Annotated in this window: 232 protein-coding genes, 2 tRNA genes and 1 pseudogene (2 of these 235 cut by a window edge); 114 read left to right on the forward strand and 121 right to left on the reverse strand. The window is 70.6% G+C overall.

Going from position 1 to position 223,661, the window contains the following annotated elements; translation table 11 throughout:
• From NH2_RS12055 to NH2_RS12095, 9 genes and pseudogenes are all read left to right on the forward strand, one after another.
• Positions 1 to 840 carry the 3' portion of a magnesium transporter MgtE N-terminal domain-containing protein gene (locus tag NH2_RS12055; protein ID WP_067652767.1) on the forward strand. It extends 450 nt beyond the left edge of the window, so the window shows 840 of its 1,290 coding nt (coding positions 451-1,290); the start codon falls outside the window, past its left edge; its stop codon occupies positions 838 to 840.
• Positions 841 to 904: 64 nt separating this feature from the next.
• The gene (locus NH2_RS12060) at positions 905 to 1,519 is read left to right on the forward strand and encodes a DUF1003 domain-containing protein (protein ID WP_157103773.1); all 615 of its coding nucleotides are present in this window, start codon (positions 905 to 907) and stop codon (positions 1,517 to 1,519) included.
• An 84-nt stretch (positions 1,520 to 1,603) separates the two neighbouring features.
• Positions 1,604 to 2,965: a lytic transglycosylase domain-containing protein gene (locus tag NH2_RS12065; RefSeq protein ID WP_245650536.1), complete on the forward strand. Its 1,362-nt coding sequence runs from the start codon at positions 1,604 to 1,606 to the stop codon at positions 2,963 to 2,965.
• A 151-nt stretch (positions 2,966 to 3,116) separates the two neighbouring features.
• Positions 3,117 to 4,010, forward strand: a complete 894-nt coding sequence (locus NH2_RS12070) for a lytic transglycosylase domain-containing protein (RefSeq protein WP_067653513.1) — start codon at positions 3,117 to 3,119, stop codon at positions 4,008 to 4,010.
• 20 nt (positions 4,011 to 4,030) lie between these two features.
• Positions 4,031 to 5,167 carry an Mrp/NBP35 family ATP-binding protein gene (locus NH2_RS12075; protein ID WP_067652773.1) on the forward strand — a complete coding sequence of 379 codons (1,137 nt, stop codon included), beginning with the start codon at positions 4,031 to 4,033 and terminating at the stop codon, positions 5,165 to 5,167.
• 26 nt (positions 5,168 to 5,193) lie between these two features.
• A pseudogene (locus tag NH2_RS28710) lies at positions 5,194 to 5,472 on the forward strand (DivIVA domain-containing protein); the annotation flags it as partial.
• A 266-nt stretch (positions 5,473 to 5,738) separates the two neighbouring features.
• Entirely contained in the window at positions 5,739 to 6,341 is a 603-nt protein-coding gene (locus NH2_RS12085; protein WP_067652775.1) for a DNA-3-methyladenine glycosylase I, read from the forward strand.
• Positions 6,342 to 6,454: 113 nt separating this feature from the next.
• Positions 6,455 to 6,622 (forward strand): DUF3117 domain-containing protein, encoded by a 168-nt coding sequence (locus NH2_RS12090; protein ID WP_011211259.1) that lies wholly within the window; start codon positions 6,455 to 6,457, stop codon positions 6,620 to 6,622.
• Entirely contained in the window at positions 6,609 to 7,469 is an 861-nt protein-coding gene (locus NH2_RS12095) for a putative RNA methyltransferase (protein WP_245650537.1), read from the forward strand. The genes NH2_RS12090 and NH2_RS12095 overlap by 14 nt, the downstream gene beginning before the upstream one ends.
• 29 nt (positions 7,470 to 7,498) lie before the next feature.
• On the opposite strand, the gene glgA is transcribed toward NH2_RS12095, so the two are convergent.
• A complete protein-coding gene (glgA, locus tag NH2_RS12100; RefSeq protein WP_067653518.1) occupies positions 7,499 to 8,662 on the reverse strand; it encodes a glycogen synthase in 1,164 nt (387 codons plus the stop codon).
• A 137-nt stretch (positions 8,663 to 8,799) separates the two neighbouring features.
• Between glgA and glgC the strand changes: the two genes are divergently transcribed.
• Entirely contained in the window at positions 8,800 to 10,014 is a 1,215-nt protein-coding gene (glgC, locus tag NH2_RS12105) for a glucose-1-phosphate adenylyltransferase (RefSeq protein WP_067652779.1), read from the forward strand.
• 3 nt (positions 10,015 to 10,017) lie between these two features.
• Here the strand turns inward: glgC and NH2_RS12110 are convergent, their stop codons facing one another.
• Positions 10,018 to 10,263 (reverse strand): hypothetical protein, encoded by a 246-nt coding sequence (locus NH2_RS12110; RefSeq protein ID WP_157103731.1) that lies wholly within the window; start codon positions 10,261 to 10,263, stop codon positions 10,018 to 10,020.
• Between the two features lie 82 nt (positions 10,264 to 10,345).
• Positions 10,346 to 10,978, reverse strand: a complete 633-nt coding sequence (locus NH2_RS12115; RefSeq protein ID WP_067652783.1) for an O-methyltransferase — start codon at positions 10,976 to 10,978, stop codon at positions 10,346 to 10,348.
• A gap of 239 nt (positions 10,979 to 11,217) precedes the next feature.
• On the opposite strand from NH2_RS12115, the gene sigE reads away from it, so the two are divergent.
• The 7 genes from sigE to NH2_RS12150 all read left to right on the forward strand — a co-directional run bounded on the left by sigE (position 11,218) and on the right by NH2_RS12150 (position 16,080).
• Positions 11,218 to 11,892: an RNA polymerase sigma factor SigE gene (gene sigE, locus NH2_RS12120; protein ID WP_084505479.1), complete on the forward strand. Its 675-nt coding sequence runs from the start codon at positions 11,218 to 11,220 to the stop codon at positions 11,890 to 11,892.
• A gap of 65 nt (positions 11,893 to 11,957) precedes the next feature.
• On the forward strand, positions 11,958 to 12,329 hold the full coding sequence (locus NH2_RS12125) for a zf-HC2 domain-containing protein (protein ID WP_067652785.1): 372 nt from the start codon (positions 11,958 to 11,960) through the stop codon (positions 12,327 to 12,329).
• Positions 12,330 to 12,339: 10 nt separating this feature from the next.
• Complete coding sequence (locus tag NH2_RS12130) at positions 12,340 to 13,866, forward strand: S1C family serine protease (protein WP_067652787.1); 1,527 nt, start codon at positions 12,340 to 12,342, stop codon at positions 13,864 to 13,866.
• A 34-nt stretch (positions 13,867 to 13,900) separates the two neighbouring features.
• Positions 13,901 to 14,335, forward strand: a complete 435-nt coding sequence (gene tatB / locus NH2_RS12135) for a Sec-independent protein translocase protein TatB (protein ID WP_067652789.1) — start codon at positions 13,901 to 13,903, stop codon at positions 14,333 to 14,335.
• A 74-nt stretch (positions 14,336 to 14,409) separates the two neighbouring features.
• On the forward strand, positions 14,410 to 15,261 hold the full coding sequence (locus NH2_RS12140; protein WP_067652791.1) for a hypothetical protein: 852 nt from the start codon (positions 14,410 to 14,412) through the stop codon (positions 15,259 to 15,261).
• Between the two features lie 118 nt (positions 15,262 to 15,379).
• Entirely contained in the window at positions 15,380 to 15,901 is a 522-nt protein-coding gene (locus tag NH2_RS12145; RefSeq protein ID WP_157103732.1) for a hypothetical protein, read from the forward strand.
• Complete coding sequence (locus NH2_RS12150) at positions 15,898 to 16,080, forward strand: hypothetical protein (protein WP_067652795.1); 183 nt, start codon at positions 15,898 to 15,900, stop codon at positions 16,078 to 16,080. The genes NH2_RS12145 and NH2_RS12150 overlap by 4 nt, the downstream gene beginning before the upstream one ends.
• 6 nt (positions 16,081 to 16,086) lie before the next feature.
• Here the strand turns inward: NH2_RS12150 and NH2_RS12155 are convergent, their stop codons facing one another.
• The 6 genes from NH2_RS12155 to dapE form a co-directional block, all read right to left on the reverse strand.
• Positions 16,087 to 17,025, reverse strand: coding sequence for a glucosyl-3-phosphoglycerate synthase (locus NH2_RS12155; RefSeq protein WP_084505480.1), 939 nt, complete (start codon positions 17,023 to 17,025; stop codon positions 16,087 to 16,089).
• On the reverse strand, positions 17,022 to 17,906 hold the full coding sequence (gene folP, locus NH2_RS12160; RefSeq protein ID WP_067652797.1) for a dihydropteroate synthase: 885 nt from the start codon (positions 17,904 to 17,906) through the stop codon (positions 17,022 to 17,024). Before folP ends, NH2_RS12155 begins: the two co-directional genes overlap by 4 nt.
• 47 nt (positions 17,907 to 17,953) lie before the next feature.
• Positions 17,954 to 19,708, reverse strand: coding sequence for a long-chain-acyl-CoA synthetase (locus tag NH2_RS12165; protein WP_084505481.1), 1,755 nt, complete (start codon positions 19,706 to 19,708; stop codon positions 17,954 to 17,956).
• Between the two features lie 13 nt (positions 19,709 to 19,721).
• Positions 19,722 to 20,276: an LOG family protein gene (locus tag NH2_RS12170; protein WP_067652799.1), complete on the reverse strand. Its 555-nt coding sequence runs from the start codon at positions 20,274 to 20,276 to the stop codon at positions 19,722 to 19,724.
• On the reverse strand, positions 20,270 to 21,064 hold the full coding sequence (locus tag NH2_RS12175; RefSeq protein WP_067652801.1) for an LOG family protein: 795 nt from the start codon (positions 21,062 to 21,064) through the stop codon (positions 20,270 to 20,272). Before NH2_RS12175 ends, NH2_RS12170 begins: the two co-directional genes overlap by 7 nt.
• Positions 21,065 to 21,137: 73 nt before the next feature.
• Positions 21,138 to 22,232, reverse strand: coding sequence for a succinyl-diaminopimelate desuccinylase (dapE, locus tag NH2_RS12180; RefSeq protein ID WP_067652803.1), 1,095 nt, complete (start codon positions 22,230 to 22,232; stop codon positions 21,138 to 21,140).
• Between the two features lie 75 nt (positions 22,233 to 22,307).
• Here dapE and NH2_RS12185 point away from each other — a divergent pair, with 75 nt between their 5' ends.
• The 3 genes from NH2_RS12185 (at position 22,308) to dapD (ending at position 25,492) form a co-directional block, all read left to right on the forward strand.
• Positions 22,308 to 23,279 carry a LacI family DNA-binding transcriptional regulator gene (locus NH2_RS12185; protein WP_067652805.1) on the forward strand — a complete coding sequence of 324 codons (972 nt, stop codon included), beginning with the start codon at positions 22,308 to 22,310 and terminating at the stop codon, positions 23,277 to 23,279.
• Positions 23,280 to 23,372: 93 nt separating this feature from the next.
• The gene (locus tag NH2_RS12190) at positions 23,373 to 24,548 is read left to right on the forward strand and encodes a PucR family transcriptional regulator (RefSeq protein ID WP_245650538.1); all 1,176 of its coding nucleotides are present in this window, start codon (positions 23,373 to 23,375) and stop codon (positions 24,546 to 24,548) included.
• A complete protein-coding gene (gene dapD / locus NH2_RS12195) occupies positions 24,545 to 25,492 on the forward strand; it encodes a 2,3,4,5-tetrahydropyridine-2,6-dicarboxylate N-succinyltransferase (protein WP_067652809.1) in 948 nt (315 codons plus the stop codon). The genes NH2_RS12190 and dapD overlap by 4 nt, the downstream gene beginning before the upstream one ends.
• A gap of 102 nt (positions 25,493 to 25,594) precedes the next feature.
• Here dapD and NH2_RS12200 read toward each other — a convergent pair whose 3' ends face one another.
• Positions 25,595 to 26,998, reverse strand: coding sequence for an acyl-CoA synthetase (locus NH2_RS12200; RefSeq protein WP_067653526.1), 1,404 nt, complete (start codon positions 26,996 to 26,998; stop codon positions 25,595 to 25,597).
• Between the two features lie 116 nt (positions 26,999 to 27,114).
• On the opposite strand from NH2_RS12200, the gene NH2_RS12205 reads away from it, so the two are divergent.
• Positions 27,115 to 27,960 (forward strand): oxygenase MpaB family protein, encoded by an 846-nt coding sequence (locus tag NH2_RS12205; RefSeq protein WP_067652811.1) that lies wholly within the window; start codon positions 27,115 to 27,117, stop codon positions 27,958 to 27,960.
• Here NH2_RS12205 and NH2_RS12210 read toward each other — a convergent pair.
• The 4 genes from NH2_RS12210 to pruA form a co-directional block, all read right to left on the reverse strand.
• A complete protein-coding gene (locus tag NH2_RS12210) occupies positions 27,957 to 28,628 on the reverse strand; it encodes a DUF4352 domain-containing protein (protein ID WP_067652813.1) in 672 nt (223 codons plus the stop codon). The two genes, NH2_RS12205 and NH2_RS12210, sit on opposite strands and share 4 nt — an antisense overlap.
• Before the next feature lie 93 nt (positions 28,629 to 28,721).
• Entirely contained in the window at positions 28,722 to 29,372 is a 651-nt protein-coding gene (locus NH2_RS12215) for a TetR/AcrR family transcriptional regulator (RefSeq protein ID WP_067653528.1), read from the reverse strand.
• 81 nt (positions 29,373 to 29,453) lie between these two features.
• Positions 29,454 to 30,392 carry a proline dehydrogenase family protein gene (locus NH2_RS12220; RefSeq protein WP_067652815.1) on the reverse strand — a complete coding sequence of 313 codons (939 nt, stop codon included), beginning with the start codon at positions 30,390 to 30,392 and terminating at the stop codon, positions 29,454 to 29,456.
• Positions 30,389 to 32,017, reverse strand: a complete 1,629-nt coding sequence (pruA, locus tag NH2_RS12225) for an L-glutamate gamma-semialdehyde dehydrogenase (protein WP_067652816.1) — start codon at positions 32,015 to 32,017, stop codon at positions 30,389 to 30,391. Before pruA ends, NH2_RS12220 begins: the two co-directional genes overlap by 4 nt.
• A gap of 102 nt (positions 32,018 to 32,119) precedes the next feature.
• Here pruA and NH2_RS12230 point away from each other — a divergent pair, with 102 nt between their 5' ends.
• The 7 genes from NH2_RS12230 to NH2_RS28095 all read left to right on the forward strand — a co-directional run bounded on the left by NH2_RS12230 (position 32,120) and on the right by NH2_RS28095 (position 36,228).
• Entirely contained in the window at positions 32,120 to 33,136 is a 1,017-nt protein-coding gene (locus NH2_RS12230) for a hypothetical protein (protein WP_218021701.1), read from the forward strand.
• Between the two features lie 129 nt (positions 33,137 to 33,265).
• Positions 33,266 to 33,532 (forward strand): YbaB/EbfC family nucleoid-associated protein, encoded by a 267-nt coding sequence (locus tag NH2_RS28715; RefSeq protein WP_157103733.1) that lies wholly within the window; start codon positions 33,266 to 33,268, stop codon positions 33,530 to 33,532.
• Complete coding sequence (locus tag NH2_RS12235) at positions 33,525 to 33,815, forward strand: YbaB/EbfC family nucleoid-associated protein (protein WP_067652820.1); 291 nt, start codon at positions 33,525 to 33,527, stop codon at positions 33,813 to 33,815. Before NH2_RS28715 ends, NH2_RS12235 begins: the two co-directional genes overlap by 8 nt.
• Entirely contained in the window at positions 33,809 to 34,108 is a 300-nt protein-coding gene (locus NH2_RS12240; protein WP_067652821.1) for a type VII secretion target, read from the forward strand. The genes NH2_RS12235 and NH2_RS12240 overlap by 7 nt, the downstream gene beginning before the upstream one ends.
• The gene (locus NH2_RS12245; RefSeq protein ID WP_067652823.1) at positions 34,105 to 35,328 is read left to right on the forward strand and encodes a DUF6973 domain-containing protein; all 1,224 of its coding nucleotides are present in this window, start codon (positions 34,105 to 34,107) and stop codon (positions 35,326 to 35,328) included. The genes NH2_RS12240 and NH2_RS12245 overlap by 4 nt, the downstream gene beginning before the upstream one ends.
• A gap of 1 nt (position 35,329) precedes the next feature.
• On the forward strand, positions 35,330 to 35,863 hold the full coding sequence (locus NH2_RS28720) for a hypothetical protein (protein WP_067652825.1): 534 nt from the start codon (positions 35,330 to 35,332) through the stop codon (positions 35,861 to 35,863).
• 38 nt (positions 35,864 to 35,901) lie between these two features.
• Positions 35,902 to 36,228, forward strand: coding sequence for an oxidoreductase dimerization domain-containing protein (locus NH2_RS28095; RefSeq protein ID WP_245650539.1), 327 nt, complete (start codon positions 35,902 to 35,904; stop codon positions 36,226 to 36,228).
• Here the strand turns inward: NH2_RS28095 and NH2_RS28100 are convergent.
• The 3 genes from NH2_RS28100 to NH2_RS30175 form a co-directional block, all read right to left on the reverse strand.
• Positions 36,182 to 36,544, reverse strand: a complete 363-nt coding sequence (locus tag NH2_RS28100) for a WhiB family transcriptional regulator (protein WP_084505483.1) — start codon at positions 36,542 to 36,544, stop codon at positions 36,182 to 36,184. The genes NH2_RS28095 and NH2_RS28100 overlap by 47 nt on opposite strands.
• Positions 36,545 to 36,572: 28 nt before the next feature.
• A complete protein-coding gene (locus NH2_RS12265; protein WP_067652831.1) occupies positions 36,573 to 36,839 on the reverse strand; it encodes a hypothetical protein in 267 nt (88 codons plus the stop codon).
• A gap of 102 nt (positions 36,840 to 36,941) precedes the next feature.
• On the reverse strand, positions 36,942 to 37,394 hold the full coding sequence (locus NH2_RS30175; RefSeq protein ID WP_067652833.1) for a hypothetical protein: 453 nt from the start codon (positions 37,392 to 37,394) through the stop codon (positions 36,942 to 36,944).
• A gap of 340 nt (positions 37,395 to 37,734) precedes the next feature.
• Here NH2_RS30175 and NH2_RS12275 point away from each other — a divergent pair, with 340 nt between their 5' ends.
• The 8 genes from NH2_RS12275 (at position 37,735) to NH2_RS29505 (ending at position 44,639) form a co-directional block, all read left to right on the forward strand.
• Positions 37,735 to 38,589: a helix-turn-helix domain-containing protein gene (locus tag NH2_RS12275; protein WP_067652835.1), complete on the forward strand. Its 855-nt coding sequence runs from the start codon at positions 37,735 to 37,737 to the stop codon at positions 38,587 to 38,589.
• Positions 38,586 to 38,786 carry a DUF397 domain-containing protein gene (locus NH2_RS12280; protein ID WP_067652837.1) on the forward strand — a complete coding sequence of 67 codons (201 nt, stop codon included), beginning with the start codon at positions 38,586 to 38,588 and terminating at the stop codon, positions 38,784 to 38,786. Before NH2_RS12275 ends, NH2_RS12280 begins: the two co-directional genes overlap by 4 nt.
• Positions 38,787 to 39,046: 260 nt before the next feature.
• Positions 39,047 to 40,048 (forward strand): ParA family protein, encoded by a 1,002-nt coding sequence (locus NH2_RS28105; RefSeq protein WP_169811478.1) that lies wholly within the window; start codon positions 39,047 to 39,049, stop codon positions 40,046 to 40,048.
• Positions 40,045 to 40,920 carry an SIR2 family NAD-dependent protein deacylase gene (locus tag NH2_RS28110; RefSeq protein ID WP_157103735.1) on the forward strand — a complete coding sequence of 292 codons (876 nt, stop codon included), beginning with the start codon at positions 40,045 to 40,047 and terminating at the stop codon, positions 40,918 to 40,920. The genes NH2_RS28105 and NH2_RS28110 overlap by 4 nt, the downstream gene beginning before the upstream one ends.
• Before the next feature lie 59 nt (positions 40,921 to 40,979).
• Complete coding sequence (locus NH2_RS28115) at positions 40,980 to 41,576, forward strand: transposase (RefSeq protein ID WP_281202036.1); 597 nt, start codon at positions 40,980 to 40,982, stop codon at positions 41,574 to 41,576.
• Positions 41,573 to 42,451, forward strand: a complete 879-nt coding sequence (locus NH2_RS12290) for a GIY-YIG nuclease family protein (RefSeq protein WP_067652839.1) — start codon at positions 41,573 to 41,575, stop codon at positions 42,449 to 42,451. Before NH2_RS28115 ends, NH2_RS12290 begins: the two co-directional genes overlap by 4 nt.
• A gap of 70 nt (positions 42,452 to 42,521) precedes the next feature.
• Positions 42,522 to 43,811 carry a DNA cytosine methyltransferase gene (locus tag NH2_RS12295; protein ID WP_084505532.1) on the forward strand — a complete coding sequence of 430 codons (1,290 nt, stop codon included), beginning with the start codon at positions 42,522 to 42,524 and terminating at the stop codon, positions 43,809 to 43,811.
• 393 nt (positions 43,812 to 44,204) lie between these two features.
• Positions 44,205 to 44,639 carry a very short patch repair endonuclease gene (locus NH2_RS29505; RefSeq protein WP_157103774.1) on the forward strand — a complete coding sequence of 145 codons (435 nt, stop codon included), beginning with the start codon at positions 44,205 to 44,207 and terminating at the stop codon, positions 44,637 to 44,639.
• A 135-nt stretch (positions 44,640 to 44,774) separates the two neighbouring features.
• Here NH2_RS29505 and dapC read toward each other — a convergent pair whose 3' ends face one another.
• The 3 genes from dapC to NH2_RS12310 form a co-directional block, all read right to left on the reverse strand.
• Positions 44,775 to 45,890, reverse strand: coding sequence for a succinyldiaminopimelate transaminase (gene dapC, locus NH2_RS12300; protein ID WP_067652841.1), 1,116 nt, complete (start codon positions 45,888 to 45,890; stop codon positions 44,775 to 44,777).
• Positions 45,887 to 46,207 carry a ferredoxin gene (gene fdxA, locus NH2_RS12305; protein ID WP_067652843.1) on the reverse strand — a complete coding sequence of 107 codons (321 nt, stop codon included), beginning with the start codon at positions 46,205 to 46,207 and terminating at the stop codon, positions 45,887 to 45,889. The genes dapC and fdxA overlap by 4 nt, the downstream gene beginning before the upstream one ends.
• Before the next feature lie 101 nt (positions 46,208 to 46,308).
• Positions 46,309 to 48,906, reverse strand: a complete 2,598-nt coding sequence (locus tag NH2_RS12310) for a bifunctional FO biosynthesis protein CofGH (RefSeq protein ID WP_067652845.1) — start codon at positions 48,904 to 48,906, stop codon at positions 46,309 to 46,311.
• A gap of 259 nt (positions 48,907 to 49,165) precedes the next feature.
• Between NH2_RS12310 and NH2_RS12315 the strand changes: the two genes are divergently transcribed.
• Both NH2_RS12315 and NH2_RS29790 read left to right on the forward strand, forming a co-directional pair.
• On the forward strand, positions 49,166 to 49,693 hold the full coding sequence (locus tag NH2_RS12315) for a PH domain-containing protein (protein WP_067653532.1): 528 nt from the start codon (positions 49,166 to 49,168) through the stop codon (positions 49,691 to 49,693).
• A complete protein-coding gene (locus tag NH2_RS29790; protein ID WP_067652847.1) occupies positions 49,690 to 51,369 on the forward strand; it encodes a PH domain-containing protein in 1,680 nt (559 codons plus the stop codon). The genes NH2_RS12315 and NH2_RS29790 overlap by 4 nt, the downstream gene beginning before the upstream one ends.
• Here the strand turns inward: NH2_RS29790 and NH2_RS12325 are convergent.
• The 5 genes from NH2_RS12325 to typA form a co-directional block, all read right to left on the reverse strand.
• Positions 51,351 to 51,716, reverse strand: a complete 366-nt coding sequence (locus NH2_RS12325) for a hypothetical protein (RefSeq protein WP_067652849.1) — start codon at positions 51,714 to 51,716, stop codon at positions 51,351 to 51,353. The two genes, NH2_RS29790 and NH2_RS12325, sit on opposite strands and share 19 nt — an antisense overlap.
• Complete coding sequence (locus NH2_RS29210) at positions 51,713 to 51,871, reverse strand: hypothetical protein (protein WP_169811480.1); 159 nt, start codon at positions 51,869 to 51,871, stop codon at positions 51,713 to 51,715. The genes NH2_RS12325 and NH2_RS29210 overlap by 4 nt, the downstream gene beginning before the upstream one ends.
• A 29-nt stretch (positions 51,872 to 51,900) precedes the next feature.
• Positions 51,901 to 52,818 carry an N-acetyl-1-D-myo-inositol-2-amino-2-deoxy-alpha-D-glucopyranoside deacetylase gene (gene mshB, locus NH2_RS12335; protein WP_157103775.1) on the reverse strand — a complete coding sequence of 306 codons (918 nt, stop codon included), beginning with the start codon at positions 52,816 to 52,818 and terminating at the stop codon, positions 51,901 to 51,903.
• A complete protein-coding gene (locus tag NH2_RS12340; protein ID WP_067652856.1) occupies positions 52,818 to 54,623 on the reverse strand; it encodes an ABC transporter family substrate-binding protein in 1,806 nt (601 codons plus the stop codon). The genes mshB and NH2_RS12340 overlap by 1 nt, the downstream gene beginning before the upstream one ends.
• A 73-nt stretch (positions 54,624 to 54,696) precedes the next feature.
• Entirely contained in the window at positions 54,697 to 56,598 is a 1,902-nt protein-coding gene (gene typA / locus NH2_RS12345; RefSeq protein WP_067652858.1) for a translational GTPase TypA, read from the reverse strand.
• A gap of 169 nt (positions 56,599 to 56,767) precedes the next feature.
• Between typA and NH2_RS29215 the strand changes: the two genes are divergently transcribed.
• Together NH2_RS29215 and NH2_RS12350 are read left to right on the forward strand one after the other, a co-directional pair.
• On the forward strand, positions 56,768 to 56,941 hold the full coding sequence (locus tag NH2_RS29215) for a hypothetical protein (RefSeq protein ID WP_169811481.1): 174 nt from the start codon (positions 56,768 to 56,770) through the stop codon (positions 56,939 to 56,941).
• Between the two features lie 32 nt (positions 56,942 to 56,973).
• On the forward strand, positions 56,974 to 57,270 hold the full coding sequence (locus NH2_RS12350) for a 4a-hydroxytetrahydrobiopterin dehydratase (RefSeq protein ID WP_067652860.1): 297 nt from the start codon (positions 56,974 to 56,976) through the stop codon (positions 57,268 to 57,270).
• Here the strand turns inward: NH2_RS12350 and NH2_RS12355 are convergent.
• On the reverse strand, positions 57,209 to 58,432 hold the full coding sequence (locus NH2_RS12355) for a mannosyltransferase (protein ID WP_067652862.1): 1,224 nt from the start codon (positions 58,430 to 58,432) through the stop codon (positions 57,209 to 57,211). The two genes, NH2_RS12350 and NH2_RS12355, sit on opposite strands and share 62 nt — an antisense overlap.
• A gap of 305 nt (positions 58,433 to 58,737) precedes the next feature.
• Here NH2_RS12355 and NH2_RS12360 point away from each other — a divergent pair, with 305 nt between their 5' ends.
• A complete protein-coding gene (locus NH2_RS12360) occupies positions 58,738 to 59,523 on the forward strand; it encodes an Rv1157c family protein (RefSeq protein ID WP_067652864.1) in 786 nt (261 codons plus the stop codon).
• Between the two features lie 69 nt (positions 59,524 to 59,592).
• A complete protein-coding gene (locus NH2_RS12365; protein WP_067652867.1) occupies positions 59,593 to 59,913 on the forward strand; it encodes a hypothetical protein in 321 nt (106 codons plus the stop codon).
• A 4-nt stretch (positions 59,914 to 59,917) separates the two neighbouring features.
• Here the strand turns inward: NH2_RS12365 and NH2_RS12370 are convergent, their stop codons facing one another.
• Both NH2_RS12370 and NH2_RS12375 read right to left on the reverse strand, forming a co-directional pair.
• On the reverse strand, positions 59,918 to 60,649 hold the full coding sequence (locus NH2_RS12370; protein WP_067652869.1) for a DUF1906 domain-containing protein: 732 nt from the start codon (positions 60,647 to 60,649) through the stop codon (positions 59,918 to 59,920).
• A gap of 167 nt (positions 60,650 to 60,816) precedes the next feature.
• Positions 60,817 to 62,010 carry a hypothetical protein gene (locus NH2_RS12375; protein ID WP_067652871.1) on the reverse strand — a complete coding sequence of 398 codons (1,194 nt, stop codon included), beginning with the start codon at positions 62,008 to 62,010 and terminating at the stop codon, positions 60,817 to 60,819.
• A 334-nt stretch (positions 62,011 to 62,344) separates the two neighbouring features.
• Between NH2_RS12375 and NH2_RS12380 the strand changes: the two genes are divergently transcribed.
• From NH2_RS12380 to NH2_RS12395, 4 genes are read left to right on the forward strand one after another with little or no spacing between them, the layout of a single operon-like run.
• Positions 62,345 to 62,992 (forward strand): ABC transporter permease, encoded by a 648-nt coding sequence (locus NH2_RS12380; RefSeq protein WP_067653536.1) that lies wholly within the window; start codon positions 62,345 to 62,347, stop codon positions 62,990 to 62,992.
• Positions 62,989 to 64,389 (forward strand): ABC transporter ATP-binding protein, encoded by a 1,401-nt coding sequence (locus NH2_RS12385; RefSeq protein WP_084505490.1) that lies wholly within the window; start codon positions 62,989 to 62,991, stop codon positions 64,387 to 64,389. Before NH2_RS12380 ends, NH2_RS12385 begins: the two co-directional genes overlap by 4 nt.
• A complete protein-coding gene (locus tag NH2_RS12390) occupies positions 64,386 to 65,147 on the forward strand; it encodes an ABC transporter permease (RefSeq protein ID WP_067652873.1) in 762 nt (253 codons plus the stop codon). Before NH2_RS12385 ends, NH2_RS12390 begins: the two co-directional genes overlap by 4 nt.
• Positions 65,144 to 66,130 carry a glycine betaine ABC transporter substrate-binding protein gene (locus NH2_RS12395; RefSeq protein WP_067652876.1) on the forward strand — a complete coding sequence of 329 codons (987 nt, stop codon included), beginning with the start codon at positions 65,144 to 65,146 and terminating at the stop codon, positions 66,128 to 66,130. Before NH2_RS12390 ends, NH2_RS12395 begins: the two co-directional genes overlap by 4 nt.
• Here NH2_RS12395 and NH2_RS12400 read toward each other — a convergent pair.
• A complete protein-coding gene (locus NH2_RS12400; RefSeq protein ID WP_067653538.1) occupies positions 66,117 to 67,511 on the reverse strand; it encodes an MFS transporter in 1,395 nt (464 codons plus the stop codon). The two genes, NH2_RS12395 and NH2_RS12400, sit on opposite strands and share 14 nt — an antisense overlap.
• A 122-nt stretch (positions 67,512 to 67,633) precedes the next feature.
• Here NH2_RS12400 and NH2_RS12405 point away from each other — a divergent pair, with 122 nt between their 5' ends.
• The 3 genes from NH2_RS12405 (at position 67,634) to NH2_RS12415 (ending at position 69,709) form a co-directional block, all read left to right on the forward strand.
• Positions 67,634 to 68,140 (forward strand): MarR family winged helix-turn-helix transcriptional regulator, encoded by a 507-nt coding sequence (locus NH2_RS12405; RefSeq protein WP_067652878.1) that lies wholly within the window; start codon positions 67,634 to 67,636, stop codon positions 68,138 to 68,140.
• 124 nt (positions 68,141 to 68,264) lie between these two features.
• Positions 68,265 to 68,813: a hypothetical protein gene (locus tag NH2_RS12410; protein ID WP_084505492.1), complete on the forward strand. Its 549-nt coding sequence runs from the start codon at positions 68,265 to 68,267 to the stop codon at positions 68,811 to 68,813.
• Positions 68,810 to 69,709: a hypothetical protein gene (locus NH2_RS12415; RefSeq protein ID WP_067652880.1), complete on the forward strand. Its 900-nt coding sequence runs from the start codon at positions 68,810 to 68,812 to the stop codon at positions 69,707 to 69,709. Before NH2_RS12410 ends, NH2_RS12415 begins: the two co-directional genes overlap by 4 nt.
• Positions 69,710 to 69,758: 49 nt before the next feature.
• Here the strand turns inward: NH2_RS12415 and NH2_RS12420 are convergent, their stop codons facing one another.
• From NH2_RS12420 to NH2_RS12455, 7 genes are all read right to left on the reverse strand, one after another.
• Positions 69,759 to 70,232, reverse strand: coding sequence for a MarR family winged helix-turn-helix transcriptional regulator (locus NH2_RS12420; protein ID WP_067652882.1), 474 nt, complete (start codon positions 70,230 to 70,232; stop codon positions 69,759 to 69,761).
• Positions 70,233 to 70,247: 15 nt separating this feature from the next.
• Positions 70,248 to 70,952: a DODA-type extradiol aromatic ring-opening family dioxygenase gene (locus NH2_RS12425; protein WP_245650569.1), complete on the reverse strand. Its 705-nt coding sequence runs from the start codon at positions 70,950 to 70,952 to the stop codon at positions 70,248 to 70,250.
• Between the two features lie 327 nt (positions 70,953 to 71,279).
• Complete coding sequence (locus NH2_RS12430; RefSeq protein ID WP_067653542.1) at positions 71,280 to 71,642, reverse strand: hypothetical protein; 363 nt, start codon at positions 71,640 to 71,642, stop codon at positions 71,280 to 71,282.
• Between the two features lie 22 nt (positions 71,643 to 71,664).
• On the reverse strand, positions 71,665 to 72,141 hold the full coding sequence (locus NH2_RS12435; protein WP_245650542.1) for a roadblock/LC7 domain-containing protein: 477 nt from the start codon (positions 72,139 to 72,141) through the stop codon (positions 71,665 to 71,667).
• Positions 72,138 to 72,968: a hypothetical protein gene (locus NH2_RS12440; protein WP_067652886.1), complete on the reverse strand. Its 831-nt coding sequence runs from the start codon at positions 72,966 to 72,968 to the stop codon at positions 72,138 to 72,140. The genes NH2_RS12435 and NH2_RS12440 overlap by 4 nt, the downstream gene beginning before the upstream one ends.
• Complete coding sequence (locus tag NH2_RS12445; RefSeq protein WP_067652887.1) at positions 72,965 to 73,345, reverse strand: hypothetical protein; 381 nt, start codon at positions 73,343 to 73,345, stop codon at positions 72,965 to 72,967. The genes NH2_RS12440 and NH2_RS12445 overlap by 4 nt, the downstream gene beginning before the upstream one ends.
• Before the next feature lie 581 nt (positions 73,346 to 73,926).
• Positions 73,927 to 74,868: an LppP/LprE family lipoprotein gene (locus tag NH2_RS12455; RefSeq protein ID WP_084505493.1), complete on the reverse strand. Its 942-nt coding sequence runs from the start codon at positions 74,866 to 74,868 to the stop codon at positions 73,927 to 73,929.
• A gap of 136 nt (positions 74,869 to 75,004) precedes the next feature.
• Here NH2_RS12455 and NH2_RS29400 point away from each other — a divergent pair, with 136 nt between their 5' ends.
• Positions 75,005 to 75,400, forward strand: a complete 396-nt coding sequence (locus NH2_RS29400; protein WP_174552826.1) for a hypothetical protein — start codon at positions 75,005 to 75,007, stop codon at positions 75,398 to 75,400.
• A gap of 44 nt (positions 75,401 to 75,444) precedes the next feature.
• Here the strand turns inward: NH2_RS29400 and NH2_RS28140 are convergent, their stop codons facing one another.
• Entirely contained in the window at positions 75,445 to 75,888 is a 444-nt protein-coding gene (locus tag NH2_RS28140) for an Abi family protein (protein WP_245650543.1), read from the reverse strand.
• A gap of 186 nt (positions 75,889 to 76,074) precedes the next feature.
• On the opposite strand from NH2_RS28140, the gene NH2_RS12465 reads away from it, so the two are divergent.
• Entirely contained in the window at positions 76,075 to 77,508 is a 1,434-nt protein-coding gene (locus NH2_RS12465; protein ID WP_067652895.1) for a recombinase family protein, read from the forward strand.
• Between the two features lie 142 nt (positions 77,509 to 77,650).
• Here the strand turns inward: NH2_RS12465 and NH2_RS12470 are convergent, their stop codons facing one another.
• From NH2_RS12470 to NH2_RS12480, 3 genes are all read right to left on the reverse strand, one after another.
• Positions 77,651 to 78,244: a hypothetical protein gene (locus tag NH2_RS12470; RefSeq protein WP_157103738.1), complete on the reverse strand. Its 594-nt coding sequence runs from the start codon at positions 78,242 to 78,244 to the stop codon at positions 77,651 to 77,653.
• Positions 78,241 to 78,630 (reverse strand): PadR family transcriptional regulator, encoded by a 390-nt coding sequence (locus NH2_RS12475; protein WP_067652898.1) that lies wholly within the window; start codon positions 78,628 to 78,630, stop codon positions 78,241 to 78,243. Before NH2_RS12475 ends, NH2_RS12470 begins: the two co-directional genes overlap by 4 nt.
• A 65-nt stretch (positions 78,631 to 78,695) precedes the next feature.
• On the reverse strand, positions 78,696 to 78,899 hold the full coding sequence (locus tag NH2_RS12480; RefSeq protein WP_245650544.1) for a hypothetical protein: 204 nt from the start codon (positions 78,897 to 78,899) through the stop codon (positions 78,696 to 78,698).
• 105 nt (positions 78,900 to 79,004) lie between these two features.
• Between NH2_RS12480 and NH2_RS12485 the strand changes: the two genes are divergently transcribed.
• Positions 79,005 to 80,636 (forward strand): DNA cytosine methyltransferase, encoded by a 1,632-nt coding sequence (locus NH2_RS12485; RefSeq protein WP_157103739.1) that lies wholly within the window; start codon positions 79,005 to 79,007, stop codon positions 80,634 to 80,636.
• Positions 80,637 to 80,696: 60 nt separating this feature from the next.
• On the opposite strand, the gene NH2_RS12490 is transcribed toward NH2_RS12485, so the two are convergent.
• Together NH2_RS12490 and NH2_RS12495 are read right to left on the reverse strand one after the other, a co-directional pair.
• Positions 80,697 to 80,942, reverse strand: coding sequence for a hypothetical protein (locus NH2_RS12490; protein ID WP_067652902.1), 246 nt, complete (start codon positions 80,940 to 80,942; stop codon positions 80,697 to 80,699).
• A 74-nt stretch (positions 80,943 to 81,016) separates the two neighbouring features.
• A complete protein-coding gene (locus NH2_RS12495) occupies positions 81,017 to 81,196 on the reverse strand; it encodes a hypothetical protein (RefSeq protein ID WP_067652904.1) in 180 nt (59 codons plus the stop codon).
• Between NH2_RS12495 and NH2_RS28735 the strand changes: the two genes are divergently transcribed.
• Positions 81,195 to 81,497 carry a hypothetical protein gene (locus tag NH2_RS28735; protein WP_157103740.1) on the forward strand — a complete coding sequence of 101 codons (303 nt, stop codon included), beginning with the start codon at positions 81,195 to 81,197 and terminating at the stop codon, positions 81,495 to 81,497. The genes NH2_RS12495 and NH2_RS28735 overlap by 2 nt on opposite strands.
• A gap of 178 nt (positions 81,498 to 81,675) precedes the next feature.
• Positions 81,676 to 81,930, forward strand: coding sequence for a hypothetical protein (locus NH2_RS12505; protein WP_067652907.1), 255 nt, complete (start codon positions 81,676 to 81,678; stop codon positions 81,928 to 81,930).
• A gap of 1,109 nt (positions 81,931 to 83,039) precedes the next feature.
• Here NH2_RS12505 and NH2_RS12510 read toward each other — a convergent pair.
• The 16 genes from NH2_RS12510 to NH2_RS12580 form a co-directional block, all read right to left on the reverse strand.
• Positions 83,040 to 83,489: a hypothetical protein gene (locus NH2_RS12510; RefSeq protein WP_067652909.1), complete on the reverse strand. Its 450-nt coding sequence runs from the start codon at positions 83,487 to 83,489 to the stop codon at positions 83,040 to 83,042.
• A 76-nt stretch (positions 83,490 to 83,565) separates the two neighbouring features.
• Positions 83,566 to 84,417 (reverse strand): helix-turn-helix domain-containing protein, encoded by an 852-nt coding sequence (locus NH2_RS12515; RefSeq protein ID WP_067652911.1) that lies wholly within the window; start codon positions 84,415 to 84,417, stop codon positions 83,566 to 83,568.
• Positions 84,414 to 84,857 (reverse strand): hypothetical protein, encoded by a 444-nt coding sequence (locus NH2_RS12520; protein ID WP_067652913.1) that lies wholly within the window; start codon positions 84,855 to 84,857, stop codon positions 84,414 to 84,416. The genes NH2_RS12515 and NH2_RS12520 overlap by 4 nt, the downstream gene beginning before the upstream one ends.
• Complete coding sequence (locus tag NH2_RS12525; RefSeq protein WP_067652915.1) at positions 84,854 to 85,774, reverse strand: hypothetical protein; 921 nt, start codon at positions 85,772 to 85,774, stop codon at positions 84,854 to 84,856. The genes NH2_RS12520 and NH2_RS12525 overlap by 4 nt, the downstream gene beginning before the upstream one ends.
• A 115-nt stretch (positions 85,775 to 85,889) precedes the next feature.
• Positions 85,890 to 86,810, reverse strand: a complete 921-nt coding sequence (locus NH2_RS12530) for a hypothetical protein (RefSeq protein ID WP_067652917.1) — start codon at positions 86,808 to 86,810, stop codon at positions 85,890 to 85,892.
• On the reverse strand, positions 86,807 to 88,819 hold the full coding sequence (locus NH2_RS12535; protein ID WP_067652919.1) for a hypothetical protein: 2,013 nt from the start codon (positions 88,817 to 88,819) through the stop codon (positions 86,807 to 86,809). Before NH2_RS12535 ends, NH2_RS12530 begins: the two co-directional genes overlap by 4 nt.
• A 3-nt stretch (positions 88,820 to 88,822) precedes the next feature.
• Positions 88,823 to 89,323: a hypothetical protein gene (locus tag NH2_RS12540; RefSeq protein ID WP_067652920.1), complete on the reverse strand. Its 501-nt coding sequence runs from the start codon at positions 89,321 to 89,323 to the stop codon at positions 88,823 to 88,825.
• A 2-nt stretch (positions 89,324 to 89,325) separates the two neighbouring features.
• The gene (locus NH2_RS12545; protein WP_067652922.1) at positions 89,326 to 89,847 is read right to left on the reverse strand and encodes a hypothetical protein; all 522 of its coding nucleotides are present in this window, start codon (positions 89,845 to 89,847) and stop codon (positions 89,326 to 89,328) included.
• 28 nt (positions 89,848 to 89,875) lie between these two features.
• Positions 89,876 to 92,038 (reverse strand): type IV secretory system conjugative DNA transfer family protein, encoded by a 2,163-nt coding sequence (locus NH2_RS12550; RefSeq protein WP_067652924.1) that lies wholly within the window; start codon positions 92,036 to 92,038, stop codon positions 89,876 to 89,878.
• Positions 92,039 to 92,041: 3 nt separating this feature from the next.
• Positions 92,042 to 92,788 (reverse strand): hypothetical protein, encoded by a 747-nt coding sequence (locus NH2_RS12555; protein WP_067652926.1) that lies wholly within the window; start codon positions 92,786 to 92,788, stop codon positions 92,042 to 92,044.
• Complete coding sequence (locus NH2_RS12560; protein ID WP_067652928.1) at positions 92,785 to 93,123, reverse strand: hypothetical protein; 339 nt, start codon at positions 93,121 to 93,123, stop codon at positions 92,785 to 92,787. The genes NH2_RS12555 and NH2_RS12560 overlap by 4 nt, the downstream gene beginning before the upstream one ends.
• On the reverse strand, positions 93,120 to 93,602 hold the full coding sequence (locus NH2_RS12565; RefSeq protein ID WP_157103741.1) for an RRQRL motif-containing zinc-binding protein: 483 nt from the start codon (positions 93,600 to 93,602) through the stop codon (positions 93,120 to 93,122). Before NH2_RS12565 ends, NH2_RS12560 begins: the two co-directional genes overlap by 4 nt.
• Positions 93,599 to 93,871, reverse strand: a complete 273-nt coding sequence (locus tag NH2_RS30180) for a hypothetical protein (RefSeq protein WP_067652931.1) — start codon at positions 93,869 to 93,871, stop codon at positions 93,599 to 93,601. Before NH2_RS30180 ends, NH2_RS12565 begins: the two co-directional genes overlap by 4 nt.
• Positions 93,868 to 94,269, reverse strand: coding sequence for a hypothetical protein (locus NH2_RS12575; RefSeq protein ID WP_067652933.1), 402 nt, complete (start codon positions 94,267 to 94,269; stop codon positions 93,868 to 93,870). The genes NH2_RS30180 and NH2_RS12575 overlap by 4 nt, the downstream gene beginning before the upstream one ends.
• Positions 94,270 to 94,414: 145 nt before the next feature.
• Entirely contained in the window at positions 94,415 to 94,582 is a 168-nt protein-coding gene (locus NH2_RS29220; protein WP_169811483.1) for a hypothetical protein, read from the reverse strand.
• Complete coding sequence (locus tag NH2_RS12580; RefSeq protein WP_067652935.1) at positions 94,579 to 94,809, reverse strand: helix-turn-helix domain-containing protein; 231 nt, start codon at positions 94,807 to 94,809, stop codon at positions 94,579 to 94,581. Before NH2_RS12580 ends, NH2_RS29220 begins: the two co-directional genes overlap by 4 nt.
• Positions 94,810 to 94,955: 146 nt before the next feature.
• Between NH2_RS12580 and NH2_RS12585 the strand changes: the two genes are divergently transcribed.
• Together NH2_RS12585 and NH2_RS12590 are read left to right on the forward strand one after the other, a co-directional pair.
• On the forward strand, positions 94,956 to 95,711 hold the full coding sequence (locus NH2_RS12585; RefSeq protein WP_067652937.1) for a helix-turn-helix domain-containing protein: 756 nt from the start codon (positions 94,956 to 94,958) through the stop codon (positions 95,709 to 95,711).
• Positions 95,708 to 96,178 (forward strand): NUDIX hydrolase, encoded by a 471-nt coding sequence (locus NH2_RS12590; protein WP_067652939.1) that lies wholly within the window; start codon positions 95,708 to 95,710, stop codon positions 96,176 to 96,178. The genes NH2_RS12585 and NH2_RS12590 overlap by 4 nt, the downstream gene beginning before the upstream one ends.
• Here NH2_RS12590 and NH2_RS12595 read toward each other — a convergent pair.
• The 7 genes from NH2_RS12595 to ychF form a co-directional block, all read right to left on the reverse strand.
• Complete coding sequence (locus tag NH2_RS12595) at positions 96,171 to 96,719, reverse strand: HD domain-containing protein (RefSeq protein ID WP_067652941.1); 549 nt, start codon at positions 96,717 to 96,719, stop codon at positions 96,171 to 96,173. The genes NH2_RS12590 and NH2_RS12595 overlap by 8 nt on opposite strands.
• A 54-nt stretch (positions 96,720 to 96,773) precedes the next feature.
• Positions 96,774 to 97,079: a hypothetical protein gene (locus NH2_RS28740; RefSeq protein ID WP_157103742.1), complete on the reverse strand. Its 306-nt coding sequence runs from the start codon at positions 97,077 to 97,079 to the stop codon at positions 96,774 to 96,776.
• 618 nt (positions 97,080 to 97,697) lie between these two features.
• On the reverse strand, positions 97,698 to 97,985 hold the full coding sequence (locus NH2_RS28145; protein ID WP_084505495.1) for an STAS-like domain-containing protein: 288 nt from the start codon (positions 97,983 to 97,985) through the stop codon (positions 97,698 to 97,700).
• Positions 97,982 to 98,947, reverse strand: a complete 966-nt coding sequence (locus NH2_RS28745) for an ATP-binding protein (RefSeq protein WP_157103743.1) — start codon at positions 98,945 to 98,947, stop codon at positions 97,982 to 97,984. Before NH2_RS28745 ends, NH2_RS28145 begins: the two co-directional genes overlap by 4 nt.
• Positions 98,948 to 99,160: 213 nt before the next feature.
• Positions 99,161 to 99,574, reverse strand: a complete 414-nt coding sequence (locus NH2_RS12600) for a PIN domain-containing protein (RefSeq protein ID WP_067652943.1) — start codon at positions 99,572 to 99,574, stop codon at positions 99,161 to 99,163.
• Positions 99,571 to 99,789 carry a type II toxin-antitoxin system VapB family antitoxin gene (locus NH2_RS12605; protein WP_067652945.1) on the reverse strand — a complete coding sequence of 73 codons (219 nt, stop codon included), beginning with the start codon at positions 99,787 to 99,789 and terminating at the stop codon, positions 99,571 to 99,573. Before NH2_RS12605 ends, NH2_RS12600 begins: the two co-directional genes overlap by 4 nt.
• 74 nt (positions 99,790 to 99,863) lie before the next feature.
• A complete protein-coding gene (gene ychF / locus NH2_RS12610) occupies positions 99,864 to 100,958 on the reverse strand; it encodes a redox-regulated ATPase YchF (RefSeq protein ID WP_067652947.1) in 1,095 nt (364 codons plus the stop codon).
• A 35-nt stretch (positions 100,959 to 100,993) separates the two neighbouring features.
• Here ychF and NH2_RS12615 point away from each other — a divergent pair, with 35 nt between their 5' ends.
• The 6 genes from NH2_RS12615 (at position 100,994) to NH2_RS12640 (ending at position 107,020) form a co-directional block, all read left to right on the forward strand.
• Positions 100,994 to 101,824, forward strand: a complete 831-nt coding sequence (locus NH2_RS12615; protein WP_067652949.1) for a helix-turn-helix domain-containing protein — start codon at positions 100,994 to 100,996, stop codon at positions 101,822 to 101,824.
• A 10-nt stretch (positions 101,825 to 101,834) separates the two neighbouring features.
• Positions 101,835 to 102,236 carry a VOC family protein gene (locus NH2_RS12620; RefSeq protein WP_067652951.1) on the forward strand — a complete coding sequence of 134 codons (402 nt, stop codon included), beginning with the start codon at positions 101,835 to 101,837 and terminating at the stop codon, positions 102,234 to 102,236.
• Between the two features lie 105 nt (positions 102,237 to 102,341).
• Complete coding sequence (locus NH2_RS12625; RefSeq protein WP_067652952.1) at positions 102,342 to 104,585, forward strand: carbon starvation CstA family protein; 2,244 nt, start codon at positions 102,342 to 102,344, stop codon at positions 104,583 to 104,585.
• Positions 104,586 to 104,641: 56 nt separating this feature from the next.
• Entirely contained in the window at positions 104,642 to 104,812 is a 171-nt protein-coding gene (locus NH2_RS12630; RefSeq protein ID WP_157103779.1) for a YbdD/YjiX family protein, read from the forward strand.
• Positions 104,813 to 105,002: 190 nt separating this feature from the next.
• Positions 105,003 to 106,472, forward strand: coding sequence for a DNA-3-methyladenine glycosylase 2 family protein (locus NH2_RS12635; protein WP_067652954.1), 1,470 nt, complete (start codon positions 105,003 to 105,005; stop codon positions 106,470 to 106,472).
• Positions 106,469 to 107,020: a methylated-DNA--[protein]-cysteine S-methyltransferase gene (locus NH2_RS12640; protein ID WP_067652956.1), complete on the forward strand. Its 552-nt coding sequence runs from the start codon at positions 106,469 to 106,471 to the stop codon at positions 107,018 to 107,020. Before NH2_RS12635 ends, NH2_RS12640 begins: the two co-directional genes overlap by 4 nt.
• A 181-nt stretch (positions 107,021 to 107,201) precedes the next feature.
• Here NH2_RS12640 and NH2_RS12645 read toward each other — a convergent pair whose 3' ends face one another.
• Positions 107,202 to 110,384 (reverse strand): AAA family ATPase, encoded by a 3,183-nt coding sequence (locus tag NH2_RS12645; protein WP_067652958.1) that lies wholly within the window; start codon positions 110,382 to 110,384, stop codon positions 107,202 to 107,204.
• Positions 110,381 to 111,559 carry an exonuclease SbcCD subunit D gene (locus tag NH2_RS12650; RefSeq protein WP_067652960.1) on the reverse strand — a complete coding sequence of 393 codons (1,179 nt, stop codon included), beginning with the start codon at positions 111,557 to 111,559 and terminating at the stop codon, positions 110,381 to 110,383. Before NH2_RS12650 ends, NH2_RS12645 begins: the two co-directional genes overlap by 4 nt.
• A gap of 150 nt (positions 111,560 to 111,709) precedes the next feature.
• Between NH2_RS12650 and NH2_RS12655 the strand changes: the two genes are divergently transcribed.
• Entirely contained in the window at positions 111,710 to 112,456 is a 747-nt protein-coding gene (locus NH2_RS12655) for a DUF6542 domain-containing protein (RefSeq protein ID WP_084505496.1), read from the forward strand.
• Here the strand turns inward: NH2_RS12655 and NH2_RS12660 are convergent.
• Positions 112,453 to 113,463 (reverse strand): 4-hydroxy-3-methylbut-2-enyl diphosphate reductase, encoded by a 1,011-nt coding sequence (locus NH2_RS12660; protein ID WP_067652962.1) that lies wholly within the window; start codon positions 113,461 to 113,463, stop codon positions 112,453 to 112,455. The two genes, NH2_RS12655 and NH2_RS12660, sit on opposite strands and share 4 nt — an antisense overlap.
• A gap of 115 nt (positions 113,464 to 113,578) precedes the next feature.
• Between NH2_RS12660 and NH2_RS12665 the strand changes: the two genes are divergently transcribed.
• Genes NH2_RS12665 through NH2_RS12675 form a run of 3 tightly spaced genes read left to right on the forward strand, consistent with a single transcriptional unit; the run spans position 113,579 to position 115,754 of the window.
• Positions 113,579 to 114,286 carry a lipid droplet-associated protein gene (locus NH2_RS12665; protein WP_067652964.1) on the forward strand — a complete coding sequence of 236 codons (708 nt, stop codon included), beginning with the start codon at positions 113,579 to 113,581 and terminating at the stop codon, positions 114,284 to 114,286.
• Complete coding sequence (gene xseA, locus NH2_RS12670; protein WP_084505497.1) at positions 114,283 to 115,524, forward strand: exodeoxyribonuclease VII large subunit; 1,242 nt, start codon at positions 114,283 to 114,285, stop codon at positions 115,522 to 115,524. The genes NH2_RS12665 and xseA overlap by 4 nt, the downstream gene beginning before the upstream one ends.
• Positions 115,521 to 115,754, forward strand: a complete 234-nt coding sequence (locus NH2_RS12675) for an exodeoxyribonuclease VII small subunit (RefSeq protein ID WP_067653552.1) — start codon at positions 115,521 to 115,523, stop codon at positions 115,752 to 115,754. Before xseA ends, NH2_RS12675 begins: the two co-directional genes overlap by 4 nt.
• 68 nt (positions 115,755 to 115,822) lie before the next feature.
• Here NH2_RS12675 and NH2_RS12680 read toward each other — a convergent pair whose 3' ends face one another.
• On the reverse strand, positions 115,823 to 116,398 hold the full coding sequence (locus tag NH2_RS12680; RefSeq protein ID WP_067652966.1) for a DUF4245 domain-containing protein: 576 nt from the start codon (positions 116,396 to 116,398) through the stop codon (positions 115,823 to 115,825).
• Between the two features lie 110 nt (positions 116,399 to 116,508).
• Here NH2_RS12680 and glpX point away from each other — a divergent pair, with 110 nt between their 5' ends.
• The 6 genes from glpX (at position 116,509) to NH2_RS12710 (ending at position 122,228) form a co-directional block, all read left to right on the forward strand.
• Positions 116,509 to 117,552: a class II fructose-bisphosphatase gene (glpX, locus tag NH2_RS12685; protein WP_067652967.1), complete on the forward strand. Its 1,044-nt coding sequence runs from the start codon at positions 116,509 to 116,511 to the stop codon at positions 117,550 to 117,552.
• 151 nt (positions 117,553 to 117,703) lie between these two features.
• On the forward strand, positions 117,704 to 118,603 hold the full coding sequence (gene ehuB, locus NH2_RS12690; RefSeq protein WP_084505498.1) for an ectoine/hydroxyectoine ABC transporter substrate-binding protein EhuB: 900 nt from the start codon (positions 117,704 to 117,706) through the stop codon (positions 118,601 to 118,603).
• A 19-nt stretch (positions 118,604 to 118,622) separates the two neighbouring features.
• Positions 118,623 to 119,354, forward strand: a complete 732-nt coding sequence (gene ehuC, locus NH2_RS12695) for an ectoine/hydroxyectoine ABC transporter permease subunit EhuC (RefSeq protein ID WP_067652969.1) — start codon at positions 118,623 to 118,625, stop codon at positions 119,352 to 119,354.
• Positions 119,351 to 119,995, forward strand: coding sequence for an ectoine/hydroxyectoine ABC transporter permease subunit EhuD (ehuD, locus tag NH2_RS12700; RefSeq protein ID WP_067652972.1), 645 nt, complete (start codon positions 119,351 to 119,353; stop codon positions 119,993 to 119,995). Before ehuC ends, ehuD begins: the two co-directional genes overlap by 4 nt.
• A 10-nt stretch (positions 119,996 to 120,005) precedes the next feature.
• Positions 120,006 to 120,767 carry an ectoine/hydroxyectoine ABC transporter ATP-binding protein EhuA gene (gene ehuA, locus NH2_RS12705; RefSeq protein WP_067652974.1) on the forward strand — a complete coding sequence of 254 codons (762 nt, stop codon included), beginning with the start codon at positions 120,006 to 120,008 and terminating at the stop codon, positions 120,765 to 120,767.
• A 57-nt stretch (positions 120,768 to 120,824) separates the two neighbouring features.
• Positions 120,825 to 122,228 carry a class II fumarate hydratase gene (locus NH2_RS12710; protein ID WP_067652976.1) on the forward strand — a complete coding sequence of 468 codons (1,404 nt, stop codon included), beginning with the start codon at positions 120,825 to 120,827 and terminating at the stop codon, positions 122,226 to 122,228.
• Positions 122,229 to 122,374: 146 nt separating this feature from the next.
• Here the strand turns inward: NH2_RS12710 and NH2_RS12715 are convergent, their stop codons facing one another.
• On the reverse strand, positions 122,375 to 123,232 hold the full coding sequence (locus NH2_RS12715) for an acyl-ACP desaturase (protein WP_067652978.1): 858 nt from the start codon (positions 123,230 to 123,232) through the stop codon (positions 122,375 to 122,377).
• 150 nt (positions 123,233 to 123,382) lie between these two features.
• Entirely contained in the window at positions 123,383 to 124,759 is a 1,377-nt protein-coding gene (gene phoH2, locus NH2_RS12720) for an RNA 5'-3' helicase PhoH2 (protein WP_067652980.1), read from the reverse strand.
• Between the two features lie 295 nt (positions 124,760 to 125,054).
• On the opposite strand from phoH2, the gene NH2_RS12725 reads away from it, so the two are divergent.
• Positions 125,055 to 125,330, forward strand: a complete 276-nt coding sequence (locus tag NH2_RS12725; RefSeq protein WP_067652982.1) for a hypothetical protein — start codon at positions 125,055 to 125,057, stop codon at positions 125,328 to 125,330.
• Positions 125,331 to 125,334: 4 nt separating this feature from the next.
• On the opposite strand, the gene NH2_RS12730 is transcribed toward NH2_RS12725, so the two are convergent.
• The 3 genes from NH2_RS12730 to NH2_RS12740 all read right to left on the reverse strand — a co-directional run bounded on the left by NH2_RS12730 (position 125,335) and on the right by NH2_RS12740 (position 128,736).
• On the reverse strand, positions 125,335 to 125,805 hold the full coding sequence (locus NH2_RS12730; protein WP_067652984.1) for a limonene-1,2-epoxide hydrolase family protein: 471 nt from the start codon (positions 125,803 to 125,805) through the stop codon (positions 125,335 to 125,337).
• Positions 125,806 to 125,967: 162 nt separating this feature from the next.
• Positions 125,968 to 127,260 carry a serine hydroxymethyltransferase gene (gene glyA, locus NH2_RS12735; RefSeq protein ID WP_067652986.1) on the reverse strand — a complete coding sequence of 431 codons (1,293 nt, stop codon included), beginning with the start codon at positions 127,258 to 127,260 and terminating at the stop codon, positions 125,968 to 125,970.
• Between the two features lie 267 nt (positions 127,261 to 127,527).
• Positions 127,528 to 128,736: a hypothetical protein gene (locus tag NH2_RS12740; RefSeq protein ID WP_067652988.1), complete on the reverse strand. Its 1,209-nt coding sequence runs from the start codon at positions 128,734 to 128,736 to the stop codon at positions 127,528 to 127,530.
• A 193-nt stretch (positions 128,737 to 128,929) separates the two neighbouring features.
• Between NH2_RS12740 and coaA the strand changes: the two genes are divergently transcribed.
• Positions 128,930 to 129,862, forward strand: a complete 933-nt coding sequence (gene coaA, locus NH2_RS12745) for a type I pantothenate kinase (protein ID WP_067652990.1) — start codon at positions 128,930 to 128,932, stop codon at positions 129,860 to 129,862.
• A gap of 12 nt (positions 129,863 to 129,874) precedes the next feature.
• Here the strand turns inward: coaA and NH2_RS12750 are convergent, their stop codons facing one another.
• The gene (locus NH2_RS12750; RefSeq protein ID WP_067653556.1) at positions 129,875 to 130,681 is read right to left on the reverse strand and encodes an isoprenyl transferase; all 807 of its coding nucleotides are present in this window, start codon (positions 130,679 to 130,681) and stop codon (positions 129,875 to 129,877) included.
• Between the two features lie 95 nt (positions 130,682 to 130,776).
• Here NH2_RS12750 and trhA point away from each other — a divergent pair, with 95 nt between their 5' ends.
• Both trhA and NH2_RS12760 read left to right on the forward strand, forming a co-directional pair.
• On the forward strand, positions 130,777 to 131,469 hold the full coding sequence (gene trhA / locus NH2_RS12755) for a PAQR family membrane homeostasis protein TrhA (RefSeq protein WP_245650545.1): 693 nt from the start codon (positions 130,777 to 130,779) through the stop codon (positions 131,467 to 131,469).
• 18 nt (positions 131,470 to 131,487) lie between these two features.
• Positions 131,488 to 133,038 (forward strand): adenylate/guanylate cyclase domain-containing protein, encoded by a 1,551-nt coding sequence (locus tag NH2_RS12760; RefSeq protein WP_245650546.1) that lies wholly within the window; start codon positions 131,488 to 131,490, stop codon positions 133,036 to 133,038.
• Positions 133,039 to 133,192: 154 nt separating this feature from the next.
• On the opposite strand, the gene NH2_RS12765 is transcribed toward NH2_RS12760, so the two are convergent.
• The 5 genes from NH2_RS12765 to NH2_RS12785 form a co-directional block, all read right to left on the reverse strand.
• Complete coding sequence (locus NH2_RS12765; RefSeq protein ID WP_067652992.1) at positions 133,193 to 135,247, reverse strand: thioredoxin domain-containing protein; 2,055 nt, start codon at positions 135,245 to 135,247, stop codon at positions 133,193 to 133,195.
• A 39-nt stretch (positions 135,248 to 135,286) separates the two neighbouring features.
• Positions 135,287 to 136,540: an ATP-binding protein gene (locus NH2_RS12770; protein WP_084505501.1), complete on the reverse strand. Its 1,254-nt coding sequence runs from the start codon at positions 136,538 to 136,540 to the stop codon at positions 135,287 to 135,289.
• A 227-nt stretch (positions 136,541 to 136,767) separates the two neighbouring features.
• Positions 136,768 to 138,186: an MFS transporter gene (locus NH2_RS12775; protein WP_067652994.1), complete on the reverse strand. Its 1,419-nt coding sequence runs from the start codon at positions 138,184 to 138,186 to the stop codon at positions 136,768 to 136,770.
• The gene (locus NH2_RS12780) at positions 138,183 to 139,166 is read right to left on the reverse strand and encodes an alpha/beta hydrolase (RefSeq protein WP_067653562.1); all 984 of its coding nucleotides are present in this window, start codon (positions 139,164 to 139,166) and stop codon (positions 138,183 to 138,185) included. Before NH2_RS12780 ends, NH2_RS12775 begins: the two co-directional genes overlap by 4 nt.
• Before the next feature lie 31 nt (positions 139,167 to 139,197).
• Positions 139,198 to 141,390 carry an MMPL family transporter gene (locus tag NH2_RS12785; protein WP_067652996.1) on the reverse strand — a complete coding sequence of 731 codons (2,193 nt, stop codon included), beginning with the start codon at positions 141,388 to 141,390 and terminating at the stop codon, positions 139,198 to 139,200.
• A gap of 255 nt (positions 141,391 to 141,645) precedes the next feature.
• Here NH2_RS12785 and NH2_RS12790 point away from each other — a divergent pair, with 255 nt between their 5' ends.
• From NH2_RS12790 to NH2_RS12800, 3 genes are read left to right on the forward strand one after another with little or no spacing between them, the layout of a single operon-like run.
• Positions 141,646 to 148,035, forward strand: a complete 6,390-nt coding sequence (locus NH2_RS12790; RefSeq protein ID WP_067652997.1) for a type I polyketide synthase — start codon at positions 141,646 to 141,648, stop codon at positions 148,033 to 148,035.
• Between the two features lie 28 nt (positions 148,036 to 148,063).
• Positions 148,064 to 149,458, forward strand: coding sequence for a condensation domain-containing protein (locus NH2_RS12795; RefSeq protein ID WP_067652999.1), 1,395 nt, complete (start codon positions 148,064 to 148,066; stop codon positions 149,456 to 149,458).
• The gene (locus tag NH2_RS12800; protein ID WP_157103744.1) at positions 149,455 to 150,135 is read left to right on the forward strand and encodes a hypothetical protein; all 681 of its coding nucleotides are present in this window, start codon (positions 149,455 to 149,457) and stop codon (positions 150,133 to 150,135) included. The genes NH2_RS12795 and NH2_RS12800 overlap by 4 nt, the downstream gene beginning before the upstream one ends.
• Positions 150,136 to 150,753: 618 nt before the next feature.
• Here the strand turns inward: NH2_RS12800 and NH2_RS12805 are convergent.
• Positions 150,754 to 150,975 carry a hypothetical protein gene (locus NH2_RS12805; RefSeq protein ID WP_157103745.1) on the reverse strand — a complete coding sequence of 74 codons (222 nt, stop codon included), beginning with the start codon at positions 150,973 to 150,975 and terminating at the stop codon, positions 150,754 to 150,756.
• Between the two features lie 363 nt (positions 150,976 to 151,338).
• On the opposite strand from NH2_RS12805, the gene NH2_RS12810 reads away from it, so the two are divergent.
• From NH2_RS12810 to NH2_RS12820, 3 genes are read left to right on the forward strand one after another with little or no spacing between them, the layout of a single operon-like run.
• Entirely contained in the window at positions 151,339 to 151,665 is a 327-nt protein-coding gene (locus tag NH2_RS12810) for a hypothetical protein (RefSeq protein ID WP_067653566.1), read from the forward strand.
• Complete coding sequence (locus NH2_RS12815) at positions 151,652 to 152,170, forward strand: DUF6879 family protein (RefSeq protein ID WP_067653003.1); 519 nt, start codon at positions 151,652 to 151,654, stop codon at positions 152,168 to 152,170. Before NH2_RS12810 ends, NH2_RS12815 begins: the two co-directional genes overlap by 14 nt.
• Complete coding sequence (locus NH2_RS12820) at positions 152,167 to 153,024, forward strand: helix-turn-helix domain-containing protein (RefSeq protein ID WP_067653005.1); 858 nt, start codon at positions 152,167 to 152,169, stop codon at positions 153,022 to 153,024. The genes NH2_RS12815 and NH2_RS12820 overlap by 4 nt, the downstream gene beginning before the upstream one ends.
• A gap of 50 nt (positions 153,025 to 153,074) precedes the next feature.
• On the opposite strand, the gene NH2_RS12825 is transcribed toward NH2_RS12820, so the two are convergent.
• From NH2_RS12825 to mca, 3 genes are all read right to left on the reverse strand, one after another.
• Positions 153,075 to 153,677, reverse strand: a complete 603-nt coding sequence (locus NH2_RS12825) for a TIGR03086 family metal-binding protein (RefSeq protein WP_067653007.1) — start codon at positions 153,675 to 153,677, stop codon at positions 153,075 to 153,077.
• Between the two features lie 126 nt (positions 153,678 to 153,803).
• Positions 153,804 to 154,088, reverse strand: a complete 285-nt coding sequence (locus NH2_RS12830) for a hypothetical protein (protein ID WP_067653009.1) — start codon at positions 154,086 to 154,088, stop codon at positions 153,804 to 153,806.
• Positions 154,088 to 154,954, reverse strand: a complete 867-nt coding sequence (gene mca / locus NH2_RS12835; RefSeq protein ID WP_067653568.1) for a mycothiol conjugate amidase Mca — start codon at positions 154,952 to 154,954, stop codon at positions 154,088 to 154,090. The genes NH2_RS12830 and mca overlap by 1 nt, the downstream gene beginning before the upstream one ends.
• A gap of 160 nt (positions 154,955 to 155,114) precedes the next feature.
• Here mca and NH2_RS12840 point away from each other — a divergent pair, with 160 nt between their 5' ends.
• Entirely contained in the window at positions 155,115 to 155,582 is a 468-nt protein-coding gene (locus tag NH2_RS12840; protein ID WP_067653011.1) for a DUF4307 domain-containing protein, read from the forward strand.
• 244 nt (positions 155,583 to 155,826) lie between these two features.
• Complete coding sequence (gene greA / locus NH2_RS12845) at positions 155,827 to 156,318, forward strand: transcription elongation factor GreA (RefSeq protein WP_067653570.1); 492 nt, start codon at positions 155,827 to 155,829, stop codon at positions 156,316 to 156,318.
• Positions 156,319 to 156,385: 67 nt separating this feature from the next.
• Here greA and NH2_RS12850 read toward each other — a convergent pair whose 3' ends face one another.
• Entirely contained in the window at positions 156,386 to 157,531 is a 1,146-nt protein-coding gene (locus NH2_RS12850; protein WP_067653013.1) for a cystathionine gamma-synthase, read from the reverse strand.
• 75 nt (positions 157,532 to 157,606) lie between these two features.
• Between NH2_RS12850 and NH2_RS12855 the strand changes: the two genes are divergently transcribed.
• A complete protein-coding gene (locus NH2_RS12855) occupies positions 157,607 to 158,806 on the forward strand; it encodes an acyl-CoA dehydrogenase family protein (RefSeq protein WP_067653015.1) in 1,200 nt (399 codons plus the stop codon).
• Between the two features lie 157 nt (positions 158,807 to 158,963).
• Positions 158,964 to 159,383 (forward strand): hypothetical protein, encoded by a 420-nt coding sequence (locus NH2_RS12860; protein WP_067653017.1) that lies wholly within the window; start codon positions 158,964 to 158,966, stop codon positions 159,381 to 159,383.
• A gap of 40 nt (positions 159,384 to 159,423) precedes the next feature.
• On the opposite strand, the gene NH2_RS12865 is transcribed toward NH2_RS12860, so the two are convergent.
• The 3 genes from NH2_RS12865 to NH2_RS12875 are packed head-to-tail and all read right to left on the reverse strand — an operon-like array spanning position 159,424 to position 161,923.
• Entirely contained in the window at positions 159,424 to 160,812 is a 1,389-nt protein-coding gene (locus tag NH2_RS12865) for a cystathionine beta-synthase (RefSeq protein WP_067653019.1), read from the reverse strand.
• 48 nt (positions 160,813 to 160,860) lie between these two features.
• On the reverse strand, positions 160,861 to 161,058 hold the full coding sequence (locus NH2_RS29225) for a hypothetical protein (protein WP_169811484.1): 198 nt from the start codon (positions 161,056 to 161,058) through the stop codon (positions 160,861 to 160,863).
• Positions 161,051 to 161,923 (reverse strand): RNA polymerase sigma factor, encoded by an 873-nt coding sequence (locus NH2_RS12875; protein ID WP_067653022.1) that lies wholly within the window; start codon positions 161,921 to 161,923, stop codon positions 161,051 to 161,053. Before NH2_RS12875 ends, NH2_RS29225 begins: the two co-directional genes overlap by 8 nt.
• A gap of 236 nt (positions 161,924 to 162,159) precedes the next feature.
• Here NH2_RS12875 and NH2_RS12880 point away from each other — a divergent pair, with 236 nt between their 5' ends.
• Positions 162,160 to 163,362, forward strand: coding sequence for an IS110 family RNA-guided transposase (locus tag NH2_RS12880; RefSeq protein WP_067653024.1), 1,203 nt, complete (start codon positions 162,160 to 162,162; stop codon positions 163,360 to 163,362).
• Between the two features lie 49 nt (positions 163,363 to 163,411).
• On the opposite strand, the gene NH2_RS12885 is transcribed toward NH2_RS12880, so the two are convergent.
• The gene (locus NH2_RS12885) at positions 163,412 to 163,618 is read right to left on the reverse strand and encodes a hypothetical protein (RefSeq protein WP_067653026.1); all 207 of its coding nucleotides are present in this window, start codon (positions 163,616 to 163,618) and stop codon (positions 163,412 to 163,414) included.
• Positions 163,619 to 163,716: 98 nt separating this feature from the next.
• Here NH2_RS12885 and NH2_RS12890 point away from each other — a divergent pair, with 98 nt between their 5' ends.
• From NH2_RS12890 to NH2_RS12900, 3 genes are all read left to right on the forward strand, one after another.
• On the forward strand, positions 163,717 to 164,178 hold the full coding sequence (locus tag NH2_RS12890) for a hypothetical protein (protein ID WP_067653028.1): 462 nt from the start codon (positions 163,717 to 163,719) through the stop codon (positions 164,176 to 164,178).
• Positions 164,179 to 164,257: 79 nt separating this feature from the next.
• On the forward strand, positions 164,258 to 165,160 hold the full coding sequence (locus tag NH2_RS12895) for an SGNH/GDSL hydrolase family protein (RefSeq protein WP_084505502.1): 903 nt from the start codon (positions 164,258 to 164,260) through the stop codon (positions 165,158 to 165,160).
• Between the two features lie 48 nt (positions 165,161 to 165,208).
• Complete coding sequence (locus NH2_RS12900) at positions 165,209 to 166,429, forward strand: acetyl-CoA C-acetyltransferase (protein ID WP_067653030.1); 1,221 nt, start codon at positions 165,209 to 165,211, stop codon at positions 166,427 to 166,429.
• A 58-nt stretch (positions 166,430 to 166,487) separates the two neighbouring features.
• Here the strand turns inward: NH2_RS12900 and NH2_RS12905 are convergent, their stop codons facing one another.
• Positions 166,488 to 167,363: a Bax inhibitor-1/YccA family protein gene (locus NH2_RS12905; protein WP_067653032.1), complete on the reverse strand. Its 876-nt coding sequence runs from the start codon at positions 167,361 to 167,363 to the stop codon at positions 166,488 to 166,490.
• A gap of 95 nt (positions 167,364 to 167,458) precedes the next feature.
• Entirely contained in the window at positions 167,459 to 168,607 is a 1,149-nt protein-coding gene (locus NH2_RS12910) for a class I SAM-dependent methyltransferase (protein ID WP_067653034.1), read from the reverse strand.
• Positions 168,608 to 168,718: 111 nt separating this feature from the next.
• Here NH2_RS12910 and NH2_RS12915 point away from each other — a divergent pair, with 111 nt between their 5' ends.
• Positions 168,719 to 169,303 (forward strand): AMIN-like domain-containing (lipo)protein, encoded by a 585-nt coding sequence (locus tag NH2_RS12915; RefSeq protein ID WP_067653036.1) that lies wholly within the window; start codon positions 168,719 to 168,721, stop codon positions 169,301 to 169,303.
• A 30-nt stretch (positions 169,304 to 169,333) separates the two neighbouring features.
• Here the strand turns inward: NH2_RS12915 and NH2_RS12920 are convergent, their stop codons facing one another.
• Positions 169,334 to 169,660 (reverse strand): hypothetical protein, encoded by a 327-nt coding sequence (locus tag NH2_RS12920; RefSeq protein WP_067653038.1) that lies wholly within the window; start codon positions 169,658 to 169,660, stop codon positions 169,334 to 169,336.
• Between the two features lie 296 nt (positions 169,661 to 169,956).
• On the opposite strand from NH2_RS12920, the gene NH2_RS12925 reads away from it, so the two are divergent.
• Positions 169,957 to 176,118, forward strand: a complete 6,162-nt coding sequence (locus NH2_RS12925) for a non-ribosomal peptide synthetase (protein WP_067653040.1) — start codon at positions 169,957 to 169,959, stop codon at positions 176,116 to 176,118.
• A gap of 84 nt (positions 176,119 to 176,202) precedes the next feature.
• Here NH2_RS12925 and NH2_RS12930 read toward each other — a convergent pair whose 3' ends face one another.
• Complete coding sequence (locus tag NH2_RS12930; protein WP_067653042.1) at positions 176,203 to 176,469, reverse strand: hypothetical protein; 267 nt, start codon at positions 176,467 to 176,469, stop codon at positions 176,203 to 176,205.
• On the opposite strand from NH2_RS12930, the gene NH2_RS29800 reads away from it, so the two are divergent.
• Both NH2_RS29800 and NH2_RS12940 read left to right on the forward strand, forming a co-directional pair.
• Positions 176,462 to 177,544, forward strand: coding sequence for a uracil-DNA glycosylase (locus NH2_RS29800; protein WP_245650548.1), 1,083 nt, complete (start codon positions 176,462 to 176,464; stop codon positions 177,542 to 177,544). The genes NH2_RS12930 and NH2_RS29800 overlap by 8 nt on opposite strands.
• Positions 177,541 to 177,912, forward strand: a complete 372-nt coding sequence (locus NH2_RS12940; protein ID WP_067653044.1) for a hypothetical protein — start codon at positions 177,541 to 177,543, stop codon at positions 177,910 to 177,912. Before NH2_RS29800 ends, NH2_RS12940 begins: the two co-directional genes overlap by 4 nt.
• On the opposite strand, the gene NH2_RS12945 is transcribed toward NH2_RS12940, so the two are convergent.
• Positions 177,913 to 178,122: a DUF6374 family protein gene (locus NH2_RS12945; RefSeq protein ID WP_067653046.1), complete on the reverse strand. Its 210-nt coding sequence runs from the start codon at positions 178,120 to 178,122 to the stop codon at positions 177,913 to 177,915. It abuts the gene before it with no gap.
• A 301-nt stretch (positions 178,123 to 178,423) separates the two neighbouring features.
• Positions 178,424 to 178,558 carry a hypothetical protein gene (locus NH2_RS30185; protein ID WP_281202028.1) on the reverse strand — a complete coding sequence of 45 codons (135 nt, stop codon included), beginning with the start codon at positions 178,556 to 178,558 and terminating at the stop codon, positions 178,424 to 178,426.
• A gap of 238 nt (positions 178,559 to 178,796) precedes the next feature.
• Between NH2_RS30185 and NH2_RS12950 the strand changes: the two genes are divergently transcribed.
• The gene (locus NH2_RS12950) at positions 178,797 to 180,167 is read left to right on the forward strand and encodes a hypothetical protein (RefSeq protein WP_157103747.1); all 1,371 of its coding nucleotides are present in this window, start codon (positions 178,797 to 178,799) and stop codon (positions 180,165 to 180,167) included.
• Positions 180,168 to 180,231: 64 nt separating this feature from the next.
• On the opposite strand, the gene NH2_RS12955 is transcribed toward NH2_RS12950, so the two are convergent.
• From NH2_RS12955 to NH2_RS12970, 4 genes are all read right to left on the reverse strand, one after another.
• A tRNA-Leu gene (locus NH2_RS12955) sits at positions 180,232 to 180,305 on the reverse strand.
• A gap of 67 nt (positions 180,306 to 180,372) precedes the next feature.
• Positions 180,373 to 180,861 (reverse strand): hypothetical protein, encoded by a 489-nt coding sequence (locus NH2_RS12960; protein WP_067653050.1) that lies wholly within the window; start codon positions 180,859 to 180,861, stop codon positions 180,373 to 180,375.
• 52 nt (positions 180,862 to 180,913) lie between these two features.
• Positions 180,914 to 182,398 (reverse strand): amino acid permease, encoded by a 1,485-nt coding sequence (locus NH2_RS12965; RefSeq protein WP_067653052.1) that lies wholly within the window; start codon positions 182,396 to 182,398, stop codon positions 180,914 to 180,916.
• 19 nt (positions 182,399 to 182,417) lie between these two features.
• Complete coding sequence (locus NH2_RS12970) at positions 182,418 to 183,887, reverse strand: peptide MFS transporter (RefSeq protein WP_067653054.1); 1,470 nt, start codon at positions 183,885 to 183,887, stop codon at positions 182,418 to 182,420.
• An 87-nt stretch (positions 183,888 to 183,974) separates the two neighbouring features.
• Between NH2_RS12970 and NH2_RS12975 the strand changes: the two genes are divergently transcribed.
• The gene (locus NH2_RS12975; RefSeq protein ID WP_067653055.1) at positions 183,975 to 184,421 is read left to right on the forward strand and encodes an SRPBCC family protein; all 447 of its coding nucleotides are present in this window, start codon (positions 183,975 to 183,977) and stop codon (positions 184,419 to 184,421) included.
• A gap of 9 nt (positions 184,422 to 184,430) precedes the next feature.
• Positions 184,431 to 185,426 (forward strand): iron-containing redox enzyme family protein, encoded by a 996-nt coding sequence (locus NH2_RS12980; RefSeq protein ID WP_067653057.1) that lies wholly within the window; start codon positions 184,431 to 184,433, stop codon positions 185,424 to 185,426.
• 195 nt (positions 185,427 to 185,621) lie between these two features.
• On the opposite strand, the gene NH2_RS12985 is transcribed toward NH2_RS12980, so the two are convergent.
• Positions 185,622 to 186,197, reverse strand: coding sequence for a GNAT family N-acetyltransferase (locus NH2_RS12985; RefSeq protein ID WP_067653059.1), 576 nt, complete (start codon positions 186,195 to 186,197; stop codon positions 185,622 to 185,624).
• A complete protein-coding gene (locus NH2_RS12990; RefSeq protein ID WP_067653062.1) occupies positions 186,194 to 187,504 on the reverse strand; it encodes an NsdA family TPR-like regulatory protein in 1,311 nt (436 codons plus the stop codon). The genes NH2_RS12985 and NH2_RS12990 overlap by 4 nt, the downstream gene beginning before the upstream one ends.
• Before the next feature lie 193 nt (positions 187,505 to 187,697).
• On the opposite strand from NH2_RS12990, the gene NH2_RS12995 reads away from it, so the two are divergent.
• From NH2_RS12995 to NH2_RS28760, 4 genes are all read left to right on the forward strand, one after another.
• Positions 187,698 to 187,901: a hypothetical protein gene (locus tag NH2_RS12995; RefSeq protein ID WP_067653064.1), complete on the forward strand. Its 204-nt coding sequence runs from the start codon at positions 187,698 to 187,700 to the stop codon at positions 187,899 to 187,901.
• Positions 187,898 to 188,338 carry a hypothetical protein gene (locus tag NH2_RS13000; RefSeq protein WP_067653067.1) on the forward strand — a complete coding sequence of 147 codons (441 nt, stop codon included), beginning with the start codon at positions 187,898 to 187,900 and terminating at the stop codon, positions 188,336 to 188,338. Before NH2_RS12995 ends, NH2_RS13000 begins: the two co-directional genes overlap by 4 nt.
• Positions 188,335 to 188,544 carry a hypothetical protein gene (locus NH2_RS28755; RefSeq protein WP_157103748.1) on the forward strand — a complete coding sequence of 70 codons (210 nt, stop codon included), beginning with the start codon at positions 188,335 to 188,337 and terminating at the stop codon, positions 188,542 to 188,544. The genes NH2_RS13000 and NH2_RS28755 overlap by 4 nt, the downstream gene beginning before the upstream one ends.
• A 130-nt stretch (positions 188,545 to 188,674) precedes the next feature.
• Entirely contained in the window at positions 188,675 to 189,436 is a 762-nt protein-coding gene (locus NH2_RS28760; RefSeq protein ID WP_157103749.1) for a hypothetical protein, read from the forward strand.
• Between the two features lie 84 nt (positions 189,437 to 189,520).
• Here NH2_RS28760 and NH2_RS13005 read toward each other — a convergent pair whose 3' ends face one another.
• The 12 genes from NH2_RS13005 to NH2_RS13060 form a co-directional block, all read right to left on the reverse strand.
• Positions 189,521 to 189,733, reverse strand: a complete 213-nt coding sequence (locus NH2_RS13005; protein ID WP_067653068.1) for a CDGSH iron-sulfur domain-containing protein — start codon at positions 189,731 to 189,733, stop codon at positions 189,521 to 189,523.
• Entirely contained in the window at positions 189,711 to 190,367 is a 657-nt protein-coding gene (locus tag NH2_RS13010; protein ID WP_067653070.1) for a HemK2/MTQ2 family protein methyltransferase, read from the reverse strand. Before NH2_RS13010 ends, NH2_RS13005 begins: the two co-directional genes overlap by 23 nt.
• A 44-nt stretch (positions 190,368 to 190,411) precedes the next feature.
• Positions 190,412 to 191,068, reverse strand: a complete 657-nt coding sequence (locus NH2_RS13015; protein WP_067653071.1) for a histidine phosphatase family protein — start codon at positions 191,066 to 191,068, stop codon at positions 190,412 to 190,414.
• Between the two features lie 70 nt (positions 191,069 to 191,138).
• Positions 191,139 to 192,086 (reverse strand): Ppx/GppA phosphatase family protein, encoded by a 948-nt coding sequence (locus tag NH2_RS13020; RefSeq protein ID WP_067653073.1) that lies wholly within the window; start codon positions 192,084 to 192,086, stop codon positions 191,139 to 191,141.
• 48 nt (positions 192,087 to 192,134) lie between these two features.
• Entirely contained in the window at positions 192,135 to 192,659 is a 525-nt protein-coding gene (locus NH2_RS13025) for a DUF501 domain-containing protein (protein WP_067653075.1), read from the reverse strand.
• Positions 192,656 to 193,240: an FtsB family cell division protein gene (locus NH2_RS13030; RefSeq protein WP_067653077.1), complete on the reverse strand. Its 585-nt coding sequence runs from the start codon at positions 193,238 to 193,240 to the stop codon at positions 192,656 to 192,658. Before NH2_RS13030 ends, NH2_RS13025 begins: the two co-directional genes overlap by 4 nt.
• A gap of 23 nt (positions 193,241 to 193,263) precedes the next feature.
• Positions 193,264 to 194,550 carry a phosphopyruvate hydratase gene (gene eno, locus NH2_RS13035; RefSeq protein ID WP_067653079.1) on the reverse strand — a complete coding sequence of 429 codons (1,287 nt, stop codon included), beginning with the start codon at positions 194,548 to 194,550 and terminating at the stop codon, positions 193,264 to 193,266.
• Positions 194,551 to 194,659: 109 nt separating this feature from the next.
• Positions 194,660 to 195,394, reverse strand: coding sequence for a lytic transglycosylase domain-containing protein (locus NH2_RS13040; RefSeq protein WP_067653081.1), 735 nt, complete (start codon positions 195,392 to 195,394; stop codon positions 194,660 to 194,662).
• Between the two features lie 27 nt (positions 195,395 to 195,421).
• Positions 195,422 to 196,819 carry an ABC transporter ATP-binding protein gene (locus tag NH2_RS13045; RefSeq protein ID WP_067653083.1) on the reverse strand — a complete coding sequence of 466 codons (1,398 nt, stop codon included), beginning with the start codon at positions 196,817 to 196,819 and terminating at the stop codon, positions 195,422 to 195,424.
• Positions 196,816 to 197,592 (reverse strand): ABC transporter permease subunit, encoded by a 777-nt coding sequence (locus NH2_RS13050; protein WP_067653577.1) that lies wholly within the window; start codon positions 197,590 to 197,592, stop codon positions 196,816 to 196,818. The genes NH2_RS13045 and NH2_RS13050 overlap by 4 nt, the downstream gene beginning before the upstream one ends.
• Positions 197,589 to 198,530 carry an ABC transporter permease gene (locus NH2_RS13055; protein WP_245650549.1) on the reverse strand — a complete coding sequence of 314 codons (942 nt, stop codon included), beginning with the start codon at positions 198,528 to 198,530 and terminating at the stop codon, positions 197,589 to 197,591. Before NH2_RS13055 ends, NH2_RS13050 begins: the two co-directional genes overlap by 4 nt.
• The gene (locus NH2_RS13060; protein ID WP_067653085.1) at positions 198,515 to 200,017 is read right to left on the reverse strand and encodes an ABC transporter substrate-binding protein; all 1,503 of its coding nucleotides are present in this window, start codon (positions 200,015 to 200,017) and stop codon (positions 198,515 to 198,517) included. The genes NH2_RS13055 and NH2_RS13060 overlap by 16 nt, the downstream gene beginning before the upstream one ends.
• Before the next feature lie 348 nt (positions 200,018 to 200,365).
• Here NH2_RS13060 and NH2_RS13065 point away from each other — a divergent pair, with 348 nt between their 5' ends.
• From NH2_RS13065 to NH2_RS13085, 5 genes are read left to right on the forward strand one after another with little or no spacing between them, the layout of a single operon-like run.
• Positions 200,366 to 201,505: a TauD/TfdA family dioxygenase gene (locus NH2_RS13065; RefSeq protein ID WP_067653087.1), complete on the forward strand. Its 1,140-nt coding sequence runs from the start codon at positions 200,366 to 200,368 to the stop codon at positions 201,503 to 201,505.
• The gene (locus NH2_RS13070) at positions 201,492 to 202,487 is read left to right on the forward strand and encodes an ornithine cyclodeaminase family protein (RefSeq protein WP_439951747.1); all 996 of its coding nucleotides are present in this window, start codon (positions 201,492 to 201,494) and stop codon (positions 202,485 to 202,487) included. Before NH2_RS13065 ends, NH2_RS13070 begins: the two co-directional genes overlap by 14 nt.
• Positions 202,478 to 203,818, forward strand: coding sequence for a type III PLP-dependent enzyme domain-containing protein (locus tag NH2_RS13075; protein WP_067653092.1), 1,341 nt, complete (start codon positions 202,478 to 202,480; stop codon positions 203,816 to 203,818). Before NH2_RS13070 ends, NH2_RS13075 begins: the two co-directional genes overlap by 10 nt.
• A 21-nt stretch (positions 203,819 to 203,839) precedes the next feature.
• Positions 203,840 to 204,874, forward strand: a complete 1,035-nt coding sequence (locus NH2_RS13080) for a PLP-dependent cysteine synthase family protein (protein ID WP_067653094.1) — start codon at positions 203,840 to 203,842, stop codon at positions 204,872 to 204,874.
• Positions 204,875 to 204,882: 8 nt separating this feature from the next.
• Positions 204,883 to 206,289 (forward strand): MATE family efflux transporter, encoded by a 1,407-nt coding sequence (locus NH2_RS13085; RefSeq protein WP_067653579.1) that lies wholly within the window; start codon positions 204,883 to 204,885, stop codon positions 206,287 to 206,289.
• 136 nt (positions 206,290 to 206,425) lie between these two features.
• On the opposite strand, the gene NH2_RS13090 is transcribed toward NH2_RS13085, so the two are convergent.
• From NH2_RS13090 to NH2_RS13100, 3 genes are all read right to left on the reverse strand, one after another.
• Positions 206,426 to 207,001, reverse strand: coding sequence for a TerD family protein (locus NH2_RS13090; protein WP_067653096.1), 576 nt, complete (start codon positions 206,999 to 207,001; stop codon positions 206,426 to 206,428).
• A 1-nt stretch (position 207,002) separates the two neighbouring features.
• Positions 207,003 to 207,497, reverse strand: a complete 495-nt coding sequence (locus NH2_RS13095) for a pyridoxamine 5'-phosphate oxidase family protein (protein WP_067653098.1) — start codon at positions 207,495 to 207,497, stop codon at positions 207,003 to 207,005.
• A 120-nt stretch (positions 207,498 to 207,617) separates the two neighbouring features.
• The gene (locus tag NH2_RS13100; protein ID WP_067653581.1) at positions 207,618 to 208,079 is read right to left on the reverse strand and encodes a flavodoxin domain-containing protein; all 462 of its coding nucleotides are present in this window, start codon (positions 208,077 to 208,079) and stop codon (positions 207,618 to 207,620) included.
• A 276-nt stretch (positions 208,080 to 208,355) separates the two neighbouring features.
• On the opposite strand from NH2_RS13100, the gene NH2_RS13105 reads away from it, so the two are divergent.
• Positions 208,356 to 209,837: a stealth family protein gene (locus tag NH2_RS13105; protein ID WP_084505505.1), complete on the forward strand. Its 1,482-nt coding sequence runs from the start codon at positions 208,356 to 208,358 to the stop codon at positions 209,835 to 209,837.
• On the opposite strand, the gene NH2_RS13110 is transcribed toward NH2_RS13105, so the two are convergent.
• The gene (locus NH2_RS13110; RefSeq protein WP_174552829.1) at positions 209,785 to 210,735 is read right to left on the reverse strand and encodes a phosphodiesterase; all 951 of its coding nucleotides are present in this window, start codon (positions 210,733 to 210,735) and stop codon (positions 209,785 to 209,787) included. The two genes, NH2_RS13105 and NH2_RS13110, sit on opposite strands and share 53 nt — an antisense overlap.
• Positions 210,736 to 210,904: 169 nt before the next feature.
• Between NH2_RS13110 and NH2_RS13115 the strand changes: the two genes are divergently transcribed.
• Both NH2_RS13115 and NH2_RS28155 read left to right on the forward strand, forming a co-directional pair.
• Positions 210,905 to 212,158, forward strand: a complete 1,254-nt coding sequence (locus NH2_RS13115; RefSeq protein ID WP_084505507.1) for an AAA family ATPase — start codon at positions 210,905 to 210,907, stop codon at positions 212,156 to 212,158.
• Complete coding sequence (locus NH2_RS28155) at positions 212,145 to 212,774, forward strand: RloB family protein (protein ID WP_245650572.1); 630 nt, start codon at positions 212,145 to 212,147, stop codon at positions 212,772 to 212,774. Before NH2_RS13115 ends, NH2_RS28155 begins: the two co-directional genes overlap by 14 nt.
• Before the next feature lie 51 nt (positions 212,775 to 212,825).
• On the opposite strand, the gene NH2_RS13120 is transcribed toward NH2_RS28155, so the two are convergent.
• The 4 genes from NH2_RS13120 to NH2_RS13135 all read right to left on the reverse strand — a co-directional run bounded on the left by NH2_RS13120 (position 212,826) and on the right by NH2_RS13135 (position 218,788).
• A complete protein-coding gene (locus NH2_RS13120; protein WP_084505540.1) occupies positions 212,826 to 213,452 on the reverse strand; it encodes a nucleoside triphosphate pyrophosphohydrolase in 627 nt (208 codons plus the stop codon).
• A 29-nt stretch (positions 213,453 to 213,481) separates the two neighbouring features.
• Positions 213,482 to 217,099, reverse strand: a complete 3,618-nt coding sequence (mfd, locus tag NH2_RS13125) for a transcription-repair coupling factor (protein WP_067653104.1) — start codon at positions 217,097 to 217,099, stop codon at positions 213,482 to 213,484.
• Positions 217,100 to 217,306: 207 nt separating this feature from the next.
• Positions 217,307 to 217,954, reverse strand: coding sequence for a TetR family transcriptional regulator (locus NH2_RS13130; RefSeq protein ID WP_067653106.1), 648 nt, complete (start codon positions 217,952 to 217,954; stop codon positions 217,307 to 217,309).
• A gap of 168 nt (positions 217,955 to 218,122) precedes the next feature.
• Positions 218,123 to 218,788, reverse strand: a complete 666-nt coding sequence (locus NH2_RS13135; RefSeq protein WP_084505508.1) for a TetR/AcrR family transcriptional regulator — start codon at positions 218,786 to 218,788, stop codon at positions 218,123 to 218,125.
• Between the two features lie 215 nt (positions 218,789 to 219,003).
• On the opposite strand from NH2_RS13135, the gene NH2_RS13140 reads away from it, so the two are divergent.
• From NH2_RS13140 to NH2_RS13160, 5 genes are all read left to right on the forward strand, one after another.
• Positions 219,004 to 219,074 (forward strand) — tRNA-Gln (locus NH2_RS13140).
• Positions 219,075 to 219,142: 68 nt separating this feature from the next.
• On the forward strand, positions 219,143 to 220,633 hold the full coding sequence (gene glmU, locus NH2_RS13145) for a bifunctional UDP-N-acetylglucosamine diphosphorylase/glucosamine-1-phosphate N-acetyltransferase GlmU (protein WP_067653110.1): 1,491 nt from the start codon (positions 219,143 to 219,145) through the stop codon (positions 220,631 to 220,633).
• Positions 220,630 to 221,610, forward strand: a complete 981-nt coding sequence (locus NH2_RS13150; RefSeq protein WP_067653112.1) for a ribose-phosphate diphosphokinase — start codon at positions 220,630 to 220,632, stop codon at positions 221,608 to 221,610. Before glmU ends, NH2_RS13150 begins: the two co-directional genes overlap by 4 nt.
• A gap of 1,330 nt (positions 221,611 to 222,940) precedes the next feature.
• Positions 222,941 to 223,243 (forward strand): hypothetical protein, encoded by a 303-nt coding sequence (locus NH2_RS13155; protein WP_157103751.1) that lies wholly within the window; start codon positions 222,941 to 222,943, stop codon positions 223,241 to 223,243.
• A 20-nt stretch (positions 223,244 to 223,263) separates the two neighbouring features.
• Positions 223,264 to 223,661 carry the 5' portion of a DUF2461 domain-containing protein gene (locus tag NH2_RS13160; RefSeq protein ID WP_067653116.1) on the forward strand. 250 nt of this gene lie beyond the right edge of the window, so only the first 398 of its 648 coding nucleotides appear in the window; it begins with the start codon at positions 223,264 to 223,266; its stop codon lies off the right edge, out of view.

Consider the following 223,661-nt stretch of genomic DNA (forward strand, 5'->3'; position numbering starts at 1 on the left):
CACGTGGTCGACTGGGTGCGGGTCACCGGCCTCACCCCGTACGAGATCGGCAGGCCGGGGCAGGACGTCACCCAGCTGCTCGAGCAGTTCGAGGGGCTGCGCGCCGCCGACGTCGCGCAGCTGCTGCGCGAGCTGCCGGAGAAGCGCCGGGTCGAGGTGGCCGAGGCACTGGACGACGAGCGCCTCGCCGACGTCGTCCAGGAGCTCTCCGACGACGACCAGGTGCGGCTGCTCGGCAAGCTGGAGGTGGGCAGGGCCGCCGACGTGCTGGAGGCCATGGACCCGGACGACGCCGCCGACCTGCTCGGCGAGCTGGAGACCGGCGAGCGGGAGTCGCTGCTCGCGCTCATGGACCCGCAGGAGTCCGAGCCGGTGCGCAGGCTGCTACAGCACTCCCCGGACACCGCGGGCGGCCTCATGACGCCGAAGCCGGTGATCCTCACCCCGGCGACCACCGTCGCCGAGGCGCTCGCCCGGGTGCGCAACCCGGACCTCACCCCCGCGCTGGCCTCCATGGTCTTCGTGGTGCGCCCGCCCACCTCGACCCCCACCGGCCGCTACCTCGGGTGCGTGCACCTGCAGGCGCTGCTGCGCGAGCCGCCCGCACACCTGATCGGCGGCATGCTCGACTCCGCGCTCTCGCCCCTGCTGCCCGACATGTCGCTCTCCGCGGTCACCAGGTACTTCGCCACCTACAACCTGGTCTGCGGCGCCGTCGTCGACGCGGAGAACCATCTGCTCGGCGCGGTGAGCGTGGACGACATCCTCGATCACCTGCTCCCGGAGGACTGGCGCGACCAAGAGGAACTACCGGAAGGGGTCGCGAGCAGTGACCGATGACAGCCTCGTCCGCACGGTCCCGAACGCGGGCGGCAGCCGCCCGCCCAGCTCGGCCCGGCAGCGGCTGGAGACCCCGGTCGCCGGCGGCCGCTTCCGCATCGACTGGGACTCCGACGCGCTGGCCAGGGGCAGCGAGCGGATCGCGCGCTTCCTCGGCACCGGCCGCTACCTGGCGATCCAGACCCTCATCGTGGTGGTCTGGGTGCTGCTCAATGTGTTCGTCCTCGCGCTGCGCTGGGACCCGTACCCCTTCATCCTGCTCAACCTGGCCTTCTCCACCCAGGCCGCGTATGCCGCGCCGCTGATCCTGCTGGCGCAGAACCGGCAGGACAACCGCGACCGGGTCTCGCTGGAGGAGGACCGGCTGCGCGCCGCCCAGACCAAGGCCGACACCGAGTTCCTGGCCAGGGAGCTGGCCGCGCTGCGGATCGCCGTCGGCGAGGTTGCCACCCGCGACTACCTGCGCCGGGAGCTGGACGAGATGCGCGAGGCGCTGGACCGCATCGCCGCCGCCGCGGGCGGCACAGCGGACACCGCGGCCGTTGCCCGAAACCAGGGACGATCCGGGAAGCCGGTCAAAGCGAATCGCAAGAAGAGTGCCGCGCGCACGCCGGCGCCGCCACCCGAACCGGAGGAGCACGTCGAAGACGATCTCGGGAATCGACCGACAACGTTCTGACCGGTGGGTAACCTGGATACCGTTGTCCAGAGCAGCTGAAGGGAAGGGGATGTCCCGGACAGTTGCTCCCATGACGATAGATTGGTGAGTGATCACGTGCGCAAATCTGCCCCGATCACAGTGTCACTACTGGTAGCAGCGGGTTTGGCGTCCGTCGGCTCCGGGTCGATGGTCTCGGCCCGCGATGTCGGCGATGCGGGCGAAGCGCTCCTGGTGGGGTCGACCGACGCCGCCACGGATGCCGCCGGCGATCCGTCCCAGACACCGCAGTCCCGTATTGTCGGCCTGCTTCCGCTCGACAACACCGGGATTGCGCGCGAATTGCGGGCGGTTGTCCCGCCGGCGGATGGTGCGGTTCCGGTGGGTGGTGGTCCGGTGTTGCGGAGTATCGCGTTGCCGGCCGGGTCGGGGTTGCTGGGTGTTCCGGAGGTGGTGCTGGCGGCGTATCGGAATGCGGAGTTGGCGTTGGCGTCGGCGCAGCCGGGGTGTGGGGTGTCGTGGAATTTGCTGGCGGGGATCGGGCGGATCGAGTCGGGGCATGCGGGTGGGGGTCGGACGGATGCGGCGGGGACGACGGTGTCGCCGATCTTCGGTCCGGCGTTGGATGGGTCGTTGCCGGGTAACGAGGTGATCGCGGCGGCGGGTGGGGGGTTCGTGCGGGCGGTGGGGCCAATGCAGTTCCTACCGTCGACGTGGGCGTTGTACGCGGCGGATGGCAATGGGGACGGAGTGTCGGATCCGCACAATGTGTTCGATGCGGCGTTGGGGGCGGGGAAGTATCTGTGTAGCGGGGGGTTGGATCTGCGGGATCGGGCGCAGGAGTTGCGTGCGGTGTTGCGGTACAACAATTCGATGTCGTACGCGGCGGATGTGTTGTCCTGGTCGGCGGCGTATCGGACGGGTGGGTCGCCGTCGGCGGGGCGGGTGTCGCCGGAGGCGATCGCGCCGGGGTCGGGGGGCTGGGGCACCGCGCCCGGCGTGCTCGCCGCCTCCGCGCCCGGCACCACGGTCCCGGCCGCGATCCCCGGGCCGGAGGGCCTGCCGCTGGAGGATCCCGCTCCCGCCACGACCAGCGCCCCGGTGCCCGAGCCGATGATCACCATTCCCGGGCTGCCGCCGATCCCGTGCGGCATCTTCTGCCCGCCCGCCCAGCCGCAGGGCCGCACCCTGCCGCAGCCCGGGCCGCAGCCGCCGCAGGGCGAGAACCTGCCCCAACCCGGGCCGCATGGCCCGCAGGGCCAGAACCTCCCGCAGCCGGGGCCGCCCGCACCGCAGGGCGAGACGCCGCCGGGACCGGAGTGCCCGCTCGGCCCGGACGGACAGCCGCAGGTGTGCGGCCCGGACGGTCTGCCGGTCGCCCCGGCGCCGGACCCGGCGGCCCCGCCGCCCGGGCTGGTGCTGCCGTTCGGGATCACCATCCCGCTGCCCGCCCCGCCCGTGCCGTGATCGGCAGAAACCGCCGATCACAATCGGATCACGAATAAACCTCCAGCTCAGGCCGGTTAAACACGAAGCGCATCACGAAGGGGTAACAAAAACATCTCGGCTGCGGTAGCCTCTGATCGTCCGAGCGTCGAGCATGGAGGGTCAGCGCACCGTGGGGCGTCACCGTAAGCAGCAAACCGCGTCCTTCAAGCGCAGCTCGGTGCTCGCGCTCACCGGCCTGGTACCGGCCGGGCTCGCGGCCGTCACCGCGACCACGGACGTCAGCCCGGCGGCCGTCGCGCAGCACCTGCCGAACCCGCGCGACCTGCTGAACAACGAGCAGGGCGACGTGCTGGAGCCGGAAACCTCGGCCCCCGACGCGGCCGAGGTCGTCGGCGCCCAGCCGGTCGCCGCGGTGGCCACCGTCGAGCACGCCATGGCCAAGCCCGCCGCGCCCCCCGTGGTCAAGACGGTGGCACTGGCCGGTGACCGGGTGCAGTCCGATCTGCCCTCCGGCTCGCTCGGCATCCCCGGTATCGCGATCGCGGCCTACCAGAACGCCGAGGCCCGGCTCGCCGTCGAGAACCCGAACTGCCACATGGGCTGGTCCACCCTGGCCGGGATCGGCCGGGTCGAGTCCACGCACGTCTTCGGCGGCAAGGCCGACAGGGACGGGAACCCGCTCAAGCCGGTGTACGGCCCGGCGCTGGACGGCTCGCTCTACGGCAACAATGTCATCCGCGACAGCGACGGCGGCGTGCTCGACAACCTCGGCGGGTACGACCGCGCCATCGGCCCCATGCAGTTCCTGCCGGAGACCTGGCACAGGTTCGCCGCCGACGGCAACAACGACGGCATCGCCGACCCGCAGAACCTCTTCGACGCCGCGCTCACCGCGGGCAAGTACCTCTGCCACGGCGGCCTCGACATGCGCGATCTCTCGCAGCAGACCAAGGCGATCCTGCGCTACAACAACTCCATGGCCTACGTCGCCAACGTCATGGCCTGGGCCAACTCGTACAACAGCAATGTCGCGCCCAAGCCCGCGGACCTGCCCCGCATCTGACCGCACTAGACTCGGTTCCCATGTCAGTGGTAACGGAAGCGGACGTGCGGGGCGCCCTCGCCAAGGTGGACGACCCGGAGATCCGCAAACCGATCACCGAACTGGGCATGGTGAAGAGCATCGGGGTCGCCGACTCGGGTGATGTGCACGTCGAGGTCTACCTCACCACCGCCGGTTGCCCGATGCGGACCGAGATCAGCCAGCGGGTGAGCCGTGCCGTCTCCGACGTTCCCGGCGTCGGCGCCGTCACCGTCGAGCTCGACGTCATGAACGACGAGCAGCGCACCGAGCTGCGCAAGTCGCTGCGCGGCGACTCCGCCGACCCGGTCATCCCGTTCGCCCAGCCCGGCTCGCTCACCCGGGTCTACGCCGTCGCCTCCGGCAAGGGCGGCGTCGGCAAATCCAGCGTCACGGTGAACCTGGCGGCCGCCATGGCGGCGCGCGGGCTCTCGGTCGGCGTGCTCGATGCCGATATCTACGGCCACTCCATCCCGCGCATGCTGGGCACCGACGCCCGCCCCACCCAGGTGGAGCGGATGATCATGCCGCCGATCGCGCACGACGTGAAGATGATCTCGATCGCGCAGTTCACCCAGGGCAATACCCCGGTGGTCTGGCGCGGCCCGATGCTGCACCGGGCGCTGCAGCAGTTCCTCGCCGACGTCTTCTGGGGCGATCTGGACGTGCTGCTGCTCGACCTGCCGCCCGGCACCGGCGACGTCGCCATCTCCATCGCCCAGCTCATCCCGAACGCGGAGATCCTGGTGGTCACCACGCCGCAGCCGGCCGCCGCCGAGGTGGCCGAGCGGGCGGGCGCCATCGCGCTGCAGACCAGGCAGCGGATCGCGGGCGTGGTGGAGAACATGTCCTGGCTGGACCTGCCGAACGGCGACCGGATGGAGCTCTACGGCTCCGGCGGCGGCCAGGCGGTGGCCGACCGGCTCACCCGCGCGGTCGGCGCCACGGTGCCGCTGCTCGGGCAGGTCCCGATCGAGCAAGCGCTGCGCGAATCCGGCGACGAGGGCACCCCCCTCGTGCTGCGCGACCCGGACAATCCGGCGGCCAAGGCGCTGCAGGAGGTCGCCGACAAACTGGCCGTGCGCAGGCGCGGGCTGGCCGGGATGTCGCTCGGCATCGACACCACCCGGCACCTGTAGTGCGGCCGCACCAATAGGCTCGGGGCATGCTCACGCTGCTGCTGTACGTGCTGATCGTCGGGCTGGTGGCCGCGGTGCTCTTCCTGCTGGCGGGTGCCGTCTTCGGCCGGGCCGAGGAACTCGGGCCGCTGCCCGAGGGGACGACCGCCACCGTGCTGCCCGCGGAGGACATCGCGGGCGCCGACGTGCGCTCGCTCCGCTTCCAGCAGGTGGTCCGCGGCTACAAGGCCAGCGAGGTGGATTGGGCGCTGGCCCGGCTCGCCGAGCGGATCGACGAACTCCAGCACGAGCTCGCACTGGCGCGCACCGGGCCGGACGGTCGGCCGATGCCGGAGGGCCCGCCCCGCGCGGGCACCACGCCGGACGGCCGGAGCGGTACGGGTCCGGGCTCGCAGCCCGCCGTACCCGCCGTCTCGCGCCCCGACACCGGGGAATTCCCGCCCCCACCCCGGAATGCGGTATTCCGCACCGGTGAATTCGCCGCGCCGGGCACCGGCGACATTCCGGCCGGAGTCCCCGGCCAACCCACCCGGCCCCGCCGGGTGCCCCGGCCCGGCGAATCGGGCAATTCGTGAGCGCGCCGCCCGACGACGGCCACCCCCGCTGCCCCTGGCCGCTCGGCTCCCAGCTCTACCTCGACTACCACGACAGCGAATGGGGCCGCATCCTGCACGGCGACGACGCGCTCTACGAGCGGATGTCGCTGGAGGCATTCCAGTCCGGCCTCTCCTGGATCACGATCCTGCGCAAGCGCCCCGCTTTCCGCGCCGCCTTCGCCGATTTCGCGATCGAACGGGTGGCCGAGTTCGGCCCGGCCGACGTGGAACGGCTGCTCGCGGACGCGGGCATCGTGCGCAATCGGGCGAAGATCGAGGCCACCATCGCCAATGCCAGGGTCGCGGCCGAGCTGGACGGCGGGCTGGACGCGCTGCTCTGGTCGTTCGCCCCGCCCGCCAGGCCGCGGCCGCGCACCGGCGCCGAGATTCCGGCCGTGACCCCGGAATCCACCGCCATGGCGCGCGCGCTGAAAAAGCGCGGATTCCGCTTCGTCGGCCCGACGACGGCATATGCCCTGATGCAGGCGGTAGGAATGGTGAACGACCATGTCGCGGACTGCTGGGTGCGGTTCGAGGACTCGTTTTCGAACTCACCTGTCCGAGAAGAAGCGGGATAGGGAAGAATAGAAGCCGGTGTATCTCGCCGATTGCCGGCGGGTGCGCCGGTTGGTGACAACTGGAGTTCCGAGAAGTGCGCGGGAATATCGCGCAGATCTGGAGGGAGCAGAGGATGGCGGCCATGAAGCCCCGTACCGGGGACGGTCCCCTCGAGGCAACCAAGGAAGGGCGTGGAATCGTCATGCGGGTTCCACTCGAGGGTGGCGGACGGCTGGTCGTCGAGCTCACACCGGATGAAGCGGCTGCACTCGGTGACGAACTGAAGAGTGTCACCAGCTAGCAGCGCGATACTCGCCGAGCTCGCCGAGGTGCTCGCGTGTCCGAATTGCGGACTCGCGCTCGCCGCCGCCGACCGCGCGCTGCGGTGCGGCAGCGGCCATGGTTTCGACCTCGCTCGCCAGGGATATGTCAGCCTGCTCACCGGTACCGCCACCCGGTTCACCGGTGATACGGCCGACATGCTCCTGGCTCGCTCCGATTTCCACGCGCGGGGTCATTTCGCCCCGGTCGCCGCGGCGGTCGCCACCGCCGCGGCGCCACCGGGGGGAAACGGTGTGCTGCTCGAAATCGGGGCGGGCAACGGCTACTTTCTCGGCGCGGCGCTCGATGCCGCGCCGGAAACCCGCGGTATCGCGCTCGACATCGCCAAGCCCGCCGTGCGCCGCGCCGCCCGCGCCCACCCGCGCGCCGCCGCCGTCCTCGCCGACGTGTGGCGCGGGCTCCCGCTCCGCCCGGCGGTGCTCGACACCGTGCTCACCGTCTTCGCCCCGCGCAACCCCGCCGAGGTCGCGCGGGTGCTCGCGCCCGAGGGGCGGTTCGTCGTGGCCACGCCCACCGAGCGGCACCTGGGCGAATTGATCGGCCCACTCGGGCTGGTCCGGGTCGACCCGGGCAAGGAGCGCAAACTCGCAGCAGCGCTCACCGCGGATTTCTCCGCGCTGGGAACCGAGCTCGTCGAGTACCCGATGGCACTGACCCGCGACGACGCCGCGCTCCTGGTGCACATGGGACCCTCGGCCTTCCACGCGGGCGAGGATACCGCCGCGAGGCTGGCCGCCCTTCCCGACCTGCTCGCGGTCACCGCCTCCGTCCGCATCGGCACCTACGCCCCGCGCCGAGCGGCCTGACTTCCCCCGCCGCCGCGTCGCGCCGCGCGTCAGCGCACCGAGCGGTAAACCGCCTCCGTCTGCTCGGCGATCCGCGCCCAGTCGAACTCGGCGATGGCCCGCGCCCGCCCGGCCGCGCCGTACCGCGCCGCCAGCCCCGGATCGGCGGCGAGCCGGTTCACCGCATCGGCCAAGCCGCGCTCGTACTCGTCGGCGGCGGCCGGGTCGTAGTGCACCAGGGTGCCGGTCTCCCCCTCGACCACCACCTCGGGAATTCCGCCCACATCCGAGGCGACGACGGCGGTCCCCGCCGCCATGGCCTCCAGGTTCACGATGCCGAGCGGCTCGTACACCGAGGGGCAGACGAAGACCGCCGAGGCGGCGAGGATCTGCCTGATCTGCTCGGTGGGCAGCATCTCGCGCACCCAGAAGATCCCGCCGCGCCGCTCCCGCAGCTCGGCGACGGCGGCGGTCACCTCGGCCTCCAGCTCGGGGGTGTCCGGCGCGCCCGCGCAGAGCACCAGCTGGATCTCCGGGTCGAAGCCGCGCGCGGCGGCGAGCAGGTGCCCGACCCCCTTCTGCCTGGTGATCCGCCCGACGAAGGCGACGATGGGCCGATCCCGCCGCACCCCGAGCTGGTCGAGCACCACCGACGCCCCCTCGGCGGGCTCGCCCGGATGCCAGAGCGTCGCGTCGATCCCGTTGCGCACCACGTGCACCCGGCCCGGGTCGAGCGCCGGGTAGGCGTCGAGCACGTCGTGCCGCATGCCGTCGCTCACCGCGATCACCGCGTCCGCCAGCTCGACCGCGTTCCGCTCGGACCACGAGGAGAGCCGGTACCCGCCGCCGAGTTGCTCGGCCTTCCACGGCCGCCGCGGCTCCAGCGAGTGCGCGGTGAGCACGTGCGGAATGCCGTAGAGCGTGGCCGCCAGGTGCCCGGCCAGCCCGGTGTACCAGGTGTGCGAGTGCACCACGTCGAACTCGCCGACGGCGCCTGCCATCCGCACCTGGGTGGAGATCATCCGCAGCGCGGCATTGGCGCCGCCGAGCTCCGGATCGGGGTCGTGCACAACGGCATCGGTGCGCGGAACGCCCATGCAGTGCACGGTGACCTCGCACAACCGGCGCAACCGCGCGGTCAGCTCGGTGACGTGCACCCCCGCGCCGCCGTACACCTCGGGGGGATACTCCCGAGTCAGCATCGCGACCCGCAACCGCGGGTCCGGGTGCTCCTGCCCGTCGGAGCGCGCTGCCGAGCGTTCGCCGTCCGTGCCGAGACTCACCGGTCCAAACTTAGACGCTGCCGCCTGCCCGGGCTACTCGCACGGCGGTAACACGGTAGCTTGGATTCGTGAGGAGCCAGCCGCACGTACTCGGGATCGTGCTCGCCGGTGGCGAGGGCAAGCGACTATTTCCCCTCACCGCGGATCGTGCCAAACCGGCCGTTCCGTTCGGAGGGGCCTACCGACTCATCGACTTCGTGCTGAGCAACCTGGTGAACGCCGGGTTCCTCCGGCTCTGTGTGCTGACGCAGTACAAGTCGCACTCGCTGGACCGGCACATCTCGCAGACGTGGCGGCTTTCCGGCTTCGCCGGCGAGTACATCACCCCGGTGCCCGCGCAGCAGCGGCTCGGGCCGCGCTGGTACACCGGCAGCGCGGACGCGATCATGCAGTCGCTGAACCTCATCTACGACGAGGACCCGGAGTACATCGTGGTCTTCGGCGCCGACCACGTGTACCGGATGGACCCGGAGCAGATGGTCAGGCACCACATCGCTTCCGGCGCGGGCGTCACCGTGGCCGGGATCCGGGTGCCGCGCAGCGAGGCAGGCGCCTTCGGCTGCATCGACTCCGACGAGTCCGGCCGGATCACCCAGTTCCTGGAGAAGCCCGCGCACCCGCCGGGCACCCCGGACGATCCCAATGTGACCTTCGCCTCCATGGGCAACTACGTCTTCACCACCAAGGTGCTGGTGGACACGATCAAGGCGGACTCGGAGAACTCCGACTCCGACCACGACATGGGCGGCGACATCATCCCGACCCTGGTCGCCGCGGGCGAGGCGAGCGTCTACGACTTCGCCGACAACGAGGTGCCCGGCGCCACCGCCCGCGACCACGGGTACTGGCGCGACGTCGGCACCATCGACGCCTTCTACGACGCGCACATGGACCTGGTCTCGGTGCACCCGGTCTTCAACCTCTACAACCGGCACTGGCCGATCCGCGGCGCGGCGGAGAACCTGCCGCCCGCCAAGTTCGCCCAGGGCGGGCTGGCGCAGGAATCCATCGTCGGCGCGGGCAGCATTCTCTCCGCGGCCACGGTGCGCACCTCGGTGCTCAGCTCCAACGTCATGATCGACGACGGCGCCACGGTGGAGGGCAGCGTGCTCATGCCGGGCGTGCGGATCGGCCGCGGCGCGGTGGTGCGCCGGGCCATCCTGGACAAGAACGTGGTGGTCGGCGAGGGCGAGATCATCGGCGTCGACCTGGAGCGCGACCGCGACCGCTTCGCGGTGAGCAACGGCGGCGTCGTCACCGTCGGCAAGGGCGTGTGGGTCTGACCGCTACCGGCAGGCGAACGGGTAGCAGTTGCCCGGCTGGCTCGGGATGGTCGTGTTGGTGTGCGGCCGATCGCCGGAATTGCCGCCGCCGAGCATGATCGCCAGCACGATGGCGATCACCACCACGACGAGCACGCCGATGAAGGCGCGGATCAGCCAGCGCTGCAGCCCGTCTCCGCCGCTGCTGCCCGCGGCGGCCTCCGTCGTCTCCACGGCGATGTACGTACTGCCGGTGCGTCCCCAAGCCATGCTGCACCCCGATCTCGTTGCCTGGCCGTGTCTTTGCCAGTTTACGGCCGGAATACCCGCGCGCGGGAGCGGAAATCGCGGTTCAGCCCCGGCTGGCGCAGAGCAGGCCGTCGCCGACCGGAATGAGCACGCTGGTCAGCCGGGGATCCTCGGCGACCGCGCGCAGCGCCGTCCGCACCGCGTGCGTGGTGGCGTCGCGCTGCGCCGGGTCCGGCACCCGGCCGCCGAGCAGCGCGTTGTTCAGCAGGATGGCGCCGCCGTCGCGGAGCAGCCGAACGGCCTGCTCCACGTACTGCGGGTGCTCGATCGGCGCGGCGTCGACGAAGACCAGGTCGTAGGCGCCGTCGGCGAGCCGGGGCAGCACGTCGAGCGCGCGGCCGTTGATCAGCCTGGTGCGCCCGGAGGGGATGCCCGCGGCGCGGAACGCCTCCTTGGCGGCGCGCTGGTGCTCGTACTCCGGGTCGATGGTGGTGAGCGTGCCGTCCTCCCGCATGCCGTCCAGCAACCACAGCCCGCTGATGCCTGCCCCGGTGCCGACCTCGACCACCGCGCGCGCGGCGAGCAGCTGGGCGTACATGCTCAGCAGCGCGCCCACCGCGGGCGGCACCGGCGCCGCGCCGAGCTCGAGTGCCCGTTCGCGGGCGCCGACGAGGACCTCGTCCTCCACCACCGAGTCCTCGACGTAGGCGAGGGTGCGCTCCAGGTTCGATGCCACGCCCTTGAGGCTAGTGCGGACCGGGCGGTACCGGGTGGCTCCACGCGGCCGCGCATTTTCTCAGCCGACCCTCAGGCTCTTTATATCCAGGCCATATAGCGGCAGGACAGAGTGAGTACCACGCGGAATCCGCTGGACGGTAAACGCGGGCGACGGGAACAACGATGTACCCGATGTCGGTTGTATCCGTCGGCCACCCGCGGCGTTTACGGTCCCTAGTAGGAGGTAGCCCCATCCACATGGTCGATGCGGCGAGAGAATGCGCCACCCTGCCGGAACTCCCCGAGCCGGTCGACTTCGATGCCGCCGAAGCGGTAGCCGAGGATTCGCCGGAAAACCTGACCGGAACCGCCGCCTTCGACGCGACCGGTGACCGCTCGAACATGCCGTCCTGGGAGGAGCTCGTCCGCGAGCACGCCGACCGGGTCTACCGGCTGGCCTACCGCCTCTCCGGCGACGCCCAGGACGCCGAGGACCTCACCCAGGAGACCTTCATCCGGGTGTTCCGCTCGCTGCAGAGCTACCAGCCCGGCACCTTCGAGGGCTGGCTGCACCGCATCACCACCAACCTCTTCCTGGACATGGTCCGCAGGCGCAACCGCATCCGGATGGAGGCGCTGCCGGAGGACTACGACCGGGTGCCCGCCGTCGGCCCGACCCCGGAGGACGTCTACCACGACGCCAGGCTCGACCCGGACCTGCAGTCCGCGCTGGACTCGCTGGCCCCGGAGTTCCGCGCCGCCGTGGTGCTGTGTGACATCGAGGGGCTCTCCTACGAGGAGATCGGCGCCACGCTCGGCGTCAAGCTGGGTACCGTGCGCAGCCGGATCCACCGCGGCCGTCAGGCCATCCGGGATCACCTTGCGCATAATGGAGCACAGCAGCGGTCTACCGCTGACTCGACGATCGGGTGACCCGGCAGAATCGGCGTCACCCACCTGCCGTGGATGCTGTCGATAGTCGGAAGGGTGAGCACCGAATGAGTGGCGACTCCAGCGCGTACGGCCGTCGTCCGCAATTCCACGCCACCGAGCACCTCGCCAGCGAGGCGGTCGCGGCCTATGTCGACGGCGAGCTCCGGATGAACGCCTACCTGCGCGCGGCCCAGCACCTCGCGGCCTGCCCGGAGTGCGCGGCCGAGGTGGAGGCCCAGCAGCAGGCGCGGATCGCGCTGCGCCGCTCCGGCGCGGTCTCGGCGCCGCACGGGCTGCACGACAGCCTGAGCCGGATTCCGTTCGCCGAGCCACAGCCCGGCGCAGCGCACCGGGAGAACCGCCGTGACGAGGCGGTCTTCGGCTTCCTGTCGGAATCGTTCACCGCGACCCGGTGGACAACCTGGTGGCGCAAGTAGAGTTCAGCGGGTGACCACCGAATCGACGAATTCCGGAGCGGCCGACACCTCGGATTCGGCGGCGAACCGGGGGAAGCTACGGCCGCCGGACGCCCCGGTGCTCGGCCCGCGCCCGGTGTACCGGCCGCACATCGATACGCACACCGCCTCCGCCTTCCGCAGGCCGTCCGGGCTCAGTGGCTCGTTCGCCGCGCCCGACCGGGCGCGCTCCGCCGCAGGCCCGGAGCCGGTGCCGCACCGCCCGCCGGACGCCGTGCTGGCCGAGGCGTTCGGCAGGCCGGAGGGCTCCGCCGAGCTGCTCCAGCGCGACCCGGAGGCCGCCGCGCGGGACGATCGCATCGCGGGCCCGGCGGATCCGTGGCGCGATCCCGCCGCCGCCGCCAGGCTTGGCGCCCCCGCGCTGCCGACGCCGCAGCCCGAGACCCTGCCCGCCGCGGAGCGGCTGACCGCGCGCCAGGTGCTCTTCGGCTCCAGGGTCGCGCCGCGCGCGCTGGCCCTGCTCGCCGCGGTGGCGCTGGTGATCGGGCTGCTCGGCGGGCTGGTCGGCAGGCTCACCGCGGAGACCGCCTCCACCCTGACCTCGCGCAAGGTCACCCTGGCGCAGGTCGAGGGCGGCGACGAGCCGCACGGCCAGATCGCCGCGGTGGCCGACGCGGTGCTGCCATCGGTGGTCTCCATCCGGGTCACCGTCGGCGACAACGGCGCCACCGGCTCCGGCGTCGTGATCGACGGCGCCGGCTACGTGGTGACCAACAACCACGTCATCTCGATGGCCGCGCAGGACACCAGCGGCCGCGCCGCCATCCAGGTCACCTTCAACGACGGCACCCGGGTGCCCGCCCGGATCGTCGGACGCGACCCGAAGACCGACTTGGCCGTCATCAAGGTGGACGCGAACAACCTCACCGTGGCCCAGCTCGGCCGCTCGGAGGAGGTGCAGGTCGGCGACGACGTGCTCGCCGTCGGCTCGCCGCTCGGGCTGAGCAAGACCGTCACCTCCGGCATCGTCAGCGCGCTGCACCGGCCGGTGAAGCTCTCCGGCGAGGGGAGCGACACCAATGCGGTGATCGACGCGGTGCAGACCGACGCCGCGATCAACCCCGGCAACTCCGGCGGCGCGCTGGTGGACATGCAGGGCCGGGTGGTCGGCATCAACTCCGCCATCCGCTCGGAGACCGGCGGCTCGGTCGGGCTCGGCTTCGCCATCCCGGTGGACGTCATGACCGAGGTCGCGCAGACGCTGATCCGGGACGGCACCATGCACCACCCGATGATCGGCGTCAGCGCCAATACCAGGCAGGTCGCGAATGAGGTGATGAGCGGCGCCGCGGTGGCCGACGTGCAGCCGGACGGCCCCGCCGCGAAGGCCGGGATCGTGGAGGGCGACGTGATCGTGAAGGTCGGCGACCGCGAGGTCACCGGGCCGGACGAGCTGGTGGTCGCGGTGCAGATGCGCGAGATCGGCGAGACGGTGAACGTCACCCTGATCCGGGACGGCAGGCAGGTGGATGTTCCGGTCACGCTGCAATCCGACTGATCGGTCGGCCGCGCGCGAAGGGTAACCTGGAACGGTGTTCAGCAATATCGGCTGGGGCGAGTTCGTCATTCTGATCGTCGCCGCCCTCGTGATCCTCGGTCCGGAGCGGCTGCCCGGCGCCGTGCGCTGGACCACGCGCAGTCTCAGGCAGGTGCGCGACTACGCCAGCGGCGCCACCTCCCAGCTCCGGGAGGAACTCGGGCCGGAATTCGACGATCTGCGCAAGCCGCTCGCCGACCTGAACGAGCTGCGCGGGATGACGCCCCGATCGATGGTCACCAAGCACCTGCTGAACGGCGACGACTCGATCTTCCGCGATATCGAGCGGGCCGTCCCGGACACGAACGAGCTGTTCGGTACGGGTGGCGCCATGCCGGACTACCCGAAACCGACCGGTCCGAGCCTCACCAAGGGCGACAAACCCTTGGGCCACAACGAGCGTCCGCCGATCGACACCGACGCCACCTGATCAGGCCGCTGACCGGCCGGGAAGCGTCAAGCAGGCTAGACGCAGGATGCTGGTCGTCTGTCTAGACTTCGCACATGTCGGCCGATGACGTGGCACGGGTCTTTGCGATCGAGGACAAGGTCGATCGACTCAAGGCGGCTACCGAGGGAGTCGCGGCGGCCCAGCAGACCATCAACGAGCTCACCCGGATCCGCCGCGCGGTCATCCGCGAGTTGCACGACGAGGGCTGGACGTTCGCGAGAATCGGTGCCGCCGCGGGGCTTTCCCGGGCCAGGATCCACCAGGTGAGTACCCAGGGCCCGGCGCCCGAGGGGTTGTTCTTCGGACACGGCGCGCTGCGCGTGCTCGTTCCCGAGGTCAGGGCGGGCCGGGTGCTCGGCGCCCCCGACCCGGCGGCCGCGCAGCGGCTCGCGGAGCTCCTGCGCCAGCTGGGTTTCGCCGTGGTGGTGGAGAATTTCCTGCCCGGGCGCCCGCTGGATCTGAACCGGGACGGGCTGATCGTGCTCGGCGGCCCCGAGCTCTCACCCAGCCTGCGCCAGCTGGTGACCGCCGATCCGCGGTTGCGCCGCACCATCACCCGGGCCGGCGACGCCAGGCGCGGGATCGAGGATCGCGCGGCGCGGCGCGTCTACCGCCCCGGCGGCCCCGAGCCGCACGACATCGCGTACCTTGCCCGGCTACCCCGGCCGGACGGGCGCGGCACGATCCTGGTGATCGATGGGCTGCACCCGCCCGGCTCGCTGGGCGCCGTGCGGCTGCTCGCCACCCGGCTGGCGACGCTGCACGAGCGCGCCGACAGCCACCTGTTCTCCGTGCTGATCGCGGTGAAATACGAACGGGCGACCGGTGAGCCGGTCGATGCCGACCTGCTCACCCCGGTCTATCGGCACGATGCCGACCCGCGCCCGGCCCGGGCGCGGCGCTGATCCGGCCATACCGGGCCGCGCTCGATTGTGTTGGAGTTCACCGCTTCTTCGCACCCACCTTTCCTACGCCCGTGTTTGAATTGCTGCTCGATAACTGATGGGCAGTAAGGTGAATTCCGTGGTGGCGACCTCCGACGACGGCGGATTCCGCGTCCCGGCCGTGGAGCGCGAACCCGGTCCGCTGGTGACCCATCGGATGACCTACAGCGACCGGCTCCGCGTCTTCCTCGGCCCCGGCGAGGCGGTGGCGGGGTACCTGCGCCCGCTGCGCGGGCTGGACGGCAAGCGCCGCTACGCGCTCAACCTGGCCCGGCTCCCGATGCCGCTGCGCGCCACCGGGATCACGCTCGCCGACAGCACCGCCTTCGGCGGCAACTTCGTGCAGTGCCTCGGCGCGGCGGACGCGCTCACCCTGGAGCTGTGCCGCACCGGCGAGGGTGGCCCGCCGCGGCACTACGTGCTCGGCCTGCCCGGCCCGCGGACCGGGGCGCCGAGCGTGCCCATCGCGTGCGGCGCCGCCGACCGGTACGTGCACGCGGACGAGATCTTCACCGCCGCACACGCCGCCGAGGTCTTCACCGAGTACTTCCACAGCGGCGGCGTGCCCGCCGGTTTCCAGCTGCGCGGGAACGGGCAGTGAGCGAGTCGCTCTTCGTCCTGCTCGCGCTCGCCGTCTCCGCGCTCGCGCTCTGCACCGCGCTGATCCTGCGGCTACGCCACCCGCGCGAGCGCGAGCAGGTCACCGTGGACGAACTGCGCGCCCGCCTCGCCGCCGAATCGGAGCCGCCGGACGACGACGCCGATTCGACGGACCGGTAACCGATCTCAGGCCGCGACCTCGGCCGGGCGCAGCGTGTTCATCGGCGGCCGGTCGGCGAGCGAGACGTGCGTGCTGTGCGCGGTGAACTCGTCCCCGATCAGCGGGAACTGGGTGAGCGCGGCCCCGGAGTCGGCGATTCCGCAGCGGCCGAGCACCGTTCCGACGATCTGCCGCGCCATCACCCCGAGCTCGGAGAGCGGCCGGTTGCGGTGCGTGCGGACCCCGAGGTTCACCTGCCCGATGGCGTGCAGCCCGAGCCGGTCGTAGGTGTCGAGCAGCAGCCCGATCTCCACGCCGTAGCCGGGCGCGAAGGGTACCGAGGTGAGCAGCTCCCGCGTCCCGGCGTACTCCCCGCCGAGCGGCTGCAGCACCGGCCCGAGCCCCGGCCGCAGCGCGGCCAGCAGCGGCCGCGCCACCAGCTCGGTGACCCGCCCGCCGCCGGTGGCGTCCACCGTGGCGCCCTGCCGCAGCGGCCGCCGGTAGTACGCCTTCACCAGGTGCAGATCCGGCACGGTGAGCAGCGGTCCGAGCAGCCGCGGCACGAAGGACGGGTCCGGGTCGATGAGATCGGAGTCCACGAAGGCCACCAGGTCGCCCCCGGTGGCGGCGAGCGAGCGCCACAGCACCTCGCCCTTGCCCGGCACCGGCTCCAGCTCCGGCACCGCCTGCTCCCGGCTCACCACCCTGGCCCCGGCGGCGCGGGCGCGGGCGGCGGTGGCGTCGGTGGAGCCGGAATCCAGCACCACCAGCTCGTCCACCAGCGTGCCGAGCAGCGGCCGGATGCTGGCCACCACGTCGGCGACGGTCTCCTCCTCGTTCAGGGCGGGCAGCACCACGGAGACCGTGCGCCCGTCCTTGGCGTCGACCAGCTCGTCGACGGTCCAGTCGGGGGCGTCCCACGTGTGCGTGCTCGCCCAGCCGTGCTCGCGATAGCGGTTCGTCATACCAGTCCTCGCAATGTTCGCGCCGGCGGCCGGATGCCCTGGATCGCCGCGGTCATGTCCACGACCCGCCGGGTAGCGGCGACCTCGTGGACCCGGAAGACTCGGGCGCCCTGTGCCGCCGACAACGCTGTCGCCGCCAATGTGCCCTCCAGCCGTTCGGATAGTCCGACACCAAGAGTCTCCCCGATGAAATCCTTGTTGCTCAGTGCCATCAAGACGGGCCATCCGGTCTTTACAAGAACGTCCACTCCGCGCAACAGAGCGAGCCCGTGGTAGGTGTTCTTGCCGAAATCGTGGGTCGGATCGATGAGGATGCCGTCCCGGCGCACCCCCGCCGCGAGCGCCGCCTCGGCCGCGGCGGTGACCACCGCGGTCACCTCGGCCACGACGTCGGCGTAGCGCACCCGGAAGGGCCGGGTGCGCGGGATCGCGCCGCCGGTGTGGCTGCAGACGATGCCCATGCCGCGCTCGGCGGCGACCGCGACCAGCTCCGGGTCGGCGCCCGCCCAGGTGTCGTTCACCAGGTCGGCGCCCTCCTTGCCCGCCGCGAGCGCCACCTCGGCGCGCCAGGTGTCCACGCTGATCAGGAGCTCGGGGTAGCGGGCCCGGATGGCGGCGACGAAGGGCACCACCCGGCGGCTCTCCTCGGCGGCGTCCACCTCGGCGCCCGGCCCGGCCTTCACCCCGCCGATATCGACCAGGTCGGCGCCCTCGTCCACCGCGCGGGCGACGGCGTCCATGGCGGCGGCGTCGGTGAACGTGGCGCCGCGGTCGTAGAAGGAGTCGGGGGTGCGGTTCACGATGGCCATGACCAGCGCCCGATCCGTCGCCACCGGCCTGCCGCAGAGGGTCGGCGACGGGGCCGCGGCGAGGCTGATCATGCTCCGACTGTACCGACGGGGATGGCGACCGGTCGGTGGTGTCCGGATCAGCCGCGCGGGGCCCGGCCCGCGGCGACCTCGGCCGGGTAGTCGTCGTGGAACGGCACGTACCCCGCCTCCCCGCCGTCCAGGACGTACAGCTCGCCGCCTGCGTCCGGGTCGAAGCCCTGGTTCCGCAGCTCCACCTTGCGGCTCTTGAAGGTCGAGGTCTGTTCCAGCTCGCCGACCACCCGGACGAAGAGCGGCCGCGCGTAGGCGGGCAGCCGGTCGTGCACCAGCCGGGCCAGCGCGGCGCCGTCGAACTCGGCGTCCGGGCGCAGCACCACCGCCGCCATCCCGGCCCTGCCGTCCGCGCCGGGCACCTCGACCCCGTACACGACGGCCTGCGCGATTTCGGGAGCCGCGCCGAGCGCGCCCTCGACCTCGGTGGTGGCCACGTTCTCGCCCTTCCAGCGGAAGGTGTCGCCGACCCGGTCCACGAAGGCGATGTGGAACCAGCCCTGGTCGCGCACCAGGTCGCCGGTGTCGAACCAGACGTCGCCGCGACGGAAGCCGTCCCGCACCAGCTTGGCCTCGCCGGCCTTCTTGTCGGTGTAGCCGTCGAACGGGGTGAGCCGGGTGACCTTGGCCAGCAGCAGCCCGGCCTCGCCGGTACGCACCCGGCGCAGCTTCCCGTCCGGGCCGCGGCGCGGCGCGCCCGCTTCCTCGTCGTACTCGACCACGGCGTACGGCAGCGGCCCGAACCCGGCGGTGCGCGGCACCCCGAAACCGTTGATGAAAGCGATATTGCCCTCGCTCGCACCGTAGAACTCGACGATCCGGCCCACTCCGAAGCGGCGCTGGAAATCGTCCCAGAGCTCCGGCCGCAGCCCGTTCCCGACGGCCAGCCGCACCCGGTGCCTCCGGTCCGCCGCGCGCTCCGGCTGGTTGAGCAGGTAGCGGCAGAACTCGCCGATGTAGACGAAGGCGGTGGCGCGCTCCCGGATCACCTCGTCCCAGAACCCGCTCGCCGAGAAGGTGCGCCCGAGCGCGAGCGTCCCGCCCGCGGCGAGCACCGAGGAGAGCGCGACCGTGAGCGCGTTGTTGTGGTAGAGCGGCAGGCAGCAGTAGAGCGTGTCCGAGCCGCGCAGCCGCACCCCGAACCCGCCGAGCCCGGCCATGGCCTTGCCCCACCGCCCGTGCGTCATGACGCTAGCCTTGGGCATGCCGGTGGTGCCGGAGGTGAAGATCAGGAAGGCGCGCTCGCCGGAGCCCACCCCGGCGCAGGCGGCGGGGTCGTTCGCCGGAGCGGTGCGCGCCCGCGAGGCCAGCTCCTCGGCCGCGAGCAGGTTGCCCGGCCGCTCGTCCAGCGAGTCCAGCGCCTCGCCGCACTCCGCCCCCGCGACCAGCACCCGGCTCTCCAGCAGCCCGATGCTGTGCGCCAGCACCTCGCCGCGCTGGTGGTGATTGAGCAGCCCGGCGGTAGCTCCGAGCTTGACCGTCGCGAGCACCGCGAAGAGCGCCTCCGGCCGGTTCTGCAGCAGGATCCCGACCACGTCGCCGGGGCGTACCCCCGACTCGGTGAGCACCGCCGCGTACCGGTTCACCTCGGCATTGGCCTCGCGGTAGGTGAACGCCGTGCCCTCGAAGCGCAGGAACACCCGGTCCGGCACCCGGTGCGCCACCTGCTGGAAGGCGAACCCCACCGAGCGGCCGCCGGTCAGCAGCCCGAGCGCGTTGCGCAGCATGACCGGTACGTCCGGCAGCATGCCGGGCAGCCGGGTCACGATGTCCAGCAGGCCGACCGTCGACGGGGTGCTCACTGCGGTGCTCCTCTCAAGCGGGCTCCAGCGCCGCGAACGCCGACGGCAGGTCGGGGGCGACCACCACCCGGTCCAGCGCCGCCGCGGTGACGAAGCCGCGGTCGCGCAGCGTGGCGATCCAGTCCAGCAGCCCGCCGTAGAAGCCGCTGGCGTCGAGCAGCACCACCGGCTTGCCGTGCTCGCCGAGGTAGCCGCCGGTCCAGGTCTCGAAGAACTCCTCCAGGGTGCCGATGCCGCCGGGCAGCGTGAGGAAGGCATCGGCGCGCTCCTCCATGCGCTGCTTGCGCTGCCGCATGGTGTCGGTGACGATCAGCTCGTCGGAGTCCACATCGGCGACCTCCTGGTGCACCAGGTGCTTGGGGATGACGCCGAGCGTGTGCGCGCCGCCCGCCCGCGCCGCAGTGGCCACCGCGCCCATCATGGAGACGTGCCCGCCACCGGAGACCAGCCGCCAGCCGCGCCGGGCGATCTCGGTGCCGACCCGGGCCGCGAGCCGCAGGTGCTCCGGGTCGGCGGTGCTGGCCGAGCAGTACACACAGATCGCGTACCCGCCGGCAGCGGTCACCATTCGTCCTCGGTGCCGAGCGCGTCGACGCCGCCGGTCCCGCCGGAGGTGCGGATGATCCGCACCACCTCGGCGACCTCGTCGGTGACGTAGAGCAGGTCGAGATCCTCCGGCGAGATCTTCCCCGATGCGGCCAGCGAATCCCGGATCCAGTCCACCAGCCCGCCCCAGTACCTGGTGCCGAAGAGCACGATCGGGAACCGGGTGATCTTGCGGGTCTGCACCAGGGTGAGCGCCTCGAAGAGCTCGTCCAGGGTGCCGAAACCGCCGGGGAGGCAGACGAATGCCTGCGAGTACTTGACGAACATGGTCTTGCGCACGAAGAAGTAGCGGAAGTTGATGCCGAGGTCGACCCACTCGTTCAGCCCCTGCTCGAACGGCAGCTCGATGCCGAGCCCGATCGAGTAGCCGCCCGCCTCGCAGGCGCCGCGATTCGCCGCCGCCATGGCGCCCGGCCCGCCGCCGGTGATCACCGCGTACCCCGCCTCGGCCAGCGCGGCGCCGATGGCCAGCCCCGCCTGGTACTCCGGGTGTTCCTCGCCGGTGCGCGCGGAGCCGAAGACGGTCACCGCGCGCGGCACCTCGGCGAGCGCGCCGAACCCCTCGACGAACTCGGCCTGGATGCGCAGCACCCGCCACGGGTCGGTGTGCACCCAGTCCGAATCGCCACGCTGGTCGAGCAGATTGCGGTCGGCGGTGCTGCCGTCGCGGCGCGCCCTGCGGAAGACCAGCGGCCCGCGGAATTTGGTGGTCGGCCTGCGCGGACCGGCGGTTTCGGCGTCGGTGGACATGCGTTCCACGCTACCGGCCGTGACCTCGGCCGGACGGCCGGACCTGGTTGTTCGCCCAGCCGTTGCCGCGGCGTCACGCGCCGTCGGTCAGGTACCCCCTGAGCACCTCGGTGACCTGGGTGATCTGCTGCACCGGCACCCGCTCGTCGCGCTTGTGCGCCAGGTTCGGATCGCCGGGGCCGAAGTTCACCGCCGGGATGCCGCGGGCCGCGAACCGGGCCACATCGGTCCAGCCGTACTTGGCCCGCACCCCGCCGCCCTGCTTGCGCACCGCCGTGATGAGATCGGCCGCCGCGGGCGCTTTCAGCCCCGGTAGCGCGCCCGCCGCCGAGTCGGTGACCTCGAGCTCGAGCTCCAGCCCGGCGAAGACCTCGGCGACGTGCTCCGCGGCCTGGTCCACCGAGCGATCGGGGGCGAAGCGGAAGTTCACCTCGACCTCGGCGGCGTCCGGCACCACATTGCCCGCGACCCCGCCGCCGACCCGCACCGCCGAGAGCCCCTCGCGGTACACGCAGCCGTCGATGTCGACCTCGCGGCCGCGGTAGCTCGACAGCCGCTCCAGCACCGGGGCCAGCCGGTGGATGGCGTTCTCCCCCAGCCAGGACCGGGCCGAGTGCGCCCGCACGCCCTTGGTGCCGAGCTTCACCCGCAGCGTGCCCTGGCACCCCGCCTCGACCCAGCCCGCGGACGGCTCGCCGAGGATGGCGAGGTCGGCCTCCAGCCACTCGGGGAAGTCCCGCTCGACGCTGTTGAGGCCGTTGTAGCGGGCCGCGATCTCCTCGCAGTCGTAGAAGATCAGGGTGAGATCACAGACCGGTTCGGCCACGGTGGCGGCCAGGTGCAGGAAGACCGCGTCGCCGGATTTCATGTCCACGGCGCCGCAACCGGCCAGCACCCGGTGGCCGTCCTCCATGACGTAGTGGCTGGGCAGGTTGTCCGCGATCGGCACGGTGTCCAGGTGCCCGGCCAGAATCACCCGATCCCGCCTGCCGCGGTCGGTACGGGCGAGCACGACATTGCCGTGCCGCTGCACGGTGAAGCCCGAGGTCTGGTCGCGCAGCGCGGTTTCCACCACGTCGGTGATGGCCGCCTCGTCCCGGGAGACGCTCGGGATGTCGACGAGGGCGGCGGTCAGCTCGATCGGGTCGGCGCGCAAATCGATGCTCACGTCGCCAGCCTACGGCCCGTTCGCCGAGCGAATGCCATGCCATAGTGGTCGCGGCCGGGGCGAGAATGGGGCGTGATGACCGCGAGACCGACGAAGGCGGATGTGGCCAGGCACGCGGGGGTCTCCACCGCGACCGTCAGCTACGTGCTGAACAACGTCCCCGGCCGCTCCATCTCCGCGCAGACCAGGGCCGCGGTCCGCCGCGCCGCCGACGAGCTCGGCTACCGCCCCAACCTCGCGGCCAGGAACCTGGCCAGGCGCCGCAGCGGCGTCGTGCTGTTCGTGCTGCCGCAGGTGGCGCTGAACCCGCTGGCCATCGAGGTGAGCACCAGGATGACGACCGAGCTGGCGCGCCGCGGCGTCATGCAGGTGATCCTCTTCGACACCGGCGACGAGGCCGCCATCGTGAACGCCATCACCGACCTGGACCCGGTCGCCGTCACCGGCGTCTACCCGCTCCGGGGGGCCGCGCTCGCCGCGGTCGAGGCGGCCCGCATCCCCAACTTCCACCTGGGCAGCAGCCTCCTCGCCGACCTGGGCGACCTGCACCTGACCGCGGGCGAACTCCGGATCGCGCACTTGGTGGCGCGCGGCCACCGGCGACTCGCCTACGCCTTCTCCCCCGAGGCCACGCTGCGCCCGATCGGCGAGTACTGGCTGGCCGGGCTGCGCGCCGCCATCGACGCCCGCGGGTTGCCGGAGCCGGAGCTCGTCGAGCTGCGCCCCGCCGACGCCGCCGAGGTCGTCACCGGCTGGCACGAGCGCGGGATCACCGCGGTCTGCGCGCAGAACGACGACACCGCCTTCGTGGTGCAGCACGGCATGCGCGCCGCCGGGCTGGCGTGCCCGCGCGACCTCGCGGTGATCGGCGTCGACGCCATCCCGCTCGGCGAGGTCGCCGCGCCGCCGCTCACCTCGGTCGCCTTCGAGGCCGGGGCCATCGTCGAGGTCGCGACGGCGTCGTTCATGTCCGCGCTCGGCTACCCCACCGAGACCACGGCGACCGGCGCGGACCTCGCGGTGCTCGTGGTGCGGGAATCCACCTGACTCGGCGCACCCCGTTGATAACCGTCGGTTACGCGCGTAACCTCTCGCAGTAACACCGTTACCGCCGTGTGCCGAGCAGTGGAGGAGCCCGTCGTGACCGTGACCCTGCCGGAACGCGAACTACTCGAGATCGCGTCGCTCGCCGCCCCGGACGAGGTGACCGCGCTGACCCGGCAGTGCCTGGCCGCGGCACTGGCGACCGCCGACGGCGACGACATCGCCGAGCACATCGCCGGGATCGGGCGCGCCGCGGCGCGCTGGGCCAGGGAGGGCGTGCCGATCGACGCCGTGCAGCACGCCGTGCACGCCGGTTACCGGATCGGGCTCGACCTGGTGGCCGCGCGCCGCACCGAGGGCGAGATCCGGCGCGACGACTACGACACCCTGGTGGCCGGGATGCGCGCCATGCTGACCGCGCTGGACCGGATGACCACCGCGATCAGCGTGGCCTACGTCCGCGAGCTGCGCTCCGCCGCCACCGACCACCACACCGCCGTGCACACCCTCACCTCCGCGCTGCTCGGCGGCTACTCCACCAGCACCATGACCCGCGAGTGCGGCATCGAGCCCGCCGAGCGGTACGCCGTGCTCGCGCTGCACATTCCCGCCCACCCCGCCGCCGCCGACCCGGCGCTCGACGGCGACGTGGTGATCCGGCGCACGCTGCGCCGCACCCAGGCCGCGCTCGCCGCGCACGCGGGGCCGCACGCGCTCGCCCTGCTCAGCGTGGACGGCGGCACCGTGCTGCTGCCGGCGCACACCGTCACCGACGCCTCGCTGGAGGCCCTGGTAGCCGAGCTGACCGCCGCTGCCAGGGTCCCGATCACCGCCGCCCTCGTGCACGCCGACCGGCACGCCATCCCGGACGCCGCCGACCGCGCGCACCAGCTGCTCGACACCGTCACCCTGATCGGCACCCGCGGCGGCCTGCACCGCTTCGAGCGCATGGCACTGGAGTTCCAGCTCACCCGCCCCGGCCCCGCCCGCGACTGCCTCGCCGCGATCCTGAACCCACTGGACGAGCACCCCGAGCTGCTCACCACCCTGCGCACCCACGTGGCGAACGACTTCAACCGCCGGCTGACCGCCAGGCAGCTGCACATCCACGCCAATACCGTCGATCACCGGCTCAAGCGGATCGCCCAGTTCACCGGGCTCGACCCCACCTGCGGCGCCGACATCTGGAAGTTGCGATCCGCCCTGGTCGCCCGGTTGGCGGACGTGGCGCCACCACGTGCCGGGCGCGATGGGTACGCTCTCTCGACGTGAGCACTCAGGGAGCAGCAGCAGTCGGCATCGCCACCGTGACCTCGTCCGGGACCGTCCTCGACACCTGGTACCCGGCCCCGGAGCTCGGCAGCTTCGACAGCACCGGCACCGAGCGGCTGGACGCGCCGCCCGCCGAGTACGCCACCCTGGTCGGCCCCGACGAGGCGCGCGACGTCGAGGTGGTCGCCGTGCGCACCACCATCGCCGACCTCGCGGCACCCCCCGTCGACGCGCACGACGTCTACCTGCGGCTGCACCTGCTCTCGCACCGGCTGGTCCAGCCGCACGGGCTGAGCCTGGACGGGCAGTTCGGGCTGCTGGCGAATGTCGTGTGGACCAACCACGGCCCCGCCGCGGTGGAGGGCTTCGAGAGCGTGCGGCTGCGGCTGCGCGGCCGGGGTCCGGTGACGGTGTACAGCATCGACAAGTTCCCGCGGATGGTCGATTACGTGGTGCCGTCCGGGGTGCGGATCGGTGACGCCGACCGGGTCCGGCTCGGGGCGCACCTGGCCGCCGGGACCACCGTCATGCACGAGGGGTTCGTGAACTTCAATGCCGGGACGCTGGGGACCTCCATGGTCGAGGGGCGGATCTCGGCGGGGGTCGTGGTCGGGGACGGCTCCGACGTCGGTGGCGGCGCCTCGATCATGGGCACGCTCTCCGGTGGCGGGACCACGGTGATCACCGTCGGCGAGCGCTCGCTGCTCGGGGCCAACTCCGGGCTCGGGATTCCGCTGGGCGACGACTCCGTCGTCGAGGCGGGGCTGTACCTCACCGCCGGGACCAAGGTTTCGACGCCGGACGGCACGACGGTCAAGGCTTCCGAGCTGAGCGGGCAGCCGAATCTGCTGTTCCGGCGGAACTCGCTGTCCGGTGCGGTGGAAGTGGTTTCGCGCACCGGCACCGGCATCGAGCTGAATTCCGCCCTGCACGCGCACAACTGAGCCAGGGCCCGCGGCTCGGCTGCGCCGCCGGCTTCGCGCCCCGCACCGAGCCGATGCGCTGCGCCGCCCCTGCCAGCGCCTCCCCGCAGGCCGCACAGCGCGTCAGCTCAACTGCTTCTTCTGCACCTTCCCCATGGCGTTGCGCGGCAGCGTCTCGACGAAGCGGATCTCGCGCGGCCGCTTGTGGTTCGACAGCTCCGTCGCCACATGCGCCACCAGTTCCGCTTCGTCCGGCGCGCTGCCGCGCGGGACCACGAACGCGACGATGCGCTGCCCCAGATCAGCGTCCGGCAGCCCGACCACCGCGACCTCGGCCACCCCCGGGTGGCCCAGTAGCGCCGTCTCGACCTCGCCCGCCCCGACCCGGTATCCCCCGGACTTGATCAGATCCACCGACTCCCGCCCGACGATCCGATGGAACCCGGCGGCATCGATGGCCGCCACATCCCCGGTGGCGAACCACCCGTCCGCGATCCAGCTCTCGGCGGTGGCATCCGGCCGGTTCAGGTACCCGTCGCCGAGCATCGGCCCGCGCACCTGCAAACTGCCGATGCTCTCGCCATCGCGCGGCACCTCGGCACCGCGCTCGTCCACCAGCCGGGTCTCGACCCCGCGCACCGGCAACCCCACCCACCCCGGCCTGCGCTCGCCATCGGCCCTGGTGGAGAGCGTGATCATGGTCTCGCTCATCCCGTACCGCTCCACCGGCGCCTGCCCGGTCAGCTCCGCCAGCCGGTGGAACACCGGCACCGGCAGCGGCGCGCTCCCGGACACCAGCAGCCGCGCGTTCGCCAGCGCCCGCGCGGACTCCTCGTCCTCCGCGATCCGCGACCAGACCGTCGGCACCCCGAAGTAGAGCGTGCCCTTCGCCGCCGCGTAGGCCTCCGGCGTCGGCTTCCCGGTGTGCACCAACCGGCTCCCGACCCGCAGCGGGCCGAGCAGCCCGAGAATCAGCCCGTGCACATGGAACAGCGGAAGCCCGTGCACCAGCGTGTCGTCCCTGGTCCACGCCCACGCCTCGGCCAGTGCGTCCAGCCCCGCCGCAATGGCCCCCCGGCTCAGCAGCACGCCCTTCGGCGCCCCCGTGGTGCCGGAGGTGTAGAGCACGAAGGCGATCCCCGCCGGATCCGGCTCGGCATAGCGGTGCCACGACCGCGCGTGCTTGCGCACCGGAATCCGCGGCAGCTCACTCCCCTCGGGAGCGTCCCCGAGCCAGGCCTGCGCCCCGGAATCGCGCAGAATGTGCCGCAACTCCGCCGCACCCGAATCCGGCGGCACCGGCACCACACTCACCCCCGCCAGCAACGCCCCCGTCACCGCGAGCACGGTGGTCACCGTCGGCCGCGCCAGCACCGCGACCCGCTCCGCCACCACGACCCGCTCCGCCACCGAGGTCGCCGCGCCGAGCAGATCCGAGCGGGAGAGCGTCTCCCCCGCGATGGTCAGGGCATCCGGGAGGTCGTCGCCCGCGGCGACGGCGGCCGGGTTCAGCGATCGCAGCAGCACCCCGACCACGCTACTGATCACAGATCGGTCACCGCTCGCCGGACTCGCTCACGCTTCCCGCGAAACAGTGACACCGTCGGTGTGTATCCGTCTCACCGCCGAGATCGGAGGTCGTGATGTCCCGACCCGTGCCCGCACCGCCCGACCTTCCCGACGACTTCGAGATCGCCGCCTTCCTCCCGGTGGTCGCGGGCGGCCTGGCCGCCGCCCCCAACGTCATCCTGCAACTCGCCACCCCCGGCGTCGGCTACGGCGTGCTGGAGAGCACGGTGCACAGCGGCAACGTCATGATCCACCCGGTCAAACGCCTCCGCACCACCATGACCTACCTCGCCGTCGCCCTCCTCGGCACCGACGAGGAGCGCGCCGCCTACCGCGAGGCCGTGAACACCTCGCACCGCCAGGTCCGCTCCACCGCATCGAGCCCGGTGAAGTACAACGCCTTCGACGTCCGGCTACAGCTCTGGGTAGCCGCCTGCCTCTACTGGGGCCTCGCCGACCTGCACGAACGCCTCCACGGCCCCCTTGACGGCCCCGAAGCCGACGCCTTCTACCGCTACGCCGCCCGCCTCGGCACCACCCTCCAGGTCCGCCCCGACATGTGGCCCCCCGACCGCGCCGCCTTCGACCGCTACTGGTCCGAGAACCTCGCCGCCACCACCGTCTCCCCACCGGTCCGGGCGTATCTCCGCGACCTGGTGGACCTGAAGATGCTTCCTGTGCCGGTGCAGGTCCTGCTCGGCCGCCCGCACCGCTACCTGGTGGCCGGGATGCTTCCGCCGCACGTCCGCGACCAGATGGGGTTGCGCTGGACGTCCCGCGACGAATGGCTCCTCTCCCGCACCCTTCGCCTCCTCGGCTACGTCGACAGCGCCCTCCCGTACTCGGTGCGCCGCCTCCCCCTCGGCATCTACCTCAGTGACCTGCGCTTCCGTCGCAAGCACGGGCTTCCGCTGATCTAGCCGATCGCGACCTTCGCCCCGCCGGAGAATGCCGAATCGTGCAACTCCAGCGTGGCGGGCACCGATCCCGCCGGGACGTCGAAGACCACGATGACATCGACGCTGTTTCCCGGGTTGATCTCGGTGATGATCTCGTCGTTGACATTGATTTCGGCCGAGGTGTCGTTGTCGAACCTGCGCCCCTGCGAATCGATCAGGTGCTGATTGCTGCCGAAATAGGTCTGCGCCCGGTCACCGATATTGGTCACCACCAGATGCACCTGGACGAACTCGCCCTGCGCGGTTTCCTTCAGGTAAGGATTGCTGCCCACCGATTTCACCGGGGCATCCACACCAGAGACCCGGAACTCGAACTTCCCGTCCCGTACTGTCGCTCCCGCCGAGGCGACCTCGGGGGCGGCCGGTTTCGGCGCGACCGCAGCCGGTTCGGCCCCAGGCGCCGCCGAGGTGAAGGTGGCCGTCGACTTGTCCTCGTCGGCACTGTTGCTCGCCAGCCCGGCAATGCCGAAGCAGCCGCCGCAGAGCAGCACCATGGCGCCGATGAGCACCCAGGGCCACACCGGCGTCTTCCGCTTCGGCGGCTGCGGCGGCGGGTACGGCTGTCCGTACGGCGGCTGCTGGGGATACTGCGGCCCGGTGGGCTGCTGCGGATAGGGCGGCTGAGTCATGGACCTGACCTTGACTGGTTCTGGACGTAGGGCCACCCAGAGTGTCAGCTAATGAACAGCAGATCTGTCCGTCGAACGATCGACAGAACGTGTTCAGCCCTCCCCCACCCTCCCCGGCACCCGAAACGACACCGCGATGTGATCGCGAGCGAACTCCCGCACCGCCCGCTCATCGTCGAACGGAATAACCGTCTGCGGCGTCAACGCCAGAGACAGCGAAGTCCGGGCGATCATCTCGGCGATGGGCGCCGGATCGTACTCCGGCAACTTCCCCTCCCGCTGCAACCGAGCAATGAACTCCACCAGGTAATCCCGCCCGAGCTCGATCACCGGCGCCCCCTGCACGGTCAGGTACGGCAGCACGACCTCCGGCTCGGTCTGCAACAACCGATCCAGCAACTTGTTCCCCCGCAACCCCTCCAGGAAAACGACGAACAACTCGACGATCTGATCCTCGGCCCCGGCATCCCGGTCCACCTGCCGCTGCAAAGCCGCGTCCACGTCCTCGACGAACTGCCGAGCCTGCCGCAACCCCACCGCCTGGATCAGATCGGACTTGCTGGCGAACCGCCGATACAGCGTGGCCAGCGAGAGCCCGCAGCGCCGGGCGACCTCGACCATGCTGGTCCGCTTGATACCGAAATCGAGGAAGGCGACGAGCGCCGCGTCGAGCACCCGGGTCTGGTTGCGGTCCTCCGGGCCCGCGGACCGCACCAGATGCAGCAGTCGGGTCAGCTTCGCCATGTGCGCCACCCTATCCATCCGCGAAATGATGACAGCTTCAGCATCGCATGGTTGCAGCACGGAAGGAGCCGCTGGTGTGAGTCAGCCCCGGCTGACCAGGGCGCGCAGGAAGAACCCCAGGTTGGCCGGGCGCTCGGCCAGGCGGCGGGTCAGGTAGCCGTACCACTCCGTGCCGTAGGGCACATAGACCCGCACCGCCCGGCCCTCCGCCGCCAGCCTGCGCTGCTCCAGATCGCGCACGCCGTAGAGCATCTGGTGCTCGTAGCGGGTGCGGCCGGCTTCGATGGCCGCCTCGACCAGCACCGGGTCGTGGCTGGCGACCATCGGGTAGCCGTCACCGTGCATGAGCACGTCGAGGCAGCGCAGGTAGGAGTCGGTGACCTCGGCGCCGTGCTGGAAGGCGACCTCGGGCGGCTCGTTGTACGCGCCCTTGCAGAGCCGGACCCTGGCATCGGTGAAGCCGCCGCAATCGGCCTCGGTGCGGTGCAGGTAGGACTGGAGGACCACGCCGAGCCAGGGGAACTCCGCCCGCAGGGTGTGCACGGTCGCGAGGGTCTCCGCGGTGCCGGTGTGGTCCTCGGCGTCGACCGTTACCCAGACGCCCGCCCGTTCGGCGGCGCCGCAGATGGTGCGCAGCCGATCGGCCGCGGTCGTGTGTCCACCGGGGAGCTCCCGGCCCAGCGCCGTGAGCTTCACCGACACCTCGAGTGGCCGCGCCCAGCGCGGGCCGAGCTCCGTGCCGGGCGCATCGGCCAGCGTCGCCAAGTCCGCGATCAAAGCCAGATACTCGGCGACGACCGCATCCGCCTGCGCCGGATCGGTGGTGTTCTCCCCGAGGAAGTCGACGCTGACCCGCCGCCCGTCGGCGAGCAGCTCCCGCAGCACCGGGAGCAGCGCGCCCCGGTCGGCGCCCGCCACGAAGCGCCGCACCACCGCCGCCGTGATCGGCACGGTGGTGACCGCCTTCGCCAGCCGCGGCGAGCCCGCCGCCGCGAGGATCACCGGTCGCAGCGGGTTCACGGCGTGCCCATGTGCGGGTAGCGGTGGTCGGCAGGCGGGACGAAGGTCTCCTTGATGGTGCGCGGCGCGACCCAGCGCAGCAGGTTCAGCGGGGAGCCCGCCTTGTCGTCGGTGCCCGAGCCGCGGGCCCCGCCGAACGGCTGCTGGCCCACCACCGCGCCGGTCGGCTTGTCGTTGACGTAGAAGTTCCCCGCCGTGTACCGCAGTTTCTCGCCCGCCTGGTGTATCGCCTCCCGGTCGCGCGCGAAGACCGCGCCGGTGAGGGCGTACGGCGCGGCGTCGTTCACCTCGTCCAGCACGGTCGGCCAGGCATTGTCGTCATAGACGTGGAGTGCGAGGATCGGGCCGAAGTACTCGGTGCCGAATGCCTCGTCGCGCGGGTCGTCGACGAGCAGGACGGTCGGCTGCACGAAATACCCCTCGCTGTCGTCCGCTCGGCCACCGACCGGGATTTCGATCCCCGCTTCTCGTGCCCTTTCCAGTGCCGCCACATTCTTGTCGTAGGCCCGGCGGTCGATCAGCGCCCCGCCGAAATGGGTCAAGTCGGCGACGTCGCCGTAGCTCAAACCGGCTGTGGTGTGCAGGAAGTCGTCCCGCATGCTGTTCCAGAGACTTCTCGGCAGGTATGCGCGAGACGCCGCTGAGCACTTCTGCCCCTGGTACTCGAAAGCACCGCGGACCAGCGCGGTAGCGAGCGATGCCGGATCGGCGGAAGGGTGCGCGACGATGAAATCTTTACCCCCGGTCTCACCGACCAGCCGCGGGTACCCACGATACCGATCCAGGTTCTGGCCGACCTGCTGCCACAGATATTTGAACGTCTTCGTGGACCCGGTGAAATGAATCCCCGCCAGATTCGGATCGGTGAGCGCGACCTCGGAGAGCGCCTGCCCGTCCCCCGTGACCAGGTTGATCACTCCCGGCGGCAACCCCGCCTCCTCCAGCAGCCTCAGCGTGTAGAACGCGGCAAGCGTCTGCGTCGGCGACGGCTTCCACACGACCGTGTTCCCCATGAGCGCGGGCGCGGTCGGCAGATTGCCCGCGATGGCGGTGAAGTTGAACGGCGTGATGGCGTAGACGAAGCCCTCCAGCGGGCGATAGTCCATGCGATTCCAGGCGCCCGCGCTCGACTGCGGCTGCTGGGCGAGGATGTCGCGGGCGAAGGCGACATTGAAGCGCCAGAAGTCGACCAGTTCGCACGGCGCGTCGATCTCCGCCTGCTGCGCGGACTTGGACTGGCCGAGCATGGTCGCGGCGGCCAGGGTCTCGCGCCACGGCCCGGAGAGGAGGTCGGCGGCGCGGAGCAGGACGGCCGCGCGTTCGTCGAACGGAAGGGAACGCCAAGCCGGGCCGGCCGCCAGCGCGGCGTCGATGGCGCTCCGCGCTTCCTCGTGCGTGGCGTCGGTGTAGGTGCCGAGCACGTGGCTGTGCCGGTGCGGGGTGACGATCTCGTGCCTCGTTCCGGTACCCGGTCGGTCCTTGCCACCGATGACCAGCGGGATCGCCACCTGCCGCTCGGCAATCTCGGCGAGTTTCGCGCGCAGGCGTTCGCGTTCCGGGGTGCCGGGGGCGTAGGTGTGGATCGGCTCGTTGCCCGGGGTGGGGACAACCGTGACAGCGTCCATATCTCAGGCTAGCGCCGGATTGCTGGTCCGGCAGGGAGGCCGCGCAGTCTTCTCAACCGTCGGAGGGCTCCTCGATCCGTACAACAACGCTCATGAGACTCGATGATCCACGCCTGCGACCCGATTCGTCGGAATTTGCCGCCGCCGCCCGCGTGGTGGAATCTCTCCGACATGGAGGAAGCGATCGAACCACTACCGCTCGAGGCGATCAGCAAGGTCCCGCCCGAGCCGATCCGCGAGCACTGGGTGGTCGTCGCGAACAAGCGCTACCCGCCCAAGCAGGTCTACCAGCTCATCACCGGCTTGCCTCGCTCGGCGTTCACTTCGCACCGTGCCCTCGCCGAGCTGCGCAAATCTGGACTGACCACCAGTGTCTACACACCTCCCGCCGCCGAGGCAGCCCGCACGAGACCGGCCGAGGAGCCCGAAGACTCGACGAGCAGCGTCCAACTGGCCGAATCCTTCGCAACACTGCTGAAGTTCCTCACCGACCGCAACCTGACGCTGCACCTCGCCGACGCCGAGGCCGCCCTCCAGCACGCTGATGCGACCGAGAGCAGCACGGTGATCACCGAGTATGGATTCAGCGACGACCTCCTCGACGCCGCGCTGGCCGTGCGCGCGCACGTCGGTCGCCTCAGCGACGTCATCCACGCGACCGTCATCGCCCGCGTGCTGCCTGCCATCCTCGAACCCGGCGAGGTGGTCGCGCGGCGGCCGTCGCTGGGAGCGGGCAATGACCCGTCTCGCCCCTTCGATCTCGAGACCAACAAGCGGATAGCCGAATTCAAGGTCGCGCAGTGGAAGGGCGCCGACACCATGCGCAAGCGAGGTGTCGTCGCCGATCTGGTCCACCTGGCGCTCGACACAACGGATCGGCGTGCTCAACTGTTCGTTGTCGGCACACTTCCCATCCACTTTTTGACGACGTCCACGACGACGATCGAATGGGCGCTCGGCCGATCGTCTCCGCACACCAGAGCCCGATTCGAAGAACGCTTCGGACCAGCGCGCGACCACACCGTCGCCGATTTCACCCGCGAGCACGACGCGCGTATCGAGTTGGTCGACCTGACGACGCTCGTCCCGTCCTTGGCTCTACCACCAGAGCTCATCTGACTCGTAACGCTCCGACGTCAGGCGGCCACACCGGGGACAGCAGCCCCCGCAGTGCCCGGCGTCCGGTATACGGTAGCGCCGGGGGACACCGCTGTGGGCCGTCCCGAAGACGTGAAAGCAGGGCGGAGCGTGGACGCTGCGGAACCGCAGTCAGAGCTCGACCGGCGGATAGCCGCGGTCCGAGGCGAATCGAAATCGCCCGATGGAACCATTGCCATCGAAACCGATCCGGCAGGCCGGATAACCCGCCTCCATGTCGCCGACTACGCCATGGACGACGGCCCGGACCACCTGGCCGCGGTCCTGGTCGAGCAGCATCGGAACGCGCACACGGCGGCCATCGACCGGGCCGTGCGTATCCTCGACCCGGCCACTCCGGGGAGTTCCGATGGCTGACGACCCGGAGCAGGTGGCTCGGCAAGTCACCGAGGTCAACAGCGCCGTCGCCAAAGTCCGTGGCGCGGCGTTTTCGCCGGACGGCTCGGTCAATATCGAGGTCGACGTCTACGGCACCATCACCGACCTGCGCCTGACGGAGTTCGCCATGGAACGCGGGCCGGAGCACTTCGGCCAGCTCGTCCAGGACTGCCACGAACGGGCCCATGCCGCGGCGCTGGCGGAAGCACGTCGAGTCGAAGAGCAGGTTCGCGGACAGCAGGATTCGCGAGGTGCGTGGTGAACGTCGATCCGGTGAAAATGCGGGAGTTGGCGGCGAGACTGCGCACGCAGGCAGGGCTTATCGAAAGCCGCCAACCGCTGGCTCAAGCAACCCGCAACGCGGCCCGCACGGGCATCGAAGCATCCGAGACCTTCATCCGGGTCCAAGAAGTGCTCGAGGCGCTGGATAGGGTCATCCGCTACCACGCGGATCGCGTCGACGCCGTCGCCACGGATATCGATGCCGCCGCAGCTGCCTACGAGGCACAGGAAGCCGCCAACGCGGCCTCGATGAAAGAGGTGGGGCAGCGGTGACGGACGGCTCTGCCATCACGGTCACGAAGGTTCTGAACTGGAATGTCAGCTCGGGCGAGCGGCTTCCCACCGAGCTCGACTCACTCGCCAACACCATCGAGACCGACGTCGAAGCGGCCAGCCGCGACGTCCAGAACTCTCGCGACTACTTCGACGGTGAAGCGGGCGACGCCCTCCGCACCCGCTTCGACACCGAACGCAGAGATGCCCTGGCCACGGTGGACGCGATCACCTCGATAACAGCACCCATTCGGGAGGTTGCCGGCATTTTCCGATCAGCGAAGACGGCGATCGTCGATACGGTTCGCGAGATCGAGGCATCCGATTACGAACTCTTCTACACCGAGGATGGCCAGGTGCTGTCGAGGAAATCGGTGCTGGAATGGATGACCGGCAACCTGCTCACCGGCCTGACCCAGTCGCTCTCCGTCGAGCGAACCCGCAGCGCCCTCCAGGCCAGACTGCAGGGCGCGCTGAACGACATCTGGACGGCCGATCTCACCTACAACGCCAAGCTGAACATGGTGCTGGAGGGCTTGCCGGAGGCCGTCCGGGAAGCGCTGATCCCGATCCCGAGCGACCCCGAACTCGCCCGGATCCTGCGCGACTATCAGGTGAACGCGTCGGACACGACGGTCGTCTTCCCCTCAGGCACTCTCCTGGACATGATTCGCCTGTATGCCCCGGATTTCCAACCGAAGGCGATGACGCAGGAAGAGGCTGCCGCGCTGGCGCTACTCGCTGCCCAGCCGCCGGATGGACCGCTGAATCTGAAAACCTTCTACGCCATCCAGGACGAGGCACAAGCGGTCGCAGAGACCGCCTTTCCCGAACTCAACGAGACCAGCACCAAGGTCGCGCTGGCGGACGGCCACGCCGACGCATTCCGCCACATGTATTGGAACGCGCGAATGACCCAGGAGTTCGGACCGGAATGGACGACCACCTTTACCAGCGCGCACGAGATGGTCGGAAGCAATCCCGCTGCCCGCGAGGCAATGGACCTCTACAACAACCAACTGGGCCGGGAAATCGGAACCCAGAATATGAACGCCACCCCGGAAGAGTTGCAGCAGAAAGTTCGCGAGGCCATCGACAGCAACAGAGCGGTAGTCATTCAGTCGGTTCCAGACGGGAGACAAATCACATTCAGCAATTCGGCCGAGCCCGGCAATACCGCGACTCCGCCCGGAGCCGACCTACCACTCGGAGGGAATTGATATGCGAGTCCCCGCCATCCTGCTCGCAGCACTGACCACCGCGGCGATGCTGGCGAGTTCGGGATGCCAACTGATCGGCAACGAGTCGAGCGGTCCGACCTGCTCCTCGCAGGAGTTCAGCCTCGTGAAACACCCCGCGCTACTCGGTGACCGGAAAGGCCTGGTCAGAGCCTTCGACGAAGCCGTGCAACAGCAGCTGCAATCCGCGACGATGGCGGAGATGGTGCAACGCGCCGGATGGACGATGGACTGGGACCGAGCCATCTACATCGGCACGGGTACGACCGATGCTCGCCTCAAAGAGCGGGCCGGCGTCGATCTCGAACTGGCGTGCTTCACGTCCCTTCCGCAAGAAAGTAGTAACTCCGATCTCGCGAGCCCGTACGTCACGCTCTTCCTGTCGGAGGGGAAGCCTGTTCAGGCCGAATGGTGGTACGGCCAGAATCCTCGCTTGGATTTCGGCGAACGAGAGTTCCTGACTCCGGACACGACCTTCTACTTCGACCCCAACCCAGGTGTCATGGTCGCGCAGTAACAATAGATTCGACATTCTATTGCAGTGGTGGCTGGGCGATGTCAGGCGGGCCGCTGCAGGTCGCCGCCAGTTCAACACGGGCCGGCCGCCCGGTGGACGTCGTGGACTACGACCTGAGCCGCGTCACCGGCGCCCAGCAGTACCTCCCCGGCTACCGCGGCCAGGCACGGCTCCTCATCGACCCGCACCAGCGCACCATCCTCGGCGCCACCTTCGCCGGCCCCGGCACCGCGGAACTCCTGCACTCCGCGACCATCGCCATCACCGCCGGAATCCCGATCGACCGCCTCTGGCACGCCGTCCCGCCCTTCCCGACCATCAGCGAGGTGTGGCTGCGCCTCCTGGAGACCTATCGCGACCGCTGATCCGCCTCCGCTCCCGCCCCGAAAGCCCGCCCCAGATCCCGAACCGCTCATCCTTGGCGATGGCGTACTCCAGGCAGCGCTGCCGCACCCCGCACCCGGCGCAGATGCGTTTGGCGTCGCGCGCCGATTCGCCCTGGCTCGGGAAGAAGGCGTCGGGGTCGGTCTGCGCGCACAGTCCGTCGGCTCGCCACGACAGTTCCTCGAAGGCGGTGTCGCACGAGGTGGAGAGCATTGTCGTCATGCTGTGAACTTTCGCCGATCCGGGGTCCGGCGTCGCCACCGCTGACAGGGGATTCCGGTGGCGGCTCTCCCCCATTCGGAATACCTGCTACCCGGAATGCGGGCTACGGCTCGAGGAACAGGCACTCGTTCGGGAGCCGCGGCGTCTCGTGTGCACCGTACGCGGCGATGCGGACGTGTTCCGCGAGGCGGTGGCGTTGCAGGTCGCAGACGAAGATGAGGGCGGCGGTGAGGCAGGCGACGAAGTGGAATTCGAGTCCGCCGAGGGTGAGGGTTAGCCAGATGTCGGGTTCGTCCGGGTGTGGGGAGGTCGGGGCTGAGCCGTTGCGGCCGGTGTGGGCTTGGTCGTTCGCGGTGCGGTGAGGGGGCATTGGGGACGCCTCCGTGGACTGGGGTGTTGGAGCGCTTTCCGTGGGGTTGGGGTGGCAATCGGGCGAAGGGGTCTTGCGGGCAGGGGGAGGGCGGTGGTTCGTTCAGCGGTGGGTGCGGGGGTGGCACCAGCGGATTGCGTCGACGATCCAGTCCCTGGTGGGGAGGTAGGTGTCGGTGGGTGGGACGACCCACGTGCGGTGCGCGGTGCTGGGCGTGGGCAGGGGGAAGGTCGCGGCGTCGGTGATTCCGACGTTGGCCGCGGCGAGTTCGAGGTCGGCGCAGGTTTCGAGGGGGCCGACTCGGGCGAGGAACATCCACCGTCCGCTGAGAGCGGACGACGAGACGGGCCCGCACCGTCCCGGTACCTCATCCATGCGTCGTTGCACAGCGGCGCCGAGGTGTGGTGGTGTGGTGACCACACAGAAGTCGTCGCCGCTGGCCCGGATGGTGTTCACCCCGCCGGCGCTGACGAAGGCCGGGATGCCGCACACTTCGCGGTAGTAGTCGCAGAGCTCTTCCAGCGTCGTCTCCCACGGTGGCACGGCGACATACATTCGGTTTCCCCCTCGGTTGCTGGCCCACGGATGCGAGGGCGCCCGGCCCCGGACCGGGGCAGTGGGTCCGGTGTGCGGGAGGAACCCCTGACGTTCCTTCCGGGCCGGGCGCCGGGGACAGAAGACCGCATCGGTGGGCGCGTTTCGAGGGTGTCCGGATGATCCGGGGCAATCGTTCTGATCGCCCTGACGCATCTCCAGATATGATGTAAACCGTTGTGTATGAGGAGTTTTCCTTCATCCAAAGGGGAGATCTGTGGCATCCAAAAATAGGGGCCCCAGTGTTCAAAACGGGGAATCCAAAAGTGCGGGGCGGCCTGACGCTCACGCGGGGTCGACGGTGCCGCGCAGGCAGTTGGGACGGCACCTGCGCGAGCTACGACAGGAGTCCGGACTAACGATTGCGGAGGTTGCTCGTCTCATCGAGCGCGGCGCCGGGACGGTGCAGCGGCTCGAAACTGGTACACCGCATCGCATCCGGTTGCTCGACATCGAGGCGCTGTGCCGGGTACTGCACGCCGATCGGACAATGACCGAGGCCCTGATGGGGTTGGCTCGGCAAGGCAACGATCGGAGCTGGTGGCACGAGTACGGCGACCTCATTCCGGAAGCCTTCAGCGTCTACATCGGCCTGGAAGCGGCCGCCGCCTCGTCGACCTCGTTCAGCACCATCGTCCCCGGCTTATTCCAGACGCCGTCGTACGCCGAAGTCATGCTCCGCACTGCCTATCCGGACAACGACTCCGCAGACATCTCCCGGCGGGTGCAGATACGCCTACATCGGCAGAAACTCGTCACCCGAACCTGGCGTCCGTTGCACGTGACCGAACTGCTGGATGAGCACGCGCTACACCGGATCGTCGGAAGCCCGGCGATCATGTCGCAGCAACTTCGACACCTCGCGGACCTCAGCACTCGGGACAATATCGAGGTCAGGGTCGTGCCGTTCAGCTCAGCGCTCCCGCTGGGCGAGGTCGTCGGCCCCTTCGGCATCCTCGACTTCAAGCAAGACGCGAGAGGCGTGAGCGAACCCTCGACCGTGCACATCGAAGGCTTCACGGGAGCGCTGTATCTGGAACACGCCGAGACGGTGGAGCGTTACCGCATGGCCCACCAGGCACTGAGCCGCGTAGCGTTGAATCCGCAGCAAACACGCGACCTGCTCCGGCAGGCAGCAAGGAGGTATGCGCAATGAAAGCCGACTTCGCCAGTGCCAGCTGGTTCAAATCCTCTAAGAGCGGCAACATCGACTGCGTCGAGGTCGCCTTCGCGGGAACTCAGGTCGGGGTCCGAGACTCGAAGGACATCACGAGCGGACACCTGACCTTCCCTGCCAGCGCCTGGGGCGTCTTCACCAGCGGGATCGCACGCGGCGACTTCGACGAGGCGTAGCGGCTCTACCGGAAGCCCGGCTCCCATCGAACGGAGCCGGACTTCCGCCCTCCCAGCGACCGACGCCTCTTCGCAATGGGCGCGATTCGAAGACGGTCGAACGCCGCACCGCCTCCTCGACTTCGAGTGTCTCCTCCAGTCCTAGAGCGACTTAATGCTTTCCAGTCAACAAGCAGACTGAGCACTATAGATCCAGCACCATCAGGGCTATAGCGTGAGTCGCGCGACGTTTCGGCGACACAGCACGTACGATCACACCCGTGGTGACATCGATTGCTTTCTTCAACAACAAGGGTGGTGTCGGAAAGACAACGCTCGCATGTAATTTTGCCGCTTACCTGGCCGAGCAGGATCTAGCGGTGATCGTGGCGGACTGCGATCCCCAGTCCAATGCCACTCAACTACTCTTGAAAGATGAAGTTTGGGAGACAATCTACGAGGATCGCGATAACTCAGAACGGCGCACACTTCTGCGGGCACTTCGTCACATACGCGCCGGAGATTCGGGTGTCGATACAAACATAGAGCTACATGAATCCGATCGTTTTAAAGTTAGAGTCCTCGCCGGGCACCCTTCTTTGTCAGCGATCGAGGACCGATTGAGTGCCTCATGGGCAGAATTCGCCTCTGGATACCTCGGTGGAGCACGGCGATCACTTTGGGTTCGGGATCTTGTTTCGTCATTGACCGCAGACGTAGTCATTTTCGATCTGGGACCAAGCCTGGGGGCACTGAATCGAAGCGTTTTAATTGGCAGCGATTACTTCTTCACTCCCGTCGCTCCGGACCTTTTCAGTCTTTACGCACTTGAGAACATCGGTGAATGGCTAGACGGGTGGACTAGCCATTATCGCGGTTACGTTGATCGCCTTGAAGCAACCGAGGAACAGCGCACAGAACATCAAATAAACTCCTCTCTTCCGGTGGCCCAGGGCTGGGCTGGGTACAGCATTCAACAGTACGTCGCAAAGACTTCTGGCGGAAAAATCCGCAGCGTGCAGGCCTACGATCATTACAAAAATGAGATTCCCAAACGCGCAACCAAACTGCAGAAATTTGAGGCTACTTCACTGACAACCCGAGAGGTGGGTGTCGTCCCCAACATGTTCTCAATGATACCGATGTCGCAGACCGCCCATGCGCCCATCACAGCCCTGACGACCGGGGATGGCGTCCGGGGGGCACAGGTTACTCAACAGAAACGATACGTCGAACAACTCAAGCAGATGTTTGACCGCCTCAAGACCAATGCCGCCCTGTGAGCTCAATAAGCGAATGGCCGAACGAGGTAATCACCCATGCGGTCCGCAGGAATCTCACTATCTTTGTCGGCGCGGGCATATCGGCATCTTGCACCAATACAGCAGGCAAGAATCCCCCTAGTTGGCCAGATCTTCTGCGCAAAGTCGCGGACCAAATCAGCGTCGATGAGCGCCGCACAGAACTCGACACCTTGATCGAAAACAGCCGTCTCGTGGAGGCAGCGGAGCTACTGAAAATCGATGCACGCAGCCGTTCGCGCGATCAAGACATGCTCAGCGCCATCAAGGCGTTGGTCGATGGCGAACGGGGAAATTTATTTACCGGCAGCAAATGGCACGAGGCGATTGTCCGAGCAGAGCCGCAAGTAATTGTCACTACCAATTATGACAAAATCCTCGAACGGGCGACCTTCTCGGGTTATGCAGTACACGAGTACACTTCCAAAACGGTCGCCGCTGATGTGCGACGAGACACCCCTGTTCTACTTAAGATTCATGGTTCGGTTGATCGCATTGAAGACATCGTGCTTAGTCGCAGAGACTATACCGACGTCCGAAGCAATGGGGCCCATGCGATGGAGACGCTTCACGCCTTACTATTGACCCGCCCAGCGCTGTTGCTAGGTTACCGACTCCACGACCCAGACATACAACTAATTCTAGAGAATATCTTCGGCAGCCGGAATCAAACTCCGGCGCACTACATGCTCGCCCCCAGCAGCATTCCAGACTATGAACGAGATGTTCTCACCTATTCTTACGGAGTAAATGTCATACCCTATCCAGATGGCGACTACGCGGAAGCGCTCCGGCTTTTCGAAACCCTGGCTGACCAGGTAGCAGCAACACCGCCGAGTCCAGGTTGGGCCTGACTGCTTGGAGCTCCCAACGAGATTGTAGGGATGGGCGGCGAGTGTCGTTGTCGTGCAGCATGTTCGGTCGTTGCAGCACCTCGGATCGTGGACGACGAGTTGTGGGCAGTAATCGGACCGCTATCGCCGATCAAACCGGTCAAAACACCCGGCCCAGCGAGGATGGACACCGTCTGGTGTTCCAGGGCATCCTGTTCGTGCTCTTCACCGGCACCGGATGGAAAGACCTGCTCCAGGAACTCAGATTCGGATCGGGGATGACCCGCTGGCGCCGAGGATGGGACTGGACCGAAGCTGGCGTCTTGGACCGCATGCACCAAGCGATGCTCGATAACTACAACACCGCCGGGCTGATAAACTTTGGCCAGGTCATCGCCGACGCCTCACACACCCGAGGAAAAGGGGGGCGCCGAGACAGGGCCGAGCTTGGTCGACCGCGCCAAGACCAGCTCAAACACCGCATCCTGACCTTCGACAACGGAGTCCCGCTGGTCCTAGGACCTGACCGCGCGGTCAACCTCAACGACCACCTGATGCTCCCGCACCTGCTCGACCAAGTGCACCCGCTACGAGGCCAGCCGACGTGTAACACGGTCCTACCGTCGGCCGGGCAGCGGGAACCTCCGCACGCCGGTTGCGATACGTTGACGGAGTGACAGATCGACCAGATATCAGACTGTTTGGGGACAAGGGCCAGGCAAGCGGGGACTTCAAACTGAGCATCACACGGGCGCTTGGGGACCAACTGGGCGAGGGATTGGAGCGGCTCGTGCCGGCTCCGCTCTCCGCCGAGTATCTCAAGGAAGAAATTCAGCACCGCCCCGGCGTGTACCAGCTGTATGTCGACGATGAGCTGGTCTATGTCGGGAAGGCTTCTAAGAGTCTGCGGGATCGCCTGGATGTGCACCGCAAGAAAATCTCGGGACGAGTGAACATCAGCCTCGAACAGGTAGGATTCGTATGCCTGTACGTCGATGAGGACTTAGACGCGGCGGCGCCCGAAAAACTCTTGATAAAGCGCTATCGCGCGAAGGGGGAGGCCCCCTGGAACACGATGGGTTTCGGCAATAAGGATCCCGGTCGAAACCGAGATAAAACGCTGGTTAAGGCGAAGCACTTCGACGCCAGGTATCCGATCAATACCGGTTTGACCGTCGACGGTCTGACTCCTGGCAAACAAACGCTTGGACCGGTGCTTACAGCGGCGAAGAGCGCACTGCCATATACGTTTCGCTTTCTGACGATGCCTAAGAGCAAGGTGCCACACACGAGCCTTCGGGACGTTCCGGTTACCGTTCCGGACACCAAGATGGACACCGTCTCCTTTCTGCGGTTCGTGCTTGAGTCTCTCCCGGACGGGTGGCAGGCCACGGAGTTGCCGGGGTACGTGATCCTGTACCCGGACTTCGAGGACCTCGCCAGCGCCACCCGATACTGGCGCGCCACCAACGGCTCGGTGGAGCCATTCGAGGGCCAGGGACGCCTCGACGAGAAGGGCGAGGTGGCGGATCAGGACGACGAGGACGACTGATCACGAAGGATTGACCGAGACAGGCGATTCGCACGCGCGTTCGATCGATGTCTGCGGTATGGTTTCGCCCATGCCGAAGGACCGAGCCGCCAACAAGGGCCAGCGTACGAGTGTCGAGCTCTTCGCCGGGGGCGGGGGTCTCGCGATGGCTGTCGAACGCGCGGGCTTTCGGCCACTGCTGTTCAACGAGTTCGCGAGGCGCGCCTGCGAGACCCTCGCGATCAACGTGGCGAATCCCGTTGAGGAGGGGTGGGCTCCCACCGTCCCGGCCGTCGGGGAGCGGCCTCCACTGGTGGTTGGCGATGTCCGGAAGGTCGACTTCGAATATCTACGCGACAAGGTCGATGTTCTGGCTGGCGGTCCGCCCTGCCAGCCCTTCTCGCTGGGCGGTATCGCCAAGGGCGATGAGGACGACCGCAACGGTTTCCCTCATATGTTCCGAGCCATTCGAGAAATACGGCCAAAGGCTGTCATTTGCGAGAATGTTCGCGGGTTACTTCGCCCCTCGTTCATGCCGTACTTCGAATACATCAAACGTGAGCTTTCTCTACCTTTCGAGGAACGGGCCGAGGGATCGCGGTGGCAGGATCACGACGAGATTTTGCGGCACATGAACGAATCAGCTCATATCGCCGAGGATGTGCGGTACGAGGTCGCCCACTTCCCAGTCAACGCGGCCGACTACGGCGTTCCGCAGATTCGAAATCGAGTCATTCTGATAGCATTTCGCCGGGACGTTGCCGTCGACATGCACCGATTTAGAGAACTTGTAAAACCGACTCATTCAGCCGACCGCTTGCACCAGGACATACTCAGCGGAACCTACTGGAAGAGACACCCGAACGTGCCGAAAGCGGTACGTGAGCGAGTCACGGCACGAATCCCGATGCAACCCGGCACGCTGCCGACCGCTAACGACGAAGGACTTATGCCGTGGCGAACGCTTCGAGACGCACTGCAAGGGTTGCACGGCCAGAAACCGCTGCCCGACATTCCGCCGGACAAGCTCGATCGCAAGGAACATCTACTCGGCGGCTTCACCGACCATATCGGATGGCCGGACGCTCGCATCTACTCCGGCCACACGCCGAACGAGCTCGATCGACCTGCGAAGACCGTGAAGGCCGGCGTTCACGGCGTCCCCGGTGGCGAGTCGGTCATGTTGCTTGACGACGGTACACATCGATACATGTCTGTGCGCGAGACGGCCCGTGTGATGACCTTCCCCGACGACTGGCAACTGGCAGGGCCGCGAGGCGAGAAGATGCGACAGCTCGGGAACGCGGTGCCCGTTCTGCTGGGCAAGATATTCGCGGAGGCGGTCGCCACGGTGTTGGCGGAAGCCGAGGCGGCGAGTTAGTTCGTGGATGGCGTCAAATCCAATAAATGGAACGACGAGTCTCCAGCTGATCGCGCCTGGAAATGTCCCCCCGACCTCAGTCGGGCGGCACGATCCGCAGAACAAGACCGGGCAGCCGGCGGGCGCACGAACCGCTTGGTCGGGCTCGACGACGGCAACATCTCTCTGGCGTCCGTCGAGCTGAAGGTGTACGCCAAGACACGTCGGATTCGTGCCTACGTGCGGTGGTCTGATCATGGCAAGTACCCCACTAAGTACGTCGGAGAAGTCGACGGCCGGACACGACGCCAGAACTTGATCCAGGGATGGCGTCAGGTAATCGATCGGGAGCTGCTTCCCCCACCAGACACGTCTTCGCGGTCATGGGCGAGTTCGCGAGCAGTGCGGTCGATAATGCGAGGGAATCGAGGACGCGACACTAGACCGGAACTGGCGCTGCGCGCGGCTGTACGCGCGCACGGACTGGGCTACCGAGTAGATGCACGACCGCTGACCGAGTCACGAAGACGTGCCGATATTGTATTCGTCGGACCAAAGGTCGCAGTCTTCTGCGACGGTTGTTACTGGCACGGATGCCCTGAACATTACCGTCCCGCGCACCGCAACAGCGAGTTCTGGAGCCAGAAGATCGCCAGCAATAAGGCACGGGACCAGGAAACAGACCGTCTGCTCGCCGACGCGGGGTGGGATGTCATCCGGATCTGGGAGCACGAGGACCCGGAGACAGCGGCACGTCAGATCGCAGAAGTAGTTATGGCCCGCCGTCTCAGGCGCCCCACCGCGGTAGAACATTCTCAGTCAGATCGCCAGCCGAAGCCCGCCCACTAGATTGTTGTGCGACTGCGGCAGTCCGCTGCGTTGACGTCGATCGCTTATTGAGCGCGAGGGTGCTGATCGCCCGCTGATGCTGGGCTGCCTCTTCCCATGGGGGACCTCGGCGTCATGACAGCGACAGTGCCGAGGCTAAACCGCGAACAATCTTGTTGCTACTGCGGCAATCCGTTCATCGGTAGCGGTGAGCGCTACCCGGACGTGCCGGGCCCCGGACGGACCGTAGAAATCGCCGGGCGCGGCGAGGATGCCGCGAGCTGCCAGCGTGTCCAGGGTCTTGCGGGAGGGTTCGCCGCAGGTAGCCCAAAGGTAGAGACCGGCTTCGGAGTGGTCGATGCGAAAACCAGCACCTTCTAGGGCTCTTCGCAAAGTCTCTCGCCGCACGCGGTAGCGCTCGCGTTGGCGCGATTCGTGCGCGTCGTCGCCGAGGGCGGCAGTCATGGCTGCCTGGATCGGGAAGGGGACGATCATGCCGGAGTGCTTGCGCACCTCAAGCAGTTCAGCGACCAGCTCGGGATCGCCCGCGACGAACCCGGCCCGGTAGCTGGCCAGGTTCGAGGTCTTGGAGAGGGAGTGCACGGCCAGCAGGCCGGTGAAGTCGCCGTCGCAGACCTCGGGGTCGAGCAACGAAGGGGCTCGCCCCTCCCAGGTAAGACCGAGGTAACACTCGTCGGAGGCGATGATGGCGCCGCGTTCGCGGGCGAAGGAGACGACCTTGCGGAGGTGATCGACGCCGAGCACCTTGCCGGTGGGGTTCGACGGGGAGTTGATGAAGATCAGCGCCGGATTCCGCGGCCCGATCTGGGTCAGAGAGTCAGCGCGCAGGATCTCGCAGCCGGCCAAAAGCCCGCCGACCTCGTAGGTCGGGTACGCGATCTCGGGAATGACCATCAGGTCACCAGCACCGAGACCGAGCAGCCGAGGCAACCCGGCGATGAACTCCTTGGTACCGATCACCGGCAGAACAGCAGCCGGGGACAACCCGGTGATGCCATACCGACGTTTCAACGCCTCCACCGCAGCAGCCCGCAACTCGGGCGTCCCGTGCGTAGTCGGATACCCCGGAACGTCAGAAACCGAAGCCAGCGCGTCCCGGATGAGCGGGTCCACCGGATCCACCGGCGTCCCGACGGACAGATCGACGATGCCATCGGGATGCGCGGCAGCGCGAGCCTTGGCGTCGGCGATGGTGTCCCAGGGGAAGTCGGGGAGCAGGCTGCTCACCCGGGTACGCGCGGGCACGGTCATTCGCCCATCGGCGGGAGGGCCTTGATGAACGGCGGGTCGGACTCGACGACGCCGACCTTGGTCGCCCCGCCGGGCGAGCCGAGTTCGTCGAAGAAGTCGACGTTGGCGTTGATGTAGCCGGACCACTGGTCCGGGGTGTCGTCCTCGTAGAAGATCGCTTCGACCGGGCAGACGGGTTCACAGGCGCCGCAGTCGACGCATTCGTCGGGGTGGATGTACAGCATCCGGCCGCCCTCGTAGATGCAGTCGACGGGGCACTCCTCGATGCAGGCCTTGTCCTTCACATCGACGCACGGTTCCGCGATGATGTACGTCACTGCCGTTCTCCTAGTCTTCCGCACTCGGGGAAATCTCGCCCGCATCAGTATCCCGGCAGGCTCAACGCTACTCGTGGTGAGCCTGCCCTAACTCGCGCCGCTCAACCCACCGTGAGCGGGAGCACGGCGGGGCGGTGCGGGGGGATTCCATAAATAGTTGTGCGTTCGCGGACGGGGCGGCCGATGCCCTCGCCGATCTCGCGGAGCTCGGCGACGGTCTTCGCCGAGCCGTGCTGGGAGCCGGCCATGCGGGAGATGGTCTCCTCCATGAGGGTGCCGCCGAGGTCGTTGGCGCCGCCGTTCAACATGACGCGGGTACCCGCGGTTCCCAGCTTCACCCAGCTGGTCTGGATGTTGTCGATGCGGCCGTGCAGCATGATGCGGGCGAGGGCGTGGGCTGCCCGATTATCCCGCTGGGTGGGGCCGGGGCGGGCGGCGCCTGCCAGGTAGAGGGGGGCGCTCTGGTGGACGAAGGGGAGCAGCACGAATTCGGTGAAGCCGCCGGTTTCGTCCTGGATGCCGCGGAGGACGCGGAGGTGGCCTACCCAGTGCTTGGGGTTGTCGACGTGGCCGTACATCATGGTCGAGCTGGAGCGGAGGCCGACCTGGTGGGCGGTGGTGATGACCTCGATCCACGCGGACGCGGGGAGTTTGCCCTTGGTGAGGACCCAGCGGACCTCGTCGTCCAGGATCTCGGCGGCGGTGCCGGGGATGGTGTCGAGGCCGGCCTCCTTCAAGGCCACCAGCCAGTCGCGGATGCTCTGGCCGCCGCGGGAGGCACCGTTGACGATCTCCATCGGGCTGAAAGCGTGCACGTGCATGGACGGCACTCGCTTCTTCACGGCGCGGACCAGGTCGGCGTAGCCGGTGACGGGGAGCTCCGGGTCGATGCCGCCCTGCATGCAGACCTCGGTGGCGCCGTCGACGTGGGCCTCCCAGGCGCGGTCGGCTACTTCGTCCGCGCTCAGGGTGAAGGCGTCGGCGTCGCCCTTGCGCTGGGCGAAGGCGCAGAAGCGGCAGCCGGTGTAGCAGATATTGGTGAAGTTGATGTTCCGGTTCACGACGTAGGTGACGTCGTCGCCGTTGGTGTCGCGGCGGAGCTGGTCGGCGAGGGCGGTGACGGCCTCCAGGTCGGGGCCTTCGGCGGTGGCTAGGGCGAGGTACTGGTCGTCGGTGAGGCCGGCGGGGTCGGCTTCGGCGGCGCGCAGGGCGGCTAGGACGTCGGTGTCGAGGCGTTCCGGCGCTACGGCGAGGCCCGCGGCGTGCTCGCGGATGGTATCCCAGTCGCCGAAGGCGCCAACCAGCTCCTGGCCGAGGCCGGAGTCGCTGCGGGACTCGGTATTGCGGCCCTCGGTGTCGATGGCGGTGTTGAGGTCGGTGCGGCCGGTGGAGTCCCAGGCCTCGTCCGGTTCCTGCCAGGGGCGGCCGATCACCTCGGCGTCGGGGTTCGCGAGGCCGGTCGCCGGGTCGGTGAGGGCGGCGACGTGGACGGCGATGCGGGGGTCGGTCCAGGGGTGACCCGCGCGGACGTACTTCGGGTGCGCGGAGGTGCGTTCGACCAGCTCGAAGCCGGATCCCGCGGTGATGTCGCGGAGGGTGTCGAGGTTGGGCCATGGCCGCTCGGGGTTGACGTGGTCGGGGGTGACCGGGGAGACGCCGCCCCAGTCGTCGATTCCGGCATCCAGGAGGTCGCGGCACTCCTGGGCGGAGACGAGGTTGGGCGGGGCCTGGACGTGCACATCGGGGCCGAGGAGGAGGCGGGTGACGGCGATGGTGGCGCGGAATTCCTCCAGGCCGGCGTCGGGGGTGTCGCGCATGGCGGTGTCCGGCTTGGCGCGGAAGTTCTGCACGATCACCTCCTGGATGTGGCCGAACTCCTTGTGCTGCTTGCGGATCGCCATGATGGAGTCCGCGCGCTCTGCGATGGTCTCGCCGATGCCGATCAGGATGCCGGTGGTGAACGGGACCGAGAGGCGGCCCGCGTCGGTGAGGACGCGCAGCCGCACCGCCGGGTCCTTGTCGGGGCTGCCGTAGTGGGGCTGGCCCTTCTCGGTGAAGAGGCGGGTGCTGGTGGTCTCCAGCATCATGCCCATGGATTGCGCCACCGGCTTGAGGCGGGAGATCTCGGCCCAGCTCATGACGCCGGGGTTCAGGTGCGGGAGGAGGCCGGTCTCCTCCAGGACCAGGATGGAGACGGCGCGGAGGTAGTCGAGGGTGGAGTCGTAGCCGCGTTCGTCGAGCCACTGGGCGGCCTCGGGCCAGCGGGCCTCGGGGCGGTCACCCAGGGTGAAGAGGGCTTCCTTGCAGCCCAGTTCCGCGCCTTTCCTGGCGATTTCCAGGACCTCGTCGGGCTCGAGGAACATGCCCTTGCCCTCGGCGCGGAGCTTGCCCGGCACGGTGACGAAGGTGCAGTAGTGGCATTTGTCCCGGCACAGGTGGGTGAGCGGGATGAAGACGTTGCGGGAATAGCTGATGGTCTTCGGGCGGCCCGCGGATGCCAGGCCGGCGTCGCGGACGCGGGCGGCGCTGGTGGTGAGGTCTTTCAGGTCGTCGCCGCGGGCGTGCAGGAGGACCGCGGCCTCGTCGACGTTCAGGGTCACCCCGTCGCGGGCCCGGCGCAGGGCCCGGCGCATCGCCGACGGCGAGGGCGGGGCTGGCGGGACACCGGGGTTCGGAAGGTCGGTCACGTCCTCGATCATGCGCTACCCATCCGTCGCTGTCTCCTCCGTGTCGATGGCACGAGAGTGCTTCCGGGTGGCAACCCGGCGCACCGGCACGGGTATTCCCGGGGCCGGATCGTGCCACCATGGGGCCATGACGCCGAACCTGCCCGGCCCGGCCGGGGACGGGGCGGGGGCGCGCTCGTCGCCCGCCGGTGATTCGCTCGTGCCGCCGTCGCCGCGCGACGATGCGGGCGCCGGGAGCGGCGACGATCCGGGCGGGACCGTGCCCGCCTCGGTGAGCGATCAGGAGACGTTCGGCGCGCCGCGGCGCGGCGCCGGGACAATTCTCGCCGAACCCGCGTGGCGGCCGGACCCGCGAGCGCGGCTGCTGTGGGGTACCGAGCTGGTGTTGAGCTGGCTGCTGCCGGTGATCGGGTTCGGGGTGTGGGTGGTGCTGGACGACGGGCGGCGCGGGTGGCAGGCCGGCGTAGGGACGGCGCTGGTGATCGCGGTGGTGACGACGGTGGCGGTGATTCCGATGTGGCGGTACGCGGTGCATCGGTGGGAGATCACCGAGGAGGCCGTCTACACGCGGGTGGGGTGGCTGACGCAGGAGAGCCGGGTGGCGCCGATCTCGCGGGTGCAGACCGTCGATATCGAGCGGGGGCCGCTGGATCGGGTGTTCGGGCTGGCGACGGTGACGGTGACGACGGCGTCCTCGGCGGGGGCGGTGCCGATCTCGGGGCTCGACCTGCCGGTGGCGGAGGACGCGGTGGCGCGGCTCACCCGGATCGCGGCGCTGCATCGGGGGGACGCGACGTGAATCCGTGGCTGCGGCTGGACAAGCGGATGCTGCTGGTGCATCCGGTGAACGAGGTGATCAAGTACGTTCCGGTGCTGATCGGGACGGTGATCCTCGGGGCGAGCAGCGGGAATCACGCGTGGAGCCTGATTCCGACCGGGCTCGTGGTCGGGCTCGCGCTCACCCGGTGGTTCACCACCACGTATCGGGTGGGGCCGACGCATGTGGAGTTGCGGACGGGGTTGCTCCAGCGGCGCAGGCTCTCGGTGCCGCGGTCGCGGATCCGGTCGGTGGATATCGAGGCGGATCTGCTGCATCGGGCGCTCGGGCTGGCGGTGCTGGCGATCGGGACCGGGCAGCAGGCGGAGGCCGGGGAGCGGTTCAAGCTGGACGCGCTGGACGCCCGGCTGGGGCCCGCGCTGCGGGCCGAGTTGCTGGCGAATCCGGTCGAGCCGGAGAAGGTTGCCGAGGAGCCGCCGGGGCGGGAGATCGGGCACTGGCGGGCGGTGTGGGTGCGGTACGCGCCGCTCTCGCTCACCGGGTTCGCGATCGTGGCGCCGGTGGCGGGGTTCGGGTTCCAGTACGGGTACGGGGAGCGGGTCGTCCGCTCGGCCGCGCACGGGGTGGCGGGCGGGAATATGGCGATCGGGGTCGCGGGGGTGGTGCTGCTGGTCGTGCTGATCGTCAGCGTGGCGGCCTGCGCGCAGTACCTGGCGACCTACTACGGGCTGCGGGTGCTGGACGACGGGCGGACGCTGCACCTGCGGCACGGCTTCTTCACGACCAGGCAGATCACGCTCGATCTGGCGCGGTTTCGCGGGGCGACGGTGAAGGAGCCGCTGCTGCTGCGGGCGGCGGGCGGGGCGCAGCTCGAGGCGATCATGACCGGGGAGAACCCGCGGCAGCGGATCCTGCCGCAGGCGCCCGCGGTGCGGGTGCATCACACGCTGGCGCATCTGCTGACGCCGGCGGCGCGGCGGGTGGGGGCGCACGCGCCGGTGCTGGTTCCGGGGGAACCGGGGGACTTCGCCGCCGCGAGCGAGGTGAGCCGGTCCGGCGGCGGACCGGACACCGACGCGGACGAGGCCGGACAGGTCGGCGGCGCGCCGAACCCGGGTCGCGGGGCGCTCACGAAGCCGGACCCCGACCTGGCGGCGGACGGGGGTCCGGCTGGACCTGAGAACGTTCTGCCCGACGCTGCTCGGGCGCCGGGGTCGGTGATGCTGATTGCGCACGGCCCGGCGGCACGGTACCGGCGGTACACCCGCGCGGTGTGGCCCGCGGCGGCAACGGCGCTGGTCCCGCTCGTGGCGAGCATCGCCGGGGTGCACTACTCCCCCTGGTGGTGGCTGGCCCCGGTGGTGCTCACGCTGGCCGCGACGGCGTTGGCGGAGGATCGGTACCGCGGGCTCGGCCACGCCGTCCTCCCCGCGACCCCGGTCGCCCCGACCTGGCTGGTCACCCGCTCCGGCTCGCTCGACCGCGACCGCGACTGCCTCGCCGCGCCGGGCGTCCTCGGCTGGACCATCCGCCAGTCGTTCTTCCAGCGCCGGGTCGGCCTCGCCACGCTGGTGGCGGCTACGGCGGCGGGCAAGAAGCGGTACCTGGTGCCGGACGTGCCGCTCGACCGGGCGAACGAGATCATCGAGCAGGTCACGCCGGGGCTGGCGGGCACCCGTCAGGTGCGGGCGACGTAGACCATCGGCGGCACCAACCCGCAGAAGAGCAGCAGCAACGTCTGCCAGTTGCTGCCGAGCAGCACGTCGCCCCCGGGCCCGCTGGTCGCGCAGATCAGGAACCCGAGCGTCCACACCAGCAGCGGCAGCAACCGCAGGCCGACCCGCGAGCTGACCGTGCCCGCCGCGTACACCAGCCCGACATTCACCGCCCCGGCGATGACCGCGGAGATCGGAAACGCCACCGACCCGATGTAGCTGGGCAGATACAGCACCTCGAGTACCAGCGTCAACAGCGCGTCGACGGCGAGCACCACCAGGATGATCGGGGCCAGGGCGGTGAAGAGCGGCCGGGTCGCCGTGGTCACGGAACCGGCGGGAACCCGAGCAGCTCGAGCAGGTGGCTCTGCATGTCGACGAAGGCGTAGAGCGCCGACATGTACATCTCGTGCTGCTGCGCGCCGTTCGGCCGCAGGGTGTCGACGAAGGCGGCGATGGCGTTCTGGAGGTCCCAGTTATACATGGGCGAAGTGTATGCCCCGGTGGCGCGGGTCACGCCGGGCTCTGCGCCGGTTCGGCGGAATCCGAGAAACCGGGCAATCCGGCGAACAGGTCGTCCTCGCGGCCGTCCGGGCCGACCGGGCCGAGCTCGCCGCGGACCAGCACGAAGTGCTCCTCCGGGAGGACCGGCTGGGCGACGCCGTTGGAGAGCGCGAACTCCCGGCCGGATGGCGCGAGCGTGACCTGGGTGGCGTGCGCGCGCAGCGCGGCGCGCTTGGCGGCCAGCTCCTCTGCGACATCGATCGCGGTCGTCACGGTGCTGCCGGGCACGCCGGGGAGTTCGTCCTCGGCGGGCAGCCGCCAGCCGGGCGGGAGTTTGCCCGGCAGGCCGTCGACGGTGCGGCGGGCCAGCGCGGTGGTGTGCTGGCGGAGCAGGTCGGCGTCGGTGACGGTCCAGTAGAACTTGGGCACCTCCCAGCCCCGGTCGGCGGCCGCGGCCACGGCGGCGGTGGTGATCTCGTGCGCGCGGATGTGGTCGGGGTGGCCGTACCCGCCGTGCGGGTCGTAGCTGACCACCACGCGCGGCTTGCGCTCCAGCAGCTCCGAGGTGAGGGCCTGCACCGCGGCCTGCCCGGAGTGGATGAACGCGCGCGGGTTCGAGGCGGACGGGGTGCCGGCCATGCCGGAATCGCGCCAGCGGCCCGCGCCGCCGAGGAAGACGGGCGGGCCCGCGTCCAGGGCGGCGAGCGCCCGGGTGAGCTCGAGCACCCGATACCCGCCGAGCTGGTCCGCGTGCTCGACGGTGAGCTGGGCCCAGCGCTCGCCGATCACCTCGCCCTCCTCGCCGAGCGTGCAGGTGACCACGGCGACCGGGATGCCACGGCGGCGATAGTGCGCGATGGTGCCGCCGGTGGTGATGGTCTCGTCGTCGGGGTGCGCGTGCACGAGCAGCAGCCCGCCGGTGGCGATCACGGCAGCCGCCGCCACATCGCCGCGTCGCCGAAGATGCCGACCTGGATGGCGCCGCTCAGCGAGGCGCCGTCCACGCGCGGGCCCGCGGCGGCGACCACGTTGTCCTGCATGATCGGCAGCACCGTATTGAGCGCCCAGAGTTTGGGCTCGGCGTCGGCGAGCACCATGCCGACGTCGATGCCGCGCAGCGCGGCGTCGATGGCGGGTTGCAGGGTCGGGTCGCAGACGCCGGAGAGGTTGCTCGGGGCCTGCCTGGCCGCCTCGAGCTCGGCGGGCTCCTCATCGCCGTCGCCGAGCACGGGGCGCGGGGGCGGGCAGCCGTAGCGGGAGGCGAGCACGGTGGCGGGGTCGGAGCCCGCGACCTCCCAGCCGACGAGGACGTCGACGGTGCCATCGACCAGTTCCCTGCCGTACAGCTCGTCGGCGGGGAGGCTGCGCACGGTGGCGTCGATACCTGCGCTGCGCAGCTGGTCGGCGGCGGTATTGGCGACCGCGAGGGTGCTGGCGTCCTGCTCGACCGCGCCGATCCGGACGGTGAGCGCCCTGCCGTTCTTGCCGACGGTGCGCGGCTGCGGGGCGGGCGAGGTCGCGGACGACGCGACCGGCGTCTCGGGGGCGCGGCCGAAACCGGCCTCGGCGAGCATGGCGAAGGCTTGCTCGGCACTCGGCCGGGGCGGCGCGGTCGGCACGTAGCCGGGGTCGGAGGGGGCCAGGATCTGGGCCTTGGCCGGCTCGTACCAGTCGCCGGTCTGGGCGCCGACGGTGGCGAGCAGGGTGGGGTCGAGCAGCGCGAGCACGGCGGCGCGCACCCGGGGGTCGCCGAGGTCGCCGGAGCGGCCGTTCAGCACCATCTGCATGACCCGCGACTGCGGCATGATGCCGGTGCGCACCGAGGGGATGGCGGCGAGCTGCGCGCGGGTGGCGACGCCGCCGTGCACCAGCGCCATCTGGGTGTCGTTGGTGCGCAGCGAGCCGGCCAGCTGGGCGGTGGTGCCGCCGCGGCGAAGCAGGATCTGGTCCGGGACCGCGGGGGTGCCCCAGTAGCGGTCGTTGCGCTCCAGCAGGATCTCCTCGCGGCCGGGGTCGGCCGAGCGGATGCCGAACGGGCCGCCGGCGACGCGGACGCCGTTGACCTCGCCGTTCATCCCGCGCTCGAAGCCGCCGGGGGCGTCCTTGAGCAGGTGCGACGGCAGCAGGTTGGCGAAGAGTTCGCGCCAGGCGGGGTAGGGCTGGGTGAGCGTGACGGTCACGGTCTTGCCGCCCGCCGAGGAATCCACGTCCTCGATGAGCCGGTAGCCGGCCGGGTCGGTGACGCCGGGCTGGGAGATCATCTCCTGCCACAGGTAGCGGAAGTCCTCGGCGGCGATCGGGGCGCCGTCCGACCAGCTGGCCTCGTTGCGCAGCCGGTAGGTGATGGTGAAGGGCTCCTGGGCGGAGATGTCCGCCGCGGTGACCAGCGCGGCGTCCGGCACCCAGTCGGTGGCGCCGGGCGCGGCCAGGCTGGGGACCGGGCGGAACGGGCTGGGCAGCACCATGGAGGCGATGGCCGATGTGGCCTGCGACTGGTCCGCCCGCAGGTGCGGGTTGAAGGCGCTGCCGATGCTGTCCAGGGCGACCACGACGGTCGTCGCGGCGGGTTTCACCGGGGTGGTCTGCGGGCTGTTGGTGCTCTCGATCGGCGGCGGCGGGTTCGCCGCGCAGCCGCCGACCAGCCCCGCCAGGGCAACCAGGGCGAGCGCGGTGCGCGCTGCTCCCCGGTACCAGATCCGCGCACGACGGCGTGCGCGCTTGCTCCCACCCATCACCACGCCACGGACTCTACTGGGCCGTCCCGCATCCGGCTGCGGCGCGGGACGGCTTCCACCCGGCACGGATTTACTGCGCCGCGGCGCGATCCCGGGCCTTGCGCCGGGACAGCTCCCGGCCGCGCTCGGTCGCGCCGAGGATCACCTTGCGCACCCGGACCACCTCGGGCGTGACCTCCACGCACTCGTCGCCCGCGCAGAACTCCATCGCCGCCTCCAGATCCAGCTGCAGCGGCTTGGCCAGCGTCTCCATCACGTCCGCGGTGGAGCTGCGCATGTTCGTGAGCTTCTTCTCGCGGGTGACGTTGATGTCGAGGTCCTCGGCGCGCGGGTTGATCCCGACGACCATGCCCTCGTAGGTGTCCGCACCCGGCTCCACGAAGAACTGCCCGCGGTCGCCGAGCTGGATCATGGCGAACGGGGTCACGGTCCCGGCCCGGTCGGAGACGAGCGAGCCGGTGTGCCGCGCCCGGATCTCCCCCGCCCACGGCGCGTAGCCGTGCGCGACCGCGTTGGCGATGCCGGTGCCTCGGGTCTCGGTGAGGAAGTCGGTGCGGAAGCCGATCAGGCCGCGCGAGGGGACGATGAACTCCATCCGCACCCAGCCGGCGGAGTGGTTGGTCATCTGCACCATCTTGCCCTTGCGGGCGGCGAGCAGCTGGGTGATCGCGCCGAGGTACTCCTCCGGCGCGTCCACGGTGAGCTCCTCGAAGGGCTCGTGCACCTTGCCGTCGACGTTCCTGGTGACCACCTGCGGCTTGCCGACGGTGAGCTCGAAGCCCTCCCGGCGCATCTGCTCGACCAGGATGGCCAGCGCCAGCTCGCCGCGGCCCTGCACCTCCCAGGCGTCCGGGCGGCCGATGTCGAGCACCCGCAGCGAGACGTTGCCGACCAGCTCCTGGTCCAGCCGCGACTTCACCATGCGGGCGGTGAGCTTGTGGCCCTGCACGCGGCCGACCAGCGGCGAGGTATTGGTGCCGATGGTCACCGAGATGGCGGGCTCGTCCACGGTGATCCGGGGCAGCGCCACCGGGTTCTCCGGGTCGGCGAGGGTATCGCCGATCATGATGTCCGGGATGCCCGCGATGGCGACGATGTCGCCCGCGATCGCGACCTCGCCGGGGGTGCGCTCGACGCCGATGGTCTGCAGCAGCTCGGTGATCCGCACCTGCTTGACCCCGTCGGCGTGCATCCAGGCCACGGTCGAGCCCTTGCGCAGCTCGCCGCTGTAGATGCGGACCAGCGCGAGGCGGCCCAGGAACGCGGAGGCGTCGAGGTTGGTGACGTGCGCCTGTAGCGGCGCGGTCGGGTCGCCCTTGGGCGCCGGGATGTACTCCAGCAGGACGTCGAAGAGCGCGTCCAGGTTCTCGGCGGAGGGGGCGTTGCCGTTCTCCGGGCGCTCCTTGCTCGCCTTGCCCTCGCGGCCGGAGGCGTAGAGCACCGGCAGGTCGAGCGCGAGCTCGGCGGCCTCGGCGGCGGCGTCGTCCAGGTCGGAGGCGAGGTCGAGGAGCAGGTCGTGGCTCTCCTCGACGACCTCCTCGATCCTGGCGTCGGGGCGGTCGGTCTTGTTCACCACCAGGATCACCGGCAGCGAGGCGGCCAGCGCCTTGCGCAGCACGAACCTGGTCTGCGGCAGCGGCCCCTCGGAGGAGTCGACCAGCAGTACGACGCCGTCGACCATGGAGAGGCCGCGCTCGACCTCGCCGCCGAAGTCGGCGTGGCCGGGGGTGTCGATGACATTGATCACGGTGACGGAACCATCCGGGTGGTGCCGGTGCACCGCGGTGTTCTTGGCGAGGATGGTGATGCCCTTCTCCCGCTCGAGATCACCGGAGTCCATCACCCGATCGACGAGCTCGGCGCGCTCGGCGAACGCTCCCGACTGCCGGAGCATGGCGTCGACCAGGGTCGTCTTGCCGTGGTCGACGTGGGCCACGATGGCGACGTTGCGAAAATCGCGTGCAGACGACACGCCGGATCCTCCTGCTGTTGGTGTGCGGTGCCGGCCGCCGCGAAAATAAGGGCGAGGACGGAACTCGCCGGGCATACGGCCGGGTCACACACTACCGGCAGGTCGCTCTCGGCTCGCGGTCGCGTGCGGGGTGTTCTCGCCCACGCAAAGTTAGGCTAAGCTAACCAACGTGGGCATCAAGGTCGAGAAGGTTTCCACGCTGAAACCGAAGAAGAAGTGCTGTCGGAAGAAGACGCGCTGCGTGAAGTGCCCCGTGGTCATCATGCGGATGAAGAAGCTGGAGGCAGCGGGCGTCTCCGGCAAGGACTTGAAGAAGGGGCTGAAAGCCGCGCGCGCCGCGTAGCTTCGCGCCGCTTCAGCGGGTACCCAGGGTTCATGGGTACGCCACTGCTTTCCGATTCCGAGATCACCGAGGCGCTGTCCGAGCTGGACGGCTGGTCCCGCGAGGGTGCCTCGATCACCCGCGCGATCGAGGCCGATTCCTTCCTCTCCGGCATCGATCTGGTGCGCCGGGTCGCCGAGGCCGCCGAGGCGGCGGACCACCACCCCGACATCGATATCCGGTGGCGCACCGTCACCTACTCCCTCTCCACGCACTCCGCGGGCGGGCTCACGGCACAGGACGTGGCGCTGGCTCGGGAGATCGATCGGCTGGCTCGGCCCGGCGGCTGAGCCGCCCCGCGCGGATCATCCACAGGTAGGTGGCCACGGCGCCGATCACATCGACGGCGCCGAGCCAGGAGAGCACGGCCGGGCGCGGGATGGTCCAGATGGAGTCCTGGAAGAAGGAGAGGATCCAGGGCACCCCGATCAGGGTGGTCACCAGCCAGTAGCCGGCCAGGAGCCGCGCTCCCGCCGCCTGCCGCAGCGGGCCGTAGAGCAGCCAGAGCACCGTCGGCACCAGCCAGACCCAGTGGTGCGACCAGGAGATCGGCGACACCAGCAACCCGAAGATCTGCACCACGATGAGGGTGCCGAGCAGGTCGTCGGCGGCGAGCGCGCGCCAGGCGAGGAAGGCCAGCACCGCCGCGACCAGCACCGCCGCGATCCACACCGGACCGCTCTCGACATCGTGCCCGAGCAGCCGGCTGAGCATGCCGCGCAGCGACTGGTTCCACACCGACCCCACCGGGCCGATCCGGCTCGCGTCGCCGAGCAGCGTGGTGAAGTAGCGCCTGGCGTCCGCCGGGGCCACCAGAAAGCTGAACCCGACCGTCGCGCCGAACACCACCGCCGAGAAGATCGCGGTGAGCCAGCGCTTGCGCGCCACGAAGTACAGCCCGGTGATGGCAGGCGTCAGCTTGATTCCGGCGATCAGCCCGACCAGCCCGCCGGAAACCCACCACCTGCCGCTGCGCACCGCGAGCATCGCGCCGAGCACGAGGAAGACATTGACCTGGCCGTAGTCGATGGTGGTGCGCACCGGCTCGGTCCACATCCCGATCGCCGTCCACCAGATCGCCGCGGTGCGCCACCCCGGCTCGGCCGCGACCTCTCTCCCCAGCAGCAACTCGAAGCTGATCCGGATCACCGCGTAGAGCCCGGCCACGATGGCGAGCAGCCAGCCCACCGCGACCAGGGTGAAGGGGAGGTAGTGCAGCGGCAGGAAGACCAGGGCGGCGAACGGCGGGTAGGTGAAGGGCAGCGGGAAGTCGGGGGTCTTCTCCGAGTAGGTGAAGTCGTAGAGGGTGTCGTTCAGCAGCGCGGCCGAGCCGTCCACGTAGACGTGCAGGTCGACGACGTTCATCCCGTTCGGGACGAAGAGCAGCCAGGAGAGGCGGGCGAGCACGGAGAGCCCCAGCACCGCGACGGCCCAGCGCAGGTGTCGATTCACATCGCGAGCTTTCGATAAAGCCGCGGCGGGATCCGGCGCGACGGCGGGAAGGGCTGCTTCACCTTAGCCGGGGCCGGCCCGGCGCGGCGTGCCCGGTCCGGGCGCGCAGCGCAGTAACATGAGTCACACTGTCAACTCCGGTAACAGCCGATCGAGTGTCTCATCCAGCGCTCCGGCTGCTCGACGCGCGCATCGGGGCGGTGGCGCTGTACACACGGCGGCGTTGTCCCTAAAGTGACCCCGACACGATGGCGTTCTCGCCTTCGCGTCCCCCGATGTAACCGAAGGTAAGGACGGCTAGCCCAGTGCTTCGCACCCGATCGCGGATCGCCCTTTCCGCGCTCGCCCTCGCGGCGAGCGCCACTCTGGCCGTGCCCGCAACCTCGGTGGCCGCCCCGGCTCCGGCGGCGACCGCGGCCGGCTACAGCGTGCCGATGGTTCCCGAGGGGGTCCCGGTGGACGCGCTCGCCGCGCTCGCCCCGGCCATCGCAGGCGCCATCGCAGGCCCGGCGGATATCGCCGAGGGCCCGCAGGCCGTCATCCTGGACCAGGCGAGGGCACTGCTGGCGAGCCTGAACCTGCCGCCGCAGATCCGTTCGACGCTCGAGCGGATCATCACGTTCCTGGACGGCAGCGGCGGCGGTGGCCCGGAGATCCCGGACGACGGCCCGGCCATCGCGCAGTTCCTCTACCCGTCGATCGGCAGGGGCTGCATCAGCGCCACGGCCGACTCGATCGGCACCGCGCTGGCGGTCCCCGGCCCGGCCCAGCTGCCGCCGCCCGGCCCGGCCGCCGGCCAGACCGGCTTCGTCTTCACCGCGCTCGGCACCAAGTCGCCGACCGCGGTACAGAACCCGCCGTTCACCGTGCAGTGGCTGAACCTGGACACCAGGCAGTCCGGGGTGCAGGTGCTCACCGACGAGGCGAAGATCAACCCGGGTGGCCCGGCCACGCTCTCGGCCATCGTCGACACCGGCCGCGGCCGGGTCGCCGCCGTTGTCTCCGGTTCGCTGACCACCCAGGCCGACGAGGCCTCGGAGCCGCGCACCTGCTCGTTCCTGCCGACGCTCGGATTCTTCACCGTCGCCTGATATTCCCGCCGTCGCAACGCCCCGCGAGCCACGCTCGCGGGGCGTTGTGATGTGTGATAGACCACACGCATGGTGAGCACCAAACGGTCGATCCGGAGCAGGCGATCGCTGCTGTCCATTCGGTCCGAGGGGTCGATCCTGTCGATCGGCTCGGCCTACTCGATCCTGTCGGTGGGCAGCGTGGGGTCGGTGCTCTCGGTCGGCTCGGTGGGGTCGTTCGGCTCGCTGCTCTCGTCCGGGTCGTTCCTCAGCCTCGGCTCCGCGCTCTCCGGGCTCTCCCGCTGGTCGCTGCTGTCCTGGCGCGGGGTGCACGCCGAGCCGGAGCGCAGGCCGGTGCTGCGCGTCGTCCCCGACGCGGAGCCGGATCCGGTGCGGCACAGCCAGACTTAGCCGGCTACCACTGCCCGTACTGCGGGCGCAGGATGTGGTTGCGGTCGATGCCGACGCCGTCGATGGCCCGCTTGTCGATCTCGAACTGGTGCAGGTGCGCGGCGGGGTGCGTGAAGCCCTTCGGCGTGCCCCAGTCGTGCTGCCAGAACCAGGTGGCGAGCCCGGCGACCCTGGCCAGCTCGATCGTCGGGGCATTGGCGTAGATGCCGGTGTTGCCCTTGCCCACCACCCCGTTCCAGCCGAGCAGGTAGGGCGCGATCATGGTGGCGAACTCGACCGGGGTCGGGTTGTCGTCGATGGCGGCGTAGATCGGCCGGTCCTCCGGCCCGCCCGCCTCCCGGTGCAGCTCCAGCCCGCGCTCGGCGTGCTGCCGCCCGGCCGCGAGGCCACCTCGCCAATCGGCCGTCGGCCCCTTGCCGAACTGGTAGCAGGAGACGATCTCCAGCCCGGCGTCCCGGAGCTCCGCCACCTCGCCGGAGCGCAGCGGCTTGCCCGCCATCCATTCCGCGCCGGGCCTGCGGTCGGAGACGTACCGGATGACACCCGCGTGCCCGGCCTCGGCAATGGCCGCCGCCGAGGGGACGCCACCGGAGTAGTCGATCAGGGTGCCGAGCGAGGCGGCCGAGGCACCGGGCGCGCGCGCCCCGACAGCGGCGACGGCGGCGCCGACCGCGGCGAGCCCGAAGAGGCCGCGGCGGGAGAGCGCGGGGCGGGGAGAAACGGAGGACGAGCACATCGCGGGACTCCTTCGTGACCCCCCGTGCACCTGTCTAACGCGGTAGAACAGCGTGCCCGGCGCACCTTCCCCAAGACACACGCGCCGGGAGCCTCGAACGTGGACTCATTCCACCACAAACCCCATCCGAACCGCCAGACTCACCGACAACACCGGTCACAGGGGAGTCAGACGGATTTCCCGATCCGCGCGCCCACGTCGATCACCCGGCCGGAGCCGGAGGTCAGCTCCGTGCGGATCACCGCCGCGACCTGTGCCACCACCTGCTTGCGGATCTTGGCGAGCGCGCCGAGCGTCGCCGCCCGCACGCCCTCGGCGGCGAGCTCCAGCCGGATCTCGGCCGGGTCCGGCGGCTCCACATCGATCACCAGCAGCAGCGGGTCGGCGGCGCGGGCGGCCAGCACCAGCGGCACCTCCAGCTCGGCCCGGTACCGATTGGCCTTGAGCACGTCGACGGTGATGTCCAGCGCTACCGGGAGCGTGACGTCGTAGACCACCGGCTCGAGGTAGCCGGGCGCCGGCTCGCGCGGGCGCAGCGCCGGCAGCCGGACGGCGCCGCGCACGGTCACCGTGGCCCGGCGGCCGGGGCCGGTGCGCAGCGGCCCGATCTCGATGGGCCTGCCCGCCAGCCGCTCGGCCAGCACCGCGTTCACCCGCTCCGGGGTGACCAGCAGCGGGAAGAAGCGCCTGCCGAACTCGGCGTAATCGATCCACTCGAAGGCCCACTCCGCCTCGGCCCTGCGCCGGTGCGTGGATTCCACGCCCGCCACGATGGCCTCGATGTCGAAGACCCGGCGGCGGCGGGTCTGCGGGTCGGCGAGCATGGGGTTCACCCGGTTGGCGACCTCGCGCTGCACCACGCCCGCGATGGGGTCGAGCAGCATTTCGTTCACCGCGTCGCCCGCCTGGGTGCGCAGCACCACGCTGACGTCGGCGGGCTGGATCGGGGGGATGTCGATGACCACGAGCAGCGGGCTCGCGGTACGGGCGTGCAGCGCGACCTCCACCGAGACGATGGCCTCCAGCCGCAGCTTGCGCCCGGCGAGCAGCGCCTTGAGCGCGAGCGAGACCGGAACTGTCACCGTGTAGTGCACGTGCGGCCCGCGCCGGACGATCCGCGGCTCCCCCACCTTGCCCTCGGCCACGAACCCGGCCAGCCCCGCCGGGCCCAGCGAGAACGGCCCGAAAGTGATCTTGCGCCCGGTGATGCCCGCGACCGCGGCGGCCACCCGCTCCTCGGTGACGGCGTGCGCCACGAAGCGCTCGCCGAACTCGGCGTACTCCAGCCACTCCTGCTCGCGCGCGGGCTCGGGCTCCGCACGCAGGGCCGGGGCGTGCGGTGTCTCGTCGGTCGGTCGCATCTCGTCTTCCGAAAGAACCTCGAGCTGGCAGCGGACACCGCACACGCTACGCGACCGGAGAGGAACCCTGTCCTGCCGATGAGGGGGAGGCAGGACAGGGCCCGGAAGCGACGCTGCCGGGCGCCGCGCTCCCATCGTAATGCCCCGGCGCCGCAGCGCCACCCCCGCATGCGCCACACAGGTTGAGCGGCAAGAGTTTTGCGCACCGCGCGCGAAACCCCCCGCACGCTCCCGACCTCGGGCGCGCCACTCCGCGGCGGCGGAATCACCCGCTCCGCGACTCCGGACGGGTTAGTCTGCTCTGGCGATCACCGGGCCGCCGTTGGAGGTAATCCTGGACACCTTGTGGACCTTCGTGGTGAACCGGCGCGAACAGCTGCTCACCGATTCCTATCTGCACGTCTCGGCGGTGGTGCAGTCGGTCTTTCTCGCCACCCTGATCGCGGTGCTGATCGGAATCCTGGTGTATCGCAGCCCGTTCGGCTCCTCGGTGGCGACCGCGCTGGCCAGCGCCGTCCTCACCATTCCCTCCTTCGCGCTGCTCGGGCTGCTGATCCCGATCTTCGGGCTCGGCGTCGCGCCGACCGTGATCGCGCTGGTGCTCTACGCGCTGCTGCCGATCCTGCGCAACACCATCGTCGGACTGGCCTCGGTGGACCCCGCGGTGACCGACGCGGCGCGCGGCGTCGGGATGAACTCGATGCGCGTGCTCACCCGGATCGAGCTGCCATTGGCCTGGCCCGCCATTCTCGCCGGCATGCGGGTCAGCACCCAGATGATCATGGGAATTCTCGCCATCGCGGCATACGCCAAGGGCCCCGGGCTCGGCAACCTGATCTTCTCCGGGCTGGCCCGGCTGGGCAGCCCGACCGCGGTGCCGATGGCGCTGACCGGCACCGTGCTGATCGTGATCCTGGCCCTGCTGCTCGACGGGATCCTCGTCCTCGTCGGACGACTCACCATCTCGAGGGGAACGACGTGACCGACACCGACCAGCACACCGCCGCGGGCACCGACGCGGTCTCCGGCGTCGAGATCGTGCTCGACTCGGTGACCAAGCGGTACCCCGGCACCGAGCAGCCCGCCGTCGACAATGTCTCGATGACGCTGCCGCCCGGGGAGATCGTGGTCCTCGTCGGGCCGTCCGGCTGCGGCAAGACCACGACCATGCGGATGATCAACCGGCTGATCGAGCCCACCTCGGGGAAGATCACCATCGGCGGCGAGGACGCGCTGAGCATCAACGGCGACCAGCTGCGCCGCAAGATCGGCTACGCCATCCAGCAGTCCGGGCTCTTCCCGCACCTCACCGTCGCCAAGAACATCGCGACCGTGCCCGGGCTGCTGGGCTGGGACCGGAAGCGGATCGCGGCCCGGGTGGAGGAGATGCTCGACCTGGTCGGGCTGGACGCCGCGACCTTCCGCGACCGCTACCCGCGCCAGCTCTCCGGCGGGCAGCAGCAGCGCGTCGGGGTGGCGCGGGCGCTCGCCGCCGACCCGCCGGTGCTGCTCATGGACGAGCCGTTCGGCGCGGTGGACCCGATCACCCGCGGTTTCCTGCAGGACGAGCTGCTCCGGCTGCAGTCCGAGCTGCACAAGACCATCGTCTTCGTCACCCACGATTTCGCCGAGGCGGTCAAGCTGGGCGATCGGATCGCGGTGCTCGGCAATCAGTCCCGCATCCTGCAGTACGACACCCCCGAGGCCATCCTGGCCGCGCCCGCGGACGACACCGTTGCCGGGTTCGTCGGCGCGGGGGCCGGGCTGCGGCAGCTCACGCTCACCCGGGTCGCCGATATCGAGCTGCACCCGACGCCCGCGGCGCTGGAGACCGACGATATCGCCACCCTGCGCGCCGAGCTGGCTCGCAGCGGGGACCCGGCGGCGCTGGTGCTCGACGATCGCCGCAGGCCGCTGCGCTGGGTCACCGCCGATCAGCTGAACCGGGCCGCCTCGCTCGCCGGGGTCGGCACCCCGGTGGCGGACTGGGTCGCGCGCCGCTCGACGCTGCAGGACGCGCTGGAGGCGCTGCTCGCCGAGCCCACCGCGACCGCCATCGTCACGGGCGACCGGAACGAGTACCTCGGCACCATCGCCGTCGACACCCTGGTCTCGCACCTGGCGACCGTCCGGCACGCCGCCGAATCGCCCGAGCACGCGGCGGAGAAGCCGACGGCGGGCAACGCGCCCGCGGCGGGCGGAACCGCGAAGGCGGCGACGGACGACGCGGAGACGGCGAGCGCGGACGCCGAGCCGACAGCCGGCACCGGGAAGGATGCCGCGGACACCCCCGGCAGCACGGCGAAGCCCGCGACGGGTGCCGCGGACGCTCCCGGCGGCACCGGGAAGCCGTCCGGCGACACCCCGGAGCCATCGTGAGCACCGCGGTCTCCACCGGCGCCGAGCGCAGAGCCGAGCGGCTGCGGCTGCTGGCCCAGCCGCTGCTGGTCGCGGTGCTCGTCGCCGGGGTGCTGATCTGGGCCTTCAACCGGGATCTCACCGCGACCCAGGAGGCGAGCGTCAATGTCGCCAACGTCGCCACGGTGACTTGGCAGCACATCCTGATCACCGTGACCGTAGTGCTGATCGTGGTCGCGCTGGCGGTGCCGATCGGCACCCTGGTCACCCGCCCCGGCTGGAAGCGGCTGGCGCCGATCTTCGTCGGCATCGCCAATATCGGCGCGGCGGCGCCCGCGATCGGCCTGATCGTGCTGTTCTACCTGGTCACCAGCACCACCGGGTTCTGGATCGGCGTGGCCCCGATCGCCTTCTACTCCCTGCTCCCGGTGCTCAGGAACACCATCCTCGGCTACCAGCAGGTCGACCCGGCCGTGGTGGATGCGGGCCGCGGCCAGGGCATGTCGCAGTGGGCGGTGCTGCGGCGCATCGAGTTCCCGCTCGCCATTCCGTACATCCTGGCCGGGCTGCGCACCTCGCTGGTGCTCGCGGTCGGCACCGCCACGCTCTCCTTCCTGGTGAGCGCGGGCGGGCTCGGCATTCTCATCGATACCGGCTACAAGCTGCGGGACAATGTCACCCTGGTGCTCGGCGCGGTGCTCGCGGTCGCGCTGGCGCTGCTGGTGGACTGGCTCGGCGCGCTGGCCGAGCAGTACCTGGGGCCGAAGGGCCTGCGATGACGGCGGGCTGCTGTCGGAGGCGGGGAGCGGCGTTGCTCTTCGCGGCGGTACTGGCGCTGGCCGGGTGCGGGCTGGAGTCCGGCGGCGCGGTGCCGCTGAGCGTCGGCCCCGGCAGCATCCAGCCGGTGCCGGAGCTGGAGGGGGTGGCGGTCACCGTCGGCTCCAAAGACTTCACCGAGCAGCTCATCCTCGGCTACATCATCGAGTTCGCGCTCACCGCCGCCGGGATGGAGGTCCGCGACCTCACCAATATCCAGGGCTCCAACAGCCTGCGCGATTCCCAGCTCAACGAGCAGATCGATATCGCCTTCGACTACACCGGCACCGGCTGGATCAACTACCTCGGCAACGAGAAGCCGGTCCCGGACTCGCAGGGCCAGTTCGAGGCGGTGCGCGACGCCGATCTCGCCGCCAACGGCATGCGCTGGGCCGCCATGGCGCCGGTGAACAACACCTACGCGCTGGTCACCAGCGCGGCCTACGCGAATCAGACCGGGGTGCGCAGCCTCTCGGACTACGCCGAGCTGCTCAATTCCGACCCGGGCGCCGCCGTGACCTGCGTAGGCACCGAGTTCAACGTCCGGCAGGACGGCTACCCCGGCATGGCGAAGGCCTACGGCATCGACAACGGCAGCGCGCCCAAGCAGATCGTGCAGGACGCGGTGGTCTTCAACGCGGTCGCCGACGGCGGCTCCTGCCGCTTCGGCTCGGTGGCCGCCACCGACGGCCGCATCCCGGCGCTCGACCTGCTGCTGCTCACCGACGACCGCGCCTTCTTCCCCAAGTACAACGCCGCGCTGGTGATGACCGACGCCTACGCCACCGCCCACCCGGCGGTCATCACCGTGCTGGAGCAGATCACCGAACTGCTCACCAACGAGACGGTGACCGAGCTGAACCGGCTGGTCGACGTGGAGGGCAAGGAGCCGGCCGACGTCGCCAGGGACTGGATGGTCGAGCAGGGCTTCGTCACGAAGGGGTAGCGGCGTCCGCCGTGCGCTTCATCGGGATGACGGCCGTGATCAGCACCGCGACCGCGGCCGCGGCGGCCGAGATGTAGAAGGTCAGCAGGAAGCCGTCCTTCGAGGGCAGCTGGTGCCCGCCCAGGTCCACGGTCAGGTGCGCGAGCACCACGCTCATCACCGCCGCCGAGGTGGAGGTGCCGATGGCGCGCATGAGCGCGTTCAAGCCGTTGGCCGCGCCGGTCTCGCTGATCGGCACCGCGCCCATGATCAGCGCGGGCATGGCCGCGTACGCCAGCCCGACCCCGCCGGACACGATGCTCGCGGCGAGGATGATCTGCCAGACCGCGCCCATCCAGACCGCCGCGCTCAGGTAGCCGAGCCCGACTACCGTCGCGCCGAGCCCGAGCGTCAGCTTGGGGCTGCGCGCCGCCGAGATGCGCGCGGAGACCGGCGAGAGCAGCAGCATCATCAGCCCGCCCGGCGCCAGCGCCACCCCGGCCGCGACCATGGAGAGGCCGGAGCCGTAGCCGGTTGCCTCCGGGGCCATGAGCAGCTGCGGGAAGGTCAGCGACATGCCGTAGAGCGCGAAGCCGACCGCGATCGAGGCCACGTTGGTGAGCAGCACCCGGGGCCGCGCGGAGACCCGCAGGTCCACCAGCGGGGCCGTGCGGCGCAGTTCGTACCAGCCGAAGACCAGCCCGGCGACGACGGCGAGCGCGAGCAGCCCGAGCGTGCTGCCGCTGCTCCAGCCCCAGTCGGTGCCCTTGGTGATGGCGACGAGCAGCGCGACCAGCGTCACGGTGAGCCCGATCGCGCCGAGGAAGTCGAAGGGCGCGGGCGTGCGCACCGCGGACTCCGGCACCAGCACGAAGACCAGCACCGCGCAGAGCGCGCCGAGCCCGGCCGAGGTCCAGAAGAGCACGTGCCAGTCCGCGTTCTGCGCGATCACCGCGGCCAGCGGCAGCCCGGCGGCGCCGCCGACGCCGAGCGTCGCGCTCATCACCGCGATGGCCGAGCCCACCCGCTGCGGCGGCAGCTCGTCGCGCATGATGCTGATGCCGAGCGGAATCGCGCCGCTGGCCGCGCCCTGCAGCGCCCTTCCCACGATCTCCGGGGCCAGCGAGGAGGAGAGCGCGCACACCAGCGAGCCGATGACCAGCAGCAGCAGCGCGAGCAGCAGGATTCGCCGCTTGCCGAACATATCGCCGAGCCTGCCGCTGATCGGCATCATCACCGCGCCGGACAGCAGCGTGGCGGTGATGACCCAGGAGGCATTGGTGGCCGAGGTGCCGAGCAGCCCCGGCAGCAGCGGGACGATCGGGATGACCAGGGTCTGCATGAGCGAGACCACCACGCCGACCAGGCTCAGCGTGGCGATCAGGACGGCGGGCGGCGGCATGCGCCGCTCGGCGCTCGGCGACCCGGTCTCGGGTTCGGCGGTGATACTCACATGTGCACGGTACATACGATGTGCATCGTGCACAATTTGGTGGTCCCCGGGTCGTCGGACATAGTGGTCGAATGTCCGATTCCGGTTCCGGCGAGTTCGACGCGCTCGAGCGGCTCTCGTTCGAGCTGACCCTGCTCTCCCGGCACCACACCGGCACCACCCCGCGGCGCGCCGGGTACCAGCTCGAGCGCTCGGCGTTCCTCATCCTGACCCGGCTGGAGCTGGAGCACGCGCTCAGCCTGCGCGAGCTCGCCGAGGCGTTCCGGCTCGACATCTCCACGCTGAATCGCCAGGTGGCCGCGATGTCGAAGCAGCAGCTCGTGCTCCGGGTGCCGGACCCGGACGGCGGGGTGGCGCGCAAGGTGCGGGCCAGCGCCAAGGGGCTGAAGCTGCTCGCCGCCGACCGCGCGCTCGCGCACGAGGGGCTGCGGACCGTGGTCTCCGAGTGGTCCGAGGCGGACCTGGCCCAGCTCGGCGCGCTGATCTCGCGCTTCAACCGGGATATCGAAGTGCGCGAGAAGAATCCGTGGCCGCGCCCCGGTGCCGGATCGATCGACGAACCGGGCTCGCGACCGTAAATTCTCCGCCGCCCGGTGAAATTCGGCTGTCCGCTTGGGATTCACCGCGGGCAGCACCGTTTCGGATTGCGCGGGCGAGGCATTCCCGTCTCCGACACATCGGGTTCGGCGAAGGAGGAATCGGGTGTCTGCTGGAGTGTTGGCCATCGTGGTGGTCGTGGTGATCATCGCCGTGGCCGGGATCGCGCTGCTGGTGCGGCCCGCGCTACGGAGCAACAAGCTGAAGCGCAGATTCGGCCCGGAGTACGACCGCGTGGTGACCGCGGCCCCGGACAAGCGCAGCGGCGAGCACGAACTACTCGACCGCGAGCGCAAGCACGCGGAGCTCGAACTGAAGCCGCTGGAACCGGCGCGCGCCGCGAGGTACTCGGAGCGCTGGAACGGCGTGCAGGAGCAGTTCGTCGACGACCCGGCCGGCGCCGTGCGCGAGGCCGACCGCCTCGTCACCGAGGTGATGGCCGAGCGCGGCTACCCCACCGGCGATTACGAGGAGCAGGCCGCGCACCTCTCGGTGCGGCACACCGCGGTGCTCGAGCACTACCGCAAGGGCCACGAGATCGCCGGGCGCGACGCCTCCACCGAGGATCAGCGCACTGCCATCGTGCACTTCCGCGAAATCTTCCGCGACCTGCTCGACGATGGCACCTACAGCACCAAGGACGTGAACGCATGAGCACCGACCAGAACAGCACCCGGGACCGGTCGAGGGACCAGGTCCGGATCAGCGGGGGGCCGGGGGCGCCCGAGCCCTCGGTGGGGTACGACGAGAAGCGGGTGGACGATCTCGGCGGCGCCGAGCCGCACGCGGGCGCGCCGACCGATCCGGGCACCGACGGCACGCACACCGCATCCGAGTCGGACTCGCTCGCCTCGACCGAACCGGGCACCCACGCGACGCACACCACAGAGTCGGACCCGCTCACCTCGACCGAGCCGGGCACCCACCAGACGCACACCGAGTCGGACTCGCTCGCGGCGACCGAGCCGGGCACCCACGGGTCGCATCCGGCGGACACCGATGGGACACCCGGCTTCGCGGCGGATCCGGCCGACGACACCGACCGGGCGCACGGCAGGTCCCACTCCGCCCTCGCCACCGACGACGCGGCCACTGCGGACGGCCTCTCCGGCAAACCGACCATTACCGCCGACCCCACGGTCTCCGGCGGCGAGTCTGCCCACGACCACGACGCGGACCACGAGCCGCACGACGTGGAGCCGCACTCCGCCACGGTCTCCCGCGAACCCGGGGTTCCCGCCACCATCGCGACCGCCCCCGAGCCGACGGACATCGACAAGCCGTTCTTCGACAACGACCTGCTCGACGTCCTGAACACCAGGTGGAAAGAGGTCCAGGGCTCCTTCGTCGACAACCCGCACGACGCCGTCACCAGGGCCGACCTGCTCGTCTCCGAGACCGTCGAGCAGATCACCACCCGCTGGTCCGAGCACCAGCAGCAGTTGCAGGGCCGCTGGTCCCGCGGCACCGACAGCGACACCGAGAACCTGCGCCAGGCGCTCCGCGACTACCGCGACTTCTTCCAGAAGCTGCTCACCCTGGGCAACTGACCCGCACCGAAAGGGCCGGCCCGCGAATCCGATTCGCGGGCCGGCCCTTTCAGCGTCCGGCCGCTCCGGGGCCGTCGAGCCCGTCCAGCAACACGGTCCCCAGGTCGCGCAGCTGATCCACCTGCTCGGGGTCGAGCCGGTCGAAGATCAGGCGCCGCACCTCGGCGACGTGGCTCGGCGCGACCTTGCGCAGCACCTCGAGCCCGGCGGCGGTGAGCGTCGCGTACTGGATCCGCCGGTCCGATGGCGACGGCTTACGCTGCACCCAGCCGCGCTCCTCCATCACCGAGATGGCGTGGCTGAGCCGGGACGGGCTGGTCGCGGTGTAGCGGGCCAGCTCGCCCATGGGCAGGGTGCGCTCGGGGGCGTCGGAGAGCGAGGCGAGCATGGAGTAGTAGCTGTGCCCGATCCCGACCTCGTCGCGCAGCTGCCGGTCCAGCGCCTGCGGGAGCAGGTGGATGAGCTTGATCAGCGGCATCCAGGCCGCCATCTCGCGGTCGTCCAGCCAGCGTGGGTCGGTCAACGGGTACCTCGGCTCTCAGGCGGTCTGGACCGACCTCTTGGCCAGGCCCATGGCGAATCCGTCGATCACAGTCGTGACCGCGGCGGCCGGCTCGGTCGCGGCGCCGAGGGTGACGAACAGCGGTGTGAAGTGTTCCACCGTCGGGTGCGCGTAGGCCAGTGCCGGCGCCCGGTGCCGGTAATCGCTGAGCTCGGCCAGGTCGCCTGCGGCCAGCGCGGCCGCCGCCCACTCGTCGAACTCCCGCGACCAGCCGGGCACCCGCTCCGGGTGCGCCCAGTCCACGTAGGGCAGGCCGTGCGTCATATAGCCGGAGCCGATGACGAGCACGCCGTCGGCGCGCAGCGCGCGCAGCCGCACGCCCAGCGCGAGCAGCCCGGCCGGGTCGGCGGTGGGCAGGCTGAGCTGCAGCACCGGGATGTCGGCCTCCGGGTACATGACCTTGAGCGGAATCCAGGCGCCGTGGTCGAGCCCGCGGCCGCGATGCTCGAAGACGTGCGTGCGGTCCGGCAGCACCGCCCGCAGCCGCTCGGCGAGCGAGCCGGAATCCGGGGTGTCGTACCGCATCCGGTGGTAGAGCGGGTGAAAGCCGCCGAAGTCGTAGACCAGCTCGGTCGGCGCCGTGCTGGTGATGCCGACGGCATCCGACTCCCAGTGCGCGCTCACGATGAGAATCGCCTTCGGCCTCGGCAGCGCGCGGGCCCAGCCGTGCAGCTGCCGCATCCACGGCGTGTCCTCCAGCAGCGGCGGCGCGCCGTGGCTGAGGTAGAGCGCGGGGAGCGGGTCGTCGCCCGGCGTCCACGCCCGGTGCGGCTCGGTGACGGCGGCGGCGTGCCGCAGGTGTCCGAAGAAGGGGTGCGCGGCCGGGACGAGCGCGTCGGCCGCCGCGGTGCGCGAGGCCGACGGATCGAGCAGGCGGGACGTGGTCACGGGTCACCTCGGCAGGTCGGTATTTCAAAGTTGAAATTCTACCGACTGCAGCACCGCGTGGCACCGATTCATTCCCGCGATGCCCGGCCCCGGTGCCGGGCTCCGCGGGCGGGCGAGGTGCTAGACCTCGAGATCCTCCTCGATCCCGCGCAGCCGGTGCCGAGCCAGCGCCAGGTTGGCCCGGTTGCGGTCGAGCGCGAGGTAGAGGAAGAGGCCCTTGGACTTGCGGCCGGTCATCGGGCGGATGATGTGGTACTGGGCCTGCAGCGTGATGAGGATGTCCTCGATGTCCTCGTTCAGCCCGAGTTGCTCCATGGTGCGCATCTTGGCCCGCACCACCTCGGTATTGCCCGCGGCGGCGACCTGCAGGTCGAGCGCCTTGGAGCTGCCGAGCATGCCGAGCGCCATGCCGCTGTTGTAATCGACCACCGCGGCGCCGACAGCGCCGTCGATGACCATCATGTCCTTCAGGGCGAGATCCATGGTGGTGGACACAGGGTTCCTTTCAGTGGGTTTTCGTTGCCCGGTCTTTTCCGGGATCGTTCGTGATCGCCGTGAGGTGGTCGGCGATGGCGCGGGCGACGGGGCGGCTCTCCAGGTGCAGCCGCCCGACGTTCACCTCGGGGCCCGCGAGCACGGTCAGCGAGGTCCAGCCGGCCGCGTAGATGACCACGTGGCCGCCGGTGCCGTTCACCACGACCTCGTGGAACCCGCCGCCGTGCGCGGTGGTCGCGAGCCGGTGCGAGAGCGAGAGGTGGGAGGCGGCGAGCGCCGCCATCCGGGAGGGTTCGATATGCGGGGGCAGGTCGTGCGCGACCAGCAGGCCGTCGCTGGAGGCGACCAGCGCGCCGGTGAGCCGGGGCACCCGCTCGCGCAGCGCCCTGAGCTCCGCCAGTACCACGGCGTCGGGTTCGGGTCCGGACATCGACACCTTGCTCTTCCTTCCCATCAGGTCGCCGAGCAGCTTCTTTCCCGCCGTCACCACTTCAGCTCCTCCAGCGCCGCCTTCAGCCGGACCAGCACCTCGCGGTCGACCGGCTCCAGCCGGTCGTACGGGGCGAGCGGCTCGACCGGCTGGGCGACGCGGCGCGGCAGCGGCGTGACCGGCGCAGGCACCACCGCCGGCGCCGACGGCAACGGGGCCACCGGGAGCGTCGCGGTTTCCACGCCGAAGGGCTCGAGGAGCAGTTCCGGGTGCGCGATCAGCTCGGCCGCCGTCAGCTCGCGCACCGCCTCCAGCACGCCGTAGGCGGTGCGGCCGAGCGCCCGCGCGATCGAGGCGATGGTGCGGTGGCCGTCCGCGATGGCGAGCACCTCGGTCTGGCCGCCGGTGAGCACGACCCGCCTGCGCCGGACCCGGCGCACCGGCACCACGGCGGCCCGGTCGACCAGCGCGGCGGGCCACGGCCCCGAGCGTGGGTCGCCGCGGCGCGCGCACTCGCGCACCAGCGCCTGCGGCGGCACGTGGCAGACCGGGGCCAGCCAGTGCGCGGGCGCCGGATGGAATTCGCTGCGCTCGGCGGTGGCGAGCAGGAAATACGCGGCGTCGAATACCGACAGCAACGCCAGAGTTTCCAGCCGGGGTCGGCCCAGCACCGGCGCCGGATCGCCCGCGCCCGCCCGCCGCCAGTCCTCTTCGGTGGCCACGCCCGCCTCGACGACGAGCCGGTCCAGCCCCGTGGTCCAGCGGCACTCCGCGGAGACGATCGCGCCCTCGGCCAGGTGGAACTCGCCATCGCTCGCCCGCAGCACGCCGGTGCTCCCCGCCTTTTCCAGCCGCCGCAGTTCGAGCTCGAGATCAGTGCTCATGCCGGCTCGCCGGCCATTTCGCCGAGGATATTCTTGAGCCGGAATCGCGCCATTGCCAGGTTCCCGTTTTCCTCGTCGAAGAGGACGTGAACGAAAAGTCTTCCGTCGAAATCGCCGTTCACCAGATTCAGCAGGTGATATCCGCTGGTGCCGTAGACGATGATCTCGCTGACGTCGTCGCCGTCGGTCGCGAGCGCCGGGCAGCCGAGTACCGCGCGCACCACGTCCGTGGTCGCCGCAGCGTCCTCGTGCTCGTCGACGAGGTCATGTCTACCTGCGGCTGCGATCGCCAAGCCACTGGCCCCGTCCACCAGTGTCACGCTGCGCGCACCCGGAATGTCCATGATGCGTTGCAGGCAGCCATCGATCCCGATCACCGATCCCCCGGACTGTTCCTTGCGTAGGTTACGAATTCCAGACGCTACACACCGGCGCGAGTGATCGCACGCCGAACGGCAGATAATCCCCGGCAACCACGGGAAAGTTCGGAATTCAGACTTCACGGTATTAGAAACCTTTCGGTATCCAATTCCCAGCGGCACTGGAGACCTTTCGGTTCCATTCTCGAGATACTTCCTATATCGACTCGAGATAGGGACCAAGGACCCTTGCCCCCGCAGGCCGAGGCCACCCGTTCGGGGATCATCGGGGCCACCGCTGGACGACCGCCCCGTATGTTTCGCCGCAACCGCGCCGCTACACCCCCGCGATCACCGGGCACACCCTGTCGGTGCGCTGCCCGGCGGCATTTCCGCCTGCGGTCCCGGCTTCCGCACCGTCAGCGGCTCGCTCGAGATCGGCGACGACACACCGAAAATCGCCGTCCGCACGCTGGAGCTGGTGCTCGGCCCCGACTCCGAGCGGGTGGAGCTGGGGGCCGATGGCGGCGGCGACACGGCGCAGCACCCGGCGTTCGCGAGCGTGCACGAACCCCCTGCGGTGCTGCGCCGCTGCGCCGCTACCGGCAGAGCTGCTCCGGCGCGCCGAACTCCGCGCAGCCGAGAGCGCTGCCCACATCGACCGGGCGCCAGCCGTTCTGCTCGTACCGGAACAGCACCATGGCAGGTTGCGTGGTGCCGTCGTGCGAGCCGCTGCGCGCCGACGCCCAGCCGCCCGCGCACTTCGCGTCCGCCAGCTCGATCGGCTGCGCCAGGCGGGCTCCGACCTCCGTGCCGTTCAGCGCGGTGACGAGGGTCGCGGTGTCGACCGAGCAGCCGGGGGCCGGATCGGTGACCTCGCTCGGGATCGAGCGGTCCGGTGTCACCGCCCTGCCGGTGAGCGTGAAGGTGACGGTGACCGGGCCGCCCTGCGGGCAGCAGAACGGCTCGTCGGCAACGAGCCAGCGGTACTGGACCTCGACGGCCCGGTCGGTCGAGGCGATGACCGAGGCGTAGGAGGTCTCGCGCTGGGTCGCGGTGCCCAGGTAGCCGGAGTGGTCGAAGAACAGGATGTGCGACGGGGAACTCGCCGAGCCGCCCGCCGTGAAGCGGGCCCACAGGAGTTGCGGGCACTGCGGGAGCGGGTTGTCGCTGGCGCCGTCCGCGACGAACGGAGCCTCGTTGCCTGCGCGGCCGAGGGTGGCGACGGCCGCCGTCACCACCGGTGATGCCGGGTCCAGGCACCTGCCGCTGCCCGCCGTCGCGGGCTGGGCGGGCGAATTCGGACCCGCACCGCCCGGCTGCTGGGTGTCGCCCGGCTGCTGCGTGGACCCGGGCTGTGCCGTTCCACCCGGCTGCCCCGTCGCGCCCGGCTGTCCCGTCGCGCCCGGCTGCTGAGTGCCGCTCGGCGCCTGCGACACGCTCGACCCCGGCGGCGCCGAATTCCCCGTACCGCTCTGACATCCGGCCACCGCCGCGACCACCCCGATCGCCATGACCGCCGCCCCGAAGATCTTCCTCATTGCCTCCCCTTTCGGAATCCCGACACCAGCGAAATCGGAATCTTTCGTCCGGCATTACGCCCCCAGTTCCGGGGCCGGCCACGAACGATCAGTTTCGAGAAGCCCCGAGCCCGGCTGCCGCCCTACCGTGGTCGCCATGACCGAGAAGTGCTACACCGGCTGCACCACCGAGGAACGCGACGCCATGAAGCAGCGCGCGACCGAACTCGAGTCCAGCAAGCGCGGCAAGGACACCGAGCCCGAGGTCCTCGCCGAGATGCCCGACGCCGACCGCGCTATCGACGGGGTCGCCAAGTTGAACGAGGGGTCGATGGGGGCGACGTCGTTCGCGATCACGGAGTCGCACATCAAGGTCTCGGTCAGCGACCTGATACGCCTCCGCGAACTCGCCCGCGACCTCGACGATCCGACCGTGGTGGCTCAGGCATGGAACTCAGAGGCTGGGAGAGCCCGGCTCACCTGTGGTCGCGGGGGTTCTGCGGGCGAGCGAGACCGCGCCAGAATTCGGAGTCGCGAGGATACTGCTGGATAAGCATCGGCAGAACGGGATTCGCAGTCCTACTGCGGACCAGCACATCATCGAGCGACGCGACGACGTCCACGACCGATCGCGCATCGAACTGTCCGGCCTGCCGCGCTCCGCTCGATATCACGCAGACACGACTCGACAGTTCGTTCACCGTGGCCGATGTCGGTATAGAAGTCCGCTTCGAGATATCGCCCACATGGCCCATAAATGTGCGTGATCACCCGTGCCGTATGGGTCCGCAGCAGCAATTCGATGTGGGCGAGGGGCGGCCCGAGCAGGTGCCGCAGCGCTTCGTCCGCTTCATAGATCGCCCGGATCTCGTCGAAAGTGACACCAGGACGGAAGGCGTCGTCACCCACGTGCGGAGCTTGCTGAAAGTACCGCGCGTAACCGGAAAACCTGTAGTAGTTGTGTGCGGTGAGGAATTCCGAACAGGCCGGTCCGTCCTCGATAACGAGGCCACGTCGGCTGAGGAGCTCGATCTGCTCCAACACAGACAGGCTCGGCTTCATCATCCCCCCGGAAGAAAAAAGGCCCCTCCCATTTGAGCTTCGATGAGAGGCTTGGGAGGGGGTCGATTGGATCCAGTGTAGCCCACGAGCAGAGCCGCACCGCATCCGGTGCGGCCGTCAGACGTTGAAGCGGAACTCGACCACATCCCGCAGTAGAATCACCTCATGGCTACGACTCCAGTGCGGGCGGCGATCTACCTGCGGATCAGCCTCGATCAGACCGGCGAAGGACTAGCCGTCGAGCGCCAGCTCGAGGACTGCGAGGAGATCGCGAAGGCCCGCGGGTGGCCCGTGGTCGAAAGGTACGCCGACAGCATCTCGGCCTTCAATAGGGCGAAGCAGCGGCCGGACTACGACCGCATGGTCGCGGACTACCAGGCAGGCCGGTTCAACGCGCTGATTACGTGGGACCTCGACCGGCTCACCCGGCAGCCGCGCCAGCTGGAGGACTGGATCGACGCTGCCGAGTCTCAGGGCCTCCGCCTGGTCACCGCGAATGGGGAGGCCGACCTCCAGACCGATGGCGGGCGGATGTACGCCCGGATCAAAGCCGCGGTCGCCCGCGCCGAGATGGAACGAAAGGGCGCCCGGCAGAGTCGCGCGCAGAAGCAGCGCGCCGCGAAAGGCCGGCCACCGCGCGGTGTGCGCGCCACCGGCTACACCCTGGACGGCGAGCTCGTCCCCGGCGAGGCTGAGGCTGTTCAAGCGGTGTACCAGTCGTTTGCGAACGGGTCATCGCTCAAGGCGATCGCCGCGGCGCTGTCGGGCGCCGAGCCCACCGTGCGCAAGGTCGGCGATCGAACCGCCGTCCAGGACCTTCCGAAATCGGTACCGCCGTTGCCCACCCGGAGCGGCCGGCCGTGGAACCCGACATCGGTGCTCTCGATTCTTCGCAATCCGCGATACGCGGGATGGAGCATGCTCGAAGGCAAGATCGTTCGGGACGAGACCGGCGCACCGGTTCGAGGTCAATGGGAGCCCATTGTCACGGACGGCACTTGGCTCGACGTGCAGCGCCGCCTGGACGACCCCCGGCGGAAGAGCAACCGCGCTGGCACCGAGCGAAAGCACCTCGGGTCCGGCCTGTACCGCTGCGGAATCTGCGGCGCCCTCGTGCGCGCGCACGGGGCGCGCTACCGATGCGCCGGACACATCATGCGCGTCCGGGACCGCATTGACGAAGTCGTGCTGCAGTTCGTGCAGCACAGACTCGCGCAGCCCGATCTCGCGAACCTGCTCTCGCAGCAGGACGATGGCCGCGTCGAAGACCTGGTGCGCGCGGAAAATCTCGAACGGGACCGGATCAAACGAGCCCGCGCCGACTACAAGGCCGAGCTGATCGACGGCGAGTTCTTCGCAGAGATCAAACGAGAAGCTGAGGCGGCAATCGCGGCCATGGAGGCCGAGCGGATAGGGCTCGCAGCTGGGACTGCCGCATCAGAAATTCTGCTGGCCTCTTCGCCCGTTGAGGCCTTCGGCCGCGCCGACTTGGCCGCTCGACGCGCAGTTGTCGACCTGCTGTGCGAGGTTCACCTCAACCCAGCACCTCGCGGCAGAAAAACTTTCGAACCGAGCTCTATTCGCCTCACACCCCGATAATCGGCTCGTTGAACTCGCCGCCGAGGATTCGTGCTGGTTCGGAGAGCTCGAACTCGGCCGGAAATATTCCGCACATGCGTTCGATTTCGACCCCCGATAAATACCGGAGTTATCGAGGGTCAGAACCCCGATCCGTAGGGTGTCACTCGCCGCTCAAGCCGCTCGATGGCTTATGGCGTGATTTACGAGAATCCCTGAAATGGATGGCCGCCATGGCAACCAACGCGGCCAAAAGCACCGCGACGGGAAAAACGGGACCATCGGTAAGCCGGGCGGCGGCAGCGCCGGATCCCGCACCAAGGGAAACCCCTACGGCGAGAAGAAGCAACCTCTGGCGGGCAGAAAGGCGCGAGGTCCGTAATGCCTGGATCCAGGCTCGACTGAACAGTCTGGGCGAAGAGGGCAGACTCACCTCGAATGCCTCCGCATCCAGGATCTGCGCGGTCGCGCGCCCGGTGAACAGCAGCGGGATTGGGAAGCGAATCGCCCAGAAGAGCCGGGTGAGTGGCAGCTCCTCGGCGGCCTGGAAGTGCTCTTCGAGGTCGGCGGCCCACCAGTCGTAGTACTCCGCGCGCAGCGAGGTCGGCAGACGCCAGCAGGCGAGGTGCAGCAGCGCGAACCCGAATCGGTTGATGCGGCCCTCCACCTCCTCGCTCACCAGGTGGGCCACCACCTTGGCCCCGAGGTAGAGAACTGTCCCGACAACCGCGGCGAGAGCGATCCCCCAGTCGATCACCGCATACCACCGAACGCCGCGCCCGAGCACCACTGCGGCAGCCCGAAGCGCGTCCAGGCGTTCCCCGTCGCCGGACGCGGCACCCAGGCAGGCAACCGGAGCTTGTTCGCGAACCTCTGCAGCGCCTGGGTCGCGGCGAACTCGCCCGCGCCGGTCATCGTGTAGTAGCGGCGCGCCCGGCGTCCCTCGACCTTCGGGTCGATGTCCTCGAGGTGCCCGTCGATCCACCCGGCCTTTTCCAGCCGGGCCAGGATCGGGTACAGCGAGCCACTCGAGATCCCGGCCGCGCGCATGATCTCGAACCCGTAGTGCGGCTCCTTGGGGTTGTCCAGGAACGTGCGTAGGACCACCGCGGTGGTCTCAGTAATCCGAACCTCATCAGCCATGACGCAAGTCTACATAGGGTTAAAATCGAAGGTCTACATAGGGTGTCCGCCACACCGGTCCGAGCTCAGTTCCGGGTCTCCCTCGGACCCTTCCCATCCCGGATGCGGGCGATGTACTCGCGGGAGAAGTCGGCGTCCCGGCCGATCGCGCTGATTCCGACCCCGGCCGCCAGCGCTGCCTTGATCGCGGCGAACAGCTCGGCGCGAGCGTTGTCGTAGACCTCGCGGGCGGCCCGCACCGCGGCCCGGTGCTCGTCGTCTCGGTTCATGCCCGACAGCATCGCACACTTTGTTGCCAACACAGTTGACATACCTCCGGCCGTGCCTCACTGTGAACATAGTTGGCAACAAAGTTCACCTATGGAGGTGCTGGGGTGCTGAGATCGACGGTGTATTTCGCCGGATGGGGCGGGGACTCACTCGGGTGGGACGAGGTGCCCGGGGTCGAGCTGCGGATCGCGGCCAACCACAACGAGACCGCGGTGGCGGTGCACGCGCTGAACTTCCCGGACGCCGAGCACCTCCCGCCCGGCGACGTCGAGGACATCGACCTGGCGACGCTACCGCCGACCGAGCTGTTCTGGGCCTCCCCGGCGTGCCCGGAATGGACCGACGCCAAGGGCGTGCGCCGCGGCTTCGACCGGTCGAACCAGTACACGATGTTCGACGAGGAGCTCGGGGTGATCGAGGACCCGGAGTCGGCGCGGTCGCGGGCGCTGGTCGAGCAGATCCCGCGGTACCTGCGGGCGATGGCCGGGCGCGGGCGCCCGGTGCTGGCCGGGGTGATGGAGAACGTCATCCAGTGCCGCCGCTGGGACCAGTGGAACCGGTGGATCGGCGAGATCCAGGCCCTGGGCTACGCCACCCGGGTGATCGCGTTCAACTCCATGCACGCCATGCCGCGCCGGTGCGAGCGGGCCCCGCAGTCCCGCGACCGGCTCTACGTCGCCTACTGGCTCAAATCGCTGGGCCGGAAACCGGATTGGAACAAATGGCTGCGCCCGCACGCCTGGTGCTTCACCTGCGACACCGTGGTCGACGCGGTGCAGTCGTGGAAGCAGCCCGGCGCGGAGATGGGCCGCTACGGCATCGCCAACGGCCAGTACGTCTACCGCTGCCCGCACCGGGCCTGCCGCAACCAGGTCATCGAGCCATTCGTCGCCCCGGCCGCGACCGCGATCGACTGGGCGCTGCCGCCCGGGGAGAAGATCGGCGCCCGCACCCGCCCGCTCAAGCCCGCCACCATGGAACGCATCCGGATCGGGCTCGCGAAGTACGCCGACACCGCCTTCCTGCAGCCGGTCGGCGGGACCTGGCGCACCGGCGCCACCCCGCTCGGAGTGCCGATGCCCACCCGCACCACCAAGGAGACCGACGCCCTCGTCGTGCCGCCCCTGGTCATCCCGACCAGCGCGAGGGCCGGGAAGCGAGCCACCACCGCGGCGCTGCCGCCGCCGACCCAGACCACCCGCCGCGAGTTCGCCGTCGCGGTGCCGCCGTTCATCACCAGCCTGCGCGGCGGCGGCTCCAAACAGTCCACCCGCACGGTCGCCGACCCGCTGGGCACCTTCTCCGCTTCCGGATTCCACCACGGCCTGGTCCAGCACCCCACCACCGGCCCGGACGCCGCAGCGCACCTGCTCGCGCCGTACTACAGCACCGGAGTCGCCAAGCCCGTGGCCGACCGGGCCATGGACACCCTCTCCACCCGGGACCGGTTCGGGCTGGTCGGCATGGACCCCGCCCAGCTGGTCGCCGAGTGCACCTACCGGATGCTCGAACCCGGCGAGATCCGCGCCGGGATGGCCTTCCCCCGCACCTTCAAAGCCCTCGGGGACAAGCGGACCCAAGCCCGCGGCTACGGCAACGCCGTCACCCCGCCGGTCGCCGAACTCATCGGCTGCGCCCTGGTCGAAGCCGTCACCGGCGAGGATATCGAACGCTTTGACACCACCCGGCCGGCGGGCACGCCCTCGCCGGATAGACCGCGGCTCGACACGCTGTGACCCCGCCGACCCTGATCGGCGGGGCCACAGCCTTTTGTCCGTGATCTAGGCAGAGCCGAATCAGAGGGTGGCGCCGCGCTTCTTCTCGTCGGAGTTCTTGCGCACCTGCACGGCCAGCGGGATGTACTTCGAGACCGAGAGGTGGAGCGTGCCGACCGGCTCGCCCAGGTCCACTGCCACCAGCTCGGTCACGCCCTGCCGCTCGGCGTCTTGCTGAGCCCTTTTCAGCTGCGTCACCACCAGCTCGGCGTAACCGTCAGCGATCCGGAATTCCTGACCACCGTAATGAAGCGTGCTCTTCGCCATTTTCCTCCTGTCATGTCAATGATCGGCCACACACGGTGCTGACCACCGGTGCGGACGGCTGAGTGCTGCTCGCCCTACTCGGAGTCCGGCAGCCGCTCGATAGAGTTCACAGCGGAGGCCAGCAGGGCATAGACCTGCTGATCCCGGTAGTCGCTGTCGGTGAAGAAGATGACCAGCGAGCCCTTCTCCTCGAAGTAGTCCGCATCCACAGTCGCGTCGCCGAAGTTCCCCTCGTTGATCCTGAACCTCGCCATGCCCACTCCTCTCGGTGAACGAACAAATCCGGAGGAGGTTACGCCCGAGCAGCGACATTTACCGAAACCGCCACCCAGCGACCGTGCAAGCTGCTCGGCCGAAGACCTGGTCGAGGGGATGGCCCGGCACTTCCCGGACGTGCCCGTGTGGCTGGACTACAAGGTCCCGCTGTGGGTCGGCATCAAAGATGCCCTCGACGGCGGTCTCGGACTTGATGAGGGCCCGATCCGGCTGCGCGTGCTCGGCGACGACGTGCTCAAGCCCATCTCGGCGCAGCTGCTCGGCAAGACCGCGGCATGACCGGCCAGCCGCGGCGCCGCCGCTCCGCCCTCGCCGACGAACACCCCGCCTGGTCCGCCCCGGCCCGGGTCGCACCCACCACGCCACCGCCGCCGCCGGAACCGGCCCCCGCGCCCACCGCCGCGGCGCTAGCCAGCCGGCCGCGCGAACCGCGCCGCCAGCTGCAGCACCGGCGGCCGTGCGCGGCCGCAGCCGGGACCGCGCCGAAGCCCGCGGCCGCAAGCTCGCCCGCGACACCGCCTACGCCTGGGCAGCCGCGGCGGCCCGGACCGAGGAGCGGCTGCGCGAGCTCGCCACCGAGATCGATGCCGCGATCGATCGCGGCACCCCGCCCGAGCTGCTCGCCGAATTCATCGCCGAGGCATGCGCCCGCACTGAGATCGACCTCGAACGGACCCCGAACTCCATCCGCACCGCATTGGGAATGAAGTAACCACCCGATCGCCCGCCGCATAACCGCTTGATAGCTGCGGTAGACCCTCCAGTCGAAGGTTGAGCGCCCCCGGCTCTCTGAGAGGTCTGCCCCTGCGGCGAGCAGCCGGGGCCCGGGGCAGGCGCCCCGATGCAGCCGCCAGGCTGCACAGCCCTTCCGGAATGGAGCCGCGGGGGAGTGCGTGGTGGGTGGTGACTCTCCGATCGGCCTGGGCATCTTCGATCACCCGGGTGGCGGGTGTCCAGGGTGGCCGCAGGCCATCGGCGCAGCCGACGCGCAGCGCCCTGGATACCCGTCACCCGGGTGATAGGCCCGTCTCTGGCCGAGCGGAGAGGCGCCGCACACCACACCCGGCGAAAAGCAGGCGCGAGCCCGGCTCGCGGACGACGGCGCCCGCGCCGTCACACCACCCACTGCAGCACACGCCCGAGCCTTCCCCGGACCACCCCCCCGGCCGCGGATCTCTAGACCGCCACCTCCCACACACGACGCCCCCAGCCCACCCCTCGTCACCCAACCCAGCCCCGCACCAAACTTTCCGATTTCACCCCAACTCAACCACCTCCCACTCCTCTTCCCTCCCATACCTCACACACATTCTTTTTGATTTCTGATTGCTCCCCCCACCCCCCGTTCCACATCACATGCGCACGCAGTGGGTATGTGATGTGGAACGGGGGGTGGGGGGAGTGAGCAGAAATCACGGCCCTGAACTACCAGGTCAGGGCAGGTATGGGAGGGAAGAGGAGTGCACCGAAAACTAGCCGGAGCACCAGCGGGGTTTCGGCTAGTTTTCGGTTACTTCGCGGCGGGTTTTCGGTACGCCACAGCAACACCTCCGGCAACCGATCCGGACGCCGACACCACGGTGGGACGCCCTTCCTCGGCCGGACAGCGTGAGTGCGGCCCGGCACCCGGTCAAGGGCGCTGCGCGTCGGCTGCGCCGATGGCCTGCGGCCACCCTGGACCGGCCACCGGGCCGCACTCGAGAAGCCTTCGGAGGAAGGACCCCGGGAACAGTCGGGGGAGGAGCCGACCCGCAGAGGTGCCGCAGACACGAAGAAGCCCCGCCGTGGACACGGCGGGGCTTCCGGAGCGGTGGCGCTGGGCTACTCGGCGGCGGGCGCGCTGTAGGCGTCCACCGCGTAGATCCGGCCCGGGCCGGGCTCGGCCGGGCCGACGTAGCGCAGCCCGTCGAGCCGCCCGCCCATCTCCAATCCGCCCGCGCGGGCACGGCGCACCGCGGCGCCGATCGGCCGCTGCACGTCGCGGTCCAGGGTGACCGCGCGCAGCCCGTCGTCGGCCTCGTCGTCGCGGGCGTCGGTCTCGATGATCAACTGCGAGTCGATCACCGGGTCACCGGTGGCCGCGACCTGCGGGCGGCGGTTGATCCAGAACAGCGGCTGGCCCTTGCCGTTGTGGCGGTGGCGGCGCACCACCGCCACGATCTCGCCCGAGATCGCGGTCCCGGGCTCGACGTCGCGGCCGAACGGGTTGCGGGCGCCCTGGCCCATCAGCTCGGCGTTGATCTGGTCCAGGTCCGACAGAGCGTTGGTCATGATGTCCTCCAGGTAGAGCGGTGAAAGGTGGGATATCGGGCCGGGGCGAGCGACGCTGACCACCCCGGCAGGTTGATCAGTTACTGCTCGGCAAGGCCAGTTGCGGGGCGCCGCCGGAGACCAAGCGCAGCCCGTCGCCGGTGTCGCCCTCGTCGTGCTCGGTCTTGAGCCGGTTGACGACCTTGCCGACCGTGCCCGGGTGCAGCCCGACGATCGGAGCGATCTCGCGGTAGGAATGACCGGCCTTGTGGAGCCGCCAGACCTCCGCGTCGCGCTCGGCCACCGGGTCCGGCGACACCGCTGTCGCCTCCCCGTCGCCGGGCTCCGGGCCGATGTCGCCCGCTGTCGCGCGGGTGTCGCCGCCGGGTGCGACACCGGCGACGGGTGTCGCCTGCACCGGCGACGGGGTACGAGGAACCTCCAGCAGCGCGGTCAGCGCGTGGGTGACCGCCAGCGCGGCCACCGGCGCCGCACCGGCCACCATCGCCGCGGCGAGCTGGGGCAGTTTCAACCCGTCCGCAGTCCAGGCGTGGACGCCGTTGCCAACCAGAGAGACCAGCTCAGCGGCGGCGAGCTCGCCCCAGAAGAACCGGCGCGTGGCCTCCGGGATCACGACCCCGATCCGCTCGCGGCGGTTCAACGCCACGAGCGAGAACGCGGCCTGGATGATCGGCCCGTCCACGATCACCGGGGCACCCCACGCCAACCCGGACGGGATCCCCGACATCACCGCGACCCCGTGCAGCGCGATCGCCGACCACGAGAACGCCGCGATGCTCACCGCCGCCAGCGCCAGCAAGGCGACAACCTCGGCGACATTCCACCCCGCCGGAGCCGGTGCAGGCGACACCGAGGCGACACCCGCCGCTCCGACGGGCGGCGGCGGCGACACCGCGTCGCCCTCGTGCGACACCAGGTGCTCATTCATCGGTCGTAACCTCCTCGATCGTTGGACGCGGCGAACGCGCTGTAGCGCGGGCGACGCACGAGACGTTCCTGCTCGGCGTGCAAGGCGTGGGCGGCCAGCTGGTCCAGGGCGTTGTCCAGGTCGCTGGCCAACTCCCGGTTACGGGCCTCCAGCCCGGCGGCCCGGTGCTCGGCGGCGTCGCGCTCGGCGACGACGGCGGCCAGGCGCTCCTCCAGCTCGGCCGCGCGCTGGTTCGCCGCAGTCAGCCGCTCGGCCAGCTCGCCGGGCTCCGGCACCGCGGCTGCGGTGGTGATGACGGCGGGCCGGGCGGTCTTCGCCAGCGAGACCGTGCACGCGCTGCGCAGCACCGCGAGCGGCGCCGTCGACCGCGTGCTCGACATCCGCGCGGCCGCGGGCGCGGCCTGGGCGGGCATCGTGGTCTCGACGGCCGGGGCGCTCACCGCTCCGCCCCGTCCCGCTCGTTTGCCGCCCCGATGGCCAGCGCGTTGCGGCTCCGGTGGCTCGCCAGCGCCGACTTCGGCGCGCGGCCGGGATCGGTGCTGGGCGCGTCCACAGTCCACTCGCCGTGGCCGGTGATCTCGCGGGCGTGCAGCTGGTTGCGCCGCTGCATCGCGGTGAACCGGCCGGACCCGCCGCGAGCGTGCGCGGTCTCGTACCTGTCCAGATCCCACCGCGACATCTCCGGGTGGGTCTGCCACTGCGACCGGGCGTTGTCGAGATCCCGCCAGGCGCGGGACATGTCGTTGCCCCGACCGGTCCAGTGGGTCTCGATCGCCTCGGCGGACTCGGCCAGCCGGTTGTGCTCGGTGAGGGTGCCGACCAGGCGGCTCTCGGCGTGCAGGTCCTGGACCCGGTCGTAGTCGGCGCGCATGAGCACCTCCTGGTCGTCGGCGACCCGGTCGGCGTAGCGGTAGAGGTAGCGATCGTGCGGGGCGTGGGCGATGTCGCCGCGCTGCTCGACGGCCTCGACGTAGGGGCCGGTGGCGTGCCCGTGCCGGTCGCGGGCCAGGCCCTGCTCGGCGAGGTAGCGGGCCTGGGCCTCGCTGCGCCGCTGCACCGGGGTCAGCTCGTCGGCGTGCTTCGCGGCGTGTGCCGCGGCGGCGGCCGGATTCCGGTACCACCGTTCGCTGGCCTCGCCCAGGTACACCCACTCGGCGACCCAGTCCCGCTCCTGCCAGTCGCCGCTGTTCATCCAGGGCGAGGCGTACTCGGCGGCGTCCAGAGAATCGGCCGGGTCGTACTCGGCCGGATCGACCGGGTAGCAGGCCAGGGAGTGCAGGTAGTCGGCGCGGAAGCGCGCCTCCTGGAACGTCCCGGCACTGGGTTCGGTGCTGGTGGGACGGGTATCGTCGTTCATCGGTTCGGCTCCTTCGGGATTGCGTTTCGGGATGGGTCGGGCCGTGGGCCCCGGTCGCCCGGGGCCCGGTCCGTGCCGAGCGGTGACACGCTCGGCACGGACGTCTTCGAGGGGTTCAGCGGTCGAACCCGGTGTCGCGGTCGGTGCCGCGGGCCAGGGCGTTGCGGCTGCGGTGGCCGGCCAACGCCGATCGGGTACCGGCGCGCGCGGCCGGGTGCGGGCGGTCGCGGTCGAGCAGCTCGGTGACCTGCTCGGCGCTGCGGGCCTCGATCTCGGGCACCTGCGGGTCGGCGCGGAGCTCGGCCGCGGCGACCGCGGCCCAATCCGGCTCACCGCGACGCTCGATGACCGACCCCGACATCGCCCGGAACTCGGTGCCCAGCTCGTCACCGCGCAGCGACCAGCGCAGCCCGATCCGGGTGCTCATGTCCTGCGCGTCCTGGAGCTGCTCGTCATCGCCGGACTCGGTGCGGACCTGCTCGCGCAGCTGGTGGAAGCGGGCGAAGTCCGCGCGCATCACCCGCTCGTCGTGGCTGGCCGCGCCGGTGTGGTGGTTCGGGTTCGTCGGATCCGACCGGTCCCACGACAGCGGCTCGAAGGTGGTCCGCCCGTTGTGCGGGTTCACCCGGTCGCCGGCCGGGTCCGGCCAGGAGCCGAGCCCTTCCAGCTGCATGGCCTGCATCCGGCTGCGCCACGACACCGTGTCCGTGCCCGTCGGTCGCTGCGCGATCGGCAGATCCGGGTGGGTCGGGGCGTGGACGAACAGCTCGGGCAGCTCGGCGCGGAACCTGTCGAGCTCCTCCCACCGGGCCCGGATCTCCGGGTCGGCGGTCCAGCTCTGCTCGATCCGGTCGGCTTCGGCCCGCACCGGCGCGGCGTCGGCGTTGCTCCAGGCGTCCCCGGCGCGGTATCGCAGGTGCACCGCGGTGGCGTAGTCCGCGCGCCACCGCGCCTCGGTCTCGTCGCCGATCCGGGCGGCGTAGTAGCCGAACTGAGCGGCGGCGACTTCGTCGTGCTGCTGGGTCGGAGTGCTCATCGGTCGATCCCGTCCCGCTCGGCGCCGTTGCGGATCAGGGCGTTGCCGCCCCGATGCGCCGCCAGCGCGGACTTTTTCACCGGCGTGCCGGGCTGCTGCTCGGCGCGGTCGGTCTCGCTGCCGTTCTCGCGGGCGGCCTGGGCCTGGCGCTCGGCGCTGCCGAACCGCTGCTCCGGCGCAGTGTTGCGGACCAGCTTGGCCACCGCCTCGTCGCGCTCACCGCGCAGCCGGTCCCGATCCGCGCGCAGCACGGCGAGCTCCTGGTCCGGCTGCACGGGGTCGGGTCGGGGGACGGGCTCGGTGGCGAGCTCCTGGTCCGGCCGGGTGCCGCGGTTCATGCCGACGGTGCGCGGGCCCGGGGTGTTCAGCATCCCGTTGCCGCGGCCCCACGCCATCAGCTCCTCGTCCGAGGCCGACAGGGCCCAGCTCCGCGTCCGCGCGGCTTCGGCGGTCTGCGGCTCAGCCTCGGCGGCGTTGCGCCGGGTCATGGCCAGGAATTCCCGCTCGGTCTGCGCGTGCCGGGCCGGACGCGGCCCGCTGCGACGGACCCGCCCGGTCCTCGGCTGCTCCGTGCTCGACTGCCTCGTGCTCGACTCCTCCGTGCTCGACTGCTCCGTGGCCGGCCGCTGCGCGGTGCTGCGATCGGCCACCGCGGCGGCGAGCTGGTCGCGGTCTGCGGTGACCGCGGTGAGCTGGCGGGTCAGCCGGGCGTTCTGCTCGGCCAAGTCGGCGTTGTGCTCGATCGAGAGCCGGTGCCGGGTCCGCAGCTCCTGCAGCTCGGCCCCCGCGCCGGTGCTGCTGCTGGTGGTGGTGCGCTGCTGCTGGCCGCGCTCCGGCGTGCGGATCCAGCTGTTGGTGTGGGCCCGGACCCGGTCCACGCTGCCCTCGGCCCGGTGCAGCGGCCGATCGGCGCCGCGCGTGGCCACGCTGGCCCGCAGCGTCACCCCGGGCTTCCAGTTCGACTCCTCGGCCACCCGGTTGACCCACGCGACCGCCTCCTGCTCGGTCGCGTGCAGCCCGCGGGTGGTGTAGCTGCCGTGCTCGCTGTGCGAGGACAGCACGCTGGTGAACCGGGAGTTCTCGGCCGCGTACTCCATCTCGTGGGCGATCCGCTCCGGGCTCACCCCGGCCTCGACCGCCTCGCGGGCCGCGTGCTGGCGCTGATCGTCCAGGCCGCGCAGGACGTTGCCGTCCCGCGTGGTCGGGGCCTTCGCGTTCCAGTCCAGCTGGGCCGCGCGCAGCTTATGCACCCACTCGGTCGCCAGCAGCCCCAGCTGCTGCGGGCCCGGCGCCGCCGGAACCGGCCGATCCACCGCCGGGGCCGCGGCCACCGCCGCCACCGGAGCCGGGGTCTCCCGCTGGGCCTGCCGCTGCGGGCGCGGCCGGTCGAGCTGCTCGACGGTCATCGGGGCGACCTGCCCCCAGCGGGCCGGACCCGCCGCGGCCGCCGACGTCGCCGAGCGCGGGCTGGTGGTGCCGCGCTGGAAACGGCCGATGCCGTGCTCGGCGCGCACGCGGGCGACGTGGGCGCGGTAGCGCAGCGCGTCCATCCCAGTGATCCGCCGCCCGGGCGCGTAGAGGTTCCCGAGCTTGAACTGCGGGAACTCGGTGACCGCCTCGACCCCGTCGAGCGCGATCCCGCGCTGGGTCTCGGTCAGGTGCGGCTCGGTCAGGAGCCACTGCTGCAGCTCGCGGCGGTGGTGCCCCAGCGCGGCCAGATCCCGGGTCCGCTGCTCGGCGCCGGTGCGCGGATCGGCCGCACGCTCGGCGACGCCGAGAGAGTGCTGCCGGTAGCGGTCCACCGCGCCGGTGGCGAACTTGCGCCGAGCGGCGCGGGTGCGCTGCTCGTCGCGGTGCTGGGCCCGCATCAGCCGCGAGACCTGCTTGCGGGCCAGCCGCTTCTCCAGCCAGGTCGTGGCCACCGCGTGCCGTTGCGCGGCGGCGGCCAGGGCCTGGCCGAACCTCTTGGCTTCGTCCATGATCTCGTCCTCGGTCGCTCGATCGGACATGGGTTACTTCCCCTTCTCGGTGGTGGTGGTGGGCAGCGGCAGCGAGGGGATGTCCCAGTACCCCGCCGATCCGGGGACCAGGTCGATCCCGGCGGCGGTGGCGGCCCAGCGCAGGGTGCGGGGATCGGTGGCCCAGCTCCGGAAGGCGTTGTGGCACTGGGCCACCAGGCCGCCGAGCACGGGCGCGGCAGCCGCGATCAGCAGATCGGCGCCCTGCACCCCGGTCCAGCGCTCGGTACCGGCGTCGCCGGACCAGGCGCGGGCCAGGACGTTCACGTCCAGGCGGGCCATGAACTCGGTGGAGCTCGACGGCGGCCCGGCCGGGGCCTCCAGCACCAGGTACAGGGCCAGGCGGGACAGCTGCTCGATGTGCGGGCTGCTGGCTGCGCCGGTGCCGATGGTGGTCAGCAGCGTCTTATGGAACCGGGCGGCGGGCAGCGACCACAGCGCGTCGGGCAGCCGCGGCGGCGCCGCGAGCCGCTGGGCGGTTTCGGTGGTGGACATGGTCAGTTCTCCTTCTTCTCGGGGTTGGTGCGGCGGGTCTCGTAGCGGGCCCGCCACCGGGCCAGGTGCTCGATCTGGCGGCGGATCCAGGCACCGGCGTCGGCGGCGGAGTAGGCGAGCATCCGCGCCGCCTCGCTCGGGCCGGGCCGCCCGGCGCAGTGCCACCAGGCGAAGGCGGCCAGCGCGAGGATGTAGAGGGCGAGCGGGCCGGGCAGCGGCAGCACCGCCACCGCCACGCCCGCGGCGCCGGTCGCCGCGATGGCCGGGCCCCAGATGCCCGCGGTCTCGCGGGCCCGGGACACGCGCTGCAGGTGCGGGGTGACCGTCTGGCCGAGCGCGCCGCCGTCCTGGATCACGGGTACGAGCTGGGCGGCGAGTGCGGCGGCCGAGGTTCCGGCCATGTCGGCGCTCAGGGCGGCGATCACGTCGTCGTCGTGGGCCTTCTCGGCGGCGCTGCGCCCGGGCAGCACGTCGCGGTCGTCGTCGTAGTCGTCGGGATCGGGTGCCGGATTCGGGGTGGGCATGGTGAACCTTTTTCTGCGGGTTGCGGTTTCAGGCCTGGCGGCGGCGACCGGACAGGTCGATCACGGTCGCGCCCGAGGTCTCGGGCTCTCCGGCGGCGGTGCCGGTGGCGGTGGGGTCGTGGAAGTCGCCGAGCCCGGGCAGCGGGCGGATCCGCTTGAGCTCGTCGTCGTTGAGCGGGGAAATGCGGCCGAAGCGGGCGCGGCCGCCGGCCACCTGGACGACGTCGCCCTTGCCCATGGCGCGCAGCCGGTTCGGGGGCAGCAGGTACTGGTCGCCGGACTGGACGTTGCCCTCGTCGCCGTCCTTGTTCCCGCCGATCAACTTCCGGCTCAGCTCGAACTTCGGGCGGGTGCCGTAGATCTTCGACAGCGTCTCCGGGTCGGTCGTGCGCCCGATCAGGCTGCCACCCGACGCCGCGGCGACCAGGGCGGCACGGTTGTCGTCGTCGTGCCCGAGTCCCTGCCAGGACTGCGCGATCCACCAGGTGCCGATCCCGGCCTTCCGGAGCCGCTCGACCCACTTCACCGCGCGGGTCTTGCCGTCCGACACTGCGGAGAACTCGTCCACGACCATCAGCGAGGTGCGGCCGTGCTGCTTGTCGGCGAGCTGCTCGAACATGGTGCCGAGCGCGCCGAACTGCGCCCTCGCGCGATCGGGCGTCTTCACGCCCTCCAGCACGATGTAGAGCACGTCGAAGTCGGTCAGCGCCTTGGTGCCGTCGAAGGCCTCGCCCAGCGAGCGGTAGAGGTTGGCGAACTCCGCGCGCGCGGAGTTCATGACCGGCTGCTTGCCGTCGAGGGTGGAGGAGATCTCCATGTCCACGCCCATGACCCCGGCCCACGGCCCGTCGTCGCGGGCCCCGCCCCATAGCTGGGCCAGCCGGTCGGCGTCCATCCGCGACAGGAACTCCACCCACGACCGCGGCGGGTTCTCCCCGACCGGGGTCGGCACCCCGTCGATCAGCTCCACCCGCTCCGGGGCGTCGACCACGAGGTGGATCAGGGTCTCGCGGATCTCGTGGAAGTACTTCTCGGTGTCGGTGCTCGGCGTGCTGCCGCCGGAGACCATGGCCGAGAGGATCGAGCGCAGGTCGTCGCGGCTGGTGCCCTCCCACAGGGCCAGGTCGGTGGTGTCGGGGAAGATCCCGAACCGCTCGGGGCGCACGCCGAGCGCGGTGAACCACGTGCGGACCCGCGCGGCGACCTTGCGGGACTCCGGGCCGCCGTTGCAGTCCACGATGATCGCCAGCGGGCGCCCGGGGCGGCCGTTGAGCCGCCACCATTGCCGGTGCCGCATCCAGGTGGCGACGTACCAGGCCACCAGCACCCGCAGCATCAGCGTGGTCTTTCCCGAGCCCGAGCTCGCGACGGTGGTCATGTGCTCGGCGATGTTGATCAGCGGCAGGATCAGCCGGGTCTCGGTGCGCCGGGCGAGCTGGCGCAGCACCGACGAGGGCGGGGCCTGGTCGTGCTCGGCGGCCAGGCGCCCGATCACCGGCTCCGGGTTCCGCCCGCTGGTCGTGAACGGCAGCTTGCGGCGGGACAGGCGAGCCGCGGCGCGCTGCTCGCGCTGGGCCTGAGCGTGCAGGGCCCGCTCGGTGCGGGCCGGGGAGCCGAGCCCGACCGTGGCCAGTTGCACCCGCTGGCGGGTGAACACCAGCGTGGCGGTCAGCCAGGCGGCCGGGACCAGCAGCACCGTCATCCCGAACATCCCGGTGACGTACTGCCCGGCCATGAAATCGACCGCGGCGGCGGAGAAGTCCCGGACCGGCTCGACCGCGTCCCACGCGAACAGCGCGGCCGCCCCGGGCATCGCCACGATGCTGGCGAACAGCCAGTTCCGCAGCCTCGCGGGGCGCCAGGCGAGCATGGTGGCCGGGACCAGGATGGCCAGCACCATCACCAGCACCGAGACCACGACGGCCGCCGCCAGCAGCCCGGTGCCGGCGACCCCGGCCCACGTCCAGGCGGAGAAGTCGGGCAGCCATCCGAGCGGGTCCTGGCGCAGGCCGACCGGGGGCATCGTCGGATCAACGTGGATCCCGGGCGCCGGCGCTTCCGCCGGGACCGCGGCCTGCTCCGGCGTGGGCACCAGCGGCAGCTGCGCAGTCTCGATCGCCGGACCCGCAGCCGGGGCTGGGGTCGGGGCGTAGGGGTTGCAGTCGTTGGTGGTGAGGATCGGAGTGCACATGCCTCAGCCCGCCTTTCCTTCGTTCGGGTCGGTGACCTGGGGGATTTCGTGATCAGAGGCCCCGCCCTCGATCACCCGGAGCCCGGGTCGCGGGGGCGACGAGGACAGCTCGGCGTCCAGATCGCGCAGCCGCACCTTTGGACCGCTCGACAGGTCCAAAGACGCTGCGGCATCTGTGGTTACGGCCTTCACCGCGTCGCTGCGGCAGTAGTAGACGAGCGACTCGCACTCGGCGCGCTGCGCGGCCCTCACCGCCGCCGCCATGGCCTTGCGGGCGGCGCCCAGGTTCTTCGGGGTCAGCTCCACCTCGACCGCCCACCACTGCCCGGCGTCGGTGAGGAAGCGGCCGTCGTGGATGTGCGGGCGCGCCACCCCGGCCTTCGTGGGGCCGACCTCCGCGCGTAGCGACCGCTCGGAGATCCAGCGGTCCAGGTCCAGCCCGACCAGTGCCAGGCGCAGCTCCAGCACCGCGCGGGTGTGGGCGGCCATCTTCGGCGTCGGCAGCCACGCCTGGGTCGCCCGCCCGGTCAGCGCCTCGACCGCGGCCCGGGTCGGGAACACCCACGGGCGCCCCGGCACCGGGGTCACCCGCTGCTTGGCCAGCATCTGCGCCTCGGTCCAGTTCCGGGCCACCCGCGCCGCCCGATCCACGGTCACGCCGAGCATCCGGGCCAGCACGTCCATCGGCGCGCCGTACATCTCGGCCAGGATCGTCAGCGCGGTCATGTCACGCGGCCCGAGCCGGGTCATCGCTCCACCTCTCGTTCGGAATTCCGCGCCGCGCGGGTTAGGGCGTTGCCGCCCCGGTGCGCCGCCAGCGCGCTGGACTTCTCGGACTTGCGCTCCTGCACCGGAGCTCCGGAACCGAGCCACTGGCCCGGACGGCGTCCCGGGGTGCGCACGACCTGCGCCGGGGTCGCGTCCACTCGGATCCACCGGTCGGCCTCACCGCGGCGGCGCGCGGCCTCGGCCAGGTGCGGCAGGTCGGTGACCGGGACCATCACGCCCTCGGGCTCGGCCGGAACCGGGCTCGCGGTCGCGGCTTCGAACGCCGCGCGGCTGTTGCGCGTGCTCGGGCGGCTCATCGGTCGAACCCGTCCCGCTCGTGCGAGCGCCGGGCCAGGGCGTTGCGACCCCGGTGCGCCGCCAGCGCGGACTTCTTCACCACCGGGGCCGGGGTCGGAGTGGGCTCGGCCAGAGCCGCGCTCCACTTGTCCTCGCCCTCCGGCGCCGCCGCGGCGGTGTTCCAGCCCGGCCCCGGATCCCAATCCGCCTCGTTCTCCAGCTCGGCGCGCGAGATCCCGCGTCGCTCCGCCGCCCGCAGCTGCCGCTCCCGCGTCGCCGCCGCCAGCGCCTCGCGCTGCGCCGCAGACACCGGCCGCTTCGGCACGGCCTTGCGGGCGTCGTAGAGGAACGCCTGCTGCTCGCGGCCGTGCCAGCGGTGCGGCACCGTGGCCGCCACGCCCTGACCGGCCGGGCTCAGCCCTTCGGCCTGCAGCTGGCGGCGCGTGCGCAGATGCGCCGGCGCCGTGCCCCACGCGTAGGACTCCGGCTCGCCGCTCACCGCTCCCACCCCGCCGGGGTCGGGATCGACTGCTGCACCGGAACCCGCTGCACATGCTGGCAATCGGCCCACGCGACCTCGTCGGCGCGGCAGATGTTCGGCGACGGCACGTAGTCCTGCTGGTCGATCCACGCCGCCGAGCACCCGACCATCCCGGCCAGCAGGCCCAGCACCAGCAGCGCGGCCTGCACCTGCGGCGGCAACGCCCGGAAAACCCCGCCCATCGCCCGGGCCGCCGCGGCGTCGGTCTTCGCGACCGGGCCGATCACCGCGACCGCCCCCGATCGGCGGCCGACTCGATACCGGTCTCGCGGTAGCCAGTCAACGCGCTGACCTGCTCGCGCTGCGGCTGCGGGCATTCCTGCACGAGTTCGGCGCAGTCACGCGCCAACCGCACCCACTCCAACGGACCGCTCATCGACCCGGCGGCGTACTTCAGCCTCTGCTGCGCGGCCTTGACGTTCACCGAGCCGTACTCCTCGGGGAAGGCCTTGTCCTCGCTCCACTGATCGAACCGCCCCGCCTCCGCCGGGCCCTGAAGCGCGCCGTACCGGGCACCCAACGCCTCGACCCGACGCTTCAGCAGCTCCTGCTCGCGCAACACAGCGTCCAGCTCGTCCAGCAACTCGACCGGATCGTTGAACTCCGGCTCTCGCTGCGCGCTCACCGCCGAACCCCCCACCGACGCGACGCCCGCCAGAACGCCACCGTAGCCAGCACCATCAGCACGAACCCGACCACCCCGGGCGCGGTCAGCAGCACGTAACCCACCGCCACCCCGGCCACCGCGAGTCCCGCCGTACGCGCCCGCATCACGCCGCCCGCCGGTCGGCGGTGCCCACGGCACCGAGAAGCGCCGCGAGCCGGTCCCGCGCGTCGCCGGAGATCGGCGGCGCCTGCGCCACGAGCTCGGCGACGTACTCGGCGACCCTGTCGGCGTCGTTCAGCTGGCCGGCCACCGGCTCCTTCCGCGCGCTCATGCCGCGTCCTCGGGTCCGGCCACGAGCACCGGCTGCACGAGGGCGAGCAGTTCGGCGTGGTTGACCCGGAGCAGGTGGCCGTTGATTCGGAACCCGCGCAGGTGCCCGGCGGAGATCCAGTTCCGGATGGTCTTGGCGTCGACGTCGACCAACGACGCGGCGGTCTTGAGGCTGATCAGCCGACGGGAATCCGCCCCGGCGACCTCACGGCTCGATTTGTGCGACACAGGCGATCACTCCTCGGTGAAGTAGGAAATGCGTTGCAATTCCGTACTTTTCGGGAAATCAACCGGCGCAATGACCGCATAGGTAGACGCATCCAGACGTCTCGAGTATCGTTAAGACGTCCCTACTCGTCCCCAAGGGGGTCGCCATGCCGAACGAACGGCTGCGCGAAGCGCTGCTCCGCAACGGACTGGATCTCGCCGAGGTCGCGACCGCGACCGGAGTCGACGAAAAGACCGTCGAGCGCTGGATCACCAAGAGCCGGACGCCGTACCCGAAGCATCGCCACAAGGTCGCTTCGATGGTCCGAGAGACCGAAAACTACCTGTGGCCGGACGCGCTGTCCCCGGAGCGCCGAGCCGAGGTGGCGGAATCCGAAGTGGTGAAGGTGTATCCCCACCGCAGCGCCATCCCGCTCGACCTCTGGACGCGGCTGCTCACGCAGGCGACCGACCGCATCGACGTTCTGGTGCTCGCCGGGCTGTTCCTCGCCGAAGAGCCGACGTTCGCGCGAACGATCAAGCAGAAGACGCGGGACGGCCTGAAGGTCCGCATGCTCTTCGGCGATCCGGATGAGGACGAAGCCGCCAAGCGCAGCGCCGAGGAGCGCCTCGCGGCCGGCACCGTTCCGGCGCGCATCCGGAATGCGCTCGCGCTGATCGAACCGCTCGCTGAGATCGACGGCGTGGAGATCCGATACCACCGGACCACGCTGTACAACTCGATTTTCCGCTTCGATGACGAGATGCTCGTGAACATGCACGTCTACGGGCAGCCCGGCGCCTACGCCCCCGCGCTCCACCTTCGACTGCTGCCTGCGGCCGACCTGTTCGAGACGTACACCACCAGCTTCGAGCAGGTGTGGAGCGAGAGCTACGAACCGAACTTCGGGAGGCCCGAATGACGCGCACCGACTACTTCCGCGACCCGAAAGCGCCGGCCCCGAACAGCGTCAAGGTGGCGGTGAGCGCGCTCGTCCAGGACGACGAGGGACGGATACTGCTGATCCGGAGGACCGACAACGGGAAGTACTCGATCCCCGGCGGCGGCCTGGAGGCCGGCGAAACCGTGGCGCAAGCCGTCGTGCGCGAGGTCCGGGAAGAGACCGGCATCGAGGTCAAGGTGACTCAGATGGTCGGCGTCTTCTCCGATCCGGATCACGTCATCGCGTACGACGACGGCGAGGTTCGCCAGGAATTCTCGATCTGCTTTCGTGCCGATCCGATCGGCGGCACTCCGCAGTGCAGTTCCGAATCGTCGGAAGTTGTCTGGCTCTCGCCCAGTGAACTACCCGGGCTCGACATCCATCAGTCCATTTTGCTGCGAATTCAGAAGAGCCTCGAGGGCGCGACGGCGCCGTATTTCACCTGACCGGCGGCTGACTTCTCATCCGGCGCTCGGTGCGGTCCGCCGCACCGATCAGGCGAGGTGCTGCCTCGGCGACCGACAGCGCAACGACGTGGTCGGGGCCGTATCGCTCCTGTACTTCGGCGATTCGCCGCCGGACGTTGGTGACTTCACCGGTTGGAGTGGTGGTCATATCGGCCCACCACAGCGCGTCACGGAGGGCTGTGCCCTCGTCCGGCCAGTCGATTCTCAGCCTGCGGCGACGCGCTTCAACGCAGGCGCACGAGTGATTAGCCACAAGGCCGCACAAGCGCTCATCCGCTCCGCGGTCGTGCAGGAACACGGCGCCGTCGATGGGATGGAAGCCGAGGCGCGCCAACGTGGGCGAATAACCGATGTCGTGGAGCCAAGCTGCAGCCACTAGCAGAGCTGGATCATCTGCCACCGTCGCAGCGCGAGCCGCTTGCTTGGCCACACCGGCTACATGCGCGAGCCGACGCGGGAGGTCGATCAGATACTGGTTAGCGAGCTGCTCGGCCCAGGCTACGAACGTCGAATCGACCATAAACCAACCGTAGCGAACCTCGTGCCTTGAACCAAACAGTACGCACGCATCTTATCAGTATCGAATTTCTCCTTCGAGGACAAAAGAGCGTTCGTCCGATCGCAAATCTATCCAGTTGTTCCGATCCCTGAGCGTTGGATGTGAGGTCATGGGCAAATTCTTCAGAACATCACGCAGATCACTTCGCGTTGCCATGAGGTTGTACCGAATCCAGTCGGTGGCGTCACCCCACGCTTCGAGGTCCATCAGACTGCTTCCCAATGTGCGGGGCGATTCCCCACAAAGCGCCCACAAAAATGGGTAAAAACAAATTTCGGCAATGACATTATAGTGTTGCCTAAAGCCAAGCACCTGGCTCATCCAATAACCACTTGATATCCGACACCTGCGATGATTGATCAACGCGACCCTCAATTGAAGGCCAGGTGGCATCCTGATTTCACCATCCCCCAGTAGATCGTCGAGGAACTGCTCGTTGATGTGCTTGAGCGAGGGCGTAAGCGCCGCCATCCCATGCAGCACCGATCGGGCTACGCGACCGGGCGCTACCGAGACAGCGGGAACTCGGTCGCTCCGCGGCCAAGCAAAATGCCGAGATTCGAGGCGATTTATCCTACCCATGGAGGTGGCGAATGCACCGTAGGCATCGTCGTACCTACCGGCAATTCCATTGCAGGACTGACACAGGGTCTTGAGCCACAGACCGCCCTCTTTCGGAGAGTCCTGGAGCATCACACCGCCCTCCACAAACGGACGCATGCGCACAACTCGACCCGCTCGGTTCCCAACGCATTTAGGCGGGATATGCGCCTTTGTGAGATGGGTAGAACTCCGACAGAGAAGACATAGGATGCCTGCACGTGGCGCCGATCCTATGTAGCTTCGCTGCGATTTCACGACTCAACCCAGTCTCGACTCAGTGCAAGCCCTCAATTCTCCGCCGCAAGAAGAAGTCCGATGCGAAGCTCGACCAAGAATTCAATCGACTTCCTGCGCATAGTCAACAACGATCTCGATGATACCTTGCACGGCCTCGCTACAATTCGTAAATAAGATCCGATCCAGCCACACTTCGTTCTCTCGAACGGCTTTTACCAGCATGGCATGCACAAACGACTGCGTTGCGAAGTCAACTGCATCAAAGTCCAGAGTCACTTCGTCACCGCGATCAAGGCTAGGAATGAGCAGCTCATCGCGGATCTTTGCCGCAGCATCTTTATTCTCCGCAAAGGAACCCGCAAATTTATAAACTCTTATTTCACTCACGAGAACCTCGCCTTTCTCTTGGCCTTCTTTTGCTCCTTAATTCGCACACCGTATACGTTTCGGATCTCTGACAGAAGATCGTTGAACTTGATTTCTGGGCGGACCTGAATGTCGATACCAATCGCAGTACCTGGATAATATTCGCCCGTATCTCTCCAAAGGACTTTGTCGGTATCGAGCGAGGGCTGGACAGCTACATCACCGACCTCAGTTCGCCGAAGCTTCATTGCCGACTCACCACTGACAGCTACCATGTGACAGCGAGCCATGGTTGCCATTGCCTTCATGAAAAAGAGTCCAGCTCCCCCATTATTTTCATTACCGCCAAATTTGCTGGTGGCGCCGGAGATGCCGGGCTCAAAGGCTTTCACTATCGCAGCTCGATCGTCAACGGCGGGATGAAACCTGGTGATAGAATTCCGAATTCCGATCCCATGGTCCGCCACAGCAACAGCAAGTCGACCATCACTTTTCACCACCTGTGCCGCCACGTAAGCCTCATGTGGCGGCCCCGAGTGCTCAAGTGTATTTCTAACCAACTCCGCGAGCACGTATCGAATAGTCATTGACTCTTCCGGACCCGCATGAAGTAGAGGAATTACATCAGTAATAAATTCACTTAGCTCTTCCCCGTTTGAAATCTTGGTCACCGAAATGAAGCGTCCAGCGGGTTCATGCTCCCGTACCGAATTAACACTTTCAACCCCGATGGCGTCAAAAAGTTTCATACGTTCCAGGTAGCGAAGACTGGCGGTGTTTTGATCGTTGATGATCGAAACCGAGCCACCATTCAACCTCGCCCTGGCTGCCATGGAAGCTGTCATGCACAGGACAAGTGGATGGACACTGAAAAAACCTTGGCTCAGATCGAAAGTGAAGTCTTTGCGCCCATCGTCTTCCCGCGCTCGCAAGAACCTTTCGATATCTGCGAGGTACGCGCGATTCGGAAGCTTCAAATACATAGTGCGACCCCTCCGATCCGTTGCTTCATATCGGGCTACGCCTCGTCTGCCTGGGCTTCCAGTCCGGCCCTAAGCCTTCCGCGCAGACGCTAATCCGCTGCGGAACTCGACCATGACTCGTATCATGCCAGAACCTCTACCCACGCCTGCTACCTGGTTCGTTGTCAGGTTGCCTGACAACGGCACCCCTCCGCGTTCCGCCACGAAGCAACGTCAAGGCGAAGGCGAGACGTACTCACACCGCAGGTCGGACACCTTGGCGATGTGCTCGTAGTCGTGGTCGGCGGCAAGCACGGTCGCATCGTTGACGATGGCGTAGCCAGCGATGAGGACATCGAGGGATCCGGCCGCCCGGACAAGCCCCGAGTTCCACAGTGCCGCCTGGATATCGAGCACGAGCGACTCCTCGGGCGCGTGCTCGAGCGGGAACCCGAGTGAGATCCGCTCCCGGTAACGCGCGTGCTCCTCGGGAGTCCGCGCACTGTGGCAGAACTCGAGCACTTGCGGCGGGCAGGTGACGAACAGGTCGGACGGCGCCCGCTCGATGCGGCGCAGCCGGGCAGTGATACCCGGATCCCCCGTGGCCAGCCTTGCCCAGACCGAGTTGTCGACCAGGTAGTCGGTCACGCGGGCCGGGACTCGTCCGGAGAGACCACCGGCGCGCCGAGCTCGCTCTCGAGGTTGCTCAACTCCGCGATCCCGTCGATCATCGCACCCTTCTGCTTCGAGGCGATGAGCCGACGCAACGCGAGGTCCAGGACGGCTCGGTTCGATCGCTCACCCGTGAGCGCCCTGGCACGCTCGATCAACCGCGGGTCCAGATCGACGCTGGTGAGTGTCATGGCGCCCCTCCCATTACTGTTATATGAGAGATTATATACCCGATGGCGGCACGGAGCCATCTCAGCTGGTCCCGCTACTTCTTCGCAGACGCTAATCCGCTACGGAACTCGACCACGTCGCCGTCGGACATAACGTAGTCCTTCCCCTCCATCCGAACCTTCCCCGCCGACTTGGCAGCAGCCATAGACCCCGCCGCGACCAGATCGTCGTAAGCGACGATCTCCGCCTTGATGAACCCCCGCTCGAAATCCGTGTGAATCACCCCGGCAGCCTTCGGCGCGGTATCCCCCTGATGGATGGTCCAGGCGCGGGCCTCCTTGGGCCCGGCGGTCAGATAGGTCTGTAAGCCGAGCGTATGGAACCCGGCCCGCGCGAGCCCGTGCAACCCGGGCTCGGCCTGTCCGATGGACTCCAGCAGCTCCAGAGCGGACTCGTCATCGAGCTCCAGGAGCTCGGCTTCGACCTTGGCGTCGAGGAACACGGCGTCAGCGGGTGCTACGGAGGCGCGGAGCTCGGCGACGCGGGCTTCGTCGGTGAGCACCGACTCGTCGGCGTTGAAGACGTACAGGAACGGCTTCACGGTCAGCAGGCTCAGCTCGCGGAGCAGCTCGGTGTCCACCTCGGAGGCGGCGGCGAACAGGGTGCGCCCGGAATCCAAGATCTCCTGCGCCTGCTTGGCGGCGTCGGCGGCGGGTTTGCGGTCCTTCTTGACCCGCGCCTCCTTCTCCAGCCGGACGACCGCCTTCTCCAGGGTCTGGAGGTCGGCGAGGATGAGCTCGGTCTCGATGACCTCGATGTCGGCGGAGGGGTCGACGCGGCCGTCGACGTGGATGACGTCGTCGTCGGCGAAGACCCGGACGACCTGGCAGATGGCGTCGGCTTCGCGGATATTGGCGAGGAACTTGTTGCCGAGGCCCGCGCCTTCGGAGGCGCCCTTGACGATGCCCGCGATATCGACGAACGACACGGTGGCGGGCACGATGCGCTCGGAGGCGAAGATCTCGGCGAGTTTGTCGAGCCGCGGGTCGGGCAGCGGGACCACGCCGACGTTGGGCTCGATCGTCGCGAAGGGGTAGTTCGCGGCGAGCACGTCGTTCTTGGTCAGTGCGTTGAACAGCGTCGATTTTCCGACGTTGGGCAGCCCGACGATTCCGAGGGTGAGACTCACGAGGAACAGAGTCTACGCGGCGTAGCCTGTGAGCCATGCAGCCCACCTCCGAGGTGGTGACGGCACGGCCCGCGCCCGCGCTGGCCGGGTTCGTCGACCACTACCTCGGCTACCGGCAGGCCGGGTACCCGCCCGGGCTGCATCGCGGGCTGCCATCGCGGCACCTGACCTTCATCGTGGCGATCGGGCGGCGTATCGAAGTGGTGGCGCAGGCCGATCCGGGGCAGCGGCCGGGGGCGTACGGCTGCGTGCTCGGCGGGTTGCAGGCTGGGCCGGCGACCATCCGGCACGACGGCACGCAGGAGGGCGTGGCCATCGCGCTGACGCCGCTGGGGTGCCGCACGCTCTTCGCGGTGCCGGCGGGAGAGCTGTGGAGTCTCTCGCTGGAGCTGGCCGACGTGGCGGGGCCGCTGGGTGAGCGGCTCTGGATCGAGTTGCAGACAGTGCCGGACTGGCCGGGGCGGTTCGCCACCGTCGACCGGGTGCTGCGCGAACTCGCGGATCACGAACGGCGGGTCACGCCGGAGCTGGCCTGGGCTTGGCGCTCGGTGGTCCGTGGGCAGGCGCCGATCGGAACCCTGGCCGCCGACATCGGGTGGAGCAGGCAGCACCTGACCAGGAAGTTCACCGGGGAATTCGGGCTGGGGCCGAAGCTGGCGGGGCGGATCGCGCGGTTCGAGCGGGCGCGGCGGATGATCGAGCAGGTGCCGTCGCACATCTCGCTCGCCCAGGTCGCGGCGGCCTGCGGCTACTACGACCAGGCGCACCTGAACCGGGACTTCGCGGAGCTGGCGGGGTGCGCGCCCACCACCTTGCTCGACACCGAGATTCCATCCGTCCAAGACGGGACCGCACCCCTGGCGTGAAGGTGGAGCCATGAGCGAAAACACTGTTGGCCTCTGGCCCTGCCTCTCCTTCCGCGACGCGGAGAAGACCGTCGATTTCCTGGTGCGCGCCTTCGGGTTCCGCAAGGTGGCGGAGTACACCAGGGAGAACGACCCCTCGATCGTGGAGCACGGCGAACTCCGCTGGCCCGCGGGCGGCGGCATCATGTACGGCACCGCGAACAAGTCGGACGATCCGTTCGGCTCGCGTGCCACCGGCAACGACAATATCTACCTGGTCACCGACGAGCCGGACGCGCTGTTCGAGCGCGCCATGGCGGCGGGCGCGGAGCTGGTGCGCGGGCTGCGCGACGAGGACTACGGCTCCCGCGGGTTCAGCGTCCGCGACCCGGAGGGGAATCTCTGGAGTTTCGGAACCTACCGCGGGGAATGACCCGCGGGGGAACAATATGGAACAAGCAGGGGCCGGTGATCTCCCATCGGATACGTTGGCTGCTGTTTCGGCAATGGGGCTGGGCGTCGACGGGAGTGTGAGCAGATGGCGACGATCGAATATCTGCGGACGGATCCGGATCTGCCACCGGTCGGCGTGGTGGACAAACGTCCGATCACGCCGGTCAAGAAGGGGATATTCGCCGTCATCGCGGTGCTGGGCGCGGTTGCCTGGGCGATTCTCGCGATAGTCCGCGGCGAGTCGGTGAACGCGGTGTGGATCGTGATCGCGGCGGTCTGCACCTATGTCATCGCGTACCGGTTCTACTCGACCTTCATCCAGCGCAAGATCACGAAGCCGCGCGACGACCTCGCCACCCCGGCCGAGATCCTGGACAACGGCAAGGATTTCGTGCCGATGGACCGGCGGGTGCTGTACGGGCACCACTTCGCCGCCATCGCGGGCGCCGGGCCGCTGGTCGGCCCGGTGCTCGCCGCGCAGATGGGGTACCTGCCCGGCACCATCTGGATCGTGGTCGGCGTGGTGCTGGCCGGCGCGGTGCAGGACTACCTGGTGCTGTGGATCTCGCTGAAGCGCCGCGGTCGGTCGCTGGGGCAGATGGCCCGCGACGAGCTCGGGCTGGTGGGCGGTGTCGCGGCCATCGTCGGCGTGCTGGTGATCATGATGATCCTGCTCGCGGTGCTCGCGCTGGTGGTGGTGAACGCGCTGGCGGAGAGTCCGTGGGGGATCTTCTCGATCGGCATGACCATCCCGATCGCGCTGTTCATGGGGCTCTACCTGCGCTACCTGCGGCCGGGGAAGGTCGGCGAGGTCTCGATCATCGGCTTCGTGCTGCTGCTGCTCGCCATCATCTCCGGCGGCTGGGTGGCGGAGACGAGCTGGGGCGCGGACTGGTTCACGCTCGCCCCGGTGACCATCGCCTGGCTGCTCATCGGCTACGGCTTCGTGGCATCGGTGCTGCCGGTGTGGCTGCTGCTCGCCCCGCGCGACTACCTCTCCACCTTCATGAAGATCGGCACCATCGGGCTGCTCGCGGTCGGCATCCTGGTGACGCTGCCGGTGCTGCAGGCGCCCGCGGTCTCGCAGTTCGCGATCAGCGGCAACGGCCCGGCCTTCGCGGGCAGCCTCTTCCCGTTCCTGTTCATCACCATCGCCTGCGGGGCGCTCTCCGGATTCCACGCGCTGATCTCCTCCGGCACCACGCCGAAGCTGCTGGAGAAGGAGTCGCACGCCCGGATGATCGGGTACGGCGGCATGCTCATGGAGTCGTTCGTCGCGGTGATGGCGATCATCACCGCCTGCATCATCGACCAGCACCTGTACTTCGCGATGAACGCGCCGGTCGGGCTCACCGGCGGCACCCCGGAGACGGCGGCCGCCTACACCAACTCGCTCGGCCTCTCCGGGCCGCCGACCACGCCGGAGGCGCTCGGTCAGGCGGCGGCGGACGTGGGCGAGGAGAGCATCATCTCGCGCACCGGCGGCGCGCCGACGCTGGCGGTCGGCATCTCGGAGGTGTTCTCCCAGTTCCTGGGCGGCGCGGGGATGAAGTCGTTCTGGTACCACTTCGCGATCATGTTCGAGGCGCTCTTCATCCTCACCACGATCGACGCGGGGACCCGGGTGGCGCGGTTCATGCTCTCCGATTCGCTGGGCAACTTCGGCGGGGCGGCACGCAAGTTCAAGGATCCGTCGTGGCGGGTCGGGGCCTGGGTCTGCTCGGCCGTCGTGGTGCTGGCCTGGGGGTCGATCCTGCTCATGGGCGTCACCGACCCGCTGGGCGGCATCAATGCGCTCTTCCCGCTCTTCGGCATCGCGAACCAGTTGCTTGCGGCCATCGCGCTCACCGTCGTGCTCACCATCCTGGTGAAGAAGGGGCTGGTCAAGTGGGCCTGGATCCCGGCGGTGCCGCTGGTGTGGGACCTGGTGGTGACCATGACGGCGTCCTGGCAGAAGATCTTCTCCGCCGATCCCAAGCTCGGCTACTGGAAGCAGCACAGCATCTGCCAGCAGGCGCAGGAGGCGGGCAGGCTGTGCCTGACCGCCAAGACGCCGGAGAACGTGGATGCCATCGTGCGCAATACCTTCATCCAGGGCACGCTCTCGATCATCTTCGCGGTGCTGGTGATCATCGTGGCGGTGGTCGGGGCGATCGTCTGCGTGCGGGCGCTGCGCTCCGGCGGGGCGGAGACCACCGAGACGCCGGAGTGGCCGTCGAAGATCTTCGCGCCGAGCGGGTTCTTCCCGACGGCGGAGGAGAAGGAGGTGCAGCGGCAGTGGGACGAGCTGGCGGCGAAGCCGGAGCGGACGCCGGAGCCTGCGAGCTGACCGGGCGGGACGGCCGGACCGCGCTCCCGGCCGTCCTGCGCCGGGTGCTCGGCGGGGTGCGCGGGGTGCTGTGGTGGTTCGACGGGGTGCTCGGGGGGCAGGATTACCAGCGGTACGTCGCGCACCTGCGCCGCGCGCACCCGGGGCGGGCGGTGCCGTCGGAGCGGGAGTACTGGCGGGAGCGGCACGCGGAGGCGGAGCGCAATCCGGGCGCGCGCTGCTGCTGAACGCTCGTCCGGTTGCGCCTGCTCGACGCTGAGGCTGCCGGATTTCGGCGCGCGGCGGCGCTGCCGACCGGCTGGCAGGCACGGAGGCCCGGTGCCTGCCCACGCGGCACCGCCTGCGCCCGGCACCCCGGATTGAGCCCGCACGATGGCGTCCGATTTCCGCTAGCCGGACCAGCGGCGCGCTGCCAGAGTGGAGGGCGTGCACGACACGGCTCTCGACTTCGAACGCTGCTACCGGGCGGTCTCCACCCGGGACGCCCGCTTCGACGGGCAGTTCTTCACCGCGGTGCGGACCACCGGCATCTACTGCAGGCCGTCCTGCCCGGCGATCACCCCGAAGCGGGCCAATGTCTCCTTCCTGCCGACCGCCGCGGCCGCGCAGCAGGCGGGGTACCGGGCGTGCAGGCGCTGCCTGCCGGACGCCGCGCCCGGCTCGCCGCACTGGAACACCAGGGCCGATCTGGCCGCCAGGGCCATGCGGCTGATCGGGGACGGCGTGCTGGAGCGCGGCGGGGTGCCGGAGCTGGCGGCCGGGCTGGGCTACTCGCCGCGGCAGCTGACCCGGGTGCTCACCGCCGAGCTCGGCGCCGGCCCGCTGGCGCTGGCGCGGGCGCATCGCGCGCACACGGCGCGGCTGCTGATCCAGACCACGGCCATGCCCATCTCGGATGTCGCCTTCGCGGCGGGGTTCGCCAGTATCCGGCAGTTCAACGACACGGTGCGCGAGGTGTTCGCGGTGAGCCCGACGGTGCTGCGCACCGAGGCGCGCCGCCGCGGCACCGCGCCGGTCACCACCGCCGGGGCACTCACCCTGCGACTCCCCTTCCGGCCGCCGCTGGACCGCGCGTGGCTGGCCTGGTTCCTCGCCGCGCACACCGTGCCCGGGCTGGAGAGCTGGGCGGACGGGGTGCACACCAGGGCGCTGCGCACCCCGCACGGGCACGCGGTGGTCCGGCTGACGCTGCTCGACGACCACGTGCGCGCCGAGCTCGCGCTGCGCGATATGCGCGATCTGGCGCCCACCGTGGCCCGGGTGCGGCACCTGCTCGATCTCGACGCCGACCCGGTGGGCATCGACGAGGCGCTCACCGCGGTGCGGCCGGGGCTCACCCCCGGCATCCGGGTGCCCGGCTGCGCGGACGGCGCCGAGCTGCTGCTGCGCACCATGATCGGGCAGCAGATCTCGGTGGCCGCGGCGGCCACGCACACCGCGCGGCTGGTGGCGGCGCTCGGCGAGCGGGTCGAGGGGGCGGTGCTGTTCCCCTCGGCGGCGGTGGTGGCCGAGCGCGGGGCCGAGGTGCTCACCGGGCCGGGCAGGCGGGTGGCGGCGGTGCTCGCCGCGGCCGAGGCGATGGCGAGCGGCGCGCTGGTGCTGCACGCCGGTCGCACCGCCGCCGACCTGCGGCGCGACCTGCTCGCGCTGCCCGGGATCGGGCCGTGGACCGCCGACTACGTCACCATGCGGCTACTCGCCGACCCGGACATCCTGCTCGGCACCGACCTCATCGTGCGGCGCGGCGCGGAGCTGCTCGGCATCGACCTGGCCGATACGGCGCGCTGGTCGCCGTGGCGGTCGTACCTCTCCATGCATCTGTGGCGGGTGGCGCTCGGGGACCGGGTCGCCGCCGCCCTGGACTCGAAAGTGCAGGTTTCGCAATGACTTCGACTGCCGACTACGCCGTGGCCGCGACGCCGATCGGGCCGTTCACCGCGCTCGTCGACGCGGACGGCGCGGTGCTGGCCAGCGGGTGGACCGCCGACGCGGAGGGGTTGCGGGCGCTGATCCACCCCGCGCTGCGGCCGGCATCGCTGCGCTCGCGGGACGCGCTCGGTGCGGTGACGGAGGCTGTTGCGGCCTTCCACGACGGGGAGGTCGAGGCGATCGACCGGGTGCCGGTGCGGCAGCGGTCGGGGCCGTTCCTGCTGCACGCCTGGGACGTGCTGCGGACGGTGCCCGCCGGGGAGCCGCTCACCTACACCGAGTTCGCCGAGGCGGCGGGGCGTCCGGCGGCCACCAGGGCGGCGGCCAATGCCTGTGCGCGGAACGCGGCGGCGCTCTTCGTGCCGTGCCACCGGATTCTGCGGATCGGCGGGGCGCTCGGCGGGTTCCGGTGGGGGTTGGCGGCGAAGCGGTGGTTGCTCGCGCACGAGGCACGGGCGGTCGCCGGTGCCGGGGCGGCGGAGCTGGCCGGGATCGCGCGGAGGTAGGGCGCCCCGGCTCGGGGCGAGCGGGGCGTCGCGGGGGTCGCACCGGTGCGAGGGCCGGGCTCAGCGGAACCCGGGCGGCCGCGGGAACGGAGTCGCCCCGGGCCCCGGGACCGGTCGCATCGGGGACTGAGGCGGCGGGCGGCCGCGAGGAGCTGTTGTCGCGGATCCGCCGCAACCGCCCTCAGGCGACGGTGGCGCGGAGCGAGGAGCCATCGCGGCCGCGGACGACGTGCAGGCGGCTGGGGATGCGCTGGCGCATCTCGTCGACGTGGCTGACGATGCCGACCACGCGCCCACCGGCGCGCAGTTCGTCCAGGACGCCCATGACGGCGTCGAGGGTGTCGGCGTCGAGCCCGCCGAAGCCCTCGTCGATGAAGAGGGTGTCGAGGACGATGCCGCCGGATTCGGCGGCGACGGTGTCGGCGAGGCCGAGCGCGAGGGCGAGCGAGGCCATGAAGGTCTCGCCGCCGGAGAGCGTTTTGGCGGGGCGGACGTGGCCGGTGTAGTCGTCGCGGATGTCGAGGCCGAGGCCGCCGCGGCGGCCGCGCGGGCCCGCCCGGTCGGAGTGCACGAATTCGTAGCGGCCGCCGGACATGCGGCGCAGCCGTTCGGAGGCGGCGACGGCGACCTCCTCCAGGCGCGCCGCGAGCACGTAGGAGCGCAGCGACATCCTGCGGTTGTTCTCGCCGCGGCCCGCGACCACCTCGGCCAGCCCGGCCAACTCCTCGAACTGGGCCTGCACCGGGGCCACCAGGTCGACGGCGGCCCACAGCTGGCCGCCGAGCTCCTCCAGCTGGGTGACGCGGCGCTGGGCCTCGGCCTGCTCGGCGATGGCGCGGTCGCGCTGCTCCTGCGCCTCGGTGAGCTGGGCGCGGAGGGTGTCGAGGTCGGCCGGTTCGGTGCCGAGGGCGGCGCCGACCTCCGGCTCGGCGAGGACGGTCTCGGCGCGGTCGCGCAGGCGGTCGGCTGCCGCGAGCTCGGCTTCGGTGTCGGTCTGCCAGCGGGGGTCCCTGGCGGCCGGGGTGACCAGGTCGGAGACGGTGGTCAGGCGGGTGATCGCCGCGGTGAGCAGGTCGGCCGCGCCCGCGGGATCGCCCTCCGGCGAGGGGCAGGCGGGCGCGTCCGTGGCTTCGGGCTCACCCGGCAGGTCGAACAGTCTCCCGAGATCCGCGCCGGAGTGATCCGCGTCTGCGGCACGCGATGTGTCGGGTTCCACAAACCCTTCCGCTCCGGCGACCCCCTCCACCCGATTCGCCACCGACTCCACCCGCTCGACCGCGCTCCCCACCTGATCCCGCGCCGCGCGCAACCCTTCGGCGGCGCGCACCAGCGCGCGCAGCCGGTCGCGGCGGCGGTCCAGCGAGGTGTCGGCGCCCGCGGCGGCGCGCAACCGCTCGGTGAGCTCGGCCAGCCGCTGCTCACCCGCGGTGATGGCGGAGCGCACCGTGCCGCGCTGGGTTTCGTACTCGCGCAGCTGGTCCTGCATGCCTGCGGATTCGGCACGCAGCCGCTCCACCTCGGAGGCGGTGCGGTCGCGGGCGTCGGCGAGTTCGCGGGCGTCCTCGACGCGCAGGGTGGCATCGCGCAGGGCGGCGGCGAGCTCGACCCGGTCGGCGTCGCCACCCCGCGCGGCCAGCGCCTCCGCCTCCCGCTCCAGCTCGGTGACGAGCGCGAGCGCGCTGTCCCTGGCCCGCTCGGCGGCCTGCTCGGCCTTGCGGGCACGCGCCTCGGCAGCCTCGGAGACGGCCTCGGCCGCGGCGGCGGCGGGCTTCGGGTGCTCGGCGGAGCCGCAGACCGCGCAGGGTTGCCCGGTGGCGAGCGCGGCGGCGAGCTCGCCCGCCATCCCGGCCAGGCGGCGCTCGCGCAGGTCGAGCACCTGTTCGCGGGCGTCGGTGTGCGCGGCGCGCACGGTCTCGAACTGCACCCGCGCGACGTCGAGTTCGCGCCTGCACTCGGCCAGCCGGACCGCCGCCGTGGCCGCCGCGCCGAGCCGGTCGATCTCGGAGGTCAGCGCGGGCAGCGCGGCAACCGCGGTCTCGGACTCGCGCAGCCGGATCTCGGCATCCGCGAGCCGGGCGGGCAGGGCGTCCCTGCGGCCCGCGAGTTCGTCGAGCTCGCGGGCCAGCCGGGTCTCCCGGCCGCGCAGCTCGGTGAGCTCGGCGCCGAGCCGCTGCGCGGTGGCGGCATCGGCGGCGACCTCGTCCAGCGCGCCGATGCGGCCGCTCCAGACCCGAACGGCCGCATCGAGATCCGCGGCCGGGGTGACCACGCCGTCGGTGACGGGAAGCTCCGCCACCCCGGCGATATCGGCTGCCGCCGGTTCGGTGAGCGCGGCGCCGAGTTTCGCGGCGGCGGTGGCCCTTGACTCCAGCCGGGCGCGGGCCTCGCGGACGGCGGCGCGCGCCTCGGCCAGCGCGGCCGCCACCGGGGCGGCCCTGCGGGCGGCGTCGAGCTCGGCGCGCAGCGCGGCCCTGCGCTCGGCGTCGGCGGCGTGCGCCGCCAGCTGGGCGCGGGCGGTGGCGGCGCGGGCGCGCAGCTCGGCGGCGCGGCGCTCGGTATCGAGCGCCTGCCTCGCGGCGTCGTAGCCGGTCCGGCAGCCGCGCACCCTGACGTCGGCCTCGGTGCCGGCGGCGCGGGCGGCGGCGAGCAGCCCCTGCGACCAGCCGACCGCCTCGGACGGCGCGACGGCGGTGGTCACCGGCTCCCCCGCCGCCACCCCGACCTGGGCCACCAGCCGGTCGATGCTCTGGTGCCTGGATTCCAGCTCGCCCGCCGCCACCCGGCGCCGCTCGGCCAGCCAGTGCTCGGCCGCGCCGAAGCGCTCGGTGTCGAAGAGCTTCTCCAGCAGCTTCTCCCGGTCCTCGTTCTCGGCGCGCAGGAAGCGGGCGAAATCGCCCTGCGGGAGCAGCACCACCTGGAAGAACTGGTCGGCGCTCATGCCGAGCAGCCGCAGGATCTCGTCGCCGATCTCCTGGATCCGGGAGAGGTTCGTGCCCTTGCCGTCCAGCCAGGTCAGCGTGGCCTTCGGCGGCTCCTTGGTGGTGCCGTCGCCGCGCCGCTTCGGCCGCTCGAACTCCGGCGTGCGGCCGATCCGCACCCGGCGGCCGCCGAGCGTGGCCTCCAGCAGCACGCTGGGCGGGGTCTGCGCGGGGGCGTGGTCGGAGTGCAGCCGCTTGCTCTCCGCGCGGGCGCCGGGCACCCGGCCGTAGAGCGCGAAGGCGATGGCGTCGAGCACGGTGGTCTTGCCCGCGCCGGTCCGGCCGTGCAGCAGGAAGAGGCCGTCGGCGCCGAGCGCGTCGAAATCGATCACGGTCTTGCCCGCGAACGGGCCGAAGGCGGTGAGCTCCAGCCGGTGCAGCCTCATGCGGAGAGCTCGCCCGGCTCCGGAGCTGCCGCCGCGGGGGCCTCGCGCTCGGTGACCGCGGCGGCCAGTGCCTGCTCCAGCAGCTGGACCTCGCCCGCGGACGGCGCACCCCTGACGTCGCCGACGAAGCCCGTGGCGATCTCGATATCCCGCCTGCCGTGCACCCGCTCACGGTAGCGCAGCTCCGGATTACCTTCCGGCCGAACCCATTCCACGTGCACCGCGTGCGGGAAACGCTCCCGCAGCTTGCGCAGCGGCTCCACCGGGCGGGTGTGGTCGGTGAGCGTGGCGGAGACGTAGTCATCGACCGCGTCGTCCAGCGCCGGATCCGCCAGCAGCCCGTCCAGGGTGCCGGAGAGCGCGCGCAGGCCGCGGACCACGGGCAGCTCGGCCCTGCGCACCTCGCCCAGCCCGTCGGCGTCCAGGTCGACCAGCCAGACGGCCTTGCGATGCGAGCGCTCGCCGAACGAGTACGGCAGCGGGGAGCCGGAGTAGCGCACCGCCGCGGTGAGCGTCTGCGGCGAGTGCAGGTGCCCGAGCGCCACGTAGTCGATACCCGCGAAGGCGGCGGCGGGCACCGTCTCCACCCCGCCGACCGCGATCGAGCGCTCGGAGCCGGTGGCCTCGCCGCCGGTCACGAAGGCGTGCGCGAGCACCACCGAGCGCGGGGCGCCGCGGGCGGCGAGATCCGCCCGGATCCTGGCCATCGCGGCGTCGAGCACCTCGGCGTGCGAACGGGCCTGCGGGACGTCGAGTTCCGCGCGGGTGATCTCCGGCTCCAGGTAGGGGATGCCGTAGCAGGCGACGGTGCCGTGCTCGTCCGCCAGCAGGACCGGCCGGTCGCAGGCGGCGACGGTGGTGCAGAGGTGCAGCCCGCCCGCGGCGGCGAAACCGGCGCCCGCGCCGAGCCGGGCCGGGGAGTCGTGGTTGCCCGAGGTCGCCACGATGCGGGCGCCCGCGGCGCGGATGGCCTCGAAGCCGCGGTTGCAGACGGCGATGGCGTCGGCGCTGGGGATGGCGCGATCGTAGACGTCGCCCGCGAGCAGGACGACGTCGACCGACTCGGCGGCGACCAGCTCGGCGATGGCGGTGAGCGAACGGGCCTGATCGGCAAGCAGATCGACGCCGTGGAAGGTGCGCCCGATGTGCCAGTCGGAGGTGTGCAGCAGCCGCATGCCGCGAAACCTAGGCCACGGCACCGACACAGTTCAAACATCCACGCGGTGACCGGGGCGTCCGGGGGAACCGACCCGCCGTTCCGTCCCACCGGCCGACGGCGGGTTAGTGTGCACTACGTGGCTGCTTCCCAACGTGTGCGACCCCGCGTGCCGGCATCGCAGCGCTCGGTCCTGCCCGCGGTCCGGGGCGTGCCTGCGCCGGTGGCGGTGCTGATCGCGGTTGCCTGCACGATCGTGGGGTTCGGAGTCGATGCCGCGGGTGGCGGCAGCGAGCTGACGCTGGTCTTCTCCGGGGCGTACGTGCTGGGCTGCCTGCTCGCGGTGCTCGCGGTGCGGTACCGGGGGCTCTTCACCGCCATGGTGCTGCCGCCGCTGCTGCTCTTCGCCTCGGTGCCGCTGGCGTACCAGTTCCTCGTGGAGGGCGGCTCGACCTCGATCAGGGACATCCTGCTCAACCTGGCGATCCCGCTGGTGAACCGGTTTCCGGCCATGCTGCTCGCCACCGTGCTGGTACTCGCGGTCGGCGGCGCCCGCATCTGGCAGCGGCGGCGCGAGGACGCGAGCCTCGAGGCGAGCGAGGGGCGGCGCGGCACCAGCTGGGGGCGCGGTTCCTCGCTGCGCGAGACGGCGGAGCGCGCGCGGCGGTCGCGGGGTGAGCCGGAGGACGATGTCAGCGATATGAAGACGGAGCTGCTGCCGGGGCCGTCGCGGCGGCCTGCCGCGCCGCCCGCCGAGGCGGCGCCGCCGCGCAAAGCCCGAGGGTCCGGGCGCTCGGCGACCAGGGAGCGCGAGGGTGAGCCGCCGCGCCGCCGCGAGGGCGCGGCACCGGCCCGGCCGACCGTGCGCTACCGCGACCGCGACGACGATCGGCGCAAGCCGAAGCCCAAACGCTAGCGGCGGGCGGGGCGCAGCTCGCGGGGCAGCGCGAAGACCAGCGTCTCGTTCGCCGTTGTCACCGGCTGCACATTGCCGAAGCCGTGCTCGGCCAGCAGCTCGAGCACCCCTTCGACCAGGATCTCCGGCACCGAGGCGCCGGAGGTGATGCCGACCGTGCGAACTCCGTCCAGCCAGGCGGTGTCCACCTCGCGGGCGTAGTCCACCAGGTGCGCGGCCCTGGCGCCGGCGTTCAGCGCGACCTCGACCAGCCGGACCGAGTTGGACGAGTTGCGCGAGCCGACCACGATCACCAGGTCGCACTCCGGCGCCATGGCCTTGACCGCGGTCTGCCGGTTCGAGGTGGCGTAGCAGATGTCGTCGCTGGGGGGATCCTGCAGCAGCGGGAACTTCTCCCGCAGCAGCCGCACCGTCTCCATGGTCTCGTCCACGCTGAGCGTGGTCTGGGAGAGCCAGATGACCTTGTTCTCGTCGCGCACCGTGACGCCGTCGACCCCACCGGGGCCGTCCACGAGCTGGACGTGGTCGGGCGCCTCACCGGCGGTGCCCTCCACCTCCTCGTGCCCCTCGTGGCCGATCAGCAGGATGTCGAAGTCGTCGCGGGCGAAGCGCTTGGCCTCCTGGTGCACCTTGGTGACCAGCGGGCAGGTGGCGTCGATGGTGCGCAGGTCGCGCTCGGCCGCGGCGGTGTGCACCGCGGGCGAGACGCCGTGCGCGGAGAAGACCAGCAGGGCGCCAGCGGGCACCTCGTCGGTCTCGTCGACGAAGATCACGCCGCGCTCCCGCAGCGTCTCCACGACGTGCCGGTTGTGCACGATCTCCTTGCGGACGTAGACCGGGGCGCCGTGCTTCTCCAGCGCCTTCTCCACGGTCTCCACCGCGCGGTCGACGCCGGCGCAGTACCCGCGCGGTTCGGCGAGCAGCACCCGCTTCGCATCGGCGGCGTCGGCGGAACCTGCGCTCGCGGAGCGCGCGATTCCGACGTTCAGGGAAATAGCCGAGGACATGCCCCACAGGATACGGACCCGAACCGGGTGCCGCCCGCGGCGGTGGCGCACGGGAGAATGACACCCCGTGACACTCGTCCTTTGCATCACACACCGTTTCGGGCAGGCTGGGACCATGTTCCGACCACCGTTCCTGGCCAGGGTCGCGGCCGGCGCCGCCGTGTACGCCCTCGAAGAGAGCCGCAGGTTGCCCAGCGCGGCAATTCATCTCCCGATCACCGCGGTGAGCCAGCTGCTGCAGACATCGATGCACGTGCAGCAGTTCGTCACCAGTTTGGCGCTCAAGGGCGACGCGGTCTTCGAGCGCCTCGGCGGCAATCCGGTGGAACAACCGGAGTGGGCGACCTTCGACGAGGATCTCGACGAGTACCGGGACGATTTCGCCCCCGACGCCAGGGTGAGCCGTTTCGACCGCTACACCGGCGACGATGTCGGCAGCGGGAACGGCCACGGCGCCGCGGTGCCGAGCTACAGCGCGCCGGAGATCGCGGCCGAGCCGGTGACGGACGAGCCCATCGCGACTGTGACCGAGATCACCCCGGAGCAGCCACTGGAGACCGGCTCCGCGCCGCAGCCGGTCGACGAGCCGGAGGCCGAGGCGCAGCCGGAGGCCGAGGCGCCCGGGCCGAGCGGCCCCGAGCTGCCCGAGGTCGCGGTCAAGTACGACTACCCCGGCATGACGCTGGCCCAGCTGCGCGCCCGGCTGCGCATGCTCTCCGTCGACGAACTCTCCGCGCTGCTCGCCTACGAGGAGCAGACCCAGGCCCGCGCGCCGTTCCTCACCATGCTCACCAACCGGATCGCCACGGTGCGGGCGCAGTGACCTCCGGCCCCGCGAACTCCGCGGAGCAGCCGTGGCCGGTGCGCACCGTCTCCATGAAGGTCGCGCAGTGGATCGACAAGCTGGGCAGTGTGTGGGTCGAGGGGCAGATCACGCAGATCTCGCTGCGGCCGGGGACGCGGACCGCGTTCCTGGTACTGCGCGATCCGTCGGCGGACATGTCGCTCACGGTGACCTGCGATCCGGAGCTGGTGCGGTCGGCGCCGGTGCCGCTGCGCGAGGGCACCCGGGTGGTGGTCTACGGAAAGCTGCAGTTCTATCCGGCGCGCGGCAGCCTCTCGCTGCGGGTGCTGGAGATTCGCGCGGTCGGCGTCGGGGAGCTGCTTGCCCGGATCGAGCGGCTGCGCGCGCTGCTGGACGCCGAGGGGCTCTTCGACCCGCGGCTCAAGCGGCCGATTCCCTTCCTGCCCGGCACCGTCGGGCTGATCACCGGGCGCGGCGGCGCGGCCGAGCACGATGTGCTGACCGTCGCGCGGAATCGCTGGCCCGCGGTGCGATTCGAGATCCGCAATACCGCCGTGCAGGGCGCGGCGGCGGTGCCGCAGATCCTGAGGGCGCTGGCCGAGCTGGATGCCGATCCGGCGGTCGAGGTGATCGTGCTCGCCCGCGGCGGCGGCAGCGTCGAGGATCTGCTCCCCTTCTCCGACGAGGCGCTGTGCCGGGCCATCGTGGCGGCCACCACGCCGGTGGTGAGCGCGATCGGGCACGAGCCGGACAGCCCGCTCAGCGACTACGTCGCCGACCTGCGCGCCGCCACCCCGACCGACGCCGCCAAACGCATCGTGCCGGACGCCGCCGCCGAGCTCGCCGGGGTGCGCGAGCTGCGCGAGCGCGCCGCGGGGGCGCTGCGCGGCTGGGTGCGCCGGGAGGAGCGGGCGCTGGCCCAGCTGCGCTCGCGCCCGGTGCTCGCCGACCCGCTGCGCGAGGTCGAGCGGCGCGCCGAAGACGTGGAGCGGCTGCGGAGCGCGGCTCGGCGGTGCGCGGAGCACCGGGTGGGCGGCGAGGAGACCGCGCTGCGGCACCTGCGGGAGAAGCTGGTCGCGGTGGGTCCGGCCGCGACCATGGCGCGCGGCTACGCTGTCGTGCAGCGCGTCAATGGGGCCGAACGGCACGTGGTGCGCGCCGTCGACGAGGCGCCCGCGGGCAGCCAGCTGCGCATCCGGGTGGCGGACGGCGCGATCAGCGCGGCCGCGCTGGGAATCGAGAGGACAGGAGCCTGATCGTGCCGGACGAGTCCGATGAGATCGCGGGGTTCGGCTACGAGCGGGCCCGCGACGAGCTCGCCACCGTGGTGAAGATGCTGGAGCAGGGCGGGCTCGACCTGGACGAATCGCTCACGCTCTGGGAGCGGGGGGAGGCGCTGGCCACTCGGTGCGAGGAGCACCTCGCCGGTGCGCGCGAGCGGGTGGAGAACGCGCTCGCCCGCGCGGATCTGGAGCACGAGGAGTAGGGCCGCGCCGCCGTGCACACCCGAACCGGGCTGGCACGGATGCGCCGGCCGTCACCGTGCCTACCGCGTCACCGGGACGGCGGCGTCAGCGGCTGCGCCGCGGTGACCGCCCCCGCCAGGGTGCGGAAGGCATCTTCGTTCCCCGCGCCGGTGATGAGCACCCGCACCGCGCCGAGGTCGGCGACCCAGGCGTTCTCCTCGGTCGGCTCGCTGTAGACCACCCACCTGGTCCCGTCCACGTCGACCGTCCCCGTCGGGTACCGAGACCCGAGCACGAACCGCGCCATCTGCTCCTCGGCGGCGCTGCTCTGCGAGAGCCGCAGGTAGGTGCCCTCCCCGGTGATGTAGCCGACCGAGCTGATGGGCCCGCCACCGGCCCCGGTGATGGTCTCGCGGCTGCCGGAGTTCGGCGTCCAGTCCGCCGGGAGCTGCGGGTTGCGGATGGGGAAGGGCAGGGTGCGGGCGTCGGAGCCGAGCGCCGCGTCGACGTCGAAGTGCGGGATCCGCCCCTCGGTCGGCCCGGTCGCGGTGAAGCTGCACTGGCTGGCCAGCCCGGCGAAGACCACGGCGATCAGCACCAGCGGGATCAGCGAGAGGAACAGATCCTTGTAGTCGTGCAGGATGCGTGGTTTCGAGGATGGCACAACTCCCAGTATCCCCACCTGCGGCGCAGCCCACACACAGGGGTGTACGGGCGTACCGGTCGTAGTGAGACAATCGCGGTGGATTTTCCGAACCAAGGAGGCACCCCGCGATGACGGCAACTTCGCCCGCACCGAGCCGCCGTGAGGCACCCGACCGCAACCTCGCGCTCGAGCTGGTCCGCGTCACCGAGGCCGGTGCGATGGCCGCGGGCCGCTGGGTCGGCCGCGGGGACAAGGAGGGCGGCGACGGCGCGGCCGTGGACGCCATGCGCCAGCTGGTCAGCTCGGTGTCGATGCGCGGCATCGTGGTGATCGGCGAGGGCGAGAAGGACGAGGCGCCCATGCTCTACAACGGCGAGGCGGTCGGCGACGGCACCGGGCCGGACGTGGACTTCGCGGTGGACCCGATCGACGGCACCACGCTCATGTCCAAGGGCTCCCCCGGCGCCATCTCGGTGCTCGCGGTGGCCGAGCGCGGCGCCATGTTCGACCCCTCCGCGGTCTTCTACATGCACAAGATCGCGGTCGGCCCCGAGGCCGCCGGCGTGGTGGACATCTCGGTGCCGATCTCGGAGAACGTCCGCCGGGTGGCCAAGGCCAAGGGGCTGCACAAGTCCGATCTCACCGTCTGCATCCTGGACCGCCCCCGCCACGCCGAGCTGATCCAGCAGGTCCGTGACGCCGGCGCGCGCATCCGGCTGATCTCCGACGGCGACGTGGCGGGCGCCATCGCCGCGGCCCGCACCGACTCCGGCACCGACATCCTGGTCGGCATCGGCGGCACCCCGGAGGGCATCATCGCGGCCGCCGCCATGCGCTGCATGGGCGGCGAGATCCAGGGCAAACTGGCGCCGAAGGACGACGAGGAGAAGCAGAAGGCGATCGACGCCGGCCACGACCTGGACCGCGTGCTCGGCACCGAGGACCTGGTCTCCGGCGAGAACGTCTTCTTCTGCGCCACCGGCGTCACCGACGGCGACCTGCTGCGCGGCGTGCGCTACTTCGGCGGCGGCGCCTCCACGCACTCCATCGTCATGCGCTCCAAGTCCGGCACGGTGCGCATGATCGACGCCTACCACCGCCTCACGAAGCTGCGCGAGTACTCCTCGGTCGACTTCGACGGCGACGACAAGGCGGCACCCCCGCTGCCCTGAGCGCGCGTGCCGATGAGCTGAGCCACCGGCGCCACCCGTGTTAGGTTCCGAGGAGACGAAGCGAACGAGCGGTAGGCCGGGCGTCGCAACGTGCGTCGGGTCTGCTCGTCGCAGACGCGCGGCGCGGCCGCGACCAGGGAGGCTCAGTTCCATGGCACCGACGTTCAAGGCATCGACCACACTCGGACACCGCAGGTGGCTGCGGGCCGTCACCGGGGCCGCGGTACTCGCCGCGAGCCTGGTGGCGTGCTCGTCCACCGATTCCGGCGGCGGCAACCTGCTCGAAGAGCTCAGGGAATCGGGCACCGTGACGGTCGGCTTCGCCGGTGAGGCGCCGTACTCGTTCGAGCAGAACGGGCAGCTGACCGGCGCCACCGTCGCGCTGCACCGGGCGATCTTCGCCGAACTCGGGGTGCCGAGCGTCGAGGGCGTGAACGCCGACTTCGGCGCCCTGATCCCGGGATTGCAGGCCAACCGATTCGATGTGGTCAGCGCGGGCATGTCGATCCTGCCCGAGCGCTGCGAGCAGGCCGCGTTCAGTGATCCGGAGTTCGACTACACCACCGCCCTGATGGTGGCGCAGGGCAATCCGTTGCGGCTGAGCGACATGCAGTCGGTCGCGAACAGCGGCGCCCGGCTGGCCACCATGACCGGCGCCATCGAGTCGGATTACGCCGAGCGCCTCGGCATCGACGGCACGCAGGTCGCGACGCCGCTGGACGGCATGGAGGCGGTCACCTCCGGCCGGGCCGACGTCTTCGCGCTCACCGGAATCTCGCTGAACTGGCTGAAGAACAACAACCCGAACGCGCCGGTGGAGGTGACGCCGTCGTTCGTGGCGGTCATCGACGGCAAGCCGCAGATCGGCGCGGGCGGAACGGTGTTCCGCACCGACGACCGGGAGCTGCTCGATGCCTACAACGCCGAACTCGCGAAGATCACCGCGGATCCGCAGCGCTACCTCGAGATCGTCGGCCCCTTCGGCTTCACCGAGGCCGAACTGCCGGACCCGGGGCTGACCACCGCGGATCTGTGCGCGGGTACCGTCTGAGGCCGCGCGAGCCCGGGACGTGCGTGACGATATCGATGCCCTCCTCGAGGCCTGGCCGCGCATCCAGGAAGGCATCCTGACGACGGTCTACCTGACCCTCGGCGGGGCTGCGCTGGCCTTCGGACTGGCACTGGTGCTCGGCGTGACGGCCCGCGCCCGCTGGCGCGTGCTGCGCGGCGGCGCCCGGGTGATCGTCGAATTCTTCCGCGGCACATCGCTGTTGGTGCAGTTGTTCTGGCTGTTCTACGTGCTGCCGCTCTTCGGTTACGAGCTGGAGCCGATGTTCTGCGGCATCCTCGCACTCGGCCTCAACTACGGCGCCTACGCCGCCGAGGTGGTCCGCGGATCGCTGGCCGCGATACCGGCGGCGCAGTGGGAAGCGGCACTGGCGCTGAACTTCTCGCCGTGGCAACGGCTGTATCGGATCATCTTCCCGCAGGCCTGGGTGCAGATGATTCCGCCGCTGAGCAATCTGTGGATCCAATTGCTGAAGGGCAGCGCGCTGGCCAGTTTCATTCTGCTGCAGGACCTGACGTACGCGGTCGATCAGCTGCGGCGCGGCACCGGGGACACCGTCTTCGCGTTCGGGGTCGGGCTGGTGCTCTACTTCTGCATCGCCTACGTGCTGACGCTGTTCATGAACCTGCTCGAGGTGGGGGCGAAGGCGCGGCTCGGGGTGGGGCCGAGCATGCGCGAGATCCTCCGGCTGCGCCCGGAACGAGTGGACGAGAGCGTCGGGGTCCCGCGATGACCGTGAATTGGAGCTGGGAGCGGGCGGCGGACTGCCTGCCCGTGCTGCTCGAAGGCTTCCGGATCACACTGCTGGCAACGGTTCTCGGGTTCCTGATCGCGGCGGCGCTCGGATTGGCGATCGCGGTGGTCCGCCGCACCGCGCCCGCGTTCGTCACCGTGCCGTTGCGGATGGTCACCGAATTCGTCCGGCTCACCCCGCTGGTCGTTCAGCTTCTCTTCGCCTACTACCTGCTGCCGCAGTTCAGCGCATTGCAGATCGGCGTCGCGGTGCTCGGCGTCCACTACGCCACCTATATGGCGGAGGTGTACCGGGCCGGGATCGACGCGGTGCCGCGCGGGCAGTGGGAGGCCGCGCACGCGCTGTCTTTGCCCACTCGCCGCACCTGGCGGGCCGTGGTCCTGCCGCAGGCGATCCGGAGCACCACCCCGGCGCTCGGAAATTACGCCATCTCCATGTTCAAGGACACACCGTTCCTGTTCGCCATCACCGTGGTCGAGATGGTGACCGCGGCCCAGCAGTACGGGGCCAAGACGTTCCAGTACCTGGAACCGATCACGATCGCAGGCGTGATCTTCCTGCTGGCCAGCTACCCGACCTCGATCCTGATCCGGAGACTGGAGAAGCGCCTTGCCTACTGACGATCAGCCGATGGTGGTCTTCGACCAGGTCGTGAAGAAATTCGGCACCCATGTCGTGCTGGACCACCTCGACTTCCAGGTGCGGCGCGGCGAACGAGTCGCGCTGATCGGCCCGAGCGGATCGGGCAAGACCACCATCCTGCGCCTGTTGATGACGCTCGAGCCGGTGAACGGCGGCGTGATCTGGGTCGAAGGCGAGCCGCTGACCCACGAGTACCGGGGCGACAAACTGGTCAAGGCCTCGGCGCGGCACCAGCGCGCCGCGCGATCGAAGATCGGCATGGTGTTCCAGCAGTTCAACCTGTTCCCCAATATGACGGTGCTGCAGAACATCACCGAGGCACCCATCCACGTGCTCGGCACGAGCAAGACCGAGGCCGAGGCGCGCGCCCGCGAGCTGCTGACCACGGTCGGCCTGCAGGACAAGGAGGACGCCCACCCCACGACGCTCTCCGGCGGGCAACAGCAGCGCGTCGCCATCGCCCGCGCCCTCGCGATGGACCCGGACATCCTGCTGCTCGACGAGGTCACCTCCGCGCTCGACCCCGAGCTCGTCGCCGACGTGCTCGGCGTGCTGCGCACCATCGCCGAATCCACCGACATCACGATGCTGATCGTCACCCACGAGATGAACTTCGCCCGCGACGTCGCCGACCGGGTGCTGGTGTTCGACGCGGGCCGGATCGTCGAGGAGGGCCCGCCCGCGGCGATCTTCACCGATCCGCAGCAGGAGCGCACCCGCGCCTTCCTGAAGGCGGTCCTCGCGCACTGACCATGCGGTCGAACGGCGCGGCCCCACGCCGCCACGGGGCCGCATAGGGTCGAAGATATGACGGAGCAGACGCAGTACCGCATCGAACACGACACCATGGGCGAGGTCCGCGTTCCGGTGGACGCGCTCTGGCGGGCGCAGACCCAGCGCGCCGTGGAGAACTTCCCGATCTCCGGCCGCGGCCTGGAGCGGGCGCAGATCCGGGCGCTCGGGCTGCTCAAGGCGGCCTGCGCCGCGGTGAACAAGGAACTCGGGCTGCTCGACCCGGCCAAGGCGGAGGCCATCGTGGCCGCGGCGACCGAGATCGCGGACGGCAAGCACGACGACCAGTTCCCGATCGACGTCTTCCAGACCGGCTCCGGCACCAGCTCGAATATGAACGCCAACGAGGTCATCGCCTCGATCGCCGCGCAGGCGGGCGTCACGGTGCACCCGAACGACGACGTGAACATGTCGCAGTCCTCCAACGACACCTTCCCCACCGCCGTGCACCTGGCCGCCACCGAGGCCGTGGTCACCCAGCTGGTGCCCGCGCTGGACCACCTGCGACTGGCGCTGCAGGACAAGTCCACCGAGTGGCGCACCGTGGTGAAGTCCGGCCGCACGCACCTCATGGACGCGGTGCCGGTCACGCTCGGGCAGGAGTTCGGCGGGTACACCAGGCAGATCGCGGCCGGGATCGAGCGGGTACTCGCCACGCTGCCGCGCCTCGGCGAGCTGCCGATCGGCGGCACCGCGGTCGGCACCGGGCTGAACGCCCCCGCCGATTTCGGCGCGCGGGTCGTGGCCGAGCTGCGCCGCAGCACCGATCTGGAGGCGCTGCGCGAGGCGCAGGATCACTTCGAGGCGCAGGCGGCGCGGGACGGGCTGGTGGAGGCGTCGGGGGCGCTGCGCACGGTCGCGGTCAGCCTCACGAAGATCGCGAACGACATCCGCTGGATGGGGTCGGGGCCGCTCACCGGGCTCGGTGAGCTGCAGCTGCCCGACCTGCAGCCGGGCAGCTCGATCATGCCCGGCAAGGTGAATCCGGTGCTGCCCGAGGCGGTGACCCAGGTCGCGGCGCAGGTGATCGGCAACGACGCGACGGTAGCGTTCTCCGGGGCGAGCGGGGCCTTCGAGCTGAACGTCTACATTCCGGTGATGGCGCGCAACCTGCTGGAGTCGATCCGGCTGCTGGCGAATGTCTCCCGGCTCTTCGCGGATCGCTGCGTGCACGGGCTGGTCGCCAATACCGAGCGGCTGCGCACGCTGGCGGAGTCCTCGCCCTCCATCGTGACCCCGCTGAACTCGGCGATCGGGTACGAGGAGGCGGCGGCGGTCGCCAAGGAGGCGCTGAAGGAGGGCAAGACCATCAGGCAGACGGTGATCGACCGGGACCTCATCGGGGAGAAGCTCAGCGAGGAGGAGCTGGATCGCCGGCTGGACGTGCTCTCCATGGCGCGGGTGGACGCGGACCGCTGACGCGCCGTCCCGGCCGGCCGGAACCCGCGCCCGGCCGGGACACGGCGAACGGCCCGGCGGAGCTGCGGCGGTCGCCGGACTCCCCCGCGGCACGGCGGGGACCGGCTCGGCCGAGGCGGCAGGCACCCCGGCGCCCGCCGCGGAGGTCAGCCCTTCAGATACGCGAGCTCGGCGCGCGCCTTCTCGCCCTCTTCGCCCAGGTCGGTGCGGGTGAACACCTTCCACCGGTCCAGCAGCGGCGCGAAGACCAGCCGGTTCTCGTCGGCGGGGTCGTAGATCCCGGCCTCGGCCAGCACATCGTCACTGTTGCGCCCGTCCGGCAGCGCCACCGTGGGCACCCGGAAGTCGGCGATCCGATCCGCGATGGCGCGCAGCGTCTGATCCGGCGCCAGGTCGAAGGCGGCGGCGACGATGTCGGCGAAGAACTCCGCCTGCAGCTCGTCGTCGCGGGCGATGCGCTCGGCGATGGCGGTGACGATCGGGTTCTCGTTCAGCGCGGCGGTATTGCGGTGCCGGATCCCGGAGGCGGCCTCCTCGAAGGCGGCATTGGCCAGCACGTCGATCAGGTGCAGCGGGGCGCGGCGGAAACCCCTGGTCATGTGGTCCATGCGCAGCCGCTCCAGCTCCACCGGATCCACCGAGCGGGTGACCATGAGGTAGTTGCGGATGAGGATCTCGTGCCGGTTCTCCTCCGCGGTCCAGCGGCCGACCCAGCGCCACCACGGCCCGCTGCGCAGTGACTTGCCCAGCTCCCGGTGGTACGAGGGCAGGTTGTCGGCGATCAGCACGCTCACGGTGAGCGCCAGCTTGGCCGTCTCACTCAGCTGGGACTGGCTCGGATCCCAGTCCTCGCCGCCGAGGAAGCCGAAGTTGCGGCCGTCGGACCACGGGACGTAGTCGTGCGGCTGCCAGCCGTCGGCGATCTGGACGTGGCGGTGCATGGTCAGCTCCACCTCGTCGTTCAACGACTCCAGCAACTCACGGTCGGTCAACACTGTGTGCACGCAGACAAGGTAGCGGGTCGCGGCCCGGTGCGGGGATGCCCGGTCGAGAAACTGGGCGGTACTCCAGTGCGACCCCCTCCCCACAGGGGCGGTCACCAATCGGCAACCGCCCGGCGGCCCCGGGAGGGACCGCCGGGCGGGCCACCGAACTCAGGCGTTCGGCCCGTACTCCTCCAGCATCTCGGTGACCAGCGCCGCGATCGGCGAGCGCTCGGAACGGGTGAGCGTGATGTGCGCGAAGAGCGGGTGCCCCTTCAGCTTCTCGATCACCGCGGCGACGCCGTCGTGCCTGCCCACCCGCAGGTTGTCGCGCTGCGCCACGTCGTGCGTGAGCACCACCCGCGACCCGCTGCCGAGCCGGCTGAGCACCGTGAGCAGGACATTGCGCTCCAGCGACTGCGCCTCGTCCACGATCACGAAGGAGTCGTGCAGCGAGCGGCCGCGGATGTGGGTGAGCGGAAGGACCTCCAGCATGTCCCGGCTCAGCACCTCCTCCAGCACCTCGCGGCTGGCCAGCCCGTCGAGGGTGTCGAAGACGGCCTGCGCCCACGGGCCCATCTTCTCACTCTCGCTGCCGGGCAGGTACCCCAGCTCCTGGCCGCCCACCGCGTACAGCGGCCGGAACACCACCACCTTGCGCTGCGTGCGCCGCTCCATCACGGCCTCCAGCCCGGCGGTCAGCGCCAGCGCCGACTTGCCGGTGCCCGCCCTTCCGCCCAGCGAGACGATGCCCACACTCTCGTCCAGCAGCAAATCCAGCGCGATGCGCTGCTCGGCGGAGCGGCCGTGCAGCCCGAACGCCTCGCGCTCGCGCACCACCTGCACCCGCTTGTCCGGCGTGACCCGCCCCAGCGCGCTGGAGTTCGGGCCGAGCAGCCGGATGCCTGCGTGGCAGGGCAGCTCGCGCGCCTCCTCCAGGTCGATCGAGGACTCGGCGTAGAGCGCGTCCACCCGATCGGCTGCGACATCCAGCTCGACCATCCCGGACCAGCCGGAGGTCACCACGTCCTGGGCGTGGTACTCCTCGGCCGCCAGCCCCACCGCGGAGGCCTTGACCCGCAGCGGGATGTCCTTCGAGACGAGCACCACCCGCGCGCCCTCGGCGGCCAGGTTCAGCGCGCAGGCGAGGATGCGGGAGTCGTTGGTGTCGGTGCGGAAGCCGACGGGGAGCACCGCGGGGTCGGTGTGGTTCAACTCCACCTGGAGGGTTCCGCCCTCGGTACCGATCGGCAACCGCTCGTCCAGCCTGCCGTGCTGCAGCCGGAGATCGTCCAGGTTGCGCAGCGCCTCGCGGGCGAACCAACCCAGCTCGTGGTGGTGCCTCTTGGACTCCAGTTCACCGATCACGACCAGCGGGAGGACCGCGTGGTGCTCGCCGAACCGGGTGAAGGCCCAGGGATCGGAGAGCAGGACGGAGGTGTCGATGACGAAGGTCTTCAAGCCGTCCCCGGCTTCCCCGCGGGGGGAATCTGCTTCAGCCGGTGAAATGGACGACGCGGGAGCGGAAACGGAGCGTGCAGCAGTCACGGTGGGCTCCTAAAGTGTTCGCACGGCACCCGCACGAACGATCGCGCTGGACCGGTCCGTCCTGATGAAGGCCGACTTGCGTCAACCGCCACGAGGGCCGGGTGCCGGCCCCCTCGTACTGATTGCCTCAGTCACGGTCAGGACCTCCCGTACGAACCACAACGACGCGGTCCGCACCAACGAAGTTACCGCCGACCACCGACACCGCGCTGCATGTAGCGCGGGACTGGCGGTGAATATGTCGTTAACGAGCAGGCAGCGGCATTTCGGCCGGGCTGCGGTTAAAGTCGCGGACATGGCCGTACCAGAGGATCTCGCCGCACTGTCGTCCAAGGAGCTGCACGACCGGGCCGTCAAGCTGGCGGCGCGCCGCGGCGACGTGAAGTACCTGTGGCAACTGCTGAAGCGCATCCCGGCGGCCGAGGCCGCGGCGGGCAAGGTCGGCGAGAGCGAGGCCGACATCAAGTACGTGCTTCCGCTCATCGACGACTACCTGCACGCCGGGGAGGGCGAGGTCGCCGAACAGTTGCGCCCCTTCTACCTGGAGTACCTCACCGAGCACTCCCGGTAGCGGATCAGCGGCGGGAGAACACCGCGCGGAAAACGCCGCCGACGGTGCCGCGCAGGAAGTTCTCCCAGCTGAAGTGGTCGTCCCAGAGCACGATCTTGCCCTCGCGGAGCACGAAGGTGCCCATCACCCAGAACCGGATGGCGACCGGGCCGAGGCGCAGCACGTCGGTGCGGTCGGTGAGCACCACCGCGCCGTCGGCGGCGATGTGGTGCACCTCGACCGCGAAGCCGAAGGCGGGGCGGTCGAGGCCGCGCAGCACCCCGGCTACCCGGCGGGCGCCGCGCACATCCGGCAGCGTGGTGTTCTTCCACACCACGTCGGCATGCAGCAGCGCGACCGCCTCGTCGGTGGCACCGCGCTCCATCGCCTCCAGGAAGGCGCGGACGGTGCGCACCGACTGCGCGCCGGGGCTGCTGCCGTTGAGCGACTGCGGCGCCGTGCCGCCGTTGCGGGTGGTCTCCAGATCGTCGGCCATGTACCGACGATAGGCGGATCTCCGCCACGGCGACAGCCCTCGGCTCCGTGTCGGAGCCCGGCCGGACGCATCCGTGGCTCGGGTCGGTGCCTGGCACGACGCCGCCGCGGCCGGGCGGCTATCCAGGCCGCGGAGGCGCCGGAAAGACCCCGAGACAGGGCCTCAGCCGAGCAGGCCCCACTCCTCGAGCCCGGAGTACAGCGGGAAATCCTGGGCCAGCTTGCGCACCCTGGCGCGCAGCGGCTCCAGCTCGCCGCCGGCGAGCGCGGTGGCGATGATGTCGGCGACCTCGGTGAACTCGGCGTCGCCGAAGCCGCGGGTGGCGAGCGCGGCGGTGCCGATGCGCAGCCCGGAGGTGACCATCGGCGGACGCGGGTCGAACGGGACGGCATTGCGGTTCACCGTGATCCCGATCTCGTGCAGCAGGTCCTCGCCCTGCTGGCCGTCGAGCTCGGAGTCGCGCAGATCCACCAGGACCAGGTGCACGTCGGTGCCGCCGGTCAGCACGCTGACGCCCTTACCCGCGACATCCGCGCCGGTCAGCCGCTCGGCGAGCAGCGCCGCACCGGAGAGGGTGCGCTCCTGGCGCTCCTTGAACTCCGGGGTGCCCGCGATCTTGAACGCCACCGCCTTGGCCGCGACGGCGTGCATGAGCGGCCCGCCCTGCTGGCCGGGGAAGACCGCGCTGTTCAGCTTCTTCGCGTACTCCTGCCTGGCCAGGATGATCCCGGAGCGCGGGCCGCCGAGCGTCTTGTGCACGGTGGAGGAGACCACGTCGGCGTGCGGCACCGGCGAGGGGTGCAGCCCGGCGGCGACCAGCCCGGCGAAGTGCGCCATATCCACCCACAGGTAGGCCCCGACCTCGTCCGCGATCGACCGGAAAGCCGCGAAATCCTGCTGCCGCGGGTACGCCGACCAGCCCGCCACGATCACCTTCGGCCTGGACGCCAGCGCGATCGAGCGCACCTCGTCCATGTCGATCCGGTGATCGTCCTTGCTCACCCCGTAGGAGTGCACGTCGTAGAGCCGGCCGGAGAAGTTCAGCCGCATGCCGTGCGTCAGGTGCCCGCCGTGCGCGAGATCCAGCCCGAGCAGCTTGTCGCCCGGCTCCAGCAGCGCGTGCAGCACCGCGGCGTTCGCCTGGGCGCCGGAGTGCGGCTGCACATTGGCGAAATCGGCGCCGAACAGCGCCTTCGCCCGCTCGCGCGCCAGATTCTCGACGACATCGACGTGCTCGCAGCCGCCGTAGTAGCGGCGGCCGGGGTACCCCTCGGCGTACTTGTTGGTGAGCACGCTGCCCTGCGCCTGCAGCACCGCGCGCGGCACGAAGTTCTCCGAGGCGATCATCTCGAGGGTGTCGCGCTCGCGGGCGAGTTCGCCCGCCACCGCGGCCGCGACCTCGGGGTCGAGCTCTGCGAGGGACTGGGTGTTCACCGAAGCGGTCGTCTGCGTCACCCCGCCGATTCTATGGACCCGCTGCTCGCGCCCCGGCGCCGGGTGCGCTCCGGGTGCCCCTGAATTCACGGGCTGGACATGCGGCCGACGACCGGCGTGCATCTCGGGGGACGAGCGTGGCCCGTCACTTGTTGTTCACCGAATCGAGGACCGATCGTGTTCATTGCCACCCCCATCCAGGACGGCGGGCTCGGCAGCCTGCTCCAGATGTTCGTGAGCCTGCTCTGCACCCTCTCCGCCGGTTCGGGGTGCCCGACCCCGATCTGATCAGGCGACCGTCAGCTCCCGGCGCAGCGCGCCGGGGGTGAGCGGTTCGTCCAGCAACCGGCGGAAACGGTCGGCGCGGGCGGCGGCGTCGGCGGCCTCGTCCAGCCAGCCGCCGAGCAGCCGGTACCCCTCGACGTAGGTGCTGATGTAGGCGCGCCAGAGCGGCGAGGAGAGGAAGCGCAGCGACTGCCGCGCCCGCTCCGGGGTGGTGAGCGCCCAGCGCTCCAGGAACCCGGCCACCTCGTCGGCGTCCCGGTGCCGGTCGTGCAGCAGCAGCGCCGCGTCCTGCCGCACTCCGAGCAGCCCGGCCGATGCCGCGGCAAGCTGCTCGGCCCGCTCGCCGTCGAAGCGCAGCCCGAGGTCGGCGTAGATCTCCTGCGCCCACAGCCCCCAGCCGGGGCCGATGACGGCCTTCAGGGCGAGGTCGGCCAGGCCCTCGGCCATCAGGCACTGCGGAGTGTTCACCAGGAAGAGCGTCTGCTCGTCCTGCCCGGCGGCGACCAGCCCGGCCTCCTTGCGGCAGTGCTCGGTGTGGTGCCCCGGGTACGCCTCGTGCGCGATCAGGTGCGGCAGGTTCGCCATCTGCTGGCGCAGGTCGGAGTTGATGGCGACGGTGGAGTGGTAGCCGCCGTTGTAGTAGTTGAAGCCGGACCACGGCTTGTCCCCGACCACCTCGTAGGTCACGTGCTCGCTGTCCGGCAGCGGGAAGCGCTCGCGCACCCGCTCGCGCAGTGCGCCGGAGAAGGCGGCGACGCAGTCGCGCAGCCGCTCCGGCGGGATCTCGTCGGCCTTCCGGTGCGCGGTGATCCGCTCGGCCAGCGAGCCGTCGCCCGGCAGCACCTCGTCCATTTTCCGGTGCGCCTCGCGGTAGACCGCCTCGTCGCCGGGGGCGATCTCGACGTCGAAGTAGGCCCGCACCTCGTCCACGAAGCCGATCTCGGCCCCGGCGAACTTGCGCCCGGAGCACTCCAGCGCGCGCAGGTGCACCTCGACGAATTCGGCGCGCTCCGGCGGCAATCCGGCGCCGGGCAGCTCGGCCCGCAGCGCGGCGGCCCTGCGGGCCAGCTCGGCGGGCTCGGGTGCGGGCGCGTTCTGCACCGCGCGGCGCAGCTCCGGGTCGCCGGTGAAAGCGTCGACGAACCCCTCCTCCAGCCGATCGAAGGCGAGGCCGAGCCGCAGGTACTCGGTGACGAGCGGATGCGCTTCCATTCGGCCGAGACTAGCGCGAAACACGCCACCGGCGCAGTCGCGAAACACACCGCGGGCGCGGTGCCGATCGCGACCCCCCGTGCGGTGCGCCCGCGGCGCGGAGCACAATTCGGCTGTGCGGCGACGGCGGAAGGCGACTTTCCCCGCGCCGGCGCGCGACGGAGCGTGTTTGCACGGAGGAGGCATCGGGTAAGTGGCACGAATGGGCGAGCCGAGTCCGTATGTGGAATTCGACCGGAAGCAATGGCGAAAACTCCGCAAATCGACTCCGCTGGTACTGACCGAGGAAGAACTGTTCGGGCTGCGCGGGCTCGGTGAACAGATCGATCTGGAAGAAGTGGCGGAGGTCTATCTGCCGCTCGCCCGGCTGATCCACCTCCAGGTGGCCGCCAGGCAACGACTTTTCGCGGCGACCGCGACCTTCCTCGGCGAAACGCACCCCGACAGCCAGGTGCCGTTCGTCATCGGGGTGGCGGGCAGCGTCGCGGTGGGCAAGTCGACCACCGCGCGCGTGCTGCAGGCGCTGCTGGCGCGCTGGGACCACCACCCGCGGGTGGACCTGGTCACCACCGACGGGTTCCTGCACCCCACAGCGGAGCTGACCCGGAGGGGCATCATGCACCGCAAGGGCTTCCCGGAGAGCTATGACCGCCGCAAGCTGCTGCGATTCGTCACCGAGGTGAAGTCGGGGGCGGCCGAGGTGTGCGCGCCGGTGTACTCGCACGTCTCCTACGACATCGTGCCGAACGAGAAGCACTGCGTGCGCCAGCCCGACATCCTGATCGTCGAGGGGCTCAACGTGCTGCAGACCGGGCCCCGGCTCATGGTCTCCGACCTGTTCGACTTCTCCATCTACGTGGACGCCAGGATCGAGGACATCGAGAATTGGTACGTGCAGCGGTTTCTCACCCTGCGCGACGGCGCCTTCGCGGATCCGCGGGCACATTTCCACCATTACTCGGCGCTCACCGACGATCAGGCGGTGGTCGCGGCCCGCGATATCTGGAACTCGACCAACCGGCCGAATCTGGTGGAGAACATCCTGCCGACCCGCCCGCGCGCCACCCTGGTGCTGCGCAAGGACGCGGACCACACCATCAATCGGCTCCGGCTCCGGAAATTGTGAGATATCCGACAGTCAGACGCCGAAACGGCGGTGCCGCGCGGCGAAATCGCGGAGTGCGCGGAGAAAGTCGACGCGGCGGAATTCCGGCCAGTACGCCTCGGTGAACCAGATCTCCGAGTAGGCGCTCTGCCAGAGCAGGAATCCGGAGAGCCGCTGCTCGCCGGAGGTGCGGATCACCAGGTCCGGGTCGGGCTGGCCGGAGGTGTACAGGTGCTGGCCGATGGCGTTGACGGTGATCGACTGCACCAGATCCTCGCCGGTCTCGCCCGCGGCGATCTCCTGGCGCACCAGCGAGCGCACCGCGTCGGTGATCTCCTGCCTGCCGCCGTACCCGACCGCCACGTTGACGTGCACGCCCTGGCGGCCGATGGTGCGCTCGGCCGCGGTGCGCAACCGCTTGGCGATCAATTCGGGGAAGCCCTCCAGCGAGCCGATCAGCCGGACGCTCCAGTCCTGCTCCGGCGCGGAGAGCTCCTCGACCACGTCGGTGATGACCTCGAAGAGCGTCTCCAGCTCCTCCGGGTCGCGCCGCAGGTTCTCGGTGGAGAGCAGGTAGACGGTGACCATCTCGATGCCCTCGTCGGCACACCAGCCGACCAGCTCGGCGATCTTCAGCGCACCGACGCGGTGCCCGTGCCGGACGTCGGTGAACCCGTTCTCCCGCGCCCAGCGCCGGTTGCCGTCGCACATGACCGCGACGTGCCGGGGGTGCTCCCGCCCCGCGAGCTGCTTCGACAGCCGGGACTCGTAGAGGCGATAGGGCAACCCCCGCACCTGACTTCCAAGCTCCACTCGGGTCACCCTACGCCTCGAGACCATGAACACAGCATCCGACGATTGCGGGCCGGTAGGGTTGCTGCCACCATTAACCTACGGTTCCGTAGGTTACCGATGAGTTCAGTAGGAGGCATTCCGTGTCCGATACCGTCGGCACCGCCGCGTCGCCCGCCGAGGAGCTGGCCGAGGCGATCGGCAAGCCGCGGCTGCGCGGCTGGATCCACACCTGGGCCGTCGGTGTCGCCGCCTTCGCGGTGATCGCGCTGGTCGGCGTGGCGGCCACGATCTCGGCGACCGCGGTCTTCGCCACCCTGGTCTACGGCGTCACGGTGTGCGCGCTCTTCGGGGTGAGCGCGGTGTACCACCGGGTCACCTGGCGCACGCCGCGCACCCGGATCCGGATGAAGCGCGCCGACCACTCCATGATCTTCGTCTTCATCGCGGGCAGCTACACCCCGTTCGCGCTGCTCGGGCTGCCCGGCTCGACCGGACGGACGCTGCTCGCGGTGGTCTGGGCTGGCGCGCTGGCCGGGGTGGCCCTGAAGTTGCTCTGGCCGACCGCGCCGCGCTGGGTCGGGGTGCCGCTCTACCTGCTGCTCGGCTGGGCGGTCGTGCCGGTGGCCGGGCAGCTGCACGCCGAGGTCGGGCTGGCGCCGCTGATCCTGCTGGTCATCGGCGGCCTCATCTACAGCGGCGGCGCCATCCTCTACGCCACCAAGTGGCCGAATCCGTGGCCCGCGGACTTCGGCCACCACGAGTTCTTCCACGCGGCCACGGTGCTGGCCGCGCTCGCCCACTACGCCGCGATCTGGCTGGTCCTGCTGCGCTGACCCGGTAGGTTTCACCCTGTGATCGCTCGCCTCATGCTGTGGGCGCTGCAGGCCCGCTGGGGGCTGGCCGTCGTCGTGATCGCGGCCAACCTCAGCGGCCTCGGCGTGATCGTCACCGCGCTCTGGCTGAACGGCTTCCTCGGCCGGCTCGGCCCGGACTGGCGCACGGCGCTGCTGCTGGTGGCGATCTATCCGGCGATCGGCTTCCTCGTCGGGGTCGCGCTCGCGGTGCGCGACCGGCGCAGGCACTTCGGCTGGCTCGACGACCTGCGCAAACCCACCGCGGAGGAGGCGCGCGCGCTGCTCCGGCTGCCGGTGGCGATCACCGTGCGCGCGCTCGCGCTGTGGATACCGGGCGTGGTGATCGCGGCGGTGCTCTTCTCGCTCTTCGCCGACAGCACCAATCCGGCGGTCACCGCGGCCGTCTTCACGCTGGGCGCCTTCGAGTCGTCGGCGCTGACCTTCCTGATCGTGGACCGGCTGGTGCGGCCGGCCATTCCGGTGGTGGCCGCGGTGCTCGGCGCGACCATGCACTGGAGTTCGTCGGTGCTGGCCCGGGTGCTGGTCACCTGGGCGGTGGCCGGGGCCATGCCCATGCTGCTGCTCATCACCGTGCTCGCCGACCCGGTGGCGGGCGCCCCGGACCGGGTGCGCACCGCCCTCTACCTCGCCATCGTCGGCTTCGCGGTGGGCGCGCTGGCGACCGCGTTCCTGGCCAGGGCGGTGGCCGCGCCGGTGCGCACGCTGCGGCTCGCGCTGGACCGGATCACCCTCGGTGAGCTGGACGTGCGGGTGCCGGTGGGCAGCGTCGGCGAGATCGGCAGGCTGGAGCACTCGGTGAACGAGCTGGCGGCCAGCCTGCGCGACCGGCAGCGGCTGCGCGACGTGTTCGGGCGGCACGTCGGGGCCGAGGTGGCGGAGCGGGCGCTGGTGGCGCGCGGCGTCGACCTGACCGGGGATGTGCGGGTGGTCTCGGCGCTCTTCGTCGACGTCACCGGGTCGGTGGCGCTCTCCACCGGGCTGCCGCCGCAGGAGTTCGTCGCCAAGCTGAACCGGCTGCTCGGCACCGTGATCACCGCGACCGAGGAGAACGGCGGGCTGGTCAACAAGTTCGAGGGTGACGCGGCGCTCTGTATCTTCGGGGCGCCGATCGCGCTGCCGGACAATGCCACGCCCGCTCTGCGCGCCGCGCGCCGGATCCGGGACGAGGTGCTCGCCGCCGGGGAGCTGGATATCGGGATCGGGGTCGCGCGGGGGTTGGTCTTCGCCGGGGACGTCGGGGCCGATACGCGGCTGGAGTTCACGGTGATCGGGGATGCGGTGAACCGGGCGGCCCGCCTCACCGGTGAGGCGAAGCGGGTGCCGCGGCGGATTCTGGTGAGTGTCGATGTGCTCGAGGCGGCCTCGGCCGAGGAGCGGACGCACTGGGTGCATCTCGCGGATATCCAGTTGCGCGGGATGGGTGAGCCGACTCCGTGCTGGACGGATGCGGTCGTGGACGGAGGTGCGTCCGGCGGAGCGGGTGCGTCCGGCGGAGCGGGTACGTCCGGCGTGGAGCGGGCACGGTAGGCGGGTTGGCGCGCCGCCAGGCACCCGGACGAGGTTCTCGGCGGCCGCTCCCACCGCAACCCCGGCAACCGCCGACCACTCATACCGCAATCTCGGCGGCCGCCGCCTGCTCCGGCCGCAAACCCGGCGGCTGCAGCCTGCTCCGGTGGCTCGGTCAGTGGCGGGCGAGCGCCGCCGTCAGGTCGATGGCGCCGGTAACCGGGAGGTCGCAGACGGTGCCGCGGCAGACGTAGGCGGCGGGCTGCCCGCCGACCGGCGGACGTTCCGCGAGCAGCGGCGCCGAGTCCGGTTCGCCCGCGATGATCACCGCCCCGCCCGGCGCGGAAGCCCTTGCGGCCGCCAGTAATTCGGCGGCGTCCCCACCGGGCGGCACCGAGACGGCGATCTGCAGCGGCCCGTGGAACGCCGCCTCCGCCACCGTCAGCCACTGCCCCGCCGAGCGCGGCGCCCGCGCCAGCACCACCGCGCCGCGCGCCAGCGTGCGCTCCGCCAGCTCCCGGTATCGCACCGCGTTCGCCGGCTCGGCCAGCGCGGCGGCGGTGAGCAGCGCCTCGGCCAGCGCCGATGCCCCCGCCGGGGTGGCGCCGTCGATCGGGTCGCGGGGCCGCGCCACCAGCGTCTCGGCATCGTCGGCGGTGTCGAACCAGCTGCCCGGCTCGTCCGGATCGGCGAAGTGCGTGATGGCGGCATCCAGGATCTCCTCGGCCCGCACTCGCCACTCCCGCTCGCCGGTCACCTGGTGCAGCGCCAGCAACCCGGTGACCAGCCAGGCGTAATCCTCCAGCACCCCCGGCGAGGTACCGGCCGCGCCGCCGAGCGAGGCGCGCAATACCCGGCCGTCCGCCACGTGCACCCGCAGCAGGAACTCCGCGCAGCGCCGGGCCGCCGCCACCCACGCCGGAACGTCGAGCGCCGCACCGGCTTCGGCGAGCGCGGTGATGGCGATTCCGTTCCAGGCGGTGACCACCTTGTCGTCCCGCTCCGGCTGCGGGCGCTTGTCCCTGGCGTCGCGCAGGATCGTGCGCGCGCGGTCGAGCCGCTCCGGGTCGTCCGGCTCGGCGAGCCGGGTGAGGACCGAGGTGCCGTGCTCGAAGGTGCCCGCCGTTGTCACACCCAATTGCTGTGCGGCCCATGCCCCTTCGACGGGGCCGAGCTCGGCTGTCAGCTCCGCCGGGGTCCAGACGTAGGTGGCGCCCTCGACGCCGGGCTCGCCGGGGCGGACCGGGGTGTCGGCGTCCAGCGCGGAGGCGAGCCCGCCCTGCTCGGTGCCGAGATCGTCCAGCAGGAAGGCGGCGGTCTCCGCCGCCACCCGCGCGGCCAGCGACTGCCCGCCGCTGCCCGGCTCGGCCGGGAGCTCCCGGCGCGCCAGGTGCGCGTAGGCACGCAGCAGCTGCGCATTGTCGTAGAGCATCTTCTCGAAGTGCGGCACCAGCCACCGCTCATCCACCGAGTACCGGGCGAAGCCGCCGCGCAGCTGGTCGTAGATCCCACCGCGCGCCATGGCCGCGGCCGTCCGCTCGACCAGGGCGTAGGTCTCCGGATCGCCGGTCCGCTCCCAGCTCCGCAGCAACCCCGCGAGCAGCGCCGAGGGCGGGAACTTCGGCGCCCCGCCGAACCCGCCGAACGCCGTGTCCTCGTCCTTCCTGACCGCGCTCACCACGTGATCCAGCAGCTCCGCCCCGATCGCCCCGCCCGCGTCCGGCAGCCCCGTCGCCTGCGCCCGCAACGCCTCCGTCACCTGCTTGGCAGCCTGATCCACCTCGTCCCGCCGATTCCGCCAGGTATCGGTGATGGCGGTGAGCACCTGCGTGAACGACGGCGACCCGCCGCGCGGCACCCGCGGGTAGTAGGTCCCGCAGTAGAACGGTGAGCCGTCCGGGGCGAGGAAGCAGGTCATCGGCCAGCCGCCGTGCCCGGTCATGGCGACGGTGGCGTTCATGTAGACCGCGTCCAGATCCGGCCGCTCCTCCCGATCCACCTTCACGCACACGAACTCCGCGTTCATCTGCGCGGCGGTGGTCTCGTCCTCGAACGACTCGTGCGCCATCACGTGGCACCAGTGGCAGGAGGCGTAGCCGATCGACAGCAGGATCGGCACGTCCCGTTCCTTCGCCTCCGCCAGGGCCTCGGTGCTCCACTCGCGCCAGTGCACGGGGTTGTCGGCGTGCTGGCGGAGGTACGGAGAGGTCGCGGTTCCGAGCCGGTTCATACCTTCAGCGTTCCACAGAAGTCCGGGTGCACACGTTCTTCACGGCGCCAGGCGCCAGAGCGCGTCCATCGGCACCGCCCGCAGCCTCGGGCCGTACGGCAGGGTTTGCTTGCCCGTGTAGAGCACGTATCCCGCGACGAATCGCTCGCCCGCGACCGCCTCCAGATTCCGCAGTCCGGTGAGGTCCTCCGACCGCACCGTCGCGCCCGCCTTGACCTCGATTCCGACGATCCGGCCATCGGGTGTCTCCAGCACCACGTCGACCTCGACCTTGTCCTTCGTGCGGTAGTGGAACATGCGGGCCCGCTCGTCGGACCAGGTGAGCTGCCGCGCGATCTCCATCGCGACGAAGTTCTCCAGCATCGGCCCGGCGGCGCCGCCCGGCTCGTCCAGGCGGGCCACGCTCTGGCCGAGCAGATGACTCGCGATTCCACTGTCGACGAAGGCCAGCTTCGGAGTACCGACGGCGTGCTGCGTCGAGCCCGGCGACCAGGCCGGGATGCTCTTGATGAGGAAGACCGATTGCAGGAGTTCGAGATACCGCGTCAGCGTGGTCCGCGGAATGCCGGATTGCCCGGCCAGGGTGGCGGGCACCAGCAGGCCACCCGCTCGCGCGGCGAGCAGGCTCAGGAGCTTCAGCATCCCCCCGTGCCGCTCGATGCTCGCCAACTGGAGGACATCGCGCTCGATCAGGGTCTGCAGATAGGACTCGAAGAACGCCGACCTGCGCCGGGGCGTGCGGCGGTGCGCCTCCGGGAAGCCGCCCACCACGACTCGCTCGAGATAGTCCCTGCGCCGGAGCGTCGTCGAATGATCCACGGCCGGCCCGTGCCGGAAGGCGGCGTCGATGAAGCGATCCGGACCGCCGTCGACCTCCCCCTGGGAGAACGGCCACAGCTCGATCACCTCCATCCGGCCGGGCAGGGCGTCGGGCAGGGTGCGCAGCGCGAGGATGCGCGAGGAGCCGGTGAGCAGGAATCGCCCCGGCGTCGGATCGAGGTCGACGGTCAATTTGATCGGGCGGAGCAACTCCGGGGCGAGCTGGATCTCGTCGATGATCATCAGGCCGAATTTCCGATCGACGAAACCCGCGGGATCGTCCTGCGCGGCGCGCAAGGTGGCCGGGTCGTCCAGCAGGCGGAAAACCACGCCCGCACTCGCGGCACCGACCAGCCGGGTGACCGTGCTCTTCCCGGTTTGACGAGCACCATTGACCAGCACGACCCGGGTATCCGCCAGGGCCTCGGCGATCAGCGACTCGGCTCGCCGGGGAAGCAGATCTCGCGTGTTCACCGCCGCAATATCGCACCAATCAGCTACGGAGGCGGGCACTTGGACGCTGCTCGATGGACATATAGCCGCTGGCGCAGCGGTCAGATAGACGCTGCTTCGGTGGTCATGTAGCCGCTGCCGTGATGGTCATATAGACGGTCACCGACCGGACAGTTGTCCGCACCCTGATCCGCACGACCCGGGCCCAGGGCGGAGGGGCGTCGAGCCGGCTGCCGGGGCGGTAATCATCACCTCGACGACAGCACCCACGGCGTAGCCCCGAGGGTGGCCCTGCGCTCCGGCAGCGCCAGCGTGACCCCCGCGAGCAGCACCGCCACGACCGCGATGGCGCCGAGCATGACCATGCTCCCGCCGAGCGTGTGCGCGCGGAAGAAGAGCGCGGCGAGCACGGCGAGCCCGACCGAGTTGCCGATCTGCTCGACGGTCGGCAGCAGCCCGGAGGCCTCGCCCATGTCGCGGTCGTTCAGCCCGGCGAGCATGATCGGCTGCAATGGGATGCCGAACACCCCGACGCCGAATCCGGCCAGGAAGACCGGGCCGGTGACGAGCAGCAGGCTCACCGCGCCGTCGGTGATGTGCAGGTAGCAGACGCCGACCAGCACCCAGAAGCCGAAGGAGGCGATCCCGGCGGCCAGCGTGCGAATCCCGAAGCGGTTCACCAGGATCGGCGAGACGATGGCGCCCGCCCCGGCGCCGATGGCGAAGGGCGTCATGGCGATGCCGGTGCGCAGCGCGGAGAAGTCGAGCACGTCCTGCAGCAGGATGGAGACGGTGAAGACGAAGGCGGTGAAGAGCCCGAAGAACACCGTCACCAGCACCGAGCCGACGGCGAAGCCGCGGTCGGCGAAGAGATCCAGCCGCACCAGCGCGATCCCGCCGCGCCGCCGGGTGGCCCGCTCGTAGGCGATGAACCCCGCCCCGAGCGCCAGCGCCGCCACGACGCAGCCGAGGTGCAGCAGCCGCCACCCCGCCTGCTGGCTGTCGGCCAGCGCGAAGAGCAGCAGGAAGAGCGCGGCGGTGGCGAGCACCGAGCCGCGCAGGTCGAGCGGGGGCCGCTCCGGCGCGGGGCCGATCTTCAGGTACTTCAGCGCGAGCCCGATGGCGATGATGCCGAGCGGCAGGTTCATCAGGAAGATGACCTGCCAGCCGAGCCCGAACGGGTCCACGGTGATCAGCGCGCCGCCGAGGATCGGGCCGAGCATCCCCGCGAACCCGGCGACCCCGCCGTACACGGCGAAGGCGTAGGGCTGGTGGTCGCGATGAAAGGTCGCGGTGATCACCGCGATGGTCTGCGCCGCCATCCCGGCCCCCGCCACGCCCTGCACGATCCGGGCGAGCACGAGTTCCAGTGCGCTGTCGGAGATTCCGCACCACACCGAGGCGGCGGTGAAGGCGGCCGCCGACCAGAGGAACATCCGGCGCCGCCCGGTGATCGCGCCGAGCCGGGCCGCGGTGAGCAGCGCGCAGGCGAAGGCCAGCGAGTACCCGGCCACCACCCACAGCTGCTGGGCGCGCGATGCGCCGAGTTCGGTGGTGATCACCGGGAGCGCGGTATTGACGATGGTGACGTCGATCATCTGCATGAAGACCGAGAGCAGGCAGGCGCTGAACGCCCCGATCGCGACGGTCGCTTCCTGCCGGGTCACCGCAGCGCCTCCTCGAACAGGGGCCAGGATTTGTGCAGGTCGTCCTGCCAGTAGCCCCAGGCGTGGGTGCCGGTGGGCCGCAGGTCGAAGGTGGCCGCGATATTCGCGGCGAGCAGCCGGTCCCGCAGCTGCCTGGTGCAGGCGTTCGCCACCACCTCCAGCGGGGCGCCGAACATGAGCTGATACAGCAGGTGCGGGAGATCGCCCGCGTCGGCGAGGTTCTCCTTCGGTCCGGGAATCCCGGTGCCGGTGGCGACGTAGACGGCGGTGCCGCGCAGCTTGTCGGCCTGCAGGTAGGGGTCGTTGGCGCGCCAAGCCGGGTCGCTGGGCGGCCCCCACATGTTCGCGGGGGTGCCGCGCTGGGTGGTCACCACGGCCTGCACGATGGTCTGCCCGGCGGGGTCGCTGGTGCGCACGCAGCCGCTGTAGGAACCGATCGCCCGGTAGAACCCGGGCGCGGCCAGCGCCAGCTGGAACACCGAGGTGCCTGCCATGGAGACCCCGGCGATGGCGTTCGCGCCGGTGCCGTCGAATTCGGCGTCGATGAGGGGCGGCAACTCCTCGGTGAGGAAGGTGCCCCAGCGCTGCTTGCCGAGCACCGGGTCGTCGGCGCGCCAGTCGGTGAAGTAGCTGCCCGCGCCGTCCAGCACCACCACGACGGTGACCTGCTTGCCCGCGAAGAACTCGGCGACATCGGTGCGGTCGATCCAATTACCGTCGGAGCCGCCGCTGGAGCCGTTCAGCAGATATAGCACCGGCGAGGGTTTCTCCGGGTCGGCGGCGGGCAGCACCGCGGTGCGCACTATTCGATCCATGGCGGCGGAATACACCTCCACCTGTTGCTGCCTGCCGGGGCCGGGGCGCATTTCGGCGATTTCCGCGGCGGTGCCCGGTTCCGCGCGGGCATCCGACCACGCGCCGGCCAGCAGCAGGGAAAGAGCAAGTAATACGGCGCCGGTCCGGCGCAGATTCTTCGGCATATCCACTCCTGCTTCCGGACCGGAGTCAACGTCACTCACGACCGGCCCCGACCGGTATTCGCGGAACGTTGTGGTCGTTACCAATTCCGGTGCGCGGCGGTTCCCGACGTCTCCCAATTCCCCACCAGGAGGCATCGCCGCAGATCCGCATGACGGCGGGGACGAGCAGCACCCGCAGGATGGCGGCGTCGATGAAGAGCGCCGTCACCATGCCGACCGCGATGTACTGCATCATCACCAGGTCGGAGAGCGCGAAGGCGCCGCAGACCACGAGCAGGATGAGCGCGGCGGCGGTGATGATCCAGCCGGTGCGGGCGATGCCGTCGCGCACCGCCTCGGTGGTGGAGGCGCCCTCGGCCCGCGCCTCCACGATCCGGGCCAGCAGGAACACCTGGTAGTCGGTGGAGAGGCCGTAGATCACCGAGACGATCAGCACCAGGACCAGCGCCATGATCGGCTGCGGCGTGAAGCCGAGCACCCCGGCCCCATTGCCCTGGACGAAGATCCAGGTCAGCACGCCGAGCGTGGAGCCGAGGCCGAGCAGGTTCAGGAATCCGGCCTGCAGCGGGAGCACGATCGAGCCGAAGGCCACCATCATGAGCACCGTGGTGACCAGGAAGACCAGCAGCACCATGAGCGGCAGCCGGTCGAGCAGCGCGTCCACGCTGTCCCGCTCGCTCGCGGGCTGCCCGCCGACCAGCACGATGGTGCCCGGCGGGGCGGGCATGGCGCGCAGGTAGTCGATGGTCTCGTCGGCGTCGTGGCTATCCGAGACCACGGTGTTCGTGGTGAAGACGCCGAGGTGCGACTGCGCCTGCAGCGCGGCCGGGAACGGGGCCTCCAGGCCGGGCGCGCCATTGGCCCGCTCCACCACCTCGCCGATGAGCGAGGTGTCGAGGGTGATCACCATCAGGTCCACCGGGTTGATCTGGCGCAGCGGGAAGAGCTCGTCGAAGTGCTGCTGGGCGGTCCGGGTGGGGTGGTCGGGGGGCAGGAAGCGCTCGGAGATCCCGCCGAAGGCGACGTGCTGCACCGGCGCGATGAGGAGCAACAGCAGCGCCACTACCGGCACCGCCACCAGCCACGGCCTGCGCATGACCCGGCCCGCGATCCGGCCCCACGGGTTGTTGCGCTGCTCGATATCGGCCCGCCGGGCGTGGAAGCGGTTGAAGCCGAGCCAGTCCACCCGGTGGCCGAGGATCGCCAGCATGGCGGGCAGCACGGTCACCGAGACCGCGGCGGCCAGCGCCACCGTGATCATGGCCCCGAGCGCGAAGGAGCGCAGGAAACCGTGCGGGAACAGCAGAATCGCGCCGGAGGCGACCACCACGATGGTGGCCGAGAAGGCGACCGTGCGGCCCGCCGTCGCCACCGAGCGGGCGACGGCCTCCGGGGCGGGGCGGCCCGCGGCCAGCTCCTCGCGGAACCGGCTCACGATGAAGAGCCCGTAGTCGATGGCGAGCCCGAGCCCGATCATCGACACCACCGGCGAGACGAACGAATTGACCTCCATGACGTGCGTCAGCAGCCGCACCACGCCCCAGGCGCCGAGCACCGTGAGCCCGCCGACGATGAGCGGCAGCGCCGCCGCCACCACCCCGCCGAACAGGAAGAACAGCAGCACCGCCACCGCCGGGATGGCGACCAGCTCCATCCGCAGCTGGTCCTGCGCCATGGTGTCGTTGAGCGCGAGCGCGACCGGCTGCGCACCCGCCACCTCGAGATCCACCCCCGGCAGCACGAGCTCGTCCGCGATCTGCCGGTAGTTGTTGAGCACCTCGGTGTCGTCGCCGCCGCGCACCGCGACCGAGGCGAAGGCGTGCTCGCGGTCGGGGGTTCCGAAGACGTCGGGCACCGCGAGCCCGGTCGCGGTCTCCCAGTAGCTGCCGTTGATCTTCTCGATCCGGTCCGGGAAGCGCTCGGGCAGGCCGTCGAGGAAGCCGGTGACGGTGGCGGCGAATTCCGGGTCGTCCACGGTCTTCCCGGCCGGGGCGCGAAAGACCAGCAGCACGTCGGCGACGTGGTTGTGGCCGAACGCCTCGTCCTTCAGCCGCAGTGCCCGCGCCGACTCCGAGCCGGGGTCGTCCCAGCCGCTCACGCTGAGGTGCGCGTGCAGCCCGAGGCCGTACCCGCCGAGCGCGAGCAGCCCGCCGACGACCACGGTGAGTACCAGGAAGCGCCGCCGGACGATCAGCTCGATCCACCGGCCGAATCCACCGGACAAAGCCACCTCCCGACCCTCGAACCCCGCTCCGGGATACCTGAAACATAGGCACCGGGGGGTTGCCTCCACAGCCCCCCGTTTCCACCGGTTCGAGATGCCACAACCGATCCGAGACCAGGTTGTGAACTGTCCCTGAACCTCGAGCGGTACCTGTGAGCGTGGTTACGCTGACCCCAGTCGCCAGCTGCGCACACCAATTTCACGAGTCGCCCGAAATGAATGGCGCTCGAATCAATCCGGCTCGGGAGGATGTGCATGTCGGATATCGCAATTGTCGGCATCGGTTGCCGTTTTGCAGGCGGAATCGACTCACCGGACACTTTCTGGGATTTCGTCCTGGACAAGCGCGACGGTGTCGTCGAGATGCCCGCGGACCGATGGGACTACCGCCGCTACTACGACCCGGAGCCCCGCACTCCCGGCCGCAGCTACACCAAGCACGGCGCCTTCATGACCACCGATCCGTGGGAGTTCGACCCGGACTTCTTCGGCATCTCGCCGCGCGAGGCCACGGTGCTCGACCCGCAGCAGCGGCTCATGCTCGAGGTCACCTGGGAGGCGCTGGACGACGCCGGGATCGCGCGGCACGCGGCAGGCGGCTCGGTCGGTGTGTACGTGGGCGGCTTCGTGGTGGACCAGTCGGTGATCGGCGTGGTCGGCCCCGCGCTCTTCCACACCGATATGCACACCCCGGCCAGCGCCTCGTACACGATGCTCTCCAATCGGATCGCCTACGCGCTCAACCTGGTCGGGCCCGCCATCACCGTGGACACGGCGTGCTCGTCGTCGCTGGTCGCCTTCCACCTGGCCTGCCAGGCGCTCACCAACGGCGACTGCGACGTGGCGCTGGCCGGCGGCGTGAACGTCATGCTGCAGCCGGAGACCTTCGTCCTCATGTGCAAGGGCGGCTTCCTCGCCACCGACGGCCGCTGCAAGTCCTTCGACGCCTCGGCCGACGGCTACGGCCGCGGTGAGGGCGCGGGCATGGTGGCGCTGAAGAAGCTGGACGACGCGGTGCGCGACGGCGACCGGATCTACGCCGTGGTCAAGGCCACCGGCTCGAACCAGGACGGCCGCACCACCGCCATCACCGTGCCGAACGTGGATTCCCAGGAGTCGCTGGCCCGCCAGGTGTGCGTGCGCTCCGGGCTGGCCCCGGAGTCGATCACCTACGTGGAGGCGCACGGCACCGGCACCCTGGTCGGCGACCCGGTCGAACTGCGCGCGCTGGGGCGGGTCTTCGGCGCCCCCTCCGGCCGCACCGAATCGCTCGGCGTCGGCTCGGTGAAGTCGACCATCGGGCACACCGAGGCCGCCGCGGGTGTCGCCAGCGTGATCAAGGCCGCGCTGGCCATCAAGCACCGCACGATCCCGCCGCAGGGCTGGATCGAGAAGCCCAACCCGGACATCCCCTTCGACGAGCTGGGGCTGCACGTCCAGACCGAGGCCGAGCCGCTGCCCGCCGACGCCCCGCCGATGTCGATCGCGGTCAACGGCTTCGGCTACGGCGGCACCAACGCGCACGCGATTCTGCAGGAGTACCGCCCGGCGACCGTGGTCGAGCCTGCGCGCGAGCCCAAGCACTACGGCGTGCTGCCCATCTCGGCCCGCGGCACCGCCGCGGCCCGCGCGCTGGCGGGCCGCTTCGCCGACCTGATCACCGGCGGCGCCGACCCGGCCCGGCTGGCCGAGGCGGCCTGGACCCGGATGGCACACCACCAGCACCGCACCGGCATGCTGCTCGGCGACACCGACGACCTGGTGCGCGAGCTGCGCGCCTTCGCGGGCGGCGAGGGCAGGGACGCGGTGCGCACCATCGTGGCCCGCACCACCGAGCCGGTTTTCGTCTTCTCCGGCATGGGCCCGCAGTGGTGGGGCATGGCGCGCGAACTGCTCGGCACCGAGGGCGCCTTCGCCGAGGCGGCGAAGGAGATCGATGACGAGTTCCGCGCGCTCGCGGGCTGGTCGATCATCGAGGAGCTGCTGAAGCCCGAGGAGGAGTCGCGGGTCAGCGCCACCGAGGTGGCGCAGCCGGCGAACTTCCTCGTGCAGGTGGCGCTTGTGCGCGAGCTGGCGCAGTACGGCATCGCGCCCGCCGCCATCGTCGGGCACAGCGTGGGCGAGGTCTCCGCGGCCTACGTCAGCGGGGTGCTCTCGCTGCGCGACGCCGTGCTGGTGGCCTACCACCGCGCCCGGCTGCAGGCCACCACGGCCGGCACCGGCGGCATGCTGGCCGTCGGGCTCAGCGCCGACCAGGCCCGCGAGCTGGTGGAGAACGACCCGCGGGTGGATATCGCCGCCATCAACAGCGCGACCTCGCTCACCCTCTCCGGCGACGCCGACCGGCTGGACGAGATCGCCGAGAAGCTCACCGAGGACGGCGTTTTCGCGCGCCGCCTGCGGGTCGAGGTGCCTTACCACAGCCGCCTCATGGACCCGATCCTGGACGAGCTGCGCATGGTGCTCGCCCAGCTCGATCCGCAGCAGCCCGCGATCCCGCTCTACTCCTCGGTCACCGGTACCGAGGTGACCGGCCCGGACTGGGGCGCCGAGTACTGGTGCGCCAATGTGCGCGAGCCGGTGCGCTTCGCCGACGCCATCGCGAAGCTGATCGCCGAGCGGCGGGTGTTCCTCGAGGTCGGGCCGCACCCGGTGCTCTCCGGCAATATCCGGGAGATCCTGCTCGGCGCCGACGTGAACGGCACCACCGTCCCGACGCTCGACCGCAAGCAGCCCGACTCGGAGAGCGTGCGCCGCACCCTCATCGGGCTCTACGGCGCGGGCGTGCTCGACCTGGATGCCCTGTTCCCGGCCGAGGACGCCACGGTTCCGCACACCCCGCTGCCGCGCTACCCGTGGCAGCGCACCCGGCTGCACTCCGCGCTCCCGCTCTTCGAGCAGGCCCGGCTCGGCACGCCGGGCGGCTACGCCATGCTCGGCGACCCGGACGTCGAGGGCAGGCCGGACTACCTGCTGCAGGTCGGCACCGAGCTGCTGCCCTGGCTGGCCGACCACGTGGTCAACAACATCAAGATCATGCCGGGCGCGGCCTACCTGGACGCGGCGCTCAGCGCCACCGCCAAGCGGCTCGGCGTGGACCGGGTCGCGCTGGAGCAGGTGCGCTTCGTCGCCCCGCTCATCATGGGCCAGCCGGACACCCCGCTGCTCGCGCTGACCATCGAGGAGGCCAGCGGCCGCTTCGTCATCCGCTCCCGCTCGGCCACCGGCACCGCGTGGACGCTGCACGCCACCGGCCGCACGCTCACCGGCAGCCACCGGCAGACCAAGGTCGAGGTGCCGGAGATCACGGTCGGCGTCGACGTCGACCCGGCCATGTTCTACACCGGGCTGGCCGCCGCCGGGCTGCAGTACGGCCCGGCCTTCCGGCGGGTGCTCACCGCGCGCGTCGGAAAGGACACGGTGGTCGCCACCGTGGACGGCTCGATCGCGGCCGGCTCCGGCCACCTCGCGCACCCGGCGGTGGTGGACGCCGCCATGCAGACCGCGGCGCTGCTCTTCGCCGAGTCCCGCATCGACGAGGGCACGCTGGTGCCGGTCGGGGTCGCGGCGGCGCGCATGGTCGCGCCGCTGCCGGAGCGGGTCACCGTGGTCGCCAGGCGCGACCCCAAGGCCAGGCTGCGCGCCGACGTCGACCTGCTGGACGACGACCACAACCTGGTCATGCGGCTGAGCGGGCTGCAGATCGGCGCGCTCACCCCCGGCCAGGACCCCCTGCGCCGGATGGCCGACTTCTTCTACGTCGAGACCATGGAGCAGCGCGACCCGCTCGACCCCACCGCGCTGCCGCAGGATTCGGTCAGCACCGTGGTGGTCGCGCTCGGCGGCACCAACAGCCGCGCCGAGGCGCTGGCCGAGGCGGTGCCCGGCGCCAGGCTGCACCTGGCCGGGCTGCCCGGCGAGGAGCCGGCCGCGGGGCTCGCCGACACCCTCGCGGCCGCCCGCGCCGACGGCACCGAGCGGCTGCACGTGGTTGTCGTGGCGGGCAAGGTCGAGGACGATGTCGCCGACCTCTGGACGCTGGAGCAGGTCGCGGTCGCCATCGACGCCTTCGCGCACCCGGCCGAGGCCGAGCAGCAGGGCCCGGGCAGCGTCTTCGGCGACGGCGAGTGCCACGTCACGCTGGTCACCGAGCGCGCCTTCGCCATCCCGGACGACCCGGCGCTGCCGGACACCAGGCAGGCCGCGCTCGCCGGTGCCCGCCGCGTGCTGCTCAACGAGCAGACCACGCTGCGCTGGCGGCTCATCGACGTCGAGCCGGCCACCGAGACCGCCGATCTGCTGACCGAGCTGGCCGTCCCCGGTGCCTTCTGGAACGACAACCTGGACGAGGTCGCGCTGCGCTCCGGCACCCGCTGGGCCCCGCTGGTGACCAAGCCGCTCCCGGACCGCCTGGAGGCGCTCGACACCGCGGCCCCGCTCACCGACCCGGAGGCCAACTTCGCCCTGGAGATGCCGCGCACGCGGGTGCTCTCCGGGCTGGCCTGGCGCGAGTGCCCGCGGCCGGAGCCGGGCGCCGACCAGATCGAGGTCCGGATGAAGGTCATCGGGCTGAACTACAAGGACCCGCTCAAGGTGATCGGGCTGCTCGGCGAGCGCGAGCTGGCCCCCACCTACTTCGGTACCGTGCCCGGCATGGAGGGCGTGGGCGAGGTGGTGCGGGTCGGCTCCGGCATCACCGATATCGCCGTCGGCGACCAGGTCGCCATCGCCACCAAGGGCATGATGCAGCGCTACGTGCTGACCGACCGGAATCGGGCCATCCCGCTGCCGCCGGACGCCGACCCCGGCTACTGCACCAGCACCATCGCCTTCGGCACCGCCGAGTACGCGCTGCACGACCTGGCCCGGATCGAGCCGGGCGAGTGGGTGCTGATCCACGGCGCCGCCGGCGGCGTCGGCACCGCGGCCATCCAGGTCGCCAAGGATCGCGGGGCACGGATCATCGGCACCGCGAGCACCGACGAGCGCCGGGCGCACGTGCTCGAGCTCGGCGCCGACCACGCCATCGACTCCAGGTCGCTGAACTTCGTGGACGACGTCCTGGAGATCACCGGCGGCAAGGGCGTCGAGGTGGTGCTGAGCAGCGCGCCCGGCGAGATCCTGCGGCAGAACTTCAACGCGGTGGCCGAGTTCGGCCGCATCGTCGAGGTGGGCAAGGCCGACATCTACACCGGCGGCCTGCTGGAGCTGGCCAACTTCGACAAGAACGTGGCCTACTTCTCCATGGACCTGGACCGCCTGGTCGCCCAGGACGCGCAGCGGCTCATCGCGCTGCTGCAGCGGGTCTACGAGAAGGTGCTGGCGGGCACCTACACCCCGCTCCCCTACCGGTCCTTCGAGACCGACGAGGTGGCGAGCGCCTTCGAGGAGACCATCCGCTCCACCGGGCTGCGCCGGATCGCGCTGCGCATCGACTCCCCGCTGCCCGCGGTTCGGCCGTACCTGCCGGAGGTCGAGTTCGACGCGGCCGGAACGTATCTGGTGACCGGCGGCTTCGGCGGCTTCGGCATGGCGCTCGGGCGCTGGCTCGCGCTGCGCGGCGTGCGCAGGCTGGTGCTGATCAGCCGCAGCGGCCCGACCACCGACGAGGCGCACCGGCAGCTCGAGGCCTGGGAGGCCGCTGGGGTCGAGGTGATCGACGAGCGAGCCGACATCACCGACGCCGGCGCGGTCGCGGCCATCGTGGCGCGGGCGCACACCGCCGAGCACCCGCTGCGCGGGGTGTTCCACGCGGCGGGTTCGGTGGCGGACAACCGGCTGGCCGCCATGACCTACCGGGAACTGGACATCGTGTACCGGCCCAAGGTGCACGGCGCCCGGGTGCTGCACCAGGCGGTGGCGGATGCCGGGATCACCCTGGACATGTTCGTGCTCTGCTCCTCCGGCGGCTCCATGTACGGCATCTACGGCCAGTACAACTACTGCGCCGCCAATGTCGCGGTGGAGACCATGGCGCAGGAGTGGGCGCGAGGCGGCGAGCGGGCGCTCTGCATCGGCTGGGGCCACCTCTCCGGCGCCACCGGCGGCATGGCGGCCGACGAGACCGCGGCCAAGTACCTCGACCTGGTCGGCTTCGACCCGCTCGACATGGCCGACGCCACCGCCTACCTGGAGCAGACGCTGCGCCTCGGCGACCCGCGCGCCGGGATCATCCCGACCGACTGGGGCAAGCTCACCGGCACCTTCCCGCAGCTCACCCGGACCGGCCGCACCATCGCGCTGGCCCAGGTCTCGGCGAAGGACACCTCGGAGCTGGCGCAGCTGCGCGCCGAGGTGGCCGCGATCGAGGAGGGCAAGCGTGGCGCCTTCGTCGCCCGCAAGATGGCCGAGGAGCTCGCGGTCGTCATGGGGGTGCCGGTGGAGTCCATCGACATGACGGTTCCGGTGCCCGAGCTGGGGCTGGACTCGCTCATGGCGGTGGAGCTCGGCGCCCGCGTCACCAAGACGCTCGGCATCGACCTGATGTCGCTGCAGATGGGGCGCTCGTTCAGCCTGGAGCAGGCCGGGCCGAAGGTGGCCGAGCTGATCCTGGCCGCGGAGACGGCGAACGGCGGCGGGCTTGACCCGTCCACGCTGATCGCCGAGGCCGCGGCCGAGCCGGTGCCGGTGGGCGCGCCATCGTGACCGGCACCCGTCGAAACGAGGTTGCAGCATGGTCGAATTCGGCCTGATCGACGACTGGGCACCGGCGCCGGGCCGGCTGACCACCTGGACCGCGGCACCGGAGTCGGTGGCGCGGGCCGGGCGGGCGCCTGCCCACCCGGCCCCGCCCTCGCACCAGCAGGAGCAGTACCTGAAGGCCGCCGCGCAGCACGCCGCGGCGGAGTTCCGCTACTCCGGGCTCTGCCTGGTGACCGCGGAGATCCCCACCGGCGAGCTGAACCGGGAGGCCATGACCACCGCGGTCAATGCCTTCCTGCAGCGGCACGACACCTTCCGTACCTGGTTCCGGATCGAGGGCGGGAACATCCAGCGGCACCTGGTGCCCGCGGAGGACGTGGAGTTCGTCCCGATCGAGCACGGCCGGGTCGACGATCCGGCCACCGTCCGGGAGCACGTGCAGAAGACCACGCCCGGCCCGTTCGAGTGGGACTGCTTCACCTTCGGCGCGATCGAGCGGGCGGAGTCGACCACCGTCTACCTCGCCGTCGACCACCTGCACACCGACGGCTTCGGGCAGTACCTCTCCGGCTTCGACCTCGCCATGCTCTACACCCGCGAGGTCTGGCCGGACGCCCCGCAGATGCTGGAACCGGCCGCCAGCTACCTGGCCTACTGCACCGCCGAGCGGGCCTTCACCGGGCAGATGTCGCTGACCTCGCCCGGCGTGCGCAAGTGGCTGGAGCTGATCCGCGGCAACGAGGGCAGGCTGCCGTCCTTCCCGCTGGAGCTGGGGAAGCGCTCGGACGTCTACAACCGCAGCGCGCACCGCACCGTCACGCTCTTCGACGAGGACACCGCCGTCCGTTTCGAAGAGCGCTGCCGGGCCAATGGCGCCGAGTTCGTCGGCGGCATCTTCGCCGCCGCCGCGCTGGTCGAGCGGGAGCTGATCGACAGCGACTACTACTTCGGCATGACCCCGGTGAGCACGCGGAGCAGCCTCGCGGAGCGGGCCTCGGTCGGCTGGTACGTGACGCTGCTCCCGGTCGCCTTCCCGCTCGGCGCCACCTCCTTCGACCGGGTGGTCAAGCTGGCCCAGCACGCCTACGAGAACGGGCTCCGGCTGGCGCCCACCTCGTTCCAGCGGGTGGTCGAGCTGCTGCCCGCCGACTCCGACCTGGACCTCGAGCCCGGCTGGTCCTGCCCCATGATCTCCTTCGTCGACGCGCGGGAGCTGCTCGGCAACGAGTTCTTCGACGCGGCATCGGCCGGGCTCTACGCCAATCGCGCCGCCTCGGAGCAGGTGCTCATCTGGATCAACCGGCTGGCCACCGAGACCACGCTGAGCGTCATCTACCCGGACACCCCGGTGGCGCACGAATCGGTGCAGCGGTATGTCACGGTATTGCGGCGCGTCTTCGAAACGGCGGCGAAGGAGAAGTCTTGATCGACACCGTGTTCCGCGACCCCGGCATCCCGGACGGGGAGAAATCGGTCTACACCGTGCGGGTGGCCAACCAGCCCGCCGCGCTGGAGCTGGTCAATGCGATCGGGCACGACCGCGACGGGTACCGGTCGATCACCCAGGTCGGCTCCGGCGACTTCGCGGTGACCGTCGAGCAGCGCTTCCAGCGCGTCGGCGACCGGCTCAGGGCCGCCAGCTACCGGGCCGAGACCAGGTCCGGCGGCACCGTGGTGAGCCGGGAGGAGGCGAACTTCGTCGGCACCACGCACCTGCAGTTCGGCGGCGGGATCGCGCCCTTCCCGGCCGACCTCATGCCGCTGGCAGGCGGGCTCACCCTGCTCCGCGGGCTCGACTTCGCCGAGGGCATGGAGGAGGAACTCGCACTCTGGCTGGCCTTCTCGGTGCACGTGCCGGTAACCGCCAGGGTGGAGCAGCGCGCCGTCATCGAGGTGGGGGCCGGTGAGGTGGAGTGCTGGCAGGTGCGGCTGCGGCCGCGGCTCTCCGGGTTGAACGCGCTGCTGGAGAAGATGCTCAGCGGGTTCCTTCCGCCCGCGGTGGCGCATATCGAGGTGGCGGCGCCGCACCGGATGATCCGCTTCGGGTTCCCCACCGGGCCCATGCCGTGGGATCCGCGCGGGACCATGGAGCTGGTCTCGTAGTTCGTTTCCTGTTCGCGACCCCGCACCGGCCGAGCCGATGCGGGGTTTCGGCATTCCCAGGTTTGAACCCGGCACCCGGGGCAGACCAACGCCTGCGCCCGGAATCGCAACCAAGCTCCTGCCGCTTATGGCCGCCGGCGTCCAGGTCCCACCGTGACCGGCAGCTCAGAACTCGTCGCGCACCGGCTCTCACCGGTTACCTCGTACTCGAGGTGAATAGTCCCAGTTCAGCGGGAGCTTTTCCGAATGCCGCTGACCGCTACCTCGAGGAACCGTGCCCGCGAACTCAGGAGTGCTTCGCGGACCTCGCACAGTTCGGGTTTGGGACACCGGAACCAGTGGCGAGTGCGAAATTGTAGTTCCGCCATGCCGCTTCGTACTCCGCCCGCACTCGCCCCGGTGGCGTCTCGCTCCGGGGCTCCGTCGCGGTCGTGGGGGGTGGTCGAACGTTGCATTCGTGACCTGCTTCCGGTCGTCGTTGTCGGTGGGCCAGAACACGAGTCCGAGAAGCGTCACCACGCCGGGGAGGAGGAGCACGAGGGTCCAGAGGATCACGCGGCGTCGTTCCCGTCTGCCGGAGGCGGGCCGGTGGCGATCAGCGCTTCGCGGGCAGCGCGTTCACAGGAGATACAGCCTTTCGTTCGGGAGCCGCCGCAGGTCGGCGCTCGGATTGCCGCTCAGCGCAGCGCGCATGTCGGCGCGGCCTGTCGATTCGCGGATGAAAGTCGTCGCGGCAGTGAGGCAAGCGCGGTACCGGAGTTCGACGTTTCCGAGCCCGGTGCCGACCGTCACCGACACACGGACATCCGGCTCATCGGGAGCCGGAGACTGATCGGTCATGGCTCCACCTCCGAGCGCTCCCCCTGGCGAAGCGCTTGCCTCAGCCGGAACAGCAGTTCGAGACGCGCGAGCACGTCGAGCGGAGCGAGCGGCACCGGTCGAACCGGCACGCTGCTCGGTGTGCGAGTAGGCAGAGTTGTCGGCACGTCCCCTCCAGGTCCGTTGGTGGGCACCGGTGCCGGGGAGCGAGTCAACCCGGCACCGGAAGCCTGTTCAGGACCGTACGAAGCCGAACCTATGCCCGTCCACGCTTATGCTTCAAAATGCTCCAACCCCGATTACCTATGGCAATGCCGGAATCTCTGAGCCATCATCGAATGAGCGTGAGCATTCTTGCGCATTCGGCTGAGGGAAGGGCAGACCGTGAACATACGATTCCTGGGCAAGGGTGGTACGACCGGCGGCGGGTGCCCGTCGCTGTACGCCACCGATAGAGGTACCTACCTGGCGCAGGGCTGGCGGACGGGGGCTCCGGAGCGGATCGAGATCCCACACCTTCTGCTCGGTTTCGCCGAGCCGGACACCTACGTCGGGGCCGCGATGACCGACACAGGGCGGGGTACGTTCACGCTCACCGGGAAGCCGGTGACCGACCCAGCGACGCTGGCAAAGATGGACATCTACCCCGGAGAAACGGTGGTGGAAGTCCCACGGATGACAAGGGAGTTCTACGGCAATGCTGCTGGTTGAGGGTGAGGACTTCCTAGACCTGTTCCGCGCCGCCAAGCGCGAAGCGTTCCACCTGGAGAACTCGGACATCTACGAGACGCCGGACGAGTCCGAACCGCTCCGGAAGTTCCTCGCCGGTGAACCCGATGACTACCAGTGGTTCACGCCGTGGATGGACCACGTTCGGGAGACCACAGCGCGGGGTGTCTCGGTTCGTCGTGCTCGGATCGTCACCGAGCCCCACACGGACTACACCCGGTTCGCGAAAGCCGTTGCCCGGCTCAACGAAGAGGCCGGGGAAGACGTTCGGTACGCCGGCCGGCATCTGTTCGAACCGCACCCGGTCCGCTCTCCCGACTGGTGGTTGTTCGACGGAGGGACCCTCGCCTACACGGTGTTCGAACCATCCGGCCGCTGGGCTGGCGCCGCGGTCACCACCGACCCGGTGTTGGTCGAGTACGCGCAGGGGACGAGAGAACTCGTCTGGTCATTGGCTACGCCCCTCCGGAGCTACGCCGCACAGTGACCACCCCACCCGATGAGGCGAAGGAGGCGCTGGGCAAGCGCCTTCGAGAACTACGCCTCAATGCTGAGCTGACCGGCACAGAACTTGCGAACCGTGCCGGTTGGCATCAGTCCAAAGTCTCCAAGGTGGAGCGCGGAAAGACCATGCCCACGGATACTGACATACGCGCGTGGTGCCTGCACACCAACTCCGAGGACCACATACCGGACCTGATAGCGACCATTCGCGATATCGACAGCGCTTATCTCGAATGGCGTCGGGTGCTCGGCACTGGCACGAAGAAGCGCCAGGAAGCACAGGTAAAGCTCGAAGCCGGAACCGAGTTCATGCGCTGGTATGAGCCGTTCCTCATCCCGGGACTTCTTCAGACGGCGGAGTACGCCGAGGAGATTATGCGTAACGTCATCGGCTTCTACGGAATAACCGATGACCTCGACGAAGGCGTATCCAAACGGCTCGAAAGACAGCAGATTCTCTATCGCAAGAATCATCGGTTTCACTTCCTGGTCTCCGAGCAAGCTCTTTACACGACGGTCGGAGACGACCAGATAATGATCGGCCAGCTTGACCGACTGTTAGCCGTGATCGGTATGCCGCGGGTGACCTTCGGAATCGTTCCCGCTCAGAGTCGGTACAAGGTCTTCATCTCGAACATGATCATGTTCGACAATCGGCTTGTGATGGTTGAAGGTCTGACTGCTGAGCTGACCATTACTCAGCCCCGAGAAGTCGCACAATACGGCCGGGCATTCAACACCCTTGCCGAACAGGCACTGACTGGAGACAGAGCCAGGGAACTGATACGGATCGCTCTGGCTGAGCGATCCGTGAACGGCGAAGAGAATCTCGCCTAACCGCGACGAATGACCGCCCACACCTGCACTATGTGCGGTGCGACCGAGCGTCAGACCCGGCGGCCGGTGTAGGCGAGTAACCGCAGGTGGCCGGGGGCGTCGTCGGCGACCGGCACGGCCGCGTCGAACCACCCCGGCCGCCGGTACGGATCCAGCCCACCCGCCTCGACGACGGCATCCAGCAGGGCGGCACAGAGCGCGTCGTCGGCGAGGTCGGTCCGCCCGGCGGCCAGCGCCAGATCGGTCCCGTGCACCGTGAGCTCCAACAGATGCGCGAGCGCCGCGCTCGGGCCGGGCAGCTCGCCGAGCGGCGTCGGCACCGCGCCTTCCAGCGCGTCCGGACGACTCCAGGCGGCGCGATCGAGTTCGGCAGCGGTGGCGAAGGCGCCGTGCGGGTCGGAGCCGAGCACGTCGGCGGGCAGCTCCGCGTCGGCGGTGATGTCGCTGAGCGCGGCTACCGCGCCGTAGATCACCCGGACCAGGTGTTCGAGCAGGGTGTGCACGTCCCAGTCGGCGCAGAGCGTGGGCGCGCCGAGCGATCCGGGTTCCAGCGCCGCGACCGCGGCACCCGCGGTATCGAGGGCGCGGTCGATGGCGGCGACCACCGTCTCCGTCTCGATGCGGCCGATCGCGGGGTCCTGCACACGGTTCATGGGAATCCTTCTGGTCGATCGAGGCGATGCTGCCCGGAATACACATCGCTCACCAATGGAAACCCGAAATTGTGCGGCGCGCACCGAACAGCCGCCCGGGTTGACAAGGCAGGCCGGGATTGTCGGTCAGCCGGACCCCTCGCGCCGCTTTCCACCGGACTCCGGCTCGGTGCGGGTGATGCCGTGCTCGGTGCCGTCGTCGGCCTCCTGATCCGGCTCCGGATGCTCCGGCTCGAAGGTCGCGGGCAGGTTCTTGATGTGCCGGTTCATCGACCGGATCAGCAGGAACGTCCCGGCCAGCAGCACCAGCACGATGATCAGCCCGAGCGGCGACGCCTTGCCGAACTCCGGCCCGGTCGGCGTGCCCGGCGTCTGCGCGAGCACCGCCGTCACGAGCGGTAGCGCGGACATCACCGGTGCTCGTCCCCGATCCCGGCGAACAGGTCGTTCTCCGGGAGCGCGGTCTTGACCCTGGTCTGCGCGAGTTCGAACTCCTCGGTCGGCCAGACCCGGCGCTGCAGCTCCAGCGGGATGGCGAAGAAGGCGCCGTTCGGGTCGATCTGGGTGGCGTGCGCGAGCAGCGCGCCGTCGCGCTGCGGGAAGTACTCGGCGCACTCGATCTGGGTGGTCACCCGCGACATCACGTCGCCGCGCTCCACCGCGTACTTGCGCGAGCGGTCCAGCCACTCCTGCAGCGGGAAGGGCTCGTCCAGCCGCTCGTACTCCTCGGCGAAGAGCTCCAGCCTGCGCAGGCTGAACCCGTGGTTGTAGTAGAGCTTGAGCGGGGTCCACGGCGCGCCGGCGTCCGGGAACCGCTCCGGGTCGCCCGCCGCCTCGAACGCCGCCACCGAGACCTCGTAGCACCGGATGTGATCCGGGTGCGGGTACCCGCCGGTCTCGTCGTAGGTGGTCATGACGTGCGGCCGGAACTCGCGCACCACCCGGACCAGCGCCTCGGTCGCCTCCTCCAGCGGCACGAGTGCGAAGCTGCCCTCCGGCAGCGGCGGCGGCGGATCGCCCTCGGGCAGCCCGGAATCCACGAAGCCGAGCCAGGTCTGCCGCACCCCGAGCGCGGCCGCGGCGGCGGCCATCTCCTCGCGCCGGATCTCGTGAATCCGCTCCAGTACCCCCGGGGTGTCCATGGCCGGGTTGAGAATGCTGCCCGCCTCACCACCGGTCAGCGTGACGACGAGTACCTCGTTGCCCTCGGCGGCGTACTTGGCCGTCGTCGCCGCGCCCTTGGAGGACTCGTCGTCGGGGTGCGCGTGCACCGCCATCAGCCGGAGCCCGCTCACGTCCTGTTCACTCCGTCGCTCACCCTGTACCTCGCGCTCTCCGCCGTCTTGTCCTCGGTGCCGTGGGCGTCCGATCCTCGCTTCCCTATAGTTCCATCCAGACCCCTCTGTATTCCGACCCACCCCCGGGAGCACCGAGACCATGACCGAGCCGGAAGCGCGCGCCGACGCCGCGCGGGACGAGCAGCGCCGCGCCGCCCGCCGCGCCGAGCGCTACGGCACGCGGCGCGGCGTCGGCCCCGGCCGCCGGATCGCGGCCGTGCTCGGCGTGCTGGTCGTCGCCGCCGGGGTCGGCATCGGCTTCCTGGGATACCAGAAGTTCGGGCCGAAGGATGTCGAGGCCGAGCAGCTCGGCTACGTCATCGTCGACGATTCCACCCTCGACCTGCGGATCAAGGTGACCAGGGACGATCCGTCGCAGCCGGTGGTCTGCATCGTCCGGGCGATGTCGCGCGACGGCGAGGAGACCGGGCGGCGCGAGGTGCTCGTGCTGCCGTCGGAGAGCGGCACGGTCGAGGTCGGTACGCAGATCCGCTCCTCGGCGCGGCCCGCCTCCGGCAGCGTCTACGCCTGCTCGACTACCGTTCCGGGGTACCTGCGCGCGGATTGAGCCGCGCAAAATCGACTTGACCTGCATATTTGTGAGTCATGCTAAAATGGCCTGACACACGGTTCCGGAACCCGGAGCCGTGTTTGCTGCATTGGCGGCCAACGCGGTGGATTCCGGAGCGCACGACACCCCTGGCGATCGCGTCCAGCCGTCGGCCGATGCGTGCCCGCCTGCCCCGGTGGGTACAGCAGCGGTGTTCAGGGAATCCCGGCGCGCCGGGAACAACTACTAGGGAGTGATCGAGATGACCGAGAATGTGACCTGGCTGACCCAGGAGTCGCACGACAGGCTCAAGAGCGAACTCGACGCGCTCATCGCCAACCGTCCGGTCATCGCCGCCGAGATCAACGAGCGCCGCGAGGAAGGCGATCTCAAGGAGAACGGCGGGTACCACGCGGCGCGGGAGGAGCAGGGCCAGCAGGAGGCCCGCATCCGGCAGCTGCAGGAGCTGCTGAACAACGCCAAGGTCGGCGTCGCGCCGACCAAGTCCGGCGTCGCGCTGCCCGGCTCGGTGGTCAAGGTCTACTACGACGGTGACGAGACCGACACCGAGACCTTCCTCATCGCCACCCGCGAGGAGGGGCTCGGCCACTCCGACCTGGAGACCTACTCGCCGAACTCGCCGCTCGGCGGCGCGCTCATCGACGCCAAGGTCGGCGAGACCAGGGAGTACACGCTGCCCAACGGCAACACCATGAAGGTGACGCTGGTCAGCGCGGAGCCCTACCACAGCTGAGCCGCCTGAACAGCAGCGGCCGCACTCGGAGATCGAGTGCGGCCGCTGCTTCATGTCTCCGGTACCCCTACCGCGCGAGCGCCTGCTCGACGTCGGCGAGCAGATCGGCGGCGTCCTCGATGCCGACCGAGAGCCGCACCAGGTCGGCGGGGACCTCCAGCTGCGACCCCGCGGTGGAGGCGTGCGTCATGGCGCCCGGGTGCTCGATCAGCGATTCGATCCCGCCCAGCGACTCGGCCAGGGTGAAGACCTCGGTTCCGGCGCAGAAGCGGCGCGCCGCCGCCTCGCCGCCGTGCAGCCGCACCGAGAGCATCCCGCCGAAGCGCCGCATCTGCTTGGCCGCCACGCCGTGCCCGGCGTGCTCGGGCAGGCCGGGGTAGATGACGGTGGAGACGGCCGGGTGCCGGGCGAGGAACTCGGCGATCAGCTCGGCATTGTCGCAGTGCCGCTCCATGCGCAGCGCCAGCGTCTTGGCGCCGCGCAGCGTGAGGTAGGCGTCGAACGGGCCCGGCACCGCGCCCGCGCCGTTCTGCAGGAAGGCGAACTTCTCGTCGGTCTCGGCGTCGTCGGTGATCAGCGCGCCGCCGATCACGTCGGAGTGCCCGCCCAGGTACTTGGTGGTGGAGTGCAGCACGATGTCCGCGCCCAGGGGCAGCGGGGTCTGCAGGTACGGGGTGGCGAAGGTGTTGTCGACCACCAGCTTGGCGCCCGCGGTGTGCGCCACGTCGGCGAGCGCCGGGATGTCACCGATGGTGAGCAGCGGGTTGGTGGGGGTCTCGACCCAGATCAGCTTGGTGTTCGGGCGCACGGCGGCGCGGACGGCGTCCAGGTCGGCGATGTGCGCGGGCGAGTGCTCGATGCCCCACTGGGTGAACACCTTGTCGATCAGCCGGAAGGTGCCGCCGTAGGCGTCGTCGGGGATGACGATGTGGTCGCCGGGGCGCAGCAGCGCGCGCAGCGCACAGTCGGTCGCGGCCATCCCGGAGGCGAAGGCGCGGCCGTACCGGCCGAGCTCGAGGGCGGCGAGATTGGCCTCCAGCGCGGTGCGGGTGGGGTTGCCGGTGCGGGCGTACTCGTATCCGCCGCGCAACCCTCCCACCCCGTCCTGGGCGAAGGTCGAACTCGCGTAGATGGGCACGTTCACCGCGCCGGTCTGCGGGTCCGGCTCGAACCCGGCGTGCACGGCGCGGGTGGAGAATCCCAGCTCGCTCATGGCCCCAGCCTAGAACCGGCCACCGGCGTCGCATTCCCGGGGGGTGCGTCCGCCCGCCTCGTTACGCTGACCGGCATGGCGCCCGACACACCCGTGACCCTGGACGAATTGTTCGCGACCGATGCCCTGCTGCAGCCGGAGGAGCGGGAGATCCGCGACACCGTCGCCGCCTTCGCGGCCAGGCGGCTGCGCCCGCACGTCGCCGGCTGGTTCGAGGCGGGCACCTTCCCGGCCCGGGAACTCGCCCCCGAGCTGGGCGAGCTCGGGCTGCTCGGCATGCACCTGGATGGCTACGGCTGCGCCGGGCTCTCCGCCACCGCCTACGGCCTTGCCTGCCAGGAACTCGAGGCGGTCGACTCCGGCATCCGCAGCATGGTCTCGGTGCAGGGCTCGCTGGCCATGACCGCCATCCACCGCTACGGCTCCGAGGAGCAGAAGCAGCACTGGCTACCCGGGATGGCCGCGGGTGAGCTGCTCGGCTGCTTCGGGCTGACCGAACCGGACTTCGGCTCCAACCCCGGCGGCATGCGCACCCGCGCCAAGCGGGACGGCGACGACTGGGTGCTGGACGGGTCCAAGATGTGGATCACCAATGGCTCGGTCGCCGATGTCGCGGTGGTCTGGGCCTACACCGACCCCGAGGAGGCGGGCGGGCGGCCCGTGGTGCGCGGCTTCCTCGTCCCCACCGACGCCCCCGGCTTCGTGGCCAGGGAGATGCACCGCAAGCTCTCGCTGCGCGCCTCCATCACCGCCGAGCTGAACTTCGACGGGGTGCGGCTGCCCGCCGACGCGGTGCTGCCCGGCTCGCGCGGGCTCTCCTCGCCACTGGCCTGCCTGGGCGAGGCGCGCTTCGGCATCGTCTTCGGCGCGCTCGGCGCGGCCCGCGACTGCCTCGCCGCGGCGATCGAGTACTCGCGCAGCCGTGAGGTTTTCGACAAGCCGCTGGCCGCCTACCAGCTCACCCAGGCGAAACTCGCCGACCTGGCGCTGGAGTACGGCAAGGGGCAGCTGCTCGCCATCCACCTCGGGCGGCTCAAGGACCGCGGCGAGCTCACCCCGGAGCAGGTGAGCGCGGGCAAGCTGAACAGCACGCGGGAGGCGATCGCCATCGCCCGCGAGTGCCGGACCATCCTGGGGGCCAACGGGATCACGCTCGACTACCCGGTGCTGCGGCACGCCAACAACCTGGAGTCGGTGCTCACCTACGAGGGCACCGCGGAGGTGCACCAGCTCACCCTCGGGAAGGCCCTCACCGGCAGCAATGCCTTCCGCTGAGCACAGTGTTACGAAGCGTCATCGCGGAGCCACCCGGCGGTCACCCGATGGCCGGGAATTTCCCGCATCCTGGAACGACCTTGCTCCACCGGTCGTTCCAGGAGGTGCACCATGTGCACACAGCCGCTCGCTGTCCCCGCCGCCCCGGGAGGCTCCGATGCCCGATGCTGAACTCCCGGACCGCCGAGAACTGCTGGCCGCCTTCGCTTCTGCCGACGAAGCGGGCGACGACCCGGTGACCCGCTCGGCCGCCGTGCTCGCCGAGCTGCACCGGCGGCGGCACCGCGATCCGCTGGCGGCCGCCGGGATCGATTGCCGCCGTGCCGAACTCGTCGCCGCCGTGGACCGCTGGGCGGGCGCCGCCCGGCCCGCCCGCGTGCGCGGCATCTCACTCGGCGCGCTGCTCGACCGGATGGCGGCGGCGCACGTGCACGCCGACCACCTGCTGCACCACTGCGAACAGGTCTCCGACACCAGGGTGCACGCCGCCTGGTATCGGCTGGCCACGCTCGCCGACGAGTGGAGCGACCTGATCGCGGGCTACCTGCCCGAGCGCGCGTCGGCGGGCACCCGCTGACGGCAGGGCGCTACCCGGGCGCGGGCCGGCGGCACCGGCCCTACTTGCCGATCGCGCCGACGCTGAGGAACCCGAGCAGGTCGTGCCTGGTGATGACGCCGACCGGCTTGCCCTCCTCGACCACCATGAGCGCGTCGGTCTCGGAGAGCGCCTTGGTGGCGGCCGAGATCGGCTCGCCCGCGCCGATCAGCGGGAACGAGGGGCTCATGTGCTGCGCCACCGAGTCGGTGAGGTGCGCCCGCCCCTCGAAGACCGCGGAGAGCAGGTCGCGCTCGGAGACGCTGCCCGCCACCTCGCCCGCCATCACCGGCGGCTCGGCGCCGACCACCGGCATCTGCGAGACGCCGTACTCGCGCAGGATCTCGATGGCGTCGCGCAGCGTCTCGGAGGGGTGCGTGTGCACCAGGTCGGGCAGCGCGCCGGACTTGCCGCGCAGCACGTCGCCGACGAGCGGCTCGGCCGCACCGTCCAGCCGCTCGCGCAGGAAGCCGTAGGAGCTCATCCACTGGTCGTTGAAGATCTTGGAGAGGTAGCCGCGGCCGCCGTCCGGCAGCAGCACCACCACGACGGCCTCCGGGTCGCGCCTGGCCACCTCGATGGCGGCGACCACCGCCATGCCGCAGGAGCCGCCGACGAGCAGCCCCTCCTCGCGGGCCAGCCGCCTGGTCATGTCGAAGGAGTCGGCGTCGGAGACCGCGATGATCTCGTCCGCCACCGCCGGGTCGTAGGCCGATGGCCAGAAGTCCTCGCCGACGCCCTCGACCAGGTAGGGCCGCCCGGTGCCGCCGGAGTAGACCGAGCCCTCCGGGTCGGCGCCGATCACCCGCACCCGGCCTTCGGACACATCCTTGAGGTAGCGGCCCGCGCCGGTGATGGTGCCGCCGGTGCCGACGCCGGCGACGAAGTGCGTGATCTTGCCCTCGGTGTCGGCCCAGATCTCCGGGCCGGTGGTCTCGTAGTGGCTCTGCGGCCCACCGGGATTGGAGTACTGGTCCGGCTTCCAGGCCCCGTCGATCTCGCGCACCAGCCGGTCCGAGACGCTGTAGTAGCTGTCCGGATGCTCGGGCGGGACGGCGGTCGGGCAGACCACCACCTCGGCGCCGTAGGCGCGCAGCACGTTGCGCTTGTCCTCGCTCACCTTGTCCGGGCAGACGAAGACGCACTGGTAGCCGCGCTGCTGCGCCACCAGCGCCAGCCCGACGCCGGTGTTCCCCGACGTCGGCTCGACGATGGTGCCGCCGGGCCGCAACTCGCCGGACTGCTCGGCGGCCTCGATCATCTTGACCGCGATCCGGTCCTTCGAGCTGCCGCCCGGGTTCAGGTACTCGACCTTGGCCGCGACCAGCCCCGCGTTCGGACCGACCACCGAGTTCAACCGGACCAGCGGGGTATTGCCGATGAGGTCGACGACGTGCTCAGCGATGCGCATAGCTCCATCGTTGCAGAAGCCGCCGAACCCTGCTTCTCCGCATTCCGCTCAGCGCCGGGGCACCTGGCTGAGCAGGTCGTCCACCGACATTCCCAGCTCGCGCGCCACCGGCTCGGCGCCGCGGGCCGCCAGCAGCGTGCCGATGGCGTGCCCCGGCGAGGTGGCCGCCACCAGCGCCGCGAACTCCGGGCCGAGGATCCCGGCCAGCCGCTGCGCCAGCACCGCCGCCCGCGCGGATTCATCCACCGTCCGGTGCGCGCGGTCCCGCACGGCCGCCGCCCGCTCCGGCGGGACCCGCGCGATCACCGCCCTGGCCTGCGCGGTCCCGAACGACGACGCCGCGAGCAGCGTCTCCATGCTGTCCGGCGCCGCGGCAGGGGTGTGGTCGTTCCTCGTCCTCTTCGGCATGGTCACTCCTTCCCTGGAGACGGCCGATCCACGGCTCCCGCGTGCGCAGCGTCGCCCAGCGCCGCTCCACGGCGCGGGCCGACGCCGCGCCGAACAGCTCGGCGATCTCCGCGTGCGAGTATCCGCAGACCTTCCCCCAGACGATGTTCCGGTCGGCTTGTGGCAACCGGAGCAGGTATTCGCGCAGCACCGCGCGGTCGGCGACCAGGCGGGCCGGGTCGGCGGCCTGCTCCGGTTCCGGCCGGAGCGCGGCGAGCGTCAGCTGGTGCCTCGCCTCCGCGCGCCGGTACTTCTTCAGCTCGTTGACGAACGCGATCGCGCATTTCGCCGCGAACCAGGTCTTCAGGCTCGCCCCCCGATCGGGGCGCCAGCCGGTGCCCGCCCGCGACTCCGCGCGGAAGGCGAAGAGCGCCTCCGCCACCGCGAGGTCGACGAACTCGGCACGGAACTCACGGTCGCGCAGGAAGCGCGCGCTCTCCTCGGCGCCGAGCGTGAGCGGCACCCCGGCGGCCGCCGCCCTGCGGGCGATCTCGCCGGTGGCCAGCCAGGCGCCGAGCACCCCGATGCCGTACCGGCAGACCTCGGTCGCGAAGCGATCCCAGGACGGCCCGGCGAAACCATCGGCGCGCAGCGCCGCGAAGAGCGCGCCGTCGCCCGGCGGGCCGGGACCGTAGGCGCTCCTGCCGACCGGTTCTGTGGTCATGGCATTCCTTACCTTTCTTCTCGGGTGCTGTAAGCCACTGGCTGCCATAGGCTTTGCAGCACCCGGGAGCGCCGGGTATGGCTTTCATGGTCGTGCCCTCGATGGCTCAGGGGGATTGGCCGCCCGGCGCTCCGCGACGACTCGACCGCTGATTGAGATACGCGACCCGATCGCTTCGTAAGGACACGACGGCGCAGTCGTCTGCGGGACAACTCGGCAGAGCGGAAACGACGGGAGTGGCTGTGCAACAACTGTGGGCTGGAGTAGACGCTGGGAAATCGGCTCACCACTGCGTCGTCATCGACGCCGACGGCAAACGACTGCTGTCGCGACGGGTGATCAACGATGAACAACAGCTCGGCGAGCTCCTCGCCGCGGTCACCACGCTGGCCGGAAACTCGGACCTGACCTGGGCGATCGACCTCAACCACGGTGGCGCGGCTCTGCTCATCGCGATGCTGGCAGACCGTGATCAGCGCCTGCTCTACATACCCGGCCGAACCGTGCACTGGGCCTCGGGAACCTACCGCGGCGACGGCAAGACCGACGCGAAAGACGCCGCGATCATCGCCGACCAGGCCCGGATGCGCCGAGACCTGCAACCGTTGCGCATCGGTGACGAAACCGCGACCGAGCTGCGGATCCTCACCTCCCGGCGCACCGATCTGGGCTGCGACCGGACCAGGGCGATCAACCGGTTGCGCGCCCAGCTGCTCGAATACTTCCCCGCTCTGGAGCGAGCGTTCGACCTGCGTGCGAGCAAAGCGGCGTTGATCCTGCTCACCGGCTACCAAACCCCCGACGGCATCCGCCGTATCGGCGAGGACCGGCTGGCGGCCTGGCTGCGCGAGCACGGCGCCCGTGTCAGCGCTCGCGTCGCCGCGACCGCTGTCGCCGCCGCGAGCGCCCAGCACACCACCGTGGTCGGGGAGCGACTGGCCGCGGCGATGGTTGCGCGTCTGGCGAAGGAGGTGATGGACCTCGACATCGAGATCAGCGAGATCGACGCGATGATCGAGGCCCGATTTCGCCGCCACCGGCACGCCGCGACCATCCTGAGCATGCCCGGATTCGGTGTCCTGCTGGGCGCGGAGTTCCTGGCCGCGACCGGCGGGGACATGACCGCCTTCGCCAGCGTCGACCGCCTCGCCGGGGTCGCCGGCCTGGCCCCGGTTCCGCGCGATTCCGGCCGCGTGAGCGGCAACCTGCGACGGCCACGCCGCTACGACCGGCGATTGTTGCGGGCCTGCTACCTCGCCGCCCAGGTCGCGATCATCCACGACCCGGTCTCGCGGACCTACTACCAGCGCAAAAGAACCGAGGGCAAGAACCACACCCAAGCTGTCATCGCGCTGGCCCGCCGCCGTCTCAACGTGTTGTGGGCAATGATGCGAACCGACACCCCATACCGGCCCGAAATCAGGGCCGTCGCGGCTTGACAACATCATTGAGATTCCCCCTTTCCGGAGTATGCGGGGTTGTAGGCGGCTACGCGCCGGAATCCCCCCGCCCGCCGCGGGCCAGTTGCCCGGCGAGCGTGCAGCCGCCGGTGAACAGCGCGACCGCGGCGGCCCAGTCGCCGTGCGCGGCGCTCGCCACGGCGAGCCCGGCCGAGGTCAGGAAGACCAGCACCGGCACGGTGGGGGCCCCGGGGCGCCCGCCGTCGCCGGACGGTTTCGTGGTGTCGGGGTTCATCAGTCCGCTCCTCGCTCGAGTGGCTCGTACCCGGTTGTAGGCGCGCCGGTCCCGCCGTCCCCGGCACCCCGGTGCCGACTGGCCCTAGGATCGGCGGCATGAGGAAGCTCACCATCGCCCGCGCCGCCACCGTCCTGGCCGGGGCCGCCGTGGCGACGACGCTCGGGGCCGGGGCGCAGGCCACCGCGGCCACCGTCGAGTTCCCGCAGGTGCCGACGCTGGCGCGCGGCGGGCTGTGCTGGACCAGCGTGCGCACCTGGGCCGACACCAGCCCGCAGTATCCGGGCCGGGCGATCCTGAACATGCGGGCCGAGCCGGTCTCCGGGGTCGGGCCGGGGCTCTACCCGTTCGCCCCGCTCTGCGAGGTCCGCACCACCATCGCGTGGCGCAACCTGAACACCGGCGCGGCGGGGGCGTACGAGAACCTGGTGGTCACCGGGATCTACGGCAGCATCCAGTACGCGCTCTTCCAGGACACCGGTCCGGGGCGCATCGAGGTCACGGTGACCACGGACAACGCGAGCGTCCCTGCCCGCGGCAGCTTCGACGTCGCGGGCTGAGGGCACCCGCCACCTGTCATCCGGACAAGCCGGTAACGCCACCCGGTTTGTAGAATGCGCAAGCGTGGGTGTACCTCGCATGGGTTGGCGTACCGCCGCGGCGACGGGACTGGGCGCGGTGCTCGCCGGCTCCGGCGCGGGCACGGCCTGGTGGTTCGGGTACCGCGTGCTGATGGCGCAGGCGGGCGCGGCACGCGGCGTGATCGGCCGGGACAGCTCCAAACCGCCGGAGGCCGACGGCATCTACGCCCCGGGGGGCGAGCCGCCGCAGCGCTACCGCGCGGGCCGCGAATCCGACCTGCACCTGATGATCTTCGGCGACTCCACCGCCGCCGGGCTCGGCGCGCTGAGCGCCGAGGAGGTGCCCGGCGTGCGGCTGGCCCGCGGCCTCGCCGAGGCCACCGGCAAGCGCATCCGGCTGAGCACGAAGGCCATCTCCGGCGCCACCTCGAAGGGGCTGGCCGGCCAGGTGGACGCCATGTTCGTGGCGGGCCCGCCGCCGGACGCCGCCGTCATCCTGGTCGGCGCGAACGACGTCACCAAGAAGCACTCCATTCGCGCCTCGGCCGCCCGGCTCTGCGCCGCGGTGACCCGGCTGCGCGAGGCGGACAGCGTCGTCGTGGTCGGCACCTGCCCCAATCTCGGCATCGTCACCGCCATCGCGCAGCCGCTGCGCGCGGTGGTGGAGAACTGGAGCATCCGGCTGGCACGGGCGCAGGCCGCCGCCACCCGCGCCGCAGGCGGCCACCCGGTGCCGATGGGCAACCTGCTGGCGCCGCGGTTCCGCGCGGCTCCGGAGCTGCTCTTCGCCGCCGACGGCTTCCACCCCTCGGCCGCCGGCTACGAACTGGCCGCCGAGCACCTGCTGCCCGCGCTGCTGAGCGCGCTCGGCGTCGAGGCCGGGCTGCTGCACCAGGCCGAGGCGCCGCGCGCCCCCGCGCCCGGCACGGATCACATTCCCGACCGGGCCGGCGCCACGTAGATTTCTACCGGCGAGTAACCGCATTCGCACCACGACAAAGGAGTCCACATGCCCGAGGCCGTCATCGTTTCGACCGCGCGCTCCCCGATCGGCCGGGCCCGCAAGGGCTCGCTGGTGGACCTGCGCCCGGACGACCTCACGACCCAGGTCGTGCGCGCCGCGCTCGACAAGGTGCCCGCCCTGGATCCGGCCACGATCGACGACCTGATCCTCGGCTGCGGCTCCCCCGGCGGCGAGCAGGGCTTCAATATCGGCCGCGTGGTCGCGGTCCAGCTCGGCTACGACAGCCTGCCCGGCACCACCGTGCACCGCTACTGCGCCTCCTCGCTGCAGTCCACCCGCATGGCGTTCCACGCCATCAAGGCGGGCGAGGGCGACGTGTTCATCTCCGCCGGTGTGGAGACCGTCTCCCGCTACGTGAACGGCTCCGCCGATTCCTGGCCGAACACCCAGAACGGCCTCTTCGCCGAGGCCCAGGCGCGCACCGCCAAGACCGCCGAGGGCGGGGCCGGGATCTGGCACGACCCGCGCGAGGACGGGCTGATCCCGGACGTCTACATCGCCATGGGCCAGACCGCGGAGAACGTCGCCACCGCCACCGGCATCACCCGCGAGGACCAGGACCGCTGGGGCGTGCGCTCGCAGAACCGCGCCGAGCAGGCCATCGCGAACGGCTTCTTCGAGCGCGAGATCACCCCGGTCACCCTGCCCGACGGCACCGTGGTCACCACCGACGACGGCCCGCGCGCCGGCGTCACCTACGAGGCGGTCTCCGGGCTCAAGCCGGTCTTCCGCCCCGACGGCACGGTCACCGCGGGCAACTGCTGCCCGCTCAACGACGGCGCCGCCGCCCTGGTGATCATGAGCGACACCAAGGCCAGGGAGCTGGGGCTGACCCCGCTGGCCCGCATCGTCGCCACCGGCGTCTCCGGGCTCTCCCCGGAGATCATGGGGCTCGGCCCGATCGAGGCGGTCAAGCGCGCGCTCGCCATCGCGGGCAAGACCATCGACGACATCGACCTGGTCGAGATCAACGAGGCCTTCGCCGTCCAGGTGCTCGGCTCGGCCCGCGAGCTGAAGATCGACGAGGACAAGCTGAACGTCTCCGGCGGCGCCATCGCGCTCGGCCACCCGTTCGGCTCGACCGGCGCCCGCATCACCACCACGCTCATCAACAACCTGCAGACCCACGACAAGCAGTTCGGTCTGGAGACCATGTGCGTCGGCGGCGGCCAGGGCATGGCGCTCATCATCGAGCGGCTGAGCTGAGCTGAGACGCGAAGCGGGGCGGTCGCCGATCGGCGACCGCCCCGCTTCGTCGGTGTGACTAGTCGTTCTGGAAGTAGCTCAGCAGCCGCAGGATCTCGACGTAGAGCCAGACCAGGGTGATGGTCAGGCCGAAAGCGACGCCCCAGGCCGCCTTCTCCGGCGCCTGCGCGCGGATCAGCTGATCCGCGGCGTCGAAGTCGAGCAGGAAGCTGAACGCGGCGATGGCGATGCAGACCAGGCTGAAGATGATGGCGATCGGGCCGCCGTCGCGCAGGCCGAGGCCGCCGTCGATGAAGAAGCTCGCGACCAGGTTGCCCAGCGCCAGCACCACCACGCCGATCAGGGCGCCGACGATCATCCGGGTGAAGCGCGGCGTCACCCGGATGGCGCCGGTCTTGTAGACCACCAGCATGCCCGCGAAGACACCGAACGTGCCGAGCACCGCCTGCCCGATCAGCGCGCTACCGCCCGCGCCGCCGAACTCGATATTGGTGAACATGAAGGACAGCGCGCCGAGGAAGAGCCCCTCCGCCACGGCGTAGGCCAGCACGATGGCCGGATTGTCCATCTTGTTGCCGAAGGTCGCGACCAGCACCAGGACCAGCCCGACGAGGCCGCCGCCGATCACGAAGGCGGGCGCAAGCGCGGTGTTGGCATTGGTCAGGGCGTAGGAGAGGACGGCGGAGACGGCGAGCACGGCCAGGGTGATGCCGGTCTTGGTCACCACGTCGTCGATCGTCATCGACCTGGTGGCCGGGGGCGCCTGGTACTGCGGCACCTCGCCGTACTGCTGCGGCGGGTACTGGCCGTACGGCTGCTGCTGCTGCTGGCCGAACTGGCCGGCACCGGCTACGCCGGAACCGAAGTTCGCGTAACCGCCCACTCCCTCCTGCCGAGGCAGGCGCCGGAAGACTGGATTGGAGGAGGTACGCAAGGGATCCCTTTCTCGAGTCCGGATCGCGTCTACTGCTGTTCCGTACAACGCCCGCCGCCGGAAAACAGTTCCGTAGTCAGCGGACAATTCGGACTCTACCGTTCTACGTCCCGTAAACCACGTACCGATCTAGTCACCGTGAACTTCTGGTTGCGAGCGATGACCTCGGTGTGGCCGACCAGCCGCGCCGTCACGCCGCGGTGGTTGAGGTGGCTGTTGTAGACGGTCCACAGCTCGCCGCCGGGGCGGAGCACCCGGCCCGCCGCGGCGAACATCTTGATCGCGGAGCCGGTGTGCACCGCGGCGCCGATGTGGAAGGGCGGGTTGCAGAGCACCAGGTCGGCGCTCTGCGGCGGCAGCGAGGCCATGGCGTCGTCGCGCACCACCCGAACCCGGTCGGCCACCCCGTTCGCCGTCGCCGTGGCCACCGCCGACGCCACCGCGGCGGCGGACTGGTCGGTGCCGGTGACGCCGATCCACGGCCGCGAGCGGGCCAGCGCCACCGCGAGGATGCCGGTGCCGCAGCCCAGGTCGACGGCGTCGCGGGCGTCCGGTTTCATCCGGTCCAGGTGCCGGAGCAGGAAGCGGGTGCCGATATCGAGCTTCGGGCCGGAGAAGGCGGCGCCGTGCGCGACGACGTCCAGCCCGAGCTCGGCCAGGTGCTCGCGCACCGGGAAGCGCGGTGCGCCCACCGGCCTCGGCCCCGAGACCAGCAGCGCGCGCGACTTCTGCCTGCCCCGGCTGGCCATGACCTCGGTGAAGTACTCGCCGAGCACCTCGTTCATGGCCGGGGTCAGGTACTTGTCCCGGCCCGCGGCGAAGAGCCGCACCCCGGGGTCGGCGTACCGCGCGACGGCCTCGGCGGTCTCGGCCAGCCCGGCCAGTGCCCGCGGCAGCCGGAGCAGCACGACGGTGGCGCCGGTGAGCAACGCGGCGTCGAGGGGATGGCTGCGGTAGCGCCCGGCCAGGTCGAGCGTGCGGGCATTGGCGGCGAGCGCGAGCTCGCCGGTGAGCACGTCCTGGTGCACCCGGATGCCGTGCAGGTCGTGCGAGACCGCGGCGCCGAGGGTGAGCGCGCCGTAGCCGTCGTCGAGCACCGCGACCTGTCCGGGGCCCGCCCCGGCCAGCGCGTCGGCCGCGATGTCCAGCAGGAGCCGGTCGGCGGCGTCGACGGCATAGAGGTTCGCCGCCTCGACATCCGGATACCGGCGCAACCGGCCCAGCACCTCGTCCACATCGCCCACGGCTCAAGTGTGCTGGATCGTTGCCCCCGCGTCGCACCGACCCCGCCCGCTGGAACCGCGGCGCGCGCCGAAATCCCGGATCCGGCCCGCTCGCGGGCATAGCATCGGCCGATGCGGACTCCGATGCTGCTGACGATCCTCGCCGCGGCCGCCGTGCTCACCGGCTGTGACGACAGCGGCTCGGCCGGGCTCGCGCCCTCCCCGAACGCGGTCACCAGCACGCTCGGCGCCCCCACCACGGCCGCCGAGCCGGTCCCCACCGACGCGCAGCCCAAGCGGGGCGACAAGAGCCGCGGCGCGATGCTCACCGTCACCGGTATCCGGATCGGCCACCACCCCGGTTTCGAGCGGGTGGTCTACGACCTCGGCGGCACCGGCACGCCGGGCTGGGTGGTCGAGTACACCGACCGCGCGGTGCAGGACGGCAGCGGGACGGTGCTCGACATCGACGCCGGCTCCGTTCTCGAGGTGCGGATCCTCGGCTCCGCCTACCCCTTCGACACCGGGGTCGCCCCGTTCGACAACTCCGAGCCGGTGCGCGATCCGGAGGCGCCGGGGGTCACCGGGGTCTACCGCACCATCGTGTTCGAGGGCGAGACCCAGTCCTTCATCGGGGTGCGCGGCGACCGGCCGCCCTTCGAGGTGCGCACCGCCACCGGCCCTGCCCGGCTGATCGTGGATATCGCGACGCCCTGACGCGCCGGAACTGCGCGTCAGGGCTGATGCTCAGACCCGCGGCCGCACCGTCCGGCGCCACTGCTGGTCGCTGCTGTCCCTGCTGCGTTCCCGCTGCTGACGCCGCCTGCGCTGCTCGAAGACCAGCGCGGCGCCGGTGAGCACGCTCACCACCGCGACCCCGACCAGGAAGAGCGCGGACTCCGACCACCCGGTCAGCGAGATCACCGCCGCGAGCACCGCGGCGAAACCACCGATGCCGAGCAGCCCGAAACCGGCCCAGTACCTGGTGTCGGCGAGGGTCGACCCGGGGCCGGGGCGACGCGAGATATCGGCGGCTCCGTCGAGCGGGGGAATCTCCCAATGCGAATCGGTCATCACACACACCTTCGTTCGTCGTGCCGTATCCGCCGGGTGCCCTGGCCATGCCGGGTGAAACGGTGCCGCCCCTTGACGGAATACGCCCCGGAAACCGCTCGACAGTGCTGTCCGGAAGCATTCGATGACCACCGCGAATTCCTGGCTACATATCGAATGGCTATCGAAGAGATTCTTGCCTCGGCAAACTATCGGCACCGCCGAAACCCCCGCGCCGGGAAGCGCGCAGTAGCGGGCGGATGTCGACAGCCGTAGTATTCGGCCCGTTTCAGGCCTCGCTCGACAGGACGTTCATCGTGACCAGCAGTACCCGGCACACGCCACCGTCGTCGCGGCGTTCCCGGAACAAGCGGGCGCCCACCGCGCGCGCGGCCACGCTCACCGCCCTGCTCGCGGCCGCCGCGGAGCGCAACCCGGACGGTGTCGCCGTGCGCTGCGGGGACGAGTCGCTCACCTACCGCGCGCTCGACGACCGCTCCACCCGGCTCGGCCGGCTACTGCTGGCCAGGGGCGCGGCGCCGGAGTCCGCCGTCGCGGTGGCGCTGCCGCGCTCGATCGACGCCGTGGTGACGCTGTGGGCGGTGGCCAAGACCGGCGCCGCCTACGTGCCGATCGACCCGGCACTGCCCGCCGCTCGCCTGGACTACCAGGTGCGCGACTGCGGCGCGCTGCTCGGCGTGACCGATCGGGCGCACGCCGGATCGCTGCCGGACCGGCTGCCCTGGCTCGCCGTCGACACCGCGGCGACCGCGGAGCTGATCGCCGCCGAGGCCGGCGATCCCATCTCCTACCTGGACCGCCCGACCGTGCTCCGGTCGTCCAACGCGGCCTATGTGATCTATACCTCCGGATCCACCGGGCAACCCAAGGGCGTCACCGTGACGCATGCCGGGCTCGCCGGGCTCTGTGTGGAACAGGTCACTCGTTTCGGCCTCACGCCGGACGCCGGCACGCTGCACTTCGCCTCGCCCAGCTTCGACGCCTCCATCCTGGAGCTGCTGCTCGCCGTCGGCGCCGCGGCGACCATGGTGATCGCGCCGCCCACCGTGCTCGGCGGCGGCGAGCTGGCCGCCCTGCTGGCCGGGCAGGAGGTCACGCACGCCTTCCTCACCCCGTCCACGCTGGCCACGCTCGACCCCGCGAGCGTGCCCGCGCTGCGGGTGCTCGTGGTCGGCGGCGAGCCGTGCCCGCCCGCGCTCGCCGACCGCTGGGCGGCGCACACCGCCCTCTTCAATGCCTACGGCCCCACCGAGGCCACCATCGCCGCGACGCTGGCGGGCCCGATGACGCCGGGCGTCCCGGTGACCATCGGCGCCGCGCTGCCCGGCGTGCACTGCCGGGTACTCGACGCCAAGCTGCGCCCGGTCGGCATCGGCGTCGCCGGTGAGCTCTACCTGGGCGGCCCCGGGCTGGCGCGCGGCTACCGGGGGCGGCCCGCGCTCACCGCGCAGCGCTTCGTGGCCGACGCGAACGGCGCGCTGCTCTACCGCACCGGAGATCTGGTGCGGCGCAACGGTACCGGCGACTTCGAGTACCTGGGGCGGCTGGATCAGCAGGTTCAGGTGCGCGGGTTCCGGATCGAGCTGGGCGAGATCGAGGCCGCGCTCGGCGCGCAGCCAGGCGTGCGCGCGGCGGTGGTCGTCGACCGCCGCACGGCCGCGGGCGACACCGCGCTGGTGGCCTATATCGAGCCCGGCCCTGACGCCGCCCCCGACCCGGCGGCGCTGGCCGACGCGGTGGCCAGGGTGCTACCGCGCTACATGGTGCCGAACTCCATCACGCTGCTCGACCGCATTCCGCTGACCACCTCCGGCAAGGCGGACCGCACCGCGCTGCGCGGCCGCCCGGTGGACGAGTCGCCCTACCGCCCGCCCTCCGGCGCGGGTGAGGAGCTGGTCGCCCAGGCCTTCCGCGCGGTGCTCGACCGCCCGAGGGTCGGCGCCGACGACGACTTCTTCGTGGTCGGCGGCAATTCGCTGCTCGCCACCCAGGTCGCGGCCCGGCTCGGCGACGCGCTGAACGCGCAGGTGCCGCCGCGGCTGGTCTTCGACCACCCGACCGTCTCCGGCCTCGCGGTGGCGGTACGCACCGAGCTCTTCGACCCGGCCCGGCCCCCGCTGCTGGCACGGGCGCGGCCGGACCGCATCCCGCTCTCCCCCGCGCAGCTGCGGTTCTGGCTGCGCAACCAGTTCGACACCGCCTCCGCGGTGGACAACCTCGGCTTCGCGCTCACCCTGACCGGCGCGCTCGACGTGCCCGCACTGCACGCCGCCTTCGCCGACGCGGTGATCCGGCACGAATCGCTGCGCACCAGGTACCCCGCCGACGCCGATGGCCCGCACCAGGTGGTGCTCGACGCCGACGCGGCGCTCTCCGCGCTCCGGGTGCACGAGGCCACCGCCGAACCGGACTCCCCCGCCGTCGCCGCCTGGGTGGACGAAATCCTGTGGCGCGGTTTCGATGTCGCGCGCGAAGTACCGCTTCGGGTCGGGCTGCTGCGCACCGGCGATCGGCACGTGCTCGTCTGCGCCATGCACCACATCTGCGCCGACGGCTCCTCGCTGGCGCCGCTCGCGCGCGACATCGCGGCGGCCTACGCGGCGCGCAGCGCGGGCACCCCGCCCGCCTGGCAGCCGCCCGCCGTGCAGTACGCCGACTACTCGCTGCGGCAGCGCGACGTGCTCGGCTCCCGCGACGACCCGGAGTCCCCGCTCGCCCGCCAGCTCGCCTACTGGAAACAGGAGCTAGCGGGCATCCCGGACGATCTGGAGCTGCCCGCCGACCGCCCGCGCCCCGCGGTGGCCTCGCTGCGCGGCGCCTCGGTGCAGCGCGAGGTGTCGGCGGCGCTGCACGGCGCGCTGCGCACCGTCGCGCGGCGGCACAATGCCACCGTCTTCATGGTCATGCGCACCGCGCTCGCGGTGCTCATGGCCCGGCTCTCCGGCGTCACCGACGTGACCATCGGGGTGCCGATGACGAACCGGGCCGAGGCCGCGCTGGACGACGTGGTCGGCATGTTCGTCAACACGACGGTCTCGCGCACCAGGGTGGATCCGGGCGAGAGCTTCGGCGCGCTGCTCGGCCGCACCAGGGAGCGCGACCTGGTGAACTTCGCGCACTCCGAGGTGCCGTTCGAGCACGTCGTGGATGCCGTGGACCCGCTCCGCTCGCCCGGCAGGCACCCGCTCTACCAGGTCGGCTTCGCCTTCCAGAACTTCTCCGAGGCGCGCATGTCGATGGCGGGGGTGGCGTTCTCCGGCTTCGACCTGGAGACCAGGACCGCCAAGACCGACCTGCACATCGCCGTGGTGGAGTCGCGCACCGACGACGGCGCGCCCGGACCGATCGTGGTCCGCTTCACCTACGCCACCGACCTCTTCGACGCCGCGACGGTGGAGCGCTTCCTCGGCGGCTACCTGCGGCTGCTGGAGCAGATCGCCGCCGAGCCGGGCCGGGTGGTCGGCGAGCTCGACGTCATCGAGCCGGCCGAGCTGCGGCTGCTGCGCGCCTGGTCGACCGGGCCGGTGCGGCCGGTGCCCGCGGAATCGCTGCTCGCGCCGCTGCACCGGTTCGCCGCGACCAGCCCGGACGCGGTCGCGGTGACCGGCGCGGGCGGGACGCTGACCTACGCCGAGCTCTCCGGCGCGGTGAGCAGGCTCGCGCGCTGGCTGATCGGGCGCGGCGTCGGGCCGGAGGCGGTGGTGGCGGTGGCCATGCGCCGCTCGCTGGCGCAGTACATCGCGCTCTGCGCGGTGGTCGAGGCCGGTGGCGCGTGGGTGCCGATCGATCCGGACCACCCGGCCGAGCGGATCGGCTACGTGCTGGACTCCGCGCGCCCGGTCTGCACCCTCTCCACCAGCGGCGACGGCTTCACGGCTGCCCCGGCCGAGCTGGTCGACACCCTCGATCTCGCCGGCTACGCCCGCTTCCCGGTGACCGACGCCGAGCGCACGGCCCCGCTGCACCCGGACAACCCCGCCTACCTCATCTACACCTCCGGCTCGACCGGCAAGCCCAAGGGCGTGGTGATCACGCACCGCGCCATCGTCAACCAGATCGAGTGGATGCGGCACGAGTACCGGGTCACCGCCGCCGACATCTACCTGCAGAAGACGCCGGGCACCTTCGACGTCTCGCTGTGGGGCCACTTCCTGCCGCTGCGCTCCGGCGCCACGCTGGTGCTCGCCGGGCCGGACGAGCACCGCGACCCCGGTGCGCTCTCCCACCTGATCGCCGAATACCGCTGCACGCTCACCGATTTCGTGCCGTCCATGCTGGCCGCCTTCGCCGCGCACTGCGAACCGGCCGAGCTGAGCACGCTGCGCGACATCTTCGTCATCGGCGAGGCGCTGCCGCCGGAGACCGCCCGCGCCTTCGCGCAGCGCTGCGCCGCCGGGATCCACAATGTCTACGGCCCCACCGAGGCCGCGGTGAGCATCACCAAGCACCCCGTCGGCCCCGGTGACGATGCCGCGCTGCGGGTGCCGATCGGCACCCCGGAGTGGAATTCCCGGGTGCTGGTGCTGGATTCCAGGCTCTGCCCGGTGCCGGTCGGCGCCGTCGGCGAGCTGTACCTGGCCGGGGTGCAGCTGGCCCGCGGCTACCACGGCCGCGCGGCGCTGAGCGCCGACCGCTTCGTCGCGAACCCGTACGACCACGCCGGGACCAGGATGTACCGCACCGGCGACCTGGTGCGCTGGAACCCGCGGGGCACGCTCGACTACCTCGGCCGCACCGACTTCCAGGTCAAGCTGCGCGGGCACCGGATCGAGCTGGGCGAGATCGAGGCGGCGCTGCTCGCCCTGGCCGGAATCGGCCAGGCCGCGGTGGTGGTGAAGACCGGCGACACCGGCGATCACCTGGTCGGCTACGTCGTCCCCGAGCCCGGCGCCGCGCTCGACCCGGACGCGCTGCGCACCGCCGTCGCCGCCGCGCTGCCCTCGTACATGGTGCCGTCGGCGGTGGTCGTGCTGGCCGAGCTGCCGGTGAACACCAGCGGCAAGCTGGACCGGGCGGCGCTGCCGAGCCCGGTCTTCGCCTCCCGCGCGCTGGTCGCCCCGCGCAGCCCGCTGGAGGAGACGGTGGCCGCCGCCTTCGCCGATGTGCTCGGGCTGCCCGAGGTCGGGGTGACCGACGACTTCTACGAGCTCGGCGGCTCGTCGCTGCTCGCCTTCTCGCTGCACCAGCGGCTGACCAGGGATCTCGGGCGGCGGGTGCCGATGGCGGCGCTGCTCGGCGATCCGACCGCCGCGGGCGTGGCCGGCTACATCAGCGGGGCCGACACCGCGGCGGCCGCGAACCCGGCCGACGACGCCCTGCTCGACGACGACATCTCGCCGTTCACCATGACCCCGCGCGCGGTGCTGCTCACCGGCGCCACCGGCTTCCTCGGCGCGCACCTGCTTCGCGCGCTGCTCGACCGCACCCCCGCGACGGTATATTGCCTGGTCCGGGCAGGTTCCGACGCGCAGGCGGTCGAGCGGGTGCTGGCCGCCCTGCGGCGATACCGGCTGCGCGAGGACGGTTTCGAGCGGGTCCGGCCGGTGCCCGGCGACCTCGCCGCGCCCCGGCTCGGGCTCGCCCCCGCCGACTACGAGCGGCTCGCCGCCGAGATCGACGTGGTGCACCACAACGGGGCCAGGGTGAACCACATCGAGCCGTACGCGCGGCTGCGCGCGGCGAATGTGGAGGGCACCCGCGAGGTGCTGCGGTTCGCCCGCACCGGGCGGATCAAGCCGCTGCACTTCGTCTCGACCATCAATACTGCCGTCCGCGCCGACGGCGCGCCGGTGACCGAGGACATCCGGCTCACCGCCGACGAGCTGCCCGGCAGCGGGTACATCGCCTCCAAGTGGACCGCCGAGGAGCTGGTGCGGCGGGCCGCCGAGCGCGGGCTGCCCGCCCGCATCTACCGGCCGGGGACCATCAGCGGCACGGCCTCCGCCGGGATCAACAGCACCTCCGACGCGCTGTGGAACCTGTTGCGTGCCACCGCTGTTCTCGGCATGGCGCCCGATCTGGGCGACGCGGCGGTCTCGCTGGTTCCGGTGGATTACGTCGCCGACGCCGTCGTCACCATGGCCGGGCGGGCGGGCGCCGAGACCGTGTACCACCTGGTGAACCCGGAACCCGTTGCGGTGCGGGAGATCTACGACATCCTCCGGTTGGAGGGGATACCTGTTTCCACCGTTCCGCTGGAGCAGGTGCGGGACGCGCTGGAGCGGGAATCCCGGCTCCGCGAGGCCGCCGGTGACGACACCCTGACCCGCGCCGCGCTCCTCACCACCGATTTCGCCGGACTTCCGGTGCATCTCGACTGGCGCGACGACCACACACAGGCGATGCTGTCAGGCACCGGCGTACTCCGCCGACCGGTCGACCGGGCCGTTCTGGCAGCGTATGTCCGGGAATTCCTGGCGTCGGGGTTCATTCCGGCCCCGGCGGGGATACCCTCGTAGTCCGTACCGACCAGGTTTCTCACCTGAGAGAATCGGATACCCCGTCGGTGTCACCCACAGCGAGCGCCGACGAGAAACGGAGTTTCACTCGATGTCCACCGGCAGGAACGCGCCCCGCGGGGTGACCAAGCGCGCAATCGCGGCGTTGTTGTTCTGGAGAAAGGATTCTTCGCAGCAGGGCGGCAACGGGTCCGAGTCGACGGAGGTCGCGCCGTCCGCCGACTCGGCGCGCAGCGCCGACGCACCGGTGACGACGGTCGAGAAGGCCGAGTCCCCCGCGGCCGATTCGGCGGCGACCCCCGTCGACCCGACCGGTTCTCCGGCCACGGCCTTCGACTCGGTGGTGACCACTCCCGAGCGGGCCGAGCCCGAGGCAACGGCAGCCGCCGACGCGGACGTGCTCCCGCCGACCGCCGACGAGCCCGCCGTTTCCCCGAAGCCCGTGGACGATGCCGCACCCACCACGCCTGTCGACGAACCCGCCGCTCCCGCGAGGTCCGTGGACGATGCCGCGCCCACCACGCCTGTCGACGAACCCGCCGCTCCCGCGAGGTCCGTGGACGATGCCGCACCCTCCGCCATCGGTAAGCCCGCCGCGGATGCGACGGCTCCGGCCGAGAGCGCCCCGGCCAAGAAGGCCCCGCGGAAGAAGGCGGTGGCCAAGGCGGCCGATCCGGCCAAGAAGACCGCCGCCAAGAAGGCCCCTGCCAAGGCACCGGCCAAGAAGGCCGCGGCGAAGTCCACCACTCCGCGCAAGACGACGCGCAAGCCCGCCGCGCCGAAGGTCGAGGAACGCGTCCTCACCCCGCGCCGCCTGGCGGACAGCGCATACCGCGAGGAACAGTTCGCCGCCCGCTACGAAGGCCCGATCGCCCCGTTCAACCACCTGGTCGACAAGCTCATCGAGGAGAGCGGCGACCCACTCCCGTACCTGGCCCCGATCTACGGCGGCACCGAGGCCCGCCTGCTCTCCCTGTTCCGCGACCCCGGCCCGAAGACCCGCGCGGGCCAGCAGAACAGCGGCCTCCTCTCCCCGGAGAACGACGACCAGGCCGCCGAACGCTACCTGGAGTTCTTCCAGTCCGCGAAGCTGCGCATCGACGACCTGATCACCTGGAACACCTACCCCTGGTACACCAGCCGCAAGCCCTCCACCGCCGACATCGACCGCGGCCTCGCCCCCCTGGAACAGGTCATCGCCCTGCTTCCGAAGCTGAAGGTCGTCCTGGCCCACGGCCTGGACGCCCAGGCCGCCTGGCGCCGCTTCGAGCGACAGCACCCCGAGGTGGCGGGCAAACTCATCGTCATCCCGACCTACCACACCAGCAAGCAGGCGCTCTTCACCCAGGACGAAGCGGTCCGCGCGCAGCGCGAGGACAAGCTGCGCAAGGACTTCGCCCAGGCCGCGGAGCACCTCGTCGAGTGACCGAGGATCTCATCGGTACCTGGAGCTCCGACTACGGGTACCACTCCTCCATGGAGGACGAAGAGCTGGTGTTCCGCCCGGACGGTGAGGGTTCGGTGGCGTATGCGAGGCCCGGTTCCGCCGACCGCATCCTGTTCCGCTGGGCCCCGAGCGGCCCCGAGTCGGTCCTGCTCACCCCGCACCGCTCGTACCGCGACGAGAACGGCTCGGTCACCGAGCGCGACCTCCCCGCCGCGGCCGAATTCCACTACCGCCTGGAGCAGGGCATCCGCCCGCTGCTCGACCACCCGCTTCCGGTGCTGGTCGTGATCGAGCACACCGGCTTCCTGGTCGCCGATTCCTACGCCCAGGTGACCGGCGCCCGCTGATCACCGGTGCCTGCGCGGCCGGTCGCACACCTGCCGCGCGGGCGCCGACGTGACCCCCGCGTAGACCCGCAGCGCCTCTCCGATCCGCCCCGCCGCCCGCTCCAGCTGCTCGGGCGAGAGCTGCTTGCCGAAGGCCGCCGCGTCGAGCAGCTGCCGCTGCGTGCGCCGCAGCTCCTCGGCGGCCCGATCGAGTGGGGATGGCTCAGGCATGGCACGACGCTACCCCCTGGCGAACATATGTTCGAGTCGATCAGCCGATCAATTCGGCGAGCCGCCGCCTGCTGCGCGTCCAGCCGGGCGGCGAGCCGGTCGAGTTCGGTGCACCTGCCCAGCGTGTCGAAGGCGCTCCGGATGTCGGCGGGCACCTCCTGCTCGATCGCCAGCCCGCGCTCCGCATACACTTCGCCTCGTCCGGCACCCCGAGCCCCAGCGCGATCTCGCGGTAGTGCACTGCCTCCCCGCGCGGGAACCGAACCGCGGTAAGCGGCGTGGTCGCCCCGGTGAAGACCGGTCACAATCTGCGGATCACTCCGACCAGCGACCAGTTGACGACCACCTGCTGACCGGTGAGCAGATCCGTCTTCACGGACACTTCCTTCAACAGCTGATTGGCAACGAAGTACGGGCTGACTTCAGCCTCGGCCATCTCGACTCGGTACGTTCTCCCTGCGATATCGAACTCGACCGGAACTTGCACGTCGGCCCGACCTTTGTTACCCCATGCCACCGCTTTACCCCTCTCGTTTCCGAAAAAGTAGCACGACGCCCCATATCGCTCTGTCGATCGTTCGAATGAACTTCGAACTCCGGCCCGGAGGGGTAAGCCGGCCTGTGCTCGATGTCGTATATTCTGCGGCATCATTCTCGGAAGGGGGGGCAGCGACATGGCCGGAAGCAGCGCCGGCGAACATCATCGACGGGCGATCGAGTCGCACGCCGGCACAAACGGCACCGGAGTAATCACCCAGCCGGCTCGACTGCTTCGCAATTCCCTGATCGGGATCATGCTCGGCGAGTACCGGCGATCGAGGGGACCCGATATCGGATATGCCAAAGCGCTCCTGGAAATCCTGAGCGAAGTGGAATCGGACGCGGTCTCCAGGGAAATCGCGCGAAACTACGACGAACGCAGCAAAAATCAGTGCCGACGCTGGACAGTTTCCGCACTGTACTTCTTCGCCATAATCCTGCCTGCAACATTTCTGATCGCCTTCGCCCAGGTCGGCACCCCCCTCGCCATACTGATACTCTCCGGGCCGCATTCGAGCGCGAACCCGGTGATTCCCATGTGGTGGGCCGCGCCCGTCGCAATCGGACTGTGCATCACACATCCGCTGACCTACACACTGAGCTTCTTCGTGAGTTTTCGTCGACCGGCCTTCATCAGGTCCAGGTCTGCCAGATTCCTGGCACTGGCCGCCGTGGCCACACTTCTATTTCTGCCGATACGCTCGTTCGATTACTCGGTCTCGAAGACCGCCCAAGCTTCTCTCCGCGGCATCGAAGGAATCATCGACAACACGCAGGATATTCCGCTTATTTTCATGACCTCCATAGGAACAGCCGCGTTGGCAGGAATATTCACGGCAATGTTCGTGTCGCTCGGCCGCTGGCTGCTGCTGGATCGAGTCGTCACCGGCGAAGCTCTCTATTCTGTCAATCGGCACCTGCTTCGCGCGTACTCGCTCCTCCGAGCGGAGGGCGCATTCGCGACCGATGCCATCAAATTGGAGATAATAGGAACCCTTCGACAAGCCGCCGAAAGCCTCCACCGCAGCACTCCGCGCCAGTACCGCCACCTCGCCACCGCCGACCGATCAGTGATCTCCGCCAGGTGCCACGAGGCCGCGCAGGTTTTCAAGTCCTACACGCTCTGGGTGGCACTGCCGGGACGAAGCACGCAGGAGGATCTGTGCCAGCTCCTGAAGGAGTCGATCGTCGCCATCGCGCTCGGCCACTATCACCATCTCCCCACGCTGGACAAGGTCAAGAAGCCGTCGTTCTCGCTGAAGGTCCGAGCCGGGCTGGTACTGCTGCGCAACCTGCTCGGCGGACTCGTACCGATCCTCCTCGTAGTCTTCGTCAAGTTTCTCGGCATCGATATGGGCGGCAGCATTCTTGCGAACGGCATGGTGGTCGTCGCCCTGGTCTGGCTCTCCGTCGTCCTGATCTCCGTCTTGGACAGCAACTTCCCCACCCGGCTCATCCTGGTGCGCGACTTCATAGCGGCGTTCAAGGACGGAGCATCGAAATAGGGTGACGCCATGATCAGCCTGCGCGTGGCGCGGCCGAGAGGGCGCCCACGCGGTCGAGAGTCGGTGCCCCCAGTCGGACTCGAACCGACACTGGGCGGATTTTAAATCCGCTGCCTCTGCCAATTGGGCTATGGGGGCGCCCCGGAGAAGAGTACCGGACCCGTACGCCTGTACCGGAATTCGACCGCTGGGTCCGATACCGAACTCACACCGCGGGGTCGGCGCGGATGAAGAAGCAGGAGTCGACGATGACGGCGGCGGCGGGGAGGCCGTGCACGTCGGCGACCTCGCGGAGGTCGGGGCCGAGGCGGGGGTCGGTGGTGAGGGCGCAGAGCGCGATCTGGAGTGCTTCGCCGAGGCCGGTGAGGTGCTCGGCGATCTGCACCGCGTCGGCGGGGCCGAGTTCGTCCCAGCCGAGGGGGGTGCGGGTCTGGGCGCGGTGGCGGCGCAGCGTGTCCTCGCCGAGGAGCTTCATGAACTCGATGGCGCCGGTGAGGCAGCGCTGGTGCACGGCGCGGTACTCGGGGCACGGCTTGCCGCGCTCCACCATGACGGCGGCGACGGTGGCGGCGGTGAAGAGCGCGTCGCAGGCGCGGGCGGCGGTCGCCTCGGGCTCCCTGCGGTGGTCGCAGAGGCCGGTGGCGACGGCGTCGATCCAGTCGTTGACCTGCGTGACCCCGGGGAGACGGCGCACAGCGGGTTGCGGTTCGCGGGAACGCCGTCGCCACAGGTTTCGCATGATGCCTCTATTCCGAAGCCGGACTCGATGTCGCCGTGCGGTTGAGCAGGGAATGCCGTCGTCCGTAGGCAAAATACACCAGCAGGCCGATCGCCATCCAGAGCAGGAAGCGGACCCAGGTCTCGACCGAGAGGTTCACCATGAGCCACAGGCAGGCGAGCACGCCGAGGATGGGGATGAAGGGCACCAGCGGCACCCGGAAGCCGCGCTCCAGCTCGGGGCGGGTGCGGCGGAGCACCAGCACGCCGATGGAGACCAGCACGAACGCGAAGAGCGTTCCGATGTTCACCATCTCCTCCAGCGTGCCGAACTGCACGAAGCCGGCCAGCACCATGCACACGACGCCGACCAGCACGGTGAGGCGGGCTGGGGTGCCGAAGCGGCCAGTCTTGGCGAGCCCGCGCGGCATGAGCCCGTCGCGGGACATGGCGAAGAGCACCCGGGTCTGGCCGAGGAACAGCACCATGACCACGGTGGTGAGCCCGGCCAGCGCGCCGATGGAGATCACCGTCTGCGCCCAGTCCGCGCCGCGCAGCGCGAAGGCGGTGGCGAGGGTGGAGTCGTCGCCTGCCAGCTCGGTGTACGGCACCATGCCGGTGAGCACCAGCGAGACCGCCACGTACAGCACGGTCACCACGGCCAGCGAGCCGAGGATGCCGCGCGGGACGGCGCGCTGCGGGTCCCTGGTCTCCTCGGCGGTGGTGGCGACGACGTCGAAGCCGATGAAGGCGAAGAACACCAGGCTGGCCGCGGCCAGCAGCCCGTACCAGCCGAAGGTGCTGCTGCCCGCTCCGGTGGCCCAGGAGAAGAGCGACTGGTGCCAGCCCGCCTCGCCCTCGCCCGGCTGCGACGGCGGGATGTAGGGCGAGAGATTGTCCCTGTCGAAGTAGGTCAGCCCGACCACGACCACCAGCGCGATCACGCCGAGCTTGATCGCCACCGCGATGGCGGACACCCGGGACGACACCTTGGTGCCGATCACCAGCAGCACGGTCAGCACCGCGAGCAGAACCACAGCGCCCCAGTCGAATTCGACCGGGCCGAGGTCGACCACCGGCTGCACACCGGTGAACACCTCGCCGAGGTACTGCGACCACCCCTTGGCCACCACGGAGGCGGCGAGCGCGAACTCCAGGATCAGGTCCCAGCCGATGATCCAGGCGACGAGCTCGCCGAAGGTGGCGTAGGAGTAGGTATAGGCGCTGCCCGCGACCGGGACGGTGGAGGCGAACTCGGCGTAGCAGAGCGCGGTGAGCCCGCACGCGACGGCGGCGAAGACGAAGGCCAGCGAGACCGATGGCCCGGCGACGTTGCCCGCGGTGCGCGCGGTCAGCGTGAAGATGCCCGCGCCGACCACGACGGCGACGCCGAAGACGGTGAGGTCCCAGGCGGTGAGATCCTTGCGCAGCTTGGCGTCCGGCTCGTCGGTGTCGCGGATGGACTGCTCCACCGACTTGGTGCGGAAGAGCCCGCCGGTGCGGGTCGTGGTCATGGTGACTCCATTCCTCGAATCAATGCACGCCCTCCATGTGCCTGCGTACCCACGGCGCGAGGGCGGCCATGATCAGCCCCGCGACGACGGCGACCGCGCCGATCAGCCCGAAGTACGCGAATTCCCGATCGGTCTCGTAGTACCCCGCCAGCACGCCCGCCATCGAGGTGCCGAAGCCGACCGAGAAGAAGTAGAGCGCCATCATCTGCGCGCGGAACGCCGCAGGCGCCAGCTGGGTGGTGACGGCCAGCCCGATCGGCGAGATCAGCAGCTCGGAGATGGCGAACCCGGCCATGATGAGCAGCACGAACACCGCGGGAGTGCTGCGCCCCTCGCCGCCGGCGAAGGGCAGGAAGAGCCAGAACGAGAGCCCCATGCCGAGCACGCCGAGCGCGAACTTGCGCGGGGTGCTCGGCGCGCGGGTGCCGAGCCGGGTCCAGAGCGCGGCGAAGAGCGGGGAGAGCGCGATGATCCAGACCGGCTCCACCGAGCCGATCCAGCTGGACGGCGCGGTCCAGCCGAAGATGGACCAGTTCATGCGCTCGTCCGAGTACACCGCGAGCACCGTGAAGATCTGCTGGAACAGCGACCAGAACACCGCGTTGGCGATGAACAGCGGGATGAAGGCGCGCACCCGGGTGCGCTCGACCGGGGTCACCTTGGGGCTGCGCAGGATGATCGCGAAGTAGAGCACCGAGGCGACGGCGATCACGCCGGTGGTGACGTCGGCCAGGTTGCTCAGCCGCACCCAGCCGAGCGCCCACACCAGCGCGACCACCGCGGCGACCGCGATCAGCACCCCGGCGATCGGCCCGGCGGCCCGGCGCGGCAGCGGGTTCGGCACCTCGCGGCCCGCGGTGCCGAGGTTGCGCCGGAAGATCACGTACTGGGTGAGGCCGAGCGCCATGCCGATCGCGGCGGCGCCGAAGCCGTAGTGAAAGCCCCACTCGCGCTGCAGCAGCCCGGTGAGCAGCGGCCCGGTGAAGGCGCCGATATTGATGCCGAGGTAGAAGAGGGTGAAGCCGCCGTCCACCCTGGCATCGCCCTTGGGGTAGAGCGTGCCGAGCAGCGAGGAGGCATTGGCCTTGAGCGCGCCGCTGCCCAGCGCCACCAGCACCAGGCCGACGCCGACCCCGGCCAGCCCCGGCAGCAGGGCGAGGGCGATGTGCCCGGCCATCACGACGACGCCGCCGTAGAAGACCGTCCGCTCCATTCCCAGCAATCGGTCGGCGATCCAGCCGCCGAGCACCGTCGAGAGGTACACCAGCCCGCCGTAGGCGCCGACGATGCCGACGCCGGTGTCCTGGGAGAGCCCGAGCCCGCCGTCGGTCACCGAGTAGTACAGGTAGTAGCCGAGAATGGTGAGCATGCCGTAGAAGGAGAAGCGCTCCCACAGCTCGACGCCGAACAGGTTGGTCAAGCCGATGGGGTGCCCGAAGAAGGTGCGCTCCGGTACATCCGCTTGCTCGATATTCGCTGTCTCGGCCATGTGCCTCACCTTCCCACACCACCGGACTCGGTTCGGTAGCCACTCCACGGCAAGTTTCGGCCGGTCGGGCGGGGGCATTCGGAGCCCGTGATCGAGATCGGTGTCACCGTTGAAGTACCCATCGACGAGGCATTCGCCACACTCACCGATGGTTGGCTGTACTCGTCCTGGGTCGTCGGCGCCTCGCATATTCGCGCGGTCGATCCGGAGTGGCCCGCGGTCGGCTCGCGCATCCACCACAGCGTGGGGCCGTGGCCGTTCACCATGCGCGACCACACCACCGTTCTCGCTGTTCAGGAGCCTCATCGGCTGGAGCTGGAGGCCCGGCTCTGGCCGTTCGGGGCCGCCTACGTCCGGCTGACGCTGCGCGAGGAGGGGCCGGGGCGGACGCGGATCGAGATGGCGGAGAAGGCCGTCAAGGGGCCGGGTGTTGTGGTGCCCGATCTCGCCCAGGGGCTCCTGCTGGCGCCGCGGAATCGGGAGTCGCTGCATCGGCTCGCCGATCTCGTGCGCGGCCGGGCGGACAAGGGGTAGTCGGCCACTATGACGACCAGCGTTCGCACCCGTCTCGCCCTGCCGCCCGCCCGGGGCGCCCTCTCCTCCGCCGTGCTCACCGCGCTGCGCTCGGAGCCGGGGACTTCCGTTTCCGTGCCCGCGGGGGATGTCGATCCGTACGGCGATGATCTGCACCTCGCGCTCTACACGCTGTACGAGCTGCACTATCAGGGGTTCGACGGGGTCGCGCCCGGGTGGGAGTGGGATCCCGGGCTGCTCGCGTTCCGCGCGGAGTTGGAGCGGCGCTTCCTCGCCGCCATGCGCGCTGACGTGCCCGGTGGGGCTGATCTGGATGCCGAACTGAACGCGCTGCTGGTGCAGCCCGGTGAGCCCGCCGGGGTCGGTGCCTTTCTGCTGGAGCGGGCCGAGTGGTGGCATCTGCGCGAGTACTTCGTGCACCGCTCGATCTACCACCACAAGGAGGCCGATCCTTACGCCTGGGCCATCCCGCGGCTGCGCGGGGAGCCCAAGGCGGCGCTGGTGGCGGTGGAGTTCGACGAGTACGGGGGTGGGCATGCGGACCGGGTGCACGCTCAGCTCTACGCGGACCTGATGGCTGCTGCCGGGTTGGACGACGGTTATCTGCACTACCTCGATGTGGTGCCCGCGCCGATGCTGGCGCTGGTGAACATGATGTCGCTGTTCGGGCTGCATCGGGAGTTGCGCGGGGCGCTGGTCGGGCACTTCGCGACGGTGGAGATCACGTCGTCGCCGGGGTCGCGGCGGATGGTTTCGGTGCTGGAGCGGCTGGAGGCCGATCCGGCTTGTGTGCGGTTCTATGCCGAGCATGTCGAGGCGGATGCTGTGCATGAGCAGGTCATGCGGCGTCAGGTTATTGCGCCGCTGGTGGCCGAGGAGCCGGAGCTTACCGAGTCGGTGGTGTTCGGGATCCAGGTGACGAATCTGCTCGAGGAGCATGTGGATCGGGTGCTGCTGGAGGCGTGGGACGTCGGGAAGTCATCACTGCTCGAGCCGCTGGAGTAGCTCGCTCGACCAGGAGTGCGGCTCCTCGCCAGGAGGATGTGTTTCGAAAATCTCTATTCCCGGCGCAGGGCCGATGCCAGCCACTCGGTGCGGCGGTGCGGCGGGCATCTCCGACAGACTTTTGGTCGCCTCCTCCACCGCGCGAGCCTTGTCCCCGTCAATCGTGTCGAAAGTGGCGGCCTATCGAACGATGCCTCAGCCGCGAGCCCGATCGAGCGGTAGCGGCAGGATGAGGACGTCGAAGGTCGGGGCGTCCGGCCAGCTCGGGCGCAGTGTCCCGACTCGGCGCCATCCCCAGCGGCGGTAGCGGTCGTAGGCGCGATCGTTGACCGGGTCCACCAGCAGCGTCGCCCGGCTCTCCCCGCGCCCACGGAGCAGCTCGTCGTGCAGCCCGCGCGCCAGCCCGCGACCGGCGTGCTCCTTCGCGACCATGATCTCGCTGAGCGCGAAGGTCCGCGCCCCGTCCTCCGCGGTAAAACTTCCGAGGTCGCCGTTGTCGAGCGTGAGCCCGCCCCACCACCCGGATCGCTCGCTCAGCGCCCAGCCCCACGCCTGGCCGACCGGCACGCCGCCGTCCGAGCGGATCACCAGTTCGAACTCTCCCGCCCGCGACGGGTCGGTGTAGGCGTCGAACCGGCCCATGAAGGCGTCGGGCTGCTCGAAGGGCTCGCCGCTCGCGATGGCGTCGGCGTAGGCGCGCTCGTAGACGTCCTGGACGGTGCCGCGGATCCGGCGTGCACCGGCGGCGTCGTAGCGGGCGTACTCGGTCATGTAGGGCTCCCCTGCGAGGTGGCGATGGCATCGAATCGAGCTGCGAATTCCGCGCTCGCGGTCGACTTTCCGGCGAGAGCCCGCACGGGAGCCAGGGCCCGGACGGATCGCGGCGAGGCGACCGACTCCTCGAGGTCGCGCAGCACACCGATTCCGTCCGCCACCGCGCCGGATGCGTCGCCGATCTCGGCGCGGGTGGCGGCCAGCCAGGCGCGGGCATTGACGGCATTACGAGGCGATGCCGCTTCGGCACAGGTGATTTCGTAGCGGGCGAGGGACTGGGCGGTATCGCCGAGGTCGCCGTAGCCGCGCGCTTCGTGGGCGTGGATCTCGGCCGGGCTCACGAAGTGCAGCCACTGCGGGCACTCGTCCACCCGCTCGTATGCATGCGCGGCGTCCAGTTCGCGCCATGCCGTCGCGATCGCACGCCCGAAGCCGAGCCGGTCGCCCGCCACCCCGTGTGCCTGCGCCTCCCGCACCGCCACCAGCGCGTGCACCCGGCCCGGCGGCTGGCCGCGCACCAAGTCGCGGGCGCGGCCGGTCAGTGTGAGCGCGTAGGACGGCGAGCCACGGCCCTGCCGGGCCAGGGCCAGGGCCTGGTTCGCCGCGCTGAGGCAGGCGTGCACGGTGAGGCCGGCGTCGTCGGCCGACGAGGCGAGCGCGAAGGCATCGGAGTAACAGCGCCGCGCGAGGGCGTGCCGGTCGGCGTCGTAGGCGAGGAATCCGGCCTGCGCGGCGAGTTCGCCGGTGGCCGACATCAGCGCGCGTCCGGTGGCGTCGCTGTAGCGGCCGCTGTCGAGCAGGGCCAGGGCGCGGTCAAGGGTGCGCACGGCGGTGTCGACCAGCGGTGCACCGCCGTGGCGTTGGTCGGCGGCGTCCAATTGGGCAACGACGGCGACGAGCCGCTGCACGTCCTCGACGCCGAGGCGGGCGGCGGGCTGGTGCCAGGCGGGCAGAGCAGTCGCGGTGAGCGCTGTCAGCTTCCCGAAGTCACGGCGTTTCACGTCGGCCTCCTCGTCTTCGATCGCGGCGGCGTGACGCCCACCCGTACTTCCAGCATGCCCCCGCGGAGGTGTGCCGAGCGCAGCGATGAAGCGTTGTCGTTGCTCGGGCGAGAGGTCGCGGAGCACGGTATCGAGCGTTTCGGCACGGGCCGCCTGGATGATGCGGGCGTCAGTGGCGCGCTCCCACTTCCGCACGGTCGGCACCTTCCAGCCGATCCGCTCCGCGAACTGCTCCTGGGTGTCGCGCAGCGCCGCAGTGCGGAGTGCGCGCACTTCGATGGCTGTCCACTTCTCGACGATCATCCGCTCCCCTGCCGGTGACCTGAACCCCTGTGGCGGAAGCGTATCCGTTCCGCATCACCTCGCGTCCTGGGTTCGCTCGCATCGTTCGATGAGGCTGAGAACGGGCCCCGGCACCGCCCGGGTCCTCAGCACCCTGTCCGTGCGGGCCCGCCTCCGCGGCGCTGGGTGCTCGATACCGAAACAGGGGAGAGCATTGGAGAGCCAGCCGGACAGCGCCGACAGCGCGCGCCGCGACGACCAGCAGGACGGGACGCGCACCTACCGGTGCAGCGAGCGGCCACCAGCACTGCACCGCTGGGACGCTTCGAGCGTGCTCAGCAGGCACTCGGGCCACGACCCGGCGCGCTGTCTCCCCTATGCTGCCGCGCTCGCGCGGTTGTCCACCCCGCTGTCGTGACCACCGCGCGCCCCGAGCTCCCACACTGGCGCGAGCTCATCACGGCATTCCGGTTCCCGCCGCGCCAGCACGACACCCATCTGCTCGAGCGAGCCCGGATGCTGGCGGCGGTACACCGCGTGTGCGGCGTCTCCCTCGCCCGCGATGCCGACTTCGAGGCCGACCGCGCTGCACTGCGCCACCAGATCGCGGCGTGGATCATCGAGCACACCGGCGCTCACCCCGGCGCAGCGGCCTCATGCGCCACCGTCATCGACGACATGGCCGCCGCACAGGTCACCGCCGAGCGACTGCTGCAGACCGACCCGCCGCCCAGCGCCGAGCAGTTGCACGCTGCCTGGTCCGATGTCGGCTACCTCGCTGCCCACTGGACCGACCTCGTCGCCGAGGTGATCGACGGACAGCCACCGGTGCCCTGGCCGCTGGAGCGCCGGTGATCCTGTTCGCCACCGTGGTCGCGTTGTTCCCGACGCTGCTCGTCGTCGGGCTGTGGGGCCGCCGTCGGCCTACCCCGGCAGGGCGCCCGACCGTCGCCAACATCCAAGCGCGCCTTGCAGCCGAGCGCCGCCGCGAATCCGGTTGCCACCGCGACGACACAGCGGGTCTGGCGAGCGATTCTGTATGTCGGTTCGAGCCTGACTGAGGCAGTGGATAAGCCCTGGTGAAGGTGTTGCAGGGCTGGCAAGGAGACCAAGAGTGGTGGTCGTGCCACCTTCAATCCAGCCCGGCGCGGTGTGCAGGTTCTGTCGTAGGGCAGTGACAGTATTCACGGCATGGCAGTTGACGCGAACGAGGGTAAGAACGCGGATCAAGCGATCTCAGGCGGTCCTGCCTCAGTCTCGATCTCGAAGAGCGGCCGTGCAGCCGACTACGGAACATTGTTTGTTCGCGAAGGAATGACACCACCGCTTCCACCTGTAGAATACGTTCTGACTATTCCAACCGGAACCGATGAGGTGCGGCTGGATATTGCACGTCCGCGGAGGGTTGGTGGCAGAACTCCTGCTGATATCGCGTTCCAGCGGAGCCTCTTCATCGCGATAGGCGGGATCACCGTAGCGGCCGGCCATGTCGAAATGGCGATGAAGCAGCTAATTGTCAAGCTTTCGCGTAAGGATTTCGACCTGAGTTCGATCAGTGGTGATATGTGGCAGCACCTCGAAGCGAAACTCATCGAACTGTGTGACGGTTCGACCAATCAGCGGGAAGAGCTGAAGTCTCTCATCGAATGGAGCCAAGAGAAGGAGCTCCGAGAGCGTCGCAACGACGCGATTCACGGTTTCTGGTGGACTTACGATATAGGCAGCGTCCGGAACATTCGTTACAAGCGCAATGGCTCTAGCGCTCTCATACGTGGATCGCTCCGCGACATCTGCAACATCGGCGACGCCATATTCGAATACGCGACTAAACTTGAAGCAGTATGTGGCAACGAATGGCCACACGCACTCCTAGCGCGCGGAGGAGCAAGGGCGTCATCCAATCCGGACAACCCGTTCCCAATCGAGCTGTTTGCCGAGAAGATCATCGAATAGTACCGGGCCGACGTCGGAGTAATTCGCAGGATTAAATTTCGGTGTCGAAGAGCACAACCGAACGTTGCATCTCCAGCAGTGGGTTCAGTCGTCGGTGCGGCGTGCGCGCCGCCGGTGGCTGGTGTCGCAGAGCGGGTAGATGTCGCTGCGCTTGCACCGGCAGAGCGCGACCAGGAAGCGGTCGGACCGCACGACGGACCCGTCCTCGCCGACGATCTCCACCGGCCCCTCGATCAGCGCCGGACCACCCTGTTCCAGGGTGACCCGCCTCCGCTCACTGTTCGATGCGGTCGGCACGGATCACCACCAACTCCTCCACCCGCTGGCCGGGCGCGATGAGCCCGGCCTCCTCCAGCCAGTCCGCGCGCCCGCGCATGACCGGGCCGAAGGTGGTGAGCGTGCGGGCCACGGTCGAGGCTTTGAGCCCGGTCTCGCGGATCAGGCGGAGGGTGCGCTGCTCGTCGCAGAGTTCGGAGTGCACGATCAGGGCGACGCCGTTGGGGGCGAGCAGCGTGGGCAGCGTCGCGCAGAGGTCGTCCAGGACGGAGCGACCGTCGAAGCCGGCGTCCCAGGCGCGGTCGCGGCCGCGGGCCGGGTCGGGGTCGGCGCAGGGGACGTAGGGCGGGTTGGAGAGGACTACGTCGAAGGTGCGGTCGCGCAGGACTTCGCGGAAATCGCCGCGGAGCAGTTCGACGGGGAGCCCGCGGGCGCGGCTGTTGAGCCAGGCGGTGGCGACGGCTCGGCGGGAGATGTCGACGGCCGTGACCTCGGCGGCACCGGCGCGGGCGGCCGTGACGGCCAGCGCGCCGGTTCCGGTACAGATGTCGGCCACCCGGGGGTTCCGGGGCAGGGCGGCATCGGCGAGGGCCCGTGCCAGCAACCAGGTGTCGGCTTGCGGGCGGTAGACGCCCGGGAGTCGGAGGAGGCGCACGAGCCGCGAATACCTCTCATGATCAGGTCGAAACCGGGCGGGTTTCAGCTGGTCAGGTGGGTGCGTACGTCGTAGGCGAGCAAGCGGAAGTCTGGGTCGCGGTGCCAGGAGGTGATGGAGCCGTTGCCCGCGAGGCCGCGCTCGGCGAGGGCGAGCATCTCGGGGTCAGGGAGGTGCTCCAGAACCTGGCGGAGCATGAGTACGACGGCGTCGTGGGCGACGATCAGGACTCGCTCCGGGCCGGGGTCGAGGAGTTCGGCGACAACGGCGCCGACTCGATCCGCCACGTCGCGGAAGGACTCGCCCTCGGGCGGGCGGTAACCGAGCGGGTCGCGGTCCTCGGCGGCGGCTTCGTCGGGGTGCAGAAGCCGGGCCCGCGCCTGCGACATCACGCGGAACCGGCCGCGATCGCGGTCGTGCAGGCGGTCGTCGATGCGGAACGGCGGGGGTGAAGCGAGCTCTGCGGCGGCGATCTCCCAGGTGCGGCGGGCGCGCGGGTACGGGGAGCAGAGCACCAGGTCCGGGAGCTCGTCCTGCGGAAGTGCGGCGAAACGGCGGCCGACGTCGACGGCCTGCCGCGCACCGCGTTCGGTGAGGAAGACCTGGGAGTCCGGTAGGTACGGCCGCGCCACAGCGGGATTCGCGCCCGCGACGTTGATCGGCGTCTCGCCATGCCGGACGGCTTCCAGGTAGCGCAGCATGCCGAGACAACGCCCGCGGCCCCGCGCCCGTTCCATCGGCGGGCAGCGCCGCCGCGGCCGGAAAGCCGGCCTACGCGATGGAGAGCGCGATCCCGTCCAGGATGTCGTGCTCACTGACCACCAGCTCGGAGATCCCCGCGCGGCGGGACAGCTCGTCCGCCAGCACCCGCACGATCACCGCACCCCCGCCGATCACATCCACCCGCCCGGGATGCACCGGCCCGAGCGCGGTCCGCTGATCGTGATCCAGCGAGGTGAGCCGATCCGCCACCGCGTGCACCTGCTCCAGCGAAAGCCTGCTCAGGTGCACCTTGGAGGCGTCGTACTCGGGCAGTTCCAGCGCGACAGCGGCGATCGTGGTCATGGTCCCGGCCACCCCGACCCAGGTCCGCGCCTGCTCCACCGGCACCGCGGCGAACGCGGCGGCCAGCCGCTCGGCGGCGAACTCACGGGCAGCCGCGAGCTGTTCGGCGGTGGGCGGGTTCCCGGGCATACTCCGCTCGGTGATCCGCACGCATCCGATATCGGCGGAGAACGCGGCCCGCACCCCGTCGGCGTCGCCGAAGACCAGCTCGGTGGAGCCGCCGCCCAGGTCGACCACCACGTACGGCGCCTCGTCGGCGGCGAGTTCGCCGATGGCCCCGGCGAACGACAGCCTGGCCTCCTCGTCACCGGTGATGACCTCGGCCTCCGCTCCCGGCACGACGGTGCCGAGCAGCTCGCGGGTCATCCCGAAGAACTCCTCGCGGTTCGAGGCGTCGCGGGTGGCGGAGGTGGCGACCATGCGCACCCTGTCGACCTTCGCCTCGCGCATGCCTGCGGCGTAATCGGCCAGCGCGACCCTGGTGCGCTCGATGGCCTGGGGAGCGAGGGCGCCGGTGGCGTCGACGCCCTGGCCGAGCCGGACGATCCGCATCTCGCGGTGCACATCGGCCAGGGTGCCGTCCGGCCGCACGTCGGCGATCAGCAGGCGGATGGAGTTGGTGCCGCAGTCCACGGCCGCTACCCGATGGGTCATTGGTGCTCCTCGTCTGTCATGCGGGACGCAGCGACCTCGCTGCTTCGCTCATCGAGCCTCCGGCCCGAGGTCCCGGTACGCCGGCCAGTCCGCGGGGATCGCCGTGCCGCGCAGGCCGTGCTCGGCGGCGAGCGCCACCGACTCGTCGCCCAGCGGGTTCACCCCCGGCCCCTTGGCCAGCGCGTGCGCGATCAGGACGTGCAGGCACTTGACCCGGTCCGGCATGCCGCCGCCGGTGAAATCGGTTCCCAGCGGCTCGATCTCGTCGCGCTCGGCGAGGTAGCTCTCGTGCGCGGCGCGGTAGGCGGCGGCCAGCTCGGAGTCGGTGGTGAGGCGTTCGGTCATCTCGCGCATGACGCCCGCCGACTCCTGCCTGCTCGCCTCGGCGGTGAGCCGGGGGTCGGTCAGGTAGTAGAGCGTCGGGAAGGGAGTTCCGTCCGGCAACCGGGGGGCCGTGCGCACCACCGCGGGCAGCCCGTCGGGGGTGCGGTAGGCGATGCCGAGCACCCCGCGGGGCTCCCGGCCCAGCTGCCGGGCGACGATCTCCAGGTCGTGCTGGGTGGGGGCGGTCACCGGGGTCCTTCCTGGGCGGGGGCGGGCTGGGCGAGGCTGCGCCAGAGGTCGGTGTACCAGGGGTCGGGTTCGCGCGGGCGGGTCGGCGCGGCGGCCACCGGTGGCGCCTCGATGCCTGGCACCTGGACGATGTAGGGGGTCTCGCCGGGGAGGACGAGCCGCAGCCGGTCCCTGGCCTCGGCGCGGATGTAGGCGGGGTCCTGCTGCTGGACGCGGCGGTCGCGGAGCTGGGCGACGTCGTTTTCCAGCCGCTGCCGCTCGGCGGCGAGCTGCACGGCCTCGGCGCGCTGCGAGAAATAGGTGCGCATGGGCACCGCGAGGGTGAGCGCGAGCCCGCAGACCACCATCGCCAGGATCACCGCGCGGCCGGTGGAGAGGCCGAGGACGGTGCGCTCCGGCCGGTCCGCGCGGCGCGACCGGCGCCCGCCGTCGGCGAGCTTCTGCGCACGCTTCTTCTCCGCGTCGGAGCGCCTGCGCGGCGTCCGGCCGTGATCGGCGGCGGGGCGGGAGCGGGCGGAGCGCGACGTGCGCCGATCGCCCCGGCCGCCGGGGCCGGCACCGCGCGCCCGCCGCTCCGTCATCCCCTACCGCCGATCACCGGTCGTCAGCCCTCGAAGGCGAACCGCGGGAACGCGACGTCGCCCGCGTACCGGGCGGAATCACCCAGCGCGTCCTCGATCCGCAGCAGCTGGTTGTACTTGGCGACGCGCTCGCTGCGGGCGGGGGCGCCGGTCTTGATCTGGCCGCTGCCCACCGCGACCGCGAGGTCGGCGATGGTGGTGTCCTCGGTCTCGCCGGAGCGGTGGCTCATCATGGTCTTGTAGCCGTTGCGGTGCGCCAGCTCGACCGCGTCCAGGGTCTCGGTGAGGGTGCCGATCTGGTTCACCTTCACCAGCAGCGCGTTGGCCGCACCCTTGACGATGCCCTCCTCCAGCCGCTCCGGGTTGGTGACGAAGAGGTCGTCGCCGACCAGCTGCACCTTGTCGCCGATCAGATCGGTGAGCGCGACCCAGCCGTCCCAGTCGTCCTCGGAGAGCGGGTCCTCGATGGAGACCAGCGGGTAGGCGGTGAGCAGCTCGGCGTAGAACTGCGCCATCTCCTCCGCGGTGCGCGCGGAGCCCTCGAAGCTGTAGCCGGTGCCGGACCGGTAGAACTCGGTGGCGGCGACGTCCAGCGCGAGCGCGACGTCACTGCCGAGGGTGAGCCCGGTCTTGGCGATGGCGGTGCCGATCAGGTCCAGCGCCTCGCGGGTGCCTGCGACATCGGGGGCGAAGCCGCCCTCGTCGCCGAGCCCGGTGGCCAGCCCCTTGCTCTTCAGCACCGACTTGAGCGCGTGGTACACCTCGGCGCCCCAGCGCAGCGACTCCTTGAAGGTCGGCGCGCCGAGCGGCGCGACCATGAACTCCTGCACGTCGACGCCGGTATCGGCGTGCGCGCCGCCGTTCAGGATGTTCATCATCGGCACCGGGAGCACGTGCGCGTTCGGGCCGCCGAGGTAGCGGAAGAGCTCGAGCCCGGAGGATTCCGCGGCCGCCCGCGCCACCGCCAGCGAGACGCCGAGCAGGGCGTTCGCGCCCAGCCGGGACTTGTCCGGGGTGCCGTCCAGGTCGAGCAGCACCTGGTCGACGGTGCGCTGCTCGACCGCGTCCAGGCCGATCACGGCCGGGGCGATCTCGTCCAGCACGCCCTCCACGGCCTTCTGGACGCCCTTGCCGAGGTAGCGGTCGCCGCCGTCGCGCAGCTCCACCGCCTCGTGCTCGCCGGTGGAGGCGCCGGACGGCACGGCCGCCCTGGTCAGGGTGCCGTCGTCGAGGGCGATCTCGACCTCGACGGTGGGGTTACCGCGAGAATCCAGGATCTCGCGAGCTCCGACCTGTTCGATGATGGCCACGAAAACGAACTCCTTCGGCAGCTGACAGGCATGGTCACACGGGACGGACCCGTGCGCTGCGAGCCTATCGTTCCCACGCCCGTGCCGATAACCGGCACTCCGACGCCGATTACACCCGGCGGCCGATGCTGTACGCGGCGGCGCGGTCGCGCACCGTGAGCAGGTAGCTGCTGGACTGGTTGTAGGTCATGAGCGCGCGCTGCCAGCCCAGCTCGGAGGTGAGGTCGCCGCCGCTGACGCAGAGGTAGCGGGCCGCGGTGAGCGCGGCGTCGTCGATGTTCTGCGGATCGACGACATTGTCGCCGTTGGCGTCGACGCCCCAGCGCTTCCAGGTCTCCGGGATGAACTGCAGGGGCCCGACCGCGCGGTCGAACTCGCGGTCGCCGTCCAGTACGCCACGGTCGGTGTCGGTGATGCGGGCGACGCCGGGGGCGCCGTCCAGGGGGATGCCGATGATCGGCGGACGGACCGCGCCGTCCTCCCCCACCTGCGAGCCGCGGTAGGTGCCGTGCCTGCTCTCCACGCTCGCGATGCCTGCCAGGGTGGTCCAGGCGATGCCGCAGTCCGGGCGGGAGTTCGTCATCACCGCCGCCGCGTACCCGTACGCCTCCAGCGCCTGCACCGGGATCGCCATCCGCTCCGCCTGCTCCTCCGCCCAGCCCCTGAGTTGCACCGCCGCCCTGCCGGGGGCGTGTACATCGATCACCGGCAGCGGGGTCCCCGGGCCGGGGGGAATGCCCTCCGGCAGCGGTTCCCGTTCCGGCCCGAACCCGCACCCGGCCAGCACCAGGGTGGCCACGATGGCCGTCGCCGCGCCCGCTCTTCTCCACACCACGTGGTCCATTGTGCCGGGGGTGGGGGAATGTCCAGGTCAGGCCAGCAGCGCTCGGGTGGCGGCGGTTTGCGGGGCGGTGCGGAGGTCCCGCGTGCGGCCGTACTCCACGACCTTCCCTTGATCGAGAACCAGGGTGTAGGGGCAGAAGGTGGCGACGAGGGGGATGTCGTGGGAGATGACGAGGAGGGTGGTGCCGCGGGTGCGGAGGTGGGCGAGGAGGGTGAGGACGGCGGTGGCGGTGGCGTGGTCGAGGGCGGTGGTGATCTCGTCGCAGATGAGGACGGCGGGCTCGGCGGCGAGGGCGCGGGCGAGGGCTACGCGCTGGCGCTGGCCGCCGGAGAGTTCGTGCGGGCGGCGGGGGGCGAGGTCGGCGGGGAGGTCGACGGCGGTGAGGAGGTCGGTGATGCGCCGGGGGAGGTCGGCGCGGGGGACACGGGCGACTCGGCGGAGGGGGCGGCCGATGGTCTGGGCGACGGTGCGGCGGGGGTTGAGGGCGGAGCGGGGGTTCTGGGTGACCAGTTGGATGCCGCGCGGGCCGAGCGGGGTCCGCTCGCCGTGGAGTTCCAGGGTGCCGCCGGCGTCGGTGTGGAGTCCGGCGAGTACGCGGGCGAGGGTGGTCTTGCCCGCTCCGGAGGCGCCGACGACGGCGAGGGCGGAACCGGCGGCCAGTTCGAGGTCGACATCGGTGAGTATCTGCACGCCGTCCGCGCGAGCCGTGAGGCCGGTTGCGCGGAGCACGATGTCGCCGGTCGGGCCTTCGTCGGGCGGCACGGCCGTGGAAACGGCAGGTGCGGAGCCGAGTTCGATGACCTGGTCGGCGATGCCGTGCACGGTGGCGGTGTCGTGGCCGGAGAGCAGGACGGCGACTCCCCGTTCCCGCGCGATCCGCTGGACGAGCGCCGCGATCTCGGTGCGCAGGGCGCCGTGCAGCCCGGCGAACGGCTCGTCGAGGACCAGGACACCGGTGCGGCGCACGAGAGCGCGGGCCAGGGCGACGCGGCGCTGCTGCCCGCCGGAGAGGGTGCCGGAGCGGCGCGACAGGAAGGTCTCGTCCAGCCCGACCAGACGTAGCGTTTCGGGGATGCTCGCGCGGTCGGCGGCGACCTCGGCGAGCAGAGTGCGCACCCGGAGCAGCGGGTTCAGCGCGGAACCGGGGTCCTGGGCGACGTAGGCGACGGCCGTCCGCCGGAATCGGCGCAGGGCGGCCGGGTCGAGGGCGAGAACGTCGTGCCCCGCGACCGTGAGCGCGCCCTCGACGGTGGCGCCGGGCGGACGCTGCCCGAGCAGCAGCCGCATGAGCGTGGTCTTGCCACTGCCGGAGGGGCCGGTGAGCGCCGTGACCGTCCCCGGCTCCATATCGAAGTCGTTCGGCCCGAACAACTTCCGGCCATCGGAGGCCAGCACGGCGAGCCCGCGCACCCGCACCCCGCTCACGACCGCACCCGCCCGAAGGCTCCCGCGGCGAGGTTCACGCTCACCGCGATCACGGCGATGGCGAGCCCGGGAGCGAGCACCGCCCACGGATTGAGCACGATGCCGGAGCCGTTGTCGCGCACCATGACCGCCCAGTTGGTGGCGCCGAGGGTGGCGGGGAGCTGGAGGAACGAGGCGGTGCTCACCAGGTATACAGCGGCGACGAAGCGCAGCCCGAGCTGCGCGGCGAAGACCTCGCGCAGGTTGGGCAGCACCTCCGCGAAGACCAGGTGCTGGAGCGTCTCGCCGGAGGCGCGCGCCACCTCCACGTAGCCGGTCGCGGCAACCCCCGCCGCGGCGGCGGCGAAGACCCGGGCGCAGTACGGGACGCCGAAGAGCAGCGCCACCACCAGCAGCCCGGCGATCCCGGCCGCGGGCCACGAGGTCAGGACCAGCAGGATGCCGAGAATGGCAGGCACCAGGATGGCGAAATCCGCACTGCCCTCGATGAACCGGCCGAGCGCGGGGCGCAGGGCGGCGATCGCGCCGAGCACGGCGCCGAGCAGCGTCGTGAATACCGCGATCACCGCCGCGAGCAGCAGGAGTCCCCAGCCGCCGTGCAGCAGACCGCTCAGGACGTCGTGGCCGAGGCGGTCGGTGCCGAGCGGGGCACCGGGGCCGGGATCGGCGAAGGGCATCCCGATCGGCTCGTCGGTCCGGTGCGGGGCCAGCGCGGGTCCGGCGGCCGCGAGCAGGACCACGACGAGGGCGGGCAGCACCGTGAGCGCGTTCATGCCCGCCCCCGCACGGCCCACGCCCGCACCGCGTCCGCGACGGCCAGCATGGCGAGCACACTCACCGCCGTCAGCGCGACCACGGCGGCGACCAGCGCCGCGTCCCGATCCGCGACCGACCCGGCGAGCAGCGCCCCGACCCCGGGATAGTTGAACACCGCCTCCACTACCAGCGCGCCCCCGAGCAGCATCCCGACGCTCGTGGCGAACCCCGCCACCACGGTCGGCAGCGCGAACGGAAGCATGTGCCGCAGCAGCACCACCCGCTCCGGAAGCCCGTCCAGCACCGCCGTCTCCACGTGCGGCTCGCGCGCGGCATCGGCGAGCGCCGCGCGCACCACCCGGACATTCCAGCCGAGCTGCGGCACCGCGAGCGCCAGCACCGGGAGCACCAGCATGTCCGCACGCACCGGGAACCCGGAGCGCCCGCTTACGGTGACCGCGGGCAACCACCCGAGCAGCAGCGAGAACACCGCGACCAGCAGCACCGCGAGCACGAACTCCGGCAGCGCCGCTGCCACCGAACTCCCCGGCTGCAACACCCGCCCGGCCGTACTCCCCGGGCGCAGCGCCCACCACGCGCCGAGCAGCAGCGAGCCGGCCACGGTGAGCAGCAGCGCGAGCCCGCCGAGCAGCAGCGTCTGCGGGAAGGCGCCCGCCAGCAGCGAACCGATCGGCCGCCCCCGCGCGGTGGAGCCGAAGTCCCCGGTCAGCACACCGGAGAGCCACGAGACGAAGCGGACCGCGACGGGCCGATCCAGCCCGAGTTCGCGCTCCTTGGCGGCGACCTCGGCATCGCTCGCCTCCCGCCCGAGCACCGCCCGCGCCCCGCTGCCCGGCAGCAGCTCCACCGCCACGAACACCGCGGCGAGCAGCGCGAACAGCAGCACCACCCGCCGCACCAGCAGCCGGGCGAATCGGCTCAGCCCGCCAGCCACGTGCGTTCCAGCTGCACCCGCGCGAAGCCGCCGAGCGTCGGCAGGTCGCGTACCGTCGCCGCGGCTACGTCGACGCCGTCGGCCATGCCCCACACCAGGTAGCCGCCGCGGTCGTACTCGATGCGCTGGAGCGCGCGGAAGGCATCGTCCTCGCCCCTGGACGCCAGCGCGGTCGCGGCGTCGAATTCGGGATCCCGGAAGGCGGTTTCGTTCCGATTCGAGCCGGAGGAGAGCAGGGAGCGCGCGTAGAAGAGCACGGAGTCGTTGGTGCCCCAGGAAACGGTGTAGAGCGGGGCCTGCAGCCAGCTGCGGTCGTAGAAGACGCCGGACTCCTCGGTCACCACGTCCAGTTTCAGCCCGATCTCGGCCAGCTGGGTGGCGAGCACCCACGCCGACTCCACCTCGCCCGGTGCCTCGGCCTTGGTCACCAGCGGGTAGCGGGCGCCGGTGTCGAAGCCGGCCTCGCGCAGCAGGGCACGGGCGCGGTCCAGGTCGCGGGTGCGCTGCGGGAGCGTGCGATCGTAGCGCGGGTCCCCGGTGCCGAGCACGTCGTTGGCGACGGTGCCGTAGCCGGAGTGCACCTGGTTCACCAGGGCGCCGCGGTCGACCCCGAGCCGGAGCGCGGCGCGCACCCGCGGATCGGCGAACGGGCCGTCCGAGGTGCGCGCGGCCAGCCCGAGCATGGTGTCGTTGGCCCGCCGGACCACCCGCAGATCCGGGCGGCCCTCGGCGGTGCGGCCCGCGATGGCACCGACATCGGAGGCCAGGTCGAGCTGCCCGGCCAGCACCGCGTTGCCGAGCGCGGTGGTGCCCTCGAAGGCGGTGACCTCGATGGCGTCCAGCAGCGGGGCGCCGCCGTACCAGGTGTCGTTGCGCACCAGGCGGGTGGTGCCGCCGTCGCGGGAGTCGAGCCGGAACGGCCCGGTGCCGATGGCCGCGGCGAAATCGGTGGTGTCGCGCTTGACCGTAAAGGTCATCAACCGGACCAGCAGCGGGAGTTCGCTGTTCGGTTCCGGGAGGGCGAGCAGCACCCGGTTCGGGCCGTCGGCGGTGATGTCGTCGGCGGCCACCGGCAGCTTGGACGCACCCGCCACGGTGCGCAGCCTGCGCAGCGACCACACCACGTCGTCGGCGGTCACCGGGGTGCCGTCGTGGAAGGTCGCGCCGTCGGCGAGGGTGAAGGTCCAGCGCCTGCGCTCGGGGTCGGACTCCCAGGAGCGGGCCAGCCGGGGCATCACGGTGGGGTCGGCGCCCGGCACCGTGAGCGGGTCGTAGAGCAGCGAGGCGATCAGGAAATCGCTGTCGTTGCTGAGGTTTCCGTGCGGGTCGCGCTCGGTGCGCGCCTGCGTGCCGAGCGCACCGACCCGCAGGGTGCCGCCGCGCCGGGCCTGGCCACCGCTCTCGCCGCCATTCCCGCACGCCGCGAGCGCGAGCAGAACGCTCAGCCCCGCCCCCGAGGCCAGTACCTGCCGCCGATTCAACCGCATCACGCCGCCTTCCCTCCGGGCCGCACGCGGCCCGCGTCGTCGCGTAACCCGATGCGTCACAGGCGTCCTGACAGCGGGCGCCGTCGACGCACCGGCAAGGCCAGGCTAGCCTAATGGGAAGGCGATCTCGGCACACTCGGGCAAGCGGCGTGTGCGCGACTCGCCGCCGCTGGAATTCGCCCGGAAGTTGCGGAACGGGTATCGTCGGCGGCCGTTCCGGTCATGTCACGCCGCTATGTGTGTTCCAGCAAATTAGGCAAGCCTTGCTTAACCAATACTGACCCACTACCTTCGGAATCGAATCGTCTCATCCGCCTCCGGCTCGATCCGAAGAAGGGACCCAACTCGGTGAAAAGCGTTCTCTCCGAACGTCGGACGTTTCACCCGCAACCCGTCGAACGGCGCGAGATCACGCCCGCCGCCGGTGCCGCGATCCGCGCCGCCGCCGATGCGATCTGCATCACACTCGGTCTGGACGGCGACCGGGTCGCCGCCGCGACGCTGACCGACCCGCGCATCGTCGCGGCGGTGCGCCGCTACGCGCCGGGGTTGCCGGGCACGGTCGCGGCCGCGGTGCGCCCGCCGAGCACCGCCGCGGGCGCCGCCATCGTGGGCGGGCTGCCGGTGCGCGACGCGGAAATCGGCCGTACCCCGGCGAATTGGCGGATCGCCGCCGGGCGGGACGGCGCCGCCGCGCCGACCGCCTGCTCGCTGCGCCTCGACATCTCCATGCTGCTGCTCGCCGCCGCCGCGGGCGAGCCCTTCGGCTGGCGCGGCCAGCAGGGCGGGCGGCTGGTGAACAACATCGTCCCCGCGGCCGGGCACGAGCACGAGCAGTCCGGCGCGAGCAGCAGCACGCTGCTCACCCCACACACCGAGGACGCCTTCCACCCCGGGCGCGCGCACCTGCTCATGCTCGGCTGCCTGCGCAATCACGATCTGGTCGGCACCACCGTCTCCTCGGTGCGCGAGGTGGAGCTCACCGCCGCCGAGCGCCGCGTGCTGGCCGAACCGGTGCTGCCGATCCTGCCCGACGTCTCCTACGGCGACGCGCACGACCGCGCGACGGCACCGGCGCTGCCCACGCTCTGGTACGACGGCGATATCGAATCCGACGCCGCCACAGCCGGTCTCACCACCCGCTACGACCCCGCCTACACCCCGCTGGACGACGCCGGCCCCGAGTACCGCCGCGCCTACGCCCGGCTGAGCGCGGAGCTGGAGCGCCGCTGCCGGATCGCCGTGCTCGCCCCGGGTGAGCTGCTGCTGGTGGACAACGATGTGGCGGTGCACGGCCGGGTACCGTTCACCGCGCGCTACGACGGCACCGACCGGTGGCTCAAACGCGTCAATATTCGTCTTCCCGAGCGGCGCAGGCGCACCGCGGAGAGCCGTGAGAATGGATACGGGCAGCAGATCGTTGCCCCGTTTCGCACGGTGACAGAACGGGACACCTCCGATGATCGAGGAAGCGATGAGCAACCGTGACCGGAGCACGCCCCTGCGTGTGCTGAGCCGTAGCGACCTGGCCGATGTGCCGATCACCCCCGCCGACGTGGTGCGCGCGGTGGAGGAGGCGTATCTCGCGCTGGCGGCGGGCGAGTCGGATAATCCGCGCAAGCTCAGCGTCGCCAATCCGGACGGCTGGTCGGTCGCCTACGCCATGCTCGGCCGGGACGGCAGGCGCCGGGTGGTCGCCATGAAGACCTCGTACAAGTTCGACCCCGGCCACGACCGCAGCACCAAGCGGTACTACACCACCATCACGCTCTACGACGACACCACCGGCGCGCCGATCGCCATGATGGACTGCGCCAGGGTCGGGGCGCTGCGCACCCCCGCGGTCTCGGCGCTGCTGGTGCGCGAGACGGTGCGCCGCGGCGCGGAGAGCGTGCTGCTGATCGGCACCGGCACCCAGGGCCGCAACGCGCTGCCGCACCTGCTCGCCGCGAATCCGCAGCTGCGCAAGCTCATGGTCTACGGCACGCACCCGGACGGGCTCGCCGCGGTCAGGGAGAACCTGGCGGTGCACCAGCCGCACGCGCTGCTCGAGATGGTCGAGGATCCGGTGGCCGCGGCGGCCGGGGCCGACGTGGTGCTCGCGACCGCGGGGCCGGGCACCGAGGTGGCGCTGGAGGCCGACGATCTGGCGCCGGGGTCGACCGCCGTGCTGGTCGGGTACGGGCTGGCGCCCTCGGCGCTGGTGCGGGCGGATCGGGTGATCGCCACCAGCGCCGAGCAGATGGCGCTCACCGGCACCGACATGGCCGGCCCGGACGGCGTGCTGCGCGCGGTCGACGCGGAGCTGCCGCGCATCCTGAGCAGGCGCGCGGTCGCCAGGCGCAGCGACGACGAGAAGATCTTCGTCTACAACAGCGGGCTGGTGCTCACCGACGTGGCGGTGGCGCACGCGCTGGCCGAGCGCGCGATCGCGGATGGCCGCGGCGTCGAGGTGCCGCTGTGGGACTGACCGGGATCGCCGCCGCGCCGCTGCCCGCCCACCGCGACCGGTGGGAGCAGCGGCTGCTGGCCGATCCCGCGCTGCTCGGCGAGCTCGCGAGCATTGTCGGCGGCCCCTTCCACGTGCTCTTCCCGGAGCGGGTGGTGCGCGCGGTGCGCGAATTCCGCGCGGCCTTCGAGGCGGCGGGCGTCACCGGCGCGATCTACTACGGCAAGAAGGCGAACAAGGCGGCCTGCGTGGCGCGGGCCTGTGCGCGGGCAGGCGCCGGGATCGACGTGGCCAGCACCGGCGAGCTGGTCGGCGCGCTGGCCCAGGGCGTGCGCGGCAGCGAGCTGATGGTGACCGGCCCGGCCAAGTCCGACGAGCTGCTCTGGCTGGCCGCCAGGCACGGCGCGCTGATCGCGGTGGACGCGCTGGACGAACTGGACCGGCTGCCCGCCGCCACCGACGGCGCGCCGCCGCCGCGCATTCTGCTTCGCGTCCTGCCCACCGGCTCGACCAGCCGGTTCGGGCTCACCGAGGTCGAACTGGACGAGGCACACGCCCGGCTGGCCGGGCTCGAGGGCCGGGTCCGCTGGGAGGGGTTGAGCTTCCACCTCTCCGGCTACGACGCCGAGCAGCGCGCGGAGTTCGCGCACGAGTTGCTGGATCGCCTGGCGACGGTCGCGGCGAGCGGACACCGGGCGCGAACGCTCTCCATCGGCGGCGGCTTCGGGGTGGATTACGTGCCCGCCGATGCCTGGGCCGAGTTCACCGCGGCGGCCGGGCCGCACTGGTTCCACGGCGAGGCCGAGCCGGGCTCCTACTACCCGTACCACTTCCCTGAACCCGGCGCGGCCATGCTCACCGCGATCCTGCGGCACCGCGGGCTGGCCGAGCGGCTGATCGCCACCGGCACCGTGCTCGCCGTCGAGCCGGGCCGGGCCCTGCTGGACCGGGCCGGCTGTACGGTGTTCCGGGTACAGGGGCGCAAGACCAGGCACTCCGGCGGCGAGCCCTACGACCTGCTCACCGTCGACGGCACCAGCCTGAGCCTCTCCGAGCAGTGGTTCGACAGCGAGTACCTGCCGGACCCGGCGGTGTGGCCGCCGCGATCCGGTGTCCGCACCCCGACCAGCGTCGGCGCGGCCACCTGCCTCGACTCCGACCTGCTCAGCCGCCGCCGGGTGCCGCTGCCGCGCCGGGCCGACCCCGGCGACCTGCTGGTCTACCCGAACACCGCCGGGTACCAGATGGACTCGAACGAGTCCGCCTTCCACGACCTTCCCGTCCCGCCGAAGATCGTGCTCACCGAGCACGCGGGGGCGCTGCGCTGGCGCCTCGACTCGGCACCCACCTGAGATCAACGAGGAGAAGATTCCATGCCGCTCGTCACGCGCGTGACGGACCTCATCGGCCGTACCCCGCTGTTCGAGCTCGCCCGCACCGCGACCGGAACCAGGCTGCTGCTCAAGCTGGAGACCGGCAACCCGACCGGGACGGCCAAGATCCGGATGGCGCGGGAGATGGTGCTCGATGCCGAGCGCCGTGGTTTGCTGAGGGTTGGCGGGCATATCATCGAGTCCACGTCCGGCAATACCGGGCTCGGCCTCGCGGTAGTCGCCGCCGAACGTGGGTACCGCTTCACCGCGGTCGTCGATCACCACGCCTGTAAGGACAAACTGCGCGCGATGCGAGCCATGGGAGCGAATCTGGTGTACGTCGCCGACGAGGGCGACGACAGCCTCGCCACCTCGGCGCGGGAGGACCTCGCCGAGGCGATGGCGGCCGCCGAGGACGGCGCGTACTTCACCGAGCAGCACAACAACGATGCCAATGCCGTCGGCTACTACCCCGTCGCCGACGAGCTGCTCGCCGATGTCGAGCGGGTGGACATCCTGCTCTCCGCGGTCGGCACCGGCGGCTCGCTCTTCGGCACCGCGACCCGGCTGCGGCAGCTCGGCCAGGTGCCCTACGTGGTCGGGGTGGAGCCGGAGGGGTCGATCGCCTTCGGCGGCGAGGGCGGGCCGTACTGGCAGTCCGGCACCGGCACCCCGCCCGGCGCCACCATCGGCACCGCGGTCGACTACGCACTGCTGGACGAGGGCGTGAAGGTCACCGACACCGACGCCTTCGCCACCGCGCGCGCCGTCGCGGCCAAGCTCGGGCTGCTGATCGGCGGCTCGGCGGGTGGCTCGGTGCACGCGGCGCTGGTCCGGCTGGAGCAGTTCCCGCCCGGCTCGACGGTGGTGACGCTGGTCTGCGACGGCGGCGAGAAGTACCTGGACACCGTCTTCGACGACACCTGGATGGCCGAGCGCGACCTGCTCGATCCCGCCGCCGAGCACGCGGTGGGCGCCATGCTCGACCGCTGGTCGCCCGCGCTCGCGGGCGCGAACCTCGTGGAGGCGCGGTGATCGACCGGATGCGCGGCTCGGACGCGGGGCGGCTGGCCGCGCTCGCGACCCCGATCGCGACCACCCAGCTCGCCCAGATCGCGGTCTCCACCACGAATATCGCGGTCATGGGCTCGCTCGGGGTCGGCGCGGTGGCGGCGGGCGGGCTGGCGCTGGTGCTCTTCAACCAGATCCGCACCATGGGCGTCGGGCTGATCACCGCGAGCGGCAATCGGATCGCGAGCGCGGTGAGCGCGGCGGGCAAGCGCGGCGACTCCGCCGACGCCGAGGTGCGCGACATCGTGCGCGGCAGCTTCCTGATCGCCACGGTGGCCGGGCTGCTCGGCGGCGCGGTGCTGGTCGGGCTCGGCTACTCGCTGCAGTGGCTGGGGCAGGACGCCGACGTGCTCGCGGCGGCGCGGCCGTTCATGATCGCGCTGGCACCCGGGCTGCTGCCCTGCCTGTGGTTCCAGGTGCTGCGGCAGTACACCGTCGGTATGCAGCGGCCGCAGGCGCTGCTGCTGGTGACGCTCGGCTCGGTGGCGCTGAACCTCGGGCTGGCGCTGCCGCTGGCGCACGGCTGGCTCGGGCTGCCCGCGCTGGGGCTGACCGGGATCGGCATCGCCACCTCGCTGGTCTTCCTCGCCATGTTCCTGGCCTTCGCGGTGCTGGTGCGCCGGGACCGGCGGCTGGCCGGCGCGCTACCGAGTCGGCCGTGGCCGGTGCGGGGGCGCACGGTGCGGGCCGAGCTGAAGCTGGGCTTCCCGATCGCGCTGACCTACGGCTCCGAGGCGGGGATGTTCTCGGTGCTGGCGCTGGCCATGGGCAGTATCGGGCCTGCGGCGCTGGCCGCGCACAATGTGGTCTACCAGATCATCTACATCGTGTTCCAGATCGCCATCGGCCTCTCGCACGGCGCCTCGATCCTGGTCAGCGATGCGACCGCGCGGGACGAGTTCGACCGGGCGCGCACCCAGGCGCGGCTGGCGCTGCAGGGCGCCGCGCTGGTCGCGGTGGTGACCGGGCTCGTGTACATCTTCGCCCCCGACCTGGTGCTCGCCCCGTTCCTGGACACCGGCGACGCGCAGACCGTGGCGCTGGCGCACACGCTGCTGCTGATCGGCATCGTGCTGCAGTTCTGCGACGCCGCGCAGAACATCGGCACCGGGCTGCTGCGCGGGCTCAAGGAGACCTCGGCCGGTTTCCGGCTCTCGCTCGTCGGCTACTGGTGCGTCGGCCTGCCCGCCGCGCTCCTGCTGGCCTTCCCCGCCGGGCTCGGCGCCGCGGGCATCTGGTGGGGCCTGACCGCGGGCCTCGCCACCACCGCGGGGCTCATGCTGCACCGCTACCTCAGCCTGCTCGACCAGCGCGAACGGGAAACGGTTTCCCTACACGCCCACACCCCGCCCCTAGGGCTGGCAGCGGGCAACAACTAACGCACCCCGCACGGGTTCGCGCCCGGCTCGCGTCCGAGTGGTCGAAGCGCATGCGCCGCAGGCGCGAGTCTGGACCGCTCGGACGTGAGCCCCGGAAGGGCGCGAACCCCGTCGCGCCGGAGGCGCGACCAAAGATTCAGATATTCACGCCGTAGTCGCGGGCGATTCCGGCCAGACCGGAGGCGTACCCCTGGCCGATGGCGCGGAATTTCCACTCCGCGTTGTTCCGGTACAGCTCGCCGAAGACCATGGCCGTCTCGGTGGAGGCATCCTCGGAGAGGTCGTAGCGCGCCAGCTCGGCGCCGGTCACGGCATCGGTGACGCGGATGTAGGCATTGCGGATCTGCCCGAAGGACTGCCCGCGCGAATCGGCGTCGTGGATGGAGACCGGGAAGAAGATATTGGTGATGTGCGGTGGCGTCGCCGCGAGGTCGACATTGATCGTCTCGTCGTCGCCGTCACCCTCGCCGGTGAGGTTGTCACCGGTGTGCTCGATGGTCCCCTCGGGCGAGCGCAGGTTGTTGTAGAAGACGAAGTGCAGGTCCGAGAGCACCTTGAGGTTCGCACCCGTCGCGAGCGCGCTCGCGTCCAGGTCGTAGTCGGCTCCGGTGGTGGTCCGGACATCCCAGCCGAGGCCGACCGAGACCTTCGTCAGGTTCGGTGCCTGCTTGGACAGCGAGACGTTGCCGCCTTTGGCCAGCGTGACGCTCATGTCATCCTTCCGTGTTCGGGTTTCGCTCCGCCCATGCGCGCAGCGTGGCCACCCGGCCGCGCAGCGCGTCGAGTTCGGCCTCGTCGAGCACGGTGCGCTGGATTCCCTGCGCGACCGTGAACGCCGACTGCCGATGATCATCGATGGTGTCGACATCGATCTGTACCGGAACATAGTCGCTCGCGCCCGGCATCCCGGCGGCGAGCACCGTCGCCGTGCCGCGCGCGCAGAGCGCCACGTCGCCGCCGCCGAGGACGAGCAGCGCGACCTGCGGCCGCTCGCGGAGCCGGGCCAGCGAACCCCGGTCGAATTTCAGGCTGATCAGAATCCGCCGGTCGCCCGCGCGCACCGGCCAGGAGACCGGGATGGCGTGCGGCGCCGGGTCGGTCGTCACCAGCACCGCGATGGTCTCGGTCGGCCACACGGGCAGGGCGTCGAGCTCCGGATGCTCGTCGGCGGAATGGTCGTGCTCGGTCAGGCTCGCTCCTGCTGCCATGTCGTCACCTCGTGGGGATTGCTGCGGCGCGGTGGGCTGTTCCCGCGCTTACCCGTGCAGTTTAAGTCCCCGGCCGCCATCACCGCTGGCACCCGGCGCGATCCCCTCGGGCAGATGCGTTCAGGCCGTGGTGAGTTGGAACATCGGCAGCACGCGCAGCCCGCGGGCCCACGCCGCGGCCAGCTCCTTGACCTTCACCTCGGTGGAGGCGTCGTGCCGCGCGTGCTCGCCGAACTGGACCGCGCCGCGCGCGCTCAGCTTCTCCGCGATGATCTCGCCGCCGCGGTTGAAGGTGGCGCCGTAGACGCTGTCACCGAGGCCGAAGACCGCGAAGCGCAGCCCGTCCAGCGCGGGGCGCCTGCTGTCCAGCGCATCGGCGAAAGGCTCGGCGTTGGTGGGGAATTCGCCGTCGCCGTAGGTGGAGCAGACCATGATGTGCAGCGCGCCGGGGTCGAGATCGTCGACGTCGAACTCGCCCATGTCGTAGAGCGCGACGTCGTGCGCGGCGAACTCGCCCGCGATCACCTCGGCCGCCGCCTCGGCCGTTCCCATCTCCGACCCGAACAGGATCACGATCCGCACGAGCTGCACTCCTTCTCACCTGGAAATATGGTGAGGCTATCCTAACAGCGGCCCGAACCGATTGACGGATCCTCGAAACGCCTGCATCATCATGAACAGTTCCCTGCTCAGCAGGGGCTTCTCGGTTACCGGCCGATGACCGTCCGGTAACGGTCGCCTGATTCGACGCGCCACTCGCGGGTACAGCCCCGCCAGGCTCGGCTGCGCGAGACACCGGCGGCTACGACCCGTAAGCCGACGCCGCAGGCGTCCCGTCCCGAGTGAGGTGAGTGCGCCATGGTCTTCTCGTCCGACCTGCCCCGCGAGGTGTCCCCCGACATCACGCCGATTCCGATCGCCGCGCACCGCATCGCGGGCAACCTCGCCGTCTCCGACGCCACGCTCGCCGACCTGGTGCACCTGCGCACCGAGCTCGCCGCCGCCGAGGTGCCGTTCCTGCTGGTCCGGGACCGCGACCACCGGCTGATCCTGGCCGCCGACGCCGCGCACGGCGCCATGGTGGCGCGGGTGGTGAGCTCGGCGGCCGCCGCCGGATTCCGGGTCGAGCCGCTGGACCCGGCGGTGTTCCGGCTCGGGCGGGACGCGGACCAGGCACACCACGTGGAGCTGGAGCTGTGGGGCTACCACGGCGACACCGTCACCTGCCCGCGCCCCAATGCGCTCACCCGCCCGGTCTTCGACCTCGCCGACGTGGAGTTCGGCCAGGTGCGGCTCTTCGACCGGGTCTGGCCGACGCTCACCGGCATGTTCGCGCCGCAGACCACCGATGTGGAGTTCGACATCGACCTGGTCTTCTCCTGGGTGGACGGCTCCGACCCGGAGTTCCGCGCCCGCCGCGCCGGGCTGCTCGCGCAGGTCGTGGTCGGCGAGGGCGACGACGCCGACGCCCGCATCCGGCAGATCGACGAGCTGCGCTACGCGCTGCGCGCAGTGGCGAAGAACGCGCCGTGGATCCGCCGGATCTTCCTCTGCACCGACTCCACCCCGCCGTCCTGGCTGGCCGAGCATCCGAAGGTCACCGTGGTGCCCGCGCTCGCGCACTTCGCCGACACCACCGGGCTGCCGACCTTCAACTCGCACGCGGTGGAGAGCCAGCTGCAGCACATCGACGGGCTGGCCGAGCACTTCCTGTACTCCAACGACGACATGTTCTTCGCCCGCCCGGTGCGGCCGTCGATGTTCTTCACCCCGGCCGGGGTGAGCCGGTTCATCGAGGCCGACACCCGGATCGGCCCCGGCCGGAGCACCGAGCGACGCAGCGGCTTCGAGAACGCGGCCCGGGTGAACCGGGCGCTGCTCGCGGAGCGGTTCGGCACGCTCATCACCCGGCACCTGGAGCACACCCCGGTGCCGCTGCGGCGCAGCGTGCTACACGAGATGGAGCGCGAGTTCGCGGCGGATTTCGCGCGCACCGCGGCGAGCCGGTTCCGCGCCGCCACCGATATCTCGGTGACGAACTCGCTCTACCACTACTACGCCCTGCTCAGCGGGCGCGCGGTGCCGCAGGAGGCGGCCCGGGTGCGCTACGTCGACACCACCGCGGTGTCCGGGCTGGCGCTGCTCGATCAGCTCAGCGCCACCAGGGATGTCGACTTCTTCTGCCTCAACGACGGCAGCTTCCCCGAGGTCAGCGAAGCCGAGCGGGTGCGAAGGGTCGCGGCCTTCCTGGAGAGCTGGTTCCCCGAGCCTGCCCCGTGGGAGCGGGTCAGCGCACCGCCTCGCCGCCCGATTCCGGAGTCCGCGCCGGGCGCCGCATGACGTGCGGAATGCGGGCCGCGGGCGGGATCACGATGCCCGCCGCGGCCAGCCGCGCCGCCGCCTGAGCCGGGGTGGCGGGCTCACCCACCGTCGGGCCCGCGTCGATCGGCACCACCGAGTGCACCACGGTGTCCGGGTAGACGTGCACGAAGTTGAAGGCTTGGGCGCCGTCCCGGCCGCGCAGCCCGCCCTGCTCGACCGCGAGGTCCTGGGTGTAGCAGGTGGCCGAGGCCACCGAGACCGGGATGCCAGCGAAGGTGGCGCTGGTGGAGAAGTGCAGGTGGCCCGCGAGGATGGCGCGCACGTCGGTGCCTGCGAGTACCGCGGCGAGGCGGCGCTGATCGCGCAGCTCGACGGTGACGGCGAGGTCGAGCACGCAGGGCACCGGCGGGTGGTGCAGGGCCAGGATGGTGCCGAAGGGGGCCGGTTCGGCGAGGACGTCGCGCAGCCAGCTGAGCTGGGCGGCGGTGAGTTCGCCGTGGTGCTCGCCGGGGACCGTGGTGTCGAGGGCGATGATGCGCAGGCCGTCGATCAGGTGCACCTCGTCCAGCGGGCCGGGGGAGGCGGGGCGGTCGAGGAGGCCGGTGCGCAGGGCGCCGCGGTCGTCGTGGTTGCCCGCCACCCAGATGACGGGGGCGTTCAGGCGGGCGGCGACGGGGTCGACGAAGGCGCGCAGCTTCGCGTAGGCGCCCGGCTCGCCGCGGTCGGTGAGGTCGCCGGTGAAGACCAGCGCCGTCGGAACGATGCCCGTGGCCTCGGCGTGCGCGAGCAGTGCCCGCAGCGGGCGCTCGGCGTCGACGTCGCCGTAGAGGTCGCCCTCGGCGACCAGGTGGGTATCGCTGAAGTGGAACAACACGTGATCCGGTCGCGGATACTCCGCGACCCTGTCGATGCGCACCGGCTCGACCGTCCCTCCCGGCGGACTCCGCCCGCCCTCGCTCCGAGGTTGGGGCCAGGATAGCGAAGTACCTCCCAACCCATACACCGCAGAGAGGCACATCACCGCTGCGCTCCTGTTCTCGAAGTAAGATCACGTTCGATATCTCACAGGAAGGAGGTTGGAAATCGTGCTTCTAAGTTTTCGTGTTGAAAACCACAAATCGTTGGCCGAAGAGCAACAACTCCTACTCACTCCGACGGTCTCCGAGGACGAACCTCGCAGAGACTGGACCGCTGTTCCTGTAGCCGGAATATTCGGAGCGAATGCTTCCGGCAAGACCAACATCCTGGACGCACTGGTCTACATGCGAAACATGGTCCGCGGATCTCTCCGGGAGAGCGAGCCCGGTACGGGCGTGTCCCGACACCCCTTCGCTCTCGATCCAAGTGCTCGCATAACTCCCTCGACATACGTGGTGGATCTCGCCATTGTGGAGCATAGGTACACATACGGATTCTCCGTGGATGACAGCAGAGTCGTTGAGGAATGGTTGTTGAGATACCATCCGGCCGATTCGCGTCCTGTCACGGTATTTCACCGCAACCCGGACGGTGAGGACGGACTCGAAACGGACTTGTCCGCGATTCGGAAATACGCCGAGGATATAGAGCAGAACGTGCTCGTCTTGTCGGTTGTCGGCAGGTTCAGGGTCGAAGAAGTGCGCGAGGTGTTCGCATGGTTCTTGAATCTCACGTTCAAATTACCCAGAGGTCTCTATCGGCCAGACTTTCTGGAGAGGAATATTGGCGATATCGATCGATTGACGGTCCTGCTACAGGCAGCCGATACCGGCATTGATAGGCTCGAATTTATCGAGGAATCGGACGATAATTTCGAGGTGAAAACGAATCGCCCGCATAGTTCCTCAGCCGATGCTCAGCGCCGGAGATACCTGCAGCTCCGACATCGGGGCTCGCACGACGGCACCTATCCGCTGAGCATGGCGGAGCAGTCGCTCGGAACGAAGGAACTGTTGGAACTCGGGCGCTATGCGCTGCGCGCACTCGACACCGGCGCCGTACTGATAGTCGACGAACTTGACCGCAGTCTGCACACCTTTCTGACTGCGCAAGTGATTGCCCTGTTCAGCGCTGCCGAGACTAACCCGTTCGGCGCCCAGCTGATCTTCAGTAGCCACGATTCCGCTCTCCTCGGACGGATCCAGGGTGTCGAGGTCCTCGCCCGTGACCACATCTGGTTCACAGAAAAGGACGAGTGCGGAAAGTCCACCCTGTATCCACTCACCGCATTCGAAGCCACCGTAGACGAGGATGCTGGACGCAGGTATCTCGATGGCCGATTCGGCGCGGTTCCCATTATCCACGACGCGATATTTGCGGCAGCACTTCAGGCGCGCCTCGGTGGCGATGCGAATGAATAGCGCGAGGCGCTCGGACTCCACCCCGCGCAAGCGTCGCGCCTCGCACACCGAACTCGATCGCAGCAAAGCAATCAAACTCCGAACCGCGAGAAAAAGATTCTTGATCATTTGCGAAGGCACCACCGAGAAAAACTACTTCACCGGCATGCGCACGCGGGGCGGACCGCAACTCGAGGTGGACGAGACCAAGTGGGACCAGATAGGAGCAGTGTCCGAGGCAGGAAAACGGGCGGCGACAGCGGCACGCTCCGGAGATCCGTACGATGAAGTCTGGTGTGCCATAGACACAGAATTGCAGCCGCGAATAGTATTCGATGCCGAGCGAGCAGCTGAAATCAACGAGGTGTCTCTGGCGTTCTCTTCCCCGTCATTCGATCTTTGGCTGATACTCCATATCGAATTCTGTGCGCACACATTCATGAGCGCAGCAGACGCGAAGCGGCAACTACGGCGGCTGCGTCCGGCATGGACTGAATCGAGCACCAACTTCGAAGACTTCAGCGCGGGGCTGAAAGACGCGATCGATCGCGCGAAGGCTCTGGATCCGACGGGAAACAATTACCGTAAAAACCCTTCGACGAGCGCCTGGAAATTGGTCGAGGCGATTATGAGCTGAACAGTAGCGTTTCGCGTGTGCACTCCATCTTCAATCGACCTGCACCCGCTATCAGCTGGGCCAGTAGGCGTTCCAGTCTTCGGCAGCAAGCGGAAGGCGCGCGCCGCGGGCGCGCTCGGCGGCATCCTCCGTGGCGCGGATGGTGTCCGCGAAGCGGAGCGTGGCCTTGCGCAACCGCTCCTCGGCGCTCTCGTCACCCCCGAGCCGGACCACCCGCAGCTCCTCGGGAACGAGCTCCCCGGGGAACCCGGCCCGACCGGCCCGCGCGATCACCTTCTCGGCGAGCGCGAGCGCGGGCTGGGCGAGCGCGATCCCGTCCAGGCAGGAGCGCCGCGCCTTCTCGGCGGACTTCCGCTCCTCCCACGCCCGCTCCTGCGCGGCTATCCGCTCGGCGACCCCGGCGAACGCCTCGGGCGCGCCCAGGTGCGGGCTGCGGTGCTCCAGCTTGGCGATCAGCACCGCCGCCACGTCGGCGACGGTGAACTCCCCCGCCGCCTCGGCGATCCTGGCGTGGAAGAGCACCTGCAGCAGCAGGTCGCCGAGCTCCTCCTTGATGGTCTCGGTATCGCCCTGCTGGATGGCGTCGAGCAGCTCGTAGGTCTCCTCCAGCAGGTACGGCCGCAGCGAATCGTGCGTCTGGGTGGTCTCCCACCCGCCGAACCGCCAGAGCCGGTCCATGAGCTCGACCGCGCCGTCCAGGTCGGCGCTCACCGCGCGGTCGCCTCGGTGCGCACCCGCAGGTCCACCGCGCCCGCCGCCTTGCCGTCCAGCGCGAGCAGCAGGTCCGCGATCACCTGGAGCAGCGGCACGTCGCGCATGCGGTCGGCGCCGACGCTGTCCTCGACCCGCGGAACGGGCAGCTGCACGATGCCGGAGGCGGCGCGGTAGTTCGCGCTCGGGTGCAGCCGCTTCAGCCGGAGCTGCTTGGAGTCGGGCAGGGTGAGCGGCGCGATCTTGACCGTGGTCCCGGTGACCGCGATCTCGGTCACCCCGTACTCGCGGGCGAGCAGCCGCAGCTTCGCCACCGAGACCAGCCGCCCGACCTCGACGGGCAGCGGCCCGTACCGGTCGACCAGCTCCTCCATCACCCCGGCGAGCGTCGAATCGTCCTGCGCGGCGGCGAGTTTGCGGTACGCCTCCAGCCGCAGCCGGTCGCTGGCGACGTAATCCGGCGGAATGTGCGCGTCCACCGGGAGGTCGATCCTGACCTCCTTGACCTCCTCGGTGGTGATCGGCTTGCCGTCGGCGGCGGCCCGGTACGCCTCCACCGCCTCGCCGACCAGCCGCACGTAGAGGTCGAAGCCGACCCCGGCGACGTGCCCGGACTGCTCCGCCCCGAGCACATTGCCCGCGCCGCGGATCTCCAGGTCCTTCATCGCGACCGCCATGCCCGCGCCCAGGTCGGAGTTCTGCGCGATGGTGGCGAGCCGGTCGTAGGCGGTCTCGGTGAGCGGCTTCTCCGGCGGGTACAGGAAGTAGGCGTAGCCGCGCTCCCGGCTGCGCCCGACCCGGCCGCGCAGCTGGTGCAGCTGGGAGAGGCCGAGGTTGTCGGCGCGCTCCACGATCAGGGTGTTGGCATTGGAGATGTCGAGCCCGGTCTCGATGATGGTGGTGCAGACCAGCACGTCGAACTCGCGCTCCCAGAACCCCTGCACGGTGCGCTCCAGGGTGTCCTCGTTCATCTGGCCGTGCGCGATCGCGATCCGCGCCTCCGGCACCAGGTCGCGCAGGTGCTTGGCCGCCCTGTCGATGGAGGAGACCCGGTTGTGCACGTAGAACACCTGGCCGTCGCGCAGCAGCTCGCGCCGGATGGCGGCGGTGACCTGCTTGTCGTTGTAGCCGCCGACGTAGGTGAGCACCGGGTGGCGCTCCTCCGGCGGGGTCAGGATGGTGGACATCTCCCGGATGCCGGCCAGGCTCATCTCCAGGGTGCGCGGGATCGGCGTCGCCGACATGGTGAGCACGTCGACGTGCGTGCGCAGCGCCTTGATGTGCTCCTTGTGCTCGACGCCGAAGCGCTGCTCCTCGTCCACGATCACCAGCCCGAGGTCCTTCCAGCGGACGCCGGTCTGCAGCAGCCGGTGCGTGCCTACCACGATGTCGACCTCGCCGTCGGCCATCCCGCGTAGCACCTCCTTGGCATCGGCCGGATCGGTGAAGCGGGAGAGCCCCTTGACGTTCACCGGGAACCCGGCGACCCGCTCGGCGAAGGTCTGCAGGTGTTGCTGGGCCAGCAGCGTGGTCGGGACCAGCACCACCACCTGCTTGCCGTCCTGCACCGCCTTGAACGCCGCGCGCACCGCGATCTCGGTCTTGCCGTAGCCGACGTCGCCGCAGACCACGCGGTCCATCGGGACCGCCTTCTCCATATCCGACTTGACCTCGGCGATGGCGGTCATCTGGTCGACGGTCTCGGTGAAGGCGAAGGCGTCCTCCATCTCCTGCTGCCACGGGGTGTCCGGGCCGAAGGCATGGCCGGGCGCGGCCTGCCGCGCGGCGTAGAGCTGCACCAGCTCGCCCGCGATCTCGCGGACCGCCTTGCGGGCCTTGCGCTTGGTGTTCGCCCAGTCCGAGCCGCCGAGCTTGGAGAGGCTCGGCAGCTCGCCGCCGACGTAGCGGGAGAGCTGGTCCAGCGATTCCATCGGCACGAAGAGCCGGTCGCCGGGCTGGCCGCGCTTGCCCGGCGCGTACTCGATCACCAGGTACTCGCGCCTGGCGCCGCCCACCGTGCGCTCGATCATCTCCACGAAGCGGCCGATGCCGTGCTGGTCGTGCACCACCATGTCGCCCGCGCTCAGCGCCAGCGGGTCCACCTGGTTGCGGCGCTTGGCGGGCAGCCGCCTGCCCTCGCCCGACGCGGCCACCCGATTGCCGGTGAGGTCGGACTCGGCGACCACCACCAGCCCGGCGCCGCCGAAGACCACGCCGTCGTGCAGCGAGCCGCAGAGCACGCCGACCACGTCGGCGGCCGGCTCGGCGCCGGGATCCAGTGCGGCGGCGGGCACCTCGGCATCGGCGAGCCGCTCCAGCACGCGCTGGGCGGTGCCGTGCCCGGCCACCACCACCACGGCGCGGCCGCCGGTGGCGAGGTGCGCGCGCAGCGACGCGAAGAGCGTGGCGACCAGTTCGTCCGAGCCGCGGGCTGCGGTGCCCGCGGTGATCGGCAGCTCCACCTCGGCCGGGTCGCCGGAGGCCAGCGGGCTCAGCGTCCACCAGGGCAGGCCGTTGCGGTCGGCGCTCTCCCGGATCACGTCGAGCGGGCGGTAGCCGGAGGCGGCCAGGTCGAGGCCGTGGCCGCCGAGCGGCGCGGTGCCGCCGAAGGAGGCCGCGGTCCAGGATGCCTCCAGGAACTCCTCGCCGGTGCGCACCAGGTCGGCGGCGCGGGTGCGCACCTTCTCCGGGTCGCACAGCAGGACGTGGCTACCTTCCGGCAGCACCTCGGTGAGCAGCCGCAGCACGCCCGGCTGCAGCACCGGGAGCAGCGCCTCCATGCCCTCCACCGGGATGCCGTCGGCGAGCTTGGCCAGCATCTCGCTCAGCGCCGCGTCGGCGGCGTTGTCGATGGCGACCTCGGCCGCGCGGGCGCGCACCGCCTCGGTGAGCAGCAGCTCCCGGCAGGGCGGGGCGACCACGGTCTCGATCGTGAGCTCCGGCAGCGAGCGCTGGTCGGCGACGGAGAAGGCGCGCAGCTCGCTCACCTCGTCGCCCCAGAACTCGACGCGCACCGGGTGGTCGGCGGTAGGCGGGAAGAGATCGAGGATGCCGCCGCGCACCGCGAACTCGCCGCGCTTGCCCACCATGTCCACCCGCGAGTACGCGAATTCCACCAGCCGGGTGAGCAATTCGTCGAAGTCGAACTCGGCGCCGATGCGCAGCACCACCGGCTCGATATCGCCGAGCCCGGCCGCCATCGGCTGCATGAGCGAGCGCACCGTTGTCACCACGACGCGCAGCGGCGGGCCGGAGACCTCGTCCTGCGGGTGCGCCAGCCTGCGCAGCACCGAGAGCCTGCGGCCGACGGTGTCGGCGCCCGGCGAGAGCCGCTCGTGCGGCAGCGTCTCCCAGGACGGGAACTGCGCGACGCTCGGGCCGAGCATCTCGGTGAGCTCGAGCGTGAGGTCGTCGGCCTCGCGCCCGGTCGCCGTCACCACCACCAGCGGGCGGCTCTCCTCGTTCGCCACCGCGGTGGCGACGAACGGCCGCGCCGGGCCGGGGGCGACCAGCGCGACCGAGGACTTCCCGACCAGATCGGCGACGGTGCGCAGCGCCGGATCGGCGCCGGCCGCCGCGGCCAGCCCCGCGAGGGGTGGGCGGAGGGATGACATGGAAAAAAGTCTATCGGTGCTGGGTGACACCGCCCCGGCGCGGGTAGGAGCAAGCCCCCCACACGGGGCGAGCCCTACGAGCCCCCGGTTCGCGCCCGGCTCGCGTTCGGGTGGTCGAAAGCGCATGCGCCGAAGGCGCGAGACTCGACCACCCGAACGCGAGCCTCCTCGGGGCGCGAACCCGCCGCGACGAAGTCGCGGCCAAAGTTACGGCACGTAGCGCCGCAACCGGCGGGCGGCGAACTCGCGGAAGTAGGAGAGTTTTTCGGCGGGGACCATGGCCGGGAGCAGGAAGTACCAGGCGCGCTCCATGCGAATGGCCATCTGGTCGATCGACTCGGTGCCGACGGCGGTGATGTGCACGCCCGCGGTCATCTCCTGCAGGAGCAGCCCGATGACCTCGGGGTCCAGCTCCGGCTCCAGGTCGCCCTGGGCGATGGCCCGCTCGGCCAGCACGCGATAGGTCTCGCCCCAGGTCTTGGTGATGTTCTCGCCCTGGGCGCCGCGGTAGTCGCCGATCTGGTGGGTCAGCTTGAGCATGGCCCCGACCATCGGGTCGTTCATCGAGAGGTCGGCCACCACGTAGGTGATGCCGATGCAAGCTTCCAGAGCGGGGACCCGGGAATCGAAGAACCCCTGGCAGGAACTGATCAGCCGTTCGTTGCCCTGATCGACGACGGCACGGGCCAGTTCTTCCTTGGAGCCGAAATGAAAGTACAGTGCGCCCTTGGTGACGTTCGACTGAGCGATGATCTCGCTCAGGCTCGCGTTCGCATATCCCAAGCGCAGAAAGACATCGGCAGCGCCCGCCAGAACGGAATCGCGGGTGATCTCCGCGCGCGCTTGCCTAGCCATCAGATCCGCCTGTCATCCAAAAACCAGCCATCCTGAAGTAGACCGACATCCCGAAGTAGACCGACTTACCACCCGAACAGCACTGAGAGGATGCGTGAACCGTACCACCCGGCGGCACCGCCCCAGGCGATTCGCGCATTCGCCCGGGCACACCGCGCAATTCGCGAGCTAACACTCGACCGCGTCCCCGGCATCGGCTCGGCGCTGCGAGGTCAGCCGCGGATCCGCCTCCAGGTGGCTCAGACCGTTCCAGCACAGGTTCACCAGATGCGCGGCCACCACTTCCTTCGACGGTTCGCGCACGTCCAGCCACCAGGTCGCGGCGGTGGAGACCATCCCGACCAGCGCCTGAGCGTAGAGGGTGGCGAGGCTGGTGTCGAAACCGCGCCGCCCGAAGTCGTTGCCGAGGATGTGCGCGACCTGGTTCACCGCCTCGTTGAGCAGGCTGGAGTAGCGCCCGTCGGCGGTTGCCGCCGGCTGGTCGCGGACCAGGATGCGGAACCCGTCGGTGCGCTCCTCGATGTAGGTCAGCAGGGCGAGCGCCACCTGTTCCAGCCGCTCCTGCGAGCGGTTGCGGGTGAGCGAGGAGGTGATCATGTCGAGCAGCATCGACATCTCCCGGTCCACCACGACCGCGTAGAGCCCCTCCTTGCCGCCGAAGTGCTCGTACACCACGGGTTTCGAGACCTGGGCGCGCAGCGCGATCTCCTCGATCGAGGTGCCGTCGTACCCGCGCTCGGCGAAGAGCGCGCGGCCGATCTCGATCAACTGCTGGCGCCGCTGGGTACCCGTCATGCGCGGCCGTTGCGGCCGCTGGGTCTCACCCGATGGCATCGCTTCGCCTCCTGCGATGTGGTGGTACCGCGCTCACGGGTCCGGGTCCTCCGAGACTTCCAACTGTTCCAGACAGCGTCAGGGACGTGTCGGCGGGGCACACCCTCGCGGCCGCGCGGGTTCGACGGAAGCGAGGTCGGCATGCGAGGATTCATGCCGTGCCGTGGGCACAGCGGCGGGTCGTGCCGAAACGGCACGGCCGGCCGGTGTGACGATCCGCCGTAGTGTAATGGCAGCACCTCTGATTTTGGTTCAGATAGTTCAGGTTCGAGTCCTGGCGGCGGAGCACGCACATGTGACTATCGTGGGCCCCGCGTTTGGCCCAGCACGATGACAGGCAGCCGAGGGAGATCCATGCCACAGCAGACCGCCGTCGTCGTTCTCGCCGCTGGCGCCGGGACACGAATGCGGTCGAAGACCCCCAAGGTGCTGCATTCGCTGGCCGGCCGGAGCATGCTCGCGCACGCGCTGCATGCGGCGAACGAGATCGACCCCGCGTACCTCATCACCGTGGTCGGGCACGACCGCGAACAGGTCGGCGCCGCGGTCGCCGCGGTCGCGGCCGAGCAGGGGCGGGAGATCCTGCCCGCCCTGCAGGAGGAGCAGCTCGGCACCGGGCACGCGGTGCAGTGCGCGCTGCGCGCGGTGCCGGAGGACTTCGACGGCGACCTGCTCGTCACCTCCGCCGACGTCCCGCTGCTGGACGGCCACACCCTGGCCGCGCTGCTGGACGAGCACCGCAGCTACGCCGAGCGCCCCGCGGTGACGGTGCTGACCTTCGTCCCGGACGACCCCAACGGCTACGGCCGGATCGTCCGCGACGCCGACGGCCAGGTGCTGGAGATCGTCGAGCACGCCGACGCCACCCCCGAGCAGGCCGCGATCACCGAGGTCAACTCCGGCGTCTACGCCTTCGACGCCCAGGTGCTGCGCAGCACCATCACCCGGCTCTCCACCGCCAACGCCCAGCACGAGCTCTACCTCACCGACGTGCTCCGGCTCGCCCGCGAGGACGGCCACAGCGTGCAGGGCGCCCGGCTGGTGGACGAGGCCAAGGTCACCGGGGTCAACGACCGGGTGCAGCTGGCCGCCGCCACCCGCACCCTGAACCGCTACCTCCTGGAGCGGCACATGCGCGCCGGGGTCACCGTGATCGATCCGGCCACCACCTGGGTGGACGCGGGCGTCCGGATCGGCAGGGACGCGGTGCTGCGGCCGGGCACGCAGCTCTTCGGCTCGACCGTGATCGGCGAGGACGCCGAGATCGGGCCGGACTGCACGCTCACCGACGTGCTGGTCGGCGACGGTGCGTCGGTGGTGCGCACGCACGGCACCGGCGCCACCATCGGGGCGGGCGCGACGGTCGGGCCCTTCGCCTACCTGCGGCCGGGAACGGTACTGGGCGAATCGGGCAAACTGGGCGCATTCGTGGAGACCAAGAACGCCACCATCGGCGATCACTCCAAGGTCCCGCACCTCACCTACGTCGGCGACGCGACCATCGGCGAGCACAGCAACATCGGCGCATCGAGCGTCTTCGTGAACTACGACGGGGTGCGCAAGCACCACACCGTGGTCGGCTCGCACGTGCGCACCGGCAGCGACACCATGTTCGTCGCGCCGATCACCGTGGGTGACGGCGCCTATACGGCAGCGGGTACCGTACTGCGCAGGAGCGTCCCGCCCGGCGCACTCGCGGTGTCGGGCGGCGCGCAGCGCAATATCGACAACTGGGTGCCGCGCTACCGGCCGGGAACCGCGGCGGCGCACGCGGCGACGGAGGCCAACGCGGCCAGCGACACAGCGAGTCAGGCAACAGAGCAAAAGGATGGCGAACAGCAGTGACCGCGTTCTCGACCGACAACCAGAAGAATCTCATGCTCTTCGCCGGGCGCAGCCATCCTGAGCTGGCCGAACAGGTCGCGAAGGAACTCGACGTCCACGTCACCCCGCAGACCGCGCGGGAGTTCGCGAACGGCGAGATCTTCGTCCGCTTCGAGGAGTCGGTGCGCGGCTCGGACGCCTTCGTGCTGCAGAGCTTCCCCGCCCCGCTGAACCAGTGGCTCATGGAGCAGCTGATCATGATCGACGCGCTCAAGCGCGGCTCGGCCAAGCGGATCACCGCGGTGCTGCCCTTCTACCCCTACGCCCGCCAGGACAAGAAGCACCGCGGCCGCGAGCCCATCTCCGCCCGGCTCGTCGCCGACATGCTGAAGACCGCCGGTGCGCACCGGATCATCACCGTCGATCTGCACACCGACCAGATCCAGGGCTTCTTCGACGGCCCGGTGGACCACATGCACGCGCTCTTCCAGCTCTCCGAGCACGTGCGGGCCAACTACAGCCTGGAGAACGTCACCGTCGTCTCGCCGGACGCGGGCCGGGTGAAGGTCGCCGAGAAGTGGGCCGACGCGCTCGGCGGCGCGCCGGTCGCCTTCATCCACAAGACCCGCGACCCGCTGGTGCCGAACCAGGTCAAGTCGCACCGGCCGGTCGGCGACGTCGACGGCCGCACCTGCATCCTGATCGACGACATGATCGACACCGGCGGCACCATCGCCGAGGCGGTGCGGGTGCTGCGCGAGGCCGGGGCCGGTGATGTCGTGATCGCCGCCACGCACGGCGTGCTCTCCGCCCCCGCCGCCGAGCGGCTCGCCGCCTGCGGGGCGCGCGAGGTGGTGGTGACCAACACCCTGCCGATCACCGAGGACAAGAAGTTCCCGCAGCTCACGGTGCTCTCCATCGCGCCGCTGCTGGCCAGGACGATTCGCGAGGTGTTCGAGAACGGGTCGGTGACGGGGTTGTTCAACGGCAACGCGTGAGATCTCCGTTCTGGTACGGGCCCGGGGTTCTTTCGCCCCCGGGCCCGTACCTGTTTTCGCCCCAGGTCGCTCTCAGCTACCGCACGTACAGTGGCGCCGCGAGTGGGTACCCCGCCGGTAGATCGACCGAACGGAGGCGTTGATGAGTACACCGCAGGAGCGGCGACCGCACGAGCCGGAGCCGGGGTCGTCGCCCCGGGCCGGTGCGGGGGGCTCTCGTGGTGGGCCGGAGGCGGTGGCGTCCGGCGCGGGGGATGTGCGCGGGGTGGGTGCCGACGACGCGTCCGGCGAGAACGCGCCTGCCGATGCCCCGGCGATGCCTGCCGAGGGGGCCACGGAGCTCCACACTCCGGCGGAAGGCCCGGTACCCGCCGATCCTGACACCAGCGCCGCTGATCCGGCGCGAGCTGCCACGGACGAGGAGCCGGGTGCGAGCGACACATCGCCCGCGGACGAGCAGGCGTCGGTCGCGAGCGCGGAAGCCCCTGGAGCTGATAACCCACCCGGCGGTGGCACTGCGAAGCCCGGGGACGAGGACGAGGCGAAAGGCTCCGCGGGAGTCGCCGAGGATGCGGCGGCGACTGCGGGCGCTGGGGAGTCAGGCGGCGAAGCGGCGCCGCCCACGGACGGGGCCGCACCGAATTCCGAAGGGCCGATGGAGTCGGCCGAGGATGTGGGCACCGTCGAGCTCGCCGCGGGCGATGTGGCCGAGGTGCCGACGGTCGCCCAGGGAGCCGTCGAGGACGACGTTCCCCCGGCCGCTCCCGCCGAGCCGACCGTTTTCATCCCGAGCTCGGTCTTCGGCGGGCCCATCGGCCACGATCCGGCCGTGCCCCCGCCCGGCGGGAGCCCGCGACCTGCGGCAGCACCCAGCGGCCCACCGGCACCTCCGGCTCGCCCCGTACCCGGTGGCGCATCCTCCGCGCCCGCGCCGATCGGCCCGCCGGCCCCGCTCAGCGGCCCACCCGCGCCGGGGAGACCGGGCCCCGTCCCGAATTCGGCTCCCCCGCCCCCCGGTGGACCGGTGCCGAACAGGCCGGCTGCGGCGGCGCCGCCGGCAATCGGCGTACCTGGCCCGGGATCGGCCGGACCACCGACCGGCTTCCCGGCAGTACCCCCTCCGGCCCAGGACCCGACCCCCCACAGCGCCTTCCGCCCGCACCCACCTTCCCCGCCACCGGCCCCGGCCACGGGCTGGAAATTGGGCAGCCCGAGCACCCCGGCCCCGCGCGCGACCGAACCACCACCGCAGCGCAACTGGCTGGACCAGGGCGCGGGCGAAACGGTGCGCATCCCCCGCGGCGCCCTCCCCCCGGACGCGGGCGCGACCGTGCGCATCCCCACCGACTGGCAGCAGCACGACCCGAACTACCTGCCCGGCAAACCCCTGGAACGGCAGAAGACGGAGATCCAGCTTTTCGCCATCCTCGGTTTCGTCTGCGCCTTCGCCGCGCTGTTCCTGGTACCCGTCGTTTTCGGCCCCGCGGGTATCGCGCTGGGAATCACCGGCCATACCCGCGCCGAAGAACGCGGGAAATGGGCGGCGGTCACGGCGGGGTGCGCGATGATTGTCGGACTCGCGGTACAGCTGGCGTTCGGGCGCAACGTGATCCCCGGTGTGAATTGGCCGTGAGTACGGCGTAGTTTGCGACTATGCGCGGTTTCTCGGGTTTCCCGCTGGCCGGCCTGGATTTCTACGAAGATCTCGAGGCCGACAATTCCAAACAGTTCTGGGCAACACACCGGCACGTGTACGAGAGCGCGGTGCGCGAGCCGATGCTCGCCCTGACCGCGCTGCTGGAGCCGGAGTTCGGCCCGGCGAAGCTGTTCCGCCCGTACCGGGATGTGCGGTTCTCCAAGGACAAGACGCCCTACAAGACGGCGCAGGGCGCGGTGGTGCGCACGGCACCGGGCGTCGGCTGGTACGTGCAGGTGGGGGCACCGGGGCTCTTCGTCGGCGGCGGTTTCTACCAGGGCACGCCCGCGCAGCTGGCGCAGCTGCGGAGCACCGTCGAGGACGAGGTGCGCGGCACAGAGCTGGGGAAGATCCT

Origin of the sequence: Nocardia harenae NBRC 108248 (genome assembly GCF_001612885.1) — a bacterium.
GTDB lineage: Bacteria > Actinomycetota > Actinomycetes > Mycobacteriales > Mycobacteriaceae > Nocardia > Nocardia harenae.

What these genes read in the sequence shown, in the direction of transcription:
- NH2_RS12540 (WP_067652920.1), bottom strand. Translation starts at nt 89,323, where the DNA reads ATGTCCACCACCGAAACCGCCCAGCGGCTCGCGGCGCCGCCGCGGCTG.
- NH2_RS13050 (WP_067653577.1), bottom strand. Translation starts at nt 197,592, where the DNA reads ATGAACGCGCTCACGGTGCTGCCCGCCCTCGTCGTGGTCCTGCTCGCG.
- NH2_RS12605 (WP_067652945.1), bottom strand. Translation starts at nt 99,789, where the DNA reads ATGACACTCACCAGCGTCGATCTGGACCCGCGGTTGATCGAGCGTGCC.
- NH2_RS12375 (WP_067652871.1), bottom strand. Translation starts at nt 62,010, where the DNA reads ATGCGACCGACCGACGAGACACCGCACGCCCCGGCCCTGCGTGCGGAG.
- NH2_RS12185 (WP_067652805.1), top strand. Translation starts at nt 22,308, where the DNA reads ATGACCGCGAGACCGACGAAGGCGGATGTGGCCAGGCACGCGGGGGTC.
- NH2_RS12855 (WP_067653015.1), top strand. Translation starts at nt 157,607, where the DNA reads ATGGCGCCCGACACACCCGTGACCCTGGACGAATTGTTCGCGACCGAT.
- NH2_RS12455 (WP_084505493.1), bottom strand. Translation starts at nt 74,868, where the DNA reads ATGAGGAAGATCTTCGGGGCGGCGGTCATGGCGATCGGGGTGGTCGCG.
- pruA (WP_067652816.1), bottom strand. Translation starts at nt 32,017, where the DNA reads ATGGACGCTGTCACGGTTGTCCCCACCCCGGGCAACGAGCCGATCCAC.
- NH2_RS12645 (WP_067652958.1), bottom strand. Translation starts at nt 110,384, where the DNA reads ATGAGGCTGCACCGGCTGGAGCTCACCGCCTTCGGCCCGTTCGCGGGC.
- NH2_RS12560 (WP_067652928.1), bottom strand. Translation starts at nt 93,123, where the DNA reads ATGAGCCGCCCGAGCACGCGCAACAGCCGCGCGGCGTTCGAAGCCGCG.
- NH2_RS12350 (WP_067652860.1), top strand. Translation starts at nt 56,974, where the DNA reads ATGGGTACGCCACTGCTTTCCGATTCCGAGATCACCGAGGCGCTGTCC.
- NH2_RS12950 (WP_157103747.1), top strand. Translation starts at nt 178,797, where the DNA reads ATGGCCGGAAGCAGCGCCGGCGAACATCATCGACGGGCGATCGAGTCG.
- NH2_RS28735 (WP_157103740.1), top strand. Translation starts at nt 81,195, where the DNA reads ATGCCCACTCCTCTCGGTGAACGAACAAATCCGGAGGAGGTTACGCCC.
- folP (WP_067652797.1), bottom strand. Translation starts at nt 17,906, where the DNA reads ATGATCAGCCTCGCCGCGGCCCCGTCGCCGACCCTCTGCGGCAGGCCG.
- NH2_RS12860 (WP_067653017.1), top strand. Translation starts at nt 158,964, where the DNA reads ATGCCCGATGCTGAACTCCCGGACCGCCGAGAACTGCTGGCCGCCTTC.
- NH2_RS12840 (WP_067653011.1), top strand. Translation starts at nt 155,115, where the DNA reads ATGACCGAGCCGGAAGCGCGCGCCGACGCCGCGCGGGACGAGCAGCGC.
- NH2_RS12795 (WP_067652999.1), top strand. Translation starts at nt 148,064, where the DNA reads ATGGTCGAATTCGGCCTGATCGACGACTGGGCACCGGCGCCGGGCCGG.
- NH2_RS28095 (WP_245650539.1), top strand. Translation starts at nt 35,902, where the DNA reads ATGTCAGGCGGGCCGCTGCAGGTCGCCGCCAGTTCAACACGGGCCGGC.
- NH2_RS12665 (WP_067652964.1), top strand. Translation starts at nt 113,579, where the DNA reads ATGTTCCGACCACCGTTCCTGGCCAGGGTCGCGGCCGGCGCCGCCGTG.
- NH2_RS12640 (WP_067652956.1), top strand. Translation starts at nt 106,469, where the DNA reads ATGACTTCGACTGCCGACTACGCCGTGGCCGCGACGCCGATCGGGCCG.
- NH2_RS12710 (WP_067652976.1), top strand. Translation starts at nt 120,825, where the DNA reads ATGACGGAGCAGACGCAGTACCGCATCGAACACGACACCATGGGCGAG.
- NH2_RS12365 (WP_067652867.1), top strand. Translation starts at nt 59,593, where the DNA reads ATGGTGAGCACCAAACGGTCGATCCGGAGCAGGCGATCGCTGCTGTCC.
- NH2_RS12400 (WP_067653538.1), bottom strand. Translation starts at nt 67,511, where the DNA reads ATGCCGCCGCCCGCCGTCCTGATCGCCACGCTGAGCCTGGTCGGCGTG.
- NH2_RS13030 (WP_067653077.1), bottom strand. Translation starts at nt 193,240, where the DNA reads ATGACGGAGCGGCGGGCGCGCGGTGCCGGCCCCGGCGGCCGGGGCGAT.
- NH2_RS12970 (WP_067653054.1), bottom strand. Translation starts at nt 183,887, where the DNA reads ATGGCCGAGACAGCGAATATCGAGCAAGCGGATGTACCGGAGCGCACC.
- NH2_RS12210 (WP_067652813.1), bottom strand. Translation starts at nt 28,628, where the DNA reads ATGACTCAGCCGCCCTATCCGCAGCAGCCCACCGGGCCGCAGTATCCC.
- NH2_RS29220 (WP_169811483.1), bottom strand. Translation starts at nt 94,582, where the DNA reads ATGAGCGCGCGGAAGGAGCCGGTGGCCGGCCAGCTGAACGACGCCGAC.
- NH2_RS12510 (WP_067652909.1), bottom strand. Translation starts at nt 83,489, where the DNA reads ATGACCAACGCTCTGTCGGACCTGGACCAGATCAACGCCGAGCTGATG.
- NH2_RS12875 (WP_067653022.1), bottom strand. Translation starts at nt 161,923, where the DNA reads ATGACCACAGAACCGGTCGGCAGGAGCGCCTACGGTCCCGGCCCGCCG.
- dapC (WP_067652841.1), bottom strand. Translation starts at nt 45,890, where the DNA reads ATGACCGTGCCCGCGCGTACCCGGGTGAGCAGCCTGCTCCCCGACTTC.
- NH2_RS28745 (WP_157103743.1), bottom strand. Translation starts at nt 98,947, where the DNA reads ATGTATTTGAAGCTTCCGAATCGCGCGTACCTCGCAGATATCGAAAGG.
- NH2_RS12170 (WP_067652799.1), bottom strand. Translation starts at nt 20,276, where the DNA reads ATGGTGACCGCTGCCGGCGGGTACGCGATCTGTGTGTACTGCTCGGCC.
- NH2_RS12155 (WP_084505480.1), bottom strand. Translation starts at nt 17,025, where the DNA reads ATGACGAACCGCTATCGCGAGCACGGCTGGGCGAGCACGCACACGTGG.
- NH2_RS12430 (WP_067653542.1), bottom strand. Translation starts at nt 71,642, where the DNA reads ATGGATCTCGCCCTGAAGGACATGATGGTCATCGACGGCGCTGTCGGC.
- NH2_RS12265 (WP_067652831.1), bottom strand. Translation starts at nt 36,839, where the DNA reads ATGCCCCCTCACCGCACCGCGAACGACCAAGCCCACACCGGCCGCAAC.
- NH2_RS12585 (WP_067652937.1), top strand. Translation starts at nt 94,956, where the DNA reads ATGCCGAACGAACGGCTGCGCGAAGCGCTGCTCCGCAACGGACTGGAT.
- NH2_RS12545 (WP_067652922.1), bottom strand. Translation starts at nt 89,847, where the DNA reads ATGCCCACCCCGAATCCGGCACCCGATCCCGACGACTACGACGACGAC.
- NH2_RS13070 (WP_439951747.1), top strand. Translation starts at nt 201,492, where the DNA reads ATGAGCAACCGTGACCGGAGCACGCCCCTGCGTGTGCTGAGCCGTAGC.
- NH2_RS12535 (WP_067652919.1), bottom strand. Translation starts at nt 88,819, where the DNA reads ATGTCCGATCGAGCGACCGAGGACGAGATCATGGACGAAGCCAAGAGG.
- NH2_RS12090 (WP_011211259.1), top strand. Translation starts at nt 6,455, where the DNA reads ATGGCGGCCATGAAGCCCCGTACCGGGGACGGTCCCCTCGAGGCAACC.
- NH2_RS12850 (WP_067653013.1), bottom strand. Translation starts at nt 157,531, where the DNA reads ATGAGCGAGCTGGGATTCTCCACCCGCGCCGTGCACGCCGGGTTCGAG.
- NH2_RS12230 (WP_218021701.1), top strand. Translation starts at nt 32,120, where the DNA reads ATGATCCACGCCTGCGACCCGATTCGTCGGAATTTGCCGCCGCCGCCC.
- NH2_RS28740 (WP_157103742.1), bottom strand. Translation starts at nt 97,079, where the DNA reads ATGAGCCAGGTGCTTGGCTTTAGGCAACACTATAATGTCATTGCCGAA.
- NH2_RS12650 (WP_067652960.1), bottom strand. Translation starts at nt 111,559, where the DNA reads ATGCGGCTGCTGCACACCTCCGACTGGCACATCGGGCGCACCTTCCAC.
- glmU (WP_067653110.1), top strand. Translation starts at nt 219,143, where the DNA reads ATGCCACAGCAGACCGCCGTCGTCGTTCTCGCCGCTGGCGCCGGGACA.
- NH2_RS12495 (WP_067652904.1), bottom strand. Translation starts at nt 81,196, where the DNA reads ATGGCGAGGTTCAGGATCAACGAGGGGAACTTCGGCGACGCGACTGTG.
- NH2_RS12615 (WP_067652949.1), top strand. Translation starts at nt 100,994, where the DNA reads ATGCAGCCCACCTCCGAGGTGGTGACGGCACGGCCCGCGCCCGCGCTG.
- NH2_RS12340 (WP_067652856.1), bottom strand. Translation starts at nt 54,623, where the DNA reads ATGGGTGGGAGCAAGCGCGCACGCCGTCGTGCGCGGATCTGGTACCGG.
- NH2_RS12620 (WP_067652951.1), top strand. Translation starts at nt 101,835, where the DNA reads ATGAGCGAAAACACTGTTGGCCTCTGGCCCTGCCTCTCCTTCCGCGAC.
- NH2_RS12530 (WP_067652917.1), bottom strand. Translation starts at nt 86,810, where the DNA reads ATGAGCACTCCGACCCAGCAGCACGACGAAGTCGCCGCCGCTCAGTTC.
- NH2_RS12750 (WP_067653556.1), bottom strand. Translation starts at nt 130,681, where the DNA reads ATGGTCTCGAGGCGTAGGGTGACCCGAGTGGAGCTTGGAAGTCAGGTG.
- NH2_RS12125 (WP_067652785.1), top strand. Translation starts at nt 11,958, where the DNA reads ATGAGTGGCGACTCCAGCGCGTACGGCCGTCGTCCGCAATTCCACGCC.
- NH2_RS28115 (WP_281202036.1), top strand. Translation starts at nt 40,980, where the DNA reads ATGTTCGGTCGTTGCAGCACCTCGGATCGTGGACGACGAGTTGTGGGC.
- mfd (WP_067653104.1), bottom strand. Translation starts at nt 217,099, where the DNA reads ATGTCATCCCTCCGCCCACCCCTCGCGGGGCTGGCCGCGGCGGCCGGC.
- NH2_RS12490 (WP_067652902.1), bottom strand. Translation starts at nt 80,942, where the DNA reads ATGGCGAAGAGCACGCTTCATTACGGTGGTCAGGAATTCCGGATCGCT.
- NH2_RS12965 (WP_067653052.1), bottom strand. Translation starts at nt 182,398, where the DNA reads ATGACCACGACCCGCACCGGCGGGCTCTTCCGCACCAAGTCGGTGGAG.
- NH2_RS13040 (WP_067653081.1), bottom strand. Translation starts at nt 195,394, where the DNA reads ATGGACCACGTGGTGTGGAGAAGAGCGGGCGCGGCGACGGCCATCGTG.
- NH2_RS12740 (WP_067652988.1), bottom strand. Translation starts at nt 128,736, where the DNA reads ATGGAAGCGCATCCGCTCGTCACCGAGTACCTGCGGCTCGGCCTCGCC.
- NH2_RS12595 (WP_067652941.1), bottom strand. Translation starts at nt 96,719, where the DNA reads ATGGTCGATTCGACGTTCGTAGCCTGGGCCGAGCAGCTCGCTAACCAG.
- NH2_RS12985 (WP_067653059.1), bottom strand. Translation starts at nt 186,197, where the DNA reads ATGACCGAGTACGCCCGCTACGACGCCGCCGGTGCACGCCGGATCCGC.
- NH2_RS12830 (WP_067653009.1), bottom strand. Translation starts at nt 154,088, where the DNA reads ATGTCCGCGCTACCGCTCGTGACGGCGGTGCTCGCGCAGACGCCGGGC.
- NH2_RS12140 (WP_067652791.1), top strand. Translation starts at nt 14,410, where the DNA reads ATGTCGGCCGATGACGTGGCACGGGTCTTTGCGATCGAGGACAAGGTC.
- NH2_RS29400 (WP_174552826.1), top strand. Translation starts at nt 75,005, where the DNA reads ATGACCGAGAAGTGCTACACCGGCTGCACCACCGAGGAACGCGACGCC.
- NH2_RS12310 (WP_067652845.1), bottom strand. Translation starts at nt 48,906, where the DNA reads ATGATCGAGGACGTGACCGACCTTCCGAACCCCGGTGTCCCGCCAGCC.
- NH2_RS12915 (WP_067653036.1), top strand. Translation starts at nt 168,719, where the DNA reads ATGCGGACTCCGATGCTGCTGACGATCCTCGCCGCGGCCGCCGTGCTC.
- NH2_RS12525 (WP_067652915.1), bottom strand. Translation starts at nt 85,774, where the DNA reads ATGAACGACGATACCCGTCCCACCAGCACCGAACCCAGTGCCGGGACG.
- NH2_RS12415 (WP_067652880.1), top strand. Translation starts at nt 68,810, where the DNA reads ATGAGCACCGACCAGAACAGCACCCGGGACCGGTCGAGGGACCAGGTC.
- NH2_RS12555 (WP_067652926.1), bottom strand. Translation starts at nt 92,788, where the DNA reads ATGACCCGGCTCGGGCCGCGTGACATGACCGCGCTGACGATCCTGGCC.
- NH2_RS12480 (WP_245650544.1), bottom strand. Translation starts at nt 78,899, where the DNA reads ATGAACCGAGACGACGAGCACCGGGCCGCGGTGCGGGCCGCCCGCGAG.
- NH2_RS12475 (WP_067652898.1), bottom strand. Translation starts at nt 78,630, where the DNA reads ATGGCTGATGAGGTTCGGATTACTGAGACCACCGCGGTGGTCCTACGC.
- NH2_RS13085 (WP_067653579.1), top strand. Translation starts at nt 204,883, where the DNA reads ATGCGCGGCTCGGACGCGGGGCGGCTGGCCGCGCTCGCGACCCCGATC.
- NH2_RS12945 (WP_067653046.1), bottom strand. Translation starts at nt 178,122, where the DNA reads ATGCCTGAGCCATCCCCACTCGATCGGGCCGCCGAGGAGCTGCGGCGC.
- NH2_RS12465 (WP_067652895.1), top strand. Translation starts at nt 76,075, where the DNA reads ATGGCTACGACTCCAGTGCGGGCGGCGATCTACCTGCGGATCAGCCTC.
- NH2_RS12175 (WP_067652801.1), bottom strand. Translation starts at nt 21,064, where the DNA reads ATGTCCACCGACGCCGAAACCGCCGGTCCGCGCAGGCCGACCACCAAA.
- NH2_RS12815 (WP_067653003.1), top strand. Translation starts at nt 151,652, where the DNA reads ATGCTGCTGGTTGAGGGTGAGGACTTCCTAGACCTGTTCCGCGCCGCC.
- NH2_RS12395 (WP_067652876.1), top strand. Translation starts at nt 65,144, where the DNA reads ATGACGGCGGGCTGCTGTCGGAGGCGGGGAGCGGCGTTGCTCTTCGCG.
- NH2_RS28720 (WP_067652825.1), top strand. Translation starts at nt 35,330, where the DNA reads ATGCGAGTCCCCGCCATCCTGCTCGCAGCACTGACCACCGCGGCGATG.
- NH2_RS12890 (WP_067653028.1), top strand. Translation starts at nt 163,717, where the DNA reads ATGAGGAAGCTCACCATCGCCCGCGCCGCCACCGTCCTGGCCGGGGCC.
- NH2_RS12425 (WP_245650569.1), bottom strand. Translation starts at nt 70,952, where the DNA reads ATGCGGCAGCTGCACGGCTGGGCCCGCGCGCTGCCGAGGCCGAAGGCG.
- mca (WP_067653568.1), bottom strand. Translation starts at nt 154,954, where the DNA reads ATGGCGGTGCACGCGCACCCCGACGACGAGTCCTCCAAGGGCGCGGCG.
- NH2_RS12215 (WP_067653528.1), bottom strand. Translation starts at nt 29,372, where the DNA reads ATGGCGAAGCTGACCCGACTGCTGCATCTGGTGCGGTCCGCGGGCCCG.
- NH2_RS13120 (WP_084505540.1), bottom strand. Translation starts at nt 213,452, where the DNA reads ATGGACCGGCTCTGGCGGTTCGGCGGGTGGGAGACCACCCAGACGCAC.
- NH2_RS12590 (WP_067652939.1), top strand. Translation starts at nt 95,708, where the DNA reads ATGACGCGCACCGACTACTTCCGCGACCCGAAAGCGCCGGCCCCGAAC.
- NH2_RS12895 (WP_084505502.1), top strand. Translation starts at nt 164,258, where the DNA reads ATGGGTTGGCGTACCGCCGCGGCGACGGGACTGGGCGCGGTGCTCGCC.
- NH2_RS30175 (WP_067652833.1), bottom strand. Translation starts at nt 37,394, where the DNA reads ATGTATGTCGCCGTGCCACCGTGGGAGACGACGCTGGAAGAGCTCTGC.
- NH2_RS12205 (WP_067652811.1), top strand. Translation starts at nt 27,115, where the DNA reads ATGTCCCGACCCGTGCCCGCACCGCCCGACCTTCCCGACGACTTCGAG.
- ehuD (WP_067652972.1), top strand. Translation starts at nt 119,351, where the DNA reads ATGACCGTGAATTGGAGCTGGGAGCGGGCGGCGGACTGCCTGCCCGTG.
- NH2_RS13080 (WP_067653094.1), top strand. Translation starts at nt 203,840, where the DNA reads ATGCCGCTCGTCACGCGCGTGACGGACCTCATCGGCCGTACCCCGCTG.
- NH2_RS12295 (WP_084505532.1), top strand. Translation starts at nt 42,522, where the DNA reads ATGCCGAAGGACCGAGCCGCCAACAAGGGCCAGCGTACGAGTGTCGAG.
- NH2_RS12235 (WP_067652820.1), top strand. Translation starts at nt 33,525, where the DNA reads ATGGCTGACGACCCGGAGCAGGTGGCTCGGCAAGTCACCGAGGTCAAC.
- NH2_RS12900 (WP_067653030.1), top strand. Translation starts at nt 165,209, where the DNA reads ATGCCCGAGGCCGTCATCGTTTCGACCGCGCGCTCCCCGATCGGCCGG.
- ehuB (WP_084505498.1), top strand. Translation starts at nt 117,704, where the DNA reads ATGGCACCGACGTTCAAGGCATCGACCACACTCGGACACCGCAGGTGG.
- sigE (WP_084505479.1), top strand. Translation starts at nt 11,218, where the DNA reads ATGGTCGATGCGGCGAGAGAATGCGCCACCCTGCCGGAACTCCCCGAG.
- NH2_RS13095 (WP_067653098.1), bottom strand. Translation starts at nt 207,497, where the DNA reads ATGGCAGCAGGAGCGAGCCTGACCGAGCACGACCATTCCGCCGACGAG.
- NH2_RS13130 (WP_067653106.1), bottom strand. Translation starts at nt 217,954, where the DNA reads ATGGCTAGGCAAGCGCGCGCGGAGATCACCCGCGATTCCGTTCTGGCG.
- glpX (WP_067652967.1), top strand. Translation starts at nt 116,509, where the DNA reads ATGACGGCAACTTCGCCCGCACCGAGCCGCCGTGAGGCACCCGACCGC.
- NH2_RS12405 (WP_067652878.1), top strand. Translation starts at nt 67,634, where the DNA reads ATGTCCGATTCCGGTTCCGGCGAGTTCGACGCGCTCGAGCGGCTCTCG.
- NH2_RS12440 (WP_067652886.1), bottom strand. Translation starts at nt 72,968, where the DNA reads ATGAGCACTGATCTCGAGCTCGAACTGCGGCGGCTGGAAAAGGCGGGG.
- NH2_RS13105 (WP_084505505.1), top strand. Translation starts at nt 208,356, where the DNA reads ATGGTCTTCTCGTCCGACCTGCCCCGCGAGGTGTCCCCCGACATCACG.
- NH2_RS12885 (WP_067653026.1), bottom strand. Translation starts at nt 163,618, where the DNA reads ATGAACCCCGACACCACGAAACCGTCCGGCGACGGCGGGCGCCCCGGG.
- NH2_RS12980 (WP_067653057.1), top strand. Translation starts at nt 184,431, where the DNA reads ATGACGACCAGCGTTCGCACCCGTCTCGCCCTGCCGCCCGCCCGGGGC.
- NH2_RS12660 (WP_067652962.1), bottom strand. Translation starts at nt 113,463, where the DNA reads ATGTCCTCGGCTATTTCCCTGAACGTCGGAATCGCGCGCTCCGCGAGC.
- NH2_RS28100 (WP_084505483.1), bottom strand. Translation starts at nt 36,544, where the DNA reads ATGGGGGAGAGCCGCCACCGGAATCCCCTGTCAGCGGTGGCGACGCCG.
- NH2_RS12725 (WP_067652982.1), top strand. Translation starts at nt 125,055, where the DNA reads ATGGCCGTACCAGAGGATCTCGCCGCACTGTCGTCCAAGGAGCTGCAC.
- NH2_RS13020 (WP_067653073.1), bottom strand. Translation starts at nt 192,086, where the DNA reads ATGACCCATCGGGTAGCGGCCGTGGACTGCGGCACCAACTCCATCCGC.
- NH2_RS12765 (WP_067652992.1), bottom strand. Translation starts at nt 135,247, where the DNA reads ATGAACCGGCTCGGAACCGCGACCTCTCCGTACCTCCGCCAGCACGCC.
- NH2_RS12730 (WP_067652984.1), bottom strand. Translation starts at nt 125,805, where the DNA reads ATGGCCGACGATCTGGAGACCACCCGCAACGGCGGCACGGCGCCGCAG.
- NH2_RS12075 (WP_067652773.1), top strand. Translation starts at nt 4,031, where the DNA reads ATGTCAGTGGTAACGGAAGCGGACGTGCGGGGCGCCCTCGCCAAGGTG.
- NH2_RS12805 (WP_157103745.1), bottom strand. Translation starts at nt 150,975, where the DNA reads ATGACCGATCAGTCTCCGGCTCCCGATGAGCCGGATGTCCGTGTGTCG.
- NH2_RS12865 (WP_067653019.1), bottom strand. Translation starts at nt 160,812, where the DNA reads ATGCGCATCGCTGAGCACGTCGTCGACCTCATCGGCAATACCCCGCTG.
- greA (WP_067653570.1), top strand. Translation starts at nt 155,827, where the DNA reads ATGACCGAGAATGTGACCTGGCTGACCCAGGAGTCGCACGACAGGCTC.
- NH2_RS28760 (WP_157103749.1), top strand. Translation starts at nt 188,675, where the DNA reads ATGGCAGTTGACGCGAACGAGGGTAAGAACGCGGATCAAGCGATCTCA.
- NH2_RS12790 (WP_067652997.1), top strand. Translation starts at nt 141,646, where the DNA reads ATGTCGGATATCGCAATTGTCGGCATCGGTTGCCGTTTTGCAGGCGGA.
- NH2_RS13090 (WP_067653096.1), bottom strand. Translation starts at nt 207,001, where the DNA reads ATGAGCGTCACGCTGGCCAAAGGCGGCAACGTCTCGCTGTCCAAGCAG.
- NH2_RS12370 (WP_067652869.1), bottom strand. Translation starts at nt 60,649, where the DNA reads ATGTGCTCGTCCTCCGTTTCTCCCCGCCCCGCGCTCTCCCGCCGCGGC.
- NH2_RS13015 (WP_067653071.1), bottom strand. Translation starts at nt 191,068, where the DNA reads ATGCTGCGCTACCTGGAAGCCGTCCGGCATGGCGAGACGCCGATCAAC.
- NH2_RS30185 (WP_281202028.1), bottom strand. Translation starts at nt 178,558, where the DNA reads ATGGCCGAGGCTGAAGTCAGCCCGTACTTCGTTGCCAATCAGCTGTTG.
- NH2_RS12920 (WP_067653038.1), bottom strand. Translation starts at nt 169,660, where the DNA reads ATGACCGATTCGCATTGGGAGATTCCCCCGCTCGACGGAGCCGCCGAT.
- NH2_RS12515 (WP_067652911.1), bottom strand. Translation starts at nt 84,417, where the DNA reads ATGAATGAGCACCTGGTGTCGCACGAGGGCGACGCGGTGTCGCCGCCG.
- NH2_RS12625 (WP_067652952.1), top strand. Translation starts at nt 102,342, where the DNA reads ATGGCGACGATCGAATATCTGCGGACGGATCCGGATCTGCCACCGGTC.
- ehuA (WP_067652974.1), top strand. Translation starts at nt 120,006, where the DNA reads ATGGTGGTCTTCGACCAGGTCGTGAAGAAATTCGGCACCCATGTCGTG.
- NH2_RS12825 (WP_067653007.1), bottom strand. Translation starts at nt 153,677, where the DNA reads ATGAACCGTGTGCAGGACCCCGCGATCGGCCGCATCGAGACGGAGACG.
- NH2_RS13135 (WP_084505508.1), bottom strand. Translation starts at nt 218,788, where the DNA reads ATGCCATCGGGTGAGACCCAGCGGCCGCAACGGCCGCGCATGACGGGT.
- NH2_RS28155 (WP_245650572.1), top strand. Translation starts at nt 212,145, where the DNA reads ATGCGAATGAATAGCGCGAGGCGCTCGGACTCCACCCCGCGCAAGCGT.
- NH2_RS12780 (WP_067653562.1), bottom strand. Translation starts at nt 139,166, where the DNA reads ATGCCGAAGAATCTGCGCCGGACCGGCGCCGTATTACTTGCTCTTTCC.
- NH2_RS13060 (WP_067653085.1), bottom strand. Translation starts at nt 200,017, where the DNA reads ATGCGGTTGAATCGGCGGCAGGTACTGGCCTCGGGGGCGGGGCTGAGC.
- NH2_RS29505 (WP_157103774.1), top strand. Translation starts at nt 44,205, where the DNA reads ATGCGAGGGAATCGAGGACGCGACACTAGACCGGAACTGGCGCTGCGC.
- NH2_RS12550 (WP_067652924.1), bottom strand. Translation starts at nt 92,038, where the DNA reads ATGTGCACTCCGATCCTCACCACCAACGACTGCAACCCCTACGCCCCG.
- NH2_RS12990 (WP_067653062.1), bottom strand. Translation starts at nt 187,504, where the DNA reads ATGATCGTCGAGAAGTGGACAGCCATCGAAGTGCGCGCACTCCGCACT.
- NH2_RS29210 (WP_169811480.1), bottom strand. Translation starts at nt 51,871, where the DNA reads ATGTATAACTGGGACCTCCAGAACGCCATCGCCGCCTTCGTCGACACC.
- NH2_RS12110 (WP_157103731.1), bottom strand. Translation starts at nt 10,263, where the DNA reads ATGGCTTGGGGACGCACCGGCAGTACGTACATCGCCGTGGAGACGACG.
- NH2_RS12280 (WP_067652837.1), top strand. Translation starts at nt 38,586, where the DNA reads ATGAAAGCCGACTTCGCCAGTGCCAGCTGGTTCAAATCCTCTAAGAGC.